Source organism: Runella sp. CRIBMP, assembly GCF_009905605.1.
Lineage (GTDB): Bacteria > Bacteroidota > Bacteroidia > Cytophagales > Spirosomataceae > Runella.
This window is the reverse complement of sequence record NZ_JAAAKZ010000001.1, coordinates 922740-1153425: the sequence shown is the minus strand read 5'-3', so window position 1 is coordinate 1153425 and position 230686 is coordinate 922740. Positions and strand designations below refer to the sequence as shown.

Here is a 230686-nt window from a genome sequence, read left to right as displayed (position 1 = left end):
ACTGCGACAGGTTATAGCTCGTAACGTTCTCAAACTCGTGAGTAGCTCTACCCGCAGGGGCACCATCGCCAATTTCAGGGTTTCCAAAAGTTACGTTGTTACGGTTGGTGATGTCAGCTCCTACATTGGTTGTAAATTTAAAATTTTTCAGGAAAGACAACTCCGCATACGCCCGGCCACCCAGTACATTGCGACGGAAGTAGTTTTGGTTTAGCAACGTTTCAGAAATAGAGTGACGACCACCGTATTGCGGACGGTTTGGAAGGCCCAATGCGCTCAGGTTACCGTAATCCCATCTTCTGTTGCCATTTTCAAGGGTTAAGAAAGACGAAGGATTTGCGGGGTCAAAAGCGTAAATAGGATAAATAGGGGCCATTCCTCTTGAGAAAAAGAAAGGGTTTACAAACGACGTGTTGCCGTCGGCATCCGCCAAGTTAGACTTGGTGATGGTAGCAGCAAGGTTAGCACCTGTTTTAAACCAAGGCTTCATTTGGTTATTAACGCTCAAACGCGCCGTATAACGCTCATAATCAGAACGAATCAAAAACCCTTTATCGCTCAAATACGACAAAGAAAGGAAGTAGTCTGAAGTAGTACCCGAACCCGAGAAATTAAGGCTTATTTCATCCCGATTTCCTTGGCGCATCAATGGTTTTTCCCAGTTCAAATCATCGGCGCTGTAAATCATCGACGCACTTGGGTTCAGTTTTCCGTCTGTACCTACCAATTGCGCAAACGGTACATTATAAACATTGTACCCAACAACCGCCCCCAAGCCAGAGGAAGCATTGGCACTCGCTGTAGCCATCGGAATAGGGTTGGTAGCCCGATAAGCAAAATTGTTACGGTTTGCTTCCCACATCAAAGGATAGTAATCAGCTGGCCCAACGCGGTCATATTCTGGCAATGCTCTCGTGCTAAAGCCTTTGGTGTATTTTACATTGATGGTATTCTGACCTTTCTGACCTTTTTTGGTTGTAATCATCACCACCCCGTTGGCAGCCCGTGCTCCATAGAGTGCCGTAGAGGCTGCATCTTTGAGTATAGTTATGGTTTCGATATCGTCCGTGCTAATGTTGGCAATGTCGGCACTGTAAGGAATACCGTCTACTACGTAAAGAGGAGAATTTGAAGAAGAAATAGAGCCAAAACCCCGGATACGAATATCAGGTGCCGCGCCGGGCTGACCGCTGCCTGCCGTAGCCTGTACCCCAGCCGAAGAACCCGCTAGGGCTTGTCCCACGTTGGTGATGGGCCGAGGCCCTAATTTTTCGGCATCAATTTTAGCAGCCGAACCCGTAAAAGACGTCTTTTTGGCGGTACCAAACGTGGTCACAACCACCTCTTCGAGGTTTGATGCATCAGGAAGCAACTTTACATTGAGTGTAGTTTGGTTACCGACGATGATCTCCTGTCCGGTAAACCCAACATAACTGAACAACAAACGTGCGTTGGCAGGAACATTGATTTTAAAGTTCCCTTCGGCATCGGTGTTTGTACCGCGAGTGGTGCCTTTGATAATAATGTTTACACCCGGCAGAGCGGAACCATCATCGGCAACTACTTTTCCTGTGATTGATTTTTCTTGGGCAATTACATAAGTGCCCGCTATCCCCCCCCAAAGGAGGAGAAAGAGCAGTAAAGCTTTTCTCATTGTGATTTAGTTAGGTGATAAAGTGATGTTGAATTGGAGTTTCTGGTGTGAAAAACCACGCAATTTTAACTAATAAATTCCAATTGCAGGTACTTTTGTTTACTTTTTTGCCTTTTTAGGGTTCCTAACAAAGTTATGAGTGATTAGTAGTTTAGATAAATGAAAATAAAAATATCTAACATTTATATTTTCCCATAACTATTTCATTCTAAGCTAGATATCTTTGAAGGGAGATTTCTCAGAATGATAAATTAAAAGCCCCATCCCTATCCTTCCATTGCCAACAACGCCAGCCAAGCATCTTTTACTTTACCTTCTACAAGCATTTTTTTAGCTAACTGGATAAAGTCTTCCTCCCAATTTTCATTTTTAAAACGCTCTATTTCCTCAACCTCTGGTAATTTTTCAATATTCCCCAAACGCCCCAGTTCATTTCCTGTAAACAATGGATTCGTTTTTATAAAGTCTGGAATTGAATCAACCCCAATGCCTCTTTGGGTACTGGGTTTCGGAATTTCAAACAGGGCATCACCCGAAGCACGTGCGTACCAATCGCCGCCCATGCGGGCTACCCAGTCGGTTTTTCTTTGGTCAATACGACCGTTTTCGTCGAGAATATCTTCCGAAAAATGCGCTAAAATCACTTCGCAAATAATCAGGTTGGCGGCACCACCTTCTTCCCCCAGCGAAATAATCTGCTTGACTTTACACTCAAAAACGGCTTTCGACTCCCCCACCCGAGGTGGTTTTACCAGTTGGGATGGAACTTCTGTAAAACCCGCTTTCACAAACTCGTTGGTGCCTTTCGGATATTCACAACTCGCCAGCGACATCTGCTCAACCATGGTATAATCTACCATGTTAATCACCACTTCGTCCACTTCTTGTACGTTTTCGAGAGTATGTTTATTGGTGGCATCGCGAACACGGCGATTGGGCGAAAAAATAAGCGTAGGGGGCTTAGTGCCGAATAAATTGAAAAAACTAAAGGGACTTAAATTAACGTTTCCGTCTTTATCGACCGTACTGGCAAAAGCAATCGGGCGCGGTGCCACTGCGCCTTGCAAATAATGGTGAATAACGGGAACGGAGACATCTTTCGGATTGATGGTAAGCATGGTGATGAAGGTTATTTTGCTGGCAAGATAGTTGTTTTTACTTCTCCAAACCCTACCCTAATTTCACCTTTTTGTGCAAAACCTCGAATGATAATCGTGTCGAAATCTTCTACAAACTTACGTACCAAACCATTGGGAAGCCTAATCGGATTTTTTCCTCCCCACGTCAATTCCAACAACGACCCGAAGCTGTCGGGTTCTTTACCCGAAATCGTGCCCGAAGCAAGCATATCTCCCACGTTGAGGTTACAGCCATTAATGGTATGATGCGCAATCTGCTGCGCTACGGTCCAGTACATATTTTTGAAATTGGAGCGGCAAAGCAAAAACTCGGCTTGCCCTTTATCCTCTGCTGGTTGAATGTAGACCTCCAGTGTTACATCAAAATTTTGGAGATGTTGTCCTTTTAAATACGGCAAAACAGCAGGAATTTGCGCAGGTGTAGGCACCCGAAAAGGAGCTAGAGCTTCCATCGTAACGACCCAAGGGGAAACCGAAGAAAAAAAGTTTTTTGCCAAAAACGGCCCCAGTGGCACATACTCCCATTTCTGAATATCTCGCGCCGACCAGTCGTTGAATAACAAAAAGCCAAAAACGTGTTCTTCTGCTTCATCGACCGAAATACAGTCACCGATTTCATTACCCGTGCCAATGATGGCAGCCATTTCCAATTCAATATCAAGGCGTTTGGTGGGGCCAAAAATCGGCGGTTGCGTCTCGTCGGGACATGTTTGGCCTTTGGGTCGATGAAAATCAGTACCTGACACAAAAATAGAAGACGCCCGACCGTGGTACGCCACTGGCAAATGTTTCCAATTGGGCAATAACGCATTTTGGGGGTCGCGAAACATGGCCCCGACGTTGAAGGCATGTTGCTCACTCGAATAGAAATCAGTGTAATCACCCACTTTGACGGGCATGTGCAACACCGCGTCTTTTTGGGGAACCAAAAAATCGGAGGCAAAACCTTTGAAAGGGCTACATGGGTCTTCAAAAATTTGCTGTAACACCTGCCTCACTCCCACCCGAACGGCTTTGCCTGCCGCCATAAAGTCGTTGAGAAACTCTTTTTGAAAGACGTTTTTATCAAACTCAACGCCGCCAAAAGCGCCTAAATCGGCCAGTTTGGTCATGTCAATAATCCAAGAGCCAAGCGCCACCCCGACTCTTTTGGGTGTTTTGGGCGTTGAGAAAATACCGAAAGGCAAATTATGAATCGAAAAATCGGAAGCCCCCCAGCCTCCCGAAGGGGGAGTAAGCCAAATCGTGTTATTATTCATTTACAATATATTTTTTGATGTGAACTCCCCTTTGGGGTTAGGGGCTTAACCAACTCTGGTAATACTTTCCATCGTCAATTTTGAGGGCTTCTTCGGTCACCATCAACGGCCTGAAGGTATCAATCATGACGGCGAGCTCGATGGTTTCTTTTTTGCCAATGCTCCGCTCGTACGCACCCGGCGCGGGGCCGTGCGGAATACCGCCCGGATGGAGTGTGATGTGCCCCTGCTCAATGTTGTTTCGACTCATAAAATCACCATCTACATAGTAAATCACTTCATCGGAGTCGATATTCGAGTGATTGTAGGGCGCGGGAATCGCCTTGGGATGATAGTCGTACAAGCGCGGACAAAACGAACACACTACAAACGCGCTCGTCTCAAAGGTCTGGTGTACAGGCGGCGGTTGATGAATACGCCCCGTAATAGGCTCAAAATTATGAATCGAAAAGCCGTAGGGAAAATTGTACCCGTCCCACCCGACCACGTCAAACGGGTGCGTAGGATAAAGCATTTCGTAAATTTTGCCTTGTTTTTTGATTTTCATCACAAAATCTCCCGCTTCATCGTGGGTTTCGAGTTCTTCGGGAAGTTTGTAATCACGCTCACAATAGGGCGAATGTTCGAGCAATTGTCCAAACCAATTTCGGTACCGCTTGGGCGTATAAATCGGATGAAACGACTCAGTAATCAGTAACCGATTATCTTCAGAATCAAACTCGATTTGATAAATAATACCCCTTGGAATGACCAGATAATCACCGTATTCAAACGGAATATTTCCGAGTTGGGTGCGCAGTTTTCCTGAACCACGGTGGATAAACAACAACTCGTCGGCGTCGGCATTTTTGTAAAAATACGAGGTCAATGATTGGCGAGGTGCCGCCAGACTAATATGGACATCACTGTTAACCAACAGTCGAGTTCTGCTTTCTAAAAAATCCCCTTTCGGCGGTACGTCAAAGCCTTTCAGCAGCCGCGCTTTTATTCCCTTTTCGACGGCGATTTTAGGCGAAACATCCGTTTCTGACAAAATCTCTTTAACCATCGTAGGCCGATGCACATGATACATCAACGACGCCATGCCGTCGAAGCCGACCGTGCCAAACAGTTGTTCGTAGTATAGTCCTCCGTCAGGCTTCTCAAATTGAATGTGCCGTTTGGAAGGAATTTTGCCGAGTTTATGATAAATAGGCATAATCTTTCTTAATAAGATACAATAAAGTATGCGCTAAATTACAAAATAAAAATGCTAAGGCAATAATTGCCTTAGCAAATAAATACAAATCATAATATCTGGCCAATTACGAATACACATTTCTTTAGAGCACAACCATGAAGACTGAAGACTTTATTTACAATTTTCATGGTTACGTATCATTATTTATTCCAAGATACTCGCAAAATCTTAGCACTACTATAAAGGCCGCTCATTTTAAATTGAGTATAACCATCAAACAAATGTTTTTATAATCTAACGCCATATCTTAGAATCCAATAAAGCACTCCAAAACCCATGCAACAACGAATTTATGCAAATGCCGCATTTGGCTATTCGCTCTGCCTCATTGCGCTTTTCTCCCTCACCCTCCAAGCCCAAACCCTCCGCCCACCAGCCTACCCACTCATAACCCACGACCCTTATTTCAGCATTTGGTCGGAGGGCGACCACCTGACGGATGTAGCTACTACCCACTGGACTAGCAAGCCGCAATCCATGGAAGGGATTGTGCGCGTAGATGGCAAAGCCTATCAATTTATGGGTGCAACGCCCATCCAATATAAATCCGTTTTATCCACGGGAGCCGATGCCAACGTTTCGGTCAAATATACCTTTGAGAAGCCCAGCGAAAGCTGGAAAGAAAGCAATTTTGACGATGCTAAATGGCAAACGGGGCGGCTTCCGTTTGGTTCACACACCGACCGCAGCCACCTGTCTTGGACAAAAGGCGGAGTTTGGATTCGGCGCAGTTTTGATTGGGACGGCCAAACCGACCCAAGCGCCCTTCGACTTATGCTGGCTTACAATGACGAAGTGGAAGTGTTTCTCAACGGGATTCCCCTCTTTGAACACCACAGCGTAGCCGAAGATTATCGTCCGTACACTATTCCCGCCAAAGCACTGCAAACATTAAAAAAAGGCCAAAACCTGTTGACGATTTATGCACTGCACACCAGCGGAAATGCCTTTATTGACGCGGGCCTTGCCCAAGAAATTAAAGCCGAGCCGCTTCCATTGGCCGAGCAAACCAAGGCCGAACTTACCGCCACCAAAACAACGTATAGTTTCAGGGCGGGAGGAATAAATCTGACGGTCAGTTTTTTGTCTCCTCTTTTATTAAACGACCTTGAAGTAACCGCGCGGCCCGTCAGCTACATCACTTATTCGGTGCAATCCAACGACGCCAAACCCCACGATGTACAATTATTTACGGGAATAGCAGGCACCGTTGCCACCAACTTACCCAATCAAGAAGTAGTAACAAACAACGGTAAAGCAACCAACCTAAACTGGCTGTCTATCGGCACCAAAGAGCAACCGTTGCTCAAGAAAAAAGGCGATGATGTACGCATTGATTGGGGCTATGCCTACTTAGCGGTTCCTCAAAACCCCCAAACCCAACTCGCAAGCGGTGCATTTAGGATGTTGAAAGAAAACTTTGTTAGTAATCAAACCTCATCGACGGCGGTTGCTGCGGGTACGGCCGCCGACATGGCCGTAAGTGCAGTTGTTAACGTTGGAAAAGTAGAAAACACGCTTAAAACAAGTCATTTGCTCGTGGCATACGATGACGTATACTCGGTTCAGTATTTTGGCACAAACTTGCGCCCGTGGTGGAATAGAACGGGTAAAGTGACCATCGAACAACTCTTGACACTGGCCGAAAAAGAGTACCCCGCTATTCAACTAAAATGTGCAGCATTCGATAAAACCATTGAAAACGACGCCTTCAAAGTGGGCGGCAAACAATACGCTGAACTCTGCAACCTAGCCTATCGGCAAGCTATTGCTGCCCACAAAATAGTGGCCAAACCCAACGGTGAGCTGTTGTTTTTCTCAAAAGAAAACTTCTCCAACGGCTCCATCGGCACCGTAGATGTAACGTACCCTTCGGCTCCGTTGTTTTTGGCGTACAATATCGAGTTGATGAAAGGAATGCTGCGGCCTATCTTTGATTACAGCGAAAGCGGCCAATGGACCAAACCCTTCCCTGCGCATGATGTAGGAACCTATCCACTAGCCAACGGACAAACTTACCCCGAAGACATGCCCGTGGAAGAAGGTGGCAATATGCTCCTACTCACGGCCGCCGTCGCCGCCGCTGAAGGGAACGCAGATTTTGCCAAACAACACTGGAAAACGCTCTCTACTTGGGTGGAATTTCTAGAAAGGGATGGGTTCGACCCCGCCAATCAGCTTTGTACCGACGATTTTGCGGGACATTTGGCCCGTAATGCCAACCTTTCCATCAAAGCTATTTTGGGGATTGCCGCTTACGGACAGCTTGCTCATAAAATCGGAGACGCGGCTACTGGCAAGAAATACCTCGACTTGGCCCTCAGCCTAGCCACCCGTTGGCAAACAATGGCCGATGTGGGCGACCACTACGCCCTGACGTTCGACAAGGGCAATACATGGTCACAGAAGTACAATTTGGTTTGGGACAAGCTGTTGAAATTTAACGTTTTCCCCCCTTCGGTGGCGGAGAAGGAAATCAAATATTACCTCAAAATACAGCAACCCTACGGCCTACCGCTCGACAGTCGCAAGACCTATACCAAATCCGACTGGATTTTGTGGACGGCCGTACTGGCGCAATCGCCCGCTGATTTTCAATCCCTGATGCAGCCGGTTTGGAAATTTGCCAACGAGACCCAACCTCGCACACCCCTTACCGATTGGCACGAAACCCCCAACGCCAAGCGTGTAGGTTTTACCGCCCGCTCGGTCGTGGGAGGGTATTATATGAAAGTGTTAGAGGAAAAACTGGCGAAAAAGCAGAAGAAGTAAATGCTACAACCCTTGGGCTGTGTAGTTGCATAGCCCAAGGGACAGATGCAAAGATATAGGCTCAAAATTCAATAAAACACTTTTCCCTAAATTCTTGCTAAAATTTTAAATGATCTTCCTTCCATTTTACTTTACCAAAATATTTGCTGGTATCTAATCCGACCGGTTTAGGTTGCGCTTTTTTGAGTTTTTTCTCAATTTCAGCGGGAGGAGTATTTTTGGTGATTGTAGTCATGATTTTAATATGATTTAATGCATTTAGAAAAAACGACGGTACTTTTCAGGAGTAATATCTTCCCCGTCTCGTATCATAAGAACACTATTCCATGTCCCAATACCAAATCGATTAGCGTCAAAGTCAATATATTTTTCCTGAACAGTTTTACCCGCTAATTGCTTTGTAATGTACATCCTTGATTTGGTTGTAGCAGGGCTTCTGTAAAATTTACCCCGCACAATTACAGTGTTTTCATCAAACCCTACAGGCCTTTTTTTTGTCAAAAATTTACCTGTTAAAGTTACAAATTCGTATTCCCACCAATCACGAGTTATCAACGTAAATTTACGTTCCTCATCCTGTAATTCAAAATCCAATAACCACTCAAAGTGACCTATACTTCTTCTTATCATTAAGCTGTCAACCTGAAAATCCTTCCAACTGTAGGTAGAAGTATGATGGCCATCTTCATAAAAAAAGAGCATTTTCTCAGAATCATTTGGTTTCTCTCCAACTGGGTAATCATTTATAAAAATTACTTTTCTGCAATCATTTGTAACAATTCCTTCTTTACTATAGAAACCACTGTCTGGAATTGAATAAATAGGCTTTATAGAACCATTAGTAAACATTTCCCATTTTAATTTCTTTCTGATACTCTTATTCATTTTCAAAACACATCCATTGTATTTACTTACAAAGAAGCTATTAAGCCTTGGCTCATCAAATGAACTGCAAAGAAATACAAGAATGATTATTGCAACTTTATTCATAATCAAAATTCCTTAGGATGTAATAATTTATCAATTTTACAATTAATGAACAAATCTGTTTACTAACCTCTTTCTTTTTCTACAGTTTTAAACAAAAAAGTGGTCAGCAAAACTTGCGGACCACTAGAAACAATTAAACCCACTAAAAAAATATCCTACGTTTAGGCATTTACTGGAACGGGCACCGTCTTATTTCTTATCGTGTTTTCAAACTGATTTAACTCCTCCTTCATCTCTTCCAGATAACGTTCAGCTTCGTTTTTGAGTGAGGGAAGGAGTTCTTTGTAATAAGCAACACCTTGCAAAAGATTGTTTTGAAATAGTTGCAGATAGCGTACCTTCTTGGTGGTTAGATTGTCCGCACTTTTCTTCAACTCATCGTCAAAGTATTTTACGTACATTCTTAATTCATTCACAAACAGGTTGGAACGCTTCACGGAGTTGAGCAAGTTCAGGCGCCCATAAATGTGGTCAACCATCTGCTGCAACGTAAAAACCCCCGAGAAATACGCCAAATTAGGCCCCGGACAAATCGTCACGGCGTTGAGGTTGTGCGCTGGTTTGAGCCCTTCACTCAACAACGCCGACGCGCCCAGCCCTTCGCAAAGGCAATCCTTTTCCGTTACTTCCGCCAACTGCGCTTCGTAAACTTCCGGCGAAAGATTTTGTTCTTTCAACTGATTGATTTTCAGATGTTGGTATTGGCGCGAAGCCGCACAAATCGGAATTTCGGTAAACTCGGTATTGGCCACCAAAAACTTTTTATAGCAAGGACTTCCCGGACGGTTCTTCGCAATCCGTGCCGCCAACTGATGCTGAGCGGTACTTTTCCGAAAGTTATTGAACGGAATCCCTAGCGGCGAGGCATGGCTCAAATAATAATCATCAGGCTTAGCGGTAGCCAGTGCCTGGAGCGTATTTTCGTCGACACTCGTGGCTTCGGGCACCAACAAAAAGGGACTACCCCAACCCGTGGCATCGGCCTGATAATAGTCGAGCAAAAAGGCATTTTCGTGGGCCGTGCCAATGCCTCCCTGCACCGTGACACGTAGCACAGGTTGGGTTTCAAACGTAGGTACGCCTTTGGTCGTCAAGGCTTGGTTGCACATCGTCCACAGCTCTGCGGCCAATGCTTCTCGATTGGCTTTAAATTCCTCCATGATTGGCCCCAACAATAAGCCATCGGTCGCAAACGCGTGTCCGCCGCAGTTCAATCCCGATTCAATTCTGAATTCTGACACCCACAAACCCTTTTTAGCCAATATTTTTCCTTGGGTCAGAGCCGAGCGGTAATCGCTTACTTTCAATACAATCTTCTTTTTTAGGTAGCCTTTTTCATCGGGGAAAAAGTCACTGAAAGTATCAATATATGCGTACAAACGCGGGTTGTATCCAGCCGAAAAAACCACTGAAGATTCCAAATCACTTTGGGCGAATCCCCTTAAACTGGAAAGGGCGTCCGAAAACTCCTTGGGCAACATTTCTCCGTCTTTGGTGTAATTATTTCTGTCTACCTTCGCCATGATGTTGACATCAATCGCCCCCGGTTTGATTTCTCCCCGCAATTTTTCCTGCAACTGTGCTTTGGCCTCACCTTCCTCCAACGACATCATGTTTTGATAAAGCGCCTTGACCGACGAATCGTCGGGGAGGAGTTCGAAGTATTTTACAATTTCGGTACCCATCACAAACGGCAGATTTCGGAGCTTTTCTACCTGTTGCGTCACAATCCGATTGACAAGATTGAGATATGACTGAATTCGTTTGGCGCGCCAATCCTCCACCTGCTCAGTGATCGGAACAAAAGTCTCATTTACCCACGGGCTGTACAACTCGCGGAGGCGTTCCATCAGTTCGTCTTCAATGATAGAAATAACTGACGAAATCCCAAACCTCGCCACTTTAATGGGCGATTCCATCGTAAATCCCAGCCCCATGACGGGAATATGAAATGTATGTTGTGTTGACATGTGGAAAACAGTGTTTTAATAAATGATTCGACGAAGGGATATAAACTCATTCCCAACCTTTCAAAAATCGACATTTCTCTGCATGAAAATGATGATATAAATCAGTACTCACTTGCGTTATTCAAGCAAATGCTTCACTTTAACTTCATTTTTTTGAATTATTTGGCTGATAATTGAGTTTACACTTCTGCCAACAGTCGATAGACTACGCACATTACTTATCAAAACAAAACCCTCAAAAATCAAATGAAAAAAGTTGTTGTACTTCTTTTTGTCCTATTTTCAGTAGGCGCATCGGCCCAGGGAATCAAGACACCCGCTCCCAGTCCAACCCAAACCCTCAAGCAGGACTTTGCGCTTTCTTCCATCGAAATCACTTATTCTCGCCCCGCCGCAAAGGGCCGCAAAATTTTTGGTGATTTGGTGCCTTTTGGTAAAATCTGGAGAACAGGTGCCAACGCCGCCACCAAAGTGACCTTCGGAGAAGACGTAAAAGTGGGTGGAGTGCCCGTAAAAGCAGGTTCGTACGCTATCTATTCTGTACCGACTGCCAACGAATGGGAAATTATCATTAACAAAGGTGCCAACAACAGTGGTTTAACGGGCTATAAAACTGAAGATGATGTAGCTCGCTTTAAAGTAGAGTCGATGCAATTGCCGATGATGATTGAGAATTTTACCATCATTTTGGGTAACCTCACCGCCTCTTCGGCCGACATTCAAATCCTGTGGGAAAATACCGCCGTACAGATACCAGTAGTGGCTGATATTGACGCTAAAATCATGGCACAAATCAACACCGCCATGACCGTAGATAGCCGCCCGTATTTCCAAGCCGCCAGCTATTATTTTGACAACGGCAAAGACATCAACAAAGCGCTGGAATGGGCCAACAAAGCCGTTGAAGCACAACCTACGGCGTATTGGGTAATGCACCTGAAAGCCAAAGTACAGGCTAAAGCGGGCGACAAAGCAGGCGCAAAAGCCACCGCCATGAAGTCGATGGAAATGGCTAAACAAGCCAAAAACGACGATTACGTGGTTCTTAACCAAAAGCTGATTGCGGGGTTATAATTTAAAATTCGTCAATGAATATAGAAAAGCCCTTCCCAATAATTGGGAAGGGCTTTTCTATATTCCTCTATGGGCTACCCTTTTTTATATTTTGTAAGAGCCATGGCGGCAAAGTCCGCGATGATTAAATAACCAAAACCTTCAAGGCTTCGCCAGTAAAAACTCCTTCACCAATTCCAATTGGTCGGTACTGAGAAAATCAGCGCCTGCTTCACGGAGTTTTTTCCAAACGACCGGGTCTTCGGGGCAAGCCCAGAGGCGGAGTTTTTTGCCTTCGGCGTGTACTTTTTTTACCAATTGACTCAATTTTTGAAACTGCTCTTCGGGCATTTCACCCTTGCCACGCCACGAAAGATGGTTTGCGTAATTATCACTCACCACGGGCATTAATTGAGCACTCAGTTTCTTACCCAAATCAGCAGGTCGCCCATCCAAAGACGCCAATCGTTCTTTTGATTTTTTCAACGTTTCAATCGGGCGGTTACCCGAAATAAACAACGTTACAGCTCCCGCTTTAGAGCTGTTGCCTTTATAAGAAGTAAAAATAGAACGATAGTTTTGGAGCAATTTGTCTAAGGCTTTATAGGTACTTTCGGCCTCGGTTTTGAAGTCAATCATGAGATACACGGGGCCTTTATAGCCCGCATAAACTTGATTTCCGTTTTGGGCAATGCGCTCAGCCAATGGCTTCAAATATAAGTTTTCCAAGGTATGCGCAGGATTGTTGAAGGTCGGGCGCTCGTGCGCCACAAACAGCGTGTCGTTGATTAAATAGACGTCGGCTTCTACACTCGTAAATCCTTGGTCTAGCGCATCCCACAACGGCCGCGATTGCTCGTAATCGTTGTGCGCGTGGGCGTTAGGAAGCGGCACTACGCCGAGTTTTATGGGCGGGGTTTGGAGCTTTGCAATGGGCTGAATCCAAGCCGTTTCTACGTCTCCCGCGCTAAATGGATTGTATTTTGGTTTATTGGAAATAATTTTGGCCCGCACCATCAAATCATCTTCGGCCAAGGTATAGCTCGCTTCACTTGCTTTGATTTCTTTAAAAATTTCCGTCTTTTCTTTGCCCTTCTTCAACCCAATCCATTGAATGGTATAATTGACACTAGGCTCCGCTTTAATCTTAAAAGAAATACTGGACGGTGTTTGAACAAGTTTCTCTAATTCTACGCCCGACGTGGCATAAAACCGCCCTGCTTCCAGCGACTCAATCAGGGAACGCGGCGACAAATCGGCGGCATTGACCATGACCCAACCACGGCCAGTGTTGCTATATTCTAAGCCAAAAAACTGATAGTTGTGGCTGTCGTCGGTGGCCAAACCGTACATAAGCGGGCGTCCCTGCTGCACAAAATGCACGTTGATTTTATCCCACATCACCTCGGTGCCATCTCGCTTGTCGTCACCGTAATTATTGACCATCGGGTGGCCATTAAAAACTTCAAAGAAACGCTCGTACCGTAGTTGCATCAGGTCCTGCGCGGTGATAGCATAGTAAAAATTGGGATGATTGATGTGCGGAAACATGGGCTGTCCCGTTTGGCGGCGCTGCGCTACCACCAAGTCAATATTGTTTTGCATCACCTCGGCTACGCTGTTGCCTCGCTGTGGACGAATGAGGTTTTGCACGTTGGTCATGTTGATGTGAATCGGCTTGCTGTCGTAGCTTGTTGAAACCTCTTCGCTTTTGATAATGAGAAACTTACCTGGGTCATTAAAATAACTGCGGTATTCCTGCAAGTTTTTCAGGCGTACTTTCAGTGAATCGTTAGGCCCTTTTTTGTACGTGACCCAATCAGGTCCAAACGTACGTAAGTAACGCTCAAATGTACGCCGACGCTCGGGCACACGCGGAACATTGACCCATTTTTCTCCTTCCTGAAACGTATTATGGTCTGATAACCCGACAAAATTATAACCGTTGGCTTTATACCAATCCATAATCATTTCGGGATAATCATCGCCGTCACTCCAGAGCGAATGCGTGTGCAGATTGCCTTTGTACCAGTTTTGGGCATAAGCCGGGGGAAGTGAAAGAAGCAGTAAAAAAAAGGAAAATAATCTCATGTTGGGTGAGCGATTTGAGTTCAGTAGGATAAGGCATCCACCGTGAATTTCTAATACTACCTTCTCTCCCACCGAAGAGACTATCTTATCGTCCTGAATTTATGCCACAACCGAAAATACTGGTATTGCGTCAATTGGCTGCATCTGAACCACCCTAACGGGCGCGGGTCTGATGGACAAAACTGGAACTTTAGACTGGTTTATAATTTGTTCTGTATAAGGACTCTCAAAAAAACTTCCGCTTGTTTCACTCTCATCAGCCGTTATTATAATCAAGTCGACGTCTAGCTGACGGGATTTGAATAAGACAAGTTCGGCACCTTCTTCAGTATCTGCCAACTCAATACTAGCCCAAATTCGGTCGTACTTCAGTTGAATTTCCAAATTGGAGAGCATCTCAGTAAGAGCGTCAGAAAGCTGCGGTGTCTCTTCATTATATAGACCTAAAACTGTCAGCTCAGCCTTATTATGCCTAATCATTTCCTTGGCTAAATCATACTTTTCTAGCGCCGTAGCCACTGGCCGAACAGGAAATAAAATCTTTTTGAATGCCGTCCATGCTCGATGATTCGGAACGGTAAGTACTGGACAAGACGCTGTTTTGACAACATCATAAGCCACTGAGCCGACAAAATGCGACACAAACCCTGATGTTACCTGTGTACCCATTACAATCAAATCACTTTCTTGTTCAAGCGCCGCCTCAACGACGGCCGTCGACAGGTCATTGGCGATACGACATTCAACCATGTAAGCAGTCTGGCCATCAATCACTTCGTTAGCTAACTTTTGTAACCTTTTAAGCTCAGCGGCTTTGATAGACTCCTTGGAGAAATCAATTATTAACCCGTTTTCGGAAATAGAAATGCATTGATATTGCTCCACAACATACAACAAATGAAGGGAGGCTTGGTGCTGACGGCTCATTTCTAATGCCAAGGCAAGCGCACTGCGGGAGGTTTCACTATAATCTACGGGTACGGTTATTTTCTTAATTAGGATACTTTCCATGATTAATATGTTTAAGGTGGTCAGGTTTGAACTTTGGCGTCTTTTGGTCAACTTTTTAGATTGTGTCTTCCAAAATGACACAACAAAGTTATAACCCCAACCTTAATAAGGGCTTAATGCAGGATTAGAAGTACATAAGAAAAGCGCTAAAAGTAGCCCAATTTGTAAGCTGCTATAAACAAAGAAGGTTAAGCAAAGCAATGATTTGTGGATCATTTGTTTTGCTTAACCAAAATTAAGAACCTTTTAGGAATCAAGGCATTTTTTCGAGGGTTGTCACTTGGGTGGAGGTATCAGCCTTGACTTCCTCTTTATCTTTCTTACGGAAATACCTTCTAAGCAGGATATTATGTTGCAACGCCTCCATATTTTCGTCCAATTTGGCCGAACTGCTTTCCAGATTTTTTAGCGTATTTCTTACGTTATTGGCCGTTTTGGGGTCGTGCAAAAGTACTCCCAAAGTACTGGTTTTGTCATTGGCAATTTTATGGGTTGTCTGCTGCAAATCGGTCACCAAACTCTTGGCTGAAGTGGAGGTTTCCTTCAAGTTTCGCGAGGTTTCTCCCAACGTACTGACCGTTTGTTTCAAATCGCCGTACATCTGTTTGTCGGTCAACAAGTCATTGACGAAGTTACCCTGCGTGTTCAAGTTTTTGGAAAACTGCGCCAACGACACCGTCGTGGCCTTGGCGTTGAGCGTGGCGGCTTCCAATCCCGTGAGGGTTGAATTTAATTTTTGGTATAAATCATCTTTGGTCAACAACTTCCCTACCGTACCTTCTCCACCTTTGATGCCACGAACCAATTCTTTGAAATCAGCCGTAATGGCGAGTAAATTTTTGTTATTCTCCTGCAATGTTTTCAGCATATCCTGTTGAGAATCCTCTTTTAGAACCCTAAACTGATACCCGTCTTCCACGATTTCGGCTTCTGGCGAACCGCCCGAAATCACAATAATGGTGTTGCCAATCAAACCGTCGGTACTGACTTTCACGTTGGCGTCTTTTTTGATAAATTTTTGGGAAGATTCTTCGATACCAAAGGTTACTTTTACTTTAGAGTTTTCGACAAAAGCAACGTGCTTTACGGTGCCGACCTTAACACCCGAAAACCACACATTACTGCCTTTGGTAAGGCCATTTACGTCGTCCAAGATGGCAAACCCGTCGATTTTACTCACAAAGGTTTTGCGCAAAGTGCCCACCATAAGAATCCCCGCGACCAGAATCATAATCCCAAGTACCACAAAAATGCCCACTTTTACTTTATAGCTTTCCGACCTTGACGTTGATTTCATATTAATTCTGAAGTTTTGGTTCGATAAAATTGTAATCATAAAAACTACGAATGCGGGGATCTGGGTTGCCGAAAACTTCCTCAAACGTGCCTTGATACGCAAACTTGCCATCAAACAAAATCGCCACCCGGTCACCCGTTTCTTTGGCGCAGGTTAAATCGTGCGTGATGATGATGGAACTAGTACGGTATTTTTCCTTTACCTGATTCATTAAATCATTGATTTCTTGGCACGTAATGGGGTCGAGGCCCGCGGTTGGCTCATCGTACAGCATTATCTTCGGGTTCATGATGAGGGTACGGGCTATTCCAATCCGTTTGCGCTGCCCACCCGAAAGTTGCGACGGCATTTGGTCCAACGTTTTTTTCAGCCCTACGGCTTCGATGACCTCATCAACGGCTTTGTCTATTTCTTTGCGGGTCATGTTTTTTAGATTTCTGACCAGTGGAAACTCCAAGTTTTCCCGCACGGTCATACTGTCGTACAACGCACTGCTCTGAAACGAAAAACCGATCTTTAACCGCAACTCATTCAGTTCTTTAGCCGTCAAATCAGGAACCGATTGCCCAAATACTTTTACTTCTCCACGGTCGGGAGTTAGTAACCCCGCAATGATTTTAATCAACACCGACTTTCCCGTTCCTGACCGTCCCAATACCACTACATTTTCATTTTCATGCACATCCAGATCTACCCCCGACAATACGTGCAGACTCCCGAACGATTTATATAAATTTTTTATTTCAATCGTTTTCTCCATGATTGCGTGCGAATTTAGCGAAACCAATTAGCTACTTGAACAATAAATAATTCTTCAATAAAAATCAGGAACATGGATAAGACCACCGATGAATTGGCGGCTTGTCCTACCCCTTGGGTACCGTTTGTAGCGTTGAAACCTTTGTAGCAACCAATCATGCCGATGGTAAACCCAAAAGAGGTAGCTTTAACCACCGCCGTAATTATATCCAAGAAAACGATACTGTCGAATCCATGCTCCAGAAAGGCCAGTACGTTGGTTTCTTCGTTGACCGTCACGTTAAGAAAAGCACCCGCCAACGCCACCAATGCGCAGTAAAAAGATAAAATGGGAATAGTAATGGTGGCTGCTGCCACGCGCGTAACCACCAAAAAACGAATCGGATTGACCGCTGACACTTCCATGGCGTCTATTTGCTCGGTCACTTTCATCGAACCCAGCTCCGCACCAATGCCCGATCCTATTTTTCCCGAGCAAATCAGCGACGTAACCAGCGGTGCCAACGCCCGCACGATGGCAATCGTCACCAACGACGGCAACCATGAGGTAGCGCCAAATTCCATCAGCGAAGGGCGCGATTGTTTGGTAAAAACGTATCCCGTAACGAATCCCGTCAACGAAATCAACGGCAGAGATTTGAGACCGATAGAATAACATTGCCGAACAAATTCGGTAAACTCAAAGCCCCCAGAAAATGCCTCTCTAAAAACCAACTTTACAAACTCGAAGGCGTCATAAAAACCCATTAACCAATCATCAACTTTTTCGGAGAAGACATGTTTCGCAGATTCGCTGTTCATCATTATTAAGTGCGCACGCACTGGTTAATCGTTGTCGCAGTTGGAGCTGTACGAGCCCTCCCGTTAATCATTTTTTTTCAATCCATTGGCATTCAGGCAATCCACCAAAAATTACCCTTTTGGCCAAAACCACTTAAACGGGGACGAAAGACGTACAAGTATATGTATGGCAAATTATCAAAAAAAGTATTCCACAGTAAATTGTAGAAAAAAATTCCCATAAGCCTTATACATGGCAAAAAAAAGAGTCTATTACCCCAAAATGAGCAACAAGAACGCAAAAATCAATCTTGTAAGCACTCATTTGGGGAAACCATTGCAAGTATTCTTCTCAAAAATTGAGGTTCATTTTTACATAAGGAATGTTTCCTTTGAAGAATGTATCGCCTTCTTGTTTCATACCGAAACGCTCATAAAATGGCTTAGCGTCGAGCCGAGCATCGCACCAAATTCGCGTCGCCTGAAGTTCGATGGCGCGTTCAAATACAATTTCGAGAAGGGCGCTTCCCAGCCCTTGGCGCTGGAAATCAGGGTGAGTGGCAAATTTTCGGAAGCGGGCAACGCGGTGGTCATCCACAAAAAGAGAAATCACCGATACAGGCTGATGATCGACAAAATAGCCAAAATGAAGCCCTTTTTCATCTTCAGGTACTTTGACAAAATCAAGGGGTTGGTCCGGCCACAAAACTTGGTGGCGGAGGGGATACGTATCAGCAGCGGTAATGGAGCGAATCATTGTTAATGTACGATTCTATCTAGCCGTCCCGCCCGTATTACTGTTTAAAACCGTAATACGGGCGGATAGAGGGGATAAAATGCCTTAATTGGGCGTACTAAAAATACCCAGCGGGTCGCATTTTTTGGCGAGGAGTTCTTTCATAAAATCATAATCCAGCAGCTCAATATCCAATACTCGGGTCTTGTGTAAGTTGTCCCAAGAAGCGTCATAATTGCCTTTATGAAATTCCAACACCGACTTTTTGAGGTAAGCGGTAGCAAAGGTGGTATCCAGACGAATGGCTCGATTAAGTATTTGTTCGGCCTCCATCAATTCCCATTTATCACTGCTTTCTTTAAAATGTATCAAATCGACGGTAGCCAAATCAACAAGCAACCCTACGTTGGTTGAGTCAAGGTCAACGCCTTTGCGGAGCATACGCTCGGCGTCGGTGATATGGCCCTGTTGAAAACACACCACGCCCAAGCCCCAATAAGTGTCGGCATTTTGTGGATTGAGCAAATAGGCGAGATTAAAACGATAACAAGCCGTATCGAGGTCGCCTTCATCCAAATATTCCCAACCACGCGCCGAAAAAAACTCACTGGCTTCCTTGCGTGTAGGAAAGTTTTGGTCACAATCGTTCAGAAAATTAATTTCAAATTCAATTTGCTCGCCACTTTTGGCCACTTCGCCAAACAGGGGTAATAGGTGAAGATTTTTCACCACTGTAGCCTCGGAAGCGGCCCCGGTTGCTTTGTTACTGGTATCAGCCGGGCGGCTGCTCGTAACAAACTGCATTGTTTGTGCCTTAGTTTCCAGCACAATTAACAATCCGAGTACCAAATAACTGAATGCCTGTATTTTTTTCATCGCTACCAACTCATCAGAACGTCTTACTAAAACGATGCTTTCAAAGGGTTATTATGACAAATTTACTTTTTTCGTCTCTTAAAAGAATTTTTCGCTGATGTGGATGCCCTCTTTTGCGGGTTCGCATTTTTAGGTTTCGAATTTACAACTTTTTTATTTTTCTTTTCATGAAATGCCCCCTTAAAAGTTGGGTCATCTTTGCGTCGCTGCTCATCCAACTCTCGCAACAGGGCCTGTTGCTCTTCGAAAGGCGTTTCTGGCACTTCCAACGCTTCAGGCAAAGGCTGGCGGGGGATGGTCATTCGAATGATTTTTTCAATTTTAGCAATGTGATAATCATCCGCAATGGTCACAAATGTAATGGCATTCCCTTCCTGATTGGCCCGACCCGTACGCCCAATGCGGTGTACATAATCTTCGTAAATCAAGGGTACATCAAAGTTTACCACGTGACTCACCTGCGTAACATCAATGCCCCGGGCGGCCACATCGGTGGCAATCAAAATCCGAACTTTCCCTTCTTTAAAAGCCTCCATCGCGTTGATTCGCGTGTTTTGGCCTTTGTTGGCGTGAATGACCCGTACTTCATCTTCGGTCACCACCTTTCGTTTTAAAAATTTATAAATGTTCTCGGCATTTTCGCGAGAGCGAACAAAAACCATACCGCGTTCAAAAACTGTGGTATCCTGTACCAACAATTCGAGCAGGTTAATTTTTGTTCTAAAATTGGGAACTTCATAAATGATTTGGTCAACGCGTGCGGCAGTAGTGGCCTGCGGCGTCACTTCCACGCGAATAGGGCCTTCCAAAAAGTTTTCTGAAAGTCGTTCTACTTTTTCAGGAAACGTTGCTGAAAACAGCAAATTTTGACGTTTTCGGGGAATTACTTCCAAAATTCGGTTGATTTGAGGCATGAAGCCCATGTCCATCATCTTGTCGGCTTCGTCCATCACAAGCGTGGTCAACTGCTTCACCACAATCTCGCCGCGCAGGTACAAATCCAAGAAACGCCCCGGCGTTGCCACCACAATATCCACACCTTTTTGCAGAGCCTCAATTTGGGTTTTTGGGCCCAAGCCGCCATAAATGGCGACGTGCCGCAAGTCGGTATATTTTGCCAATTCGCCCAGAGCAGCCCCTATCTGCATCACCAATTCACGCGTTGGTGCCAGAATCAGCGCCCGGGGGTGCATCCCCTGCGCGTACTTGATGCGCATCAATAGCGGCAATACATACGCGGCGGTCTTTCCCGTTCCGGTCTGTGCAATTCCAAGCACATCGTGGCCCTCCAAAACGAGCGGAATGGCCTGTTCCTGAATGGGCGACGGCACCTCATACCCCGCATCGGCAATGGCATTGAGCAGTTGGCGATTGAGGTTAAAATCTTCAAAATTCATCTGAATTCAATAAATCAATGGTTGATTGCGAAGCCCACGCCAAGGGCGGTTTTTGCTTCGCTACTTACGCAAAGTACATCAATTGTACGTAAAGCCCAAGTCTAAGGGTAGCAAATTATCCCGCCGGAAGGTTCATTAAGGCGGGGATTTTCATGAGTTAGTCGGCAAATAGTCTATTTTTGCAGGCTGACAAATTACCAAAAAATGAAAAAACTGTTACTTTTTATACTTCTCCCATTATTCGTTCATTCACAGGGAGTTATCAACAGAAAGTTAAGAAAAGCCCTTAATCAACTTGATTCCAATCAAATCAAAGCCCATGTAGCGTATTTGGCCGATGATAAATTAAAAGGGCGTATGCCAGGGCAAGAAGGCTACCAACTGGCGGTGGATTATGTAATCAACCAATTCAAAACCATCAGTCTACAGCCCGCAGGAGAAGATAATGGATATACCCAAAAAGTGATTTTGCGGAAGTCCATACTACAAAAGGAAGGTTTAGCATTGCGTATGAACCTGAAAACTGGGGAGACAAAAACCTTAGATTACGGCACTGAATTTTTAATTTTTCCGCATCCAGAAAAAACTTCGGTCGAGATTTCAGCCCCGATGGTGTTTGTCGGTGCGGGGTTTGATAGACCCGAAATGGGTTTTAAGGACTATGAAAACATTGACGTAAAAGGCAAGGTAGTTGTAGTCATGAAAAAAGTACCGGATAGCCTCGCCGCCAATGTAAAGCTACACCTCAACTACGCCGCCACCACCCAAGAATATGCGATAAAAAACGGAGCAATCGGCATTCTGACTTGCAACTACGCCACAAGCGCGGTACAATTCAAAGCCCAAGGCAGCACCCTGACTTCTGCTGGGCAAACTGCCTCTATGGATGAGCAAGGAAAAGTGGTCGGTTCTATTTCGCACCGTGGATTGCCATTGCAAATTGCGGGAGCCATTTCGGTAAAAATGTTGAGTGACTTATTAAAAGCCGAAGGGTTAGATTTTGAAAAAATCGGACAACGGATGGAACGCGGCGAAAACGTGAGCACGCCTCTTATCTCCACCCTTCAGTCAAGCTATACCACTCAACACCAAGACTTCACCAGCTACAATATCATTGGAAAGATAGAAGGCAGCGACGCCGAACTTAAGAATGAATACGTGGTTCACACCGCCCATTTAGACCACCTTGGCATCGGAAAAGCGGTCAACGGGGATTCCATTTATAACGGTGCACACGACAACGCCTCGGGAGTGGCGTGTAGTCTGGAAATGGCCCGGATATACGCCAATTTAAAGGAAAAGCCTAAGCGGTCGGTGCTTTTTGTGATTGTCACGGCCGAAGAAATGGGGCTGCTCGGCTCGGCCTATTTTGCCGCCCATCCCACGGTACCCAAGGGGACGATGGTCGCGAATGTAAATACCGATATGCCCACCATCATTGCCCCGTTGGAATCCATTTCGGCCTTAGGTGCGGAGCACAGCAGTTTATCGACGGTGGTGGCTCAGGCTGCAAAAGCCCTCAAATTAGGCGTTGAGCCCGATTTAGAGCCCAAAGAGGGGCGTTTTGTACGCAGTGACCAATACAGTTTCGTACGGGCGGGGATTCCAGCGTTGCACGTCAAATACGGTAGCAAAACTTCATTGCCAAACTTTAATTTGCTAGAATCGGTCAAAAAATGGCGTGAAGCCACTTATCATAAAACCGCCGATAACTTCAACGGTGGTACGTTTTACTGGTCGGCAGGCCGCAAATACGCCCAACTTAATTTTTTGATTGGGTATCTGATTGCCCAAAATCCCGCGCGCCCTGCTTGGAAAAAGGGGGACTTTTTTGAGGTGAAGTAGGGATATGTTTTTGTTCGTTAAAATGACGACTTTTACGGTTTAGGTTGTCATCAATATTTTAAAAATGGGGTGCAAATTTCAGATAAAAACTGCGTAGATTTGACATAAATTAACGCATAAAAATATCTTACAGGCATTCACAGGAGTTCTTGAAAATGGTCAAATCACATGGTAAGACCCCAATCATAAGTACCCTTTTTACCTTTATAAATCTTTAAAATTTCAATTTTTACCATACCGTGTATACGTATTTATAACGTCTTGTATAAACGACGGGCGAGGCAGTCGGCCGAAGGCTGACGTTTATGTCTTGTTAGGCAATGTTATTTTGTTAACTCTATTTGATAAAGTAGTTCTTCTATAACTTTGGGATGTTCGCTTAACTGTTCGTCACTTAAATTATCTTCCTCTTCATTTAGTTTGAAGTCTATTGTGTCAGTTATAGAGCTACTTATATTCAATATATGAGCCTTGTCCTTATCTAGGTAATATTCTAAAAGTTCCAAAATAGCGGTCACTGAATTAAGAGCATAGCTTCCGTCCCAATCACCAAAGTCATCTGTGTCAGGAGTGACGGACTCTAGTTCTTCTTTCAAGTCAATCACTTCATCTTCATCAGTTTCTAAAGTCAATTTATTCTTTTCACAGAAATTGATTGCCCGTAAAAGCTTATCTGGCTCACCCCATTCATTATTTTTGGAAAAGTCTACATAATCTGGCAACAACCGATTACAAATATTCAAAGCAAATTCAATATCCCTTAGGAATGATTGTTTTTCTATCTGCTTCTTTAATAGAGTATTAAGTTCTTTGCTTTTCATTCTTTTAATGTTGACTAACTAATCGCTAAATCTAACATTCTCTACTTCTACGCCAATTCCTTCAACACCTTCACAAACGTATCCAATTCCTCGGTAGTGGTGAACACGTGCGGGGTCACGCGTACGCCGTGGACGTTGGCGTAGTCAATGGCAACGGTCCAAATTTTGTATTTTTCCATGAGTGTTTTGGCGAGGTCGGCGGGTTTGAGCTTGGTTACTCCCACGTTGGCAATCGCTCCGTGGCGTTTGGGGTCGGCGGGGGTATTGACCACAATTCCCGGATGGTTTCTCACCTGCGAGGTCCAATAACTTTGCAGATAGCGAAGGCGCGCTTCTTTGCGTTGAATACCGATTTTTTGATGGAATTTGATAGCATCCGCCAACGCTAAATCAGTATGAACAGGGTGTGTACCTGTGTGATTAAGTTTACGAATATCATCATCCGCATAGCCTGTTTCACCAATCAGGGGCCAAATCTGCTTTATTTTATCTTTTTTGACGTACAATAAGCCCGCGCCCAAAGGACACCCCAGCCACTTGTGCAGACTGCTGCCGTAATAATCGCAGTGCAGGTCGGGAATCTTAAAATCAAAATGACCTACGGCGTGGGCACCGTCCACCATTACCTCAACGCCTTTGGCGTGGGCCATGTCGGCGATTTTTTGCACTGGTAAAATCTGTCCCGTAATATTGATGATGTGACACACCATCAACAGGCGAGTTTTGGACGTAATGGCCTGCGCGTATAGTTCCACAATCTCTTCATCCGATTTGGGGTGATTGGGCACCGAAATGATTTTATTGACAATGCCATAGCGACGCACCTGTTGTTTGAACATATCCAACATAGCGCCGTAATCTTGCATCGCCATCACGACTTCATCGCCCGCTTTCCAGTCGATTCCCGAAATAATGGTATCCAATGACTCAGTGGTATTTCGGGTGATAATCACTTCTTCGTGCGACGCTCCGACCAATTCGGCCAATTGTTTGCGCACCGCCAATTTATCATCGAATTGCCGCGTCCGCATGTAATAGGACGAAATGGGATTAATTTCTCGGATGTGGTGAATGTACGATTCCAAAACCTCGTTGGAGGCCAATACATAATAACCATTTTCGAGATGAATAAAATCTTTCGTAACCGTAAAACCTTTCCGTAATTCCCCCCAAAAAGCTTCATTTTGAGCCACTTGCTCAGGTGTTTGGGAAGCAATAGTAGGCAACAGCGCATCAATGGTGATGGAAGGCAAGGCCGCCAGCCCAGTCAGCGATTGAAGAAATTGTCGTTTGTTAAGAAGCATGAGGAAGCAGAGATTCGTTGATGAAAGAGTCAATGGTAAAAATAGAAAAATAAGACGAAAATACACCAATCACGCCCCAAACCGACCCTAAGAAAAAACGGGCGACATTCACGGGTAAATTACCCATGCCTGTCGCCCAGTGATGTGGAGTGTTAGTCCGTGTTTGTTTACTTAGGCATTACTACTGTATCAATCACGTGAATCACGCCGTTGCTGCCTTTCAAATCAGTGGCCGTTACGGTGGCTTTACCGCCTTTTTCGTCGGTCAAAATCACTTTTCCACCCACAATCGAAGCAGTCAATTTACCGCCTGCTACGGTTGTCAATACGACTTTTCCCATACCTTCTTTGATAGCCGCCATTACTTTGGTAGCATCAAGATTTCCAGCTACTACGTGGTAGGTAAGAATTCCCGCCAAAGTTGCTTTGTTTTCAGGCTTAAGCAGGGTTTCTACCGTTCCAGCAGGCAACTTAGCAAATGCCGCATTGGTTGGTGCAAATACGGTAAAAGGCCCCGCTCCCTTCAATGTAGCTACCAAATCAGCAGCTTTTACGGCGGCTACCAGCGTGGTATGGTCAGCTGAGCCAATGGCAATGTCAACGATGTCTTTTTTGTTCTGCGCCATAGCACTTACGGCAATCAGACTTAATGCAAAAGCGAAAATGGTGTTTTTAACTGATTTCATTGTTGGTTTTTAGTTTTGTCAATAGTATAAAATGATACTACGACCTATGAACAGGTTGTTCGCACAATTGTTTTGTTAAATTTTCCTCTGTAATACCAACCAACGATTATCCCGAAAATACCTCTGTGGGAGAGAATCGGTCTTTATGTTTCTCTATACACATAATGACTTAAGTCATTTTCTAGCATTAGCACAAAAACTATCTTTATAAAATGCTACTTTTGCACCGTGAAAATGCTTATTTCAAGATTTTTGTTAATTATCTACCTCTTTTCAGCAACGGAATTCAGTCAGTTGTTGAAGCTGCCGGTACTTGTGATGCATTTTCAAGAACATCAACAAAAGAACCCCTCTATCTCTTTCGCTCAATTTCTGCACCATCACTACGCCGTTAATCATAAAGATGATGGAGACTCCAACAGAGACCGTCAGTTACCCTTCCAATCACACGATAACTGTAGTTCGTTTCAAGTTCCTTTTTACCTGTTTCTGACTTTTACGCCTTTATCACCAAGCATTACGATTATTGAAGAAGAAAACCCTTCTTATTACACCTCTGCACACATTTTGGCGGCCCACCTTTCTACTATTTGGCAGCCACCTCGATTCATTTAATGAAACATTTTTGAGATGTATGTCTCCTTATTTATCCTTTATCAAGTGCGATGAGGGTGTTCTGTTGTTTCCTTAAATTCTATTTTCATGTTAAATTCAATCATTGAGTTTTCCGTCAGGAATAAACTCATCATTGGGCTATTTGTCCTAGCCCTCCTCGGCTACGGTACTTACGAAGTTACCAAACTCCCCATTGACGCCGTTCCCGACATTACCAACAATCAGGTTCAGGTCATCACCATTGCACCGTCTTTTGGGGCTACCGACATCGAACGCCTCGTTACATTTCCCATTGAACAAGCCAACAGCAACATTTCGGGAATGCAGGAAATCCGTAGTTTTTCCCGATTTGGATTGTCGCTTGTTACCATCGTGTTTGACGATGCAACTGATATTTACTGGGCACGCCAACAAGTAGCCGAGCGTTTGCAAAAAGTACAATCCGTTATTCCTCAAGGGGTTGGTGTCCCTGAGTTAGGCCCCGTTACGACGGGTTTGGGCGAAATTTATCAATACGTGGTGCGTCCAAAAGATGGCTACGAAGGCAAATACAACGAAACCGACCTGCGCACCATTCAGGATTGGATTGTGCGTCGGCAATTGTTGGGCGTAAAGGGCGTGGCCGAAGTCAGCAGTTTTGGAGGAAAACTCAAACAGTATTCCATCGAAGTGGACCCTGCCAAATTGCAGGCCAACAACATCACCATCAACGACGTTTTCAAAGCCCTCGAAAACAACAACCAAAACACGGGCGGCTCCTACATCGAAAAAGCCTCCACCGTTTTGTACATCCGTAGCGAAGGCTTGGTGGGTGGCATGGACGACATCAAAAACATTTCCATCAAAAGCCTCAGCGGGGGAACGCCCCTGTTCATCGGCGACGTGGCCGACGTAAAAATCGGCTTTGCCACTCGTTTCGGCGCCATGACCTACAACGACCAAGGCGAAGTGGCGGGTGCGGTGGTGATGATGCTGAAAGGCGCCAACAGCAGCGAAGTGATTAAAGTAGTAAAAGAGCGCATTGCCCAAATTCAGAAAACCCTGCCCGAAGGCGTGGTCATTGAACCGTTTTTGGACAGAACAAAAATGGTGAACAACGCCATCGGCACCGTAGAGAAAAACCTCTTGGAAGGGGCGTTGATTGTGATTTTTGTGTTGGTGCTGTTTTTGGGAAATTTCCGAGCGGGACTTTTGGTGGCATCAGTGATTCCGTTGGCGATGTTGTTTGCCATTATTATGATGAATTTATTCGGTGTCAGCGGCAATTTGATGAGCTTGGGGGCGCTGGATTTTGGGTTGATTGTGGATGGGGCCGTAATTATTGTCGAGGCCGTTATGCACCAACTGTCTCACAATAAGAAATTTAGCGGCGTTGCGCAACTCAGTCAGCCGCAGATGGATGTCGAGGTAAATCAATCGGCAAGCAAGATGATGAACAGCGCCGTGTTTGGTCAAATCATCATTTTGGTGGTGTATCTGCCCATTTTTACCCTACAAGGCATTGAAGGAAAAATGTTTAAACCCATGGCCCAAACGGTAGCGTTTGCGTTGTTGGGGGCGTTTATCCTGTCGCTGACCTACATTCCGATGATGAGTTCGGTGTTTTTGAGTAAGAAAATCAAACACGACCTTAACTTCTCGGACCGACTCATGGCCAAGGTGGAAGATGCGTATCAAAACGCGCTCAACAAAGTCGTAGATTTTCCCAGAACGGTCTTAATCGCTACCATTTCTCTTTTTGTTTTTGCACTTTTTGTGTTTTCAACTTTAGGCGGTGAGTTCATTCCTGCCTTGGAAGAAGGCGATTTTGCAGTGGACACGCGGGTATTGACGGGAAGTAACTTAACGACTACCATTGCCAATACCCAAAAAGCGGCTCATATTCTCAAAAGCCGTTTTCCCGAAGTGGAAAAAGTGGTGACAAAAATAGGCAGCGGCGAAGTTCCGACCGACCCCATGCCCATGGAAGCCAGCGATATGATGGTGATTTTGAAGGACAAAAGCGAATGGACTTCGGCGAAAACCTTTAACGAATTGGCCGAAAAAATGGGAACAGCCTTGTCCGAAATCCCTGGCGTGACGGCAGGCTTTCAGTACCCTGTTCAGATGCGTTTCAATGAGTTGATGACGGGGGCGCGGCAAGATGTGGTTTGTAAGATTTTTGGGGAAGATTTAGATACCTTGGCGGCTTATGCTCATCAATTGGGCGGCCTCATCAACACCGTGGAAGGGGCAAAAAACCTGTATGTAGAGGCAGTATCGGGAATGCCTCAAATCATTATTCAGTACAACCGAAATGCCATTGCTCAATACAATCTCAACATCGCCGACATCAATCGGGTGATCAATACGGCTTTTGCGGGGCAAAGCAGCGGAATGGTTTTTGAAGGTGAAAAACGCTTTGATTTGGTCGTACGCCTCGGCGGTGAGCAGAAAAAGGACGTGACCGCCGTTCAGAACCTGCTGATTCCTACGCCACAAGGCACGCAAATTCCGCTGTATCAATTGGCCGACGTTCAAATCAAAGAAGGCCCTAATCAAATCCAGCGCGAAGATGCCAAACGCCGAATTGTGGTGGGTTTCAACGTTCGTGGCCGCGACGTGCAAACCATCGTCACCGAACTTCAAGCCAAAGTTGAGAAGCAAATTCGCTTTCCTGCGGGCTATTACGTCACCTACGGCGGGGCATTTGAAAACCTCAATGCGGCCAAAGAACGCCTAATCATTGCCGTGCCTGTGTCGTTGATTCTGATATTTTTACTGCTCTTTTTTGCCTTCAATTCGGTCAAACAGGGTTTGCTGATTTACTCGGCTATTCCGCTGTCGGCCATTGGCGGTATTTTGTTTTTGGCGATGCGCGGAATGCCGTTCAGCATCAGTGCAGGAGTAGGTTTCATTGCATTGTTTGGCGTAGCGGTGCTGAACGGCATTGTACTGATTGCAGAGTTTAATCGTCTCAAAGCAAGCGGATTAAATGACACAAAAAACATTGTCCTTAACGGCACCAAAGTACGCCTTCGGCCCGTTTTGATGACGGCTTTTGTGGCTTCTTTGGGCTTTTTACCCATGGCCCTCAGCAACGGTGCAGGGGCCGAAGTGCAGCGCCCCTTGGCCACGGTCGTGATTGGCGGTCTTTTGATTGCTACGTTTCTGACGCTGTTTGTGCTGCCCGTTTTGTACATGGTTTTTGAAAAAGTGGGTATTAAACCTATCAAAAATACCGCCGCAGTTATCCTTTTATTTTTAGGTTTTTGGGGAAACAACGTCCAAGCTCAAATGCCCATCACCTTGCAGGCGGCCATTGATACAGCCCTGAAAAACAACCTGTTGGTGAAAAATGAAAAACTGATTTCGACTTACCAACAAGAGTTGATAAAAACGGCCAAGAATCTGCCACAAGCCACTGCCACTGCCGAAATTGGTCAAATCAACAGCGCGTATGTGGATTCAAAAATCGGCATCGGACAGGCGTTCAGTTTTCCGAAAGTTTATGCTACCCAAAAAAATCTGTTGAACGAAGAATGGAAACGAGGCCTTTTGGCGGTCAACGTACGGGAAGTTTTATTGAAAAAACAGGTGACGCAGGTTTTTTACGGCTTGTTGTACTTGCAACAAAAGCGACAATTACTGCAATTTGCCGACACACTTTACACCGATTTTTTCAAAAGGGCCGACTTGCGTTTGTCGAAAGGCGAAAGCAACGTGTTAGAAAAAGCCACCGCCGAAACCCAGTTGGGACAAATTACGACACAACTCAATCAGCTTTTGCAGGATATTGACATGATGCAATTGCAGTTTCAGTTGTTGCTCAATACGTCCACCACTTTTAGCCCTTCTGCCAACAACTTTAAACTCGTAAGAACATCCGCTGAGTTGTCGTTAAACGAGCACCCGTTCATGCAATTGCTAAAACAACAGCAAGCCATTGCGGCGGCCGCTGTTGAGGTCGAAAAAGCACGATTGCTTCCCAATCTTTCGGTGATGTACAACAACGGCAGCATCCGTGGCGTGGGGGCCGACAATAAAACCTATTCGGGCCTTCACCGATTTCAGTCGGTGCAGCTAGGGGTTGGGATTCCTATTTTTACGGCGGCACAAAAAGCCCAAATCAACAGCGCCAAAGTACTTCAACTCGTGGCCGAAAGCAATTATTCGGTGGAGTTGCAATCGCTGGACACAGAGTACAAAACGGCTCAAAATCAGTACGATAAATTCGCGCAAACGGTGGCTTATTTTGAAACTACGGCCCTGGCCAATGCCCGTTTGATTACGACCACGGCCAACCAACAGTTGTTTGCGGGAAACATCAATTACCTCGAATGGGTGCAATTGGTAAACCAAGCCACCACCGTCCGAAACGAATACGTAGAAGCCGTTCGGAACCTGAATGAGGCCGTTATCCAACTCAATTATTTCAACAACAAATAGACAATCACCATGAAAAATACACTCATATTCATCATAATTCTTGGCTTATTAACTGCCTGCGGCAGCAAAACTACCGAAGAACAAACGACGGCGACGCCAACCAACGAAAACACCATCAAACTCACCGAAATTCAAATCAAAAACGCGGGAATTGTAACGGGCAGTTTAGAGCAAAAGCAAATCTCGTCGGTGCTAAAAGTCAACGGAAAGATTGAAGTGCCGCCGCAAAACGTGGTTTCTATCAGCGTACCGATGGGCGGTTATTTGAAAAATACGGATTTGTTGGTGGGGATGAATGTACGCAAAGGACAGCTTTTGGCCGTGATGGAAGACCAACAATACATCCAATTGCAGCAGGATTATTTGACAGCCAAATCCAGAATCAATTTCTTAGAAAACGAATATCTGCGCCAAAAAGACCTCAACCTGAGCAAAGCCAGCAGCGATAAGGTCTATCAGCAATCGGAAGCCGAATTCAGAGGACAGCGGGTATTGTTGAGTGCGTTGGCCGAAAAATTGAAATTGGCGGGTATTAACCCCGAAAAGTTGAGCGAAAACAGCATTTCTCGCACCGTCACTATCTATTCGCCCATCAGCGGCTATGTGTCCAAAATCAACAGCAACATCGGTAAGTACGTATCGCCAACCGAAGTCATGTTTGAACTCATCAATCCGACCGATATTCACCTGGCGTTGAAAGTGTTTGAGAAAGACGTAGATAAGCTCTTCATCGGACAAAAAATCATGACGTTTACCAACAACCGCCCCGACAAAAAGTATGTTTCGGAAGTAATTATGATTGGCAAAGACCTCACCGCCGACCGTGCGAGCGAAGTGCAGTGTCATTTCAAAAACTACGACAAAGCCCTCATTCCAGGCACGTACATGAACGCCGAAGTGGAAGTCAAAAACAACAGCGCCTACGTACTGCCCGAAGACGCCATTATACGCTACGAAGGCAAGCATTATGCTTTTCTCAAGAAAGCCGCCAATGAATTTGAAATGAAAGAAGTGCAAATTGGCAACACCGAAAATGGCTTTACGGAACTGATTAACCCTGACAAAGCTACCCAAAACTATGTGGTAAAAGGGGCGTATGCGTTGTTGATGAGCCTTAAAAATAAATCTGAAGAGTAGTTAAATCCAACTTACTGTCCGTTGGATTTTGCACCGATTTGTGCAAAGTCCAACTATATTTTATGGGACACCCCACCCTTTTGAGCCTTTTATCATCTTGTGTGAGATAGGCGGATTGAGAACAATATTCATTCTTAAATACCGACTCCTATGGTAAAAATAAGACTCTCCGAATAGATGATATGTTCATTTGATTTATCACTAAACCTTATAATATTTTGCCGGAAAGTCAGCTCATACAAGCCTGTTTGCGAGGAGAATCATTTGCTTATGAACGCCTCTATCAACAGTATGCCCCCAAGATGATGGTGGTATGCAAACGGTATGTGAGTGATTATGAAGATGCCAAAGACCTTCTGCAAGAGGGATTTATGAAAGTTTTTCAGGAATTGCACCGCTTCCGCAATGAGGGTTCGTTTGAAGGTTGGATACGACGCATTATGGTCAATGTTTCACTTGAACACTATAAAAAAAATGTCAAGCTAGGTCATCAATTGGATGACATTTCCCTGTTGAACGACCATTCCCAACCCATTGCCGACGAAGATATTGAAAGCCAGCTTTCAGCCGACGAATTATTACTTTTGGTACAAAGCTTGCCCCCATCCTATCGGATGGTGTTCAATTTATACGTTTTTGAGGGATTTAAACACCAGGAAATCGCTAAGCAATTGGGCATTGGCGAAGGCACCTCTAAATCAAACTTGCAAGATGCCCGCCGACTGCTACAGAGGAAGATTTTGATGATCAACAGAGAAGCTAAAACCCGTTCGATATGAGCGAGCAAGAACCACACAAACTAGACGAAACCTTTCGTTCGATGATTGAACGGATGTCGTTCGAGCCACCCGCTGCCAATCTGGATACCATGCGGGCCAATGTGCTCCAAATGCAGTTGGGCCGACTCCAAACAGAAAATGGCTGGCTTAAAGCCGCCTTGGGCATAGTCATGCTACTGTTGGGCAGTACGGGCTATGTATTGCTAAAAGGAAACGCCCCGGTACGGCAGGAGTCGGTAGTTCAGCAGACCCTAAAAGTCAAACAAACTGACACCGTTTATATTACCCGAACGGAGCGGGTTTATATTCGGGTGCCCATTCCTGAATCCATCGACGACGGCCCTGATTTAGCTCAAAATAATTACGAAGAACCTGATAATCAATCTAACGCCAATAAAAATTCTGAAACCCTACCGAATGAAGAAACTACTACTTTAGATCCTAAAATCGGAATCCATAAAAATAGGCCATTCGATTCAAAAAAAATTGTTGAAAATAATGGAGCTGACAACCGTAAACGTAGCATTTTCAATAACAAACCCCTCACCCAAAATCTAAATCGCCGAAAACAGGCTGGCAAAATTGAATCTTACGGCCAAAATTTAACAGACAACAAAGCGCTAATCGGGGATAGCATACTTTCCGCAGACGGCTTAACAAATACCACCGAGGAGTTGAACGAAGGAAAACCCGACTTACTTAATCTTGATTTTTTAGAGGCGTTGAATTATTCAAATGTACCGCATCTGAGCATTCCTAAAATTCACTATACGCTAAAAAACAAATCAACGGCAAAGTCTAAAAAACCTCGCCAACCGTTTAGCGAGCGGCTTTCGTTATCGGCCTATTATGCCCCAGAGCTCAATAAACTTAATTTAAGAAGAGACAATATTGATGCTTTTGAGTTTGGTCACGAAAGTATTACAAGCACCCAAGTGGCTGGTATACGTGTTGGTATTATGATATCTGACAACCTAAGCCTTTTAACGGGCCTGGAACACCAAACCATACGCTTTGAACATTCAGGACTGAGTAAAGAAACCTTGATTGCCCAGGATATAAACGGTCAGCCCACATTTTTCAAAAAAACGGTCTTTGGCATTGCCCAAATCCCTGGAGATTTCTACACTTCCAACCCAGCGGTAGGCAGTAGCGTAGTGCTTGAAAGTGACGAAGATAATTTTATGCAATTTTTACGCATTCCGTTGGCATTCAGATATGACTTTTACCGTCAGAAGCTGCACTGGTTTGAGCAAAGAAACACCAATTTAAAACTCTACACCCTTGTTGGTGGTTATTGGGCCACCCCCACAAAACAGCAAATGAAAGTAGAAATTTATGAACCAGACGGCCACGATTTTTATACAACACTTACCCATTTCCAAAATACAAGTGCACATTTTGGATTGAATGTTGGGTTAGGAGCAGAAATACGTTATGGTCAACATTGGAGTGTATTTGGAGAACCCTACTATCAGACTAGTATTCAAAGTATGGTTCACAATTTGCCTCTCCGGACGTTTGTAGGCGGATTTGGATGCCGTTTCGGGCTAAAATATCAATTAAAAAAATAAGAAACTCCCCTCTTTAAAAGTGCCGAACAACGATGTTCGGCACTTTTTTTTGTGGGGCACCCCACCTTTTCTTCAAAATTACCCTCTTACTGACGAAAACATGCAATCCCACGTAACCAGAATTTTAAAATGATTGACCAAGAAAAAATCAACCGCCATGCATTTTTGAAGAATTTAAGATTAAAAGGGGCCGCTCTTGTAGCGGTCTATTGTGCTGGAAATAGCCTCACAAGTTGCCAAAATGATTCAGCCGTAACTCCCTTAGGGGCCGATATTATACTTGACCTAACCGACAGCAAATACTCCGCCCTCAAAACCAATAATGGTTATGTGGTCCTTTCCGCCCAAAATGTAGTGGTAGCTCGTACAGGTACCAACACTTACGTAGCCGTAACGCTCATCTGTAGCCACGAACAAAAACGCGAAATCACCTATAGGTCAGGGGAGTTTTATTGCACTGCTCACGGAGCCCGTTTCGACAACGCAGGAAAAGGACTAAACACTGAAGGTAAAAAGGGGCTGACAGTTTATACCACCTCACTCAATGGCACCACACTTACGGTAAAAGCCGCTTAACTATCATGCAGGCATTCAGTCTGACACTTCTTTAACGCCTTAAAATGAAAAAATACTCACTTCTTCTACTGATCAGCTTCATTGCGATTGTTGCACGCGCCCAAGACGATTTGTTGGACGAACTCAATAAAATTCAAAAGCCGGTTGCAAACTATGCCTCGGCTACGTTCAAGTCAAGCCGTATCGTATCGGGGCATTCAATCGAAACCATCGCGGCTAAGCACCTTGATTTCAGAATCTCACACCGATTCGGTGCATTGAATTCGGGGTATCAAGAGTTGTTTGGTCTGGATCAATCTCAAATTCGGTTAGGATTTGAATTTGGCCTTACTGACCGCCTTACTGTTGGCGTAGGACGCAACAGTTACCAAAAAACCTATGATTATTATGCCAAGTACAAACTGTTGCGGCAATCCTCAGGAGCCAAAGTAATGCCCGTCACCGTGGCATTGTTGGCGGCGGCCTACACCAATACGATGCCCTCTCAGCCCAATGCCCGTTTCTTTAACAATTTAGAACGCCAAACTTATTGTGGGCAGTTGTTGATTGCCCGAAAATTTGGGGAGCGGGTTTCGCTACAGCTTTCTCCTTCAATACTGCACCGCAACAAAGTAGAAACCGAAAACGACGCCAATACTCTGTATAGCTTGGGCATGGGCGGCCGCTTCAAATTGACGCGCCGTACGTCGTTCAACGTAGAATATTACTACACTCCTACCTCCGTAGGTGAAATCTCCCTACGTGACCCACAGTTTAAAAATGCCCTTTCCATCGGCTTCGACATCGAAACGGGCGGCCACGTATTCCAACTTCATTTCACAAACTCCAAGGGAATGACCGAAAAATACCTCATCGGCCAAACTGAAGGAATGTGGCAAAACGGTGATATCTTCTACGGGTTCAATGTCTCCAGGGTCTTCAGTTTTGATAAAAGCGCCAAGAAAACACACAAATAATCTTACTCCAAAAATCCAACAATCATGAAAACAAGGCTTGTTATTCCATTGATTATCATACACTTTATGGCTTTTCAGGCAAAATCTCAGTTGTTTATGGCGCAGGGGGGCGAAACGAGTTTTTTCTCCGAAACCCCTTTAGAAAACATCTCTGCTGTCAATAAACAAGTGGCGGCAATTATCAACACTTCGACGTCAGAAGTGGCCGTGAGAATTCAGAATATAGCGTTTCGCTTTCCCAATAAGCTCATGGAAGAACACTTCAATGAAAATTACATGGAATCTGAAAAATATCCCAATTCGACGTTTAAAGGAAAGATTCAAGAAGTGATTGATTTCAAAAAAGAAGGGGTATATAATGTATCTGCCAAGGGTATTTTAGAGATTCATGGGGTAAAACAAGAACGAGTCATTAAGGGGAAATTAACGGTTGGAAAAGAGCAATTAACCTTTGTCGGTAACTTCGACGTAAAACTGGCTGACCATAAAATAGAAATTCCGACGTTGGTGATGGCCAAAATCGCCGAGTCGCTGACCGTCAAAAACTATTTTGTCTTTACCCAAAAAAAATAAGGCCATGAAACTACTTAAATTTCTCCTCTTTATTGGCATTATCGGGGTGCTTGTTTCCTGCCTTTACGAAAAACCCACCCCTGAAACCACTTCAACCACTACACCCGACCCGACCAATCCCTCAAATGGCACAAATACTGCTACGGGTATCACCCTGACCTGCACGATTGTGCCAAACACAACGGCAAGTGACCAAGTATGTTTTAATACCCAAATCCTTCCGCTGATTGTGAGCAATTGCGCCACAAGCGGCTGCCATGATGCCAAAAGTAGGGAAGACGGGTATGAATTAACGAGCTATAAAACCATCACTAGCAAAGGCATCAATATCAGTAAGCCCCTCAGCAGCAAGCTATACCAAGTAATGATTGATACAGGAAAAGACCGAATGCCCCCTTCTGCGCCTCTCTCCAAAGCCCAAACCGACTTATTTCTTAAATGGATTCAACAAGGCGCGAAGGAAACAATCTGCAATGTAAGCGTGGATACTGCCAATGTAAGCTTCTCAAAATCAGTGAAGCCCCTGTTGGACACCTATTGTGTGGGTTGCCACAAAACAGGTTCTTCATCGGGAAGTGTACTATTAGACAGTTATACAGGGGTAAAAATTTACGTTGACAACCAACGACTTTTTGGCACAATGAGCTCGCAACAAGGCTACTCACCCATGCCCCCGACTGGAAAATTGACGGATTGCCAGTTGTTGGTGATTCAAAAATGGATTTTGCAGGGGGCGAAGAATGATTAAGTCCTAAATTGCCTGTGCGCTTGTGATGCTTTAGAATAAAGCATAATGAAACGCGGATGATACAAATGCCAAATCCCGATTTGCATTGGGACGGAAATACGGATTTTGGTCGAGGTCATACAAAACGCGGTCAGTCACGAATACATTTTTGCAGGCGTGCATTTGATTCCATTCATTGAGCATCGATGGCACATCCGAATGCCGCCCCAAGTTGTTCGTAGCCTTCCGTAGGGAGGCTGCGAATGTCAAATAAAGAGAGTATTTGTAATACGGTAAATACCAAGTTTTACAAATATTTGATAATTAGCAAATTAACTCAAAAATCAATCCCCGGCATCTCATTTGCAGGTCGGTGTATTTTTATCCTTACCGATACCCCTTCGAGTAAGCCGTCCTATTGGTTGAGTTTAAACCACCTAATACGCCTTCTCTGAAAGTTTCTACAATTAACCTGGGTTCCCAAGGTGCGTTTGTGGCGTCTTCCAGCCACAAGGTTTGAATCGTTTTGTGTTCTTGCCACAACCCAGTTTTGGGGTTTTGATAGGGTAAGGTTGTTGTAATCACCAATCTGTTTTCTTGCCATTTTGCCGTTGAAACGGAAGGTTTCCGGCTACGCCCTGTGTTGATGGAGTTTTGAGTGGAAGTGCCATTGAGGGCATAGCGATAGTTGACCATTGGTTGAAGTTCGCGGGCATTGAAGACAACTCTTTCGATGTCCAAATAATCGGAACGCTGCCAAATGGATATTTTCTCACCCCAACCACTTCCCAAAGCTGCTACTTTGGGCTTGTCTGAACGATTGATAACCGAAACGGTCTGTAATTCGGCAGTGGACCAACTACCCGAAAAATCAGGATTGGGCAACGCCACCGAACGACCTCCAAGCATAGACCTATCGGTTCGTGTATAGGTAGATATCAGTTTTCCGGAACCCACAGGCGGCGGCAGGTATGGGTCAGCCGCATTGGCTTGGGCCGACACTCGTGGAAATTGCACTAACGAAAGCTCGTATTCTTTGACAAGCGAATCCATGATACCAATCACCCACGGATAATGGTCTTTGACATCTATTTCTTCTTGTGGGTCCACCCGCAGGTCAAACAATCGGACAAGGTTATCTGGCTCAGCATCGGGCAATTCAGTTTTGAAATTGTACCATAATTTCCAATCCTGCCATTTGACGGCCATTACGCCGCCGTTGCGGTTCATAAAAATAGCACTTTCTCGGTTGGAGTGATTTTGCTTGCCTTCCAAAAAAGGGAGTAGGTTTATACCGTCAATTTTGCGGTCATTGGGGGCATAAGGAACACCCGCTGCTACCGCTATAGTGGTGAATAAATCCACTTCGTGAACCACTTCATTGGAAACTTGTCCGTCTTTGATATGCCCCTGCCAACGAATCACACAAGGGGTTCGTACACCGCCTTCCATGGCAGAATTGTAATAACCCCGCCAAGGTCCCGACGAACCTCGCCACGGTCGTCGTAGCTCGGCACCGTTGTCCGAACACCATATTACGATGGTATTTTTATCAATGCCCAGTTTTTCTAATTCCTTTAAAATCAATCCTACGTTATAATCTACATCGGCCATGGCATCGCCCATATCGCCTGCGCCCGTTGTACCTACCTTATCGGGGTGAGGTAGGGCTGGAAAATGAAGTTGGGTCATGGGGTAATACAAAAAGAAAGGCTTCTTTTTGTCGGCATTTTTTCTGATAAAATTCACGCTTTTTTCGGCAGCCTCACGGTCAATGGTACGCCTTGCAGCTACATCAAAAGGCTTGACTTGTTTGGAGGTTTGTCCTGCTATCCCTTCCCACACATACGGAATCTCTTGATCTTTTGGAAAACCTTTCATGGCTGTAAATTGCGATAAATGGCTCGTGCCTGGAATGCCATACCATTCGTCAAAGCCTTGATGTGTTGGCTCTCGTTTACCTAACCAATCGTCGCCACCAATGTCCCATTTGCCAAAAAGTGCCGTGGCATAACCTGCCGTTTTGAGTTGTTCGGCCATCGTGTTTTCCCACAGTGTAGTACCTGTATAATAGTCGTCACCCGCACGGGCAGCGTATCTACCCGTCATGAGTGCAATGCGTGACGGCGTGCAAGAATACTCTACATTGAAATTGGTCAGTCTGATTCCTTCCTTTCCAATTTTGTCAATATTAGGTGTGGGGACGCCCCGAACTCCACCATAAGCATTTACTTCGCCAACGCCTATATTGTCGGGAAATATCAATATGACATTAGGCCTGTTTTGGGAATAAGCTGAATGCAAAGTTTTGATTAGAAGGAGGCTAATCAGTAAGCATTTTGCATAATTATTGTTCATATTAAATGTTATGTTGGGGAAAAGTGATTATTTCAACTGTAAAGTTACCCCGAAAGATTTGAAAGTTTACATCCGCCCATTTTACATTGATTCAGTAGGGAATGAGGTAACAATAAAGTACTTTTCTTTGGGGAATATCAAAGAATGAGAATTTCTCGATTTCGTAAAATGGAAACTCGGATTGATTAATCTTTCCGTTGGTTTGCGTTTGCAATACAAACCACCGGAAAGTGCGTTTGTAACGCATTTATAGGTGTCCCTTCCGCATTTCTTTCACGGCATAGTCAGCCGCCCGAGCGGTCAGGGCCATGTAGGTCAGGGATGGATTTTGGGTCGAAGTCGAGGTCATACAACCGCCGTCGGTCACGAATACATTTTTGCAGGCATGCATCTGATTCCATTTATTGAGCATTGAGGTTTTGGGGTCTTTGCCCATCCGGATACCGCCCATTTCATGGTTTTCGTTGCCGGGTACGCGCTTGGTATCCACCGTTTTGATGTTGGTATAACCCGCCTTGGTGAACATTTCGGTAAATTGCTCGTAAAAATCCTTCACCATTTTCATGTCGTTGTCATCAAAATCGACCGACATACGCAACTGCGGAATCCCCCAATCGTCTTTCAGATTCGGGTCAAGGCGTACATGATTGCTTTCTTTAGTCAACACCTCCCCCATCATATTGGCTCCAATGCTCCAACCTTCTTCGGAAGGTCTGGAGAGTTGGTCTTTGAGTTCCTCCCCAAACAGCCCATCGGTCGGAACACCCATTTTTGATGAGCTCATCGAAGCGGCATACCCCCGCAAAAAGTCCGTTTCTTGTTTATAGACATTCCTAAAACGCGGCACATAAGCACCGTTGGGTCGCTTGCCTTCGGTGGTGGTATCGTGAAAACCGTCGTATTCAGCCGAAACGCGTCCACGGTAGTTATGGAACCCGATGTATTTTCCCAACACGCCACTGTCGTTGCCAAAACCATTAGGAAAGCGACTCGAGGTTGAATTAAGTAAAATCAAATTGGAGTTCAGCGCCGAGGCATTCAGAAAGATGATTTTGGCGTAGTATTCGGTCATCTCCTTCGTGTTGGCATCTATCACACGTACTCCCGTTGCCCGTTGTTTTTGTTCATCATAAATGATTGAATGCACCACCGAATGCGTTTTCAGGGTCATTTTACCCGTCCGCTCCGCCCACGGCAACGTAGAGGCATTGGTGCTAAAATACCCACCGTACGGGCAACCGCGCTCACAAAGCACTCTGTGTTGGCACTTAGCTCGGCCTTGTTGGTAGTGAATAGGCTTGGGGTCGGTGAGATTGGCCGTACGGCCGATGATGATATGACGGTCGGTATAGTTTTTGGCTACCTGCTGACTGAAGTGTTTTTCAACGCAACTCATTTCGTGCGGCGTCAAAAACTCTCCGTCGGGTAGGTTAGGCAACCCGTCTTTGTTGCCCGAAATACCCGCGAATTTCTCAACGTAGCTGTACCAAGGTGCAATGTCAGCGTAACGAATGGGCCAATCCACCGCAAAACCGTCACGTGCGGGGCCTTCAAAATCAAAATCCGACCAGCGCTGTGTTTGCCGCGCCCACAAAAGCGAGCGCCCTCCCACTTGGTAGCCGCGCATCCACGAAAAAGGTTTTTCCTGCACAAACGGATGCTCGAAATCTTTCACCACAAAGTGCAGCGTTGGCTCTTTGAAAATATAGTGCCCACTCGAAGCAGGGCTTTTTTGTTTTAACTCCAACGGGACCTCCCCTAAATGCGGAAATTCCCACGGGTTTTTCATCGCCGTTGGATAATCCGTAATGTGCTTTACATCACGGCCACGCTCCAACACCAGCGTGCGCAAGCCTCTTCCAGTCAGCTCTTTAGCGGCCCAGCCACCGCTGATACCCGTGCCAATGACGATGGCGTCAAAGCGATTCGTCGCACCAGTACGTTCTTTGATGGAATCTATGTTAAAGTAACTCATGTGGATTCATAACACCTCGGCGGTGGACCTCCGAAGGTAAAGTTAAGTGGGTTAGGTTCTACACTATAAAAAAGTCGGGTCTATTTTGACTTACTGTCTATTGAACAAAAATAACGGTCTTTTTGCTTTCCTTTTAAAAATTCTTAGAAAGAACCCCCACCCCTGAGGCCTCCTTCACTTTCATCCTGTTTTTCTAACCAACAATATCCTCAAAAACATCCATTCATCAAGCCCCTTTTCCGTTGGTTATAATCCCCTTGGCAAGTTTCAGCAGCACCCCTACATTTGACCCATCAAAACAGCCAAGAATAACCAACAAAGCATTAAAATACTGAAATAGCCATGGAAACAAACAGATTATATCGCATTGCCAATCAATCAGTTATCGGGGGAGTTGCCGCTGGGATGGCGCATCATTTCGGGATAGACCGCGCACTGGTACGCATCCTGTTTGTGCTGGCGTTCTTCTTTACTGCAGGCTTTCCCACTGTCATGATTTATATCATTTTGTGGGCAGTACTGCCAACCGCCATTAAAGAATCAACGGATACGAGCGTGATTCGTATCTAGGGGTTGTAGTGAAACAGTGTTTGCAAATGAATGCCGACTTTGGAGAGGGTCGGCATTTTTTTTGTGCCAAGGGATGCTCACATCCCGAGCCAAAAGCGGGTTTGAGAACCCGCCCCACTACTGTTTCTCCTGTTCAATCAATGTCTGCACCCAACGAAAGCCCACAAAGGCCGCCAGCATACATCCAATAATAACGCCCCAAAGAGCATAATAGCCATAAGTGGCGGCAATTTGCCCACCCAACACTGGGGCCGCAACCTGCGCAATGGCGTAGCACATGGAATATAGTGCCGAATATTGTCCCCGATTTTGGGGCGTAGAGCGCTCCATCGTGAAGGAGTTCATAAACGGCATGGCCAACATTTCGCTGAGGGTAATGGTAATTACGGCAAGGGGCAAAATCCACACAAAACCCTGAAAAATGATGAAGAGTAAATAGCTGAGTCCGCAAAAAAGCACCCCCCAACTGATAAAGGTAAGTTTAGGACGTAACGGCTCAATGTAGTAAATCAAAATCATTTCAAACGCTGCCACCAACAGTCCGTTTGAGCCGAGCAGTAAACCAATGTAAAATTCGTTGACGTGGAGTTCTGTTTTCCAAAATACGGGTACAATGCTAAAAAACTGCATAAACCCGATGGCAAACAAAATCGTAAACACCACAAATCGCATATAAATACCATCCCGAAAAGCAGATTGTGCTGGCACGACAACCGCATCTTTGTCGTATTCTGCACCGTGGGTTTTGTCCCGATTTTTGACCAATACGGCTAGTACCACCGCCGCCGAAATATTGGTAATACCATCGGCAATGAATAAATATTTGTAGCCAATCGTTGCAAAAAAACCACCCAACGCGGGCCCGATGGCCCAACCGATATTGATGGCCAAACGGTTGATAGCATACGCCCTCGTACGATTTTCGGGGGTGCTGTAAAACGCAATAGAAGTAGAATTTGCGGGCCTAAAAGCTTCACCCACCAGGCTCAAACAAAACGTAGAAATACATAAAGTGGGCAACGTACGCATTTGCATCAGCACAAAAAACATCAAGCCACCCAATGCCAAACTTGCCATTTGGACGTAGTAATGCCCTACTTTATCGGTCAGTTTACCGCCAAAATACGTCCCCAATATCCCACCAGCACCCGCACAACTCACTACCAAACCAGCATTGGGCAAACTGAAATGGAGTGCCTGCGTCAAGTACACGCTCATAAAGGGAATCACCATCGTACCCGAACGATTGATGAACATCACAAAGGCCAGAAGCCAGATTTCGCGGGAGATGCCGCCGTACGCATTTCGATAAAGAGTGGCTGTTTTCTGTAACATAATGCGGCAAAGTTAACAGTCAGCCCGTTTAAAACCGACCGACCGTTAAAAATCTGTTGCTGCTGCCCTGTTTGGTGTTATCACCAAACCGTAAAAATGCAAAGTCGATTAGCGAAGGGATGTTGGTGAAAAAACACCAACATCGGCATGAAAAAGCACTTTAGTTTAGATTACGTCCAACTTTTTTCTTTTTCACCGTAAATACCTATTTTGGCAGTGTCATTAAACAAAATCCATGCGTTATGAAAACGGCTCTATTTCTTTCTCTGATTCTCCTTTTGTCCTGTAAAGTTATTGCACAAGTAACCCTCTCTCCTAACGCAGCAAACAAAGTAGATGTATCGGGGGCCATTCGTTCTTCCACTTTGTCAGGCTCCAATCAACGTCCTGTAGTTGCTACACCCGACGGGGTACTTATCCCCCTTTCTCCTGACTCAGTTTCTTATCTCAGCATTCCCCCCTCTGCTTTTCGCCCCTCTTCGAGCAGCGTGTTTTACAGCATAGGCAATTTCAACAGTGTTTATTTAGGCTCAGGGGCAAATGCTGACCTGTCTGCTCCTGTCTATCTTCCGCACCGAGCAAGAATCAAAGAAATCAAAGCCTGCTATTATGATAATAATGCTGATAATAATTTAAATATGATATTGTGGCAATACAATCCGCAGACACTCACAGGCAATGGATATTATTCTCTCACTACTTCGGGTCAATCTGGCACCGTAAGATGTGGTACTTTTAACAATTTCAATCCTGTGGAGAAACCCTACCATACGATTGACAACAAAAACTCATACTATGCCTTGGAAGTGAGAGCAGCACCGCTTACTTGGACAGGCATCGACATGGGTATTATCAGCGTTCACATTACGTATTTTCCTTACTGATTAATTTTCTGTAATTGTCCGACAGTTCAAAACCGTCCGACAATTACAGCGCTCAGTCTACAATGAAACGCCTCGTTTCCAAGGGATAAAATCATCTTGGGCCAAGCGTTGGGCGTGGGTAAGTTTGCCGCTGGCTACTTGGATAATTTCTTCCAACAACGCATCGGCATTCTGGGCAATGGTTTGTTCTCCCGTCACCACGGGTCCGCAGTCAAAATCAATCACATCTGACATCTTTTGGGCCAAAGTAGAGTTGGTAGCTACTTTCATGACGGGACAAATCGGGTTGCCCGTCGGCGTTCCCAAACCAGTTGTAAACAGAATCACCGTTGCGCCGGCGGCTGTTTTGCCCGTGGTAGCTTCAACGTCATTGCCAGGCGTGCAAACGAGTTGGAGGCCTTTTTCGGAAGATATTTCAGTATAATTGGTTACGTCCTGAATGGGAGCTGAGCCGCCTTTTTTGGCCGCACCCGCTGATTTGATGGCGTCGGTGATGAGTCCGTCTTTGATATTGCCCGGCGAAGGATTGAACGCAAAAGCCGACCCGACCGCATCGGCCTTACCCGAATAATCGCGCATGAGCCGCTCAAACTTGGCCGCTTTTTCTTCTGTAACACAACGGTTTAACAATTCTTGCTCTACGCCATGCAGTTCAGGAAATTCAGCTAGTAAGGTTTTTCCTCCAAGGGTTACCAAGATATCCGACACCTGCCCTAAAACGGGATTGGCCGATATTCCTGAAAAGCCATCCGAGCCCCCGCATTTTAAGCCCACGACCAGCTCGGTAATGGGCACGTCTTCGCGCTCGTGTTTGTCAGCTTTTATCAAGCCCAAAAACGTCTGCTTGATGGCCATCGACATCATTTGCGCTTCCGTACCCTGCTGTTGTTCAAAAATGTACAACGGTTTATCAAAATGAGGGCTGCGCTTATGAATTTCGTCCATCAGAATCTTCTCTTCAGAGTTTTGACAACCCAAACTCAACACCGTAATTCCAGCCACGTTGGGGTGCACCGCATACGATGCAAACAACGAGCACAGTGTATGCGCATCCTGCCGCGTACCGCCACAGCCACCTTCGTGCGTGAGAAATTTGATGCCATCGACGTTTTTGAAAGGTCTTTTTGTCATGCCGGAGGCATCTGTACTTGGAGCAGCAACGCTAACAAAAGGTTCTATTTTCTTGATGACATCCATTTGCCCGTTTTGGTACAAGTGCAAAAACTCCCGTACTTGGTCGCGGTACAGGTCGGGTTGAGCATAGCCCAGTTCACGCTCAAAAGCATCTTTCAGGGTCAATACATTTCGGTTTTCGCAAAATACCAGCGGTATTACCAACCAATAATTATACGTCCCCACCTTACCATCCGAGCGACGGTAGCCTTTAAACGTTCTGCCTACCCACTTGCTTACGTCAGGCGGCGTCCAGCTGTAGGGTTGGCGCTTGGCGGTGCTGTAAGGCTCGGAATCATGCTTTAAATTATAAGTAGTAACTGGCTCACCGCGCTTGATGGGTTGCGAAGCACGACCCACCAACACACCATACATCATGACGGCATCGCCGATGGCTAGGTCTTGGGTAACAAATTTATGTTTTGCGTAAACGGTATACGGCAATACGTAGCTTTCTCCCTCAAAATCAACCACTTCCCCCGCAGATAAATCGCGCAGGGCTACAATAACGTTATCATTTGAATTTACTTTTAAGACTTTATGTAACATATCAATTAAGTTATGGGAAAAAGCGATAAATCTCTTTTCGGGGCAAAATTCGGGCAAATACGAGTACATCGCCTTCTAAATAAAGGCCAATGCGGTATTCTCCTATCCTGATTCTGTAGGCATTTTTATAACCCGAAAGTTTTTTGAGATTGGGGATATTTTGAAGTGTTTTGGCTTCTCTGACTGACAATACCACGTCTTGAAGCAATAACCTTAGGGCTTCAGGCAACTTTTTGGCATCTCTCAAATAGGCATTCTCATAGTCGTATTTCATACTGTTATTTCTGAAAAAGCCATTTTTCAAAGTCTTCTTTCTCTTTCTCAGTAGCTCGCCCCTCTTTCTTTCCCTCCTCCATTGCCAAATACAGGGCAGTATCCTCTTGTTCTTCCGTAAGCTCGCGTTGCTTTATTTCAATATCCAATGCTTTAAGTACACTCATCAAAGCCTTCTTTTGTTTTGGAGTTACCTGTATGTCCAGCATAAGGCGTTGTTTTCGGAGAGTTGCTGTTGCAGCCATTGCCTTTTGTTTTTTTGGTAAATTTAGAGAGATTATGATTTCTATCAAAAGCGATTCAGCGTTTTGTGTTTACTTTTGCGCTACCAATCTTGATTAAGATTCCCATAATCTCAAATCCAATCAACCACAATAATGGAATACCGTATCGAAAAAGACACCATGGGCAAAGTAGAAGTGCCAGCCCATGTGTATTGGGGCGCACAGACCCAGCGCTCTATCATGAATTTCCCGATTGCGCAAGATATTAACAAAATGCCCAAAGAAATCATTCGGGCATTTGCCTATCTCAAAAAAGCCGCCGCCATCACCAACTTTGAAGCAGGCATTCTTCCCGAAGACAAGAAAAACTTGATTGCCCAAGTATGCGACGAAATTTTGGATGGCAAACTCAACGACCAATTCCCGTTGGTGGTGTGGCAAACTGGCTCCGGAACCCAGTCAAACATGAACTGTAATGAGGTGATTGCCTACCGTGCGCACGTCATCAATGGCGGGTCATTGTTGGATGAAAAGAAATATTTGAATCCCAACGACGACGTCAACAAATCGCAATCTTCGAATGATACCTTCCCGACGGCGATGCACATTGCGGCCTATCAGATTCTGACTGAGGTAACCATTCCCGGCATCGAAAAACTCCGTGATACACTCCAAGCCAAATCGGAAGCCTTCAAAGACGTGGTAAAAATCGGTCGCACCCACTTTATGGATGCTACGCCGCTGACACTCGGTCAGGAATTTTCGGGCTATGTTTCACAATTGAATCACGGACTTCGCGCCATTAAAAACACCTTGGCGCACCTTTCAGAATTGGCACTGGGCGGTACGGCCGTAGGTACAGGAATCAACACGCCAAAAGGCTATTCGGAAAATGTAGCAGCGCACATTGCTACGTTGACGGGCTTACCTTTTATCACGGCTGAAAATAAATTTGAAGCACTCGCCGCCCACGATGCCATCGTTGAAGCCCACGGTGCGCTCAAAACAGTGGCCGTAAGTTTGATGAAAATTGCCAACGACATCCGGATGTTGTCGTCAGGCCCGCGCGCGGGTATCGGTGAAATTCACATTCCCGACAACGAACCAGGCAGCTCTATCATGCCGGGCAAAGTAAACCCCACACAGTGCGAAGCCATGACGATGGTGGCCTGTCAGGTCATGGGTAATGACGTTGCCATCAACATTGGCGGCTCCAACGGTCATTTTGAATTGAATGTATTTAAGCCAGTAATGATTTATAACTTCCTGCACTCGGCACGTTTGATTGGTGATGTATGCGTGGCGTTCAACGACCATTGTGCGGTAGGTATTGAGCCATTGACCGAAAATATCCGTAAGCACGTCAACAATTCACTGATGTTGGTAACGGCGCTCAACCCCAAAATCGGGTATTACAACGCCGCCGCCATTGCCCAAGACGCGCACAAGCGCGGTATTACGCTCAAACAGGCTTCCCTCGAATTTGAACTCAAAGGCTTAGATTTCACGCACATGACCGAAGAGCAATTCGACGCGTGGGTACGCCCCGAAGATATGGTGGGAGGTTTGAAGTAAATGCTTATTTAGAACCGAAAACCGTTAAATGTAAAATTTTAAATGTAGAAAGTTGGTTCTTCTTCCCAAGGAAGTCGGCTGCGTTGGTAGCCGACTTTTTTTGTTTTAGCAGTCGCTCGGCTCTGACGGTTTTAAATGACACGCCGCCTGCCGCGCAACCTTTTCATTATTTTTTTGGTGGGGATGATGGCCCATCTGAACTTTCTTGAATATCGACGGTTGGTAGGGTATTTGCGGTTGGGCGTGAGGTTGTTGAAAACAAGTGCCACCGCCAGAAGTATAAACACTCCTGAAGCAACGGGCGTTAGCACAAACCAATAACCAAGGTCCTTTATTTTTTCAGAACCAATGACGGCTATCAACGCCGTAGCACCACCCGGCGGATGTAGCGTCTTGGTGATTTGCATACTGATAATGGACAACCCTACCGCCAATGGGGCCGTGAGCCAGATAATATTAGGGAAAAGTTGGTAAATGGTCACACCCAGCAGCGCAGAAATGAGATGTCCACCCACGAGATTACGGGGTTGGGCCAACGGACTTTGGATGGCACCGAAAATGAGTACAGCAGACGCTCCAAACGAGCCAATCAAGAACAAATTGTCAGTTTCGGAAAGGGCGCTTTGTAGAAAGGCAATCAATCCTACCCCCAAAAAAGCACCTACAAATGACCAAAAATTCTCTACCGAATCAACGAGCGTTTCTTTATAAACGATGTACTTAGCTATCCTGTAGCCTCTTCTAATTTTTGACTTTACCATTTTTGGAATACAGCTTCTCGCGCCTTTCGGTGTGTGGAAAACGTCAGATACGCAATTTGTACTACAAATATCCAAAAGTTATACCGTATTTTCAGCGTTTTTTGATAGGAAAGATACGTAAAGACAAAGGAGGCTTTTCTCCGCATACAGGCCGTCGTCCCGCTCCAAGTGGTAAACCTACCGCCTCAGGGTTATAGAACCGCACTTGAGTTTTTCTTTTTAGAAAGTAGGTACGCAAAAAAATAGCTTTGTGAACACCTTACGAGTTTTTTAGTACTACTGCTATGAACGTCTTCGGAAACCTCGCACTTCTTTTAGCCTTTATTGGCTATTTTAGCCTTGCATCTATGGCTGGCAAACCCACCCCAGGCGGGGACTACGGCGTAGGACACGCGTTTGCCTTGCTATTTGCGTACGCTGCCGTGGCCGTGGGCATCAGCATCGCCACCGCCATTGTCTTATGGAAAGGGGGCTTTGATTGGGTAACCGAAAAAACCACTTTACGCAACACATTCGTGATTTCGGGGTTAATTGCGCTGTTGATTTTCAGCTTTTTTGCCGCAATGATTAACGGCGGCGGCGCACCTTGGGTCATGCGGATTTTGGGAAAATATACCATTGTTTGGGCCTTGCCGCCGTTGTTGTTGGCAGGTTTTATATTAGTCAATACTTCACTCCAAACCCTCGTACCCGCTGTGATTTGGCAATGGGCACTGAAAGGCGTCGTGCTGATAAGCGCGGTAAGTTGCGTTTTGATGTTGGGCGAATGGCTCGTCAATATCCCGATTGCAGCAGCACAACATGCCGAAATGAGAGACGCAGAAGACGCGCACCGTCAACAAGAATTTTTGGACCAAATTGAAAAGAATAACCCCAAGACTGAGATGGTCTTGATTCTGGTTTTTACCACTAAGTACCATGACAAAGCCGTGCGGGAGGCCGCCCTTGCCAAAATAAAATCAAACCCTGAATGGCAGCAATATCTCGTTAGTCGTTTGGAAACACCGTGGGCAGGTGAGGTTTTTCCTTTTTTGGCCGACAATGACGTTGAAGACCGACGGCTTTTTGCCGAGCCTATCAAGGCAGGTATTTTGAAGATGGCCGAAAAATTTAAGGACTCTATGGAGCGCACCCACACTTTCTATGACGGTCAGTTTTATTCCGAAACGCAAGCCATCCTGCAAACCATCGCCAAATTTCAAGACTTAGGCGTTGACTACGCACCTGCCGTACGAAAATTACGGAAGGCGCTGGATACCCCGCTGAAAAGCTACCAGCAAGCGGCCAATTTAAGATGTATTCCCGTACTAGACAGCTGGTTAAAAAAATATGAAAAAGAGAAATAGCTCTGCTATCCCAGACACCGAGCGCTTTGCGGATAGAGGCGTTGCTTTGGAAGATCTCGCCACTCACTTTGTAGTCCATTGCCCCAAATGTCAGGGGAAAGCACAAATCAACCCCACCAAAGAGCCAGCTTCAAAAGCAGACTTTCGACTCATTTGCCCTGATTGTTTCCACGTTGAGAGCCCAGGCCATTGGTATGGGGCCGCAACAGCACACGTTTCGGTCAAATGCCGGGAATGTTACCAACCACTAAGCCGATCGGCTCCTTGGAATGGGATTTGGAAAAAACTCGCCATGCACTGTACGCACTGCGGCGACAACTGCGAGTACGAAGCAAGTATCTCATACGGGTATTTTCACGAAAGCCGTATGACCGACCCAATCTTCGGCCTGCCGTTGTGGTTACAAAAAGACTTTCGCGGTGAGTTGCTTTGGGCCTACAATTACGACCACCTAGAAATGCTCCGGGAATACATTACCGCAAAACTGCGCGAACGGGGTATTGACCCACGAAACACCATTCGTAAAAACAGCTCGATGGTCAGCCGGTTGCCGATGTTTATCAAAAAAGCATCCCTTCGGGAGGAGCTTTTGAAATTGATTGCGACAATGAAATGAACTTTCTGCCAGTGATACCTTCTCTATTTCTTTACGCCAAAATAAGAAAAATACAGACCTTTCGTTGGTTCGGAATAACTCACTGACAACACTTTGGAAGTAACTTCTTTGTCTTTTTTATCGTCATACCAGCGGTCGTCCTGATAGCTGCCTATTTTGGTTTGGCCGTAGTATAGCTCAAATCCTTTTGTGATGGTTTGGGCGGTAACCCCTTCCAGTTTTTGGGTTGATTTCTGAGGAATGTAGTTGGTCCTCAACAAGTTGAATGTGCCGTCACTTTTTTTGGTTATTTGTAGACTGGGCAGCTGATTGTCGTCCGTAATAGCAATGCAGAGCGGGTCCAAAAAAGCATTGGTACGGTACATGCCTTCCAGTACGTTGGGGTCTTGGCTGATTTCGTCTTTGTTACAGCTCCAAAAGATACAGAGAGAAAACAAAAAAATGGAGAGCTTTTTCATAGCAACAGTTGGATGATGGTTTTGTACAAAGACGCTCACTCATTCTCAATGGTTGGAATGAAAAGCCAACTTCTCAACACTCCTACATACCAAGAGCGCCCAAGGAATCAATCCCCAGACGCTCTTGGTATATATACTTGATTTACAAACTATACGTCGCAGATAAGGACGCATTTTTTGAGGGATTCCAACATCCCCGCTTTGTCTTTGGCTTTAGGCACAAATTCTTGTCCGATGTAGCCCTTATAGCCCGTGGCAACGATGGCTTTCACGATGGCTGGGTAATAAATTTCTTGGGTTTCATCAATCTCATTACGCCCCGGATGTCCTCCCGTATGGTAGTGGCTGATGTATTTTCCATAACGCTGGATATTGCGAATATGGTCACCGCTCATGCTTTGCATGTGGTAAATATCGTACAGCATTTTAAATTTTTCAGAACCAACCATTTCACAAAGTACAGCTCCCCACTCAATATTATCGCATTGATAATCAGGGTGACTGGCGCGTGAGCTCAGCAATTCCATCGTGAGCGTTACGCCGTATTTTTCGGCCAATGGTATCAATCTCTTCACGCCTTTTTGGCAATTGAGCAGCCCCTGATAATCGCCTAAACCGTTGCGATTGCCCGAAAAACAAATGACGTTGGTCACACCCGCCGCTTGTGCTTGCGGAAGCAACTCTTCGTAACATTTATAGATGGCATCATGGTTTTTGGGATTGTTTAGGAAGCTCGTGAGTCCTGTTTTTTCAGGCCAAGGATCGGCCCAGCCCATGGCGGAAGTGAGTCCGTATTTTTTCATTATTTCCCATTCCTTCGGGCCTGTGAGCTCTATTGACTCAATGCCCATGTCTTTGGAGGCTTGGCAAAGCTCCTCAAACGGAATAGAGGCATAGCACCAACGGCTGACGGAATGTTTGATATTACCTTTCAGTTTAAGCGGTTCGGCGGCCATGGCTTCATTCGTTAAAGCGGTAGATAAGGTTGCCGCCGACGCACCAAGCGTTTTGATGGCATCGCGGCGGGAGAGGTTTGATTTCATTAGAGATATTATTTTTCTGTCTTAACAAAGACACAACTTACCTATTTATAATGATTTTTGAAATTGTTCTTTCAATCCCAAAATAAGGAGGTTCTAAATAAAGACAGCCACCTATGTGAATAGATGGCTGTCTTTTTATTCAAATTATGGATTAACTCTCCCGCCCCACCAAAAATTCCGCAAATTCAATCAATGGTTTTTTACGGTCTACTGGCAGCGGTAGGGTTTCCAACGCCTCAAATCCCTTGGCGAAATACGCATCGGCCATCGTTTGGGCGAGCACATCAAGGCCGAGTCGGGTATAAATTTCCGTCACAGCAGCTACTTTTTCCGACGTGTCGTAGGTCCCTTGTTCAAGGCTCAGCCAGTAGTTCAAATCGTCTTTGGTTTTTCCTTCGGCTAGTAGCAGCGCTTCGATGAGCATGAAGGTTTTTTTATTGGCAATGATATCGCCGCCCACCTGTTTGCCAAACTTTTCGGGGTCGCCGTAAACGTCTAATAAGTCATCTTTGAGTTGAAAACCTAGCCCCATATTGACGCCCGCGTCGTAGAGCAATTGGGTGGTAACTTCGTCAGCCCCCGCAATCATCCCTCCCAATTCCATTGCAAAACCCAACAGAACCGAGGTTTTGAGGCGAATCATGCCGATGTACTCTTCCTGCGACACGTCGGTACGGGTTTCAAAATTCATGTCTAGTTGTTGGCCTTCACACACTTCGGCGGCGGTGCGATTGAAGCGACGGATGACGCGCGGCAACTGCGCAGGTGCCACATCCAACAGCAATTCATAGGCATTGACCAGCATCACATCTCCCGACAAAATAGCGGTGTTGGCGTTCCATTTTTCATGCACCGTAGGCTTGCCGCGCCGCAGCGGTGCACAGTCCATGATGTCGTCGTGCATGAGCGTAAAATTGTGAAAAACTTCAACGGCAATCGCAGGTTTGAGGGCTTTTTGCCAATCATCAATAAAAAGATTGGCCGACAAAACCGTCAGTAAAGGCCGTAAACGCTTGCCTCCCAACGACATAATATAACGAATGGGCTCGTACAATTCGGCGGGCTCCTCGCCGTAAGTAGTATGTTGAATTTGTTTTGAAATTGCTTCCAGATAGGGTTGAAAAGTCATCAGAATTTCGGGTTGTCTGTTGTCGGTCTTTTGTTGTTGGTTATTATACGTTGATTAATAGAACTTTGCAAATAACGGGCAACAAATAATGATTAATTTTAATGGGTTTCGAGCCAAAAATAATGGAACTTATGGGTATAAACGGTCAGCCGGCGAAAAAGTTTTGAGTATCTTGCGCGAAAAGCCCGACTCAACCCATGCTCCTTATCATTTAAACCTTTATACAACTTCATCTTCCCACTACCCACAATCCTTAACATCATGTTGCGCACTTTACACGCTTACTTTTTCACTTTCTGCGGTTGTTTTTTGCTGATTAGTTGTGCTTCTTCACAACCCAAAACAGCCGCACCAACGCTTCAATCCACCAACAAATGGCGTGATTTAGTGGCTAATTCGCCAGTTTTTCGCCAAAGTCATGCAGGTTTTGCACTTTATGACCTTGAAAAACAAGAAACGGTAGGCGAATATCAATCTGACCGTTATTTTGTCCCCGCTTCCAATACAAAATTGTTTACGTTGTACGCAGGGCTGTGCCTTTTGGGCGACTCTATCCCCGCCCTACGGTACACCACCACGGGCGATTCTCTGATTTTTTGGGGCACGGGCGACCCCAACTTACTTCATCCAGACATGCCATCAAGCGGGGTTTTTGACGCATTAAAAAATTGGCGCGGACACCTACTTTATTACCCTCACAGCTACATCGGTAAGCGGCTCGGGCCGGGCTGGTCATGGGGTGATTACGCCGATTCTTATCAGGCCGAACTCTCTGCACTTCCACTATATGGCAACGTGGTGCGTTTTTCCAACAGCAACGTCAGTCCACGGATTTTTAAAGATAGCCTGCGCACGGCGGGCTGGTCAGATGAGTTTAAACTGTCGCGCGATGAGTTCAACAACTCATTTTTTTCTACGGGCTGGCCCACTAAATCATTTACAGAAGATGTACCTTACCGAACTTCGCCAGGATTGAACGCTCGGTTATTGGCCGATACCCTAAAGAGAGAAGTGAGATTAATTCATAAGCTACGGCCCGGTGTTTCGTATCGCACGTTGAAAGGATTACCGATTGATACCCTCTACCGCCGCATGATGCACGTCAGCGACAATATGTTTGCCGAACAGGTGATGTTGATGTGCGCTTCGCATCTTGACACCAATAACCTCGGCTTTGAAAGCAAACAAAGCATTGACTACGTCAAAAAACAACTACTGATGGATTTGCCCGACGAACCCATTTGGGAAGATGGCTCGGGATTGTCGCGTTATAATTTATTTACACCCCGTTCGATTATCAAATTATTACAAAAAATCTATGACAAAGTACCTGACCAACAGCGTCTCTTTGGGATGATGGCCGTAGGTGGGAAAGCGGGCACCATCAAAAACCAATACAAATCGAAAGAGCCGTTTGTTTTTGCCAAAACAGGTTCTTTATCAAATGTGTACTGCCTGAGTGGTTATTTAAAAACCAAAAAAGGTAAGACATTGCTATTCAGTATGATGAACAATAATTATATCGTTAAAACCGCCGAAATTCGTCGGGAAGTAGAGCGTATTTTAACAGAGATACACGAGAAATATTGAGTAAAACAAATAATCATGCAAAGGCGCGGAAACACAGAGGCTTCGCTAGAAAAATCATCCATAGAATCAGATACGACAATGACGACAATAGAACAAATAAAACAATACAACGCAGGCCGCAATGCGCTGCTATTGGCGCACAAATACGAGCGCATGACGGGAGATTTATATCGTTTTTTTCGGGCCACAGGCCATTTGTTTTATAATGATTTTGCGCAGCACTTTTCGACCATCGATACCTCGCGGGTATGGGGGTGCGGTGATTTACATTTGCAGAATTTTGGCACCTACAAAGCCGAAAATAGGCTGGTGTATTTTGATTTGAACGATTTTGATGAAGCCATGCAAGTACCCGCCACCTGGGAGTTGAGCCGGATGCTGGTGAGTATTCACTTGGCCGCCGAAGAGCTGGACTTGGAAGAAGCCGAATGTAACCTGCTAGTCAAGGCGTTTTTAAACAGTTATACCCAAACACTTTTGAGTGGAAAACCCATTGACATTGAGCGTCGTACGGCCACGGGAATGTTGCAGGCATTCATGGAAAAACTGGAAAAACGCCGAAGAAAAGACCTGATTAAAGAGCGCACCGTAAAAGTCGACGGTGAACGAAAGCTGAACGTTGACCACGAAAAAGTGGTGGGTATTTTGCCTGAGCAAAAAGCGATGGTAGAGCAAATGGTAATGGAATGGCAACAACAACACCCCAATCCGTTCTTTAAACGCATCTGTGACGTGGGTATTCGGATCACGGGCACGGCGAGTTTGGGGCTAGAGCGCTACGTTTTGTTGGTAGAAAGTCCCAACGAAAAGTTGTATCTGCTCGACCTCAAAGAAGCACGACATTCTATTTTAAGTTCACATATTCAGTTGCCACAACCCCTTTGGGAAACAGAAGCCCAACGTATTGCAGAAATCCAAAAGCGCGTAAACAATGTACTTCCTACCCTGCTCAACCCCATTGCAAACGGCACTAAATCGTACATTCTGAAAGAATTACAACCCGAACAGGATAAATTTGACTTTGAATATTGGGACGGAGAAATGGAGAGTCTGGAAAACTTGATTCGGACCATGGCCATGCTGACCGCCTCTGGACACCTGCGCAGTGCAGGGCGGCAGGGGTCGTCTATTGCCGATGAACTCATTGCTTTTTCGCAGGAGACCCAGTGGCAGCAGGATTTAATTTTTTATTGTAAAGCCTACCCCACCAAAGTACATCAGGATTATTTTGATTTTTGTGAAGCCTACGAGGAAGGTTTTTTTGAGGAATAACCCGGCAAGCAGGACATAACAAAAACCTCATGCCTTTCGTTGGATGATAGCAAGCATACAATTCCTTCTTGAAAAAAAATATTTTCGATTAAATTTGTTTTACTGCAAACTCAAGCCATTACTGCCAAAACCCACAAAGGCATTCAGCTAAAGTTTAAGGAAGTTTTTGTCGAAACGAATCGTTTTCCCGTATATACTGCTAAATGGAAAAGTGATGCTTTTAAAATGACACATCATTATTTTGAAGATTTTATACGCCGCTAACCGCCCGCTCCATGACTTTTTACCGAGTATTATTTCTATTACTATTGGGCACTTCTGCGTTTGCGGGAGGGATTCGGGGCGTTGTTACAACCACAAAAGGCGAGCCGCTCGCCTATGCCGCCATTGCCGTAAAGGGCACAAATTTGGGAACAATGGCCAATGCCGAAGGACGTTATGAGTTGACATTACAACCCGGACGGTATGAAATTATATTTCAGTATTTGGGGTATAAAACCATTCTCAAAGTCGTTGAAATAACGGCGGATTTTCAAACCCTTGATGCTACTCTCGAAGAACAGGCCCTCAACATCAACGAAGTAAGAATTGGCTCCAAAAGCGAAGACCCTGCCTACACCATCATGCGGAGGGCCATTGCAAAATCACGTTTTCATGCCTTGCAGGTGGCTTCTTACAGTGCCCGCGCTTACATCAAAACGACGGGAGTAGCCACCCAAATTCCTTTTTTTGCCGAAAAAGCACTCAAAAAAGAAGGCATCGAAGAAGGGCGCCCCATCTTGAACGAAAGTGTGAATGAAATTACTTTTCGGCAACCAAACAATTACCAACAACGCATTATATCTACCCGTAATAGCCTGGACAACAGCGCACCTAGCCCCAATGCCTTTGTGTTGGCTAGTTTCTATGACCCTACCGTTGGCGATGCCGTGTCGCCGCTGTCGCCCAAGGCGTTTGGGTATTATAAATTTGAATACGAGGGTTCGTTTCGCGAAGGAGATTTGGAAGTAAACCGCATCAAAGTCATTCCGCGCTCCTACGGCGAAGGGGTTTTTAAAGGTAAGATTTACATCATTGAAAATACGTGGGCCATTCACAGTCTCGACCTCCAAACCACGGTTCAGAGCCTCGACGTAGACGTCAAGCAGGTCTTTAATCCCGTGCAGCAAGTGTGGATGCCCACCAACTTGCAGTTTCGGTTTGGCGGCTCTATGATGGGTTTTTCGGGTGAATTCAAGTACATTATTTCGATGACCTACAAAAACCTCATCGTCAACCCCGCCTTTAAGGAGTCAGTGACGGTATTGGACGAAAAATTTGAGAAACCCACCAACGACCTGACTAAAAAAGACCTGCGCACCAAGAAACTCAACGAGTTGGCCAAACAGCAAAAAGAAGTTTCGACCCAACAGATGCGCAAAATCATGAAGGAATACGAAAAACAAGAACGACAAGAGCGTAAACAACAAAAGGAAGACCTCAACGTAGTTCGGAATGATTCCATCATCATTGATTCGATGGCCAACAAACGCAGCGATAGTTTTTGGAATGAGATTCGCACGATTCCGCTCACCGAAATCGAAACAAAAAGCTACAAACATTCTGACAGTCTGCGGATTGTAAAACAAATCGAATTCAAATCCGACAGCACCAAGGCCAAGAGAGATTCTTCCAAAGTAGACTTTATCAGCATTCTGACGGGGCGCTCGTTTCGGCTTTCTAAGAAATGGGTGCTAGACTATGAAGGGCCTTTCCAACCCCAAAATGCCACCTACAATACCGTCGATGGCTACGTGCTGGAAAGCAGTTTTAATTTCAAACGACAATTCCACCGCGACAATACCTATTACATCAAACCACTCGTGCGCTATGCCTTCGGCCGACAGGCCGTTTCGGGAATCATGACCACGGGTTGGGCAGGACGCCGGCGCGGTATTTCATTGACGGGTGGGCGGTACGTGTCACAATTCAACGCCGACAATCCCATCAGTGCCAACGTCAACACGACTTCTACGTTGTGGTTCGAGAATAATTTTATGAAAATTTACGAAAAGGATTTCGGGAAATTATCTTTCAACTACGCCCGCTTGGCCGATGTTTTCAGCATCAAAGGGAATCTTGAATACGGTCGCCGCTACGAGCTAACCAACCTCGAAAACGCCCGCCCGTGGATTCGATGGAATCAATTTGCTTTTTCGCCCAATGCTCCTTTTAATCAAGAATACAGCAACAGATTTGCCGCCAAAGAATTGAATTACCGCTTCGAAACCCACGAAGCCCTCACTTTTGACCTTTCAATTACGTGGCGACCGGGCCAGCAATACCGCCTTTACAACGGCCGTAAACGTTATCTAAACAACAAAAACCCGTCGGTCATTTTGAAATACTCAAAAGGAATTCCAAACATTGCCAACAGCGTAGTAGATTATGATTTGGTAGAGCTGAGTCTAAAGCAGGATGTGCAGACGGGCGTGCGGAGCGAGCTGCATTATATTTTTTCGGCGGGCACTTTTCTCAACAATCGTAGCGTGTATTTTATGGATTATAAGCACTTTATGGGCAATCAGGCATTCGTGCAATACGGCGATGCTTTTGCGCAGTTCCGTGCCTTGAATTATTATCGATACAGCACTTCCGAACGTTTTCTGGAAGCCCACGTCATCAACGAGTCGCGTCGCCTTTTGCTGACCCGCATTCCTTTTGTGCGCTTGGCAGGTTTGAAAGAAAACCTCATGGTGCATTACCTGCTTACGCCTACCCTCCCCCACTACACCGAGCTCGGCTACGGGCTGGATGGTTTGATTCCAGGTTTTCCGTTTTTCAGGGTAGAAGCCGTGGCCGTATTTCAGGATTTCAAATACCAACGTACTGTTTTTCGCATAGGGACGACGTTGAAATTTGGGCGGCAGTAAGCACGCGCCTCCCAGTTTGAGATGCTTACCGCATCACAAATTTGATGCCGTTGTTGGTGTTATCACCAACAACCATATAACAAAAGTTACAACAGAAGGCTATTCACGTCTAAGCAATAGATCCCAATAGCTTCTTCTCATGAACCCTCACTATATTCAGTTTTTCACCGCCACCATCTTATGGTGGAAGAAACTCCTGCAACCTGATAAGTACAAACAAATCATCGTCGACAGTATGCGTTTTTTAGTGAATGACAAACGAGTGAAAATTTACGGATTTGTCATTATGCCCAATCACATTCACCTTGTTTGGCGAATTCAGGACAATCACCTTTTAGAAGATGTTCAGCGAGATTTTCTGAAATACACAGCTCAACAAATCAAATTTGATTTACAGGCACACCATCCTCAGGTTTTAGCTACATTTGAAGTAAATCTAAAGACAGAAAATATCAATTTTGGGAACGCAATCCATTGAGTATTGATTTGTTTGACCGAAAAACCGTGGAGCAAAAGTTGGTATACATACACAACAATCCGTTACAGGAAAAATGGAACTTAGCCGTACATCCGAGCGATTATCAGTATTCTTCATTTCGATTTTATGAAACCCAAGAGGATGATTTTGGCTTTTTGACGCATTATAGGGAAGATTAATAAGGAGCTTTGCGCCAAGGCGGGGTTGTTGGTGATAACACCAACAACGGCTTTATAACCACGTTGAAATTTGGGCGACAGTAAGGGGTAGTACAGTATTATAAAATATTTGTCGCACTCGTTAAAAATGGCACACTGATGATGCGGATCCTGAATCCCAACATTCATCCAGACGGGAATGCTGATTTTCGCTGATTGAGCCGTTTCATTATTTTTGCTAAATTTTTAATACTCAGATTTTATTAAAATGACTAAAGCAGAACAAAAGGTATTGGATGATATTGAAAAATACGGGTATCATATTATCAATGTTGCTAATACTGGAGATGAAAAGGACATTGAATTTTCGTATTCAATAGGACTTTTTACGACTTTTCATAAGCCTGAAGTTTTAGTTTTGGGTTTATCCATAGATATAAGAAATATCCTAATTGAAAATGTAGCTTATGCTTATGAGCAGGGAACAGAATTTCGAATAGGTGAGTTTAGTGGAGAAATAATCAATAATTATAACTGCTTAATTATTGATGTTGAAAAACATTTGTACAAAGAATATGTAGGTTGGGCAATGTGGTATAACCACTACAAAGACTTTCCCATCATTCAAATTATCTACCCTCTTAAAAGCGGTCTTTTTCCATGGCAATCGGAGTTTCCCGAAGAATTGAAGTATCCAATTCTGAATATCAACTATGCCAATGGCTGCAATGATTGGGCCTAGCACCGCCTTGTCATTTAAGCCGTTGTTGGTGTTATCACCAACAACCTACTTTCTGCTCACTATCGCAGCAAAATATACTATTTAAATGCAAGTGCATTAGCAGTATCTGTATCATCGTTAATCCATTAGCTACTTAAATAAGTTGTTGGTGATAACACCAACAACGGCATCTAAACCTATCGCATATTGATTTTCAATAGGTAAAGCAATTAAATCTCCTTCTTTTGTTTTTTTTACTCTTGCCATAGTCTATATTAGTTAAAATAAGTTGTTGGTGATAACACCAACAACGGCATCAAGAGATGCTTACCGCATCACAAATTTAGGATTGATTATCTCCATTACTTTCTCCGTAGCACCCGCATTTTTCTGCACGTATTCGCGGCAAATATTAGCTTTTTGTTTCCTTAACTCCTCATTTTCATACACTTCTGTGAATACCTTGGTAAACTCATCGGCATTAGCCACGGTCTGCGCGCCGCCAAGTTGGAGTAAGTCCAGGGCTTCCTGAAATTTTTGGTAATACGGCTGTCCGAAGAAGATCGGCATGCCAAACACCGCCGGCTCCATCGTATTGTGCAATCCATCGCGGTAGCCCCCACCTACAAATACAAAATCAGCGTAGCGGTAAATAGACGAAAGCATACCCACTGTGTCGAGAAAAAGAAGCGAAGAAGAACCTTGTGAGAAATTTCCGTTCTCCGTTCTCCGTTTTTCCGTTTGCCCTCCTTCATTTTCACTCTTTCCCAACAACTGACTGTAAATAAGCGATTTGGCTGTCACTTTCTCTTGCCAACTTTTAATCTGTTCGGGGTTGATTTCGTGCGGGGCTACAATTACTTTCAGAGGTTGATTAAAGTTATTCAGGAATGAAAAAATCACTTCCAGATCATCGGGCCACGCGGAGCCGACAATAAGCAGCGGCGTGTTGCCTTTGAATTGTTCAATCAGCGAAAAAGTTTTGGCCTGTTTAGATATTTGTACTACTCGGTCCAAACGCGTATCTCCTGCAAGCGTAACCTGCTCATAATCAATTGACTTAAGCAAACGCTCAGACTCCTGATTTTGAACTAAAATATGGTCTAAACAAAAAAGTACGTTTCGGTAAAAACCGCCGTAGGCTTTAAAAAACAATTGATTGGGTCGAAAAATGGCCGAAAACAAGATGGCTGGAATGCTACGCTTTTTGAGTGCTGAAAGATAATTCGGCCAAAATTCGTACTTGATAAAAAGCGCCATATCGGGCTGAACTACGTCCAAAAAACGAGACACATTGGCGGGAGTATCGGCGGGCAAGTAGCAAACAATGTCTGCTTGGTCGTAGGCTTTTTTGTTTTCATAGCCCGACGGCGAAAAAAATGTCAGGACGATTTTGGCGGTGGGATATTGCTTCCGACACGCCTCAATCACGGGCCGCCCCTGTTCAAATTCGCCCAAAGAAGCCGCATGAAACCAAATGGTAGATTGGTGATTGGTGACGGTCCGTTCTCCGTTCTCCATTCCCCGTTCTCCTTCCTCCGATTTCCTACTTCTGACTTCTGACTTCTGAACTCCATTTTCCGTTCTCCGTCCTCTGTTCCCCGTTTTCCGACCTCCTACCTCCGACTTCTGACCTCCAATTAACGCCCACGTCTGTTCCTGCCCTTTGACCCACAGGCGGGTTTTGGTGTGAAAAAGGGCGACTAATTTGGCAATGCCCTGCGCAAGATAAATTCCAAGGGTATAGATGAAAGCGAACAATTTTTGGATGAGTTACGTTATTTCCGTAAAAATAATCACTCAATCACTAATTTGCTCATAAATAAATGAATTGGCATCCACTCAATGACAGTGCCCAGTTGGAGGAAATCAAAAAAGAATCCCACCGTTATCCCGTTTTGATTTTGAAACACAGCACCCGCTGTTCTATCAGTTCCGCGACCCTCGGGCGGTTGGAGCGCAGTTGGAAAAACGAGGAAGTAGGCGATTTAAAACCTTATTTTTTGGATTTGATTGCGTATCGCCCTATTTCAAATCAAATAGCCCAAGAATTTGAGGTAGAGCATGAATCGCCGCAGGCGCTCATCATCCGCAACGGTGAAAGTGTCTATGACGCCTCCCATTTTGACATATCTTTTGACGACCTCAAAGCGCAAGTAGCGGCTTTGGTCTAAGCCGTCCGCTTAATTATACAGAAAACCAAAGAAAATGACGGAGCGCCACGGAAAAAGCTGAAATACTTCAACGTGGCGTCCTTTTTTATCTCTAAGACCCTCTGTGTCAATGATTTACAAATCACTGCTCTATAGCGGCAAAATAGTCTTTGATCTTTTGGGCCTTGTCTTTGCCCACAAACTGCGCAATTCTATCAACGTCTGCCTCGCGAATGGCCTTTACACCCCGAAATTCTTTGAGCAAATTAGCGGCTGTTTTCTTCCCGATTCCTTCGATATTTTCCAGCTCACTCACAAACGCATTGCGACTGCGCTTATCGCGGTGGTACGTGATGGCAAAACGGTGCGCTTCATCGCGAATTTGTTGAATAAGGCGCAATGACTCTGATTTTTTGTCGATGTACAAAGGGAGCGTATCTTCTGGAAAATAGATTTCTTCCAACCGTTTGGCAATGCCCACAATGGGGATTTTGCCGTAAAGTTTCAACGCCTTGAGCGCATCGCAAGCCGCGCTGAGTTGGCCTTTTCCACCATCCACTACAATCAAATCGGGAAGTTCGGCCTGTTCTTCGAGCAGGCGTGTGTAGCGGCGCGTCACTACCTCGTGCATACTCGCAAAGTCGTTGGGTCCAATCACCGTTTTAATGCTAAAATGTCGATAATCTTTCTTCGACGGCCGTCCTTCCTTAAAACAAACCATCGCCGCTACGGGATTGGTACCCTGAATATTGGAGTTGTCAAAACACTCAATATGACGCGGTAGGCTTTTGAGTTGAAGGTCGGCTTTGAGCTTAATCAGCACCCGGTCGCGGCGGTTGGTGGTGGCGCTCGATTCAATCATCTGCCGCTCCGCTTTTTCTTTTCGGAAAAAGTGCACGTTTTTGAGCGCCATGTCTAGCAAACTACGCTTATCACCAATCTTCGGAATCGTGATTTCGGCTTTAAAATCTGTGGTAATGTCAATATTAGAAATGATTTCTTTGGCGTCGCTTTCGTACGTGGTACGCATTTCAAACAGCACCAACGCCAGAATTTCATCGTCGGGCTCGTCGAGTTTTTTCTTCACTTCGAGCGTTTGGGCCGCCATGATATACCCATTCACGATTTTGAGGTAATTTACGTATGCTGCATCTTCATCAGACGCAATCGCTACCACATCCACGTTACCGATTTTAGGATTGATAACCGTTGATTTGGACTGGAAACTTTGCAGCGTTTCTAGCTTCATTTTCCATTCATGGGCTTTTTCAAACTCCATTTTCTCGGCCGCCGCAATCATATTTTCCTTAAAATAGTTTTGCGGAATGCTCAGTTGTCCCTTCAAAATCTGGTGGATTGAGGCCACTTCGCGGTCATAATCTTCCAACGACTGTCGGCCTTCACACGGCCCTTTACAGCGTTTAAGGTGGTATTCCATGCACACTTTAAACTTACCCGCTTCGATATTTTCGGGGGTCAGATTAAGGTTGCAGGTACGGAGCGTATACAGCTCCCGAAACATATCGAGCAGGTTGTACATGGAGCGCGCATTGGCAAACGGCCCATAAAACGTCCCCGTTTTTTTATCAAGCCGTCGCGAAGTCTCCACCCGTGGAAACGGCTCATTAAACACCTTGATAAAAGGGTACGTTTTATCGTCGCGGAGCAAGATATTGAAGCGCGGCTGATAACGCTTGATGAGTTGGTTTTCGAGCAAAAGCGCGTCAAACTCTGTATGTACAATGGTGTATTCAATGCGCCGAATCTGGCTCACCAAGCGTCTTGTTTTGCGGTCGGGATGGTTTTTAACAAAATAACTACTGACGCGGTTTTTGAGATTTTTGGCTTTCCCAACGTAAATAATTTCCCCTTCTTCACTAAAATAGCGGTACACGCCCGGCTCAGTCGGGATTTTAGCTAACTCTGCTTTGGCTTCAAAAACGGACATATTGGCTCAGTTTTTACTAACGACAAAGTTCGCCAAAGTTTGGGGAAAGAAAAATTGGGGAAGACACTTATGCGTTTACATCTACGTGTCTAATCAAAGGGAGTGACTACATTCAATCCCATCCTTCCGATTTTCCAACAACGTTAAATAATTCACGATTCGCAAATTGCGAATTCTTGCCCCTCTTTTTACTTTTATCACTTACTTTGCGTCTTCATTCATTGCTAATTTCAATAATCAGTTTTCAAAACACAACAGCCAATCAAAATCTAGTATTATGAAAAAGTCTCTCATCGTTTTTCACTTCTTACTTTTTTCTTTCGGTGCAATTGCCCAAAACCAAGATTATCAGAACGTTGTTAGCGTTCAATCGGGCGTAAGCCTCTTTTCTCCCTTCCGAGGCACCATCACCGGCTCACAAGAATCGTCGGATACAACGGTTTCTTTTTCGTCAGGAAACGCCAGCAATTTCCCGCAAATAAACATTGCTTATGACCGTGGTATCAGCAAATGGTTTTCGATTGGCGGTGCTGTTAGTTACAATAAAGGCTCAATGGACTTAAAAAATGTCGTGTATGACAAAACCGAAAACCTCGGCGATGTCAAACTCAACGTATCACGTATTACGATTGGGGCCCGTGCGTTGTTTCACTACGGCAACGCCAACCGCGTAGATATGTATTCGGGCGTTCGGTTAGGCGTCGGTATTTGGGGCGTAAACGCCAGTTCAAGTGCCGTCGACGGTAAACTTGACGAGGTTTTCAACGAAGCGGGCGGCAGCGGCATCTGGCGTACCGTACTCGGCAACAAACTTAGAGGTGGATTTGTAATGCCTCAGGTACAAGTAATTCTGTTTGGACTGCGCGGCTACATTACCGAAAGCATCGGCCTAAACGGCGAACTCGCGGTAGGCAGTCCTTATTTTGCCTCGATTGGCATCAATTACCGCTTCTAATTAAAGTATTCTTGCGTCAGACGGTTTAGAATTGTCTGACGCAAGAATTTCACTGAGTTGTTTTTTTACGCCAAGCGGTTGATAAATTTACAACGCCTCCTTATTCTAATGAGAAACGAATAGGTAAAAAGTATCCAACGCGCATGTTTTTTCCACTTTGACGACCCGGTTTCCATTTCGGAAACTCATTAACAACTCTTAATGCTTCTTCATCACATCCGTATCCAAGACCGCGTGTGATTTCTACATTGGTGATATGACCATCTGCCTCTACAATAAATTTCAGATGAACCACGCCCTTAATTTTGGCTTCACGCGCCGCTGCAGGATATTTTAAATGATACTTTATAAACCTGTTTAAAGAATCTTGACCGCCCATAAACTCCGGTGGTTCTTCCACAAGTATAAAAACCATTCCTTTTTCGGTTTGCTGCGCCAGTCCCGCCAAAGGTAAGAACAAGAGCATTAATAGGTACCATTTTTGATGTTGCATTGAAGAGGGAAATAATATTAATTATTGTAGCTAAACTAAAGCGTTATTCTAACTAATGGTCGGACTGTTTACAACCAGAAGGCCATTACCTGTTACTCCAGCGCAAATACAATCGGCATCGTAAATTTTACCCGTACGGCCCGCCCCGACTGCTTACCCGGTTTCCATTTAGGCATCAATTTCATGACGCGGATGGCTTCTTCGTCGCACCCAAAACCAATGCCTCGAATCACGTTGATGTTAGACAACGAGCCGTCTGGCTCTACCGTAAACGTCAGGTACACCCGCCCTTGGATATTACTTCGTTGCGCAGGACTCGGATAATGCAGATTTTTCATTAAAAATGTCCGTAAGCCTTCGTTACCACCTGCGAATTGCGGGTCAATTTCTACTTTTTCAAATATTTCGGGCGCTTTGGCTTCTACCTCAGCAGGTTTTGTAGCTTCAGGCGCGGGGGTATCTTCGGGCGGTGCTATGATGGCTACCTCATCGCCCCCCGTACCTTCAATGGTTTCTTGCCCTGGGTTGGCATTCTCCAATTCTTCCGGGGCGGGTGGCGGATCTTCATGGGGCGGGTTCTCGATCACTTCTGGCACCAAATACCGCACTGTCGTTTGCTTGGGTACCTCTTTAGGTTTTTCCAATTCAGGCAACGGCTTTTCTTCTTTCGGAACAGCGTTTATTTTTATCAATTCCACAGGAGTTGTCGAATATCCAATTTCATCAGGGGCCAGACTTCCGTAGAGTATTGGCCCAATAAACAGCAACAAAAATAGACCAATGCCCAGCAAAACGGCATTTCGAAGCACTTCGGGATAAGATTTTCGGAGGTCATACGCGCCGTAAGCACGGTGACGGTTCATAAAAACAATGTCGTCCAAAGTCATAGCTTCGCTACTCTCAGCCAAAGCTGGGAAGGGGTGGTTGTAATTACTCATGGCTATTTTTTAGTTTAGAATTAGTGCTTTTTTAGTTCTACAGAAAATGGATCTTTATTATTTTCTCCGCTCATAATCATCTGATTTTTAGAAACTTTAATTTCAACCAAAAGGGTTTGAGAAAGTTTATTCTGGGCAAAAACAGCCTTCAATAAGTGGGTATTACGGTTGTAGCTATACGCAGCTACTTTACGGTTTTTATGGGTCCCGTATTCCAATACAATCACATTGCCTTTGTCAAAATAGACTTTACTCAACCCAGAAGCCAAATTAGCTGAGCGGGATAGTGCAGGCCAACTATTAATCACTTTGTAACTTCCATCCAACTCATCGTTTTCAGTTTTATCAACTGAAAAAACCAACCATAAAGGCAACAAAATAGCCGAAAACAACCCCAGCCTCAGCGCATTATTGATTCTAGGCTCATTACGGGTTGAACGAAAAAAGAAAGCAATCACTTCACGCAAATGCAATGACAACAGGTATAAAACCCCCAACGTAAGAATAATGGACTGGAGCAACGCTCCCGCATTGAGATGATAGAAAACATTGATAAACAGAATATTCATCAGAACTGGCAACAAGATAAATACGCCCAAAAGCCGGGTTTTGGGAAAGAGCAACAACATTGCCCCGCCCAACTGAGCAAATGCCACCAGCAAGCCAAATGGATAAGAATAACCAAAATAAGCCCAAGTTAGCCACTCCCCCGACAATTCATTGAAGGGCTGGGAGAGCATCGAAAGCGGTACTTGAAACTGCAATTTAAATATCTTCTTCCAACCAAAAAGAGCAATTCCAAACGCCAACGCATAACACATGACCGTCAAAACTACCGAAAAAATGGCGCTATCATCTCTCTTTTTGAGATGCCAATAAAAGGAATAAATCAGTGCTGCCACTACCGAAACTCCCGCCCCTAAAAACACCAGCGGCGGGCTTATCCACGCAGGACGATAATCTCGGCCTACTTGTAAAACCAAGGCACTTATAGTAAATCCGGCGACTAGGCAGGTAATAACCTTCCGCGCCAATGAATCAGCATTCATAGCTTAAAAGTTGAGATAAAAAGGGTTAGAAATGGAAGCTGATGTTACAAACCATACAATCCAATAGAAAAACACCTCGTAGGTGGAGCAAGCGGGATATTGTAAAAGTTTTATGGCTGTTAAAAGGCAATAGCTAAGCCAGAAAAGCCAAAATGGCTTTTTGAATCAGCGAAAAAAGGCTGTTTTATCCTAAAATTTTTCGGAGAGGAGCGCAATCACGCTGGCACCGCATACCGATGGGGGGCTTTTCTAAAAAACCACGTCCCCAATGAATACGCCACCCCGCATACGCCCAGCATCCACATTATTCCGGCAGTGGAAAGAAAACTCCACGACCCCTGCGCCATGCCCGACAGAAATGCCATCAGCATCATAAACAGCCCGACGCCCAATATCAGCGCACTGCGCAGGGCAAACGGATAAGATTGACGGAGGTCATAGGCCCCGTAGGCTTTGTTACGAAACTCAAAAATGATATCGTCCAACGACGCATTTTCGAGTTGTTCGTCGGTCATGGCCACTTCGTGTTGGTACGTTTCGCGTAGATATTTAACCGCTTTTGTATTGGCTTCCTGGGTGATTTTTTCCAGTGCTAAATCAAAGTTATACCCTTTCCAGAGGTATTCCTCGGCTTCGCAGGCTAAATGATCAAGCAATTCAGTAATCAGGGCGTCGTTGGTACTGTTGCCGAGAAGGTGGTTGTGCAACCTGCTTAATTGTTCGGGAGTTAGCTTTTTCATCTCAAAAAGTCATTGGGTATTAGTCACTGATAATCATCCAATTCATTAGGTATGAACAACAAATTGAATAAAAAAATTGATTATTTCTTAACCTATTGACAGTCCTTGTTGGGGTTGAAGCAAAATTTGCATCGCTTCCACAAAACGCTCAAATTCAGAGACTTTTTGGATGGCAGTTGCGCTCCCGCTTGGTGTGAGGGTGTAGTACTTGCGCAACCGCCCATCTACTTCCTCTGATTCGGTTAGCAAAAAACCTTCCTGCTCCAATTTGTGTAATACCGGATACAACGCTCCGAAGGTCAGAGTGATTTCGCCGTTGGTTCGCTCCTTTACTGACTGGGTAATTTCGTAGCCGTACATACGTCCCTGCTCGGCCAACAATTTTAACACAATTGTCTTGAGAGTTCCCCGTAAAAATTCGTTACTTGTTGCTTCCATAAGATTTAAAGAGTGATTTATGAGAACAAATATATATAAGTTTTTTATATATTAAAATTCTACACTGATTTTTTTCAAATTTAATTTAAAACCTAACGAAAACTGCATCATTTTGATTTCATCCCACGTTATTATGATATAGGAGGGGAAAACTTTAACGGTCGTTTTCTCTTTTCTGAAGCACGAAAACAAGAAACCGTAATAAATATGAAAAACATACTGCTGTACACAACAGCCGTCTCATTGGTGGTTCTGATTCAATCCTGCAACTCAAACCCCGACCCCACCGAGCTAAATTCACTCACCTTGACGTTTGACCATCGCGTTGGGGATAAGACACTTACGTTAGGAACTGGCACGTATCAAAATACGTTGGGAGAAGACTTTTCGGTGACAACGTTCAATTATTTTATCAGCAATATTTCGCTCAAAAACGCCGACGGCTCCACTTTTGTTTATCCGCAGGATTCGAGTTATTTTCTGGTAAGAGAAACATTTCCGGCGTCCAAAAAAATTACGTTGAAACGTATCCCCGCTGGTGATTATACCGCCATTACGTTCACGATTGGCGTGGACAGCCTCCGAAACACGATGGACCTCAGCCGCCGAAAAGGCGTACTGGACCCAGGCGATGCTTCACACGAGGGAGATGGCATGTATTGGTCATGGAATTCGGGCTATATTTTCTTAAAAATAGAAGGCAACTCCTCTAAAATCACCCCAGACCCCGCCGGCAATCAGAAGTTTAGGTACCATATAGGTGGGTATGGAGGCTACAACGCCAAAACGTTCAACAACCTCCGAATCGTGACTTTGCCGCTCGGAAACATTCCCGCCAAAGTTGGCCCCAACCAACAGGCCGTTGTCAATATCACTACGGACGTATCGAAATTGTTTGACGGAGCGCAGAAAATCAGTTTGGCTACGACCCCTACGGTTATGTTTTCGGACTATTCTACCACCGTTGCCAACAATTACGCTGCTATGTTTCGAGTTTCGGCCGTCAAAGAATAAAGGAAGTTATTCATGAAAAAAAAATTCATCATCGGGTTGTCGTTGGGTCTTTGGGGATGGGCTGCGTGTAATCGTACCAACGAACCTCCCACCCCAACCAACCCCGACCCCTCCACGGATAAAATTGAGATTCCTCAGCCGAGTTATTTTCCCAACAAAGTGTACGATTTATCCTCCAATCCTGTAACATACGCTGGGTTTCAACTGGGAAAATCATTGTTCTACGACGGTATTTTATCGCGCAATGGCACCATTGCCTGCGGCACCTGCCACCAACAAGCGGCCGCTTTTACCCACCACGGGCACGACCTCAGCCACGGCATTGACGACCGAATCGGGGCTCGCAATGCCCCTGCCATTCAGAATTTAGCTTGGACCAAAGCGTTTTTTGGGGACGGCGGCGTGCCACATTTGGATTTATTTCCAATCGCGCCCATCGAAAATCCCGTTGAAATGGACGAGAAATTACCTAACGTTCTGCGAAAACTGCGCGAAAGCAAAAACCCCAATTATCCCGGACTTTTCAAAAAAGCCTTTGGTAGCCCCGACATTACCACCGAACGATTTAGCAAAGCCCTCTCGCAGTTTATGTTGCTTATGGTTTCCAATAACTCCCGCTACGACATCTACTTACGAGGCGCCACCAACGCACTTACAGCCACTGAGAAAGAGGGACTTACGATTTTCAAACAGAAATGCAGCAGCTGTCATACAGGAGAACTATTTACGGATCAAAGTTACCGCAACAACGGGTTGAGCACCGACCGAAACCTCGATCAAGGGCGTTTTAATATTACCCAAAATCCCGAAGACCGTTACAAGTTCAAAGTTCCTAGCCTGCGGAATATAGGCTACACAGCTCCTTACATGCACGATGGCCGATTTACGTCACTGGAGCAGGTGTTGGATCATTATTCAAAAAATATAAAACAAACACCCAACCTTGATGGTTTACTTCAACAGGATGGAAAACTGGGCATAGCACTTACGGAAGAAGAGAAGCAAAAAGTCATTGCCTTTCTGAAAACACTATCCGACGAACAGTTTGTTCAGGATACTCGTTTTTCAGACCCCGGCTTTGGACATTCTTTCTAATTCCCAACTTATTAAGCGCTTCAATTGTTCATTTATTCCCCAAAAACAGTTTTTTTTGCGTTCTATTTTTTGAATTAAACAGTTAGTAAAAATGTATTCTACGTCTGCTTTTGCCAACATGATACGAAAGTCTTACGCCAAATCGGAGGGTGATTCTCCGCTGTTTTGCTGGGACATTGTTCAGCTGTACCGGGCAACGTCAACCAATACCCAACACGATGTTTCTACGTTGAAAACCCTCATGGCAACGCAGCAATGGTCATTGGACCTCAATTTTGATGAGTTGTTGAAAAATGAATATACAATTGTTGTCACCGATACGCGTCAAACCATCCAATGGGTAAGCTCATCGTTTCAGCAAATGACTGGGTATACCAAGCACGAGGCCATTGGGCAAAAACCGAGTTTTTTGCAGGGTGCAAATACCAACCCACAGCAACTTGCGTTTTTAAGAGAACAACTCACGGCTGGTAACAAAACCCAGACCGAAGTGGTGAACTACCGTAAAAACGGTGAGGAATACTTGTGTTGGATTGAGGCCTGGCCAGTCATGAATCGCAAAGGCGAATTAGTCAATTATTTGGCTATCGAAAAAGAAGTAAAACAAGTTGGATAATCTTTCAACGCAGCCCCTTCATTCTTGTCCCCGCTGTCATCGGTCGTTTGCATGTACGCCCTCATCGGCGTCGGGTTGCGTGTGTTTTCAGTTTAAGATTCCCCCTCAGGTGGCCGAATTTATTAAAGCGAATTTCGACAGTTGTCTGTGTCCAGCGTGCCTTTCGGAATTGATTGAGGCGTCAATTCCTAATTAAACCATTTCGTGGAAGAATTGTCCCATTAGCAGCTTTCTGGAAAGCAAAAATAACGTATCTTCGACCGGTAAAATAGCCCTGCATCTGAATGAAGACCTTCAACACTTACTACGCCCCATTATTGACTGCCATCACAACGGCGTTATGGGTAGGCTCCTGCCAAACCAAAGAGACCGATGTGCTTGAAGAAGGTTCCTTTAAACTCATTCAGACGCAGATTTTCGATAAATCTTGCGCCACGTCAGGCTGCCACGCTTCGGAGCAAGACGCCTCCTTCCGTCAACACGGACTAGTGTTGACCGCCGATGTTTCTTATACTAATTTGATTAATAAATTTGCCAAAAACACCGCTGCCAACGCCGATTCTATGCGTTTGGTGATGCCCGGCAACGTATCTAAGAGCTTTCTTTACACCAAAATCAATTGCAGCGCTGCATCGCTTTTGGCAGGAAAACAGTATGGAAACCCCATGCCGCTGGGAGCCAACGGGCTTTCGGTGGGCGAAATAGAATTTATCCGTAAATGGATTGAGTCAGGAGCGGAGCGTTCGGGTGGATCAGTCGACGCCTCGTTGATTACCAATTCGGTGCCGCTGTGCGGCTCTGGCTTCGGAAGTACATTTACGGCCCTCGCTCCGCCCAAGCCAAGCGAAGGCCTACAACTGCATTTGGAGCCATTTGAGGTGGCCAATACCTACGAGCGTGAGATTTTTGTGCGTAAGCCCGTCGGCAATTCGTCTGAGCTATACATCAATCGGGTTCAAACACGCATGAGACCTGGCAGCCATCATTTCATTTTATATAATTTCAAAAACCTCGCCAATTTACCCACTGAGGGGCAAGTTCGTGACCTTCGCAATTCCGATGGGACCAACAATCTGCTTACTTTTTTGAGTATGCAAAATCACGTTTTCTGGGCAGGTACGCAAACACAAGAGCACGATTATCAATTTCCCGAGGGCGTAGCGCTCCGTATTCCTGCCAATTATTCGTTTGACTTTAACTCTCATTACGTCAATAAAACCGCGGGAAAAATCCCCGGTGAAGTCTACGTAAATCTCTACAAACTAGAGAAGGAGAAAGTGAAAATTGTGGCCAATTCGCTCAATTTAGCCCACGAAAGCTTTAGCCTACCCGCAGGACAGCGCACGGTAGTAGCCAAAACGTTTACCTTTTCAAAACCTACCAAAGTGCTGATGTTGACTTCTCATACGCACAAATTGGGTGAAAAATATGTCATTAAAATTGTGGGTGGTCCCCGCAATGGGGAGATTGTCTACGAAAGTACCGACTGGGAACACCCCCTTATCAAAACGTTTGTGCAACCCCTCGAATTTAACAAAGGCGAGGGCCTGATGTCGGAAGTGACCTTCAATAACACTACCACCAAAACCGTCAAATTCGGTCTTACCAGCGAAGACGAAATGGACATTATTTTCGGATATTATTACGAACAGTAAATGGCCAAATCGGGATTTTACTTCTATCGAAATAGTACGCCTCTGTGGTGTTGTCTGCTGCATTAAGTTTCGACAAGGAAAGCCAACAAATATTTTTGCGCGTCTTGCTGGGGAGGTTTGTGTTTAAACGCTCTTTTTAGTTATTAAACAAAATCCTTACCAGCATACACCATGATCAATCGTCGTACTTTCATTCAAAATACTGCTGCGGGGGCAGCGGTCACCTTATTTTCTCCCTACGGAATCGCCGCGCCACGCGCCACCAAGTACCGTACGGCACTCATCGGTACGGGTTGGTGGGGTATGAATATTCTACGGGCCGCCATAGCCGCAAGGCAATCGAAAGTAGTAGCGATGTGCGACGTCGACCAAAACCAAATCGGCAAGGCGGCGGCGGAAGTAGAAAAACTAAACGGTGATAAACCCAAACAATACCGCGATTTTCGGGAACTACTAGCGACCGAAAAACCCGAAATCGTGATTGTAGCTACCCCCGACCACTGGCATCCACTGATTTGCATCGCGGCGGTGCAAGCGGGCGCACACGTGTACGTCGAAAAACCCATCAGTCACACCATCAACGAAGGGAAAGCCATGGTAGCTGCGGCCCGCAAAACTGGCAAAGTGGTACAAGTAGGAACTCACCGTCGCGTATCTGCGCACAACATCTCGGGTCGGGATTTTATCCGTTCGGGCAAAGCGGGCAAAATCGGAATGGTGCGCACGTTTGTACACTATGGCGGCGGCCCTGGTCAAGTAACCCCCGATAGCGAAACCCCTCAAGGAATGGATTGGGATATGTGGTGCGGCCCCGCTCCGCTCCGCCCTTTTAATACCAAAATTCACCCGCGCGGTTTTCGTCAATACCTCGACTACGCCAACGGGACGTTGGGAGATTGGGGCATTCACTGGCTCGACCAATTGTTATGGATAATGGAAGAAAAATATCCGCGTAAAGTATTCTCTGCAGGTGGACGCGCCATCAAAACCGACAATACCGACGCGCCCGACCATCAAGTGGCCGTGTATGAATTTGAAAACTTCACCGCAACTTGGGAGCACCGCCAATTTGCGGGAAATAACGCCGAAAAAACGCACCCACAACAGGCCGTAGGTTGCTATTTCTACGGAACAGAAGGTACTTTTCACATGGGTTGGCTTGATGGTTGGACATTTTACCCAACCGACTCCAAAAAACCCGTTATCCACGAAGACGCCAAACTGGACCTGCCCGACCAGCAAAACATTGCTAACCTATGGGCTGATTTTCTGGACTCCATTGAGAAAAAAAGAACTCCCGTTTGTGACATCGAAATCGGCCATCGCTCCAGCAACATGGCACTGCTTGGTATGCTCTCCATGAAGGCAGGACGAAGCATAGAATGGGACGGAGAAAAGGGAATCATCAAAAACGACCCCGAAGCCAACAAACTTCTGGAAAGAGCGTATCGGAAGGGTTGGGAATACCCGAAAGTATAGCTGTTTTGAACCTAAAAACTGAGAAGTGAGCAATGTAAAACCGCAAAAGCATGAAAGCTGCTTTTGCGGTTTTACTTTTGAAGAAAGTATCCTAATAAACTTTACAATTACTGATGAAAAAAATCCTTTTCTTCTTTCTATTCTATGCTTTTGCGCAAGCCCAAACCTTCAAAAACCCGCTGCTCCCCGCGGGAGCTGACCCGTGGTCGATTTACAAAGACGGCTTTTATTTTTACATGCATACTACCGGTAAAGATTTGACCATCTGGAAAACCAAAGATTTGTCGCAACTCGCCACGGCTCAAAAAACGATTATCTGGACTCCGCCCGCCACGGGCCCTTATTCAAAGGAAATCTGGGCACCCGAACTGCATTTCTTACAAAATAAATGGTACATCTATTTTGCCGCCGACGACGGTCGCAACCGCAATCATCGTCTGTACGTATTAGAAAACTCCTCTCCCGACCCCACCCAAGGCACTTGGATGATGAAAGGACAACTCAAAACACCCCAAGACAAATGGGCCATTGATGGTTCGGTCTTTGAGCACAATGGCCAAATGTATCTTACATGGTCGGGCTGGGAGGGCGACGAGAATGGTCGCCAAGATATCTATCTGTGCAAAATGAGCAATCCGTGGACCTGTGTCGGCAAGCGTATCCGTATCGCCGACCCACAGTTTGAATGGGAACACCACGGCCTGCTAACCCGCCCGGGGCCTGACGATAAGCCCATTGTATTGGTCAATGAAGGTCCCCAGTTTCTGAAAAGCCCTAACGGCAGAATCAACATCATCTTTTCGGCAAGTGGCTGCTGGACAGACTATTACGCTTTGGGTATGATTCACGCTGCTCCCACTTCCGATTTAATAAATCCTGCGTCTTGGAAAAAGCATCCGACGCCCGTATTTTGGGCAAACAATGTATCAGGAACTCATGCCGCTGGGCATAATAGCTTTTTCAAATCGCCCGATGGAAGCCAAAATTGGATTCTTTACCACGCCAATTCGGAACCAGGCCAAGGCTGCGGCAAACAAAGAGCGCCGCGTATGCAGCCCTTTACCTTCACTGCCGACGGTGTACCCGTTTTTGGAACTCCGCTGTCGCCTGGAATAGAAATGTCGATTCCAAGAGTGAATTGATCTAAAACAAAATAGGGGGTGAGTAAAGCAAGCCTTAGCCACCCCTATTTACGTCCCCCTACTTCACCACCGGCGGCGTATAAAACTTCCAGTTTGACTTATAGTCTCGGCTTAGTTTCTTATTAGTCATCACGGCCCTAACCATGTCTACGGGCAGGGAGTTTTGTTGCATCACGGCGTCGTGAAACTCCTTGTAGGTCATTTTTTTGGTATCGACCAATTCCTTCTTCAACGCATAAAACTGAAACGCGCCCGTCATGTAGGCCAGTTGATACAACGGCTCATAGCCGCCCACAAACGACCGACGCACTTCCCCTTCGGCATTGGCGCGCTCATGGCCTACGCGGTCCACGAGGAAGTCAATACACTGCTGCGGTGTCCATTTACCGAGGTGGTAGTTGAGCGAGAAAATAATCCGGGCGCAGCGGTGCATCCGCCAAAACAACATCCCGACGCGGTCTTCGGGCGACTGAGGAAAGTTCATATCCCACAAAATCATCTCCCAATACAACGCCCAGCCTTCGGTCCAGAACGGCGTGCGAAAACGACGATAGGTTTTGTAGCGGTTGTTCATAAAACCCTGTAAATGATGCCCCGCAATAAGCTCGTGGTGAACCGTGGCCCGCGAAAAATGCGGGTTGTTGCCGCGCATGCTCATCAGCTTGTCTTCGTGCGACATGGCCGCCGTGGGATATGAAATCAGAATTGTTTCTCCGCCCAAAAAGAACGGGCTAAACTTCTGACGCTCGGCCGACATCATCGCCATGCGCCAGGTTTCTTCGGCAATGGGCGGAACGGTAATCAAATCTTTTTGTTTCAAAAATGACACCGATTCGTTGTAAAGCCGCAGAATCATTTCGGGCTGCTTGCCCACCGGCACCATGGAATTTTTGACTTTTTCCTGCGCTTTTTTCCAATCATCGCCAAAGCCCATCTCACGGGAGGCTTTCAGTAATTCACGGTCGCACCACGCAAATTCTTTGTTGGCAATATCGATGAGTTCTTCGGGCGTATAGGAAATAAACTCAAATTCTAACTGACGAATGAGCTCATCGCGCCCTACCGCTACCCCATTGATACCGCTACCGTCGTCTTTGAAAGGAGTGCCCGACTTGGCTTTTTTTGCAAATAGATTAGCATACGACGTCAACAGCGTATCCACTTTTTTGTACGGCTCAGGCATCCACCACGTAAAGTTGGGGTCGTAGGCGTTGTAAAACTCAAAGACACTTTTCAGGGCGGATTTCAGTCCCGTAGCGGTGCCAGCGGCCCGCTCGGCCAACACTGGGTCGATTTTGTCCATTTTCGCCACGGCTTTACGCGCTTCAGCTATTTCCAGACCAAGGGCATTAAACTCGGTAGCCATCTGCTCACCGTTGACGGCCGCACCGCGTCGGCGTGATTTCTCCAACGCATAAATCTTCTCCGCAAACGGGAACCAAGGCTGAATCTGCCCCACTTCGACCGCTTCTTTACCCAATTCTCGAATATCAACCTGTAAATTTCGTTGAAACAATACATAATCCACTTGGCTATCAACGGGTAATTTGTCAAAGTCCATTTTTTGGAGCTGTCCCAGATAATCATTGGTCAGTTTTTCTAGTCGCTGACGGCGTTCGGGGGAGTTTTCGACCACGTAAAACCGCGTCAGACTGCCCCGATCGGCGGCATAATTGGTCATCAAATGGTGGACTTCGCTCGTTTGTTTATACAACGAATTGGTGGGGGAAGGTTGGGCATACACCGCAGTCAAACCTGAAAAGGTCAGTACTGCACTCACCAAATAGTGTTTGGGGAATAGCATGAAATCAAAAGGGTTAGTTTGGAAATGAAAGGGTTTATGCGCGGCAACTCTGATGGTTTTTATCATTAACAACGCACGTTAACAAAAGTAATCAAATTGTAACAAATGCCTTACAGCATCGTAGTCAGAGTTTTCTCTTCATCTTCATCCCACCACAAAGTTGGGGTACCTTCAGGTGAAGGCCGTTTGTTTTATTCCCGAGTCAGAAAACTTATGGTTTATTCTCCCCGTATATAACAAAACCCAGACAATCTTATCTTTTATAAAAAAATGAAAATATCCAAAAGCGGTAAAATACCTCATTTGAACTCATTTATCGTACGGTATACAACTATCCGAACATTAAACTAATTTTGTCGTTATTAAATTAATATTATCCTTCAAAGACAATCAGAACTATATCGAAGTAGCCATTGAACTGAAATTCCAAAAATGAGACTGAATTATATATTAAAAAAAACGGCATTTTTCATCGTTATACTGCTTATCTCTGCATTAAACAGTACTGCACAAGTTCAATCTGGCTTTGTAGATGAATCGTTTAGGGGGATTTGGCTACCAAATGAAGGAGTCAATGGAATTAGTGCTTCCATAGTCGGAGTCACCTTTGACACTAACGGACGAACTTTCGCGTGGACCAAAGACGGACGGGTATTTGTATTACCATATGTATTGCCCAACACAAATAAAGATAATTATTCATGGTCGCTGATGCTCGATATTCGAGGTGATGTCAAAGGTAATTTTGACGGAGGAATGCTGGGTTTTGTGTTAGACCCTGATTTTTTTACCAATGGCTTTTTTTATGTGTATTATTCAAGTCACATTGTAGGGGGCAGCAGCGAAGATGCCGCCATTGGGAGGGTCAAACGCTTCAAAGCCAACAACCCAAATCACCCAACCCTTTTGCCAACGACCGATTATGGTAGTTCGTTAAATAAAATCCTCATCGGCGAAAGCAACTCCACGGGCATACCCATTACAAAGCTATCGCACATGGGGGGTACGTTGGTGTTTGGAACCGACAATTCGCTCATCGTTTCGACGGGCGACGGCGCTTATTACTCCAACGATGATAATGGTTCACACCCCGAAACCGCCTATCAGGAATGTCTGAACACAGGCGTAATGACCAATGCCGAAAACATCGGAGCGAATCGCTCTCAACTCCTTAGCTCTCATTGCGGTAAGCTCCTACGTATCGACCCCAATACGGGAGACGGCCTACCCTCCAATCCGTACTATAACGCCGCCAGCCCACGCACCGCCCAGTCCAGAGTTTGGGCGAGCGGATTTCGAAACCCTTTCCGAATCATGCACATTCCCCTCACCGGAAATCACACCGACGACCCTGGAGATTTTTTGGTGGGTGATGTGGGGCAAGGTGATAAAGAAGAATATAATATGGTGGTAGAAGGCGGGCAAAACTTTGGTTGGCCACGTATTGAAGGAATGAATAAAACCCATAACCGCCCCTCCGCTTACTGGCCAGCCAATCCTATCAAACCCATTATAGACTACCGTACCACTCCTGAAAATACGCCAGGTCGCGCTATCAAAAATGACACTATATTTAACATCGGCAGTGCACAGGTACCTGGCATCAACCCCATGCAGGGCAACTCAGCCGTAGCTGGTGTGTATTATAATAAAGATACCTATCCTCCAGCGTACAAAAACACTTATTTTGTGGGTGATGCCAGCGGTATCATCTATAACGTAAAACTGGATGCGAACTACAATGTCCAATACGTCAATCGTTTCAATTATAACATTAGTGGAGGTATGGTATCTATGGCCATTCACCCCATAGAAGGCACCATTTACTACGTTTCTTATGGGGGTCAGCAAATTCGTCGAATGCGCTATTCCCCCAACAATCAACCACCCATTGCCAAAATTAAAGCTGATACCACGGCGGGCAGCAGCCCTTTCATCACGGCTTTCTCGGCGCTAGACTCCTACGACCCCGACAACCAAACGATTACTTATCAGTGGAATTTTGGCGATGGTAGCCCCGTAGAAACCACCCTTGCCCCTCACCACGTTTTTACGAATGCGGGGCAAACATCTTACAAAGTAAAACTCACCGTGACCGACCCTAACGGCGAAAAAGGCTACGATTCTCTCTATGTAAGCCTCAACAACACCCCTCCCGTTATCGATAGCAGCAGTATTCACGCGCTGAATTCTATTGCGGCCAATGCCGCATACCCTATCACCCTCAGCGCCTTTGCCTCCGACGACCACACCGACAGCGCCCAACTTACGTACGTCTGGAAAATCATGCTCGCTCACAATGACCACGAGCACCTTTACACAACCTACACCAACAACAACCAAAACATCTCTCTCCCTTCTTTGGAGTGCGAAAAGGGAGTGGCCACGTACTGGATTCGGATTTATCTCATCGTCACCGACCAGCAGGGGTTATCAACAACTTATACCAAAGACATTAACCTCAATTGTGTGGGTTTACAACAATCCATTACCTTCCCCGCTATCCCCGACAAACTAACGACGGCTTCGGCGTTTGCCCTAAATGCTACCGCAAGTTCTACGTTGCCTGTTTCCTACTACTTGGTTTCGGGCCCCGCAACCATAGGCGGCTCAACCGTCACTTTAACGGGAAAACCCGGACAAGTAACAATTCGGGCTGCTCAACACGGAAGCACTCTCACTAACTATAATCAAGCCCCGATTGTGGAGCGGACTTTCAACGTCACGCGGCCCATTATTCAACAAACGGTTACGCTGGATTCTGTCCCGCCCAAGCTAATCACCTCACCTGCTTTTACGCTCAATGCCACTGCTTCTTCGGGGTTTGCCATCAAGTATTTTGTGGTAAGCGGGCCCGCCACCCTTTCCAATGGAAACCTCATCACGCTTACTGGGCAAGAAGGCACAGTAAGGGTGCGAGCCGTTCAGGCGGGGACTTATACCACCAACGGCGCGTTTGCCGAGCGTGAGTTTACCGTCACGGATCCTTGCCCACCCGCCCGCACGTTGACCCAAATCCTAATAAGCGGAGCGCCCCTAACGATTCAAGCAGGACAAACCATCCAAGCCGCCAACCTCATTCAAAGCGGAGCGAATGTTGTTTATCAGGCAGGGGCAGCCATTGAACTAAACCCAGGGTTTCAGGCCGAAGCTGGTAGCGTATTTAAAGCTCAAATTCAGGGATGCAATTAAGAGAATGGGAAGAGCTTTGAGCAAAACTTTATAGGCTAAAAAAAACAAAGTGCCTTAAACGGGCACTTTGCTGAATAAAAACCATTATTTTTAAAACTATCATTACTTACTTCAAGTATCTAAAATCCTCATCTCCTTTCAATTGCACCAACACTTCGTACATGAGGTTAATGACATTCTGCACGTCCTCTTTATGAACCGTTTCAACGGTAGTGTGCATGTATTTGAGCGGAAGTGAAATTAAAGCCGAAGCCACCCCTTCCGTTGCGTACGCAAAAGCATCGGTATCTGTTCCAGTAGAACGGCTGACGGCTTGGCGCTGAAACGGAATCTTTTTCTCTTCAGCTACTTGAATCAGCATATCCAATACGTTGTTTTGCACCGCTGGACCGTAGCACAACACTGGGCCGCTTCCGCATTTCAAATCCCCTTGCTCTTTTTTCTTATACATCGGCGATTGGGTATCGTGCGTTACGTCAGTACAAATGGCCAAGTCAGGTTTCAGACGACGCACAATCATCTCCGCGCCGCGCAGGCCAATTTCTTCCTGTACCGAGTTGACAATGTAAAGCGTAAAAGGCAGATTGATGGCGTTTTCGTCCAACAAGCGAGCCACTTCCGCAATCATAAATCCACCAATGCGGTTGTCCAACGCCCGTCCTACAAAATAGCGGTTGTTCAATTCAAACAGACCATCCGAGAAAGTAGCCACCGTTCCGACATGAATCCCCATGTCAAGCACTTCCTGCTTCGTAGTTGCGCCTACGTCAATCGTCAGGTCAGCCACTTTAGGAGCGGTATCTTTGGCGAGTTCGCGCACGTGGATGGCCGGCCAGCCAAAAACGCCTTTGACAACACCTTTTTTGGTGTGTAAATTAACCCGCATGGAAGGCGCAATGACGGCATCAGAGCCCCCGTTACGGATTACATAAATATAGCCGTCGTCGGAGATATAATTGACAAACCACGAAATCTCGTCGGAGTGGGCTTCAATCACGACCTTATAGGGTTTCCCTTCATTGATGACACCCACGGCGGTTCCGTAGGTATCCACAAAATAATCATCAATGTAGGGTTTTAAATAATCCAACCAAATTTGCTGTCCCGACGATTCAAAACCAGTGGGTGAAGCATTGTTGAGGTAGGTATACAAAAATTCGGTGCTTTTTTCGTTCATTTTTACTTTCGTTTATAAATCCGCACGCCCTTTGGCGAACCATCATTTACTTGGGCTATCAGTTGATAATGTTGTTTTACAAAATTAGCAATCGGCGGGAAATACTCATGTTGGTGCTCGGTTTTTCCTTCCGTATTTATCAAACTCCCGTTCAAATCCATAAAAATGACGGGTTGATTTTGTTTCATATCCGCCAAAAAGTCTTTCACCCGCGTGTCATGAAGGGCGCTGGGCCAATAAATTCCGATGGTATACGGCGAACGGTAGCCCATCGGTAATCCAGTGTAAATGTAAAACCGATCTGCATAACCCCAAATAACCAAATGGTCAGTAGGCTGGGTATTTGCTTTAATAATTTTCACCACCTGTTGGTCAATCTCATCATACCTAAGCCGTTCCAAGGGTTGGCGTTTGGTAAGGTTAAAAATCCCCTGTCCTATGGCACTTACCAATATAATTCCATATACCCAATTTTTCAGCGAGCTCCATTGACTTGCTGAAGGACGGCTCAAAAGTACCCCGATGAGAAAGGTAAGCGGCATCGGCAGAAAGAGCGTGTAGTGCGTGTACGGATTTCCAGATTGTAAGATGGCGTAAAAAGTGACGAACAAAAAAGTGGCCGCAAACAACAACAGGCGGTTGGAACGGTCTAGAATCACTTTTTTCGCGGTGCCGAGAAAACCGACAAGCACCGCCAAACACCACCCGCCAAACACAAAACGAATGGCATAACTTTGCCACATCAAACTCCCAGCCCGCCAAGGGCTAAAGCGTTTCCATACTGGCAGTTTAGAAAATTCGTCCGAATAACCATAATAAAAATAATACCAAAAGTAGTTGTTCCAGAACGCATCTAGCTCTCCGCGCAGGGCAAAATAAACGTTGATGACTACCGTGGGCATAAACCCTCCTACTACCAGCCAACCCAGGCTTTTCCAAGCTTTTTTGATGATAAGTTCGTAGGCAAGAAAAGCGGCAATCACCAAGCCCATTGGCACATTTTGAAACTTAGCGTAGACCAGCAAGCCCAATCCAATTCCCAAACCCAGCCAAAACATAAACGAAAGTTGACGATTGACCGTGGGTAGATCTCGCCGATGAAACGCATATACGTACGCACTGATGCCCGCTGTAAGCATCAATACACTGACGGCTTCTGAGTTATAGGCAAGATGGTCGTGGTAGGCGGTGGTTCCCAGCCAAGTCAGCAACGGCAATATCACCGTCAACGCTTGTAAAGCTGATAGAGAAAGCCGACGAAGTGTTTGATATAAAATAACGAGAGTAAACAACCAACAAATAATCCCGACTCCTTCGGCCACGGGGTAAGTGGCGTCAAACCCAAGCGCATTGGCTATGAGCAACGGCACAACCGTGAGGGGGCGACCGTCGGTGTAATTGAGCCAAGTCCAAATCGGGTCCGAGGATTTATCAATCGAAATAACCCCCGCCAACCACGTACTTGTATCAATATTAGGCTCTCGAGGAGTCATGTTGCTCCATCTAAGCAGAAACACCCCCACCATCAGCCCTACTAAAAGCCAATTAATTGTTTTAATTTTATGCATTTATCTTACTCCTTTACCTGACCGGCAGGCTTCATTACTGTAAAAAGGGAGCTCCCGAACGATGCCCGGGGCAAAACCGCCTCTTCCAGCTTGACAAGCCAATAAAGGGGAATATTAATAAAAAAAGGAGGTACTGCCACATCAGAAGCTTGTTTTGACAAATCTATCCATCCCCGACGCAACTGAAAACGTTGCCACGCCCGAACCGCCATAATCAGGGGGGAAAGGAAAAAACTCCAGTAAGTCCAATAAGAAATAGATAAGCCTGCCCTATCTACCAATCTTTCCAAATCCTCTTTGATAAAACGTTTTTGGCCGCCTACCACAATATCATGTATTCCCGAAAAAGCCTCGTGGGAATTATTGTTTGTAATAAAAATCCCCCCCGGTTTAAGTTTAGTACGAATACCCATTACGATTTCCTGAATTACGGCATCGCTGAAATAGGTAAAAACATCGTTGCAGATGATAACATCAAATTGCTTCCCAGGCTTGTAGTCCGCAATTTTTGTGAGGTCATGATGGGTCACTGCCAAACCTCTCATTTGCGAAAAAGCAACGCCATCTTCCGAAAAATCAAACCCTTCAATAGTAGAAAACCCCTGCTCAAGCAAGTGCATCAGCATTCCTCCAGTGCCACAGCCAGCATCAAGAATTGAAATATCAGGGCGGTTTGGGAAATGCTTTTTAATACTCATTGTTACCTTATGGTGCAAAACTCGGTACCACCACAAATGGCGTTCCGCATCATACATCCGTTTATATTCGTCGTATTTACCTATCATGGGTTCAAAAAAATATCACTAGTTCGGAAAATATGTTTTTGGCATTTACTATTTATAAACGCTTTTCTCGATATACTGCGGCAGCCCGCTTTGAGCCATGTAAATCCGGCCAATGTATTCTCCCACCACCCCCAAAGCCGTCAAAATCATTCCGCTAAAAAAAATCAGTAAAATAAGGGCAGAATTAAGGATAAAAAACTGCGCATGAAACGCATAAAGTATTACATCAACCAACGCCGAAACAAATGACAATCCCATAAACAATAAACCCGCCGCCGTGAGCAGCCGCAGGGGTTTGAGGGAATAACCAAACAAAATTGTCAGAAACAAAGACGTCAGTTTTCGTAGTGTATAGCCCGACTGCCCATCTTCGCGTTTGTTATGAGATACCTGCACCCGCCCCACGTTGCGCGTTACGCGGAAAATCAATCCGTCGATATAAGGATAAGGCCCTTTGTACTTGATGATTTCTTGCACGACTGGCTTCGAGATAAGTTTGAAGCTCGACAAATACAGGTCCTTGGGTTTTTCCAAAAGCCAAGTAGTAAGGCGATTGACGAGCATACTGCCAAAATTTCGAAACAATGAATGTTGTTTTTGACCATAAAACGAAAAAACAACATCATATTGATGGTCTTGGGCAGTGGTCATTAACTTCAGAATTTCGGAAGGAGGATTCTGAAAATCATCGTCAATCATCACACAGTAATCTCCCGAAGCATGGTTTAGCCCACACATAACCGCATTAAACTCCCCAAAGTTTCGACGAAGCGAGATGAACTTAACTTGCTCAAAACGGCGCGCCAACTCTGCACAGACCTTTTCGGAGTCGTCGCGGCTACAATCGTTGACCAAAATAATTTCAAGGGTATTTTTGTCCAACGTTTCCAGTACATGTTCAACAAGCCTGCCGATGGTCCGGGCACTATTATATACCGGAATAATAACCGACAGTAGCATGAGATTGAAGAACGGATTGATTGATGGTTTGAACAATATACGCGGCCTCTTCGTTGGTCAGCGCAGGATGAAGCGGCAGACTCACCACTTCATTGTGAATTTGCTCCGTAATGGGCAAACTTAAGTGATTATATTCAGCGTAAGCTCTTTGTTTATGAGGTGGAACGGGATAATGAACCGTGGCCTGAATGCCATTGTCCATTAAATAGTCGATAAATTCTTCTCTTTTAGGATGTCTCACCACAAAAAGGTGCCAAGCGTCTTCGTACAGCGTTTTCGCGTTTGGCAGTATTAAATCAGGATTTTTGATTTCAGCCAGAAAATAACGGGCCAATTCTCGGCGGCGTATGTTTTCGGCATCCAAATGCCCCAACTTTACGTTCAAAATCGCCGCCTGCAATTCATCCAATCGACTATTGGTGCCCACGTGGTCGTTGTAATACTTGACGGTAGAGCCATAGTTGCGCAGGCTTGATATTTTGCGCGCCAATTCAGCATTATTTGTAGTCACAGCGCCAGCGTCTCCCAAAGCGCCCAAATTTTTGGTTGGGTAAAAGCTAAAAGCAGCAGCATCCGACAAATTTCCCGCTTTCAGTCCTGCGTAAGTCGCTCCATGGGCTTGGGCGGCATCTTCAATAATTTTCAAATCATAGGTTTGAGCAAGCTCCCAAATGGGCTTCATCGTGCAGCATTTTCCGTACAGATGCACGGCCAAAATAGCCTTGGTTTTCGGGGTAATTTTTCGCTCAATTTTTTTGGGGTCAATATTAAACGTTTTTGGGTCAGGCTCTACCCAGACGGGTTTTAGCCCCAAACTCGTTACCGAAAGTATCGACGCAATGTAGGTATTGGCTGGCACAATCACCTCACTTCCCTCGGGAAAATCGAAGGCTTTAAATATCAATTCCAACGCATTGAGGCCATTAGCAACCCCAATACAATGCGAAACACCACAATAAGCAGCCCAATTTTGTTCAAAAGAAGCGACCTCTCTACCCAACACATACCATCCCGACTCCGCCACTCTTTGCATAGCTTCGGCAATTTCAGCCTGATACGGCCGATTGATTTGCTTTAGGTCTAGGTGAGGTATCATGGTTTTTGGTATACGTAGTCTTCTTTATCGTAGTATTCGTTTGACAACACCAGTAAAATAGCATCCGATGAAAACTCGTCCATGATGTGCCAATCTCCAGGCTGAATGATCAAACACTGGGCGGGTTGATTTAAATAAAAAGTCTGCTCACCATCTTTCGAAGTAACAATGATTCGGCAACTTCCAGCTACTGGAATAAGGGCGTTCCATGTTTTTTTATGTCCGTGTTTGGCCCTTTGCTCCTCTGGAGGAACTCCGTAGATATAAAAGGCTCTTTTAATGTCACCAGGAAGAATTTTCTCAAATACAGTAAGCTTTCCGTTGGGGTCACCAAAGGTACTTAATTCAATCAGTTGGGGCATATAGGGTAAGATAACGCTGTTAGAAACGCGATAAATTAAAATTTCCCTTAAAGAAAAGAAAAAAAAACAAGTTTTTCTGCCTGTTTTCAGCGGTTTTAAAGAAAATAAAATTTAGCGGCTGAGCCGCAAAGAAAAATTAATCAAAATTTAATACGTAAAATTAAGTAATTGTACAAATCTAATTTTATATCACAACAACAAAAAGAGACATCAAAAACCCACAAAAACATTCCTATAAATTGAAATCTTTACAACAAAAAACCCCGCCAAAGACGGGGTTTTTTAGTGCTATGTATTCCAAAAATCAGATTTTCACGCCTTTAACGGTCTTGATAATGCGAGCCGCTACTTTATAAGGATCGGCAGCCGAGTTGGGACGACGATCTTCCAAATATCCCTTCCAGCCTCTTTTTACCGCTACAATTGGGATACGAATAGATGCTCCACGATCAGATACACCGTAAGAGAATTGGTCAATTGATTGTGTTTCGTGCTTACCAGTTAAACGTAGGTGGTTATCCGCACCATACACTGCGATGTGCTCAGCTACTACTGGCGCAAACGCTTGACAAATTTTATCGAAAGTTTCTTTATTACCTGCAGTTCTCAAAATAGTGTTTGAGAAGTTGGCGTGCATACCCGAACCGTTCCAGTCGGTAGCACCGAGCGGCTTACAGTGCCAGTTGATACCTACGCCGTATTTTTCACCCATACGCTCCAACAAATAACGCGCTACCCAGATTTGGTCACCTGCTTCCTGGGCACCTTTAGCGAAAATTTGGAACTCCCACTGTCCTGTTGCTACCTCGGCATTGATACCTTCCACGTTCAAACCCGCCTGAAGACAATACTCAAGATGCTCTTCGATGATGTCACGTCCAAAGGCGTTTTGAGCACCTACTGAGCAATAGTATGGACCTTGTGGAGCAGGGTAACCGTTGGCAGGGAAGCCCAGGGGTTTATTAGTTTCGAGATTCCATAAGAAATACTCTTGCTCAAATCCAAACCAAAAATCATTGTCACCATCTTCGATAGTAGCTCGGCCATTAGACTCATGTGGAGTACCATCGGAGTTTAGCACTTCGCACATCACCAAATAAGCAGGCGTACCTAATTTTGAACGCTCTGGATCGGGGCAGATAAAAACGGGCTTCAATAAACAATCAGACGAACCGCCTGGTGCTTGCTCTGTTGAAGAACCATCAAACGACCACATATCGCAATCTTCCAATTTACCTGAGAAATCGTTCTCAATTTTGGTTTTACTACGCAAACTTTGGGTGGGCTTGTAGCCGTCCAACCAGATGTACTCTAATTTAGCCTTTGCCATTGACATGTATGATTTTAGGTGGTTGAATAATTCACTTGGTGTTGTTGTACTTTTTACGGATTCAAAATTAATGCGTTTTTATTAAATCACCAAATAAAATTTTATATTTTTTAACATTAACCATTTTTTATGGAAGAAAAAGGGTGTAAATTATACTAACAAGGTAAATATTTGTACAAAAACAAGATAGAGCCAATTTTGCCAACTTTTGCAACAAAGATGTAAAATATGGAGAAAGTAAGATTAAAAACAATACTCAGAAAAGAATATTTATAGAGAATTGGCAAAAGTTTGAAGAAGCAAAAATCCACTAAAATTGGGCTAAAATAGGATTTATCCCTCTTTTAAACTGTTTTTTTTTCTCTTACGAATCCTAAAAACAACCTATTTTTAGATTAATAGCACTTTTATTCTGGCGTTTGGTATCACGTGGGTCAATCATGAAGTTTATTGTGATTTTGTGCAGTATTCAAGGCTTCTCAATTTTGAAAAACGCAGCGTGGACCAAAGAAAAACCCCGTATTTCTGAGGTAAGAAATACGGGGCTAAGTAGTCAGATAACTACCAATTATTTGTTATTTATCTTTACGTTCAATCTCACGTAGGTTTTCCATTTTCTTGTTACGCAAAAAACCGTTGATGTCTTCCAAGTGTTCTTTGACGCGCTTGTTTCCAAACTCAAACACCTTCTCCGCCAGCCCATCCAAAAAATCACGATCGTGCGAAATCAGAATGATAGTTCCCTCAAAAGCTTTGAGAGCATCCTTCAGAATATCTTTTGTTTTGAGGTCGAGGTGGTTAGTAGGCTCATCAAGAATCAAAAGGTTGACGGGTTCGAGCAGGAGTTTAATCATGGCCAAGCGAGTGCGCTCTCCACCCGAAAGCACATTCACTTTCTTATTAATACTCTCGCCGCTAAACATAAACGCCCCCAAAAGGTCTTTGATTTTGGTACGAATATCACCTACGGCAATGTTATCAATCGTCTGAAACACGGTCAAATCTCCGTCCAACAAAGCGGCTTGATTCTGCGCAAAATAACCAATCATGGAATTGTGTCCGAGTTTCATTTCACCTTCGTACTCTATCTCGCCCATGATGGCCTTCACGAGCGTAGATTTTCCTTCGCCGTTTTTGCCCACAAACGCCACTTTTTGTCCGCGCTCAATGGTCATGCTTGCGTCTTTAAACACCAAGTGGTCGCCGTAGCTTTTGCTCAATTGCTCCACAATGACTGGATAATTGCCTGAACGTGGCGCAGGCGGAAATTTCAGGTTGAGCGCCGAGGTATCCACTTCATCCACTTCTACTATATCCAGTTTCTCCAGCATTTTCACCCGCGACTGCACCTGCAGGGTTTTTGAATACGTTCCTTTGAAACGTTCAATGAACTCGGTCGTCTCGGCGATCATTTTCTGCTGATCGTTAAACTGCTTTTGCTGTTGTTCGTGACGCTCTTTGCGGAGTTGCAGGTACTGCGAATAGTTTACCTTATAATCATAGATGCGCCCCATCGTGATTTCAATGGTGCGGTTGGTGATATTATCGACAAAGGCCCGGTCGTGCGAGATGACGATGACAGCCTTGGCGGTATTAACCAAAAACTCCTCCAGCCACTGAATCGACTCAATGTCAAGGTGGTTGGTAGGCTCATCCAACAAAATCAAATCGGGCGTCTGCAACAGAATCTTGGCCAACTCAATCCGCATCCGCCAGCCACCGCTGAATTCCCCTGTCTTACGGTCAAAATCCGAGCGCAGGAAGCCGAGCCCCAAAAGCGTTTTTTCAATCTCTGCGTCATAATTAACTTCCTCCGTCGAGTAATACTTCTCGCTTAACTCCGATACCCGCTCGATGATGGCCATATACGCATCCGATTCGTAGTCGGTACGCGTTTCCAGCTGATGATTGAGCTCATCTAATTCCGTTTTCATCCCCAACACTTCGGCAAACGCCTTGGCGGTTTCTTCAAAAACCGTGGAATCATCCTGCGTCAGCAAATGCTGTGGCAAGTAGGCAATCACGGCATCGTTGGGCGCCGAAATCTTACCGCGCGTGGGCTTGTCGGCACCTGCGATGATTTTGAGCAGGGTTGACTTGCCTGCACCATTTTTGCCCATGAGGGCGATTCTGTCTTTTTCGTTGATGTTGAAGGTCACATCGCTAAACAAAGCCCGTCCGCCGAACTCCACTGTTACGTTATCTACTGAAATCATTCCTTATCATTATAATAAGGCACAAAGATAAGGGGATTGGGTGGAAAGTTTGAGCATTATGCTACTCTTGAGACTGTTTTGTTCTTAGCATCTTTGGTGAAAATCAAAGCTTGACGTCGATTACGAGGCCCAAAAGAAACGTGTACCCAAGAATCAAATTCTTGAATAAGTTGGTCATAAGGAAGCGTAGAGGTACGAATTAAGTCAAAAAGCTCCTGCACAGTAAGACCTTCAATTGTAAAGTCCGCAGCCTCTCCTTTCATGTGCTGACTGCTTGAAGAACCCCCAACCAACGAATTGACTGTTGGATTCCGGAATCCAGAAGACACATTGATGGGCTTACCAACCATGATGCGAAGCGGTTCTAAAATGTTCTCGCAAAGACGCGTAAGATTGGTGATTTGCCGGGTATTAGGGGTATTATCAATGCCCATACGGATCGCCGTTTGGCTAACGGTCATTTCTTTGAGGGTGAAATGAGGAGTAAGGTTCATGGGGAATGGTTTTTAATTTGTTTAAAAAGCTGGCTTGAAATATTCTGAAAGTAGGTACTCAATTTCATCAAAGCGTTTCTTCTTCGACTTTTTCAAGCTGGGGCTGACTTCAATAACCATTACCTTTTTTACACTTTCAACATTGGAGGCATTCCTTATTTCAGCATTTAAGTAATCGCTTAATACTGTATTAAAACCATTAATATCGCTCGCGGTAAAATTAGCAGTACACTGGCAAGCAGTCTTTGTAGGGTATAACCTAACAGTTTTACAACTGCTCAGTAAAAGTAGGCTTATGATAAAGCTCAGGGTCAAAGTCTTCATAGTAGTATTTGATAGGTTCTGCAAAAATTAATTGTTGCTCGAAGATTCATTTCCCAAACCAAATAGATTTCTAAAAATTTTGATATCTAATTTGGCTCCAAAAGCCCAATTGGTGCGCCAAGCAGTATTTTTTATTACATTAAATTCTGCTTCTGTAATGTTCGTACTTTGAAACGTAAATTGGTCTTTCTCAAATACATTCACTTTGCCATAATGACGACCTAAAAATATAGCCCCTCCCCTCGCAAACTCCCAATTTAGGCCAAAGAATAAATTATCGAAAGCTTTTTGATTTAGACTAACCCCAATAGTTGGATAAATACGCTCGTAAATTTTGTGGTCGTCTAAAAAATTACGCCCGGACAGTTTATAGGTAGGTATATCACGACCCAGTAGTTTTTGGACGATAATAACAGGTGAAACATAAAAACTGGCCATAAGCGATACTACGCCTCTGTTACTGCCATCTGTTTGTTTAACTATCTTCTGACCCACATTGGCAGGCGTGGGGTCATCAACCAGCTCAAAAGTAGGATTAACTAAATTGGTATTTAAAAGCCCAACATCAAATGAACCATGAAATACTTTCGACATTTTAATTGTGTATGTACCCAAAACTTGCTTATTTATATTATCATCTGGCTGCATTTTACTTTTGATGATGTCAAATGTTATATTGGTAGTAGATGTACTGAGCAATACCTCTGCATGATGCCATTGCTGTTTTTCTGGTTGCTTATTTTCGATTCCACCTTCTGCTTTTGGGTTTAACCCTGCTACAAGGTCAGCATTATTGAATACGATAGTAGCGTCAAATTCTCCCGAAGTTTGATTTACCGCATAAGTTTTCTCTAACTCTTCACTTGGTTTTTTCAAGAAAAACAAATGAACTACATATTGCAAGTTTGAAATACCTTGCGGTATGGTACTGAAAATATTATTACCGAATTGGTCGAAGAAAATATGAACATATTTCTTGCCTCGATACTTTGTAGCACTACTGCCATAGACTTGTAATCCAAATTCAGTTGGAACAATTTTTGGGAAAGTTCGAGCTAAAACCACACTTAGCGGAGGCGTTGAGCTGTTATTTGTAGTTCCCTGATTGCCATTGGTGGCATTAACAGGAGTTCCAGACGTAGGTGGCGTAGATCTAGATACAAAACTAAACTGAGCAACTAAAACATTTTCGTCCTGTTTATCAAAAATCTGAATGGGCTTGTCAATTTCAAATTGTGAGCTGATTTCTGTAAAATGATCTATTCCTGATGCAGTAAACGTTCCCATTTGCTTTTCTTTATGCTTAATAACATACTCTGCTGTACCAGAAGCAGCGATAAAAATTTTTTCCGGATTTAACTCAACTGAAAATTTTTTATCTTGTTCGTCTTTCTTGAACTCCAATGCCTCTGAGGCAGTTAAGCCAAGTTTAACCTTAAAGTCTTGACAGTGTGCGATTGTGCTTGCCAGAAGAGTGATAATGTAGATTAATTTTTTCATTGTTTGTAAAGATTATGTTTTAACGAATTCTTTTGATGAGGGGAGTCATTTGGGCAAAATCTATAATTTTGGCGATTGGGATAATTAAGGTTAGCATATCGCTTGCGTCTCCTTTAAAACCTCCTACAACAATCCCAATCAAATTTAAACTACTGTCAAAAACGGGTGAGCCAGAGTCTCCTTTTTCAGTTTTTAATTCAGCAACGATAAGGTTATTCAAAAATACATTAGCAATATCTGTACTGATAAGGCCTGAAAAACCGATAATTTGCCCCTGTGTTTCGTGTGAAATTCTTCCAAACTTATTAATTGGGAAGTTTTTAAAATTACTTGAATTGATAATTTTAATGCCTACTGGCACTCCGTTTTCGGGTATTGAGTTTTCGATTTTAATTGGGTCATCAATTCGAGCGATAGCTACATCTATTCCGTTAAAAATAGCTTTTTCTAAATACGCATCTATTTGAATTTCATCATCAAAAAGTACTATATCGGGTTGTGCTTGTTGGTTTTTATGCTTAAAAAAAGATATCCGATTTTGATTTAAAAAATCTTGCGCCATTACGTGCATATTTGAACAGGCATATAAATCTCCAACACTATTTTCAAAAAACAGACCTATTGTGCCGCGATTAGGTTTTAGTCTTAATGAAAAAACACCTTCTCCAGGCTGTATGCCACTTAACAAATTTAATTTCCCAGTTTCAATTATATCCGTTGGAATTTTTTTAAACTCATGTCCAAGTTTTATTACAAAATGTGTCGGTATGACTTCATCTACCTTTAAATCGTCCTCTTTTTGTTTCTTTTCTACATAAAAAACAATGGAATAATATCTTAAATCCTTTCCTTTGCGTTTTTTGTTCCCAAGATGCACTCCGATACAATTTGGAAATTGTTTTAACCAAATAGGTGCTTGGGTATTGACATAGTCACTCAGCGCCGTTAATTTTTTGCTTGTCGAATAAATTATCTTTTTCATGATGTTGTCTATTGGGCCTAAGTTTAGTTGTTATCTCCTCCTATCGTCTTCACCTTTAGCGCACTCCTGATATTCATCACCTTCTGGAGCATATCAAACCAAAATGGTGCACCTGCGCTTACGGCTCCAATACTGATGATGAGTCCTGCCAATTTTTTTAGCCAATATGAGCATTCTTTACCCTTCGGTGTCTGTTCCATTTCCCAACCCAAGGGTAGGCTTGTGCCTTGGGCAAGTTGCGTACGAATGTGCATAGTGAGCGAGTCCAATTGCTGCTTAGCACGAATGATTTGGAATGAATCCCCCTTGGATAGTTGTTTTTTGAGGGAGTCAAGTACAAGTGAATTGCTGGAAGTTTGCTGAATAATAGCATCAGCCGCCTTCACATAAGCCGCGCGAGCTTCGGGGTTTTGCCACAGATACTGAGAAATTTTCAGCGTATCTACGTTGAGTATGGCGCAGAAAACTATTGCTGAAAAAAAAGTCCATAACTGCACCCTGCGCTTGTACCAGTCGGAGGTACGTTCCATAGATTCATCAAACCACTGGTCAATGGCTTTTTGGAAGGCAGCCATACGGTCGGCGGTTTCTTTAGTGTTGCGCTTTACCTCACTGATAAGGGTTTGTAGTTGCTCTTTGAGGTCACTTTGAGGGAGTTTATTGATCGCATCTTCTATTTCTTCAAATGTGCCATCGACGTTAATAGGAGTGCCTTGTACTACATTTTTTAGAATATTGAGCAGTGTCTCCCTGAAAGTACGGTTAGATATATAAGTTGGTTTGTCTTGGCGTGTAAAAAGACCATAATTGGTATCACGCTCTAAACTTTTAACCAATGGGTGATTGAAAAACGCATCTCCAAGCGATTTACCATCATTCGTTGACAACATCTTGACAATTCCTTTGCGAAGTTGTGCAGCGCGTACGTGAAGTGTGGCATCTATCCACTCATTGATAACTGTACAGGCCAAGCCTAGTACCAAATAGATAACAATAAGTCCGATGAGTACATCGAGTGAGGCGAGAATATTCATAAGAAGTTGAGGATTTAGTAGTAAAATATAAGATAAAACCTCGGTATCCTGAAATGCAATTTTTATAACGGTCACAGGTTTTATCCCCCCACAAATTTCTAAACACATTCTCTCGTATCCTATGGGGAATTTTCCCTATTTGATACCGTATTTTTCCCGTAGAAAAAGCCATAGTTAACCCTTTACTTTGTGATATTGAAATACAAAGCAATCCAAATAGTATGCGACTCTTTCTTGTTCTAATAATATGCTTTTTTGTAAGCTTTTGGTCACACTGCCAAAAAAATATATATGCTAACACAGTAGATAAAATAGATTTAATTCCATCTCCTACCAAGAAATTTGTATTAAGCCGAAACTACCCCAAAGGCATAATAATGGGAGAAAAATTTGATTGGGATATAGAAAAAGGGGAGTTCGTCCAAAAACCGAACAATGGTATATTAGGAAAAGCATTAGCCGAGAAAGTTTTGAAATCTTTTTTGACCAACGAAAACATCAAAAATGAATTTCGATTTGGAGAAGAGTCTGATCCTTTGTGGTTTCATGCCCCTGCAATGGCATTAGATCCACAAAATGGTAGGGAGTTTATACACGGGTTGACAAGAGAGCGTAGTTCGGAAAAAAAGGAATTGCACCCAAATCAAAAGTATAAGGTACAAAACTGGGCAATTGGTTTTTATAACAGCAGGGGAGGGTATGAAATTGGTCGCGTATGGAAAAATCAGAATGTTCCTCTCAATAATGCAAATTTCCCGCCCAATACAGTTTCGGTTAAATTATTGTTTACAAACGTAACAACTTCGGCTGTTCCTTATTTGAAAAACGCCCCTAGGTGGGATGCGCATATTCATAAAAGCGTGAATAAGTACAATGAAAGAAAAAAAAATAGTTTGAGGCTGATACAAGTCGATTTAGCATTAAAGTACGATGCCAAACATTGGCTGTTCAGTACCTTTGTTTATCATGATTCTATTGATGCCCAAAATCCTTGGCATAGACTGATTTGCGCAGGAGTGGCCACGAATGCAGGTTTCAATTGGATTAATCCAGATTATACAACACTGTTCAAAAAAGAGTTCAATGACGGTAAAGGTATGCATTTGGGAAGTGGAGGACAATTGAATGGTCCCGTGGACAATCCCTGCTCTTCCTGTATCGGATGTCATAGCAAAGCGGGCTATCCAAATGACAAAGGCAATTTGGATTATTCATTGCAATTAGAATACGGGATGGAAGCGTTCAAAGACAGTAAAGTCAAAAAAGAAAAAATTCCTAAATGTGAACACTCCTTTGCTTACAATAACACAGAAACTTGGACTATCTGGACGCTCATTGCTCTCAGCAGTTGTTTCTCGTGTATACTCGTCGGCCTTAAAATCCATCGAAAATAGATATACAAACCCTTTAAATTTTTAAACTATGACAACTTACATCTCCATTACCAAACAGATAGCTAAAAAGTATCGTCGAAACTATCGAAAAGCCACTGAAAATACCATCGGAAATAAATTTGGTCAAAAAGTAAAAGACCATCACAGCACAAAAAAATCAAGAGGCAATAAATCTTTCCGTACTTTTTCAATGTCTTTTAACCCCGCACTCGCTGATGTACATGGGCAAGCAGGATTAGCTATGATTATCACCGATTTGGCTATCAGCCCATTACCTCCCTTTACGGGCAATCGTAATCGCTATCGAATCATGCCCGGTCTCAAAGACGATGGCTCACGGGTAGATATTTTGGCGCTTTCTTGGTTTAAAGGTAGCTTTGACGACGATGATGATGAGTATTACGAAATCAGCCCAAATGCCAATGTGCAGTACGATGCAATATTGACAAGTGCAGAAGCCTGGGATGATGGAAGTGACCCAAATGGATACTCTTGGCACTGCGACCCTCATTGTCCTTAAAATACAACTTTTATCATGTGGCAAAATGTCGTTTCAGCTCTTCTTTATGTGTGCGTAATAGTGGGATTGATTTGTTATAAGCAAATGAAGCCCCACTATTTGCGTGTTTTTGTGGTTTGGTTTTTGCTATGGGCATTGGCCGATATAAGCCTCTATCTTTTTTATAATTTTTTTCCCAACGGCCGTTTGGTGCGAGGGCTGTATTGCATTTTAGACCCGTTTCATTTTTTGGTGTATGGGTATGCATTCATATTATCACATCAATCATCAAAAGTAACTAAACGCATCATTTGGAGTGTTTTTGGGGTACTTGTCTTGTTTTCTTTGTATCAAATTGTATTTCATATCGACGACCGCAGTGCCGCCACCAATACATTCTTGCTCAAAAGTTCTTTGATTCTGGTGCTTGTATTGTATTACTTTTGGCAACTTATTTCACTCAATAAAATACTGATATTGACCGAAACGCCCCTGTTTTGGATAGCCACGGCTTCGTTGTTTTATTTTGCAGGCAACATCATTGCCACAGGGCTGTTTCATCAACTATTGCAAAATAATAAGCAATGGGCGAGCACTTTGTACAAACTCAATTATCTCTTAGAGATAGTTGTATATTTATTTTCTATCTTGGCCTTTGTTTTAGCGTCCAAAAAGAAACAATAAGTATATGACAGACATGGGTTTGTTGGCAGTAGTAGCCACTTTTACATTTTTACTTCTGGCTACTTTTATCATATTCTTTTTCATTCTTTTCCAACGCCGCCAGCTCCAAAACCGCCAAGAAAAAGCCGCTCTCCACGCTCAATACCAACAAGAAATCCTTCAATCTCAACTCGAAATCCAGAATCAGACCTTACAGCACATCAGCGGGGAGCTGCATGACAACATCGGGCAGTTGCTCTCGGTGGCGCGGCTGCAACTGAATATGCTGGAAGACGAAGAAACTGCTACTCCCACGCAAATCCGCGAAGTTAACGACGTCATCGACAAAACCATCCACGAACTACGGGCCCTGAGCAAGAGTTTGGATGGCGATTTTGTCAAAGATTTCGGGCTGATGGAGAGCCTTTCGCATGAGTTGCAACGTATACGCGCTACGAGTAAGTATCAAACTGAGATTATTACGGAAGGAGAACCGTATCGGTTGGAAGGACAAAAGGAAATTGTGCTGTTTCGCGTGGTGCAGGAAATTCTCAACAATACCCTCAAACACGCTGCCGCCAAAAACATCAATGTAACGCTTCATTATGAACCGACTCAGTTTACCCTTACCGTACAGGATGATGGCAAAGGCTTTGATATTGGAAAAGTAATGGGCCGAGAAATGACCGAATCGGGAGCGGGCCTGCGCAATATCAAACGCCGCACCGAACTCATCGGTGGCAACTGTCATCTGGAATCCACCCTGGGCATAGGCACTAAAATACGGCTTCAATTGCCCGTTGTTTCCTAAAAACCGTAAAAAAAACCTTCACAAACGGGAATTCTCCCCTTTCGCTCCCCATTCCATCCTTTTACTTTCGTACTATTCCGATCGTATCGGTCGTTTTATTGGTCATAATGTATCCAAAAAACAGCAGTGAGCATGGCAGAAGGGACAGAGTTGAAACAAACTGAAAAATTAATGGAGTATCAACATGAAGTGCTTGAGTCACAGATTGAAGTACAAAAACAGGCATTTGAACGCATCGAAACCGAATTGTACGACAACGTAGGCCAAATGCTATCCGTCGCCAAGATTTATTTATGTACGCTTGAAGAAAGTGCATTGAACGACGAGCAACAGAATTATGTCAAACAAATCAATGATATTGTGGGCAAAACAATTCTTGATTTACGCACGCTGATTCGAAATCTGGACGCATATCTTTCCACTAATTTCGATTTAAGCAGTAGTTTGTCTACCGAAATTCTGCGTATTCAGAAAATAACCCGCGTCAACATTGAATTACAGATTTTGGGCAATCGGTATTCGTTAGGCTATGAAAAAGAAATTGTGCTGTTCAGAATTGTGCAGGAATTAATCAACAAACTGTGGAGTGCGGGCAATGTTTCAAACATTAAAGTGATTCTGAATTATACACCTACGTTGTTCAGTATTTCAATTCAGTTTCAGGGAAAAAACGTCAAAATAGAGGCAGGTAATCTCCACCGACGTACCGAATTGATGGGCGGAAAGTATGTATTCACAAACAAAAAACCGAAGGAAATACGCATTGAGCTACCCGTTAGAAATTAACTCATTTTACAAAAAAGCTAAGTTTGTATAGACCACCAGTGCACCCACAAATTCAAGCGCTTTTCTTTTTATTTATCTAAATCCTTGATACATTTAGGCAAACTGCGCAAACTTTATTTTTACTGATTATACCCACTCTCCTCCCCCATGAAAACCTCTATCGCTATTGTTGATGACCACGAATTAATGGCCAAAGCCCTGTCAGGATTGGTTCAAAAATACGAAGAATACGAAGTCATTTACGAAGTCGGCAATGGCAAAGAATTGATTAAGTACATCCAACTCAATATGGTGCCCAGCATAGTGCTTCTCGACATCAGTATGCCCGAAATGAATGGGTACGAAACGGCGTTGTGGCTCAAAAACAATTATCCCAAAATAAGAATTTTGGCCCTTTCAATGAATGATAAGGAAGAAGCCATCGTCGAGATGCTCCGCAACGGCGCACACGGCTACTTACCCAAAGGCTGTAAGCCGTATGAACTCAAAATGGCTTTGGATTCACTGGTGGCAAAAGGCTATTATTATTCCGAATTTGTGACAGGAAAACTCGTCAAAAGCCTCAACCCTGACACTATTTTGAATCCTGTCGAGGCCCTGAACCTCAACGACCGCGAAACCGAGTTCATTAAGTTGGCTTGCAGCGACCTCACCTACGTCGAAATCGCCGACAAAATGTGCGTCAGTCCACGTACCGTCGATGGCTATCGCGAGTCGGTGTTTCAGAAAATGAACGTCAAAAGTCGGGTGGGAATGGTGATTGAAGCTATTCGTCTTAAAATCGTAGAATTATAAACCTAACTCATTAACAATTAACACATTTCTACAACAAAATCAGGCGCAATAGTTATAAATTAAACGCTACAAATACGATTACATATCATATGTAGCCAAAAGCCTGCTACCTTTGCGGCATGAATTACCTTTCAGCAGAAAATATTTCCAAGTCTTTTGGCGACAAGTGGTTGTTTAAAGACTTGACCATCGGCCTCAGTCGCGGCGACAAAATGGCCCTCATCGGCGCCAACGGAACGGGCAAAACGACATTAATGACCATCTTGGCGGGCGTTACGCCCCTTGACCAAGGCAACGTTAGCGTTCGCAAGGACATTCGCGTGGGCTATCTCGAACAAGCACCTGATTTTGACGGACAACTTCCCGTTTTGGAAGTTTTGTTTTCGGGCAATAATCCCGTGGCAAAAGCCGTCAAAGAATACGAAGAAGCACTTTTATCGGGAGATGATAAACGATTTGCGACCGCCATTGAAAACGTGGACTCGCTGCAAGCTTGGGATTTTGAAGCCCGCGTTAAAGAAATTTTGGGAAAACTCGGCATTCCCGACGTTACGGTCAAAATAGGAACTATGTCGGGTGGACAACGTAAACGCGTTGCCCTGGCCAAAGTACTTATTGAAAGCCCCGATTTATTGATTCTTGATGAACCTACCAACCACCTAGACTTGAGCATGGTGGAATGGCTCGAAAATTACCTCAATACCCAAAATACCACGCTCCTGCTCGTGACCCACGACCGGTATTTTCTAGATACCGTATGTAACGTGATTGTGGAGTTGGACAACGGCACGCTGTTTACCTACAAAGGAAATTACGCCTATTTTCTGGAAAAGAAAGCCGAGCGCGAAGCCATAGAAGCCTCCGAAGTAGATAAAGCGCGCAACCTATACCGCAAAGAACTCGACTGGATACGCAGGCAGCCCAAAGCACGCGGCACCAAAGCTAAATACCGCGTCGATGCCTTTGAAGACACCAAAGACAAAGCCAGTCAACGCAAGTTTGACAATCAAATAGAACTCAACGTAAAGTCGGCGCGACTGGGTAGCAAAATTGTTGAACTGCACAGCGTAGGCAAACATTTTGGCGGCAAAACCGTCGTTGACAATTTCTTATACACCTTCAAAAAAGGCGATAGAATTGGGATTGTCGGCAAAAACGGAGCGGGGAAATCTACATTGCTCAACATGATTACGGGCGAGCTACGCCCCGACAACGGACAAGTGGTACGTGGTGATACGGTTCAGTTTGGTTATTATAAACAAACCGACCTTGAGTACAAACCCGGTCAGCGGGTGGTAGACTGGGTAAAAGATGTGGCTGAGGTCATTCGACTCGGCACGGGCCAGACCGTAACGGCTTCGCAATACCTAAATGCCTTTTTGTTTCCACCGCATAAGCAGGGTACACTCATCGAAAAACTCAGCGGGGGCGAAAAACGACGCCTTCAACTGCTCCGTATTTTGATGGCCGAGCCCAACTTCTTGATTCTGGATGAGCCGACCAACGACCTTGACATCACGACCCTCAACATACTGGAGGAGTTTTTGATGAACTTCCCGGGTTGTTTGATTATCGTTTCCCACGACCGGTATTTCTTAGACCGCCTCGTCGACCACTTGTTTGTGTTTGAAGAAAGCGGCGGCATCCGCGATTTTCCAGGAAACTATACCGATTACCGCAACTTCCTTTCTGACAACAACGACCTAAAATCCGATACCAAAACACAACCTGCAGTCGCACCCGTCAAGGCCGACACGCCTCCAACGACACCAAAGCGTAAACTAAGTTACAAAGAACAAAAGGAACTGGAAGGGCTAGATGCTGAAATGGCCGCTTTGGAGAAACAAAAAGAAACTTTTATTGAGAAACTAAACGGTGGCAGTGGCTCGCACGAAGACCTCATTCAGTGGGCGCATGAAATTGAAAATATCACTGCCCAAATCGAAGAAAAAGAAATGCGCTGGCTGGAGTTGAGCGAACTAGCCTGAGTACCCCCTCTGCGGCACTATTTTCAGAAAGATAATAAACAAAGCAAGACTTATTCGGTTGGTTATTTCACCGTGAGCCAGAAGTTGTGTAATTTTGAGCATGGATTCAATTACTGACTTTTTCCAATATCTCGTTAATTCTGAAGAAATTATCCGTACTGGTGGATTGGTGCTAATAACGCTTATCATTTTTGCCGAAAACGGTCTATTCTTTGCGTTTTTTTTACCGGGCGACTACCTCGTGTTTTTGGCAGGGGTTTTCTGCGCGTTGAAAATTCTGGATGTCCCTATTTTTCTACTTTTGGGATGTCTTTTTGGAGCTGCTATTATAGGCTCACTAACGGGGTATCTCACGGGTCGTTTTTTTGGCGACAGGATTCAGAATCGGCCCGATTCTATTTTTTTTAAGAAAAAGCACATCGAAACCACCCGCATTTATTTTGCAAAATACGGCAGTAGGACGCTCGTAATCAGTCGTTTTTTGCCCGTAGTACGCACTTTTGCCCCTATTTTGGCAGGGTTGGTCAAAATGAAATGGCCTGGGTTTATGCTCTATAATGTGTTAGGGGCGGGATTATGGATTTTTGGATTGACGGGCGGTGGGTATTATTTTGGCGAAAAATTTCCCTGGATTATTGATTATGTTCATTATATTATCTTTTTCTTTTTGGGAATTACTACGTTCACTGTGGTGAGGGGGTATTTTAGCGCAAAAAAAGACATAAGCAGCGAGGGATAAAATGTAGTCTAAAAGGGATAAACCGCCGTAGTACAGTTAACTTAACAAATTATGTTTTTATTCCAGATAGGTTTTTTAAACATCGAATGGGTAGACGTATTGGACATTCTACTCGTGGCGTTTTTGCTGTATCAAATCTACTACTTAGTACGGGGAAGTCTGGCGAGCCGCGTATTTTTGGGCTATTTACTGATTTATCTTTTCTATTTGGTCGTACGGGCCGTTGGCCTTGAGCTTTTGACCAAAATTCTGGAATATTTCATGGGCGTGGGCGCCGTGGCGTTGATTGTGATTTTCCAACAGGAAATTCGGCGCTTTCTGTTGTTTATCGGAAAATCGACCGCTTTTGCCAACAACCGACTTCTGGGTCGTTTTTTGCGCCACCCTACTTCAACCGACAAAATCAACGAAATCAAACCCATCATTGAAGCCGTTCGGGCCATGGCCTCCGAATTTACGGGTGGGCTATTGATTATCAAGAAAAACGACGAGCTCGACAAATATCTCCAAACCGGCGAGGAAGTCGACAGCGTACTTTCCAAGCGCCTTTTTCTTTCATTGTTTAACCAATACAGCCCCATGAACGATGGCGGCGTGATTGTGGCCGACGGGCGCATCAAAGCCGCACGCTGTATTTTACCCGTTTCCGACAGCGACGATTTCGGCAATTTAGGCTTTCGTCACCGGGCGGCGTTGGGTATGAGTGAAGTAACGGATGCCGCCGTCATTGTGGTCTCCGAAGAAACAGGCCGTATTTCGCTCGCCATTGAAGGAAATCTATTGAGCAATATTCCCGCTTCTGAAGTCGAAGAACGTCTCCGAAAATACCTGTTTGAGCAAAGCAGTAAAAAATAATTATTAATTCTTCATTTGTTCGGTCTTTGCTGAGTTGCCGTAGTAAGGATACGTTTCAAAAGGTTGCATTCCCGCCGTGCGAGGGTCGGCGGTCTCTTTTCGCCATTGGTTCAATTTCATTGCCAAACTCTTTTTAATGGACTGGTAGTTAGCGTTTTTGGCCAAATTATTCACTTGTTCAGGGTCTTTCTTTAAATCATACAGCTCCTCTGCTGGACGCTTGGCAAAACACAATCGGTAATGATAGGCATACTTGGCCGAATCTTGTAAGATAACATCCTTGGTAGGCCCAGGATCAACGTCTCCGTAAGCCCCTACGGCAAAATAAGGCTGCGGGTCGCCGGCAGGCCATTGCTCTGGCGCAAGGTTTTGAACGTATAAATAATCACGGTTACGAATGGCGCGGATAGGATAACTTCGGTCGCCCTTACGCACATTAGCGTGTCGTTCGCGTTCTAGAAAAACTTCATTGCGATGATTTTGAGTTTCGTTTCGTAGCAAAGGCCACAGGCTTTTACCCGACATTTCTTTGGGAATTGACAAACGGGCAGCCTCCAAAAAGGTAGGCGCAAAATCGACAAAACTTACGAAACTATTGGTAGCATGAGCTGGGATTTTGCCTTTCCAATAAACCACCAATGGTAAGTTCGTTCCTGCATCGTACACATTCGCTTTGGCACGCGGAAAAGGCATTCCGTTGTCGGAGGTAACAACTATGAGGGTATTTTCCAGTTCGCCGATTTCTTCCAGTTTTTTGAGCAATAGCCCCACTTCCCGGTCAAAACGCTGTACCTCATAATAATAATCTAACACATCGTCGCGGATTTCGGGCGTATCGGGCCAGTAAGCAGGCACGCGCACATCGGCCGGGTTCATTCCCGAGGCTTTTCCCGTTCCTGTCTCATACACCCGATGCGGGTCTTGGCTGCCAAACCAATAACAAAAAGGGCTGTTGGTGGGTCGTTTTTCCAAGAATTCATCAAAGTTTTTGTAGCTTTTACCCGCAGGGTTTTGTTCATAACCACCGACTTTAAAATCGCCCGGCCCCCATCCTTTGCGCTCCAATCCCACATGGTAACCATTTTGGGCCAATATTGATGCATAATTGGGCAACTTGGTTTGCAGCGTACTCCAAAGGTTTCCGCTTTCTTCGTTTTGGTGCGGATAACGCCCCGTCAGAATCGTTGCCCGGGAGGGGGTACAGGACGGGGAGCCACAAAAAGCATTGGTAAAAACTACACCCTCGCGGGCCAAACGGTCAAAATTGGGCGTTTTTACGACTTTATCCCCGTAAATACCCGCGTGCTTACCCCAGTCGTCGGCAATGCAAAAGAGGATATTGGGCTTTTTTTGCGCCAACAGAGGCTGCATAAACAAGCATAATACACCCGCAAACTTTATAAATTTCATAATGAAGAGATGTGAAGTGTGGTACCGACAAAGTGTCAATAATTCCCCTTATAAATATGGTCGCTACGCTTCTGCTTAATTGGTTTGAGCGGAATTTGCAAACCGTTGGTACTCTCCAACCAGCCCCAAACTTGGTCGCGCAGGTCTTTCGCAATCGACTGGTGTTGTGGACTTCTGATGAGGTTATTGATTTCCTCGGGGTCGGTTTGGAGGTCGTAAAGTTCGTTGGCATCCCACACACCGTGGTTGAAAATGTATTTGTAACGGTCGGTTCGTACCGCAAACATCGTGGGTGTTTGAGGATAATCATATTCCCAATAGTACTCATAAAATGCCCGGTCTTTCCACTCCGCTTTTTGTCCTTTTAGCAACGGCAAAAAAGATTTCCCCTGCATTTGAGCAGGCGTAGCCAAGCCCGCATAGGCCAAAATCGTGGGTGCAATGTCGATGTTCTGAATCACATTGGTGAGCTTGGTTTTGGGTTTTATTACCGACGGGCAACTCACCAACATCGGCACCCGCATGGATTCTTCGTAAGCGTGGCGTTTGTCAATCAGACCGCGTTCACCAAAACTAAACCCGTTGTCGCCCATATAAATCACCAAAGTATTTTCGGCCAATCCATTATCTTCCAAGTATTTCATCACCCGACCCACGCTTTCATCGACTCCGAGTAGGGTTTCGCAATACTGACGATAAAAATCATTGAAACTGATGGTTCCATGGTAAAGATAATCCACTCCGTGCCAGCTATATCGTTGATTTTTGACCCAATTGGGCATATCTTTCATATTGCTTTTGACCTCACCCGTTTCGGGGTCTTTTGCATTTTTTCCCCAAATTTTACTGGTATCGCTTTTGGTCAGGTACATTGAGACAGGGTACTGGATCGGCATGTCTTTGTACTTGCCCGCGTGGCGTTTGGCGGGTTGAAAATCGGCGTGAACGGCCTTGTGCGAGAGGTACAAAAAGAACGGTTTGTTTTTGTCCTGCTTACCCATCCACTCAATAGCGTAATCGGTCAGCAAATCTGTCGTGTAGCCATCTTTGTGGCTTACCTGTTTGCCGTTGATATTGAATGTGGGGTTGTAATACTGTCCTTGTCCTTTAAAACTCAACCAATAATCAAAGCCCAGTTGCGGGGCGTCGTCGGCGTTACCCATGTGCCATTTGCCCAAGAAAGCCGTTTTGTAGCCCGCCTTTTGTAAATACATCGGAAAAAATTTAGTATTGGGCGGCAAGGGCGCAAAGTTGTCAACCACCTGATGCGTGTGCGCATATTGGCCCGAAAGAATACTTGCCCGGCTCGGTGAACAAAGGGCTGTACTCACAAAGGCGTTTTGTACGTGCGCCCCATTGGCAGCCATTTTATCCAGGTTAGGGGTCTGTAAACCCGAGAACTTTTCCATAAAACCCATGGCATCGTAGCGGTGGTCGTCAGCCAAAATGAAGATGACATTTTTGGGAGAAGCAGCAAGGCTTTTTGTGTTTTTAGACGGATTAAATCCCGTCAAAGCAAAGATACCAGCCGTAGCCGCGAGACCAAAGAGAAAGGCTTTTTTGAACATAATGTTTGAACATGCTATAAGTAAGGTGAATAAATCTCTTGATAATAAGCGTAACAGAATACGCTTTTACTTAATTAATTCAGGTAGATGCACGCGGCTACTTTTGCCAGTTCACCGCGCCTGCTTTTTGAATGTGCCGTCTCAACTTTTTTTCTAGTGCGTCATAAATCGGCTTGTTGGCTTTTCTAACATCCGTTGTTTCGAGGGAATCTTTCGACATATCGAAAAGCTGAAACGGCTCAAACGGTGTGTTTTGCAAGATTTTCCAGTTTCCCTCTCGCAAAGCGTAATACTCTTGTCCGCCATACGCACCTCCTTCTCGCCGTACCCAGAAAGTGGGCCTATCCGAGCTTGTTTTGGGCTCTCCTTTCAGCACGGACAAAAAAGACTTCCCGTCTACGACGGGTGGGATTTTCGCCCCCGCAGCTTCACAAAAAGTGGGGAGTAAATCCATGGTAAGCGCCCGAAAATCCGTTTTCGTGTTGGCGTTGATTTTATTCTTCCAAACGGCGATGGTCGGCACCCGGATTCCTCCTTCGTACATTGTCTGTTTGCCTCCTTTCCAGATACCGTTATCGGCTTCGTCCGACAGCAGGCCACCGTTATCGCTGCTGAAAACAATGAGTGTATTTTCGGCCTGCCCATTTTGGCGCAGTACATCCATTACCTTGCCGATACTTTCATCCAAATGCTCAATTAGGGCCGTGAGTTTGGCCCGTTTTTCGGAAAGATTAGGATTCCGTTTTTTTACTTTGTCCACCCATTCTTGGGGCGGTTGTACAGGAAAATGAGGGGCGTTGTACGCCAGATATAAAAAGAAAGGTTTCGGATTTTTCTTTTGGGTATTCAGGTAATCAATGGCCCATTGGGTAAATAAATCGGTGGCGTGGCCTGGTGGGTCAATAACCTGCTTGTTGAGCCGCATCCAGTTTTTTCCTTCGCGCAGGTGCGTGTAATAATCATCCATCATGTCTTCCAAAAACCCGTGAAAATGCGTAAACCCCCGTTGGTTGGGGTGATTTTCGGGCTCCAGTCCCAAATGCCATTTCCCGACCATCGCGGTCTGATAGCCAGCCGTTTTCAATACCTGAGGGAGTGTGAGGGCTTTGGGAGAAAAGTACCCCCAGCTATTTTCAACATTGCCCCGAATCACGCCAGGCACACCCACCAAATCGGGATAACGGCCCGTCATCAGGGCGGCCCGGGTAGGTGAACACACGGTTGAATTGGCGTAAAAATTCGTAAACCTCATCCCCTGTTTGGCAAGGTTATCCAGATGGGGTGTTTGGCAATATTTTGAACCGTATACCCCTACTTCGCCCCATCCCATATCATCCACCAAAATCATAACGATGTTGGGTTTTTGTTGGGCAAAAGCCAAAGAGGAGAAAAATAAAAGAAAACAGAGACAACGAACGCAAGAAGGCAAAAGGCTCATATCATTTTTATGATTTACTATTGCTATAAATCATAAAAGCCGCTATTCTAACCTTCTATTCACCGCTTTTTAACAGATACTTTCTGCGCACATCATTGATTAAAAACTTTTTTTGGGCGGTGAAGCTCTCGGGATGTACTTGTGCATATAGCGTTTCCCATTCTTGAAAACGCTCCGCTTCGTGTTGGCGAAATGCCTTTATGTCAATTTTTTTGGTGATAAGGTATTGTTCAAAGGTCATTATCTGTCAAAATGTCTTTTTTTATGCCATGGAACGGGGATTGAAGCACTGGGTTTTTCTCATTCTCAAACACCATGATCACTTTCACCAACTCAAGTACTGACGTCGCCGAGGGCGGAAGTTCAGTCTTTCAAGATGATGCACCTTTACTCGATGCTTACTCCCAAACGGTGGTAAATGTAGCTAAAAAAGTCAGCAACTCGGTCGTTCAAATCAAAGTGAGCGGCAAAAAAGAACCCCGCAGCCGCAACCCCAACGAAGGTCAAGGAACCGGCTCAGGGTTTGTGATTTCATCCGATGGGTTTGTCATCACCAACAACCACGTCGTGGCGGGTGCCACCAAAATTTCGGCACTACTACAAGACGGGCGTGAGTTTGAAGCCCAAATTATTGGGCGTGACCCCGCCACCGACATTGCCGTGTTGAAAATCTACGGAGATGCCTTAAAGGCCGTTGCATTTGGCAACTCCAAAACCCTTCAGGTAGGCCAAATCGCCATTGCCATCGGCAACCCCTACGGATTTCAATACACCGTCACGGCGGGGGTCATCAGCGCCTTGGGCCGCACATTACGCTCAGAGTCTGGGCGTTTGATTGACGATGTCATTCAGACCGATGCTTCACTTAATCCCGGCAATTCTGGCGGACCGTTGGTCAACTCACAGGGGGAGGTCATCGGAGTCAATACCGCCGTCATTCTACCCGCGCAGGGGCTGTGTTTTGCGGTATCTTCCAACATAACGGCGCAAGTAGCTGGTCAGCTTATCATGCAGGGGCGCGTACGCAGGGGGTATTTGGGGATTGCTGGTCAACTCATCAACCTCACCGACCGCATCATGCAGTACAATCAATTACAGACTAAAACGGGAATCTACATCGTGAGTGTAGAGGCCGACGGTGTGTCGTACAACTCGGAATTCAGGGCGGGCGATATTATTGTGGGCTTTGAAGGAAACCCCGTTGGCTCGGTAGATGATTTACACAAATTGCTCACCGAAACCACCATCGGAAAACGCATTGAAGTAACGATTTTAAGGAATAATTTGGCAAAGAAGATAAGCGTTATTCCAGGCGAATTGAAATAATTTTGTGCACGCAAATACGCTAAGGAGCAGAGAAAAATGAAAAACTTTGCTCCTTCCTTAGCTTAACGGTCCGCCGTGCGGTGATTTACTCATTCCGTTCTATTGCTTCCTGAAAATCGGTGTGCATTTGATTGAAACGCTCAAAAATTGTTTTTAGGAAGGCTTCGTCAGAAAACAGCTTACGAATATCGGCTTCGTCACCAAAAAAATCCATTTCACTAACTTTGTACGTTTGCTCATACAAACCTGCTTCCACCTTGACAATGTACTTACCGTTCCATGTATAAAGAGCGATTTTGTAATGATCGGTGCTTGATATATCTCCTACGTAACGCATGATAGTAAGTGAAAGCGGTTACTCATAACCGCGTTTTTTTGAAGGGGAGGTTGCTTACAACCGACCTTGTTTTTCTTAGTATTGCTCGGGTATTCTATCGGGCAGAGGCCGCTACGGCCCTGCCCCTACCTTATTCACAACCCTCTTTGCGGCGGGTATCGATGATGCTCAGGATTTTCCAACCGGCGGCGGTTTTGACCAACTGAAACGCATTGACCCCGCAATGGCTGAAATTGCCTTTGAAATAGAATTTATAGGGCGTCCAAGCCGTGGCCATTTCACCGTCGATGCGAATGTCGACCGCGCTCAGGCGTTCGTCCAAATCGCCAGGGGTGGCTTTGCCAATACTTTTCAAAAATCCTTCGAAAGAATCAGATCGTACCGTGACTTCACCAGATTTGTTTTTGGCGATCGACTCAAGGCGCGCGCCTGGCATCAACGATTGGCGTACCAAGGTAGAATCGCTCTTTTTCATTCCGTCAAACAGCTGCTGAATAGGCACTTTGACCGCCATTTCTTCGGCCGATTGAGCAAAAACGCCAACGCTGCAAAAGAGCGAAATACTCAAAATTTGGAATAACTTTTTCATAAGAAAATGAGTTTTAGGAAACAAAAGAAGCGACGCTTATTCAAACGTCGCTTCGTATTTATATCAAATGCTAAAAATCTAGTTGGCCGCAGTAGCTGCTGAATCAGCCGCTGCTAGTGCCGCCGCAGGAGCCGTTGTTTCAGCCGTAGCTGCACCAAACATTTTTTCACGAATACTGTTGGTACGTAGTTCGAGTTCGGGCTTAGCCGTATATTTAATCTTGGTCTGACGAGCCGCCGAATCAGGATGCACACCGTAAACGTATTCATCGCCGGCGCGTACATCTGTTTGATCAATCTTATTGTTCTTTTGATACTTACAAGAGGCCAAAGAAACAACCAACAACAAAGCACTTATTTTCAAAAAGTTACGTTTCATCTTCAAGATTCGTTTATCAAATTTGTACAAAAATAGAGCTCAAATTTGAAATTGCCAACGTTTCTACATTTGTTTTGCAAAATTTTAATCGCATTTATGTCCTTACACTTAGACAAATTGACACCGCGCGAAATAGTCGCCGAGCTTGATAAATACATCATCGGACAACACGATGCCAAGCGCAACGTGGCCATTGCCCTCCGAAACCGTTGGCGACGCATGAACAGCACGCCCGAAATGCAAAAAGAAATCATTCCCAACAACATCCTCATGATTGGGGCCACGGGGGTCGGGAAGACCGAAATTGCCCGCCGATTGGCCAAAATCGCCAATGCACCTTTCGTAAAAGTGGAAGCTTCGAAGTTTACCGAAGTGGGTTACGTGGGTCGCGATGTAGAAAGTATGGTGCGGGATTTGGTAGAACAGGCCGTCAATCTGGTCAAAACCGAAAAGAAAGAAGCCGTCAAACAAAGAGCGCAGGAAATCGTCGAAGATATTATTCTGGACGTGTTGATCCCTCCGATGTATCCCAACAATACCAACCAAGGTCAGCACCGCCCCAGCGTTGGATTTGCCATTACGGATGATGCTGACATGGTGCAAACACCGCCACCGATTTCTTCCATGCCCGACCATGAGCTCAACGAACGGACACGCGGGCGTTTTCGGGAAAAGCTGCGCGCGGGCGAGCTCGAAGACCGCAAAATCGAAATCGACATGCAGGCATCGGCTGCACCCAACATCGGCGTCATGGGCGGTCCCATTGATGATATGTCGATGATGAATATCCAAGAAATGCTCGGCAATATGATGCCCAAGCGCAACAAAAAGCGCAAGGTGACCATCGCCGACGCCCGTAAGATTTTGCTCGAAGAAGAAGCCGCCAAGCTCATCGACATGGACGAGGTCAAAGAAGAAGCCATCTCCAAAGCCGAAGATTTAGGCATTATTTTTATTGATGAAATTGACAAAATCGCCAATTCAAACGGTAAAGGTGGCGGTCCCGATGTGAGCCGCGAAGGCGTGCAGCGCGATTTATTACCGATTGTGGAAGGCTCCACGGTCAACACCAAATACGGCCCCATCAAAACCGACCACATCCTGTTTGTGGCAGCGGGGGCATTTCACGTTTCAAAGCCATCTGATTTGATTCCCGAATTGCAGGGACGTTTCCCGATTCGGGTAGAATTGCAAAGCCTGACGGAAGATGATTTCTACCGGATTTTGAAAGAGCCTCGCAACTCTCTGACTCGCCAATACCACGCGCTGATGGAGTCCGAAGGGGTTGAATTGACATTTAACGACGACGCCCTGCGCGAACTCGCCAAACTGGCGTTTACCATCAACTCCGACGTCGAAAACATCGGTGCGCGTCGTTTGCAAACGGTCATGAGTACCTTACTCAATGATTTTATGTACGACATTCCCGACGTCATCGGGGCCAATTCGCATGTGTTGGTCACCAAAGAATTGGTGCAACAACGTCTGTCGAGCTTAGTCAAAAACCGTGATTTGAGTCAGTATATTTTGTAGTGAATTAACGTCGGCGATGGCTGGGTCGCGGCGGCGTAACGTGCCCCCGTTCAAACCTCGCCGACGTTTTTGTTTATTACCGCACTACAATCTGATGCCCCAAACGTTCTAAAAGCGACTCCCGGTACTGCATCCCAATCGGAATCTGTACATTGGACAGTAGCCCCAACATATTCCCGCTGATGCCTTTGATATTGGTTAGGTTGGCAATGTAGGATTTATGAACCCTGGCAAATGTTGCCGAGGGCAGACTTTCTTCCATTTTTTTCATGGTCAGGTACGTGACAATAAAGCGGTTGTCGACGTAAATCTTTACGTAGTCCTTCATCGCCTCCACGTATTGAATATCCGCAAATTGAATTTTGACTAGATTCCCGTCTTCTTTTACAAAAATATGTCCTTCAGCGTTTGAGCGCGGTGTACCCGTTTCCTCACCGGGAGGTTTGGGAAGGGCGATTTCTGGATTTTCATTCCGCCTTTGGCCTAAGATTTCTTTAGCCTCAAATCGCTCCTTTACTTTCTGTACCGCCCGCAGAAACCGTTCAAACGCAATGGGTTTCAGCAGATAATCCGTTACATCCAACTCAAAACCTTCGTGGGCGTATTGATGAAAAGCGGTGGTCATTACTACCTGCGGGCGTTGCGGCAATGATTTTAGAAATTCGAGCCCGGAGATTTGAGGCATCTCAATGTCACAAAAAATCAAGTCAATGGCATTTCGGGAAAGTTCGTCGTAGGCTTCAAAGACGTTATTGGTTTTGGCGACCAATTCCAAAAAAGGAAGACGTCCGATAAACGTCTCAATAATCTCCTGCGCAATGGGCTCGTCTTCAACGATTAAACAGCGTATTTTTTTCATAAATTATTCCAATGGAGAAATATAGTCGGATTTTAATTCATTGATTTCTTTTCAGTCATTGCCTTTTCCAATTCCAATCTCAACTCTATTTTATAGACATATTCGTTCTCGATCAGCTGTAAACGGTGTTTGTTTGGGTACAGATAGGCCAACCGTTTTTGGGTATTTTCGATAGCGTCATTTTGACATGAATTGATTTTGTCGGCTTCGACTCTAAGCGTCAGTACTGATTTTTCGACCAATAAATCAATATCACATTCTGATTTTAAGCATTTAAAAGCATTGTTTATCAGGGGAAAAAGAAGCATCGGAGCAATCTGTAAATACTCGCTCTGCTCCGTTTTGAGCCTGAAATTAACATTGACTTGGTTCGGCAAACGGCTTTCTTCCAGATCAATGCAATTGATAATAAAGTCTAATTCTTTCGGTAAAGGTACGGCGTCCACGTCGGTTTCGTAAAGGGTATAACGAGTCGTGTTTGACAGTTTCAGGACCATTTGGGCCGCCTGCTCCGGAGAAGTGGCCGTCAGATTTTTGATATTTTCCAACGCCCCATTGATAAACTGAGGATTGATCTGCGACTTCAACAGCTTGATTTCCAAGTCCATTTTGTTTTTTTTAAGCGCATTGTTTTTTCGTTGGTCCATGACCAGATCTATCATTAATTTCAACGAAATAGGAAACCACCGGCTGGGCTGCGACAGAAAAAAATCAGTATTGAAAAGCAAAAGTTGCAGCCTGCTCAGCATCCCGCCGCCATCTATGTTAATCATGTGATTATAATCCTTGGTGAAGGTTCCAAAATTAAAGTAACGAAGTGCGATTTGCCAGGAGAATTCACCTATTAACGTTCTGAACACATAACCCGCAAAAAACAAAACGATCAGGTAGAGAACGTACTTTGCCTCGGTAAACATCCGGTGCACGCAAACCAACGCCAACCAGTAGATGCTGTACGAGGCAAGCGTGTTCCCCAGGGCCCAAACCATCGCCCCTGAAGTAAACATATTTGCCGATGCGCCTACATAAAAACACGCATAGAAGTACCAAAACAGCCAAAATAGCCATTCGCCGAGCAATGCGCTTTTATTATAAATATAGCTTGAGATTGACTTCATACTCATGGGTGTTCTCTTGAATCGTCAGCAGATGGTTGGGGTACAGCAATGAGAGCCTGCGCCTAATGTTAACGAGACCAATACCGCCCACGTTGGTTTTGGTAATTTTTAAGACAGGTTTTGTATTTTTTACCCTAAAATCCAACTGCCTGTCTTTCAGGATTAAACAGATCGAGATGTGTGCATGGTCGAGGTTGTTGAGCAGGCTGTGTTTAAAAGCATTTTCGACAAACGGCAGCAGCACACGCGGTGCAATTGCTCTATTTTGCAATGCGGCCTCATCGGTGTCAAACTCAATGGTTACGTTTTTGTCGTGCCTTATTTTCTCCAGATTAACGTAGTTTTTCAGGTAATCAACTTCCGATTGTAAAGGAACTTTGCTGCCCAACGAATCATCAAAAGATTGTTTAAGCAGGCTCTGCAGCTGGCTGATAGCGGTTTGGGTTTCGGGCTTTTGACTGAGGATCAACCCATAAATATTATTGAGCGAATTGAACAGAAAATGCGGATTGAGCTGACTTTGCAAAAACTTCGATTCAAGGTCATGATTAAGGTCGTTGAGCTGTTTTTGTTTGATGGTATTCTCCATAAAATACTTCATCGTTTTGGCTAAAACAATAAGTCCGAATTGGTTTCTGAATTCATAAAATACCGTGAATGCAAAGGGCAGACTTGTGAAATGTCCCCATAGACCGTACACGTTGAACGTATCTACAAAAGCCAACAGGGGATTGTCTTCGCGGGAAGTGGAATAGGCGTTGACCTTATTAAGCCCGTATATTTCCTGAACGAATAAAAAAGTACAGTACGTAAAGACGGTAAAATACCAAAAGGCCACCGCCGAGAAGAAGGCAAGGTATTTTTCGCGGGCAAAGTACTTGGGAAACAAATAGTAGAAAATAAAGTACCCGGCCAAAATATTACTCCCTAAATAGAGATAAAAAGAGGTCGAATAGCGAAGGTTGTCGACGTAAAATTCGGCCAGTAAGTTTTTATAACAGAAATAAAGGTAGCCCAAGTGAACCAAAACCCGCAGCCAAAGCCGCTCGTTGTAGAAATGCAGTACTTTCTCAATAACCTCAAATGCCCTGGAATTACGTTGGTCGAGCCGATTCATGCGTTTGTCTAAAAGTTTGGGCAAATTTCGGGAGAATTGGGTAGTATCTCTTGCGAAATCTCCTCGTTTGTCTAATTCAATTTGCCAATCCGGCCATTGTTTCGAGTTTTACATTGGATAAACCAACACCGTCAACACCATGAGAAAAACCGCGGCTGCTTTTATGTTCATTTTTCAGTGTCTATTCGGCAAGGCCCAAACCTGCGACTGTCCAACGATGTTAACGGCCGTTATTCAAAAAACAGAGGACAATTATGCGGGTTATTTTGATAAAGTGAACGCTAAAACCCAACCTCGTTATCATCAATTGACCGACAGCCTGCGCACAGCCTCGAAAGACATAACTAGTCAGAAAGACTGCTATCAATTACTGAGAATCTACAAGCGATTTTTTCGCGACGGGCATTTTCAACTTTCCTACAATGCCCCTGAGGCAGTAGTTCCTATCCGGACCATTGACACCGACGAGGTCAAGGCCAAAGCCTATTTTGACGCCCATTTGGGCAAACTGCACCCGCTCGAAGGCATTTGGGAAGCCTTGGACGGCAGTTATCGCGTTGCGCTCATGCGCGACCCGATCCAAACAGAAAAAATGGCGGCCGTGGTTTTGGCAGCTCAAAACACAAAATGGCAACCGGACATGGTCAAATTTGAAGCCGATGCCAAGGGCGCAAGCCCTTATAAAGGCATTTATTGGGCGGGCGATCTGTCGTCGTCGGAGCGGACGTTTCCGTTGGTAGAAAACATGATGAATATCCCGAACTCAGGCTATTGGGCCCGGGAGTACCCACAAAAAGCGACCCCCGAAGAGCTTGCCAAAGCCCGACAAAGCGACGATGAATTTCAGGTGAAAGCCATTGATCCGCAAACGTTTTATATAAAAATACCCTCCTTTGGCATCTCATTTGAAATGGTCGACAGCGTTTTGAAAGCCCACGATGCCGTGATTCGTAATTCCCCTCATTTGATTGTGGATATCCGAGACAATGGCGGCGGCATGAACAGTTCGTTTCCCGCCCTTTTGAAATACCTCAATACCAACAGTTTCAAAGATATTTATTCACATTTCCGGAGCACCGCCGATAACCTACAAGCCGAGCAGGAAATCATAGACCGAGCCTTATCCGAGTACTGGATTTCGGCCAAAGAAGCCAAACACTGGCAGGAGAGCTTAGCTAAGAACCGGAAACAAATCGGCAAAATGGTAAAATACCCTGCTGAAAGTATGAAGTACAAAGAAGTGATGGTAAACCCAAAAAAAGTGTCGGTGCTCATGAACGAGCATTGTTACAGCAGCGCCGAGTATTTTGTGTTTTATGCCAAACAAAGCAAAAAAGTAACGCTTTTCGGCAATCATACGGGCGGTATGATGGACTACGGCAACGTGCGCGAGCACAAACTCCCCTGCCCGACCTTTGAGTTGCGCCTGCCTACCACGCGCACGGGTTGGGTGGACTATGCCCCGATTGACAATGTAGGCTTCCAACCCGACGTAAAGATCCCGGATACAGAAAAAGATTGGGTGAAATTTGTGATCAACTATCGACAAAATCACTGAACGAACGTTGGTCGAGCCACGTCATCGTTCATCTAAAAAAATTGTCGGCGGGGTAGCAAGGGTTCAATTTTGTGTCCATAACCAAACAACACAAACCTGTTAACAGCTATGAACCGTTTTTCTGCCGCTGCCTTCTTATTGTTTGTACTTTCTGTTTTTCAGGCCCTTGGCCAGGTCAAAGGCACCATCAAAGGCCGCGCCTTAGACGGCCACACTCGCCGACCCGTCGAGTTTGCGAGTGTGGCTTTACTTTCTGCCGCCGACTCCTCCATGGTCAAAGGAGCCCTGACCGATACCTCCGGCGTTTTTGTGATTTCCAATCTTACCGAAGGAAACTACCTCCTTATCCTTTCGAGCATTGAGTACCAAAAGATATGTAAAGGGCCATTGCTGATAAACAGCTCTCAGCAGGAAGTGGATTTGGGAGACTTAGCGATGGTTACCGACCAAAAACTGCTGGAAGAAGTAATTGTAAAAGGCAACAAGCCCGTTTTTGAACAAAAATTGGGGACGATCATCGTCAACGTAGACAGTAAGATGTTTAAAACCTCGGCCAATGCCCTCGAAATCCTGCGCCGTTCGCCGGGACTATTGGTAGACATGAGTGGAAATGTCACGTTCAGAGGCACCTCGCCCAAGATACTGATCGACGGAAAGGACCTGCGGATGACCGGTGAGCAGGAGAAAAACTACCTGCGCTCCCTAGCCCCCGAGCAGATCGAAAGCATCGAACTTATGCCCAACCCTCCGGCCAAATACGAGGCCTCGTACCAAACCGTGATCAACGTTAAACTGAAACGGGACCAAAATTTGGGCCTCAAAGGCAGTGTCTACGGTTCGTATCGCCAACACCGTTTCAGCGACAGCGGAGCGGGTGGGAATATCACCTTCAAAGCCCCTAAAATGGCCTATTTGCTCAATTTGGGAGTAAGCAATTCCAATTGGTTTCAAAATTTGACCGACCGCCGCATGATGGGAAGCAGCGCCCAAAAGGATATCGTTGAGTCATTTGCGTTCATCCGAAACCCCACCAAAAGCCTCAATTTTTTCGCCGGAGCCGAATACACCCTCAACGCCAAAAACAGCATTGATTTCAAACTGACCGGTGATTTTTCCACCTCGCCCAATGTTACCTACGCCGAAAACAAATCCACGATTCAGGGCGTAGAGCAGCCTTTTTTAGTGAGCAATAACCAAATGAGCGAACGAACTAAAACACTGACGGGGTTGCTGGGGTATCGCTATCAAACAAACAACGGCCGCGAGTTTATTGCGGAAGTGGCCATGGCCGACAACCGAAAACCCGGCTCGCAAGATCTGATCTCGGAATATTATCGAAACGATCAACCGGTGCGCGGCATCTCACGCCAACGCAATGAGCAGCAGGCTAATTCAAACTTCAAAACGCTGAATGTGAACTATGCCGACTTGATATTTAAGCAATGGAAGCTGGAAACGGGTTTTAAAATCAATTACGTACAAAACGCCGCCAAAATAGCTTTTGACACGCTCACCCGTGCCGATGCCACCAAAAACACGCCGCTGACCGACGCCGATTTCAGAAAAGATGCGGGTCGAAGCAATGAGTTTAGGTTTGACGAAAACATTACTATGTTTTTCCTCCAGATGAGTCGGCAGTTCAAAAAACTGGGTTTTACCGCCGGGATTCGGGCCGAAAATACCGTGACCCAAGGCGAATCCGTAACCCTGAAATCATTGGTCGATCGTAATTATTGGAATATTTTACCGAGCCTGACGCTCCAATACAAAATCAATGACAACAGTAACTTGGTGTGGGCATCGTCTCGTAAGCTGTCGCGCCCTACGGTGTGGCAGTTAAATCCCTTCCCGTTTTTTATAGACCCGCTCACGGTGGCAATGGGCAATCCGTTTCTCTTTCCGCGCATTCGGAACGTGTCCGAACTCACCTATACTTACAAAAACCTGATGCTGATTACGGGTTATAATCTGAATCAAAACACGGTGTCGCAGTTGCCTCTTTACAACGCCGCTACGCGCCTCACTACCTGGCAACAGGTGAATACCCAAACCCAACGGGTGTTTTTTGACGTGAGCCATTCGGCCCCGATTTTGCCGAAATGGAACTATCAAATGTACCTGAGCGCGGCATACGGCAGTGAAAAAGTACGCATAAACGCCCGAGACAATCAAATTAGCGGCCTGTCGGCTTCGCTGTGGGTTTCCAACCTGTTTACGTTGCCAAAAGGCTACAATTTGGAGGTGTCAGGCTGGTACAATGTGCCCAATCCATCGGGTTTTTACAAATCAAAAGGCATGGGCGCCGTCAATATGGGGTTGCAAAAAAGCTTTAAAAACAATTGCTGGAATGCCCAACTGAACATCAATGATATTTTCCTGACAAGCATTTTCAGGGCGCATATTCAGGTGGACAACAGCGACATGACCTTCATCAACCGGCAGGCAAACCGCAATGCTTTGCTGCGAATTACCCACAATTTCGGGAAGTCAAAATACCAGACCAAAGGCCGCAAATCGGGTGTTAGCGAAGATGCTGAGCGGTTGCGGTGATATAGGCAATGAGTGAATGAGTAAATTAGTGAATAAGAGGTTGATGTTTTCAACTTAAAAAGTCACGCCGTTTATTTTAGGGGGCTTATTCCTGAAAATAAAAAGCGTGACTTTTTGAAAACACCCGTTTAGCAGAATGCCCTTTTTTTAGGACAACAAACTCCGCTCAATGCCCATCTCCAAGCCGCGCAACTCCGCCAAGCCGCGCAAACGACCGATGGCCGTGTAGCCAGGATTGGTCCTTTTACCCGCGTTGAGGTCGTCGAGCATTTTGTGGCCGTGGTCAGGTCGGAACGGCATCCGCAGGTCGGTGCGGCCTTCCTGTTTTCTTCGTCTTTGTTCCAACACCAACGCTTTCATAACGCCGTACATGTCTACATTTCCTTCCAAGTGATTGGCCTCGTGGAAGTTCCCTTCTTCGTCGCGCTGCGTAGCCCGTAGGTGAATGAAGTGAATGCGGTCGCCGAGGCGCTCAACCATGCCCACCAAGTCATTGTCGCCGCGCACACCGTAGCTTCCCGTGCAGAAACACAGGCCGTTGGCCGATAAATCGGCAGCAGCTAACAATTGTTTGGCATCAGCTTCGGTACTTACCACGCGCGGCAGGCCCAAAATCGGATACGGTGGATCATCGGGGTGAATCGACAATCGAATGCCTGCATCTTGTGCCACGGGCACGATTTCGCGCAAAAATGCGTACAGATTTTCGCGTAATTCTTTGTCACCTACATATTTATACGTATCCAATACGTCCCGAAACTGCTCAACGGTGTAGCTTTCTTCCGAACCCGGCAAACCCGCGATGATGTTACGCACCAATCGTGTAACATCCGCCTCGTCGGCTTTATCAATCCACGCTTTGGCTTTTTTCTGTTGCGTTTCGGTATAGTGCGCTTCTGCCCCTACCCGTTTTAAAATATACAGTTCAAAAGCGGCAAATTCATTAAAATCAAACCGCAATCCCGTAGAACCGTCGGGCATGGGCGCGTTCAAATCCGTCCTTGTCCAGTCCAAAATGGGCATAAAATTATAGCAAACGGTATCAATGCCGCAGGCCGCCAAATTGGTGAGCGATTCTTTGTAGTTTTCGATGTATTGCTTAAAATTTCCCGATGCTTTCTTTATGTCTTCATGAACGGGCACACTCTCTACCACCGACCAGCTCAAACCCGCCTCTTCGATGATAGCTTTGCGTTGCTGAATATCTTGTACCGTCCAAACCTGACCGTTCGGAATTTGGTGCAGGGCGTTTACGATGCCCGTTGCGCCGGCTTGTCTTACGTCCGACAGACTTACGGGGTCGTTGGGGCCAAACCACCGCCATGTTTGTTCTAATGCCATATTTTGATGTGCAAAAGCACTGTTAATTGTTATCTGTTAATCGTTATTTATTAATTCTTTACCCTGAATAAGTTGGCAAGCAGAAAATAAAGTCAGCAAACGAAAAAAATTACTTCACAAATTTGCTAAAAACAGCCTTCTGCTATTGTTTATGCAAATTTTGTCCTATATTTTGGCGTTTAATTCCTAAAATCTTCTTGACCTTGAAAATTGCGATTTTAAAAGAAACGAAAGCCTTTGAAAGGCGCGTTGCTATCACACCTGATATTGTTAAATCTCTTCTGAAAGCAGGTTTTACGTGCACCATTCAATCGGGCGCGGGCGAAAACTCCTCCCTTCTGAACGCAGACTACGAAAAAGCGGGCGCTACTGTCGCCGCCGACACTCAAACCCTTCTGGCCGATGCCGACGTGGTGCTGAAAGTCAACGCCCCCACGCTCGACGAAGTAGCTCAAATGCGCGAAGGTGCCGTTTCGATTTCGTTTTTGTACGCCTACACCCAACCCGAGTTGGTCAAGGCCCTCAATGCGAAAAAGATTTCGGCTTTCAGCATGGATGCCGTACCCCGCACCACCAAAGCCCAAAGCATGGATGCGCTCAGCTCGCAGGCCAACCTCGCTGGCTACAAAGCCGTGCTGCTCGGCGCAAACGCCCTCGGCAAGATTTTTCCACTCATGATGACCGCCGCTGGTACCATCAAACCTTCCAAGGTACTTATTTTTGGCGCGGGCGTGGCGGGCTTGCAGGCCATTGCCACTGCCAAACGCCTCGGAGCCGTCGTGGAAGTGTCGGATGTTCGGCCTGAGACCAAAGAACAAGTGGAATCGCTGGGGGGCAAATTCTTGAGCGTTGAAGGCATGGAGGCCAACAAGTCGGAAGGCGGCTACGCCAAAGAAGTATCGGCGGAGTTTTTACAGAAACAACAGGACCTCATTAAACAACGCATCAAAGACGCCGACATCGTTATCACAACTGCACTTGTGATGGGCAAAAAAGCCCCGATTCTGGTCACGGAAGAGATGGTAAAATCCATGAAGACGGGTAGCGTGATTGTGGACATGGCCGTAGAATCGGGTGGAAACTGCGCCCTGAGCGAAGCCAACAAAACTGTGGTCAAAAACGGCGTCACCATCATCGGAGAGTCTAACCTCCCCGCCTTGCTATCGACCAACGCCAGTGATTTATACGCCAAAAACATCAGCACACTTCTATTGCATTTGGCCAACAAAGACGGTTTTAAGTGGGAATTGGAAGAGGAAATCACCAAAGGCAGCCTCATCACCCACCAAGGTACGTTGGTACATGCGTTTACAAAAGGGATTCTGGAGAAGTAGTGAGAAGCTAGAAATGAGGAGTTTTTGACTTCAATCCTCATCATCATTTACTAATCACCGTCTACCAAACACTAACCACAAATCACTAATTAAATGGATTCAATCATCACGTTTATTGGAGAAAATATCCAGCTTATTTATATCCTCATACTCTCCATTTTTGTAGGGATTGAGGTCATTTCCAAAGTGCCATCGGCGCTGCATACGCCGCTGATGTCGGGTGCCAATGCCATCCACGGGGTGGTGATTATCGGGGCCATCATCGTCATGGGGCACGCCGAAGCTGGCAACTGGCCCGCCTTGATTTTGGGCTTTTTGGCGGTGATTCTTGGCACGCTCAACGTCGTCGGCGGTTTCGTAGTCACGGACCGAATGTTGGAAATGTTTAAAAAGAAGAAATAAAATTTAGTTCGCAGCTAGCAGCCCACGGTAACAAGGGAAAGCGGCTGCCAACTGTTTACTGTAAACTGCAAACTCACAATGCTTCAACAATACTGGTTATACCTCATTTACCTTTTAGGTTCCGTGTTTTTTATTGTAGGCTTGAAAATGCTCTCTGGCCCCAAAACCGCCCGTAACGGCAATTTTTTGGCAGCGGCAGGCATGACACTCGCCATTTTGGGCACTATCTTCATGCACAAAAATGAAGAGGGTGAGTCTATCGGCAACTATGGCTGGATTTTCGGCGGTATCGCTATCGGTACCGTGTTGGGCTGGATTTCGGCCAAGAAAGTTAAAATGACGGCCATGCCTCAAATGGTGAGCCTTTTCAACGGCATGGGCGGTGCCTGCGCAGCCCTAATTTCACTGGTAGAATTTGGACACCTGCACGGCGATACCCCACCCGTAACCATTCTGACCATCGTGGCTGGCCTCGTCATCGGGAGCGTTTCGTTTTCGGGCAGTATCATTGCCTACGCCAAGTTGCAGGAAATTCTGAAAAAGACTTTCAAACTTCCCGCCCAAAATATCCTGACCATCATTCTCATGGCAGGCATCGTCGGACTGAGTATTTATCTGGCCTTCGGACACGCTTCTACTGCGTTGCTGTACGTTATTTTTGCCCTGTCACTGGCTTATGGTATCCTGTTTGTATTGCCCATCGGTGGGGCAGATATGCCCGTGGTCATTTCGCTATTGAACTCCTTCACGGGTGTTGCGGCGGCTTTTGGCGGTTTTCTGTACGACAATCAGGTCATGCTTACGGGCGGAATTCTGGTGGGTTCGGCGGGTACGCTACTCACGATTTTGATGTGTAACGCCATGAACCGTTCTCTTACCAATGTTATCTTCGGGTCGTTTGGCGGTGGCGGTGCTACGGCGAGCGAAGCCAGCACCTTTGCGGGCGGCTCAGTAAAAAGCAGTACACCTTCCGACATTGCCATCTTGATGAATTATGCCCAGAAAGTAATCGTTGTACCAGGCTACGGATTGGCCGTGGCGCAGGCGCAGCACGTTATCCACGAACTGGAAGCGATTCTCGAAAAACGTGGCGTGGAAGTCAAATACGCCATTCACCCCGTAGCAGGACGGATGCCCGGCCACATGAACGTGCTCCTGGCGGAATCCAACGTAGCTTATGATAAGCTCGTGGAAATGGAAGAAATCAACGACCAGTTTGCCACCACCGACGTGGTGTTTGTGGTAGGAGCCAACGACGTAGTCAACCCTGCCGCGCGTAGCAACCCCGCCAGCCCCATCTACGGAATGCCCATTTTGAACGCCGACAAAGCCCGCACGGTGATTGTAAGCAAGCGCTCCATGGCGGCCGGCTACGCGGGCATTGACAACGAACTCTTCTACTACCCCAACTGCCTCATGCTCTTCGGCGACGCCAAAGATTCGATTACGAAAGTTGTGGCAGAATTGAAGGGAATGGATTAGTGGCTACCATCTAATGATTATTGGGCAGTACCAGTATCAGAAATTAGTGAGACATATTTTGGATTTTCACACAACAGGCAGCTCATTTGGGCTGCCTGTTGTGTGAAAATAAATTGTTTATTTCTTAAATTCCTAATGCCCCAATTTTAACGAAACTTGGAGCACTCACTTCCCCGCCAAATGCTGATTCCGGTACTCAATGGGCGTGCAGCCTTTGATTTGTCGGAATTGACGTGCAATGTTTTTGCTGTCAGCTAGACCCATGTCCAGTGCGATTTCAAAAACCGTCATGTCGGTTTCGATGAGTTTTTGGGTAAACTTTTCGATACGCAGATTAAAAATGTATTTGTAGATGGGATAGCCTGTAATGTCCTGAAAACGCTGTTCCAAGGCTCTTCTCGACAGCGGCACCTGCTTGACAATGTCCTCCACCTGTAGGTTTTTATCAATATTTTGGTGAATAAACTTCAACGAAGAAGCAATGTAGCGGTCGTTGGTGGCGTAAATATCGGTCGACTGCCGCGTGATGATTTGCGTAGGTTTAACGATGATGTCGTAATAGTCGGCCGTGCCGTGCTCAATCATGTGGTGTAGTAGCTTGGCCGCGTCGTAGCCGCCTTTTTCGGTATCTTGGCCGATGCTCGACAGCGGTGGGTCCGAAAATTCACAAATCATTTCGTCGTTGTCGACGCCTAGCACTGCCACGTGTTCGGGAATACGAATATTGGACTGACGACAGGCTTCGGTGATGTGTTGACCCTGATTATCGTCGCAAGTCATAAGCGCGATGGGCTTGGGAAGCGATTTGAGCCACTGACTTAGCGGACTGGGTTTGTAGTACCACAACTCACTCGACCGCGCCATAATGTGTTCAAAATAATGCACTTGATGCCCCGCTTTTTTGACCCGATCTTCAAAGCCATCTGCGCGCTCACGCGACCAAACGATGTCTTTGAAACCATAAAAAGCGAAGTTCTTGAATCCTTTTCGGAGAAAATACTCGGCCCCCATTTTACCCGCTTCGTAGTGGTCGCCAGTGATGTTGGGAATCTCTTTGAAGCGCTCTTTAAAATCTTGGGCAATGACGGGGATGCCTGCTTCCACGATTTTACTGATTTTGGGGTCGTTGTACAACTGCCCGATGATACCGTCGGCTTCCCATTCGAGCGCCCACTCCAAAATCCCGTCAATACCAATTGTTTCACGCTGAAACAATGGCATCCGACAGAAAATCCAGGGGCCGTTCTCTTTGGAATATTTAGAAATTCCTTTCAACAGTCCCTTGCTGTATTCTTCGGCAAAGTCGATGAGAAGAATTATTTTGTACATGTGTGACGGAGCAGGGTTAATTTTAGGTACACACCCATTTCTGGAAGGAGCATTTTATCATTTGTTAATCTTCGGTTTTGAGAAACCTCGTACACAAACGCCCATAGCCTTACGAAAAAAGCTCTTTCCAACTTTTGACGGTAGCATTGGTCACGAGGGGTTTGGCCCAGAGACCGATGCTCAAAATGTACCCTAAAGTAATCATCAAAAACAACATTGCCAAGCGTAAACCGACCAATTCGGCCAATCCGCCGATAATGAGCGGCACCACCGCGCCCCCCGCAATGCCTGAGCAAAGAATTCCTGAAAATGTACCATGGTGATACGGCACCGAGTTGAGCGCCAACGACACAATGATGGACCACATGACCGATGCACAGAATCCGCTTAGCGGAAACCCATACAGCGCCGCTTCAACAGGACCAAACAGACCCACCAACACCGAAACAATAGCACCCACCGTGAATAAAATCAATACCCGACGGCTATCGAAGATTTTGAGTAATACCAATCCTAAGATACAGCCAATGGTGAGTAATCCCCAAAAATAAGAAATGACCGACGCGCCTTCGGTGGCGGGATCGATGTTGTGGTAGGTTTGGAGAAACTTAGAAGTCCAGTTGGCAATGCCCTGCTCGGTACCTACATAGCAGAAAATACCGATAAAAAACAGGAATACATAGCGGTTTTTGAGCAGGTCTTTGAAGGCATTTTCGGTATCAATTTTTTCATCTTCCTTAAGTTCCACTTCGGGAAACTTAACAAATCGAACCACGACCACCATCAGAAAAGCCACCACTGCAAACACCCAGTACAACGACACCCATTTCAGGTCGGCGGGCACAATTTGGTTGAGCGTGTTGATGACAGCATTGGATGCCGTGCCAGCGTGTACATTTAAGACCAAATAACTGTACAACATCGGGCTCAGAAACGAAGCTCCCCCGAAAAAAAGCTGCGCCATCACCGAATTAAAGGCAAAATTGGCCTCGCCACCCGCCACCCGCAGCAACGGATTAATCACCACTTGCAACATAGCCATGCCAATACCTATGATGAATAACGAAACCAACGCCACCGTAAATGTAGGCACTAAGGCAAACAATAATGCCCCTCCAAAAGCCATCATAAAAGCCCACAAGAGCACTTTTTTCTCCCGGTATTTTTCTACCAAAATCCCCGAAGGAATGGAGGCTACCCCGTACGCCACAAAAAAAGCAAATGGTAAAAAACCCGCAAGTCCAATACTCAGATCAAAACCAGAAACGATGTCGGGGATGATGGGCCCTAGAATGTTGCTAAGAAAGGAAATAACGAAGAATATCAGAAAAATCAGAATAACAATAAAGGTGTTGCTTTTCATGGAATGGGGTTTACAGGAATAGGGAAAGACAAAGTTAATTCTTAATACGAATGGCGCAAACGATGCAATTGGAGCCGCAAAACTGAAAAATGTAAAATGGCAAACCGACCGACTCGGTCCCGTGCAAAGTTGAAATCTATTTTTTCACAAAACCACCCTCGCGGTTTTACATTTTCCAGTTCTATTGCTCCTAAACTTTCACCTTCAAGTCTTGCGAAACCAGCGCGGCGGCTCCCAACATTGAAATATCATCATCTTGAGATTGAAGCAGTTTGAGGCGTTTGAGCGACTGCGGATAGGCAAAATCGTTGAGCGTTTCCAACATTCCCGCCTTAAATAAAGGATAGGCTTTGGAAATCGACCCGCCCAATACAATGGCTTCTGGATCAAATACGTACATGGCGGCCTTGATGGCACACCCGATATGTACCCCAAATTCAGACCACATATTGATGGCCTTTTTGTTACCATTAAGTGCCGCTTGGCTTGCTTCTAGGGCGGTGGTGCCGTGGATAGAATCGAAAAAATTGCTGCAAGCGTAGTATTCAAGGTTATGGTCGCGATAAGGAAGCAGGCCTATTTCTCCCGCCCCGCAATTGTGTCCTGTATATAACTGATTATCAATGATTAATCCCGAACCAAGGCCTGTGCCGATGGTCATCCCAACAACCGAGCTGTAATTTTTGGCCACTCCGAAACGGTGCTCTCCGAGGGTAAAACAATTGACGTCGTTGTTGACAAATACTGGCAGGTTGAATTCTTCTTCTAAAATATCACGCAAGGCCACTTTTTCCCATGAGGGAATATTCGCAACGTTATACACGATGCCGCGTTCAACATCCACCACCGACGGCACACCGATACCAATGCTGGTGGCGGGGTAGTCGGTCAGGGGTTTAATAAGATTGATTAATTGGGTTAAAGTAGCCGATAACGAGTCCTTTTGTTGAAGGAATATGGTGTTCTGCCGAATAATCGAACCGTTTGTTTCGACACCCGCCTTTATTTTTGTTCCTCCTAAATCTACACCTATTTTCATGTTCACTCTTTTTTAATCGTTTTCTTTTTTTCATTCTTGCGACAGGGTATATCCTGCCGCTAGTTACCTATTTATTTACCGTAAAGTTGTGGACTGTTGAAGCAATACCGACCCTAGGAATTTTGGACAGTAAATTCCGTTTACTGATGATTCTTTTGTGTTTTTTAGTTTAATCAATTCACAATCACGGTTCGGCTTCCCTTGCCAGACGCATCAAAACTTTTCAGTTTAACGGTACCGCTTACTTTTACTGGACTTTTGTATTCTGTTGATTTTTGGGTGGGCTCGCTGCCGTCAGTAGTGTACCGAATTGTTAATCCTGGAAAGGCTACGTTAGCGTTCAAGGTGCCGCTTTCAATGAGGGCTCCTGGTAACGGTACGCGGTAATTGTACCCGCCGTTGAGATGGCTTAACCGTGGTAACTCTTTCTGGGCCAACGTATTTACAAATACATTCCAGCCCGTTTGAATGGCTTTTTCTCGCGTGGTTTTATCGGCGATATTCTCCCACGGGCGCTCGGCACTCCAGGCACTTTCGGCAAATCCCATCAGCTTGGGTAGAGTATAATATTCCATCATGTCGCGGCCTTTGACGGTTTCGCTCCAGAGCTGACATTCTACGCCAATGATATTTTTGCGGGCTTCGGGTTTGAGGCGTTCCACTTTATCAAACACCATGGGTTTGCCCATGGCGGTGGTGTAGGTGGTTTTGAACATATCGTAGGGCGCAAAGGTGTAATTGTCGCGCGTGTCTACAAATCCCGCCCAATAGAGACCGGGCTCTTTGGGGTCGTTGTTGTAGGCCAAATCAAAATAGAAATTGGTGACGTTGCAGAGCACCACAGGGTAGCCAGCATTGGCGATTCTATACCCCATGTCGGGGTCATACACATTGTTCCAAACGTAAGGAATGACGTTCTTGCCTGCAAATTCAGGGTTGACTTTCAACGTACCTTCTTTGTCTTTAATCATCGAAACTTCTTCCCACCCGTGTACCTGAAGGTTGCGTTTTTGGAGTCTTGGCAACAATCGACGAATAAAATATGGATGTAGGTTGTATTCATTGCCAATAGTTGGGTCTTTTTTGAGAAGCTCCTGTGCCAAAGGGGACTTCGTCCAAGCGCCTGCGGCAACTTCATCACCACCGATGTGGAAAAGGTCGAGCGTTAGCCCTGCTTCCTTGTACATTTTGATGATTTCGTCAGTGACTTTTTCGTAAAAATGATACGTAGACTCCCGCGTTACGTCCACTACGTTGTCTTTATAGCCCTGCGCCGATAGGTACACCGATTTGTCATCAGGGTCAATGAGACGGTATTCGTTGGCTTCTTTTTCTTTGCCTTCCTTCATCAACCGCTCGTAGCGCGCCTCCATGGCTTTGATGGCGGCGTGGGCGTGTCCGGGCAGATTTACTTCAGGAATGATTTTGATGTGCCGTGCAGCGGCGTATTTTAGGATTTCAATAAAATCTGCTTTGGTATAAAAACCGCTACCGTGCTTGCCTTTTTCGTATGCAACTGGTCCAGAACCGTAGCCCGGGTGCAGCGCGGCATTTTTGTACGAGGAAATGTGTTGACGTTGTGCACCTACCTGCGTCAGCTCGGGCAAACCTTCAATCTCCAATCGCCAGCCTTCATCTTCGGTAGTGTACAATAAAAAGTGGTTGAGTTTATAAAACGCCAGCACATCCAGCAGCCGTAAGAGGGTTTCTTTGGTCTGAAAATTTCGGCTCACGTCGAGCTGCATACTACGAAAGTGAAAACGTGGAGCATCTTCGATTTGAACGTAATCCAAACCAACCGAAGCCGCTTTTTGAACAAACGATTGGGTCGGAATCAGCGCTACCAAACTTTGAGTGCCATAAAAAACCCCCGCTGCGTCGCTGCCGACGATAGAAACCCCTTTGGCGTTGATGTTCAGTTGGTAGGCTTCTTTCCTGATGCCGTTAACGGCGATTTTGCCTGTTTGCAATGAAATCGTGTTGGCAGCAGGGGCAGCATTTTTTACCGTGATATCGCCGCCGGTCAACTCCCTGAGACGTTGAGCGAGCAATTTGGCTTCGCTCTCCAGTCCGTTTTGGTAATGAATGGGCATGGAGGCCGTCAAGGTAAAGGTTCCTTTGCTGGGCGTTACTTTCACGGGCGTCGGAATCACCTTCAACAATTGGTCGGCGCTGACTGGACTGACGCCCAAATTTTCTTTGTATTGCTGCTCATGGGTCAAAATCGGGTCTTCGTCGTTGATTCCGCGCAGCAATTGCTCTTTTTTAGTGAAGGGAACCACAATACAGGGGTCAAGCTGTACGATTTGTGTCTCTTTTCCTGTTTTATCATAAAAAACAAAATACAAGCCCAAAGGCGCGTCGGTTTCTTTTATGATGCCTTCCGTTCCCCGATAACTCACCGTCAGCGAGTCGCCAGGGGCTAGACGAAAGCCCTTATTGGGTGTCATTTTGTACCAATCGCCGTTGATGTGTTCGAGGGTAGCGGGTTGGGGAGTCGGATGCCCAGTGAGCGGGCGCGGAGCCATGTTGAAAAATAATGCCCAATCACGGTCATTTAACGTGAGCGTTCCGTTGTTTTTTAGGTAAAATTTGGCTTCAAACGTATCTTTTGGCCCCACAAAATTACTGACCAATTCCCACGAAATAGCCACCTTGCCAGCTTGGTCAAACTCACCGCTTTGGGTTGATTTACAGCTGATAATCGCAAGAATTGTTGTAAAGAGGAACGCACTATGTAAAATATTACGCATAATTTGCGGGGTTAAATAGCCCTAATAATACTGTGGCACGTATTAAAAATACCATTCAGGTTTGAAGTAATTTTTAACATTGACTTAATCCCTTCCTTTTGATGCTACCCCAAACCAACCGACTCATTTCGCTAGACGCGCTGAGAGGGTTTACCATTGCGGCCATGCTCATGGTCAATTTTCCAGGCAGCGATGAGCATGTCTTTTTTACCCTACGTCATACCAAGTGGAACGGCCTTTCTTTTACTGATTTGGTAGCGCCTTTTTTTCTGTTCGTGGTGGGAGTTTCGATTGTTTTTGCGTATTCCAAACGCAAGCAGGACGGCAGTCCGAAAGGAGAACTTTACAAGAAAATCGTCATTCGCTCACTGAAGATATTTGCGGTGGGAATGTTTTTGAACCTGATGCCCAACTTTGATTTCAGCGACATTCGTTGGACGGGTACACTGCACCGCATTGCATTTGTATTTTTGGGGTGTGCTATTTTGTTTTTGAATACAAATTGGAAACAACAGGCCTGGATTGGGGGCCTCATACTGGTCGTTTATTGGCTGGCGTTGACGCTGATTCCTACGCCCGGCGTGGGGAAAGTGATGCTAGAACCGGGCGTAAATCTGGTGGCGTGGTTTGATAGTAAATTTCTGCCGGGCAAAATGTGGCAGGGCACATGGGACCCCGAAAGTATCCTGAGTACGTTTCCGTCCATCGTGTCGGGCATAACTGGAATGCTGGCGGGGCGGTTGTTGCAAAGTACCTTTACCCCCAACGAAAAGGTTAATTACCTCATGACGTCGGGTGTGTTTTCGGCGGCATTGGGGTATTTTTGGGGCTTGGGTTTTCCAGTCAATGAAAACCTTTGGACGAGTTCGTTTGTCCTCGTGACGTCGGGTTTTGCGGCCTTGCTTCTGGGGGCTTTATATTTTATGGTCGATGTTTTGGGCAAAACCAAGGGTACCCAACCCGGAATTATCTTTGGCGCAAACGCCATTGCGGTGTATGTATTGGGAGACGTGTTAGCACTCTTTTTTTACGGGGCAAAATTCGGCGACTATTCGCTCAATCAGCACGTTGTCAATGGTTTAATTAACGCAGGCGTTGCGCCCAATTTGGCCAGTTTGTTGTACGCACTGTTTTTTGTTTCGGTCAATTTTGTCCCCGCTTATTTTCTTTTTCAAAAAAAGATATTTATCAAATTGTAACAACATCTGATTGTCAAGCATTGATTTACTCGAATAATTTGTTGATGTATGAAAAACCATTTTTACACCGCGCGGGCAAACCCATTTTCGGTTTGTTATTTTACTGTTTTACTGTTTTTCGGTTTTCTCCTTTCCACCACCTCCTTTGCTCAAAAGGCACAAAAGGTAAAGTTTGGTCTCTTTACGGATGTGCATGTGCCCACCATGCACGACGCCAAAGAGCGCCTCACGGCTTTTATGGACAGCATGAAGACCGCCAAGCCCGATTTTATCATCGAACTCGGTGATTTTGGTACGCCCGCGCCCAAGTATGCCTACGGATTTGATATTTGGAAGTCGTATGCTGGCCCAAAATATCAGGTCATTGGCAACCATGAAATGGACGGAGGATTTTCTCTACCGCAGGCATTGGCTTACCGTGGTATGTCCTCTTCGTATTATTCATTCCAACAAAATGGTTTTTATTTTATCGTACTGGACGGAAACGACAAAAAAACACCCGACGTAAAAGGCTATCAGCAATACATCGGAGAGAAGCAATTGGCGTGGCTGAAAGATGAATTAGCGAAAGCCAAAACACCCATCGTTATTTTCTCACATCAAGGATTGGGGAAAGACGGTGTTGACAATTCGGCCGATATTCGGGCCATGCTAGAAGCGCACAATGCGAAGGCCAAAAAGAATAAAATTATTGTCAATTTCTACGGACACATTCACTACGACCGCGCCGACAATATCAATGGCATCTGGTACGTGTGTATCAATTCGATGTCGTACAAATGGCTGGGAGAAGAATATGGCCACGTGCGGTACAGCGAACAAATTGATAAAGATTTTAAATGGATAAAATACACCGCTCCTTACAAAGACCCACTTTATACCGTGATTGAAATCTCTACAAAAGGAACGATTTCTATTGCTGAAAAAAAATCGGAATGGGTGGGCCCCGCTCCCGAAAAAGTGGGTTTCCCCGTGCAAAATAGCGAATATGAAGTACCCGAAATCAGGGCCCGAATGCTGAAATTTAAACCGTAGGGGCAGGCCCGCAACGGCGTATGACGCCCAAATATATTTTGGTATATGAACCGAAAAACCTAAAATAATAAATGTAAAATGTAACGTAGGGGCAGGCCTTGCGTCTGCCCAGTAACCGCGAAAGATTTCTAACCGCATCGAAAAAGGGCGGACGCAAACAGGGGCGGACGCAAGGCCCGCCCCTACGTGTTTTGACTATTTGTTTTAATATCTATCTGATTATGAATAAAATACTATTTGTTTTTTTGTTGTTGTTCTGTCTTTCGGGTTTTGCCCAAACCATTGATATTTCTGAGGCACGAATCTATACTTCAATTTCTGATAAGCAGGTGTTGCGGCGAAGTGTTGAGATATTACAACAGGAAGTAAAAAAACGCAGCCGCTTGGATTGGCCCCTTTTTAATAAACTCCCGTCGGATGGGAAGCCCTACGTGGGTATTGCGTTGGAAAGTGATTTGTCAGCGTTGCCGACCAAAGTACGTGACGAGATTCGCAAACTGCCCGCCATCGCCGCCGAAGGGTTTAAGTTGTTGGTAATGCCCGACACCAAAGCGGTTTTTATTGTGGGCAAAGACGCCCGCGGAATTTTGTACGGCGTAGGCCGGCTCTTGCGGAAAATGGAAATGAGCCATACATTAGTTACCGTTCCGACTACGCTGGTGTTGGCTACGAGTCCTAAGTACCCCGTTCGCGGGCATCAGTTGGGCTACCGCCCCAAAACCAACGCCTACGACGCCTTTACGGTGGAGCAGTTTGACCAATATATTCGAGAATTAGCACTTTTTGGGGCCAACAGTATCGAAATCCTGCCTCCCCGCACCGACGACGACGCCACGAGTCGGCATATGAAGCTGCCTGCCATCAAGATGATTGCGGAGCAAGCCCGTATTTGTAAAGAATACGGCTTGGACGTGTGGATGTGGTACCCCAACATGGGCTCCAACTACACGCATCCTGATTCTATTCAAAAAGAATTGAAAGAGCGGCACGAGATTTTTTCTACGGTTTCTCAACTCGACAACGTGTTTGTACCCGGCGGTGACCCAGGCGACTTAGAGCCCGACGTAATGTTTGCGTGGCTCGGAAAAATGGCCGTTGTGTTAAAAAAATACCATCCCAAGGCCAAAATATGGGTGTCGCCACAGGTATTTCGACCCACCAAAAAATGGTTTGATGCGTTTTATTCGCACATCAATCGTAACTATCCGTGGTTTGGGGGCGTGGTGTTTGGCCCGTGGGTTAAAATGCCCGTTGCGGAAATTCGTAAAGTGATAAATCCTGCGATTCCCATTCGCCATTATCCCGATATTACCCACAATTACAGTGCACAATACCCCGTGCCGCACTGGGATTTGGCCTACGCCATGACGCTCGGGCGGGAGAGCATCAATCCGCGTCCGCACGATGAAAAAATGATTCATAATGCCTTGGATGAATACGGCGTGGGGAGCATCAGCTACTCGGAAGGCACCAACGACGACGTCAACAAATTTGTGTGGAGCGATCAGGACTGGAATCCAGATATGCCCGTCATTGAAACACTGCGTGACTACGCCCGCCTGTTTTTTGGGCCTGAATATCAAGAACCCGTTGCGCAGGGATTGGTGGCGTTGGAAAACAATTTAAAAGGACCGCTGATGACCAACGAGTCGGTGTCTCGAACGCTGATGCAATGGCAAACGATGGAAAACAATGCGTCGCCCGAACTGTTGCAAAATCCGCGCTTCCAGATGGGGCTGATTCGGGTGTATTACGATGCCTACACGCGCCGCCGCCTGATGTACGAGACCGAAGTGGAGCAGGAAGCCAAAGATATTCTGGAAAGGGTACGGTCTGGCAGTTCACTGGCCACGATTCAGCGGGCCAAAACGGCGTTGGAAAAAGCCTGGAAGTGGCCTATCCTGCCCGATTACCGCCGCAAGTGCTTTGCATTGGCAGATTCATTGTATAGAAGTATCGGGGCACAGTTGACGATTTCTAAACACGGTGCAATGTCGGGACGCGGCAATTTTGTGGATAATATCGACATTCCGCTCAATGATGCGCCCTACCTTTTAGACCAATTATCAAAAATTGAAAAATTGGGCAATGAGACCGAACGATTGCAGAAAATTGACCAGTTGCTTCGCCGTACCGACCCTGGGCTTGGTGGCTTTTACGATCATTTTGGTTCTCCCGAAAGCTGGCACCGAGTGGTGTCGGAGGTGTCTTGGGAAAAAGACCCCGGCAGTTTGCAATCTCCCCGCATTGGATTTGGGGTAGGTTTGGTGGGTGAAGAATGGGTCGACGAAATCAAAGCCACGGGCTTTAAAGGGCAGGTTACGCCGCGTGTGTGGATGAAGCAAGCCAAAACGCTTTATGACCAACCGCTGAAAATCGCCTACAATGAATTAGAACCGCAGTCGTCGTACCGAATGAAAATTTCGTACACGGGGCGTTTTCGGTCACGCATGAAACTCACCACCGACGACGGCTCCGTTATCCACGATTTTCTTCAAACGGGCGAGCAGCCTATTTTCGAATTTGACGTTCCCCAAAAAGCCACCGCCGACGGAAAAGTGACGTTTATTTGGAATTGTGGCGAAGGAGAACGCGGCTCACAAGTGACGGAGATTTGGTTGATGAAGAAATAAATCTTTCGATTTGTCATCCGTGCACATCGCCACGAAAGGGCCTATGGTGCGCAGAGAATAGGTTGTTGTTAGGTAGCGTTCAGTTTGTTTTTATACAGGAATAATTAAGAACCACTAAAAGCATAAAGTTAGATTTTTACAAGATGACAAATATGCTCTTAAACCCATTTTAAATTAGTATGAAGCAGGTAGTGTGCAGCATTTTTCTACTAATAGGTTGGCACTCGTTCGCCCAAACCACCGCTACTGGCACGGTCTACCACGACCTTAACAAAAACAGTCGAAAAGATAGGGGCGAGCTGGGCATTGCCAACGTATGCGTTTCCAACGGCAAGGAAGTGGTAAAGACTGATAAAAATGGTAAATGGACGCTACCCGCGGGCGATGATACGGGCTTTTTTGTGATTAAACCTGCCGAGTATGCCGTTCCGCTGACGAGCGATAACCTGCCGAAACATTATTATTTGCATAAACCCAACGGCTCGCCCTCTACCAAGTCGGAGGGAGTAGCGCCTACGGGTGCGCTGCCCAGTTCCATTGATTTTCCGTTGTGGAAGCAGAAGTCAGAAACGCAATTTTCGGTGCTGTTGTTCAGCGACACGCAAACACGGGGGCTGACGGAGGTCAATTACGTAACGCACGACGTGGTCGAAGAATGCATCGGAACCAAGGCGCGTTTTGGTATTTCATTGGGCGATATTGTGGCCGATGACCCTAACCTTTTTGCGGAAATCAATGGCAGCATCGGGCAAATCGGCGTGCCTTGGTACAACATTTTTGGTAACCATGATTTTAACCGTGGAGCATCCGATGACCAGTTCAGTGATGAAACCTTTGAGCGTTTTTACGGCCCCAGTACCTACGCTTTTGAAGAAGGCCAAGTGGCGTTTGTCGGTCTCAAAAACGTGTATTTCGGGCCCGACGGAAAATACAAAGGCCATTTTACGGAAGCACAGATTGCGTTTGTTAAAAATTACCTTGCCCACGTTCCCGACGACAAATTGGTCGTTTTGCTGATGCACATTCCGATTGTGATTTGTGATAACCGCAAGGAAATCTTTCAGCTCATCGAAAAGCGCCCGCACACGTTTTCGACGTCGGGACATACACACACCATGATTAATTTTTGGGTGGATGAAAAATACGGTTGGACCAACGCGGCTCCGCATCATCATTTTGTCAATGCCACGATTTCGGGAAGTTGGTGGTGCGGCCTGAAAGATGAAATGGGTATTCCGCACGCAACGATGAACGACGGGACACCCAACGGCTATTCTATTTTGACGTTTGACGGCAACAAATATGCCATTCGCTTCAAAGCGGCTCGTCGGCCAGACGACTATCAAATGAATATTTATTGGCCCGATGAGCTGTCCAAGGCAGAACTAGATACCACGCAGTTGCGGGTCAATGTTTTTGCTGGCTCGGCTCGCTCCAAGGTAGAGTTTCAATTGGCGGCTCAAACGAATTGGACGCCTTTGATGCTCACTCCTCAGAGCGACCCCGGAAATATGCTTATGTTTCAACAAAGTGCCTATTTGGAAGCAACCGTCAACGACACCAAACTGGATAAAATCTTTGGCTGGAGCATGGATAAGCCCAGTGTGTCAACGCACATTTGGCAAGGAAAATTACCGACAGATTTACCACCCGGTACGCACCGACTGACTGTTCGAACGACTGACGCCTTCGGCAAAACCTACACTTCGCATCGGATTTTTAGAGTAAGATAAAAAATAGAAAAAGGGGGGATTCCGTGGAATCCCCCCTTTTTCTATGAACCATCGCTAGCGACTTGGGCTATCATTAGGTCGTTTTTGCTCTTGCTCCTCGCGAAGCTCGCGGTCTGCATCACTTTCACCGCTGCGCTGTTGGCGCTGTTGGCTTTGGTCGCCCTGCTGCGTCTGGCCACCTTGTTGTCTTTGTTCCTGCTGTTTAGTGCCGGAATCCTGACGTTGGGTTTGACCTTGTCCTTGTTGCGACTTGTCACCTTGTTGTTGAGGGTTGTTGCGTTGCTCAGAATCTCGGTTCTGATTTCCGCTTTTTTGGTTGTTTTCCATTTTAACGAAAAGATGGTTTGTTAAAAAAATGGTTTTTGATTTTAACAAAGAGAAAGATTCTTTTCCATGTGTAAGACATTCCGCTCTTCCATTTCTCCTCTCTTTCTCTATGCTCATTTTCAGAGATTATCTCTCTGGCTCTATTTACCAAAATAACCATACCATCCCCTTTTGGAGGGTTTTAGGCTTCTTTTCGAGGTGAAAGTTTCACAGTGTGGGGCTATTATTGGCCAACAATGGGGCAATAATTGTGTTAAAGAAATTATTTATTATATTTTTTTAATAATACAACGTAATGTTCAGGTTATCTGGGAAGCGGGTATTTTAAAAGCATCGTTAGTAGCTTTCGGCGCATTCCCCGTATAACAAAGAGGCAGATTGTTTTTTGTTTGGGGTGGTTTTCGGAAAACGTTGAACCAAGGAAAATTCAAAAAGCTGTAAAACTATTCTAGCAATGCAGAGATTTAATTATTTTGTTCCCTTCTTTTGATCTCTTTATCCAAGTTTTGGATACTGATGAATAAAGGCAATAATGTTCCAATCACCCCAAGGGTACCCAGTTGTCCCCAATTTTTAGTTGTGATGGCTACATACACAATAAAGATGATAGCTACGGTCATAAGACCTGCTACTGCCGCGGCTATTTTTTGGTATTTCGCTTTGGTCGCTTTGAGTTCTTCGAGACTCTTGTCTTCGAATAAGTTGTTCTTTTTCATTTGATTGAGGTTATTGATGATAAGGGTTTAACGTGTTTTTAATTTTCAAAAGGCAAAACAGGCATTCAAATCAGGTATTTTTTCTAAATAACGAAAGGATTGTTTTAGCAGCAGCCACTAAAGCCAAAGCCAATAATCCGCCTATCACACCAAAAGTAAATTCTTTTAAAAGGGTTGGCCACTCGGGTAAAATGTGGTGTAAATAGTCGATGTTGTGCGCAAATATACCCCCCGATACAAGTAGTAACGCTATGGTTCCTACCACCGAAAATATTTTGATAACAACGGGTAACGTTCTTACCAATAACAGACCGAGGGTGTTTAAAAAGCCTTTTTTCTTCGATTTTTCAATCAGCTTAAATCCAAAATCATCCATGCGAACCACCAGCGCTACAATGCCATAAACACCCACAGTAGCTATTATGGAAACAACCGATATGGTTAAAATTTGCATAATTAAGCTATTGTTTAAAACGGTACTTAAGGCAATTATAACGATTTCAACAGATAGGATAAAGTCGGTGGTGACGGCTGATTTTATTTTTGTTTTTTCTAAAGCAGCATCCTCTTTTATTTCTCCAACGGCTGCTTTCTGTGCAGGTTGTTTTTTATGAAAGAAGTATTCCACTATTTTTTCAACCCCTTCAAAGGCGAGGTAAAAACCACCCAGTATAAGTATGACGATAATGGCAGTCGGTAAAAAAATATTCAGCAATAAAGCTATTGGGATGATAATTAGCTTGTTAATAAAGGACCCTTTTGTAATTGCCCATAAAACAGGGATTTCTCTGGATGACACAAAGCCCGTTGATTTTTCGGCATTCACGGCCAAGTCATCACCAAGTATCCCGGCTGTTTTTTTTGTAGCGAGCTTGGCCGCAACAGCCACGTCGTCCATCAAAGCAGCTATGTCGTCTAAAATTGCAAAAAAGCCTGATGCCATATCTTTGATTAAATGTGTTTGGATGCCAAAGTAAATCTTTTTTGTTAACTACCGGGGCATGATGACGCAAAAAAAAGACCTGCTTCTGGGGCAAAGTCTATAGGTTTTAATAGATCAGGAGTAAGTTTCTCTAAAATTTGAGGTATGTGTCCTTCCCAACAATAGCCCTTCTTTGATAAGGGTTTTTAATGGGATTTAAGGTTGTAACTTGCTGAATAACAGGATTATTTTTAGTTCTGATAATTATTTGGCGTTTGCAATCTCCCTTGGCTTGAGGTGAAGAAATCAGTATTTTGGAAGAATAATTAGCCGCTTCTGGCGGACTCACCGTGTTACGAACACTCTGAGTATTTTTGGTACGCACTCTCCCTTTGGAAGACTACGCACAACTTGGGGGCAAATGCTCTCTATCAGTAATTTTACGAAAGTAAGAAACGAAAAAGGCAAAAGCAATCGGTCGACTGATTGCTTTTGCCTTCAATAAAAAAGCCTTACTTTACTTCTTACCTTCTTTCCGCGCTTTGTATTCCTTGAATCTGTTTTCGTATTCCTTGATTTGCTCGGGCGTGAATCGGTTGAGGTAGGTTTCGGGCAGGGCCAAGCGCTCGGGAGCCAATGTAGGCGCTTTGTCGATGAGCGTATTACGGCCGTTGGCATTTTTGGTCAGGTCAAAGACATCGTACAATTCACCCGTCACGGTGTAGGATTTGTACGAAAGTTTGTTGCCGTCTACCATAATGATCTGATACAACTGCGTGTTGGAACCCGCCCGGTCCATCCAGTCTTGCAAGCCGATGGTGTACATTTTGGGCCCGCTGACCGACACCACATAAATAGGCCCATCGGGGAATTTGCGTGTTTTGCCAAGGGGCATATTGAGGCCGCGTCCGTAGGTGTGGTCATGCCCCTGTAAGACTAAGTCGACGTTGTATTTTTTATAGATGGGCTCCATTTTCACACGCCATTCGTCGTTATTACGTCCGTTGGCGGTCGAATAAATGGGGTGGTGATGCACCGCCACGGTCCATTTGTTGGGGTTGTTGCTCAACACGCCCACGAGCCATTCGGCCTGCGCATCCATCACGGTTGAGTCCAACAATGCGCCTTGCGAGTCCAAAGAAATAAAACGAACACCTTGGTAATCAATATAATATGCGGTTTCCTTGAGTTTGTCGGGGCCATTTTCGGGCAGCACAAACGACGGACGCCAGTGCATTGATACGCGACGGGCGCCAGCATCATCTTTAAAATACTCGTGGTTGCCAGGCGAAGCCAGCGTAGGCACCATGCCCGTAATCCAGCCGCCCGCTTCAAACCACTCGCCCCACTGCCAATCGGCGTTGGAGTTATTGATCAGATCTCCCGCGTGAAGCATGAACTGCACCGAGGGGAAGGCCGAATACGCCCCGCGAATGGCCCGTGACCACAGCGAACGAAGGTCGTTTTGGGCATCGCCAAAGTAGAGGAACGAAAACGGGGCGGGTTGATCTTTGGCAGTTTTGAAATGAAACCATTCGCTCCATTCTTCTCCTGCACCTACGCGATAGCTGTATTTGGTGTCGGGTTTGAGGTCTTTGAAGTGGACCGAATGGTATAAAATCTGCTTTCCTTCAATGAGTACTTTTTCGGTAACTGCAGGAACGATGGTAGCTTTTTTGACAAAATCAGGGCTCGCATCGGCTTCATGAATGGCTCCAACGGCTCCCACCACCGATGAGTCGGTGCGCCAATTGACGGATTGAGAAGTGGCGGGGTTGCCTTGCCAACCCAAAATAAGGCGGTCGGGAAAACGCGTAGGCGTGTAAGGCTTGTGGGTTTGGGCCTTGCCAACAAAAGCAATCAGTCCGCAGGCAAGCAAGAAACTAAGAGAAAGACTTTTCATAGGGGTTGGTTATTAGAAACGTGAGAGGCCGAAATTGCATGGATTTAAAAACCAAACTTACTTCATAAGCCACTGATTTTATAATTTCGTTTATTATCAAATGCTTAATTTAGAAATGGGGTGCTTTTGGACGAAAAAATGTGCAGTAAGTCCCCAGCTTGGAGTGGCCCCAATTCCCTTGTAATGAATGGTAGGTTAGTGGTGCGTAATTTGGTCCATGATGGTATTGGCACGAGCGCCCGTTTCGCCCGTGCTTGGGCATTGGCCTTCACCGCGCAATTGCTGCACAATGGTCTCAATCAAAGGTTGTTGGACGTGTTCAGGATAAGGAATCAAGTACTCGTCGGTGCTATCGGCGGTTTCTACTTTGATGGTAAACCGTTCGAAAAAAGAAAACGTAATTTTCCCTTTAGAACCGATGAGTTGAGATTCGTCGAGGCGTTGCTCTGGGTTGAGCGTGTAGCACCAGCTTCCTGTGCCCAGCACCCCCGATTCAAACTCAAAATTGGCAACAGTGATGTCGTCAGCTTCGTACAATCCTGCCTGATTTCGAGAAATGCCCTGCGCCAATTTAATGGGGCCGAGCACGTATTCCAGAAAATCAAACTGGTGAGACGCTAAGTCATGAAAGTGACCACCGCCCGAAATAGCGGGGTCTACGCGCCAGCGCGGACGCGCGTCGTCGCCAATTTCTTCGGCGTAGGGATTATAATGGATTTGCACCTTTACCAACCGAATATCACCGACAACTTTTTGGTCGATAAGTTCTTTGAGTTTTACAAAATAAGGCAACGTACGACGATAATATGCCACAAAAAGCGGTACGCCAGTTTCGCGACTAACCTGGTTCATGGCCTCACATTCGGCGGCGTTGCGCGCCATGGGTTTTTCCACGTACACGGTTTTGCCTGCTTTCATGGCTCGGGTGGCGTAGTCAAGGTGTACGTCGGGCGGCGTGGCGATGTAGATGGCGTTGACCTCGGGGTCGTTGATTAGCTCATCAACATTGGTATACCATTTAGGTACGCCGTGGCGTTGGGCGTAGTCGGCGGCTTTTTCGGCGCTACGGCCCATGACGGCCACCAACGATGAGTTCGGTATTTTGCTAAACGCTGGGCCACTCTTCTTTTCAGTTACGTTTCCGCAGCCGATCATCCCCCATTTGATTTGTTCCATGTTTGTCTAATGCTCAATTTGTAGAAACTACTTATTTTTAATTACTTACCTATAAAGGCCAAAAAAAGGGAAGATTACCAGTTCGGACAGTTGTTTTTATGCATTTGCAAATTCCTAGACCGTCAGGGAGGTGGTAGTATCAGCGTTTGGGCTATCTCCTGCGGCTTGTTTGATGATACTCAAATCATGTTGTAAGCGTTGACTAAAAAGCGCCACGTCAAAGCTGTGTACCACCATGTTGGCTCCTTCTTTCATCCACTTGATTTGGCGCTCGGGCTCCAGCGAAAAGTGAATACCAATCGAAAGCCCTTTGGCGCGGGTTTGGTGAATAATACTCCGGACGGCCGCTTCAAAGTCGGGGTGGTCGTACTGCTCAGGCAGGCCCAGACTCACCGATAAGTCGTGCGGACCAATAAACACCGCATCCAATCCAGGCACCGACAAAAGGTCGTCGAGTCGTTCCACCGCGGGTACACTTTCGATGTTGGCAATGCAAAGATTGGCGGCGTTGTGGTTGGAGATATATTGTTTTAATTCAGGTGTCATTTCTTCGGCACCCGTCAGGTAATTCTTTAATTTTTCTCCCTTAAGTGGTCGAAATTTAACGGCCCCTACCAACTCCTGAATTTGGGTCCTTGATTCTAAATAAGGCGCTACCACGCCCAATGCGCCCCCGTCAATCACCTGACAAGCCAAAAAAGGATTAGGCTCAGGAATACGCACGATGGGCGTAATGCCCAATGCCCTGAAAATTTGACACATTTTGGCCAATTCGGCGCGGTCGAGCGGGATGTGCTCGGTGTCAATAAACACAAAATCAACGCCAGTGCGCTTGATGGCGGCGGGCCACATGGGTGCGGTAGACGTAATGCACGTTCCGTACACATTTTGACCGTTTTTTAATTTTTGGAGTAGCGTGGGAGTAATTGAAGTGCTCATGAGTCTTCCTAAATTGGATAGAAACAATACTTGCCTTTGGGCGAATGAGGCTATTTCTTGTGTGCAGTATTTTAAGTTATAAATAGTCTTAAACGAATAAAAAAAGGTATTAAGGATTGCGTGACTGAAAAACGGATTTTCGGCACACAACTAACTGGATATACAATTAACGAATAACAAATAATCGTGCTTTAGCACCCAGACCCAAATCATGAAGAACCTTCCCCTTATTGATGTTGCCATCATTTTAATGTATTTAGCCGGAATGGTGGGCGTTGGTGTGTATTTTTCCCGTAAAAACAGCCGGGAAAGCAGCAACAACGCCGAGCAGTTTACTACCGCCTCGGGGCAGATTCCGGGCTGGGCCATCGGCATGTCGATTTACGCGACTTTTCTTAGCAGTAATACCTTTTTGGGCGTGCCCGGCAAGGCTTTCGGGAGCAACTGGAACTCCTTTGTGTTTAGCCTTTCTATGCCTTTGGCCGCGTGGGTAGCCACTAAATTTTTCATTCCTTTTTACCGAAATACGGGTGAAGTATCGGCCTACACCAACCTCGAAAACCGTTTTGGACCTTGGGCGCGGTCGTACGCGGTAGTGTGTTTTTTGTTGACTCAGCTCGCCCGTATGGGGTCCATTTTCTTCGGAATTGCCCTTAGTTTACAGGCCCTGACGGGCTACCCGATGGCCACGATTATGGTGGTGGTGGGGATTTGTATCATTCTCTATACCGTCATGGGAGGCATGGAAGCCGTGATTTGGACCGAGGTGGTGCAGGGTGTCATCAAAACGGCGGGGGCGGTTATTATTTTGTGGTTGGTGGTCGATGGCATGTCGGGAGGGGTTGGTAAAATCATCGACATCGGGCAGGCCGACAATAAATTTAGTCTCGGCAGTTACGCACCAGATTTTTCCCAACCTACTTTTTGGGTGGTATTGCTTTACGGGTTCTTTATGAACCTCAATAACTTCGGGATGGACCAAAACTACGTGCAGCGCTACCACACCACCACGTCCATCAAAGAAGCGGCCAAGTCGGTGTGGCTATGTGTGTACTTGTACGTACCTATTTCGTTGATATTCTTTGTATTAGGCACGTGTCTGTACGCTTATTACCAATCCAATCCTGAGTTGTTGGAGGCGGTTAAAATGCAAGCGGCGACCGATAAGTTGCCGGGTGGAACGCAAGAGGCCATCAAACAATTGGCCGCTACGCTGAAGCCAAGCGACTTTGGCGACAAAGTGATGCCGCACTTTATGGTCACCAAAGTTCCAGCAGGTTTGTTGGGGCTGATTGTAGCCGCGATTTTGTCGGCGGCCATGAGCACCATCAGTTCCGGCATGAACGCTTCGGCCACGGTGTTTTCGGTCGACATTTACCAGCGCTACATTAAGTCAAATCTGACCGATAAGCAGTCACTGAGATTACTATACGTTGCCACCACGGTGTTTGGACTCATGGGCATGGTTACGGGCATTGCCATGATTGGCGTCAAGAGTATTTTAGATGTATGGTGGGTGCTTTCGGGGATTTTTGCGGGCGGTATGTTGGGGCTGTTTTTGTTGGGAATCATCTCGCGTCAGACGCGCAACGTGGAAGCCCTTACGGCAACCATGATTGGTTTGCTCGTCATTCTCTGGATGACCTTTTCGGCCCAAATTCCTGATTCTTTAGCGTATTTACGGAGTGCATTTCATCCCAATATGATTATCGTTGTGGGCACGCTCACCATCTTTTTGGTAGGTATTCTTTTGACAAAAATTCGGGGTAAAGTGCCCGAAAAAGCCGAAGAACAGACCGTTACTGGGGCATAATTGCAATTTTGAAGGGCTTTGGCACGTTTGTTGATTTTGGGTTTTATGCAACACCCTAATCCTCAAAATCCAATGGAAGCACCAAAAGAATTTGTAGCTTTGCTGCGCGATACGCAATTGATTTTGGATACTATGCCCGGCGAAGCCCTTGATATATCAGTCGTTATTCCGCTCTTCAACGAGGAGGAATCGTTACCCGAATTGACCGCTTGGATTGGGCGGGTCATGGAGGCGCATCAGTTTAGTTATGAGGTACTGCTGGTCGATGACGGCAGTACCGACGATTCGTGGAAAGTGATTCAGAAACTGGCCGTCAGCGACCCGCACATCAAAGGAGTTCGTTTCAACCGAAATTATGGCAAAACGCCCGCCCTGCAAACGGGTTTTCAGCTCGTGCGCGGCAGCGTGGTCATCACGATGGATGCCGACTTGCAGGACAGTCCTGACGAAATCCCCGAGTTGTATCGTATGATTACGGAAGATGGTTTTGACTTGGTGTCGGGCTGGAAACAAAAACGCTACGACCCACTTTCTAAAACCCTACCCACCAAGCTCTTTAATGCCGTAACTCGCAGTATATCAGGGGTTCATCTTCATGATTTCAACTGCGGCCTGAAAGCCTACAAGCAGCGGGTGGTCAAAAACATTACGCTCTACGGCGAAATGCACCGCTATATTCCAGTGGTGGCTAAGTGGAACGGTTTCCGTAAGATTGGAGAAAAAGTAGTGCAGCATCAGGCCCGCAAATACGGCAGCACCAAATTTGGTCTGGAGCGTTTTGTGAATGGTTTTCTGGATTTGCTTTCGATTACGTTTGTACATCGTTTTAGTAAAGCGCCCATGCACTTTTTTGGGCTGTGGGGTACGCTCTCGTTTTTGCTGGGTTTTGTCATTACCTGTGGTTTAATTATTAAAAAGATATACCTCATTTTTGCCCACGAGCCTTTTCGCAATGTGACCGAAAATCCACTGTTTTACATGGCCTTGGTCGCCATAGTCATCGGATTTCAGCTATTTTTAGCGGGATTTTTGGGAGAAATGATGGTCAAACAACATACGGTCAAACAGGCTGATTATTTGGTTGTGGAGAAGATAGGGGTTTAATTCTCAGAATTATATTTATAGAAAAGCGTCCAATAGGTCTTTGCGCCGATTGGACGCTTTTTTATTCGTTAATCTTTCCTCGTAAAAAAATAATACCGCTCGAATCCCCCTAATTTTAAAGAATATCCAGTACGTCATAAAGAATCTTGTTTTGCTTTTTGATACCAGTCCTTTTTTTAACAAATTGCCATAGCATCAGTCATGAAATGAGCATCATTCATTGATGGATGGCCGCTCCAATTTGAATCTTCACTACTACTTACAAACCCTAACAATATACTTGTATGCGCACCTCCTTTCTTCTCCTGTTTATTGTCTTGCTTTTGGCTTTCTGCACCACAATCATGGCGCAAGAACTCGTCAACAATAGTGAGCGCGAAATCGTCTTCAAATCCGTTAACGTCATCCCAATGGACAAGGAGCAAGTCATTGAAAATCAAACGGTTATTATCAAAAACGGTCGAATAACGGCATTGGGCGACGCGGCAAAGGTCAAAGCCAGTAAAGGCGCTTTGGTCATTGATGCAAAAGGGAAATACCTAACCCCTGGCTGGGCTGAAATCCACGCACACGTTCCCCAAACGGACGATTTTGAACCCATGAAAGAGGTGCTGATGCTTTATCTGGCCAACGGTATCACCACCATTCGAGGCATGCTCGGCCACCAAAAACACCTTGAATTACGGAGTAAAATCAACGACGGAACGATTCTTGGGCCTCATTTTTACACAACGGGTCCCTCATTCAACGGACAGACCGTAAAAACTGCCGAACGAGGAGCAGAAATGGTACGCGAGCAAAAAGCTGCGGGTTACGATTTTCTAAAGTTACACCCAGGGCTCACAAGAGAAACTTTTCCCGCTATTGCCAAAACAGCCAAGGAAGTTGGTATTCCCTTTGTGGGACACGTTTCATTTAATGTAGGCGTTTGGCGAGCTATTGATGCAAAGTATTCGACTATTGATCATTTGGATGGTTTTATTGAAGCCCTCACCCCTGGAATTGATACGCTGGTCGAACAAGAAGCGGGTTTGTTTGGAGCTTGGATTGCAGATCGAGCAGACGCTTCTCTCATTCCAAAACTAATAGAGGGCCTACGCAACAACCACATACGGGTTGTACCTACACAGGCGTTGGCGGAGCGGTGGCAGTCTCCGCTTTCGGCAGAGGCGTTTACCAACGCCCCAGAAATGAAGTACATGAAGCCCGAACAGGTGAAGGGTTGGGCAAATACGAAAAACACCTATAACAGCAACCCTAATTTCTCAAAAGAGCGAGCCGAAAAACTGATACAAATTCGCCGAAAGCTGCTATACGAATGTCAGAAAAATGGGGTAGAGATTTTGTTAGGCTCCGATGCTCCCCAAATATTCAATGTACCAGGTTTTTCTATTCACCACGAAATGAAATACCTCGTAGATGCGGGACTGACGCCGTATGAAACTTTGCGTACTGGAACTGTCAACGTAGCTTCTTATTTGAACAAACCAGATTCGGGCATTATCAAGACTGGAAATGTATCAGATTTGGTCTTGCTAAGTGGCAATCCCCTGCAAGACATCAATCAGACCAGGCAGATTGAAGGGGTGATGATTGGTACCAACTGGCTTTCAAAAGCCTACATTGAAAAGGAGTTGAAAAAATTAGAGAAAAAGTAAACTAATGAATTGGAGTGGGGACAAAAGTCTGTTCAGCTCGCATAGACTAGGTCAGACGGTAGTCAGACCCAGTCTTAAAATACGAAGCACTTACCCCAAAAAATTACTTATATAAATTTTGCCTTTCGATTACTGGGAAATGCCAGAAGTGGAAGTAATAACAATCCCGGCGAAGTTCTATTTGATATTTTAAATTCACTAAAAGACTAATTCTCTCTGATGCAAAAATCCCCACCTTGGCAAGCCATAAGTGGGGATTTTTATGCGGATTATACTCAAGTGATTTTCTCAAAAATCTCCCACCTGTCCGTACATATTCTTCAATTGGGGGTCACGCTCGGCGTTGCGGATGTCTTTACGCATGGCTTTTACGCCTTCGATGTCGGTCAATAATCCCAACACCTGATAGGCCCCAAACCGCACAAAATAGGCGGGGTGATTGCGGGCCGTGGTTTCGAGCATAGGTAAGGCTTTGCGCTGCACATCGGCGTTGGAGCGGATGAGGTATTTACCGAAAACCTGCAAGAAATTATAGATTTCGGCCGATTTTAGCTTGCTCATTTTCTGCATGAACCACTCGTACTGATCGGGTTTGGCCAAGCCAGCGTAGTAATTGGCCACGGCGGTCACAATTTCGCTGTTAGGGGCGTTTTCAAACCGAAGCGCCACATCGGCGGCGTCATCAGGTTTGCCAATCAGGTACGCATCCAAGGCAGCCGAAACCACTTGGTACGAACTGTCGTTAAGCGCTTCGCGGAAGAGCGGGTCGTTGGAGTTATCGCCAAACGAGCCCAGCGTAATCACAGCTTCCATGCGCACGCGCGGGTGGGCATCCACGCGTGCTTTACTTTGAATAATGCGTTCTACTTCGTTGAATTGTAGCCCGTCGTATTCGGAGAAATTAGAGATGGCCAATTGACGAATCTTCCAGAACTTATCGTTCATGGCGCTCATCATCACGTGGCGCACGGTTGAGTCAATCATCTGCCCTTCCAATCGCGTGATGGCTTCGTAGCGTGCCAGATATTTGTCGCAATGACCATACTGAAAAATCAATTCAGGCTTCGTTTTTTCGTAGTCTACTTCACCCAACAATTGCTTTTCGACGTCAAAATCCACCAAATCGGGACGTTGCGCGGCGGGAAACTCAAAGGTTTGACGCGCCCGGCTGACCACAATGTCGTGGGTATTTTTCTGGCCGTTAACCCACACATCTACTTTGAGTGGCAGGCGATAAATGGGCGTATAGGTCGAATCCTGCAATTGACTTACTTTCAGCGTTACTTTTCCATCGTTCCAGGTTTTTTCCACCTTGAGGTTGGCGTGGCCCGGCGATAAAAACCATTGGTTAAAAAACCAGTTTAAGTCCTCCCCTGTCACTTCTTCAAAGGCTTCACGCAGGTCGTTGATTTCGGCGGTTCCGTATCCGTGGCGGATGAGGTAGTTGCGAGAAGCCGTAAAAAAGGCCTCATCGCCCACGTATTTCCGAAGCATGTGCAGCACCCGCCCGCCTTTGGCGTAGGAGTGATTGTCAAACATGTCTTCCATGTCGGTGTAGTTGTACCGAATCAGCGGCTCCTGCTTTTGTTCCGACTCACCGAGGTATTGTTGCAACTCGCCATGTCCCCACAAATCGGCTTCTTCCGTGCCTTTTTTGTATTCATTCCAGAGGTATTCCGAATAGTTGGCGTAGGCTTCATTGAGTGGCAAATGCACCCACGATTCGCAGGTAACGAGATTGCCAAACCAATGGTGCATGAGTTCGTGCGCAATCACATCGTCGGAGTTGCCATCGAGCAAGGCACGGGAATCATTCTGTACATTTTCGGCATGAACGGTCATGGAGGTATTTTCCATGGCACCCGCTACAAAATCACGGACGGCGATTTGGGCGTACTTTTCCCACTGAAATTCTACCCCGAATTTTTCCTCAAAAAATTGAATCATTTCGCGCGTTCGGCCAAAAATCGCTTTGGCATAAGGAGCGTATTGAGGCTCTACATAATAACTCAGTTCTAACCCTGGGCGGACGGTATCGCGTGCTACCGCAAAATCTCCCACCACAAACGCCGCCAGATAAGGTGCGTGTGGGAGGCGCTGCACCCAGCGGTCGGTGCGGGTACTGTCGGAATTGATGCGAGATTCGACCAGTCTGCCATTGGAAAGGGTCTTAAAACGGTTTTCGACGGTCAATCGAAAATCTTGGGTCATTTTTTCGTTGGGGCTGTCGACCGTGGGCATCCAGCAGGAGTTATATTCTGTTTCGCCCTGCGTCCAGATTTGCTGCGGTTTGCCTTCGTCCATGCCGTCGGCATTGATAAAATAAAGCCCTTTATCCCCTTTTGGCCCTGCCACCCCGACGGGTAGTTCGTTGGGTTTGGCCACATAGTCAATCAATACGTGCAGCGTATCAAAGCGGCTATAGGTGCGCCGAAGTTTGATGGTAAGCAGACGTTTGTCGTAGGTATATTCGAGGGGGTCATTGATGTATTCTGTAACTACTTGTTTGGTCGTTGAATCTATCCTCGTGAGGGTATCAAGCTGAAATACCCCTTTAATATCGAAGCCCTTCGCATCTAATTCCAGCGTTTTTTGGGGATAAAAATAAGGCTTGAATGTAATAGTGGCCGAGCCGAGTGCGTGCTGACGGAGCCAGTCAAAGCGCATATCCAACTGGGTGTGTAGAATATCATTTTTAAGCCCACGAGTAGGTCGGTACGGCCCTTTTTTGGCCGCCCAGAGGGGCGCTTTACGAAGGGTGTCGGTGGGAGTATAACCTTTGGCAAACGAGTGATGAGTGACAAAAAGGAAAATGAAAAGTATAGAAATATTTTTTACCATTAGCTTCAACCTTTGTGCTTATAATCTTGATAATCAAAACGGAATACCTGCAAAATCGTTTGCTGGTTGCAATGAAAATAACGCAAAGTTCGGAAACCTATTGGGAAGCACGAAATAAAATTAATAAAAAAGGCGTCCGACGGTTATAAACCGTCAGACGCCTCTACCTAAAATTCGTTATTTTTATACCAATTCGGCCTCTTCTACCAAATTGTGTTTTACCAAATATTCGGCAATCTGTACGGCGTTGGTGGCGGCTCCTTTGCGGAGGTTATCCGCCACAATCCACAAATTGAGCGTTTTGGGTTGCGATTCGTCGCGACGGATACGACCGACAAACGTCTCATCTTTTCCGTGCGCCGTGAGCGGCATGGGATAGATTTTATTTTTTGGATCATCCTGAATTACCACGCCTTCGGCCTGACCCAAAATTTCATAAATCTCGCTCAGTTCAAATTCATTTTCAAATTCGATATTGACCGCTTCTGAGTGACCACCGATGGTAGGGATGCGCACCGTCGTAGCTGTAACGGCGATGTTGTCGTCCATCATAATTTTTTTGGTCTCATTGGTCATTTTCATTTCCTCTTTGGTGTAGCCGTTATCCAAAAATACGTCGATGTGCGGCAGTACGTTGAGGTCGATAGGATGCGGGTACACTTTCGCCACGCTAGTATCGCCCGTACGCTCGGCAAACAGCTGATCTACAGCGGCTTTGCCCGTTCCAGTCACTGACTGATACGTCGAAACCACCACGCGCTTGATGCCATAACGCTTGTGCAATGGGTTCAACACAACCACCATTTGAATGGTCGAACAGTTGGGGTTGGCAATGATTTTATCTTCTTTGGTCAGCGTGTACGCGTTGATTTCGGGAACAACCAATTTTTTGGTTGGATCCATGCGCCATGCCGAAGAGTTATCGACCACCGTAATGCCCGCTTCCGCAAATTTAGGAGCCAATTCCAAAGAAGTGCCGCCGCCTGCCGAGAAGATAGCAATCGCAGGTTTTGCAGCAATGGCATCTTCAAAGCTTACGATGATGTATTGTTTACCCTTGAATGTCACCTGTTTACCTACCGACCTTTCGGATGCGACGGGAATCAATTCTGTGACGGGGAAGTTGCGCTCTTCGAGTACTTTGAGGATTTCGCTGCCTACCAAACCGGTAGCGCCTACTACTGCGATTTTCATTGGTTTGCTTTTGTTTGAGTTAAATTAAAGTTGACAATGGTACATAAAAAAAACGTCACCGTGAAGGTTAAGAATCAGGACAAACACGCTGGCATGACGGGGTCAATATCCCATCAGGCTCCGCGTGTCTATTTAGATTTCTTTGTGTTCACAGTGACGATAAAAATGTGGGTGCAAAATAAAGGTAAACTTTAAAACTTACCAAGAAAAAAATGTCTTTTTTGCAAAAAAGGGCTTTGTTAGTTGTCAAAATGGTAAAAAGTAGGGCGAGATTTTAAAAAATCATTTCTCCCATAAATCACACAAAGCCGCAGATAGGCAAAGCTGCAGGTTACCACTGCCAAATTTGCGTAGGGGTAATGCAATAATCCATCTGGACATCAAAGGAATCAATGTCGTCGATTTTGAGGATAGGGTCAAACAGCGAAAGGCCCACTTTGATAACATTGGGGCGGCATTGGACCAAAAAACGATCATAAAAACCACGGCCGTAGCCTACGCGGTAGCCGTTGCGGTCAAAAGCCATCAGTGGTAGAATGACCAAGTCAATGCCCGTAACGGCATACTGCAAATTGCAGGTAGGGTCGGGTTCCAGAATGCCCCATTTGTTGAGTTGGAGCTTCATGTCGGGGAGCCATTGATAATGCTCCATTTCGCTCGTTTCGGGCAGTGCCCGGGGAACAACCACCTGATTATGAAGGTATTTTTCCTGAATGGTATAAATAATGGGAAACGTATCTACCTCATTTTGACGGCGGATGGGGAGATAAACATGAATGGCCTTGAGGTTTTCAATGGCAAAAAAAGAAAAAAAGAGCCGCGCAATGGCCTGACTTCCCTCGGCCACCTCTGCGGTTGTCAATGTTTGACGGCGCTCTCCGAAGAGTTTGCGCAGCTCCTTTTTTTTCATCTTTTTATTTGATTCCGCCCATCCAATCTTTGAGCGGGCGTTGAAGAATAAGCGTTACACTGCCCACGGCCAAACAGAACCATACAATGCTCATAAACATTTCGGGCATTTGCTGTACGTTTTCTTCGTCAAAGCCGCCCGCAAATAAGCCCGCAAACAAATTGCCCAAAGCCGCTGCCACAAACCAGATGCCCATGAGTTGACTCAGGTATTTTTTAGGGGCTAATTTGGTGTACGCACTCAAGCCTACGGGACTCAAACACAACTCACCCAAGGTATGAAACAAATAGGTTGAAATAAGCACAAGGGCCGAGGCTTTTACGCCAGTGAGGGCAATTTTAGCACCCCAAACCATGATGTAGTACCCTAAACCCAGTAAAAATAAGCCAATCGCAAACTTCACTAATAACGGAGGATTCAGCTTTTTCTTTTCTAAAAACACCCATAATCCGCCCAAAACGGGGGCAAAAACCAAAATATAGAAAGGATTAAAATTTTGGAACCAACTGGAAGGCATCCCAAAGGGAAGGTCTGAATAGCGGTCAGCAAAAATTTGGAGCGACGAACCCTGTTGTTCAAATCCCGCCCAAAATAACACCGCTCCCCAAAACAAAATAAACAGAATCACGATGCGCTTCATTTCGATTTTGGAAAGGTCGGATGCAAATAGCAGGTTGGCAAAATAAATAATCACAATAGCCACCGCAATGATGCCCATAGACGTAGCCACGCCCGATTTACTGCTCCAAGAAAACGTACCGTTGAATTGCAAAATGAGCACAAAAGCCACCAAAAGTGCCGCCAACACCCAAGAAAGCGGGTTGATTTTTTCGTCACCCTTTTTCACTTCAGAGACTTTAGGATGCATTCCTTTATCTTGGAGGTAGGGTTCGGCAAAAATACGGTACACTACCAAGCCCAAAAACATCGCTACGGCAGCGGCACCAAAGCCGTAATGCCAGCCTATTTTCTGGCCTAAATAGCCCACAATGGTGATGCCCAAAAAAGAGCCTAAATTGATACCCATATAAAAAATGGAAAAAGCGGCATCTCTGATGGCGCCGCCCCCTGGGTAAAGCTCACTCACAATCGAGCTGATGTTTGGTTTCAATAAACCCGTTCCGATGGCTACCAATCCCAAACCCGTAAAAAATACCGCTTCGGAAGAAGGAAACGCCAGCACAATGTGGCCGAGCATGATGGCGATACCACCGTACCAAATGGCTTTACGCTGTCCTAAAATATTGTCGGCCAACCAACCGCCTGGCAGCGACAGGAGATAAACTGAAAATGTGTATAATCCATAAATGGCCCCGCCTTCTCCTTCATTGAGCCCCATTCCTCCGCTGGTTTTATCCAGTAAAAAAAGCAGGAGGATGGCCCGCATTCCGTAGTAGGAAAAACGTTCCCACATTTCGGTAAAGAATAATACAAATAAGCCTTTCGGGTGTCCAAATACTGTTTTTTCAGTCATAAAACGGTTGGTTTAGCTTGTTGAAATGAATAGGTTATAAACGTCAATAAATGATTTGTGGTAACCGGACAAAGTACATTTGAAATGTTTAACTCTGTCGGTTACCACAAAAATATAAAAAAAGCCCTATTTGTTGAATTTTGGCCGATAAGTTGCTTATTTCCAGCCTCCCCCTAAGGACCGATATAGGTGAATGAGGGAGTAATATTGCCGCTTGCGAACGTCAATCAGCTCTATTCTGGATTGTAGCGCATTTTTACGGTTCAAAATAACTTCCAAATACGTAGCGCGACCCGTTGAAAATAATTCGGAAGCCGTCTGGATGGATTTTGTCAACACATCGGCTTCCGAGGTTTTAAGGGCGTGCAGTTTCTCCAAATTATTGATGAGTACCAGCTGGTTATACACTTCAAAATAGCCGTTCAACATACTCCGCTGGTAATTGTAGAGGGCTTCCACCTGCGCCGCGCGTGCGGTTTTGAGTTCGGCTTTCAGCGCACTTTTATTGAACAACGGGGCCGTCAGACCGCCAATGATGTTGTACGCAATAGATTGCGGTGTGATTAAAAACTCAGGACGAAACGACTGCAAGCCCAACACCCCAGTCACATTTAGCGACGGATAAAAGGCGGCTTTGGCAATGAATACGTTGGCTTTAGTGGCCGTTAATTCGTATTCTGCCTGCTTCACATCGGGCCGATTTTTGAGCAATTCTGCTGGTACGCCCGCCCTGACCAGCCCTGGCAAAGGAGTCGTAAACCGCGATTTGTTTCGGCGTATGGGCTGCGGATAGCGCCCTAGCAGGAAGTTGATTCGGTTTTCAATTTCTACAATGCGTTGGGATACTTCCACTTCAATACTTTTAGAATTAAGCACTTGCGCTTCAAACTGCTTTACGGCTAATTCGTTGGCGCGTCCCGCATCTTTCTGAATTTGGATGATACTCAACTCATTGTTTTGCAAGGTGATGGTTTCTCGAATGAGGTCTAATTCATTCTCAAACGCCAGCAGCTCATAATACAACAGCGCAATGTCGGCCACAAGGTTGGTAAGCACAAAATTACGGCCTTCGACCGTCGATAAATAGCGCGCCAAGGCTGCTTCCTTCCGCGTGCGCAATTTCCCCCAAATGTCAATCTCCCAAGAACTTTGCAAACCAACGGTAAAATCGGGTAGGTGTTCGGGAATTCTCTGGTTCTCGGAAATATTATCGGAGAAATTGGTGTCGTAATTTCCAATTCCATCCATGGTGTATTTCCCAAACCGCCGTTGTCCCGTCGAACCGCCCCCCGATACAAAAGGGAGCGTCAATCCTTTGGCTTGCTCTACCTGCGCCCGGCCCATTTCGATGCGCTGGAATGCGATGCGCACGTCAATGTTGTTTTGCAAGGCAGTATCAATCAGCGCCGTGAGCGTCGTGTCTGAGAAATAATTTCTCCAATGAATATCGGCCGAATTCCCCTCTTTTTGCGCAACTGGATATGCTTCAGGCATAGGTTTGAGCGTGGGCAGTTGTTCGGGTGTTTTTAATAATTTACAGCCTGTAAGTAATACAAACAGGGCTGAAACAACAACGATGGTTTTATATTTATAGGGTAGGTTACGCATCAATTTCCTGATTTAAGTAGATCTCTTTCTTTTTCTTGGGGGTGGAAAAACGCTCGGAAAGGGTTGCAAAAATGACGTACAACCCTGGGATGATGATTACCCCGAAGATGGTTCCGAAAAGCATCCCTCCTGCGGCGGCGGTTCCGATGGTACGGTTACCAATTGCACCCGCACCTGAGGCCATCATGAGCGGGATTAATCCTGCAATAAAAGCAAAGGACGTCATCAAAATAGGCCGCAAACGAGACGCCGCCCCTTCGATGGCCGCCTGTAAGGGCTTCATGCCTTCGTCGCGTTTGAGAATGGCAAATTCTACAATCAGAATGGCGTTTTTTCCCAGCAATCCAATCAGCATTACCAGCGCTACCTGCGCGTAAATGTTGTTTTGTAACCCTAAAATGGCCAAGAAGAAAAACGCTCCAAATATCCCCGTAGGCAGCGACAAAAGCACTGGCAGCGGCAACAAAAAGCTTTCGTATTGGGCCGCAAGTAGCAGATACACAAACACTAAACAGATGATGAAAATATAAATGGCTTGGTCGCCCGACAGGATTTCGTCGCGCGTCATACCCGACCACTCGTACGTGTAGCCCTTGGGTAGCTTTTGAGCCGCCACCTCTTGAATGGCTTTGATGGCATCGCCGCTACTGAAGCCAGGAGCGGCATCTCCGTTGATCATGGCCGCCGTAAACATATTATAGCGCGTAAGCTGTTCGGGGCCATATACTCGCTCCATTCTGACAAAAGCCGAGTAAGGCACCATTTCTCCTTCGGTATTTTTGACGTACAATTTGAGCAGGTCGTCGGGCTGCATACGGTACTCGGGCGATGCCTGAACCATGACCTTGTACATTTGCCCAAAACGAATGAAATTGGTAGCGTAAAAACTACCGATAAGCGATTGCAGGTTGTTCATGGCGTTGTCCACTGAAACACCTTTTTGGGCGGCTTTTTCGTTGTCAACGTGAATCAAATACTGCGGAAAGCTCGCATCATAACTTGTAAAGGCATTGACCACTTCGGGGCGTTTGTTGAGTTCTTCAATAAACGACTTTGTGACTTTTTCCATCGCCTGCAAGTTACCACTTCCCGTACGGTCTTGAAGACGAAACTCAAACCCACTGGCGTTTCCGTAACCGGGTACGGCAGGAGGAGGAAAAAACTGAATGTCAGCGTCTTTGATGTGTTTGGTTTTTTCGGATAACAACGCAATGACATCGTCTACCGATTCTTTACGGTTTTCCCAAGATTTAAGGTTCATCATCCCCATCCCAAACGATGCCCCCGCTCCGTCGGTCATCAAACTAAAGCCCGATAAAGTCGAAATAGACTCAACGGCGTCGAGTTTTAGGCTCACTTTTTCAATTTCGTCCACTACGGCTTCGGTCCGTTCGAGGGTAGCCCCCGAAGGAGTCGTGATATTGGCATATATCGTTCCTTGGTCTTCCGTTGGGATAAAGCCCGAAGGCAAAAACAGGTTAGTACCCCACGTAGCCGCAATAAAGAAAACGAGCATCGCGAATGTTACCACGCGGCGATTGGCAATGGCATTGATAAGCGATTTATAACGGTCTGACACGCCGTTGTACCAATTATTGAAGCCATCAAAGAAACGAGTGAGCAGCGTAGCTTTTTGGCCGTGGTGGCTTTTGAGCATGATGGCACAAAGCGCAGGCGTGAGCGTAAGGGCATTGACCCCCGAAATCACAATCGAAATGGCCATCGTAATCGAAAACTGGCGATAGAAAACTCCCGACGGGCCGTCCATGAAAGCTACGGGCACAAATACAGCGGTCATAACGAACGTAATGGCCACAATGGCCCCGCTGATTTCATTCATTGCTTCGATGGTGGCTTCTTTGGCGTTGAGGCCTTTTTCCTCCATTTTGGCGTGAACTGCTTCAACAACGACAATGGCGTTGTCGACCACAATCCCGATGGCCAATACCAAGGCAAACAGCGTAAGGAGATTGATTGAAAACCCGAACATCTGCATAAAGAAAAACGTACCAATGAGCGAGACGGGCACCGCCAAGGCGGGAATCAACGTAGAACGGAAGTCTTGAAGAAAGATAAACACCACCAACGCCACCAAAATAAAGGCTTCAATCAAGGTTTTGATTACTTCGTGTATAGAAGCATCCAAAAAGCGCGATACGTCGTAGCTGATGGTATATTTCATGCCTGGAGGAAATGACTTCTGCAATTCGGTCATTTTGGCTTTCACGTTGGCAATCACTTGACTCGCGTTGGAGCCGGGGCGTTGTTTAAGCAAAATCGCCGCCGAAGGACGGCCATTTTCTTTGGATAACACGTTATAGTTTAACGAACCAAATTCAATATCGGCAATGTCTTTGAGGCGTAAAATATCGCCGCTGGGATTGGCCTTAATGATGATATTCTCGTATTGTGTTTGGTCAGTAAATTTTCCCGTATAGCGAAGTACGTACTGCAACGACTGCGACTTTCGCCCCGAGCTTTCCCCGATTTTTCCGGGGGCCGCTTCTACGTTTTGGTTACGGAGCGCCGTGATGACATCGTCGGCAGAAACGTTGTAGACGGTCATGCGGTCGGGTTTGAGCCATACGCGCATGGAGTACTCCCGTTGCCCCATGATGTTGGCAAAACCCACCCCGTCGACGCGCTTTAACTCAGCTACGACGTTGATGTCGGCAAAGTTGTACAAAAACTCTTCGTTGGCGGTGGTATCTTCGCTCAAGAGGTTAATGTACATCAACATACTGTTGACCTCTTTTTCGGTCGAAACCCCCGCTTTGATTACCTCCTCGGGCAATTCGTCGAGCACCGTCGCCACCCGCGTTTGAACGTTTACGGAGGCCAAATCAGGGTCGGTGCCAACTTTAAAATAGACCTGAATGATACTGGTACCGTCGTTGCCAGATACCGAGGTCATATAGGTCATACCTGGCACTCCATTGATGGCCCGTTCGAGCGGTGTTACCACGGCCTTAGAGCAGGCTTCAGCGTTTGCTCCCGTGTATTTGGTAGTTACCGTCACGGCCGGAGGGGCAATGTCGGGGTACTGGGTCACGGGCAATTGGGTCATGGCCAAAAGCCCCAGCAACGTAATAATCAAAGAAATAACGATAGACAGGACAGGCCTGTGAATGAATGTGTTAAACATGCTAAAATTCCTTTAGGGTGAGACAACATTGAATAAACAGACCACTTATTGCTGCTCCAATTGCGCGATAATCTGCCTTAAAGGAACCATTTGGGGCTCAACCTGCATCCCTACTTTCATATCCTGAATGCCTTCATAAATGATTTTATCATTCTTGCTCAAGCCCGATTCGAGGATGTATAAGTGCGGAATACGCAACTTCGGAACAAAACTGCGCATCTGCACTTTGTTCTGACTGTCAAGCACATAGACGTATATCTTATCCTGAATTTCAAACGTAGATTTTTGGGGAATCACCAAGGCCTGATTGACCTTTTTTAGGATGCGGACTTTGCCGCTGGAGCCGTGCTTGAGGATACGCTCTGGATTGGCAAAACGCGCCCGGAAAGCAATGCTACCCGTGGCGTTGTCAAATTCCCCTTCAATGGTTTCGACGTAGCCTTTGTGCAAATGCTCTTCGTTGTTGGCCAAAATGAGCGAGACTTCATTGCGGTTGGTTTCCTCTTTGTTGCCAGAGGCAAATTCTAGGTATTCTTTTTCCGACACGTTGAAGTAAGCATAAACTTCGTTGTTGTCGGAGATGGTGGTCAACAGCGTGCCTTCGTCAATCAAACTACCTATTTTATTGGGGATACGGTCAATGATACCGTCAAAAGGGGCTTTTATTTCAGAGTACGATAGCTTAAGTCGAGCGCTTTGTTCTTCTGATTCGGCTTCCTCCACGCGGGCCAGTAGCGCGTCCAACTTGGCTTTGGCCATGTCTAGTTCGGTTTTGGAAACTACATTTTTATCGACCAACTTTTTGACGTTTTGCAGGTCTAGTTCGGCCGTTTTTGCCTCGGCAATGGCGCTTTTTAAGCCCGCCGTTGCGTGCAAGAGCGCGCCTTTATATTCTTGGTTGCTGATACGAAAGAGCACTTGCCCCTTTCTGACACTTTTACCTTCGTCGACGTGGATACTTTCGATGTATCCTTTGACCCGGGCGCGGATTTCAACGTTTTTTATAGAGTGGATATCAGATACATAGTCCTGATTATACACCGTATCAATCGCCACGGGTTGAGTAACTTGAAATTTTTCGCGGGTGGTTTGGGTTCCTTGGTCGGGCGTGGAACATGCCATCATAGACATACCCACAATCGTTAAACATACGAATGGTTTCCTCATTATAATAATGGTTATTAAACAGAAATGGATAATATAAAAGAACGTACTGAACACCCATAACGGCAGATGTTCGGCATTTAACGGAAAAGAAGCACTTTGAACTAAAGTGTAAAATTAAACCTGATTCGGTGGGGGTGAATTAGGCTCACTGTAATGCGGTACGAAGTTGTCTAAATAATGACCAAAATTGCGTGAAAGCCCCTCAGGGTTTCCGCGTTGGATAAATTCCAAATCAAGCGGTGGCCAAATAAGACAAATACTGAATTCTTCTAAAAAGCTGCTTTCCTCATTTTTATCATTGACAGGAACGTCCTGATGGAAAATCGAAGGATTGAATATATTGCCAGCGAGCCATTCAAATAGGCTGTTGGCTTGGTGAGAAGTAGAACTTGCCTGGTAGAAAAAACCTCTCTCAGAAAAACCCGTCGGACTGACAGTATCCATAGATACGTGAATCATTTGCAAAAGTAATACCCAGCAAATGAACCTTCTGATGATATGTCTGCCTTCCGATGGTTTCATATTTGTAAGACAAATATATAGATAAAAGGTTTGTTATCACGCACATTATGTTAAAAAAATCCAAAAACACTACGTTATAAAGTCTGATGATTAAGAGTATTAGCCCAAAATTGGGTTTTATATCCCCGAAAATTTATAAAGTCTGATTCAAATCATTCCTACCCCTAGATTAAAGTGGTAGGTTGTTGGAGCAATACCAAATTAGCAAAATAAATTATAAAAATCACCGATGAATATTTTTGTAATTTTGGTTCGTTGCTAACTTTGTGAAGTCGCAAAATGACGTACACTTCCTCAAACAATAATGCTCATGAATGCTTTAATGGACAATGCTGAAGTCAAAAAAGACATGGTACAAAACCTGTTAGGCCTGGGACAGGTTAAAAAATTCAATTTTAATTTACCCCCTGCGGCGTTGGTTGAACACGCCATTCTCAACGGCGAAGGCGTGTTGGCCGATACGGGCGCGTTGATGGTTGATACCGGAAAATTTACGGGGCGTTCACCAAACGACCGCTACATTGTGAGCGATGATAAGACCCTTCAGGCCGTTTGGTGGAGTGACATAAACATTCCTTTTGATGCCCAAAAATTTGACGCACTCCACCGCAAAATGTTGGATTATTTGGAAGATAAAACCGTTTATGTACGTCAGGCCCATGCTTGTGCCCATGACAACTACCGCCTCGGTATCACGGTAGTAAATACGTGGGCTTGGCATAACCTGTTTTGCTACAACCTGTTTATGCGCCCCGAAGAGCATTTCCTGCTAAGCCCCAACACTGATTTTACAATTATCAATATTCCCGAATTTCAGGCCGACCCGCTCACTGATGGCACCCGCAGCGAAAATTTTGCCATTCTAAATCTCAGCAAAAACATCATTCTGATTGGCGGAACGGGCTACGCGGGCGAAATGAAAAAAGGGATTTTTTCGGTGCTCAACTTCAAACTACCCCACGAAAGGGGAGTGCTTTCCATGCACTGCTCAGCCAACGTGGGCAAGAAAGGTGACACGGCGATTTTCTTCGGGCTGTCGGGAACAGGAAAAACGACCCTTTCGGCCGACCCGAATCGGTCCCTCATTGGTGACGATGAGCACGGTTGGGCCGACGAAACTGTGTTTAATTTTGAAGGAGGGTGCTACGCAAAAGTGGTTGACTTGACCCGCGAAAAAGAACCCGAGATTTACGACGCCATTCGCTTCGGAACGATTGTTGAAAACACCCGTTTTGTGGAAGGTCAGCGTACCATCAACTATGCCGACCGATCGGTGACGCAAAATACCCGGACGGCGTATCCCATCCATTATATTCCCAACATCATGCGTCCTTCGCGCGGTGATGCTCCCCAAAATATTTTCTTCTTGGCGGCGGATGCCTTTGGCGTTTTACCTCCGATTTCCAGATTGACCGCTGGACAGGCCATGTACCATTTTATTTCGGGCTACACGGCCAAAGTAGCAGGCACCGAAATGGGCGTAAAAGAGCCACAGGCTACGTTTTCGGCCTGCTTTGGAGCCGCATTTTTACCGTTGCATCCTACGCGCTACGCAGATTTGTTGGGCAAAAAAATCAAACAACACCAAGTGAATGTATGGTTGATTAACACTGGCTGGTCGGGAGGAGGATACGGCGTGGGCAGTCGGATGAAACTGTCTTACACCCGGGCCATGATTACGGCGGCCCTCAACGGTGATTTAGACCACGTAAGTTATACAAAACATCCGATTTTCGGCATCGAAATGCCTGATTCATGCCCGAACGTGCCAAGTGAGTTGTTGCATCCCCGCAATACGTGGGAAGACCCCGAAGCTTACGACCACATGGCATTGCATTTGGCGGGTCTGTTCAGGGATAATTTCAGTAAATACGAAGATTTTGCCAGTCCGCAGATTTTAGCTGGCGGCCCGATTGGGTAATAGGTAATGATTGTCTGGTATACAGCCCACGGAGTAATCTATGGGCTTTTTTTTGTATAAAAACCCTGAAATTAAGCACTTTAATGGCGGCTGACCGACTTTCAATTTCTACCTCTTTTTTTCTGGTACAAGAATTGCTATTAATCTTCCCAAAAGTTGCGGAACTTTCGCAAAAATCTAACCAACCCTTCAAGAATGTTTGTCGAAGCCATTGAGCGCGTCAGCGAGTTTACCCGACCTATTCACATCATTACCCGTTTGTATCACCAATCCGATATTTTGCCCGGGGCGGCAACGATGTTTTTTGTCAACGAAAACGGCTATGCCGTTACGTGTCGGCACGTGGCCGAGATTATTGTCAACGCAGCGGCGATTCAGCAAAACTATACTCATTTTGCGGCCGAATTGCGCAAGTATCAGCGCGACCCTCAGCTACGCCTGCACCAAAAACGACTCGAACAAAAACACGGCATGGCTTTGGGTACAATCATTACCCAAAAACTGGACTTCATCAATTGCTTTGACAGTCTGACCCATATCGACGTAACCTATCACCAAAAATACGACTTGGCCCTGCTACGTTTTCGCACCAACGGCAAATCGTACTACGGTCGCCCTGCTGAATTTCTGTCGGATGCCCAGGCCGTAAAACCCGGCAAAACACTGTGTCGTTTAGGGTATCCTTTTTCAGAATTTAACAATTTTCGGTACAACGCCGACCTGGATGATATTGAGTGGACGGGTGCGGCACCACACGTGACGCCCGCCTTTCCTATCGACGGCATAGTGACGCGCTTCATCGGCGACGAGACGGGTCAAGCCTACGCCATTGAAATGAGTACACCCGGGCTGGTAGGTCAAAGTGGCGGGCCCATGTTTGATTCTGACGGAATAGTGTACGGAATGCAGCAATCAACGCGGCATCTTCATTTGGGTTTTGACATGGTCAACCGCGACGTATGGATTGGTACGCAACGCGCCAAAGTGTCTAATCACCCTTTTCTGCACGTGGGGGTATGCATCAGCGGAACAATCATTAAGGATTTTTTGCGTCAGCACGGAGTGAAGTTTTACCAGAAAAAATAAGGTGTTTTATTTTAAACCATAATTTCCTCGGAGCAGGTATTCAAAGAATCGGCTCGGCAAAAAACGTTTGAGCCAGAGTGAAAACCGCTGCAAAAATGGCCCTGCGATGTAGTGGATTTTTGGCGAAGAACTATTGATGGCCTGCTCAATGATTTTGGCGATGTAAAGCGGGTCTTCGGCCTTGCTCACTTCGTCGTTGACAATATTATTCATGGTTTCGACGAAGGAACGATAAGGTGACGCGAGCGAGGGCATGGCCACCAAGCGAGCGGCGTTGATGTTGGTACGGACGTCGCCTGGTAAGATACTACACGCCCGGATACCAAAGGGTTTCAATTCGATATTCAGTGTTTCGGTCAGGATTTCGACGGCGGCTTTGCTGGCGCTATAAATACCCCGAAAGGGTAAGCCCATTCGCCCCGCAATAGATGCCACGTTGATAATCAGCCCATTGCCTTGAAGCCTCATGACCGGAAGCGCCGCACGGCACATCCGGAGTAGTCCATAAACATTGGTATTAAACACCTGTTCAATGAGCGCATCTGGGGTTTCTTCCAGCGCCCCGATGATTCCTAACCCTGCGTTGTTGATGAGCACGTCAAGGCGCTGTTCACGTTGGAGCAGTTGCGCGATGGCCGCCTGAATGGAAGTCTCATCATTCACATCCAGCAGGAGGGTTTGAAATGGAACGATTTCGGTAAAAGGTTTTCGGCTGGTGCCGTACACGCGATGCCCCAATTGTGTTAGATATTCGGCCGTAGCACGGCCAATTCCGGTAGAAGCACCCGTAATTAAAATAACTTTGGACATTTTTTGGGTATATCGTTAACCGTTAATTAGTTAAAGGATTTAATGCGTCTTTTATGACGTTCAATCTTTAACGGATACCAGTTAACTGCCTTACTTTTTAATTTGATTTAACTCTTCCTGCATTTGATTGACCAGATGCCTAAGGTGGTCCAAAGATACGGTAGGCTCGGGCAAAACCGTACTAAAAAACGCTTTAATTTCCCACACTTCCAATACATCTTTCAGTGGAACTTCGAAGGTTGGAATGGTATTTTTGTCGGAACTGAGCAAGAGTGTCCCCTTGATTTTGACCTGATTATAGACCCTACGACACACTACGCCCAAATTTCGGGCTACCAATAAATAAGTTTTACCGTCGGCAATGTCGTACCAGTTTCCGATAAATTGCCCAATCAAAAAAGCATTGGGATAGGTAAAATCATCCCCAGCTTCAAACGCTCGGTATGCGCCCTTTGGCAGGAGCGGCCACTGAAAAACGGGCAAACGTTTGATAAAATCGCTGTTGTTGTGCTTCTCAATGTACTCCTTCCACTGGCTTTGGCGCACGTAAGGAATCAGCTGAGGCGACGTTTTTTCGTACTCGGCGGTTGGCATTTGTACCATCGTAGCTCCGTTGCTGTTGTCGTATTGGTTATTAAAAGCAGGCGGCTGATACGCCGGAGACGGTAGCTGAACTGGAGCAACGGGTTTGGGCGGCTCAATCACCGAAGCTACTGGCACAGAGGGTGGTGCAGGAATGGATTGCGGACGAGGAACGGCGGCAGGAGGTGTATAATATTGTTCAAAAATGCTGGATAAAGTCTGTGGTTCTACCCCTACTTTAGGCTCCGACACAAGTGGGGTAACGGCGGGCTTGTCTATCGGGAGTAAATTGGGGGTTTCACGGATTTTGCGCAGGTCTTTTTTTAGCAAATCGTCCACCGATACATTGAAGAGTTTTGACATCAACTTCAACACATCAATGTTGGGATTGGCGCGCTGCTCCTCATACGCCCCTACCGAAGCCCGCTTAATGCCCAACCGACGGGCAAACTGATCCTGCGTCATTCCGTGTAGTTTGCGCAGGTATTTCATATTATCACTGACAATACTCATGGCAATTTTGATAAAAATTTTAGTAAAAGTAGGGAATTTTCAGTTTTACTAAAAATACATCTATAATCTCCTTGAAAATTGTATTTTTGAGGAGAAATAATAAAATAAAAGTTAGACACAGGTTAAAAGTGTCAGGGTGGAAATTTGGGCAGAACGAACAACTTTATTTTTTATAACTCATTAATAATTAACGTATTCCAACATGATAACCGCTGAATCAACCTTAACCCGTGACCTACAACGCGTTTTTGACGCTCAACGTAAAAATGCCGTCAACGTGGCATTAACAAACGCAGATGAGCGGGCCGAAAAACTAAAGGTACTGTTGGATTACCTCATGGCCCACCTGCCCGACGTAGAGAAAGCAATGTATGACGATTTTCGCAAACCTGCCGTAGAAGTGCTATTAGGAGAGGTCTATACGATTACGTCAGAGATAAAATTTGCCCGCAAAAACCTAAAAAACTGGATGAAACCCCAACGCGTTCCTACGCCGTTGGGCATGATAGGTACTTCCAATTACATCAAACACGAGCCCAAAGGCAATGTGTTGATTATTTCTCCCTGGAATTATCCGTTGGCATTGGCCATCAAACCCCTCATTTCGGCCATTGCGGCGGGCAACGTAGCCATGCTGAAGCCTTCCGAGCTTACGCCCCATACTTCGCGTTTTCTCAAAAAAATGATTAACGATTTGTTTGCCGAAGAAGAAGTTGCCGTTTTTGAGGGAGATGTCGAGGTAGCCACCGAGCTACTGAAATTGCCTTTCAATCATATTTTCTTTACGGGCGCGCCAACCATTGGCAAAATAGTCATGCGAGCCGCCGCCGACCATCTAGCCTCCGTGACGCTGGAGTTGGGAGGAAAATCCCCCAATATCATTGACGAGACCGCCGACATCAAAAAAGCCGCCGAAATGACGGCTTGGAGCAAAGGCCTGAACAACGGTCAAACCTGCATCGCGGTAGATTATGTGATGATTCATGCTTCAAAAATAGACGAGTTCATCACTTCGTATCGGGCTGCTCTCCAAAAAATGTACAGTGAAGGCGCCGAAAAATCAGACAGTTACGCGCGTATTGTCAACAATCGGCACTTCAACCGCCTGAAAGGCTATCTGGACGATGCCATCGATAAAGGAGCCTCGGTGGTGGTGGGCGGAAAAACACTGTCTGAGCAAAACTACGTGGAGCCTACTTTGCTAACCAACGTCAGCGACGAGATGAAAATCATGCAAGACGAAATTTTTGGCCCGCTGTTGCCCGTGTTGACTTATCAAAACAAAGAAGAGGTAATTGCGTACGTGAATGGCAAAGAAAAACCGCTTGCGCTCTACATTCACAGTACGGATTCAAAAAACATTGATTATTTCCTGAACAACACCACGGCGGGCGACACGGTCATCAACGACGTGATGATTCAGTTCGGCAACGCAGAGTTGCCCTTCGGCGGGGTCAACAACAGTGGCATTGGGAAGTCAAACGGGTATTTTGGTTTTCAGGAATTCAGCAACCTGCGGGGCGTGTCTAAACGCCAATTTGGCACCATGAAATTTCTGTATCCACCTTACACGGCCAATGTCAGAAAAATCATTGATTTATTTGTGAAGTATTTTTAGATTTACCATGCCGACGCCATTAATAGAGCGTCCTAAGTTTAAGGATTTACCAACTTTTACAAAAGTTGAAGTTACCGACAGTCAAGTGGGTTTTTGGTTAAATGATGGCCGTGAAGTTTGGATACCTTTGGAATGGTCGGATTTACTGAAAAATGCTTCCCCCATTGAAAGACAAAATTTCAAAGTGAGTGGTTATAATTTGTTTTGGGAAACTATTGATGAAATCATTGGAATAGAAAATGTCCTTTATGGTAAAAAACTTTGGCTTTATCTACATTATATTGCTGCAAAGCTTTTGTTTTTTGCCTAATCACTGATCAGTTTCCCCTACATCTTCGGGCAGCTTGTCTTGCCTCTGCTCCTGCGCGAAGCGGGCCGGAAGCGAATTTGGTTTTTAGTGACTAAATACCCTCCTTTTCCTTTTTTAAAGACATCCCCGCCGCCGTCCATTGGGATAAAATCCATGGAGGGCAAAAACGCAAAATCATCAAGGGGCTGCGCCTGTACGTCAAAAAGCGGGTCGCCGGGAAAGTGGTAAGTTTCAAAATCGTAATCAAACAAAAAAATCGTCACAAATCCGTCTGGACTGTATTTGAGGCTGATGTCGTTGGTGGGCATGAGTTTAAAGGCCTGCTTCAAATCAGCGCGACGCACAAACACATCCTTAAAGTGGTCGTGGTACAGTTTGGCGCGGTTATAGAGATAAATGACGTTGGAGGTATCGTAACTGATGGCAATGTCGAGGTAATGCCCCGAAAAATCCCGCCGGGCTTCTTTCGCAAACAGCACGCCCATGTTACTGATGGCGTTGGGGCTCAGGTAGCGTTGATAATTCTCAATGGCGGGGGTTTCTTCATTCCGATTTTTGTACACATTGCCGATATTGACATAGTACGGTCTTTTGGTGGAATCGACTTCCAACGCTTTATCAAAGTCCTGCATCGACAGCGTTGAAAATTTGGCCTCATCTTTGTGGTTGCGCTCATGGCGCTCCCGTAGCGACATATACGACTGAACAATGCCTCGATTGTTGTAGAGCATGGCGAGTTTTCGTTGCCGTAGTAGGCTGTCGTACAATACTTTTGCGCGGTCGATTTCATCTTTGTTTAGGAGCGAAATCGCCAAGCCATTGCTAGCATTTACATTGCTTGGATCCATGCGGTGCGCCTGCGAAAAGTCATCCATCGCATCGTCGTATTCACGACATTTGAGGTAAATATTCCCCCGATTTACGAGCATTCTTACACTTACTTCATCGTTGGCTCGAATAGCTCTTTCGAGCCATTTTAGTGAGGAGAGAAAATATCCCTCAATGCGTAAATATTCGCTCATGGCCAAACATGGAAGCAACCCATTGCCAGCTAGCCGAACGGCGGTTTGCACATCGTCTTTGGCGAGTTTTGATTGTTCGGTATACAAACGGCAAAAAGCGCGGGCCGCAAAAAAATCAGCGTGGTTGCGGTTTTTTACATTCAGAATCTCGCCTGCTTGCTCAAAACAGCAGACCGCTTCCCCAAAATTTCGTAGGCGATAATTGACCATTCCTAGTCCCAGCCAAGCACTTTTTTGGGTTGAGTCCAAGTCGAGGGCGCGTTCAAAAGCCTTTTGTGCTTGTCGTTGGCCGTTGGTGCCCACATAAGCATTGCCGAGGCTCAACCACGCTTCGGCCGATGATTCATTGTGGCGGCAAGCCGCATCGTATTCCAACACGGCAAGCTGGTATTTCCGTTGTCGGTACAGCGCGTGGCCGAGCCCCAAATGGGCCGCAAAACGATAATATGGGTCTTTTAATTCTAAATATTCACGGTACAACACCTCTGCCTGCTCATATTCTTGTTGGGCAAGGTGGGTGTTCCCGCGCTGAACCAGCAGCCTTAGCCCCCTCGCATTTCGGCCTGTTTTGAGGGTAAATTTCTCGGCTTTTTGGTAGAGTTTTTCGGCATTTTTGTAATCCCCCAACCGAAAAAAAATGTTGGCGTACAGTTCATGAAATTCGGCGGCTTTGGCAAATCCAATTCGTTTGATGTGCTCCTGCGCTCCCGATAGATTGTTGAGGCGGTACTCGGCCAAGGCCATATTGAACAATAGCGTATCGGTCGGTTGGGCCAACGCCCAAGTAGCCAAGCTTTTATTGATTTCTCCTTTTTGCGCTTCCCAAACGCCTTTATTGTGCAAATACCTAAGCCCTAAGCCCGTTTGTGTCATTATTTCTAAGGCATCATTATAGTTTTTGAGCAAACCCGTTATGAGTGAGAGATTGTACAATAAGGTATCGTTGGCGGAGGAATGTTCCTGCGCTTGCAAGAAGAGTGATTGGGAAGTCTGAAGTTTAAATTGATAAGCCTGTTGAATACCCGCGTTATTGAGCTGTCGGAAGCGTTTATCGGTCATTTTCGGTGCTTTGGCGGGGAGGGGTGCGGGGCTACGTCGAGGGACAATTGCGACCCCAGCGGTGGGCTTTAAAGGTGTAGAAAAACTCGTATCAATCGAATCAACTTCCATTGCCAATGCAGGCAATACCGAAGTCAATACCAACAGGAACAAGACCAAAAAAAGCCTTTTTAGAGTCATAACGAACCAATATTTTGGGTAGCTATCAATAAAATCTTTCACACGAACCGTGCCATTTAGGCTACTTTTCTTAAAACAAAATATTGGGTTTGGAAGGAAGAAACTACATACCAATAAGAACAATGGTACAGACTAGTGGTAAAAATACCTGTTAAGGCTTACAAAACAAACATCCGTACTGGATAATATGCCAGCTTTTATTATTTGGCAAGCGTCTTTTATAGATTTATTACGTGAAAAAATCCACAAATGGTGCTTATAGAGGTAGTTAAAAATTGTTCGCTATGAAATTAAGTTCTTTGTCTAAAATCACGATTGCCAGCGCGACCCTTATCGTTTCGGCGTGGTATTCTGGCGCTGATGATAAAAACCGATATACGGGTTGGAGTGAATTTTTGGGTGGACCAGAACGTACGCATTATTCGAGCCTCACCCAAATTACGACCGAAAACGTCAAAAATTTACAGGTCGCATGGGAGTATCACTCAGGCGATACCACGGGGCAAATTCAGTGCAATCCCATCATGGTCGACGGAGTCCTGTACGGCACTACGGCTTCGGTGCAGGTATTTGCGCTGGATGCCGCCACAGGAAAAGAACTTTGGAAATACAAAGACTCCAAAGACCCGCAATGGTTTAATACCAATCGGGGCGTGACCTACTGGGAAGACGGCAACGACAAACGTATCTTTTTCAGCGCGGGGCAGTGGCTCTACGCACTAGAAGCAAAAACGGGAAAACCAATTGAATCTTTCGGTGAAAACGGTCGGATGGACTTACACAATGGGTTGCCTGCCTCAGCCAAGGATAAATTTATCTGCTCTAACACCCCCGGCACTATTTTTAAAGATTTGATTATCATGCCCGTACGCCTGTCAGAAGGCCCAGATGCGGCTCCGGGCCATATTCGGGCTTTTAACGTTCGCACTGGCAAACTGGCTTGGACCTTCCGGACCATTCCACATCCCGGCGAAGTGGGCTACGAAACTTGGGGAAAAAATAACTACAAAAATGAAGATGTGGGCGCAGCCAACAACTGGGCTGGCATGGCCGTAGACCGCGACCGGGGCATTCTTTTTGTGCCTACTGGCTCGGCAGGGTATGACTTCTACGGCGGCAATCGGCCTGGACAAAACCTGTTTGCCAATTGTTTATTGGCACTCGATGCCGCTACTGGCAAGCGACTGTGGCATTTTCAATTTGTGCACCACGACGTATGGGACCGCGATTTACCTTCGGCTCCCACGCTCGTGACGGTCAATCGAGACGGAAAAAAAATTGATGCCGTAGCGCAGATTACCAAGTCAGGTTTTGTGTTTGTCTTTGACCGAGTGACGGGAAAATCGCTGTTTCCCATCAAAGAAATTCCCGTACCCACCAATGGAGTGCCTGGCGAAAAACCTTGGCCTACCCAGCCCGTACCGCTCAAACCCGCACCTTTTTCACGGCAAACACTGACCATGGACGAAATTAATCCTTTCGCCGCCAATCGGGATGAATTGGCCGCTACGCTTCGCAGTATTCGTCACCGCCATCAGTTTGAGCAACCAAGCAAAGAAGGAACGTTGATTTTTCCTGGCTACGACGGCGGCGGGGAATGGGGCGGAGCAGGCTACGACCCCGAAACGGGCATATTGTACGTAAATTCGAATGAAATGCCTTGGATTATGACGATTGTGGACAAGCCCAAAATGGATAAGTTGGCGATGCTTCCCACGGGCGAACGCGCCTACGTGCAGTACTGTACTGCCTGCCACGGTGCCGACCGCAAGGGGAATCCAAAGAGTGGGTATCCGTCGTTGGTAGGCATTAATACCCGTCGCGACCGGGCCTACATTCACACGCTGGTCAGCAATGGAAAAGGAATGATGCCAGGGTTTTCGTACCTGAAACCCGCCGAAAAAGACGCGCTAATTGCCTTTTTGTTTGGAGAAGAGAAAAAAGAAGCGGGCAGTGCAGCGGTGGAAGACAAGTTTTCGAGCGTGCCTTACAAAACCACTGGTTACAATAAATTTTTGGATAAAGACGGCTACCCGGGCATCAATCCGCCGTGGGGGCAGTTGAGCGCCATCAATCTCAACACGGGTGAATACGCCTGGAAAATCACATTAGGAGAGTTTAAAGAACTAACGGCCAAAGGCATCGCCCCGACGGGTTGCGAAAATTACGGCGGCCCAGTCATTACAGCGGGCGGTGTGTTGTTTATTGCAGCCACCAAAGACGGGATGTTTCGGGCATTCAACAAAAAAACGGGTCAGCTGTTGTTTGAAACTAAACTCCCAGCGGCGGGTTTTGCCACGCCAAGCACCTATCAGGCCAACGGAAAACAGTACGTGGTCATTGCCTGCGGTGGTACCAAGCTAGGCACGCCCAAAGGCGACAGTTACGTAGCGTTTGCTTTGCCGTAGATTATACATTTTTTTGTCAAGAAAATTAATACAAAACGGGTGGTTTTGCAGCTAACGCTTGCAAAACCACCCGTTTTTCGTTCCTCCGTTTTCCGTGTTCCTCCCAATGGGTCTTAAATCTGCGAATAGGCCGTAGGTTCCAGAAAGATACGCGCAATTCTAGAAACTGTATTAGCGTATTCGGGCGCTTGCGAAAGCTGCTTCCAGTCAGGGTCAGCGCTAAACTGTGCCCAGTTGGCGTTGCGCTCTTCCATGTTTTTGAAGGTCAGCATATAGGTCAGACACGGCATACGCGGCCCTATAAGGACTTCGCCAAAGAAGACAATGTTGAGTTTGACTTTGTTAAAAACCGCAATTTCTCCTTCGTTAAACATCTTAATCTTACGACGGGCGGCGTCTTCGTTGTAGCTTTCGTAGGTTCTGAGTTCCATGATTCGCGGCTCTTTGACAGGCGTAGCCAACTTGGGCATCCCGTCAAAGGCAACCATCAATGAACTGCCCATCCGGTCAAAAGTAGCTTTATCGACGGGGGTTTTTAGGTAGGTATCGGCGGCGCTGAGGTAGTCGGCATCGGTTTTCAGTTGACCGTGGATTTGGAAATATTGCTCCTGCGTAGCGTAAGCAATCAGCACGTGCAATTTGGCGGGGTCGTCCTTGCTCATTTCCTTAAACACCCCTACTTTACTCGCTCCCATTCGGTTGAGGGCGGGCATCAAGACGGTTTGTATGTAGGCTTCCAAACGGCCCATGCCGCCCATTTTGGTCTCGTACGACCGCAATTCGTAGACTTCTTTATCGTTTTTTTTAACTGATTGTGCAGCTAATTTTGGCGAAACGGCCCCGAGCCCAAGCAGGGAGGAGGCCGCCATAAACTTTCTTCTTTTCATTTGTATGTCTATGTAAGTTATTGTTAGGAAAAGCAGCCCTAGGCGATTCCTTACCCGAACAAAAGGAGCGTTGAGGGTTACAAAGGCAATCGAATTATAAACGTCGTCCCTTCGCTCTCCTTCGTCTCCACCTCAATCGTCCCGCTGTGTCCTTTGGTCACAATGTCGTAACTAAGCGAAAGTCCCAAACCCGTTCCTTCGCCGGTAGGTTTGGTGGTGAAAAAGGGCTGAAAGATCTTGTCTTTGATGGCGGCAGGAATGCCGTTTCCGTTGTCTTGGACGGAAGCCCCCCAATCCCCAAAGGGGGAGTAATATGTTCTAACGGTTACTTTGGGGTGATAATCGGGTTCTTTCAGTTTGCTGCGTTCATTGACGGCATAGAAAGCATTGTTAATCAAATTGAGCAATACCCTGCCGATCTCCTGCGGCACGACATTGATAAAGGGCAGATTGTTATCGACAATCAGTTCATAGTCCGAATGAAAGTTACTGTCTTTAGCGCGCAGCCCATGATAACTCAGCCGCAGGTATTCATCAGCGAGTTGGTTGAGATCAGTCGGTTGGCGCTCACCAGTGGTGGCCCGGGAGTGTTCGAGCATACCATTGACAATGGAAGAGGCGCGCCCGCCGTGGTAAGTGATTTTTTCCTGGTTTTGAATCAGGTCGTCCAGTAACTCATTTTCTAACTCTTCATCCCGTTTGGCCTTTAGCCTTTCTTCTTTTAACTCTTTGGCTAATTCCACGCTGAGTTCCGAGAAGTTATTGACGAAGTTTAAGGGGTTTTGAATCTCGTGGGCGATGCCTGCGGTAAGCTCGCCGAGACTGGCCAGTTTTTCTTTTTGGATGAGTTGGGCTTGGGTGGCTTTCAGGGTTTCCAGTGATTGTTGAAGTTGAGTACGCTGTTGATGAATTTCGTCACGTTGGTGTTGGAGCAGGACGTTGGCTTTTTGGGTTTTACGCTGGTTTCGGTAGAAAAACAGGACAAATGCCAGTAAAACCACCATCGTACCGAGTGAAACGTAAATTTTAGTGCGGTTTTCTAATTTGACTTTTTCCTCTTCCAACTTCTGCACTCTTTGCTGTTCTTCAATTACGGTTATCTGAATTTGATTGATTTTGTCCTGATTGAACAGGGAGTCACGAGCGCCGAGCATTAGGTTTTGGTATTTATAGGCGCTGTCAATGTTGCGCTGTCTTTTATAGGCTTCTGAAAGCACCCGACTGTTTACATACATGCCGCGAACATAGTTCATGGTTTGGGCGGCTTGTAATCCTGCTTTAGCTACACTGATCGCTGAATCGAGCAGGTTGGTGTGATTTAAGTGAAATTCACTGAATCGGCGGGCGGTTAGGCTTATTGACCATAAGTTTCCGGATTGTTGAGCAAGGCGAAAATTCTTTTGGAATAATCGTGAAGCCAACTTCGGGTTACGGTCTATTTCTAAGCCCGCACTATAGTTTGATTCACTAATTGCCGAGTCAATTTTTATGGCTTGTGTCAGATAGTAACGAGCTGAGTCAAGCTGATTGTTATAGAGAAATGCGCCACTGAGTTCCCAGAGGCAGAGATAAGTGGGTGTTGTACCTGTTCGTACCAATGCTATTTTTTTTTGGCTTTTCTCCAGCAGGGGAAGTGCTGATCTAAAATGATGAATAGCCGGTCGATAGTTTTCTAAAACCATATATAATTGTCCTATCCGATAATTAGAAACCCCTACACGATAGGCGTTCATTAATCCCGGCCCTTGACTTTCCTTGATTACCCGTAGGTACAAAGCCATACTTTTTGGAATATCACTCTCAAAAAGGGAGGTGGCTAAAAGATATAACCCCCAAAGTTCGCTTTCCTGATCTTTAATTTGTCGGGCCAGGGAAACAAATTTTTGGGCGTACCAAGAGGAAGAATCAGTATTGAATTGTGTATAATTACCGCTTAGACTTCGATATAAGGAGAGCCTTGTCGTATCGTGTGTGGCTTTGGCTAACTCGCGTTTGAGGCTGTCGATTCTGAATTGAACTTGTTGGGCCGATCCAAAGAAAGAAAGTAAGATAAGTAGGAGTAAAATGAGCGTTTTTTTCATTGGAATCAGATTAAAAGTAAATTGGTACTGTCACAATAAACGTCGTCCCTTCGCCCTCTATCGTCTCCACTTCGAGTGTTCCACCGTGGACTTTGGTGATGATGTCATAACTGAGCGAAAGTCCCAAACCCGTTCCTTCTCCCGTGGGCATTGCTTTTACGAACCCTGGCAGTATCCTTTCAGCGTAGTGTCGTCTAAGGCAGTGGGAATCAAAACCTATTTTGTTTTATGCCCTCCTGCATGTTGAACGAATTTGTTCAGCACGGTAGAGTCATAGCCGCTTCCTAAGATTATCAGGGAGCCGTTTGAAGGACCAACAGTAGTAGGGCTTTGGGCAAAAACCTGAGCGACTAAAAGTAGAGCCGCAATAAATGATAATTTTCTCATCATTTATTTTTTTAAAGGATTACTTATTTATTACCAAATCTTTGTCCGGTTCTCGCGGTAAAGTTTATCTCCTTGCTTCACATCAAACGCCTGATAGAAAGGCTCGAAGTTGGAAAGGGGACCGTTAGCCCTGAACTCGGCGGGCGAGTGAGGATTTGTATTGATGCTTAGCTGTAAGGTTTCATCTCGTACTTTTTCTCGAAATACCTGAGCATAAGCCATGAAGAAGCGTTGATTGGGGGTGAAACCTTCCAGCTTCTTTTGCTGCTTAGCCTGCGAAGTTAGCTGAAAGGCTTCATAGGCAATAGATAAACCACCCAAATCGGCGATATTTTCGCCCAGAGTCAATTCCCCTTTGACCGACAGCCCCTCCAGCACTCGGAACCCGTTGTGATTGATCAACTACCTGCTGAGACCGCTGTTTAAAGGCTTCATTGTCTTCTTTCTTCCACCAGTTTTTCAGCATACCCATGTAGTTGAAGAGCCGTCCCTGATCGTCGAAGCCGTGTGTCATTTCATGACCAATCACTGCTCCGATGGCCCCGTAGTTAACGGCATCGTCGGACATGATATCGAAGCAAGGCCATTGTAGAATACCCGCTGGAAACACAATCTCGTTTTGCAACGGATTGTAATACGCGTTGATGGTCTGGGGCGTCATTCGCCATTCGGTTTTATCGATGGGTTTATTCAGCCGGGCAATGGTTTCTTTTTCATGCCATAGCTGTAGCGCCTTTACGTTCTCATAAAAGGTTGTTCGGTTGATGACTACGCCCTCGTAGGTTTTCCATTTATCAGGATAGCCGATTTTTGGGGTAAAAGACTCCAGTTTTTTGAGGGCCTCTGCTTTAGTTTCGGCCGTCATCCAGTCAAGTGACTCCAGGCGGGTTCTGAATACTTTTTTCAGATTGCCCACCAACTCCATCATGCGCTGTTTGGCCTCTGGTTTGAAATACCGTTTTACATATAGCTGCCCCAGTAAATCACCCATCGCACCATCGGTTTGGTCCAATATCCGTTTCCAACGATTCTGCTGCTTTTGCCTGCCAGTCAGTACTTTGTTATAGTCGAAATTGGCCCTTACAAATGGCGCACTCAGCAGCGAAGCCGCTGACGCAATAACCGAAAAGCGTAGCTTGGCTTTCAGAATCTGAATGTCATAGGTTGTTAATAGTTCATTAAGTGCCCTGTAATAGTTAGGATGGGCTATGATGATGGTATCCTGAACCGCTCCCCTAGTAGTCAGGAATTGGGGTAAGGCCAGATTCGGCACCTGCTCACTGAATTCTTTTAAAGTAACCTTATTGTATTGTCTCAGGAGGTCACGCAGCTCAATGCTGCTGAGGTGCGAGGCGGCCAGTTGGGTTTCTAACGCTAAAATCTCGTCAGCCTGTTTTTGGGCGATGGCTTCTGAGGTGCCAGTCAGTACAAACAGTTGGCTGATATATGCTTTGTAAGCATTTCTTATTTTAACCGTAGTCTCCTCGGTTTTGGTATAGTAGTCTTTATCGGGCAAACCAATACCCGCCTGAGCCATATAAAGTACGTTTTTGGTTGGGTTACGGGCATCCTGAAAGATAGAATACGTTATAAAGGTGTTACCCCCGTCCAAGGGGTGCGACGCGCAAAAAGCAAGCAGGGCTTTATAATCATTAATGGCTTCTATCTCGGCCAGAACCGGCTTAATCGGCGCATACCCGCGTTTCTCAATCGTCAATGAGTCCATGCCAGCGGCATAAAAATCGCCCACGCGTTGTTCCACACTGCCTATAGCAAAGCGGCCTTGGGCAGTGTTTTCCAGAATAGACTTTAATCGGTTTTGCGTTTCGTTTTGGAGTATACTAAAAGTTCCCCATCCGGTTTCTGAGGCCGGAATAGCTGTGGTTTTAAGCCAGGTACCGTTTACGTACCGAAAGAAATCATCCTGTGGCCGAACCGATTTATCCATCGCTGACAGATCAAGACCTGCCTTTTTAGGTTCATCTTTTTTAGGATCGCCAACGAAGGCAACGGTTAGTAAGGCGGCTGTTATGAGGAAAAGGAGGGTAAATGATTTCATGATTTTTAGATTGAAAGGTTATTGTGGCATCTTATTTGTCTTTTGCAGGTATAGCTGCCATAGCACGTAATCCTTTTACAAAGCTTTAGGGCTGACATTTACAACTTTGTAATGACCAAGTCCTACGATTACTGAATTGGGTGAAGGAATTAACATCGTAACCTGACCTCTTTCTTTGTCCATACACTAAGCTCCTTATGGCATAATTTCTCCATAAGGCTTCATAGCGAGTTTTGGGGCGCTTCTGTATGAAAGCGTAATCGTAGTGAGGTTATGGCTTTATAATCAGCTGGTTGTATTTTTTAAGGATTGTACGTATACTTTCATGCGGTAGGGCGGGAATGAAGTTTCCATTGATACCATCCATTGATTTCGCGGCAACCAGAGCGTTCAGAATGGCTTCTTCTGTGGCCTGAACGGTTGCTGTAAACAATGGATCCATGGCATCGTTGGACAGCATCTGAACGGCCCGGGTCGCTGTTCGGTCAAACGAAGCCGAATTTGCCGTGGAAAACGCCAGAAAAATGTCCCCTGAGCTATTGCCACCTACGCCTCCTGTTTTGCCGATTCCCAAAGGAACTCGCTGGGCGATACGTTTAAGCTGATGGGGAAGCAAGGGGGCATCGGTAGCGACAATCACGATGATGGAACCTTGTTCAGAGGACTGTTTAGCGGTTGGTTTGCCGTAAATCTGCTCCCCGTTAAGCCGCCAGGAGAGCGTGTCCAGCAACGCCCTTCCCACAGGTATACCGGCAATGGTCAGTTGCCCGCGGCTACCAAAATTGGCCTGTACGAGCACCCCCACTGTATGTCCGTTAACGACGCGTGAAGCAGTGCCGGTTCCTCCTTTAAAACCCAGACAAACCATACCCGTACCTCCCCCAACGGCCCCTTCTGCAACGGGCCCGTTCTTAGCCCCATCCAGCGCCTGCATTACATGCTCGCGGGTCACATGAAAGCCGTTGACATCATTCAGCAGTCCATCATAGGTCTCAGCCACGAGCGGGTAAGAAAACCAAAAACCACCGCCTTGTGTATTGTAAAATTTCTTTTGAGCCTGCCAAGCTACGGTTGCATCCCGGACAACGCCTACACTATGTGTGTTGGTTATAAGAATCGGAGTTTCAAGAAATCCTGATTCGGTTACCCAAGTGGTTCCGGTCATTTCGCCGTTTCCGTTCAGGCTGTACCAGTTAGCAAAAACAGGATCGAAGGTTTTACCACGGGGCAGGATAGCCGTTACCCCTGTTCGGACAGGGCCTTTCCCCACCACTAACGGGCCGCTTCCTTCAATGATCGTCGTCATACCTACTTCTACCCCTTTTACATCAGTAATTGCATTGTAAAGCCCAGGTTTGCCGTCAAGGGGAATGCCCAGGTCTCGGGCACGGGTAGGATTTGGCTGGGCTGGTGCTGCGGCTGAGAAGCCAATGAATAGCCAGAAAATGATAAATTTGGTTTTCATAAGAAGTAAGGTTTGTTTAAAAAAAATTGTTTTCGGAATCACGCCCTTACGGAAGGTCACGAACGTGGTATCGGTTTGAAATTGTCTGATAGAAAGTACAAAATAAAACCCCGCTTTAGGGTATCAACCCCGCTCGGCGTAGCATCGCCTGCGGCTTGGGATCACGGCCGCGAAACTGACGATAAAGCTCCATCGGCGGTACGCTTCCACCCTTTTGCAATAGGGTTTTGAACTTGCGGGCTGCTTCCGGATTGAAAATGCCTTTTTCTTTGAAGTAGTCATAGGCATCGGCATCCAATACCTCCGACCATTTGTAGCTGTAATAGCCGGAGGCGTATCCCCCGCCAATATGACTGAAGGTGGGGGTTCTCTTACTTTCGGAAAAATAGGGATAGCGCCCGATTTTCAGGTAAATGGGCTCCTCGAGCTCTGTAACGGTCTTTTCATGTCCTTTCGGATCGGCATGCCACGCCATATCAATAAGGTTACTGATGATATGGTTGATGTTTTCATGGCCGGCAAAAAACGTTTTTGATTGGCTGATCTTTTCAATGACCGAGTCCGGCAGCGACTCATCGGTTTGGTAGTGTTTGGCAAAGGTTTTTAAAACCGAAGGCTCGTAGCAAAAATTCTCCATGAATTTACTCGGCAATTCCACAAAGTCAGTAAATACCTCATGGTTGTAGCGGGTTTTGACGTTAAAAAAATGAAGTGCGTGACCGAATTCGTGAAAGAGCAGCTCCACATCGCGAAAGCCCAACAAAGCGGGTTGCGTTTCGGTAGGCTTGGGGGCATTACAGACAATCATAATTTGAGGCACCCGCCACTGACCCTCCGATGAGTACCGCCCGCTTCGCACGAAGTCCATCCATGCACCGGGTTGTTTGGAGGGGCGGGCAAACATATCCACGTAAAAATACCCCAGCAGTTGGCCGTCGGCTTCCAGTGCTCGGTATACAGTGACATCGGGATGGTATACTGGGATGGTTTTGTCTTCCACAAACCGAATACCGTAGAGCTGATTAGCTACGCCAAACATTCCTTCCAGTACATTTTGAAGTTTAAAAAAAGGCTTGATGGATTGATCGTTAAAAGATAACCGTTCCTGTTTGAGCTTTTCGCGGTAGAACAAAACATCATACGATTGCAGTTGCTCCTCGGTAAACCCCCTAAGACGCGCATAGGCCGTCAGTTCGTCAAACTCCCGCCGATACGCCGGTTGGGTGTAGGCCGTTAGGGTATCCAGAAATGCGTACACGGTTTCGGGATTTTGCGCCATACGCTCCTGCAATCGGTAGTGGCTGAAGGTGGGAAATCCCAGCAATTGGGCCATCTCCTGCCGTAAAGCCACTATTTCCCTAAACACCGGACGGTTGTCATGGGCATTGTCATGCGCTGCCCGGCTGCCATTGGCCAGCCACAGTTCTTTTCGGAGGGCGCGGTTTTCGGCCATTTGCATAACGGCCGCATAGCTCGGAGCCTGTAACGTAAACAGCCAGCCTTCCTGCTTTACCAATTTTGCTGCTTCTTTGGCGGCCTGAAGGGCCGTTTCCGATAGTCCCGCTACTTCTTCGGGCTTAGTGATAAGTTTGGAAAAGGCGGCTGTTTCGGCCAGTATATTATCGGCAAAGGTCGTTTCGAGCTTTGCCAGAGCAAGGTTGATGGCTTTCAACCGTTCCTGCTTATCCTTGGGGAGTTTCAGGCCGGCCCGAAGTAATTTTCGGTAGGTATCTTCGATGGCTTTTCGTTCTTCGGGGTCGGTGTATCGTTGACGTTGACGGTAAAGCTCTTCTATTTTTTGGAAGTACGTGGCACTGTACGTAAATTCATTTTGAACTTCCGTATACTTGACGTAGTATTCCTGCATCAGCTTTTGGGTTTCCGGGGTGGCGTCTGTACTGTTGAGTATATAGTGAACCGTGACTGCATTGTTAAGCAAATCAAAGCCTTTGTCAAAAGTGGCGGCCCAAAGGGTATTTTGGGGAGTGGGGTTTGCCCTATTGGCAATGATCTTTGCGTAGGTGTTTTTCATGAGCACCAGCCCGCTGTCAAGGGCGGGCCGCAGGTGGCTGACCTTGATTTTATCGAAGGGAAACAGCGCATCGGGACCCTGCCATGGTTGGAAAAAGGGATTATCGTTGACTGGGGCAGAAGCGGTTTGTTGAGTAAACGATGTCAAAACCGAAAAGAGAAGACAGGGCAAAATCAGGAGTTTCATAATGTAAAGCAGTAGGTTAGGAATGTATGTGTTTAAAAGTAGCCTATTTGGCATACACCGACTAAAATCGAGCGTTACAAAAACGTTACAATTGATTTCGGGCTTGTTTTGGGCAAAATACGGAGGGACGAAAGCGGCTAAATAGTGCTCGCCAACTCGCTGATATCCAAATCTTCTGGTGCTTCCAGCTTGCGCCTGATGCGGAGGCGGTATTGGCGCACGGCCCCCACCCCTACGCCGAGCATGGCGGCCATTTCGCGGTTGGAGTACGAAAGCCGGGCGAGGGCCATGAAGCGAGTTTCAGCGGGTGTCAGGTCGGCAAACTTGGTTTTGAGACGCACAAAAAAGCCGGGATGCGCTTTTTCAAACAGCTCGGCAAAGGAGTTCCAGTCGTCGTCGGTCAAGATGACTGATTTTCTAAGTTCATGGAGCAGTTGATACTCCGCCGAATCGCGGGACGGCGTGCTATTGGCGGAATTCCAGTTTTGGGTAAAGCGCGCAATCATGTCATTTTTTTGCTGAATTCCCTGCCGTATTTGGTCCAGTTGGGCTTGGGAGTGGTGGAGTTCCGTTTCGGCCAATTGCTTTTGAGCGATCAATTTTTGCTGTTTGAGGTGTTGCTGTTTGTAGAGCAGATACGCCACCAATACAAAAACGACCAGTAACAGCAGCAGCCCGTTTCGAATCAGTAATTGCCGTTCCCGGTCTTTTTGCAGAAGCAATTCCCGTGCGTTGAATTTTTCGTGGTCAACGGCAATTTCGGCTTTGTGCTTATGAGTTACGTCCATTTGCTGTTTCACAATAAGTTCTTGTGCTGCCGATGAGTCAGCATATAGCATGGCCTGCCGGCAGTTCCCGCTCGCTTTTTTTACATTTGACATGACGAAGTAAGGCTCGGCTAAAAATTTAGCGTTGGGCAAAGCTCTGTCTTGGTCGCGGTATTTTTTGGCATGATTCAGCGTCGTAACGGCCCATTGCTGCGCCCTTTTAATGTCACCTTTTTCCAAGGCTATCAGCGCCAGCTTAGCCCCGAACGAAGCTGAATTATTCCACATTTGGGTTTGCTCACTGAGTTCAAAGCCTTTTTGAAGATAAGGCAGGGCTTTGCTGTATTTTTTTTCTCCAAAGTAAGTTAAGCCAATATTACCATTGATGATTCCTGTCCATTTTTCGAGCTTTTGCAGTTTCGACTTACTAAACAGCGAAGCAAGATAAGGAACGCCCCACTCAAAATACCGCCGGGCGGCGGCGTAGTTTCGAAGCCTCAGATAGGCCATTCCCACCATATTGGCATTAAAAAGATGGGTTTGCGTGATCGGTTTCTGAATATTATTCATCAGAACTTCACCGTACCGGATCGCATTTTCGTAGTCAGTAAAATCATAATGAGCCAACGCAATGATGTACATCGTGTATTGGTAATCAGGATATTCAGTCTCGTTGAGGTCTTTGATAAGGTCAAAAAGTTTCAGGTAGTATTGAAAGGCGAGGCCGTATTCCTTCTGAACATTATAATGGTACATCCCTAGTGCCTGGTGCATTTTGGCAAAAAGAAAATGGTTGCCTGATTCCTCCGCTTTTTGCAAGGCAGCCAGCGCCCGGGGGAGGTATTTTGTTTTAAAATTAGGGTTGGCATGTTCATATTGCATGATCGTAACCTCCAGCGTGAGCAAGTCCAACGCGGTCCCTTCGGAAGTAAAGAATGTTTTCAATTCATCTACAAACGGTCTCAAAAGAGAAGTGTCTTTTTGGCGCAGCGTATGATATGTATTGAAAATGGCGCTGTACTGCCGTTGCGGGGTCAGATACAACAATGAATCAGGATTAGCAGCCTTTGCTTCTGGCAGGGTAAGAAGGCAATATATAATCCCAGCAAAGCAGATTGAGTTGTAAATCTTAATAGACCAAGTTATCAAAAATGTTGAATTCCGAATTGCTGAAGTCATTTACACTAAATCTTTGGTAATTATGAAGTACTTCGCACAGCTGACAAGGTTTTATTTTGCCACAAATTACAGCCACTAAACCATACCTTATTGATTTTTTAATGACTTTTATGTTTGACCAAAAGAGAGAACTTTTGATTTCGAGAAGATAAAAATAGACCTGAAAAGTCCGAATAGTTGGAAGAGTTTATCATTTTTTTGAGGTTTTAGGAAACAAAGCAATATGATTATTTATGGCTTATATTCCAAAGAATATACCTAAAAGTTATCTGATATGTTTTCGGCTTTTTGTATTGAATCACATTTTCACCGCAACACAATGTCTGCATTGTGCGTAACGTATCATAATAAATCAAGTTAGATTTAACAAATACTACCGACACCCAAGAATGAAAAGGATGAAGAAGAGAAACCTGCTTTTATGGATGATGTTGACCATAATTGCATCAATGTTGATTGCCTGTAAAGATGGCTCGGACGTATTATTGCCTTCCGAAGACGAAGACAGTATCGAATTGCATGAAGCAGATAGCGATTACATATGGAACAACGCCGATGTGATTCCTATTGTACTGAACGGAACTTCAATTACGGCCAATAATGCGGGTGTTAGCGTAGCGGGGGCGGTTGCTACCATCAAAGCGGCGGGAACTTACAGCATCAGCGGCACCTTGACCAACGGCCAAATTGTGGTGAACAATGAAGACAAGGGTGTAGTAAGGATTATCCTTAACGGTGTGGATATTACGAGTTCAAACAGCGCCCCGATTTATATAAAAAAAGCGGGAAAAGCACTTGTTGTTCTGGCCGACAACACCCAAAATAAACTCACCGACGGGGCCACTTACGTTTATGACATACCCGCCGACGAAGAGCCAAACGCGGCCTTGTTCAGCAAGGCAGATTTGACCATTTTTGGTAATGGCTCGCTGACGGTAACTGGCAAATTCAACGACGGCATTGCGAGCAAAGACGGTCTTATCATCAAAAGTGGCACCCTTAACGTAACGGCCGCTGATGACGGTATCCGAGGAAAAGATTATCTCATCATCAAAGACGGGGCAATCAACGTGACGGCAAAAACCGATGGGCTCAAATCCAACAATGACGAAAATACAGCATTGGGCTATATTATTATTGAGAAGGGAGCCATGACAATCTTAGCGGGCGACGACGGGATTCATGCCGAAAGCAAGTTGACAATCAACGGAGGAAACATCAACATCACCAAGTCTTACGAAGGAATCGAAAGTAAAATCATCACCGTCAACGACGGCACTATTCACATCGTATCCAGCGACGACGGCCTCAATGCAGCGGGTGGAAGCAGTGAATCAGCCACAGCCTCGGGTAGTTATTATTTTTACATGAATGGTGGCTACATCTGGATGGATGCCAACGGCGACGGCGTAGATGTAAACGGCACAGCCGAAATGACGGGAGGCGTTATAATCGTCAACGGAACCACGGCCAACAACAATGCTGCCGTAGACTATGATCGCTCTTTCAAGATTACTGGAGGGTATCTGTTGGCCGTGGGCAGTTCTGGAATGGCGCAAATTCCAGGTACAAGCTCGACGCAAAATTCAGTATTGATTACCCTTTCTGCGGCGCAGCAGGCGGGCTCTTTAGTCCATATTCAGGACAGTGCAGGCAAAGATATTCTAACCTTCAAATCCACCAAAAAATACCAATCTGTGGCGTTTTCCTCCCCAGAACTCAAAAAAGACACCTCCTACGACGTCTTTTTTGGAGGAAGCTCAACGGGTACAGTCACCGACGGCCTGTATAAAGATGGTATCTATACCTCGGGTACGAAAGCGGGTACTGTAAGCATTACGAGTGTGGCAACTAAGGTAAAATTGTAGCTTATTCTGGGCAAAAACACTCATAATGAAAGAAATTCCTATTAATAGCCCAAAAACGAAGGCGGATGTTTAAATCCGCCTTCATCAATAAATATCTATCGGGCAATCAACCCGCCGTCGAGCACCAACTCGGCACCCGTCATAAAAGAAGACTCGTCGGAAGCAATGAACAATGCACCGTAGGCGAGTTCTTTAGGGTCGGCGAGGCGTCCCTGTGGCGAGGTGTTTTTGATGAGTTCTTCGGCGCCGGGCACGTGCGTAAAGAAATCGGTCATGGGGGTCAGTACACCGCCAGGGTGCAGGGAATTAACGCGAATGTTGTCTTTCGCATATTCAATGGCCATATCTTTGGTCAACAGCCGAAGCCCGCCTTTGGATGCCGTATAGGCTGGCCCGTTACCGCCCACGTTGCCCGCAATGGATGCTACGTTGATAATACTTCCACCGCCATTTTGTTTCATGGCTGGCACCACCGCTTTCACGCCCAGAAAAGGCCCTGTTAGATTGATAGCAATGATTTTGTCCCAGTTGGCTTTATCGGTATTGTCGGTCGTAGCCCCAGCGGGGTAGACCCCCGCGTTGTTGACCAAAATATCAATTTTGCCGTATAGTTCCACGGCTTTGTCGGCCACTTTTTTCCAATCCGTTTCCGATGTTACATCGTGGGCAATGCATTCAATGGCTAACCCTGCCTTTTGGGCTTCGGTGACCCATTTTTGCATTTTTTCAAACTGAACATCGGTGGCTAGTACTTTGGCACCTTCTTCGGCAAACAGCTTGGCTTCGGATTCTCCCATACCTCCTGCTGCTCCCGTAATGATGGCAACTTTGTTTTGTAAACGGCTCATATTTTTTTGGTTAAAATGGTGCATTAAAGTGTTTTTTCGGCGATAACAATGTTTTCAATTCCTTTCAGTAGCGCATCGGGCGTGAACGAAATACTGTCGATTCCTTCTTTTACCAGAAATTGGGCGAAAGCTGGATAGTCGCTTGGGGCTTGTCCGCAGAGGCCAATTTTAGTGCCTGATTGTTTGGCCGACTGAATCACCATCGCCAACATTTCTTTCACGGCGGCGTTGTTTTCATCAAACAACCCGCTGATGATGGACGAGTCGCGGTCGATGCCAAGGGTAAGTTGGGTAAGGTCGTTGGAGCCGATGGAAAATCCGTCAAAAATCTCGGCAAACTGTTTCGCCAAAATCACATTGCTCGGAATTTCGGCCATGACGTAGACTTCCAAACCGTTTTTGGTTCGTTCCAGCCCAAAGTTTTTCATCACCTCCAAGACTTTGCGACCTTCGTCTACGGTACGACAAAAGGGTATCATCACCTTCACGTTTGTGAGGCCCATTTCATCCCTCACGATGCGAATGGCCTCGCATTCCATGCCAAATCCTTCGCGGTAACGTTCGTGATAATACCTCGATGCACCCCGAAAACCCAGCATTGGATTTTCTTCTTTGGGCTCGTATAGCGCCCCGCCAATCAGTTGACTATATTCGTTGGTCTTGAAATCACTCATCCGGATGATGACATCCTTTGGATAAAAGGCCGCCGCCACCGTAGCCACGGCTTCGGAGAGTTTTTCAATAAAGTATTTCTTTTTGTCGTGATAATGCCGCGTGATGGCTTCAATTGCCTTTTTGTCGTTGCTGTCGGGCAGGGTATCGTATAGCACGAGCGCCATCGGGTGAATCCGAATGGCGTTGGCAATGATAAACTCCATGCGCAACAAACCCACGCCCTCATTGGGATAAAACGAGAGTCGGAAGGCGTTGTCGGGGTCGGCCAAAATAAACATCGGCTTGGTGCGAGTGCGGGTATTGTTGCCAAAATTAATTTCGTGCTCTTCCCATTCCAATTTGCCGTCATACACCCGTCCTTCGTCGCCCTCAATGCAAGAAACGGTGATGATTTGGCCATCTTTGAGTTTTTGGGTCGCATCCATCGTACCCACTACCGCATGGATGCCCAATTCGCGCGCCACAATCGACGCGTGACTGGTGCGCCCGCCTTTGTTTGTCACAATACTGACCGCTTTTTTGAGAAGTGCGTTCCAGTCGGGATTGGTAATATCAGCCACAATAATGTCACCTTGTTGGACTTTTCCAGCATCTGCCAGCGACTCCACAATGCTCACCCGACCGCTTACAATGGAGCGCCCCACGGCCTTGCCTTTACAGATGGGCAACGCGCTCGAATGAATTTTATATTCTTTGATATTAATGCCTTTGGCCTGTTTTTGGGTTTGTACGGTCTCAGGGCGAGCCTGCACAATAAACAGCTCTCCCGTCAGCCCGTCTTTGGCCCATTCGATGTCCATGGGCATTCCGTAGTGTTGTTCGATTTGAGAACACCAACGCCCAAGCTGCTCGACATCCATGTCCGAAAGGCAGTATACATCTCGCTTTTCGCGGGGTGTGGCAACGTTAATAATTGGCCGCTCGGTGCCTGTCGAATACACCATCATATTTTCTTTGGCTCCCATGCGGTGCTGGATAATGCTCCGTTGCCCCGCTTGAATGGCGGGTTTGAACAGGTAAAATTCGTCGGGATTCACGGCCCCTTGCACAACGTTTTCGCCCAACCCCCAAGCACCCGTAAGGTAAATTACGTTGGTAAAACCCGTCTCGGGGTCCAGCGTAAATGCCACGCCCGCCGAGCTTTTATCCGACCGAATCATCTGCTGTACCCCCACCGAAAGCGCCACTTTCAAGTGTTCAAACCCATTGTCTATACGGTATTTGATGGCGCGGTTGTTGAACAGCGAAACATAACATTTTATCACTGCATTCAACAGGTTTTCTTCGCCTTCGACGTTCAAAAAAGAATCGTGCTGCCCCGCGAAACTAGCCGTTGGCAAATCTTCGGCGGTGGCACTGCTCCTTACGGCTACCGAAATAGGCGCATTGTTCGCCAAAAGGCGATAGGCAAGCAACGTTTCCTGCTTTACGGCTTCTGGAAGCACCCCACTACCAATCAGCTTACGGCATTTTTGGCCAATTTCGGGGAGGTTGGAAAGGGTATTAACATCCAGTTCAGCAAGCCATTTGGTAAGTGGCTCCACAAAACTATTTTCATGCAGAAACAACCGAAAAGCATCGGCGGTCAGCGCAAATCCATCGGGGATTTGGATGCCGAGCGGCGAAAGGGTGCTGAGCATTTCGCCCAACGAAGCATTTTTGCCACCCACAGACGGCAGGTCAGTGAGCTTTATATCCTTGAAATTGACGGAGTAAGTCATAACACTTTGATTGCATTACATTCGGTCAGCTAAAAAGCGATTAAACTCCGCTTTTAGATCGGCATAGATTTCTTTGAAGGTGGTGATTTTAGCATGGGTGGCTTGGTGGTCGCCAAAAAGGTGGCGGTCTATCGCCACGGGATTTTCTTTGGCATAATTGGCCAGCCATTGCTCATGAATAACCACTTCGTGATTGAGCGTGTCCAATTGCTCTTGTTGAATAATGAATTGATTTTGGAAATGTTCAACCTGTATTTTCACCTCTTGGGCGGTGTTTTCAGCGGCGATTTCCTCCAATCTTTTGTTGAAAATACTCAATTCATCTGCGTAAAATTTCGCTTCTGCCAACCATGTTTGATGTTCCGCGTGCAATTCGTCGATGTGTTTTCTCTGTGCTTCCATGTTCTATCAAAGGAGTTAAATTCCTTGGAGTAAGGTCAGGAATTCAGAAGTAACAAGGAATGATAATTGTCATATTTTAAGCTGATATTTCAGAGAAAAATTCATGTTTTTATATTGATAAACAGATGGTTATATATTTTCATATTGCAGCGCAGTGTGAGCTAACATTCCCTCTAACGTCTTGAGAGAAGCTCCTCTATGACACAAAAAAATGGCGGTGAAAAACACCGCCAATGGTACAAACCCAAAAAATGGCTTCTTGCTCCTAAATCAATATTGATGAAACGCATCGGAGACAAACGACAGCACCGTGGGCAAGGCTTTGCGCCAATACGTCCAAGTATGGCCGCCATCGTGAATGCGAAATTCGTGCGGAATTTCTTTCTTCCGCATCGCAATGTGTACCAGAGAGTTGCCCTCAAAAAGAAAATCATCGTCGCCGCAATCAATGTACCAACGGACCGCCTTTTTTTGGTCGTCGGGTACGTTTTTGATTAACTCCAACACGCTCTGACGCTTATAATACGCTTCCATTTCGGCATCGGTGTAAGTTACATCGGGCTTTGTTCGTTTTAGTTGGGCTTTTACATCCTCCAAAGTAAGCGGCCCCGTAGCTGCGCTGAGCGGGCAGGCCGACGAGAACAACTCTGGATGATGCAACGCATAGGTAAACGAGCCCCCACCGCCCATAGATAAGCCCGCCACGGCTCTAAACCGTTTTTCTGTTTTAATACGGTAGGTTTTTTCCACGTAAGGCATCAATTCCTGAAAGAAAAAATCTTCGTAACGCCATTCATTTTTGGGGTCGTTGGCATAGCCACGGGTGCCCGTGTTGGCATCGGGCATAACGATTATCATGGGCGTAGCGGTGCCATCACTGAATGCTTTTTCGGCAATATGCTGTACCTCACCAAATTGTACCCAGCCCGTTTGGTCGTCGCCGGCGCCATGAAGTAAGTACAACACGGGATATGTGCGCTGCGAAGTCTCATAATTTGGTGGCAGATAGATGGCAAATTTTCGATCGCTTTTTAGGATTTTACTCGGCACACTCAGATTATCAAATACTTTACCCGATTGGGCCATCAGCAGTTGAGTGGCCAACAAAAATACCCCAACGGTAATTGATATACTTTTTTTCATTTTCAGGAAGATTTAAAAATATGCTTATGTATGTTATAATTCAGTTTTGCATGATATAAACAGGTACATATTTTATGTTTTTTACATTTTAAGTTATTTTTGAGACATGCGAAAACCGTTGAAAAACAACGGCAGATTGGGGCGGGAGAATACGCAGTTACATTTCAATAAAAGAATCCTAAACCACTTATTTAACCTACAAATGAAAAGTTTACTTTTAGTTGTATCATTTTTCGCCATTTGCAGTTGTTTACAAGCCCAAACTCTCCTGAAAGATATCAAAACCGACAACGGTTCGTCGCACCCCCGGCAAGTGATTGACATCAACGGAACCATCTTTTTTCTTACCAAAACCAACGCTAGCGAAATCGTAGAACTCTGGAAATCAGACGGCACCAACGCAGGAACATCGCTCGTCAAGAGCCCCTATTCTGGCGCATCTGGGCCCTTTTTTCCAAATACCAGCACTCCTGTATTCTTTAAATTCAATGATAAACTGATTTTTACCGCTACCGATACTCAGTCCAATCAGACGTTTGAGTTATGGATTACCGACGGTACGGCGGCGGGCACCAAAATGCTCAAAGACATCAACCCAGGGAGTTCGGGATCTAACCCCAATACCTTTGTACAACTCGGGGGAAAGTTCCTGTTTAAAGCATTTTCTCCCACCAGTGGGGAAGAACTTTGGGTGAGTGATGGCACCACCGACGGCACGCAACTCTGCAAAGATATTTCCAGCGGAACGAACTACTCCTTCATCCGAGGATTTACCGTTTTTAATGAAAAAGCCTTCTTTTATGCCTCCGAGCCCACCACTGGCACCGAACTATGGATGACCGACGGCACCACTGCTGGGACTGTTGTGGTGACGGATGCCCAACTCAATCCGGGCGGTGGGCTAAGCACGATTGACGCGACGATTCAACTCCCCGTCGCTACTTCCACCCACCTGTATTTTCCAGTAGCTAACAGTGTTTATGGCAAAGCCCTGTTTGGTTATTCCACCACGGGCTTACTTGGATTAGCCTTCTGGAACCCCTACTTTGGCCAGAATGCCATTCCCAGAGAGCTGACGCTGTTTAATGACCGGGTATATTTTACCGCCAACTATGACAATATTACGACACATCGTACCCTTTTCAAAACCGACCCGAACGACTACGCACAGTATGCTTTGGGCGCCTACGGCAATGACCCCAAAGACTTGACGGTTGCCAACGGGAAATTGTTTTTTACGGCCGATGATTTCAACTTACGACGTGAGTTATTCAAAACGGACGGTGTCACCGATATTACCGCCCCTACCCCCATCAAAGACATCAACCCCGCCACTACCACTGGTGACGTAACCTTCCCGACCGAGGCCGCCAAACGAATCTTTATCGGAACCCCTAACCGACTTTATTTTTTTGCCAATAATGGCACAACAGGATTTGAACTTTGGAGCTCAGACGGCACCTCTGCTGGTACCAACTTGGTCAAGGACTTTATGACGGGCGCTGGTACGGCCAACTATTCTTATTTGCAGGCATTTGAGAGTGAATTGTTTTTTATTGCCAACGAAACAACCTTGGGGTACAAAGCTTGGAAAACCAACGGCACATTGGCGGGTACGCAGACCGTTGAATCCATCACCCCCGCCCTCAATATCACCAACGTGTACCCACTCCAAAAATCGGGCAGTACGTTTTTTCTCAGTGCATTTTCGGCCACTACGGGCTATGAATTGTATAAACTGAGCGGTGGCCTGATATCGTTGGTCAAAGACATTAAAACGGGCGGCACGCAAAACAACAGCCAAAATCTCTTCAGGATAACCGAGAGCACAGCAGGTATATTTTTTACTTACGACAACGGCAAAGACGGGCTAGAATTATGGAAAACTGACGGTACCCAAAGCGGCACGCAGTTATTTTATGACTTTTACTCTTATCCACTGAGTACCCAAAATCCGTACCGCTCGTTTTCTTCATTCGATTTCTACAGCAATTCCAGTATCTTCAACTCGGAGTTTGTTTGGTACAACAACAAAATGTATTTCTTTGTTAATCAACAACTTTGGGTGACCGACGGCACCAACCCTCCCACTCTTTTCAAGAATACCCAAGGCAACGGCGCGGCCAATGCGTATTCCCTCGCGGTCTATCAGGGGGCATTGTACTTCAACATCGACAACAACCTTTGGAAAACGGACGGGACCGAAGCAGGAACTGTGCTCGTCAAAAGCCTGGACAACAGCCAAGGCCCACCGCTTAGCAATTTTGCAGTGGCCAATAATCTGCTCTTCTTTTCGGGATACACCTCCACTCACGGCGAAGAAATCTGGCGGTCAGACGGTACCACTGCGGGTACATTTATGACCAAAGAACTCATCCCAGGCATTAACTACCCCAATCTTCCTAGTTCATATCAGGTTAAACCTGTGGGCAATACGTTATTTTTTTCCTTCTACGATTCCGTCATAGGAGACGAACTTTGGAAGTCTGACGGTACCGAAGCGGGAACCGTTTTGGTCAAAGACATCGCCCCGGGAGTGGGTGTGGGTGCTTCGCTTTCGTACATGACCAACTACAACAATCAGTATCTGATGTTTTCGGCCAATGACAATGTGAACGGGGGTGAACTCTGGAAATCAGATGGCACTGCGGCGGGCACCCAAATGATCAAAGACTTAAATCCTGGGGGGCAAGGGGCCGACCCCCTCAATCTCTACCAAAAGGGTTTTGCCATTTTTAACAATAAAGTCTATTTTTCAAGCACCGCTCCCGACGGACAGCGCCGACTGACGGTATCGGATTTAACACCCGAGGGTACGTATCATCTCCAGATGCTGGCTGGGGTTGAAGTACGGGCCACCAATTATGGCTTAGCATTTGTGGGCTACGACACTATCTCAATTAATAATGAGCCCTATTTTTCAGACGGCGTCACCAAAGTACTGCTGAAAAATATTGCTACCGCGACGAACGCCAGTTCCTCTCCCAACAGTTTCTACCATTCGTCGTTACGAAAAATCATTCTTTTTCTGGCAAACGACGGCACTACGGGAACCGAAATCCACGTCTTGAAAGATTGCCCCGTTCAGTCAACCGTGAACGGCACACTTTCGGGTACCAATCAAATTACGGCCCATCAATTCATTACGTCAACGGCCAAGCTCTCGACCAACAGTATTACCACTTTCACGGCGGGCAACGCAATTTTGCTCACGCCCGGTTTTGAAACCACCGCCGTTAAATCCTTTTTGACCCAACTCAGTGGCTGTATCTACAGCACCACTGGCAGCGCGCCTGTTCCCAGCAACTAGCCTATTTGGGCATCGGGGTAGAGTGCATTTGAGTCAGCCACCAGCGGCGGTTTTTCTTGACCAAAATGGCACTTTCTAGCCATTTGACGGTTCTTTTTTCGTTGGTCTCGGCATGGGTTAGCGAGGCGGTATTGTAATACCCCACCCACGCAATGTCTTTTTTGACGTTGATCCGAATGAAGTTAAAGGCATTGGTTCTTACCCAAACCCGCTTCTGCGCCTGCCGTTTGGCCACGAAATTACGCAAGGTATCAGTTGTCCAGAGATACCCCACTTCGTACAGTTCAAACTCGGGCGTACAGTTGCGCTCCATGTATTTGAGGTCATTTTGGGAGAACAGCTCAAAAAAATCGGCAATGACGTTTTTAATGGCCACGGTGTCTTTAGCCAACTCCTGAGAGAAGCCACTCAAAGACGCATATCCTAAAAGGCAAACAAGGAAAATTTTTTTCATGGGTTTGTCGAAGTAAGCAGGCAATTAACCGATTTTGCCGCGTTTGGGCAAGGAAAATTAGCAAAACGGCTTAATAAGCTTCTTGCTAATACAAACAGAGGCTGCTCCGCATTGCAGAACAGCCTCTGTTTGTATTAAGGATAAACTTTACTGAGGCATGTACACTTTGATGACGCCATCGTTTTCGCTGCTGACCACAAACAAACTCTTTTTAACGGGGCTGTTTTGGGCGGGAATAAACAGAACGCCTTCTGGAGCATCGCCGCTTTTGAGTATTTGTAAAAATACCGGTAACGTGGGGTTAGTTACGTCGTAGATTGCCACCGCATCTGCTCTTTCCATACCTACAAAAGCAATCTTACGACCGCCCACCGTACCAACCGCGATACCTTCGGGTTCAACGCCTTTATCGTCGCTTCGACCGTCATCGTATACACCCGCAGTTACGGCGCGTTTTTCGAGGTCGTTTTTACTGTCGAATACCAAGCTACCATTGGCTCCGTTCCAAACACTAAACGAACGGGCACCTAAAGAATAAAGTGCTTCGAGTTCGCCATCCCCGTCGGTGTTTCCGAGCGTTGTGGTGATGTTTAGGCGGCCCAATTGCGTTGCCTGTTTCAGCGTGGCAGCCGTGGGGAACACGGCAGGGTCAAGCGTAACAGCATTAGCGCTTATCCTGCGTATCTCCGAGAATCCGCTGTATTCGCGGGCATCTCCTTCATTGGCGGTGAATAAATAGGGAGTTCCGCCAGTTTCTACTACGGCAATGGCGTCAGGTTGGTACATGCCAAATACGGGCCATTTCTTAAACGCCACGGCATTGTCCTGATCACTTACGTCGATGGCGTTTTCGTCCAAATTGTAGTTTTTGAAGCCTAACGGAAAAATGTCAGTGATGGTTTTTGACGCGAGGTTAATTTTGGCAATGGCATTGTTTTCCTGCAAGGTCACCCACGCCGTTTTTGAATCTTCTGACACCGTAATATATTCAGGCTCAATATCTTTGACGATATCAGCACCAGGGCCGAATAACCGAAAACCCTTAGCCATCAAGGAGGCAAGTTGGGGGGCAAAAGCCGCAAAATCAAGCGTAACGACCGAATAGTTGTTATCTACTGAAATGATAGAAACCGTACCCGCGGGGTCGACTGTATAGGCGTCGTTTGGCTCACCTTCATTGGCGGTAAGAATAAAACGCCCGTCGGGTGAGTAAGTAATCATATCGGGCAATGCTCCCACGGGAATCACTTTTACTTCTTTGTAATCTATGGTATTGAAGATGACCACTTTCCCGTTCTCTTGCTTATTTAGGGATTCAATGGCAGCCGCCAATTGACCTTTGTATACACTTACGCTGTTGACCGCTCCGCCGTAAGGGGCCATACTGATACTCCCGATTACTTTCATCGCCGACGGGTTGCTAAAATCAATGACGTCGATTCTGTTGATGGGGTTATTCCCCGCTACGTTATTGTTGACCACAAAGAGCCGCCCCGTAACGGGGTCGTAGGCGCTGATTTCAGCCGCGCCAATATCGCCAATGTCGATACTGCCGATTTCGGCAAAAGTAGAGGGGTTTTCGTTGGCGGGGTCAAGGCGGTGATCATCGCAACTGATGATGACGAATAACAGCGAGAGAGAAAGTAGTATTTTTTGCATCGTGTTTTATTTGCAAAAGTACCCTCCCTGTATTACGCGGATATGAATAAACCATTAAGTGATGATTAAATGTAAGAAGGACTTCCTGAGCCATTTTTTTGACCGAATTCAGACCCTTAGCGAGCCACGAAACCCTCGGGCAGCGTAGTAAGATTCGGCGCCGTTGTGATACAAAAAGACGGTGTCGTAGCGACGGTCGCAAAAAAGGGCACCACCACGCTTTCTAATTTCGGCGGGTGTTTGTACCCAACTTGAAGTTTTCAGATCAAAATTCCCCAATTGCTGCAACTGTCGGTATTGTTCTTCCGTTAAAAGCGCAATGCCCATATCGGCCGCCATCTCAACGGCGCTGTTTTCAGGTTTATGTTCTTTACGAGACTCTAGTGCTTCATGGTCATAACATACACTTCTACGGCCTTTAGGACTTTCTGCGGCGCAATCATAAAAAATGTATTCGTCGGTCTTGGGATCATAGCCCACCACATCGGGCTCACCGCCGCTAATTTCCATTTCATCAAGCGACCACAGTTTTTCGGGGTTTGCTTCCAGCTTTGCCAGTACGTTAGTCCATTCCAACCCTTGATGTCGGTTTTTGTTTTTCTCAAAGCGCGCCTTCAATACGCTGAGCAGTTCTTCCCGTTGTTCCGACGACAATTCCTTTTTAATGTTATTCATGGTTTTGTAAGTGTATTGACTGTTTATTGAGCAAAAAAACTGATTTTTCTATCGGCAGGCCTGAAATACCACGATACCGCCGTCAGGATTAATAACAGTAACGGTCCGAACAGTTCTTTTGGGGAATCACCCAACACGATATGTGAAAATACCGCTCCCGACATGGCAAAGAAAAAGCCTGCATACGCCCATTCTTTCACTAACGGAAATTTAGGAACAAGCACAGCCACCACTCCCAATAGTTTCCAAATACCCAAAAGGGTTAGGAAATAGATAGGATAGCCCAAATGAGCAAACATATCCACTTCTTCTTTCATTTTTATTAACTGTACAATTCCGGTGGATAGCATTCCCAAGGCCAACCAGACAGTAGCTATCCAGTAGATGATTTTACTCCGTTTTGTCATAATGGATTATTTTAATGAGTTTAGGATGTCCTGTATTCGATTGTGAGCCATATTGATACCTTGCGCAAAGGGTAACTTGAGCATTTGGTCTCGGTCGGCCACGGAACGATAGACGATATGCATGGTGAGTTTGCTGGTGGCTTCGGTGAGTTTTTCAAATTCTAAGAACTCCAGCTGAATGGGAAATCGTGTATTTTCCATTTCAAACGTCCGGGTGATTTTCTGGGTTGGCACAAACTCATGAATTACGCCGTTGAAACCGTGTTTATTTCCCTTCGGGTCAGTGGTTTCAAATTGATAACTGCCGTGCTTTCTGTTCTCCAATTTCAGCACCTTCGTTCCCATCCACTGCTCCACAATGTTGGGCTCTTCGTAAGCCTTGAACAGTAATTCTAGAGGCAAATCAAATTCTCTCGTAATCGTCAAGTCCTGTTTGCCGTCTTCGGCGTGGATTTTTGTTTTTTGTTCCATGCTGTTTTATTTTTCTGTTTTGTAATTTTTCATGATAGCTTCCAATTTATTAAATCGGTCGTCCCACATTTGGCGGAACGGCTCAATAAAATCATCTACTTCTTTCATTTTCAGTACATTGAGGTGGTAGTAGATTTCTCTGCCGTTTTGTTGTTGTTGCAGCAATTCACACTCGGTGAGTATTTGTAAGTGTTTAGAAACCGTCGGACGGGCGGTGTCAAAGTTGGCCGCAATGGCCCCCGCCGTCATAGCTTGCGAAGCCAGCAGCAGCAGTATCGCCCTCCGTGTGGGGTCGGCGATGGCTTGGAAGACGTCTCGTCGTAAATTCATTGTGTAGTCATTTGGCTACAAATATATACGTAGCTATTTGACTACACAAATTTTTTCTGCGATTTTTTTAGGGGGAGGAGAAATCTCAGGGCTTGTCTCCCCGATAGTCTGCAGAGAAAAAGGCCAAGTAGTAGGTTATTTTTTGGAGTTTGGTGGGTGGGGGGCTGTTTTATAAAGTCTATTAAAGAATGTAAATAACTTAGTATCCAACGGCAAAACCTCACAAAAAAAGCGCTGGTACTCCAACGCTTTTTTTATTTTTTAAGGCCATGAATTACTTTGCTTCCTCCACTGGCGGCGGTACGCCAAAGCGCTTTTGGGCATTTTTCAGCTCGTCATGGGAGTTGATGAGGATGAGCGTCAGGAGCGCAAAAACGACCAGTAAAATACCAAAATTGATTCCCCATTTCTTGGGCGCAAGCGGTTTGGCGCTAAACTCGGGCTGGGCTTTACCAATCAACAGGGCTACGATGACCCAATTGACGATATAGAGGTACTGCTCAATGCGGTAACCACTCATAAAAGCGCCCGTCACCAATAGGCTGAACATCACATATAGCCCCCAATGACCGAGGAAAAGGGTATAAATTTCGTTGGCGCTGTAAGCAAGCGGATTAGGTTTATTTTGATAAAAACGCCCCCACCAAAACGCCGTAAACGCCACCACCAAACCAATCGAAGTCCACTGTACCCCCACCAAAACGGGGCTGTCTTCGGCCAAAGCCAACTTACTAAAAATCCCCTGAAGGCGGTCTAAGTCAAAGGATTGGTCCCAGACAATAAACGGAATCACCAACACTACCATCAGCAACGGAAACCAAACCTTGGATTTGGGTTGGGCATCGTCGGTCTTTTCCCAATGAGAGGTCAGCGTGCCGTAAGTCATGCCGAGTCCGCCGAAAAAGCCTAACGAATATTCCATCACGTTCCAGAAATTGAACTTGATGCCTGATATATGCCCAAGTACTTGCAGAAAATTCCCGAAACCAAAGCCAAAGCCCCCGCCCAATCCCGTAAACACCGCCACGCGCAGGGCTGGATAATGCTTATTTCGGACCAGATACCACGTCAGGGCCACGGCCGACCCAAAGCAGGCCGCCCACATTTCGGAGCGCGGCGGGGTCATGAGCCATTCAAATTCTTCAATCATAAAGAAGTAAAAAACAATCGCCCCCACGACCATTTCAATGATTACTTCGTGCCATTTGACGGGTTTGGCAACTGAATTTTCCAACGCTAATCCAAACAAACCCCCTCCTACAAAACCGTACAATCCGCCAATCACAAACAGCATCAGCAAGCCGTAATAGACGTTTACAAACTCAATTCCGCGCCCGTAGCCCACTACAATTCCATAACTTGCCAAGCCGCCCAAGCCCCAGCCAATGGCCCCCGCAAGGGTAGCAGCAAAGGCTTTGGCGTACCAATCGGCACGTTTGGCCACGAGCAAAACGCTCAGCGAACCAATGGCCCCCGCCCAAGCAGCGCCGTGTTCGTGACCGAATTGTCCGCGAATGGCCCAGGCCGTCCCGAGCGCCATTCCTACCATGAGCATCGCAAAATAGAGTTGTTTGTTTTTCATCTTGAAAGAAGGTATTTTAAGGGTTTAGTGTCGTTTTTTGATATACAGTTTTATCGAGAAAAAGGGCTACTTTAGGTTGTTTTTTGGATCACAGAGTGGCACAAAGTTTTTCTCTGTGTAGCTCTATTTCTCTGCGGCAGGCACTCCTGCGATTAATAAAAAGGCGCTGAGTAAAAGAATAGCCTAAAACACTCCCAAAACAGTATTATAGCTTATACTAAGAAACCCATTATAATAAAGTGGAAATAGCCGAAAAAACCGTCAAGAAGACCTTTTCTTGGCCCATATTTGATGAAACCGAAGTAGAAGCCGTGGCCCAAGTGGTACGGAGTGGCAAATGGGGGAATCCCGATTGCGGCGATTTGGTCGAGGCTTTTGAGAAAGAATTTGCCGCGTATTGCGGCAGTAAGTACGCCGTTAGCTGCGTCAACGGCTCGGTGTCCTTGCGGTTGGCGCTGATTGCCTGCGGCGTGAAGCCTGGCGATGAGGTCATCGTACCGCCTTATACGTTCATTGCCACGGCCTCCACGGTCATTGAGGCCAACTGCGTGCCCGTCTTTGTGGATTTGGACCCCGATACCTACAACATTTCTCCCCAAGCCATTGAGGCCGCCATTACACCGCGCACCAAAGTTATCATCCCTGTACATTTTGGTGGGCAGTCTTGCGACATGGAGGCCATCATGGACATTGCCAAACGCCACAATCTGCGCGTCATTGAAGATGCCGCCCACGCCCACGGAGCCGAATACAAAGGTAAAAAACTAGGCTCCATCGGCGATGTGGGCAGTTTTAGTTTTCAATCTTCCAAAAACCTCACGGCAGGCGAAGGCGGAATCGTGGTAACCGACGATGATGAACTCTACGCCATGATGAACTCCCTCCGCAATGTGGGTCGCATTGAAGGCGGGCAATGGTACGATCACTATAACCCGGGCTGCAATTACCGCATTACGCAAATGCAGGCAGTATTGCTCTCCGCTCAACTCAAGCGCCTAGAAGCACAAACCCTCACGCGGAACGAAAATGGGCTGTATTTAAATCAATTGTTGGAACAAATCGACGGCATTACGCCTTTAAAACGCGACGCCGACATCACCCTGCACTGCTACCATATTTACATTTTCAAATACGACAAAACGTACTTTGGCGGACTAAGCAAAACCGAATTTGTGGAGCGTTTGGCGGCAGAAGGTGTGCCATGTTTTCGGGGCTATCCTCATCCGTTGTACAAACAGCCGTTGTTTCAAAACAAGAATTTTATGTGCTACGCCATTCCTGACGATGTAGACTACACGCAGGTAGAGTGTCCCGTTGCGGAGCGCGCGTGCAGCGACGAAGCCGTTTGGATTTTGCAACATGCGATGTTGGGAACCAAAGAAGACATGGAGTCGTTTGCGGAGGCCATAAAGAAAATACAAAGTGAAGTTTAATTATTCTTAACCGCACGGCGGACCGTAGCAATAGACGCAATAGAATTTTGCAATGGACGCAAGTTTTTCTCTTTGCACCTATCGCGGATAACCATTGCGGTTAAGGCAATATTACCAACTATTATGAATAAAAATTGTAAAGTTCTTCTTGCCTGTTTAGCCACCCTACTATTACTCGCAAGCTGCGGGTCAAAAATAAAAATTGAAGACCGCGCCCTGCGCGACGGTTGGATGATTGCATCCTCAAAAGAAGTAAGTGGCGATGCCAAAACCCTCTCAGAGAAAATCAATGCTTCCGAAAAATGGTACAAAGCCACCTTGCCCACCACTGTCTTAGGGGCATTGGTGGACGCGGGCGAGTACAAGGATGTATTTGTAGGCAAGAATTTGGAAAAAGTGCCGCGTGCGCGTTTTGAAAACAATTGGTGGTTCAGAAATACCTTTACCGTTGAAGACTTTGACGCCCAAAAAGAACAATTACGATTGTTGGTAGAAGGTATCAACTACCGCGCTAATTTTTGGGTAAACGGTAAGCAAATCGCCACGCAGGACACCTTATTCGGCGCGTTTCGGCAGTTTGATTTAGACATTACGCAAGCGGCCCAAAAGGGAGAAAACACGCTTTTGGTGGAGATTTTTCCGCCCAAAGTTCGTGATTTTTACATGGGTTACGTCGATTGGGCCCCCACGCCTCCCGATCATTTTATGGGTATTTACCGTGACATTCGCCTCAAACGTTCGGGAAAAGTGTCGCTCAACGCACCGTTTGTAGCTCCTGATGTAGACACCAAAGACCTAACAAAAGCGAGCGTGACCGTCAGTACCGAAGTACAGAACCACGGCGGCGAAGCCAAAACGGTGGAGATTTCGGGAAAAATAGAAGACATTACGTTTAAGAAAACCGTCCAATTAGCTCCCAATGAGCGGCAGGAAGTAAAATTTACGCCGCAGGAATTTGCGCAATTGAACCTTAAAAACCCACGCCTTTGGTGGCCGAATGGCTTGGGAGAGCCCGCAATGTATAAACTCGAATTGGAGGTCAATGAGCAAGGAGTCGTACAGGATGCACAATCCACGAAATTTGGCGTACGAAAAATTGAAACCGCGCTCAACGACAAAGGCGTACGCGGCTACAAGGTCAACGGCCGCGACGTTCTCATCAAAAGCGGCGGTTGGGTAGACGATTTGTTTTTGCGATTCATGCCCGAAAAAGACGCAGCGCAATTGCGTTACGTCAAAGAAATGAACCTCAACTCGCTGCGGTTTGAAGGAATTTGGGGCAACAACCACCATCTCTATGACCTCTGCGACGAAAACGGAATTCTGCTTATGGTCGGTTGGAGCTGTCAGTGGGAATGGCCTGATTATCTGGGCATGGAACTGAAAATAAAGCCCGGCGACGAAAACCTGCCCATCAACGAAGGGGTAGACTTATATGCCGTAAAACTCACACCGCAGGAAGAGACGCTGCTTTCCAACTACTTCCGCGACCAAGTCAAATGGCTGCGCAATCACCCGAGCATCTTCACCTGGGCGGGCGGCAGCGATGCCATGCCGAAGCCGTCATTGGAAAAAATGTACCAAGAGACCCTGAAAAAATACGACCCAACGCGGGAGTTTTTGGTATCGTCGGGGGCGTTTGTGAGCGCAATTTCGGGCTCGTCGGGTATGAAAATGAACGGGCCGTACGAATACGTGCCGCCGGTGTATTGGTACGAAGACAAAAAACTGGGCGGTGCTTATGGCTTCAATTCCGAGGTAGGCCCTGGCCCGCAGATTCCCCCCGTAGAAAGCATCAAAAAGATGATTCCCGAAGCTGATTTGTGGCCTGCCGACAACAAAATGTGGAATTATCACTCGGGACGTAAAGATTTCAATACGATGGGTGTATACCTCAAAGCCCTCAACAACAAATACGGCACGCCAGCCAATTTGGACGATTTGGCTATGAAAGCGCAGTTGATGAACTACGAAGCCATTCGCCCGATGTTTGAGGCGCACGTCATCAATCGTCCCACGGCTACGGGCGTAGTGCAATGGATGCTCAATTCGCCTTGGCCAGAGTTTTACTGGCAGTTGTACGATTATTACCTGATGCCGACGGGCGCATATTACGGCACAAAAAAAGCCGCTCAACCGCTCAACATGGTGTATGATTATTTCAATCGTACCCTCCACGTAAGTAACGACACCCGCGCCGCCATAAAAGGATATCAGGCGGAAGTGAAGTTGCTGGATCAAAATTCAAAGGTGATTTTTGAGCAAAAACAAACGTTTGATGTAGCAGAAAATACCGTTCAGAAATGGCTGCAACTCCCTGCGTTAAAGGGTAAAAATCAAGTCTATTTTTTATCACTAAAACTTAAAAATACCGCTGGTGAAATCGTGGCTGATAATTTTTATTGGCTTCCAACCAAAACCGATGAGCTGGACTGGAAACAATATTTCTGGTTTTATACGCCCCAAAAACAATACGCGGATTTCACGGCGTTGAATACGTTGCCCAAAGTAAAACTCCAAACCGAAAAGACAATCAAAGAGCAGGGCGATGAATACGAAGTGGCCGTAAAACTGACCAACTCTTCGGACAAAGTGGCGTTTTTCATTGAACTAGAATTGGCCAAAGACGCCAAAGGCGCCGCGATTTTGCCTGTTTTTTGGACGGATAATTACGTGTCATTGTTGCCAGGTGAAACCAAAACCATCAGCGTGAAATGCTACAAAAAAGACGCAGATAACAAAGCCCCGGCGGTGCGGGTGAAAGGGTATAATTTGGAAAGTGCCTTCGTCATGCCGTAGGCATCTGTTTCTTTCTGTCATACATCGCCTAAGACTTGGAAAGTTTTTGAAACTTTCCAAGTCTGCTACAACAACATTCATTTGATTCACAAACCCATGTTTTCTAAAAATACTTTTTATCTCTTTGGCCTCCTTCTTTGCAGCGTACTGACGCTGAACGCTCAGCCCATCAACTTTAAAAATGCGACGGTTATCGTTGCACCTTCGGTGCCTTCCCCCATACGAGAAACTGCCGCACGAATGTTGACGGAAGAAATTGCCAAGCGCACCAATATAACACTTAAAACAGCAACTGCTTGGCCTAAAACAAATGCAGTAACGGTGGCGCTTGTTCTTGCCAGTGACCGTGAATTGTTAGAAAAAAAGATTCCTACCCGACCCGATAAAAGCAACGCAGAATACCAAACCGAAGGTTTTCGAGTGCTAAGTGAAACCAATGAAAAAGGTGGTATTTTATGGGTCATCGGAGCCGATGCGCGCGGGGTTTTGTTTGGTACGGGTTGGTTATTGCGAAAACTTCAGTTAGCAAACGGTGTGGCGCAGTTGGATACTAAAGTGGATTTTGCTTCCTCGCCAGCATACCCCATTCGGGGGCATCAATTGGGGTATCGGCATACGGCCAACTCGTACGATGCGTGGAGTGTGGCGCAGTACGAGCAGTATTTCAGGGAGTTAGCGATTTTTGGCACCAATGCCGTAGAAGGAATTCCGTTTCACGAAGATGAAAAACCTAATCCGCATTTTAAGATTCCCGCGTCCCAAATGCGCATTAAAATGGGTGAATTATGCCAACTGTACGACATGGATTATTGGGTTTGGACACCTGTGACGTTTGAGTTGACCGACAAAGAAAAACGCACCGCCGAACTCAAATTGCACGAAGAATTTTATAAGAACTGTCCGCGCCTTGACCATATTTTTGTACCTGGCGGCGACCCTGGCGACAATCACCCAAGCGAGGTAATGCCGTTTTTGAAAGACTTACACCAAATTCTCACCAAATACCATCCCAAAGCTAAGATTTGGATTTCATTGCAGGGCTTTAGTGTGGAACAGGTAGATTATTTTTATCGTTATCTGGCCGAAAATAATCCCGATTGGCTACAAGGCGTAGTCTCCGGACCAAGCAGCCCGCCGATGGCAGAGACGCGTTATCGTTTACCTAAAAAATACCAACACCGCGAGTATCCGGATATTACACACAACGTCCGGTGCGAGTTTCCAGTGCGCGGTTGGGACCAAGCTTACGCCCTCACCTTGGGGCGCGAAGCGTCCAATCCGCGTCCGTACGCCTTTGCCGAAATCCACCAAACCTACGCGCCGTTTACGGATGGGTTTGTCTCGTATTCCGACGGTTGCCACGATGATGTCAACAAGGTAATCTGGAGTATGCGCGGTTGGGACCCACAGATGGATGTCCGCGAAATTTTGACCGATTATACGAATTTCTTTTTTGGGAAAAACGTCACAGAATCCGCTGCCGACGGGATTGCAGCGCTGGAAAATAACTGGAAAGGGCCGCTCTCTCAAAACGGAGGCGTAGAGGCAACGTTTGCATTTTGGAAAAATCTCGAAACCACGAATCCAACCTTAAAAGGCAACTGGCGTTGGCAAATGCTGTTGCTGCGGGCTTATTATGACACCTACATCAAACGCAGATTAACCTACGAGCAATCGCTTGAAAGACAGGCGAATGCACTACTTTCAGAAGCCCAGAAAACAGGCACAGAAAAGGCCATGGACGCGGCGTTGGAAACGGTGAACCAAGCCGATAAAGTAAACATCGCTCCCGAACTGCGTCAGAAAATCGAGCAATTGTGTGCCGATTTATACCTTTCCATCGGTCTGCAAACGAGCGTACCGAAGCACAAGGCCAAAGGCTACGAGCGCGGGGCGGTGCTGGATTTGGTGGACTATCCACTCAATAACCGTTGGTGGTTGGCCGATGAATTTAAGAAAATCAGCGCGTTGCCTTCCAACGAAGCCAAATTGCAGCGACTCAAAACCATCAGTACGTGGGAAAACCCCGGGCCGGGAAGTTTTTACGACGATGTATCCAGCGTGGCCAAAGGCCCGCGCGTCAAGACGGTCTCCGAAGATGCGACCGACGTGGCGTGGTGGCAGGACGGTTTCAGTCGGGCGCGGCTTTCATCGCAGTTGTTTCAGAAATGTCCGGAATTGGTCTATGATAATCTGCAACCGGGCGCGCGCTATATTATTCGGGTAGTAGGCGAAGGCGAAGCTTTGTTACGGGTAGATAACCATCGTTTACAGCCGACCGTTTATAACCGCGAAACCGAAAGTGTGAAAGAATGGATTGTGCCGCTTTCGCTCACGCAGGATGGTAAATTGCACGTCACGTTTGATGAGCCGGAAGAGTCGCATCTAAACTGGCGCAAGCAGTCTAAGATTTCGGATGTTTGGTTGTTGAAACAGTAAGATATGAAAGAACTGCTGCCTGTTTCGGGCATTATTACCGTTTTGAATACACCTTTTGATGGGCAGAATCGTATTGATGAAGCTTCGCTGAGAAGAAATGTACAATATGCTTTGGCGACGGGCGTAGCGGGATTTTTGGTGCCGGCGATGGCGTCGGAGGTGTATTCGTTGACAATAGCGGAGCGGCTGCGCATGGTGGGAATCGTGACGGAGGATGTGGCGGGACGCGTTCCTGTTTTTGCAGGCGCGGGAGAAAGGGACGCCGCTCGCCAATGCGAAATGGTGCGACATTACGTGCAAATGGGTTGCCGACACGTGTTGTTTCAAATTCCGTTTGAGAACGAAACCCAATTCAAAAAGCAGTTTTACGACTTAGCTGCCCTCGGTCCCGAAATCATCATGTTGCAGGATTGGGATGCCAACGGTGTGGGTCTTTCGGATACGCTTATTTTGGAACTTTTCAATGAAGTAGACGCCTTTCGCAGTCTGAAAATAGAAACCGTTCCTGCGGGTGTGAAATACAGCCGAATTTTGGCATTGACCGACGGAAAACTTCATTTGAGCGGCGGCTGGGCCGTTACGCAGATGATAGAGGGCCTGAAACGAGGCGTTCACGCGTTTATGCCCACGGGCATGCACTTGATTTACACGACCATTTTCAAGTACTTCACAACGGGAGAAATCGAAAAAGCAGAAGCCTTGTTTTATCGGTTGCTCCCCGTGTTGAGTTTCTCCAACCAACACCTCGATATTTCGATTCATTTCTTCAAACGCCTTCTGCACCGCCAGGGGATTTACAGCACGCCCAATTCGCGGGCGGCGCTTTTACCGTTTGATGCCGTTCATGAGCAAATCGCAGAGGCGCTGATTGAGCGAGTGATGGCGATGGAAGCGGAGTTGAGAGAAGGATAAGTAGCATTTGAAAAGAACTTTTCTGTTATCTTTGATAAAGAATAAAACAGTAAAAGTATGTCAACTTTAGAATTGAAAGCGGAGATTCATAAGAAAATAGATGCCTTGGACAATGTTTCCGAACTGATTGACCTCAATCTGTCTTTAGATTGGTTTATGCAGCAAAAGTTGACAGATGAGGAAAAAACAGTCTTGGAAAGATTAAATCAGGCCAAAAAAAGTGCAGATGGAGGGACAGGTATTTTGCACGCTGACGTAATGAAAGAAGCAAAGCAATGGCTAAAAAGGTAATTTATGCCCTTTGTGGGGTCTTTTCAACTAACTGTGTCAAATTTCCGTAACTGTTTGATTGTCAATAGTGGAGTTTTCAAAAAGCACAGTTGAGTGAAAATATCCCCTTTGTGGTGTGTGCACCGCCAAGTTTCTTTTGTGAAAAAATCAGAAATAAAAATAAACACCTGTTCCTCTAATAAGTGCTTTCTCAAACAATGTTCTTATTTTAGCTACTAATGGTAACAAATCTTTATCAAGCGTAGCCTCTTTAAGGCGTAGAGCCTTGATAACTTTTTTAATAGCCTCCTCTTCAGAAACAAAATCATCTTCATAATCATCAATATTGGAACTTCCCTCTTCATTAATTAGCTGAAATATTCCAAGCGACTCCAATAAAACAAATTCGTCAGGAGTTAAACTTGATTCAATTAATTGTTCTTCTGTAGCTTTATTATAGTCCAATGCCTGTTCTGCATTTTTATCTATGGGCACTATAATCCATCTTTGCTTCATTTTCAATCAATGTTATTTTGCGCCTTTGGGTGTCTTCACCGCCAAGCCCTTCCTATGAAACAAGTTGAGGGTGAAAAACACCCTCAACGGCACTAACGGCACTAAACGGCGCCGAGAACGTTTCTCCCTACAATTTTACACTTACGCTTTTACCCGCATAGACTCCCTGCGGCAAGTCTACCACCAATAAAGTAGTATTTTGCTTGCTGTCTGGTACGGAAAAATAGCCTTCTCCTTTAGCGGTGTACATGCCCGGCACGGTGACGGTCATACGGCTCAATTTCCGCGAAGGGTCGGCGAGAGTTAATTCTTTCAGTCGATTGCCGTTTAGTTTGAGCATTGCCATGCCTTGGCTGTCCATTCTCAGTTTTGAGCCTTTGGTAATTTCCACTTCGCCGTTCTTATAAAAAGCCAATTGAATGATGCCTAAGTTAGTGTGTTTTACGGCCTGTAAATCAGGCGTGTTGGAAAGGATTTCGATAGAACGATTCGCGCTGCCGGCCAATTGTTGCTCCGATACATTGGGCACGACAATGTATTGGTAAGACGCGCCGTTGGGTTTGTTTCCGTGATTGAACCACAGTTTAAACACGTCCTCTTTGACCTCCTCTTTGCTGATGTTTTTCTGGTCCGTAATGTCCGACCAACGCCCCGTTTCTGGCTGATTAGACAGGTTGATGGTGGTGGGCTCGGGGAAAATGTACCCTACTTTGTCGTGGTAAACCCATTTCACCTTTTCGGCCACTCGGTTGCCTTGGGGGAGGGTCTTTTTGGTGCCGTCCTGCATGACGGTTACGTCGCTTCGCATCAATACCTGATTGATGGTGGTGGCAACGGGCAAATCGGGCTTTGATTTGATGTCGGTGCCGAGACACACGTATTCTTCGTCAAAAAAGAACCACGATTTTTTGGCTTCGGTCATATCGTGCGGACTTTTAAAATCAAAGGCTACGGCTCCATACAACCCATCGGTCACGGCGCCCACAAAGTTCGTCAACCCTTCTTTCTGAATGTCTTCCGGACCGTACAATTTGGCCTTTTGCATGATGGTAGTGCCCGATATTTTTTGCCAGTCGTACACGGCCCAAATGTTGTGGTATTCGTCGCCTTTGAGCATCAGGTAGTTGGTGCCGTCGGCGCGGTGGTGGGTGGTTTTGCCTGGGCCATTGTAGGGCTCTTCCATGTTGCGGTTGCGGGTAGAAAACATCCGGACGGTGGTGTAAAACCCGGGCCGCTGAAACACAAAATGCTCGGTTTGCCAGAAGAATTTGGCGAACGATTGAGAAGGTTTGGCTTCTCCTTTTCGGAGCCGAATGATTTCTTCTAACTCTTTTTTACGGTAATCGGTACTGACCAAAACCCGTTCGATTTCGAGGGTGCTTTGCGGCTGAAAAGAAGCTACTTTCTGGGAAATACTGCGGTTTTTTACGCTGATGTCTTCGTAGACACCGTACACCATTTGTTTATAAATCCCGTCCAAATAATAGTCCACGAGTTGATTTATTTTCTCTTTGGAAAACTGATACTTGGTGCCAGCCACATAAAACGACCACTCGCCGTACGCGTTAGCGTATTTTCCGTAGCCGTAGGAGGAGGTATTATTGACGCGGTCGACGCGGTGGTGAAAACTATAATCGTGCTGAATGCCGCGCTCGCCCGTCGCAAATTTCATTTCGCCTTCAATGATTTTGATGATGTTGTCAAACTCCTTCGCATCTCCCCTGAAGAGCAAATTTTTAGCCAGAATCCCTGCAATCACGATTCGGTCGCCGCTTTGACGGGCACCCGACGCGCTCATGTTGGCCCGACCAATCATGGGTTGGGCTTTTTCTACCAAGTCTTTGGGCAGTTCATCGCCTATGACCAACATCAGATTCCCCAAGTTGGTGGGAGTAGTAATTTGATTGTCGTGCCAGTTGTCGCCCACAAAATCATGTTTGACCCAATACTCCAACCCTTTCGTTACCAAGTCTTTGACTTTTTTGTTCTGATAAAATGCCGAGGTTTTAGTTTTATACGCCTTGGCCAAATACACCAGATCTCGGGTGTGGCCTCCGTGCGGAAAGCTCGCGGTTCGGCTGAGGTCGGCGTAGTTGATTCCCTGAAAACTGCCGTCTTCGTTCATCTTGGCGATGATGGCTTCTATGGCCTTATCGCTGACGTTGCTGCTCATCAATTCGGTGACAATTCGCCCTTTGATGGTTTCTAAATCTTTATTTTGGGCGTGGCAAAAAGTAGCAAACACGCTACCAAACAGGACCATCAATAATGCCTTGATACTTTGTTTCATGGTGGATAAACTGGAGGATTAGGGTTTCATTGGCCATGGGAGAACGGCCCTTCAGATAGAAAAGAAGGCTTGATAACGAACTTACTTGACCAGCTTCTAAACCGCAGCCCGAGTTCTCCGAAAAAGTGTCTATAATCCAATGTCGAGCATCTGCCACCGCCAAGAGATAATCTGTCACTTTTTCTTGACTATAGCATAAATACCCTTATCGCCGTACTTGATGGCCTCTTTTAGCTTGATTTCCAAGTCCTTGATTTTGGCGGGGTCGTTTTTCTGAACATACACATTGAGCATGGCATGATAAACGTAGGCACTGTTGGGAAATCGTTTGAGCAGCGAAGTATAAACTTCGATGGCTTTATCCCATTTTTGCGCTTTTTCATGCGCTTTTGCCAAGTTCATTGCTACAGGTCGGGCGTACAAAGGCGGTTCTCCATAACCCAATTCTAATTCGTTTTTGTGGGCTTTTTCGAGCAATTTTATCGCTTGCTCATAATTGCCTTGTTCACTTTTTATGTAGCCTTGTAACTCTAAACTTGCGGTGTTTAAGGTGTTTTGATACCCCCAAGAAAACCGACCGAAGTTTTGGTCTAAGGTGCTGTCTTTTCCTGATTGCTTTTCATTGCGCCACAAGATGGCATCCAAATTATTAGAATATTGAATGGCATCGCCCACATTGTTTTTATCAAGGGCTTCTATTCCTTTTGCAAATAATGTCAGGCAATTTTTAAATTCCATACTGGCAAAGCTATAAGCGGAGTCAGTATTCATCACTTTTTCAAGCTGAGTTATAGCTTTATTCCAGTTACCAAAAGCTATTTCCATTTTGGCGGGTGCCAATGTGCCTTGGTTAAAAAAAGTACCATCATAAATTTCCTTTCTGGCTCTATCTACCTTCATGTTTTTCAACTTTTCGGCATAATACAACGCTTCATTGTGTCTGCCATCGTGGACGCAGTTGTTAATTAAGTAATTGATATTGTGGATATAATTCCAGTTGTCCACTTCCTGAATGCCCTCGTTTTTCATGTAAGCCGAATCCACTTTTACCGCCGCCACAAACGAATCGTAGGCTTTTTTGTAATCTCCCACTCGGTTGTAAATATGCCCTGGCATGTGGACAATGTGGCCTGATGTGGGGGCAAGTGATGCCAAAATATCGGCACTTGCTAAGGCACGTTCAGGGCAGCAATGTTCCATGAGGTGAATCCAATAGTGATGAAAAGCATGGTTGTTGGGTTCAAGGCGTTGTACATCTTTGAGCAAAAACTCGCTGTATAGTTGTCCCTCGTTTGGGTTCATGTTCGTATCAAAACCACTCATTTTGCCTAAGGCCAAAAACAACTTAGCATCAATATCATCGGGAAATTTATGGACAATCATCTCGTACTTTTTGAGCATTTCTGGATAGGCTTTTTCTTTGAGCGAATCGTCCAAAAGTGCCAGTTCGGCATACAGCTTTTCGTGTTCGTTGGCGGTTTTGAGTAGCTTTTTCAATTGTTTTACAGCATTTTTTTTCTGACCTGTCAGTACGCTGTCTTCCTCAGGGCCAGGGGTTTGGAGTAGTCCCCAATACGGCATCACGGCGGTAGAATCCTGCCGAATGGCTTCTTTGAAGGCGCGGTAGGCCTCAAAATCCCAAAAATCGTGCAATAGGTTAAGTCCTTGGTTGAAGTACTGTTGGGCTTTTTCGGATTTGGTCTCAATCTTCATTTTTGAGCCCCCGATTCCTGTCATCAATTTGGGGCTTGGGAGGGTGTGGATATAAAAATTTTGTTTTCGTGATGCCTGCATGTGGGCGAGGTGATTATGGCTGTTTTTGGTATCGTCCACGTGGTGGTCGTGTTGAGTGTAGGCATTTGTGTGGGCGGTGAAGACAAAGCCAACGGCAAAGCAAAAAAGGAGCAGGGTAGAGTTTCTCATATTGGATTTATTTTAAGACAAATACTAATATATTCGTTATCAATGGGTTTGAGTAGATAGCACTACCGTCAACATCGTCTCTGATAGTTCTCAATAGAACCCAAATAGTCTTTTAATTTTTTAAATCCGAAACTGCCTTTTAAGCCATATTCTAATGCTATTGCTATGGTAATTTCGTATTTTAAGCTATCAATTAATTTTCTGTTTTGGCTAAAACCAAAACTACTTATAAGGGCGAGAAAGAAGGCTAGGGTTTTCATCATCCGTTGGTTTTAAGAGATAATTTAATAGTAAATTCCGAACCCTCATTAAACGGCATGAAACCACTCACAGAACGATTGCCAAAAAGGGTATTTGTAAAAGTTGAGTACCGAAAAATGGTAGAGTAGTAAAATGACTAAGGCAACTGGAAAAATATTCCACCGCTTATTTGAGCGAATATCCCAAATACTCAACCCCACCAAAATAAGGTCGGCCATCAGAAAACCTATGACTGGAATCACCGGCGTGGTGTCAATTGTGGGTACATAGGCAATCAACGACCGGAAATGATGGACAATGATGCGGTCGGTGATGGGCGTAAACATTGGAAACACCGTACAGATCATGTAACGAGCGTGGATGTTGGCTTTGCGTTTGTGATAAATGGCCAATCCATAAAAAATCAAAAAAGCGATCAACGCATTGAGGACCAACGCCACGAAAGAATTGTCAACGTTTCCCAGCCGGTCCGTTTTTGATAAACTGTATTTGAACAGGTCCAGCGTGGTGAATACCAAGATAGGAACGAGGAGGTACGAGAATTTCCCGAGCGTTTTGTGAAGCTTTATTTTTTTGGTCCGAATCAAATAAGGCTGAATAATGAGCAAAGCCAACCACAAAATCAGGGCAATGCCGTGGGCGTGCATTCGGTAGCTTTCCTGGGCAAAAATTTTAGTGAAGTAAGAGTTCCAGAAGCCAACTACTGCCAACAAAAAGAAGACAATAAAGGCAATGGTGATGTAGCGGTAATTGATGGATTGAGTAGGTTTCATTGAGGTTGTGTAAAGGTTAAACAAATTATCGTCTTTCTACCGTATAAAACCCCATCGGTGCCGTGCGCGGCATAGTTTCTGTTTTGCCTGATTTTGAGGCCGCTGAGATGTAATATTCGATGGTTTTTTGGGGGGTATTAATCGGAATGGTAGCCGCAAAATGCGTGTCAATGTCGGTGGGTTTGAGGGCTTCTTCTTTCCAATTTTGCTCTCCTTTGATGCGCCAATACAATTTTTGGGCTTTCGCCTCCAACCCTTTTTTGCTGTAATCTATAATGGTTGCATATACAGTCAAGGGCTCTTTGGAGACTACTTTCGCGGGCAACCTCTTGACAGTGATGTAAAGCATCTGACTGTCCCACACCGCACGGGTGCGGCAATGCAGCGCATCGCCAAAGTTCCAGCCGTAGCCTGATTTGTAGTGTTCTCGCATGGCCTTCGAGACGATGGGCTCGTCTTTCAATGCAAAAGTAAATCCTTTGACGGTGTAGCCTGGCATGGCTTTTTGCCACGTTTGGAGAGCTGCGTTATCTTCTTTGATTTGAAACAGCGGCACGTAAATGGTTTTGTTGACAATAATCGAATTGGTGTAAGCCGCCAACTGTTCTTTGGCGTATCGGCCCGTTTTTATTCTGATGATTTGGTAAGGGCGGCCATAGACGGATTTCAATTTTTTCAATTCATTCTCAACGATGTTTTCATAAACGGCGTACAGCTCATGGTCGGTGGGTGGCTCGGCTACCAGTATGCGCTCTTCGTCGAGGAGTTTCATCAAGCAGTCAAGGTGTTGGATGCCCCGTTTCTCAAAATTGGGAAGAATATGATACGTTCCAAACCCTGCCAATTCTTTATTGAGGCGAAAGAAATTGTCTTTAGAAACCCCGTAAAACTTGTTCTCATTCAGCAAGATACATGAGGAAAACGCCGTGCCGAGTCCATCGGTCAGGACGTTGCCACCCGTGGTGATAAAGGGTAAGTCCAACACCCCGATATTCAAGCCTTTGGCCAGCGGTAGGGTGGCGTTGTCGTCGGTTTCGGTCTTGACAATTCTGTTTTCTTGGTCTTTGTAGATAAATTCTAAAGAATCATTACAACCTATTTTGGTGTTGGGGGTAGCAAAAATGTACTTGCCGTCGCCGAGCTTCATGGTGCCATCGGGTGTAAAAATGGCGCTTGGCCCCCAGTCTCTCGTCCACCAAGCGTCTATGCCTTGCGGAGCTTGTACAAATGTATTGTTGGCAGCCGCAATGCCCCATTTGTCGTACCATTTTTGGGCTTCGATTTTGGAAGAATCGTTGGCGACCAACGTGTAAAGGTGATTGTCTTTGGCTAATTCTACCACCAATTTGTACGGCACACCCAAAGGCCACACTACCATTGTGCCTTTGGCAGGTTCCCATTCGGCGGCGGTTCGGTTGGTGTTGGCTTGGGTGTAGTAATTATCAACAAGGCTCGACGGGTGATTGCTTTGCTGACTTGTACAGGCTGACCAAAGACATAAAAACAGTAATAGGATAGATTGAGATTTCATCATCCTGCTTTTGTAAATAAGTGTAGAAAAAGTTTAGGAAAGCCGATTGCAAATCCAGATGAGTAAAGGCCGCCTCAAAACTCAATGTTTGGATGTTTTATAGTGTTGGCGCAAAATATCTGCGCCAAAATCGTTGCCTTTTTCCCGAAGAATGGCATGAATATGATTACCGTCGTTTTGAAAGCCCACGTTGTCGTATTCAATCAAAAAATCAGGTCCGTGGATGATGTAGTAGTGGGGCTTGTTGTTGTCGAGGCTTCCTATCCAAGCAAAATACACCTTTTCGATACCCGATTTCATGATTTTCTCCATCAACTGATGGGCTTTCTCATGTTCAAAATTATGGGTATATTCTTGAATCAATAGTTTGAAAATCGTCATTTGCGTTTCGTTCAACTCTTTGGCCGCAATGCCGTAGTACCCCTCAATACGCTGCTTGGCCTGCGGTGAAGTGATGATGTCTTTAGGAACGTCTTGTTTCAAAATAGCAACCGCTTTTTGGGCATCCGTAAGTGAGTTTATGAACATAAATCCGTAGTCTTCTTCTTTGCTCAACACCCGCAGGCCTGAATATTTTCCAAACTTAACTTCGGAAGGGTCGGTACCAATGAAATAGGGCGACATGGTGATGTTCTTGCCGTCAGAAGTGAGGCTCAATGCCATGTGGTGTCCCCCAAAATTGAGTCCCCAAGGTGCTTTAGTGTCGGGTTTGCCCCAGATGGAAACAAAATAATTTCCGTAAGCCCACTTAAAATCCTGCATCCGTTTCAGGAGCTTTTGGTCAATTTTGCCTTCATCAAAAGACTGTTGATAAAGTGAATTTAAGATATCATCCAAGGCCATAATACTGGTGGTTTTCAAATATCCCTGCGAGCTGAGCATGGCCGAAAGCACCCGATGAAAAGCCAATCTACTTTTGTCGGAAAGCGAGCCGTAGGCAATACCTGGCCGAGGCATCAGGCCCACGGGCAGGTTGGTCCATTTGTAGCGCAAGCTATCGTTGAAATCATATACCGTCTTTTTCATCTCATCCGCACTGAGCGTATTGAGAAAAGAATTTACGGTTTGTACAAGGGGTTGATTGGCTTGACAAAAGCCTTTCAATGTCACAATAAGACTCAAAATGAGGACTTTAAAAAGTATTTTCATTAGGAAAGAGGTTTAGGAGTAATTGGCTTACTTGGCATACCAAGGTAATGAAAGAATTAATAGAAAATTATTCAAGATAATGAAGGAATTAATGTTTTCAAACCTTCACCACCTCTACTCGGGCTTCTTGGAGGGCGGCGCTTCCGCCCATATCGGTCAGTAGGTCGTGCGTGAGGGCGTTGGCCGATGAGCCGCCTTTCATCAACGACGACCAAAAACCTTGGGGCATACAAACTACGCCTTTTATCACTTTGTTTTTGATGCGGGCGGTCAGGTACACTTCGCCTCTTTGGTTGAAAACTTTGAGTTCGTCGCCATCCGCGATGTTGCGCAGTTTGGCATCAGCTTCGTGGATGTCCAAATAGGGCCTCCCCTCCTTTTTAGTGTGTTTTTCGTGGTTAGCACGGGTGCTGTTCAAGAAATTTTTGGTGGATTTGACGGTCAATAAATGCAACGGGTATTGTGCCAAATCTTCTGCCGAATACGCAAAAGGAACATAGTCGGCAATGGGTGGATTTTGGCCAGCATCGTACAGCTTGCATTTGCCGCCTGGTTTGCCAAAATTACCTTCGGTGTGGGGCATCCATTTTTCGGGTATATTCAATTTGGCCCATCCTGTTTTTCGGAGCGATTCAAACGTGATTCCTTTCAAGTAGGGCTTGTCGCTGTCCAAAAGGCTTTTCACGATGTCCAAATCTGTATGATACAGGTACTTTTCCGTGAAACCCATTGCTTTGGAGAGCAGTCTAAAAAACTCGGTGTTGGGTTTTGATTGTCCCAAAGGTTCGATGGCGGGTTCGTTGAAAGTCAGGTAAGGCGTTCCGTAGGAGGTCAATAGATCCCAATTTTCGAGGGCTGTGGTGGCTGGAAATACGTAGTCGGCATAGCGAGCCGTGTCGGTCAAAAAGTGTTCCAAGACGATCGTCAATAAATCTTCTCTTTCTAAACCCTTTACCACCAAGTTTTGATTAGGCATGGTGACGGCGGGATTTGAGTTAAACACAAAAAAGGCATGAATGGCGGGGTTTAAGTCTTTACTAGTTAGGGCTTTACCCAGCTGCACCATGTTTATTTTTCTGTTTTTTTTGTTTTTCAGTTCTTCGGGTGTATCAAGAAGTTGGTAGTTGAGGGCATCGCCAAAAAGTTCATAAGTCATGTTCATCAGCCCACCGCCCAACTGTTTCCAAGCTCCCGTGAGGGCGGGCAGCATGGCAATGGCCCGGGCGGCACTGGCCCCGTTGGCTTGGTGCTCAAGGCCAATCAAGACCCTGATGAGCGCTGGACTTCCTTTGGCGTATTCGCGGGCTAATTGGGTGATGTCTGCTTCGTTGAGACCCGTTATTTGAGCCACGGCTTGGGGTGAATACTGTTCTACGTGCTTGGTCAATTCAGCAATTCCTGTGGTGTACTTATCAATATATTCTTGGTCTTGCAGTTTTTCGTTTAAAATAACGTAAATCAGCCCCAACGCCAATGCGGTATCGGTGCCTGGCAGCGGTTGAATGTGCCAATCGGCCTGCATGGCAGTTTGCGATTGAAACGGGTCAATGACCACCAACTTTGCACCTTTTGCGCGGGCTTTTTCAATAATCGTCCATAAATGTTGATTGGAATGAACGGGGTTTGTGCCCCACAAAACAAGGTATCGGCCATGAATGATGTCTTCGGGTAATACGCCCGTGGTTTGGCCGTTGGTCGCCATGATGCCTGCTTCCACGGCTCCACCGCAGATGCTTCGTTCCAATTGAGTAGCCCCGATATAGGAAAAGAAATTATCCCCCGCGCCGATTTGTACTTTGCCTTCGTTGCCTCCGTAACTAAACGGCAGAATTGCCTCTCCGCCCTTTTCTTTGATGATTATTTGCAGTTGGGCGTTGATTTCCGCAATCGCTTTTTCCCACGTTATTTCCTCAAACTTTCCTTCACCTTTTTTACCAATTCTTTTCAAAGGATGAAGCAATCGGTTGGGAGAGTAGGTGACGTCGGTGGGATAATTGGCCATTTTGTCGCAGAGTTTTCCCGCCGTAAAAGGATGCTCGGCAGGAGCTTTAAAATCGGTGATTTGGTTGTTGGCAACGGTCACCTGCCAACTGCACGAGTCGGGGCAGTCTAAACAACAAGCTCCATGGACCGTTTTGGCAGCGTTGGCATCCGAACAAGAAGAAGCAATGAGGGGCATCAAACTAAGGCCAACGGCTCCTTGTGTACTGATTCCAATGAAGTTACGGCGGGTTATTTCTTTGGAGATAGTCATATTTGTAGGGGTTTAGCAAGGTACGATGACGAATGCAAAATATTCATAAAATACTGTCGGGCGGAAAAGCAGGGGCGCCCAGTTCCGACAGCACTCTATTTTTAGGGCTTTTGGATATTTCCATCCAACAACATCACCGTGTGCAGTATTACATTGGCTCCTTTTGCCATTTCGGAGGGAGAGGAATACTCTATGGGATTGTGGCTGATGCCGTCTTTGCTGGGAATAAAAAGGAGACCGACGGGCCCTAATTTTCCCATTTCCTGCGTGTCATGGCCTGCTCCGCTTTGCATTTTGATGTAGGAAAGCCCCAAGGATTTTGCCGTCGCCATCATCTTCTCCTGAATTTCCTGGCTGGCTATGGTTGACATTGAACTTCTGAGGTGCTCAAATACGATTTCGGTACGGGTTTCTTTGGCAATTTGACTGGCACATTTTTCAATGTCGGCAAACATTTTCATGACTTTCTCTTGGGATAAATCCCGCATTTGCAGGCTCATGGTGACTTTCCCGGGGATGACATTAGGCGCCCCCGGCAGCACAGACATTTTTCCCACACTGCCTACTTGCGCACCTTCATAGCTATTGACCACTTCGTTGACGGCCAGAACCAACTTGGAAGCCGCAATGAGAGCATCTTGTCGGTCGTTCATAGGCGTACTTCCAGCATGGTTGGCCATTCCTGTAACGGTAATGTCCCAATCACTAATGCCGACTATCCCTTCTACGATCGCCACATCAATCTTACGGGTTTCTAAAACTTTGCTCTGCTCAATGTGGATTTCAAGAAAAGCGGCCAGATCCCCTTTTTTTCGAATGGCTTCACTCAATTTATCGGGATTCCCTCCCAGCGCTTTGATACCTTCTCCGAAGGTTAAGCCACTGGTACTCTTTTGGGACAAAATCTCTTTGGGTAGATTTCCAGTCATGGCCCTGCTTCCAACCAAGCCTCCTTCTTCATTCTGAAAAATCAGCACTTCGAGGGGGTGGTCGGTGGTGATTTTGTTTTCGTTCAGAACTTCAATGACTTCGAGGGCGGTTATTGAGCCCAACGTTCCGTCGTAATTGCCCCCGTCGGGCACCATGTCAATGTGCGAACCAAAAGCAATGGGTTTGAGTGATGGATTTTTTCCTTTGCGTTTGCCAATGATGTTTCCTCCTGCGTCAATGCTTACTTCAAGGCCAGCTTTTTTCATTAAGCCGATAAACCAAGCCCGCCCTTCTACATCACCTTGGCTATAGGCCACTCGGTAGCCACGGCCTTTTTCGTCTCGACCAATCTTTGCCAATTCATTAATGCGACTTAAAATTCGCTGTTCGTTTACCTTCAAATTGGTTAAGCGGCCATCATGTTTGGGCGTGGTCTGACCCATTGTCGAATAAGACAAACTACTGATAATTAATAAAATAAGGGGTGAAAGGCTGAGTAATATTTGTTTCATTTTTTGGTAAATGTATGTTTGAGAAAAATGTGACAAAGACTTTGGACGTCAAGACCCAAAAGCACTACCATTTGTTTACTCACTTTTTACCACGCTATCGTAGTAACTTCGCAATGAATTTAACTTCGTATAACCCCCAAGCAATACTTTTTGGGCAGATGTTTCAACGTCTGTCCAAGGCAATGTCGTTTCGGGTTTGACTCCAAAAACAGTTTGGTAAATGTAATTCACCTGAATGGGTAAAATACGATTGGGCAAGCTACTGCCAAACTCGCCAATGTAGCCAATGGGCGAAGCAAGCAAAACCCTCCAATTGATATTTTTAGCCGTTAGTTTTTCAAATTGGTCCGTCTGGTTAATCAAAAGCGGTGGAACGAGTTCTGCCGAGTGGCTCAACATTCGCATCAGGCCGCCCAACATCAAGACTACTTTAGCGAGCAAAACGGCGTTGGCAATGCCCAGAAATTGAATGACATACATTGCACTTCCATAGGTCGCAACCCCCATTAGTAGGAAGAAAAGTCCAAATCTTTTGTCGCCAATCAATACCGACTGAATCAGAATTAAGAATAAGGCAATAAAAGGAATACTCCAATGCCAGCTTTCAAAAACGACGAACCATAAAACTGCCTCAACAATGATGGTGGAATGGGTAATTTTGGTGGCCCAAGTGGTGTGCAGCAGGGCGTAACCGATGGATTGATAGTCTAAATCTACGTTGGTTTGGGGCTTAAAAACATTGTGCAGCGGCAAAAATTGACCGACAATGCGGTCGGGCAATACATTACATAAAACATACAGCACAACCGTGGCAATAAGGGTAAAAACCCAAATTTGGTTGATAATTGTTGAGTAGTTGGCAAGCCATTTAATTAATTCCATCGCGATAAAAAATAATTTACAATCGTTTGATTTACAATAATCTATTGTTGAATTGTATTCGAATTAACGTCGGCGAGCAATTCAATTGCGGGTTTAAAACCTAGCTGACGTTTGCTCTCTGTTTTTCAATGCTGTATTCTTGGAATCAGGCAATTTTTTATGGGCTTCCATTCCTCCTTTTTCAAAGAATTTGACAATACTTTCAAACTGATGCGTGAGGTAATTTGGCATAATGAGATTCATCATAAATGCGGGAAAACGCCCTCCTTGATTTTCTCGGTCAATGAGTACCAGTTGGCTGGTGCCATCTGCATTGGCTTCAAACAAATGCCCGCCCCACCAATCAATTCTTTCAAAACCATCTGGCACAGGAAAATCATCCAACACGATTGACCGAAAACTGGTCTGAATCGTTTTATCATCTATTTTTCTTGACCATTGAATATACAACAGGTCTCGTTTTGAAATAAACGGAACGTTGGGGTTGAATTGTTGATAGATAATTTGGGTGTTTTCATCTATCTCTTTTACCACATAACCGCCTGTGTATTCGGCGGTCCAATAGTGGTGATAATCAATCATTTTATTGGTAAACACATCAAATACTTCGTCGTGTGGGGCTGCTACACAAGGCAACCGCCACCTGAACAGGTCGTTTTTATCATCTACAAAAGGTCGTTGCCAAATGCTGATGCCTTTCTTGTGGCTTCTTTCTTTCCAGCCTTCGTTAGAAGTCATCAAGGCCAGGTCGGTATCCAACCATTTTCCCTTATTCAATTGCCAATCTTTTAGGTTTATCATAATCTATCTTTATTTTTTGCTCAATTCCGCATAATCAAACACCAAATTGCAGAAGGTAATCACGCCTAATTTAAAGGCAGTATCATCAACCATAAATTCAGGTGTATGATGTGGTCCTGCGGTTTTTGGGTTTTTACCTTTGGACATGCCCCCTAAACGAAAAAATAAGCCCGGCACTTTTTGGGCATAAAATGAAAAATCTTCTGAGCCCGTAACGGCTGGAATGAGGAGGACGTTTTCTACACCTGCCGATTTTTGCAAGGAAGGCAACATCGCTTTGGTAAGTACTGGATTGTTAAAAGTAACGGGATAACGAATCGTATAGGGAACCTCAACGACGGCCGTTGCCCCGGCTGCTTCGGCTGTTTTTTCGGCAATTTGCTTAATACGGCTATAAATCAAACTTTCATCTTCATTGCTTAAAGTCCTCACCGTACCCATCATCTCTACTTGGTTGGGAATAATGTTAGAACGATTTCCTCCATTTATGGACCCGATCGTTACGACTGCGGCATTTTCTGTCAGATTTACATTTCGGCTCACTATTTGTTGAAGGCTGGTAATGATTTGGGCAGAAACAAGAATCGGATCGACCGATAGCCAGGGATAAGCCCCATGACTGGGTTTGCCTTTTACCGTAATTTTAAAATCAGAAGCTCCCGCCATAAATCCAGCAGGACGATAGGAAAGGCTTCCAACTTCCAATTGGGAGTTGATATGCAACCCAAAAATTGCCTCCACTTTTGGATTTTCCAGTACGCCTTCTTTTACCATCAAATCAGCCCCACCTTCTTCACCTTTTGGTGCGCCTTCTTCGGCGGGTTGAAAGATGAATTTGATTGTGCCTTTCAACTCTTTTTTCATGCTTGCCAATACTTCGGCAACGCCCATCAATATCGCCACGTGGGCATCGTGCCCGCAGGCGTGCATTACGCTGGTTTCTTTGCCGTTGTACATGGTTTTTACTTTGGAAGCAAAGGGCAAATCGTTTGTTTCTTCTACGGGCAACGCATCCATGTCCGCTCTCAATGCAATCACAGGGCCTGGTTTATCGCCTTTTAAAATACCTACTACACCAGTAACACCCACTTTTGTTTTTAAGTCAATACCCAACGATTGTAAATGTTTGGCTATGAGTTCGGCCGTACGAAACTCTCGGTTTCCCAATTCGGGATTTTGATGAATGTCGTGCCGCCAAGCAATTACTTTTAGTTCTATTTTAGCAGCATTATTAGCAATGAGTTCGCTGTAATTGCTCTTTTGGGCCAAAAGCTGAAAAGAAAATAGATTGAGTAATGCGATAAATATGAGGGTAGTTTGTCTGGTTTTCATTTTTAAAATTGATTTATTGATTGAAAAAATTGAGAAAATAGGGAGGGAATATCTAATCAGTAAAACGTATCCACCCATAATCGCCCAAAGGTTTGCCATACATCTGTATTGCGAGCATGATACACAGACACAAAGGAAAAAAGTACCCCAGCAACAATCGCATTAGGTTTCCAATCCAATTTTTTCCTGATGTCAACGACCAATAAATTAGATGCAATAAGTAAAGTCAAATACATTTCGTACATGATTTCGGCGGCAAAGTATCCATAAAATATCCTGCCCAAAGTGGGTGTAATCATCAGCAGTGCCGTTCCAATCATAAAACGGACATGATAAAAAGTATGTTTCCTGTAAATAATGGCAAGAGCATATAAAACGAGGAAGCTCAATAATTGCATGATGGTAGAAGCTTGACCTGCTATTTCTTTTTCAATTGAGCTGTTTGGCAAGTTCTTGTGGTAAGAAAGTTTTAGTATCAAAAACATCGAAACAACCATTAATGGAGCAGTGATGTATGATAATTTCCCCAAAAACCGATGTGCAGCAAATCGCTTTTTATGAATCAAAATAGGTTGAACTACCAATAGAATAATCCAAGAAGCCATCAAAGCCCCGTGGATGTGATGCAGCCAAGTGAATTTTTCAAACTTTGGAAAATACTTAATATAGAATGGATGAAAACCTATTTGTAGGGTAATAAACAGCAATACCATGCAAACAATGATAGCTTTGGTATTGATGGACTGAATTGTTTTGGGTTGTTGCATTGCTTTGTTGGAAATGCAGTCAGTTGTTTCCACCTGACAATTACTTCTTGCTAAACTCCATTCTTTTATACTCCGAAGCATCGGGTGAACCTGCGGTAACTTGCAAAAAAGGTGTACCTGTCAAAGTCATAATCACCGAACCGAACGTAAAGCCGCCTCGGCCCAATGAGAGTGAAACACAAACAGGGTTTTTCGCATCGTCTTTTGACCGCAGGGTTTCTTTGATGAGACTGTCTTCAATGTTTGTGGCTTCGCCAATCCTTTTTTGAACAGCCGCCAAACGAATGTAACTGTTTGATTGAATGGGTTTTACATCTGCTTTGGGATTGAATTTTTCAAACCAAGGTTTTACGTCGTCATTCACAATGGGGTGGTTGGTATGATAGACTGTTCCGTTGGTGTTTTTTGGGTCAAACCTAACGACTTTATTGGCAGAGGCCTCAAAATCAAATACTTCGCCTTTGATACCAATAATGTAATTTTGCCCCGATGCGTGCGGAACCGTTTGAATGAAATTTAGTATGTCTTTTTTATCAGTTGAGTTAAGAATATGCCGCACGATAAAAGCTACTGGCAATCCTTTGTTGGAGGCTTTGAGTTCCATAAGCGTATTCATGCAAGCCCCAATGCCCATTTCGTTCATACCATTGAGGGCAATGGCTCCTGGATGCGTCAGAATAAACTGTTCGGGGCGATCGGGCGTTCTTTCCAACCGCATCACCATTTGATATCCTTCTGTATAGCTCTCAATGTCCATATTTTGGGCAATGTAGCTCGTGCTTCCTTTGATGGATGGTATGCCCATGCCGCTGCAATGGTGTTTTGAGATATCGTTAAGATAGACCCAAAATTCGTCTAACAGATTGAAAACCATGATGTCGTTAAAAGATTGGCCTGAGCCATCGGCAATGCCTCGGACTTCTTCGTACAATTCGGGCGTGTATTTTTTGATGTCGTCGGTAAATTGAGCGTAGGCTGTAAACTCTTTGATGACCTGGTCAGCATCTTTTTTCAGGTTATGAGCAGTTTTCTTTTTCATTTTCACCAAGAGCTCACCGATTTCTTTTTTCAGAAGTTTGCCATGTTGCAAGCCCAACTCGTAGCCACTACCCGAAAGCTTGACTTCCCTGATTTCTCTTGTTGAGGATGGAGTTTGACCCAATACCCCCATAGAGTACGCGACAAGGAGTAAAATAATTAGGTTGGTTTTCATTTTGATTAGTTTTTGGGTAGTCATTTTATTTGAAATTTTCCGTTTTTATCTACATACTGCCAAGTATCGCTCTTCCAAACGCTGTATTCGCCTTCTTTGACGGTTTGGCACTTGGTACTGACTTTGGCTTTGCCGTTTTCGAAAGGGTAGGCACAATCGAACTGTGGCTCTATGACGATTTCGTACGTTTTGGCATCGGCATAGCCGATCTTGCCATTTTTTACCACTCTTATTAGTCCATCGGCAGCATAATCGGGGCCGTTGTCATAAACAAAGACTGCGTAGAGTGCCATTTTTTTGCTGTTCATGATGACCCATTTGCCATCGCTGACTTGCTCCATCACCAATGAATCGGTGACGGTCTGCTTTTCTTCCTTGTCGGTGGTTGAAGTACAAGCGGCACCTGTGAGTAATACCCCAACAAGTAGCGATAATAGGATGTGATGAAGTGTTGTTTTCATAAATTGATTTATTATTTTGAAAAGGAAAATGATTACTTCAAAGCATCCCATTCTTCTTTGGTAGCCTTAGATTTTTGGTATTCCATCAAACATACCCACTTGCCATCTCGCTTTACCAGCAATGCTTCTAAATGTGTATAACTCTCGGCAATGAGCTTGCCCGTGCTATCGTGGGAGGTGAAATAGAAAATGCCTGTTTCGTGTGCCGTAGTTTCACCACCTATTCTTTGTGAAAAACGAAACTGAACGTTATCCATCTGCTTCCCGTTTTTGGTATCAAGAAAACCCTGTTTCCACCCAGCCAATGCAGCCGTCATAGGTACTGAATACTTATTTTTTCCTGAGGTAGTCACCAAGACGGCATTCTCGTGGCAAGTAGCTTTGTAGCCCTCAAAATCACCTTCTTTTACCGTTCGGGATATTTCCTTCCAATAGCTCTTGTCTATTTCGGCTATTCGCAGAGCGTCTGTATTAGTTTGGCCTATCACTTTTGTGGTTGCTATACAGGCAAGAAAAATAACGGTTGGAAAGAAGGCCTTGCTTTTCATAAATATTTGATTTTATTGGTTTAAAAAATGAAGTGCTATCAATTAGTACCCCGACTTGTACCAGCCCAAATGTCAATTTTAACGGTATCAGATAAGACAATGCTTTTTTCACCCAAACCAAAGTCCAAGCGATTCAGCGAAAATGTTCCCTTGAATTCTGCTTTGCGGTTGGTTTGTTTGAACATAAATGGTATCACAATTTCTTTCATTTGTCCTTTGAGTGTAATGGCGCAATAGGCATCAAAACCGTTTTTTGATTGTATTATTTTTTTGCTTTCGATTTTGATGGTTGGGTATTTCTCAATGTCAAAATAATCCGCTTTTTTCAAATGTTTGTCCCGCAGTTTGATGCCAGTGTGTAGGGTTTCGGGCTTGGCTTCAGCCACAAAAAAACTTCTGTCTAATTTGTTTTTTGAGAATTTGATTTGGGCAGTTATTCCTGTCATGCTACCCTCTACGTCAAGACCTGCGTTTGAAATGTAAAAGACAAGGCGGGTGGAATCAATTTTCCAAGAATCTTGACCAAAAACCCAGTTTGATGCGAGGGTAAAAAGCGCTATGTAGCCGATTATTAATTTAAATTTCATCTTTTAAAGCGTTTTAAGAAATGCTATCAATGCTGTTTTTTCCTCTTTTGTGATATCCATTCCAAATTCATGTCCTTTTATTGCCATTGTTTTGGCGAAGGCGGGTTTAAATCCAGTAGGAACATAATCATCGTCAAGTCTTCGTTTGTCGAGCCAATCTTCCAAAGTCGCTACATTGCCACTATGCCCAAATGGACTGCGATACCAAACGCCTAATAGTGAAGGAACTTTGTAATATCCTGTACCACGCCTTGTATATAAGGCTAATTCAGGATTGGTTTCGACTGAAACATCAAAAATGTCGTATGATTTATAATGACTTGCAGGGGGGGTAAAACCATCAACGGGTGTTAATTTATTGTTTGTATAGAGTGGTGGTGTGTGGCAGGTAACACATCCTTCCCGTTTAAAAACCAATTCACCTTTTTTAACCAAATCTGGCGGAAATGAATTTGGGTTTTTAGGTGCTTTTAATGAATACAAATATTTCCCCAAAGCATATAATTGCATTTCAGAATAGCGGTCAGAGCATCCTAAAAACGGTGCCTTGCCAACTTCGGGTAAGGTCTTGAAATCAGTAGCGGCGGGTATATAACCATTATAACTATTGAGCATATCCAATAATTGGTTAAATGCTGCATACCGCATTATATCGCCAATATTGCGGTGCATCATCAATCCCGTATAATCAAGATATTTCCTGTCTTTGATGCCGATTAAGTCAGGAATATTTGTTGGCTGATTATAATTTGAACCATGCCTTATCATTACACCCGATGGGATTGCTTTTAAGTAAGCGATAATTCTGGCTGCACTAATGGTATCAAGTTCAGTTTGAGAAGAATGACTAACCCAAGGTGCTTTTTGCAACATATTCCTGCCAGCTCTCATTCCTTCATCAAATTCTTTCAACTTTTCCTTAGGCAATGATTTTAATGCGTTTTCAGCACCAAATCCATCTATTTTATCCAACGGAAAATTTCCTTGTGCCCCCTTTATAGTTGTACCATCTGGCATTACCCGAGTGTGGCACATGGCACATGAAAAAACGCCAACCTTAATTTTTGATTTTTCATCAACCACGTAGGAATAATACGGAAATGTTTTTTTAGAAATAGGAATTTCGGCATTTTGGATAGATGCTTTAAGCTCCGCAAGAAAATTATCTGAATAGTCAAACGTGGCTAATGGTGCACTAAACACTTCTTCACCTAATCGAATTAGGTCTTGTTCCGTTTTGGGTTCGTTTTGAAATATATCAACAGGGTCAAGCGATTTTAGCGAATCTATATATTTTCGATTTGCCTCCGTATCATCTGTTAAAAGTATGGGGTAGCTTTTAAAAATTTTTCTCTCGGGAAGTTTGTAATAATACTCCTCTGAAATGGGTGTAACTGATACCGCCGCATCCGTTGGGGGAAGCATAAACTTGGTAATTTCAGCTATATCCCAAGTTTTCGGAATGTCAAAAGAGGCTGATTTCAGTTGAAATCCAATGCTAAAAGTAGTACTTATAGCAATAACTGATAGGGCCGTACTTCTTAAAAGTGTTCTTCTTTTCATTGTAGAAGGGGTTTATTCTTAAAAATTGAGAAATCACTTCGCTGAGGATTGTGCAATCGTTTTGGTGATTGTTAAAAAAGTAAGAAGTAGGGTTGTCAGAAAAAAGATATTTTTTTTCATTGTTGAAATTGGTTTTTTGATTGAAAAATAGCGAAAATGCTGAGGGGACGGTGGTTGCTTGGTCGTTGTGACAAAAACACCAAGTCCCCATTTCATTCAAGACTTGCGGAGACGGGTAGCCTTTTAATTATTGATGCTTGTCACAAGCCAGCTTTATTTGTAAGTTCCTTAAATCTTTCATCACTTCTGATACGTTGCCAACGAGGGTCATGGTTGAGCCAAAGCAACCAACCATGAATACCATCGCCATCTTCCACAACTCTGTTGAGCCACATAAACGTGTTGTCGAAATCACCAAGTGCTTCATAGACTCCAGCTATTTGATATTTCACCACATGTTCACCTCTTCCAAACCTGTCTAATAATTCTTGAAGTGCCTTTTTTCCATTTTCAATGTCACCGGCCTGAACATAGGCACGGGCAAGATGGCCTACACCACCCGCATCACCTTGTAGCGATGGTGTGGCAATTTTACTTTCTTCCAAAGCTTTGTCGAACTTTCCAAGCTCTGCCAATGCAAGCCCTTTATAAAAATGAAGAACTGCACCGCCAGGATTACGGGCAATAAGACTATCGCTATAATTAATAACCCAATCGTAATCATGTGCCATAAAACGCATACGTGTGGAGTTGTAAAGGATGCTTCGTCTTGTTACACTGTCGGCATCGGCAAGGGCTTTTTCTCTTACTTTATAAGCTTCGGTAAAATTGTTTTGCGCTGCCAATAAGATGGCATATTCAAATCTTATCCACGCATTTTTAGTGTCTACTTTTAAAATTCGCTCCAGAATTTCTCTTGCACAGGTATAGTCGTTCTGTAATGCTATTTTCCCCTCTGCTATTCCTCTGAGTCCCGTAACACTGTGAGGATTTAAAGAAAAGGCTTTAAAGAAATATTCCAACGATTTTTCACTTCCCATTTTCTTTTGCATACCTGCAAATCTCGGTGCTGAACCGTAAATGTCACTCAATGTATAGTAGGCCCTGTCATTGGTTGTATCTGCGGCTATGGCGCTTTCAAGTATTTCAATTATTTTCCCAACACTCTCTTTAGTAAGGGGTAAATATTTTTTCCTTGTTTCAATCAAAGAATCAGAACGCATTCGTTGTGGGGAGACATTCACCTCATTTGTCAACTTAGGTAGATTAGTAGGACATTCAGATGGGAATCCTTTTGGCAAGGGCTTTTGTTGTGCAAAAGTGTATAGGCTTGAACAGCCTATAAAAACAATTAGAGAAATGATTAATTTTTTCATTTTTAAAATTGATTTTTTGGTTGAAAAATAGTTATCACCTCTCAAACCCTACTTGACTCAACATCATCAAGTCGCGCCCCGTGGCAGCCTTGTCGTTTTTACAGAAAAAATAGACATCATACTTGCCCATTTGTGTCTTTATCGGGGTGGTGTATATGAGTGGCAACCCCATTGGTTTTGGTGCAATGGACAACGTACCAATCAACGTACCTTCATGAAGCGGTTTTCCTCGGGTGTATGTGGCTTTTTTTTCTTGGCATGAGGCAAAAAGAACAAGAAAGAATAAATCAATGAAATACAGCACCTTATATGGTATAAAGTAAGATTGTAGCTTTTGATTTTTGGAGGTAGTATCGGGCGTGGGCGACCCGATAGTTCTCTCCATCACTTCCCTTTTACCGATACGGTTGTCTCTTTTTCTCCTTTCTCATTTGTAAAATTTTCCATCATTTTTACTTCACCAGAGGGCATAACTTCAAAAACAAAAGATAATTGATACTTGGGTGGCACCCCCGATATTGTGAAAGTGTTGTTAGTGATGTATTCTAAATTCATCCCGAAAGGCATACCATTTGCTTTATCGCCTTTTATCCATAATTGTTTGTCTTTTTTGATAAGTTCGGTTTTTTTATTCGCATCTTTTTCATTCACATAAATGCCAATCAAACGGTCAAGTGCAGCAGGTTCTGCGGCGAGTTTTTTAGCCATACTGATGTCAAAAGATACTTTTTTGCTTCCGTCTTTCAGATTTTGGACTTCCAGAATCCTTCTTTTGGCGGTTGGAGAAGCCGAACCACTATCCTTTTCAAGCCAAGGGTCGCCCGTGAAATAAAGTTGAGTCACTAATGGCTGATAACCTTCGGCAGAAATCATCAGGTGAAAATGCGCTGGTCGGTAGTTGTCGCCCTCACCGTAAGGAACTGGCAAAATGGTTTTGAAAGAGTAATTACCTTCATTATCAGAATAGAGCGTGCCTCGATATTTAAAATCAGCCGATTCGTTGTCATATACACCGTTGCCGTCGCAATGCCAAAGTTCTATTTTGGCGTTTTTGTAAGGTGTTATGCAATCGTCGTGTTTGATTTTGCCGAATAATTCAATCGGGGCGCCTTTTTCGCCTTTAATGACGAGGCTGCTCCGAACTGGGCTGTCGGGGCGGTAAAATGGGCCTAAAACATCGGAGGTTGTTTCGCAGTCGCCCACGTAGCGGTCGCCTTCTAAACGTACAAAGCCAGTAGCCGATACCGCAATGGCTGATAAAGCCGAGGTTTTCAAAAATATCCTTCTTTTCATTGTTGTCAATTGTTTTATCGTTAAAAAATGGAGAAAGTTTTGAGAGATTTTTTACCTTTTAAACGGCTGCATTTGCCAATACGTCAAACTTCGCCATAGCCATTCTAGTGGGCCGAAACGGAAGTACTTTAACCATATCGGGCTAACAATCAATTGAAAAACCCAAATACTGATAACGATATAATACAACTCATAGCGCTGCAATTTGCCGTACATCGAAAAGCCATAACCCAAGAATATGAAATTGCAAATAATAGAATGGGTGATGTAATTGGTAAAGGCCATTTGCCCCACTGCCGCCAACGATTTTTGTAGAAAAGGCAGAAAACCTGATTTGACAAATAGCATGATGAGGGCAATATGCCCGCAGGTGGTGGGGATTCTGCCCAGATTATAAGTCATAAAGGTTTTGTAGATAGACAGAATAGAAAAATTTGAGGATACGATGTGCGACCCTTCAAAATAATTAATAGTAATACCGATACCATAGCCCATCAATGCCATAAGCCAATAAAACCGATTCGATTTGGCAGCTTTCAGAATTCCCATTTTGAAAAATGCCATGCCCCACAGCATCATAGCCAGCGTATCCCAAAAATTGAGAAAGTATAGAAACGTCGTCTCCATGTATTGATTCACAGGCAATTTGTGCATCACAATACTCCAATACCCTTTACTTCGAGCAGTCATTTCTTCCTTTACTTGTGTGGGAGTCGCTTTTTCTTCTTTTAGGATTGCATTCCACTTTTCAATAGCAGTAGAATCTTCTTTGACGAGATTTCTCCCAGTTGTTTTCTTCGTTTGGGCTATTGTAACCTTTCCAAAAGCATCTTTAATTTTGAAATAATCCTTTACATTAAAAGCAGCCGCAACGATTAAGATAATAGCCGATGCCATGATGAGATGTTTGGGTGCAAGATGTCTAAAACTAAACGCAAACATGCCCACAATGCCATAAGTATAGAGTATATCTCCATCCCACAACAGCAAATAGCAATGGATAACCCCAAAAAGCACCATCCACATCAATCGGCGGAAAAAGAGATCGGTTACGACTGTGCCTGACGTGTTTTCAACTGAACGGCCAGTAAATAATAGAATGCCTGCCCCAAATAACATGGAAAACATCCCTCGCATGGTACCTTCAAAAAACAGCGTATTCATCCACCAAACCGTAAGGTTCCAGCCCGTGGCACCACCGTTGTTGGTTGGGTCAAAATAGGCTTTGTAGAGCCCAAAAACGATAATGTTCATTAATAAAATACCGAAGAGAGAAATACCCCTGATGGTGTCCATTGCTAAAATCCGTTCGGATTTGGTAGTAGGTTGTAGGGTTTCTTGAGTTTGCATAAGCACTAAGGTTTTTGGTATAAGTTATTGGTACTTACTGTTTCAAGTTTTATTTTTTGAAAGGCTG

General features: G+C 45.5%; 193 protein-coding genes (2 of these 193 only partly in view). 68 read left to right on the top strand and 125 right to left on the bottom strand.

The window, feature by feature from the left end; translation table 11 throughout:
- The 4 genes from GVN20_RS04675 to GVN20_RS04660 all read right to left on the bottom strand — a co-directional run.
- On the bottom strand, positions 1-1654 hold the 5' portion of the coding sequence (locus GVN20_RS04675; protein WP_166557193.1) for a TonB-dependent receptor. The gene continues 1496 nt to the left of window position 1, outside the view; 1654 of the gene's 3150 nt are visible here — the first part of the coding sequence; the start codon lies at positions 1652-1654; its stop codon lies off the left edge, out of view.
- Positions 1655-1920: 266 nt separating this feature from the next.
- Positions 1921-2772, bottom strand: a complete 852-nt coding sequence (locus GVN20_RS04670) for a flavin reductase family protein (RefSeq protein WP_166557192.1) — start codon at positions 2770-2772, stop codon at positions 1921-1923.
- Positions 2773-2783: 11 nt separating this feature from the next.
- A complete protein-coding gene (gene fahA, locus GVN20_RS04665) occupies positions 2784-4052 on the bottom strand; it encodes a fumarylacetoacetase (protein ID WP_166557191.1) in 1269 nt (422 codons plus the stop codon).
- Positions 4053-4089: 37 nt separating this feature from the next.
- On the bottom strand, positions 4090-5250 hold the full coding sequence (locus GVN20_RS04660; protein ID WP_166557190.1) for a homogentisate 1,2-dioxygenase: 1161 nt from the start codon (positions 5248-5250) through the stop codon (positions 4090-4092).
- A 318-nt stretch (positions 5251-5568) separates the two neighbouring features.
- Between GVN20_RS04660 and GVN20_RS04655 the strand changes: the two genes are divergently transcribed.
- Positions 5569-8064, top strand: a complete 2496-nt coding sequence (locus GVN20_RS04655) for a glutaminase family protein (protein WP_166557189.1) — start codon at positions 5569-5571, stop codon at positions 8062-8064.
- Positions 8065-8161: 97 nt separating this feature from the next.
- Here GVN20_RS04655 and GVN20_RS04650 read toward each other — a convergent pair whose 3' ends face one another.
- From GVN20_RS04650 to GVN20_RS04640, 3 genes are all read right to left on the bottom strand, one after another.
- Positions 8162-8299 (bottom strand): hypothetical protein, encoded by a 138-nt coding sequence (locus tag GVN20_RS04650; protein ID WP_166557188.1) that lies wholly within the window; start codon positions 8297-8299, stop codon positions 8162-8164.
- A gap of 23 nt (positions 8300-8322) precedes the next feature.
- Entirely contained in the window at positions 8323-9054 is a 732-nt protein-coding gene (locus tag GVN20_RS04645) for a hypothetical protein (RefSeq protein ID WP_166557187.1), read from the bottom strand.
- Between the two features lie 161 nt (positions 9055-9215).
- Positions 9216-11024 carry a hypothetical protein gene (locus tag GVN20_RS04640; RefSeq protein WP_166557186.1) on the bottom strand — a complete coding sequence of 603 codons (1809 nt, stop codon included), beginning with the start codon at positions 11022-11024 and terminating at the stop codon, positions 9216-9218.
- A gap of 246 nt (positions 11025-11270) precedes the next feature.
- On the opposite strand from GVN20_RS04640, the gene GVN20_RS04635 reads away from it, so the two are divergent.
- Positions 11271-12098, top strand: coding sequence for a DUF2911 domain-containing protein (locus tag GVN20_RS04635; RefSeq protein ID WP_166557185.1), 828 nt, complete (start codon positions 11271-11273; stop codon positions 12096-12098).
- Positions 12099-12239: 141 nt separating this feature from the next.
- Here GVN20_RS04635 and GVN20_RS04630 read toward each other — a convergent pair whose 3' ends face one another.
- From GVN20_RS04630 to GVN20_RS04595, 8 genes are all read right to left on the bottom strand, one after another.
- Positions 12240-14168: a histidinol-phosphatase gene (locus GVN20_RS04630; RefSeq protein ID WP_166557184.1), complete on the bottom strand. Its 1929-nt coding sequence runs from the start codon at positions 14166-14168 to the stop codon at positions 12240-12242.
- Positions 14169-14267: 99 nt separating this feature from the next.
- Positions 14268-15179 carry a universal stress protein gene (locus tag GVN20_RS04625; protein ID WP_166557183.1) on the bottom strand — a complete coding sequence of 304 codons (912 nt, stop codon included), beginning with the start codon at positions 15177-15179 and terminating at the stop codon, positions 14268-14270.
- A gap of 253 nt (positions 15180-15432) precedes the next feature.
- Entirely contained in the window at positions 15433-16476 is a 1044-nt protein-coding gene (locus tag GVN20_RS04620) for an MlaD family protein (protein WP_166557182.1), read from the bottom strand.
- Position 16477: 1 nt separating this feature from the next.
- The gene (locus GVN20_RS04615; RefSeq protein ID WP_206023193.1) at positions 16478-17236 is read right to left on the bottom strand and encodes an ABC transporter ATP-binding protein; all 759 of its coding nucleotides are present in this window, start codon (positions 17234-17236) and stop codon (positions 16478-16480) included.
- A 14-nt stretch (positions 17237-17250) separates the two neighbouring features.
- Positions 17251-18036 carry an ABC transporter permease gene (locus GVN20_RS04610; RefSeq protein WP_114067032.1) on the bottom strand — a complete coding sequence of 262 codons (786 nt, stop codon included), beginning with the start codon at positions 18034-18036 and terminating at the stop codon, positions 17251-17253.
- A gap of 331 nt (positions 18037-18367) precedes the next feature.
- On the bottom strand, positions 18368-18772 hold the full coding sequence (locus tag GVN20_RS04605; protein WP_166557181.1) for a GNAT family N-acetyltransferase: 405 nt from the start codon (positions 18770-18772) through the stop codon (positions 18368-18370).
- A gap of 84 nt (positions 18773-18856) precedes the next feature.
- Positions 18857-19627: a tetratricopeptide repeat protein gene (locus GVN20_RS04600; protein ID WP_166557180.1), complete on the bottom strand. Its 771-nt coding sequence runs from the start codon at positions 19625-19627 to the stop codon at positions 18857-18859.
- A 62-nt stretch (positions 19628-19689) separates the two neighbouring features.
- On the bottom strand, positions 19690-21024 hold the full coding sequence (locus tag GVN20_RS04595) for a DEAD/DEAH box helicase (protein WP_166557179.1): 1335 nt from the start codon (positions 21022-21024) through the stop codon (positions 19690-19692).
- Positions 21025-21228: 204 nt separating this feature from the next.
- Here GVN20_RS04595 and GVN20_RS04590 point away from each other — a divergent pair, with 204 nt between their 5' ends.
- Positions 21229-22869: a M20/M25/M40 family metallo-hydrolase gene (locus GVN20_RS04590; RefSeq protein ID WP_166557178.1), complete on the top strand. Its 1641-nt coding sequence runs from the start codon at positions 21229-21231 to the stop codon at positions 22867-22869.
- Between the two features lie 323 nt (positions 22870-23192).
- Here the strand turns inward: GVN20_RS04590 and GVN20_RS04585 are convergent, their stop codons facing one another.
- From GVN20_RS04585 to GVN20_RS04570, 4 genes are read right to left on the bottom strand one after another with little or no spacing between them, the layout of a single operon-like run.
- Positions 23193-23690 carry a DUF416 family protein gene (locus tag GVN20_RS04585; RefSeq protein WP_166557177.1) on the bottom strand — a complete coding sequence of 166 codons (498 nt, stop codon included), beginning with the start codon at positions 23688-23690 and terminating at the stop codon, positions 23193-23195.
- 47 nt (positions 23691-23737) lie between these two features.
- A complete protein-coding gene (locus GVN20_RS04580; protein ID WP_166557176.1) occupies positions 23738-24994 on the bottom strand; it encodes an aminotransferase class V-fold PLP-dependent enzyme in 1257 nt (418 codons plus the stop codon).
- Positions 24984-25121, bottom strand: a complete 138-nt coding sequence (locus GVN20_RS04575) for a hypothetical protein (RefSeq protein WP_166557175.1) — start codon at positions 25119-25121, stop codon at positions 24984-24986. Before GVN20_RS04575 ends, GVN20_RS04580 begins: the two co-directional genes overlap by 11 nt.
- A 40-nt stretch (positions 25122-25161) precedes the next feature.
- On the bottom strand, positions 25162-25680 hold the full coding sequence (locus GVN20_RS04570; RefSeq protein ID WP_166557174.1) for a fasciclin domain-containing protein: 519 nt from the start codon (positions 25678-25680) through the stop codon (positions 25162-25164).
- A gap of 318 nt (positions 25681-25998) precedes the next feature.
- Between GVN20_RS04570 and GVN20_RS04565 the strand changes: the two genes are divergently transcribed.
- From GVN20_RS04565 to GVN20_RS04525, 9 genes are all read left to right on the top strand, one after another.
- Positions 25999-26295, top strand: coding sequence for a hypothetical protein (locus GVN20_RS04565; RefSeq protein ID WP_206023192.1), 297 nt, complete (start codon positions 25999-26001; stop codon positions 26293-26295).
- A gap of 87 nt (positions 26296-26382) precedes the next feature.
- On the top strand, positions 26383-30723 hold the full coding sequence (locus tag GVN20_RS04560) for a CusA/CzcA family heavy metal efflux RND transporter (protein WP_166557172.1): 4341 nt from the start codon (positions 26383-26385) through the stop codon (positions 30721-30723).
- Between the two features lie 9 nt (positions 30724-30732).
- Complete coding sequence (locus tag GVN20_RS04555; protein ID WP_166557171.1) at positions 30733-31860, top strand: efflux RND transporter periplasmic adaptor subunit; 1128 nt, start codon at positions 30733-30735, stop codon at positions 31858-31860.
- Positions 31861-32078: 218 nt separating this feature from the next.
- Positions 32079-32639, top strand: coding sequence for an RNA polymerase sigma factor (locus tag GVN20_RS04550; protein ID WP_206023191.1), 561 nt, complete (start codon positions 32079-32081; stop codon positions 32637-32639).
- A complete protein-coding gene (locus GVN20_RS04545) occupies positions 32636-34213 on the top strand; it encodes a porin family protein (RefSeq protein ID WP_166557170.1) in 1578 nt (525 codons plus the stop codon). The genes GVN20_RS04550 and GVN20_RS04545 overlap by 4 nt, the downstream gene beginning before the upstream one ends.
- Before the next feature lie 129 nt (positions 34214-34342).
- Positions 34343-34789 (top strand): ubiquinol-cytochrome c reductase iron-sulfur subunit, encoded by a 447-nt coding sequence (locus GVN20_RS04540; protein ID WP_166557169.1) that lies wholly within the window; start codon positions 34343-34345, stop codon positions 34787-34789.
- 44 nt (positions 34790-34833) lie between these two features.
- Positions 34834-35745, top strand: coding sequence for a DUF5777 family beta-barrel protein (locus tag GVN20_RS04535; protein ID WP_166557168.1), 912 nt, complete (start codon positions 34834-34836; stop codon positions 35743-35745).
- 24 nt (positions 35746-35769) lie between these two features.
- Complete coding sequence (locus GVN20_RS04530) at positions 35770-36318, top strand: YceI family protein (RefSeq protein ID WP_166557167.1); 549 nt, start codon at positions 35770-35772, stop codon at positions 36316-36318.
- A 4-nt stretch (positions 36319-36322) separates the two neighbouring features.
- Entirely contained in the window at positions 36323-37066 is a 744-nt protein-coding gene (locus GVN20_RS04525) for a hypothetical protein (RefSeq protein ID WP_166557166.1), read from the top strand.
- Positions 37067-37096: 30 nt separating this feature from the next.
- Here GVN20_RS04525 and GVN20_RS04520 read toward each other — a convergent pair whose 3' ends face one another.
- The 3 genes from GVN20_RS04520 to GVN20_RS04510 form a co-directional block, all read right to left on the bottom strand.
- Positions 37097-37315: a hypothetical protein gene (locus GVN20_RS04520; RefSeq protein ID WP_166557165.1), complete on the bottom strand. Its 219-nt coding sequence runs from the start codon at positions 37313-37315 to the stop codon at positions 37097-37099.
- 117 nt (positions 37316-37432) lie between these two features.
- Complete coding sequence (locus tag GVN20_RS04515; protein WP_166557164.1) at positions 37433-39349, bottom strand: sulfatase-like hydrolase/transferase; 1917 nt, start codon at positions 39347-39349, stop codon at positions 37433-37435.
- Positions 39350-39650: 301 nt separating this feature from the next.
- Positions 39651-41378, bottom strand: coding sequence for a GMC oxidoreductase (locus tag GVN20_RS04510; RefSeq protein WP_166557163.1), 1728 nt, complete (start codon positions 41376-41378; stop codon positions 39651-39653).
- Between the two features lie 342 nt (positions 41379-41720).
- Between GVN20_RS04510 and GVN20_RS04505 the strand changes: the two genes are divergently transcribed.
- Complete coding sequence (locus tag GVN20_RS04505) at positions 41721-41948, top strand: PspC domain-containing protein (protein WP_166557162.1); 228 nt, start codon at positions 41721-41723, stop codon at positions 41946-41948.
- A gap of 117 nt (positions 41949-42065) precedes the next feature.
- Here the strand turns inward: GVN20_RS04505 and GVN20_RS04500 are convergent, their stop codons facing one another.
- Positions 42066-43283 (bottom strand): MFS transporter, encoded by a 1218-nt coding sequence (locus GVN20_RS04500; RefSeq protein WP_166557161.1) that lies wholly within the window; start codon positions 43281-43283, stop codon positions 42066-42068.
- A 242-nt stretch (positions 43284-43525) separates the two neighbouring features.
- Here GVN20_RS04500 and GVN20_RS04495 point away from each other — a divergent pair, with 242 nt between their 5' ends.
- Positions 43526-44167, top strand: coding sequence for a hypothetical protein (locus GVN20_RS04495; RefSeq protein WP_166557160.1), 642 nt, complete (start codon positions 43526-43528; stop codon positions 44165-44167).
- Between the two features lie 57 nt (positions 44168-44224).
- Here the strand turns inward: GVN20_RS04495 and GVN20_RS04490 are convergent, their stop codons facing one another.
- Genes GVN20_RS04490 through GVN20_RS04480 form a run of 3 tightly spaced genes read right to left on the bottom strand, consistent with a single transcriptional unit; the run spans position 44225 to position 46455 of the window.
- Positions 44225-45889 (bottom strand): UxaA family hydrolase, encoded by a 1665-nt coding sequence (locus GVN20_RS04490; RefSeq protein ID WP_166557159.1) that lies wholly within the window; start codon positions 45887-45889, stop codon positions 44225-44227.
- Between the two features lie 10 nt (positions 45890-45899).
- Positions 45900-46163, bottom strand: a complete 264-nt coding sequence (locus GVN20_RS04485; RefSeq protein ID WP_166557158.1) for a type II toxin-antitoxin system RelE/ParE family toxin — start codon at positions 46161-46163, stop codon at positions 45900-45902.
- A gap of 4 nt (positions 46164-46167) precedes the next feature.
- Complete coding sequence (locus GVN20_RS04480) at positions 46168-46455, bottom strand: hypothetical protein (RefSeq protein WP_166557157.1); 288 nt, start codon at positions 46453-46455, stop codon at positions 46168-46170.
- A gap of 84 nt (positions 46456-46539) precedes the next feature.
- Between GVN20_RS04480 and fumC the strand changes: the two genes are divergently transcribed.
- Entirely contained in the window at positions 46540-47961 is a 1422-nt protein-coding gene (gene fumC, locus GVN20_RS04475) for a class II fumarate hydratase (RefSeq protein WP_166557156.1), read from the top strand.
- A 131-nt stretch (positions 47962-48092) separates the two neighbouring features.
- Here the strand turns inward: fumC and GVN20_RS04470 are convergent, their stop codons facing one another.
- Positions 48093-48722, bottom strand: a complete 630-nt coding sequence (locus GVN20_RS04470; RefSeq protein WP_166557155.1) for an HPP family protein — start codon at positions 48720-48722, stop codon at positions 48093-48095.
- A gap of 284 nt (positions 48723-49006) precedes the next feature.
- Between GVN20_RS04470 and GVN20_RS04465 the strand changes: the two genes are divergently transcribed.
- Entirely contained in the window at positions 49007-50068 is a 1062-nt protein-coding gene (locus tag GVN20_RS04465) for a hypothetical protein (protein WP_166557154.1), read from the top strand.
- A complete protein-coding gene (locus GVN20_RS04460; protein ID WP_166557153.1) occupies positions 50052-50684 on the top strand; it encodes a hypothetical protein in 633 nt (210 codons plus the stop codon). The genes GVN20_RS04465 and GVN20_RS04460 overlap by 17 nt, the downstream gene beginning before the upstream one ends.
- A gap of 23 nt (positions 50685-50707) precedes the next feature.
- Here GVN20_RS04460 and GVN20_RS04455 read toward each other — a convergent pair whose 3' ends face one another.
- The 3 genes from GVN20_RS04455 to GVN20_RS04445 all read right to left on the bottom strand — a co-directional run bounded on the left by GVN20_RS04455 (position 50708) and on the right by GVN20_RS04445 (position 53314).
- The gene (locus GVN20_RS04455; protein ID WP_166557152.1) at positions 50708-51142 is read right to left on the bottom strand and encodes a hypothetical protein; all 435 of its coding nucleotides are present in this window, start codon (positions 51140-51142) and stop codon (positions 50708-50710) included.
- Between the two features lie 149 nt (positions 51143-51291).
- A complete protein-coding gene (locus GVN20_RS04450) occupies positions 51292-52185 on the bottom strand; it encodes a hydroxypyruvate isomerase family protein (protein ID WP_166557151.1) in 894 nt (297 codons plus the stop codon).
- Positions 52186-52336: 151 nt separating this feature from the next.
- Complete coding sequence (locus GVN20_RS04445) at positions 52337-53314, bottom strand: polyprenyl synthetase family protein (protein WP_166557150.1); 978 nt, start codon at positions 53312-53314, stop codon at positions 52337-52339.
- Positions 53315-53575: 261 nt separating this feature from the next.
- On the opposite strand from GVN20_RS04445, the gene GVN20_RS04440 reads away from it, so the two are divergent.
- From GVN20_RS04440 to GVN20_RS04420, 6 genes are all read left to right on the top strand, one after another.
- Entirely contained in the window at positions 53576-54904 is a 1329-nt protein-coding gene (locus GVN20_RS04440) for a D-alanyl-D-alanine carboxypeptidase/D-alanyl-D-alanine-endopeptidase (protein ID WP_166557149.1), read from the top strand.
- A gap of 78 nt (positions 54905-54982) precedes the next feature.
- A complete protein-coding gene (locus GVN20_RS04435; RefSeq protein WP_166557148.1) occupies positions 54983-56176 on the top strand; it encodes a DUF2252 domain-containing protein in 1194 nt (397 codons plus the stop codon).
- Positions 56177-56451: 275 nt separating this feature from the next.
- Positions 56452-59088 carry a DUF5686 and carboxypeptidase regulatory-like domain-containing protein gene (locus tag GVN20_RS04430; RefSeq protein ID WP_166557147.1) on the top strand — a complete coding sequence of 879 codons (2637 nt, stop codon included), beginning with the start codon at positions 56452-56454 and terminating at the stop codon, positions 59086-59088.
- A gap of 139 nt (positions 59089-59227) precedes the next feature.
- Complete coding sequence (locus tag GVN20_RS04425; RefSeq protein ID WP_229598962.1) at positions 59228-59566, top strand: transposase; 339 nt, start codon at positions 59228-59230, stop codon at positions 59564-59566.
- Positions 59567-59592: 26 nt separating this feature from the next.
- A complete protein-coding gene (locus tag GVN20_RS29655; RefSeq protein WP_229598961.1) occupies positions 59593-59745 on the top strand; it encodes a hypothetical protein in 153 nt (50 codons plus the stop codon).
- Between the two features lie 247 nt (positions 59746-59992).
- A complete protein-coding gene (locus tag GVN20_RS04420) occupies positions 59993-60466 on the top strand; it encodes a DUF4262 domain-containing protein (RefSeq protein ID WP_114067074.1) in 474 nt (157 codons plus the stop codon).
- Between the two features lie 306 nt (positions 60467-60772).
- On the opposite strand, the gene GVN20_RS04415 is transcribed toward GVN20_RS04420, so the two are convergent.
- On the bottom strand, positions 60773-62206 hold the full coding sequence (locus GVN20_RS04415; protein WP_166557146.1) for a 3-deoxy-D-manno-octulosonic acid transferase: 1434 nt from the start codon (positions 62204-62206) through the stop codon (positions 60773-60775).
- Between the two features lie 65 nt (positions 62207-62271).
- On the opposite strand from GVN20_RS04415, the gene ytxJ reads away from it, so the two are divergent.
- The gene (gene ytxJ, locus GVN20_RS04410; protein WP_166557145.1) at positions 62272-62619 is read left to right on the top strand and encodes a bacillithiol system redox-active protein YtxJ; all 348 of its coding nucleotides are present in this window, start codon (positions 62272-62274) and stop codon (positions 62617-62619) included.
- A gap of 121 nt (positions 62620-62740) precedes the next feature.
- Here ytxJ and uvrC read toward each other — a convergent pair whose 3' ends face one another.
- Complete coding sequence (gene uvrC / locus GVN20_RS04405) at positions 62741-64546, bottom strand: excinuclease ABC subunit UvrC (RefSeq protein WP_166557144.1); 1806 nt, start codon at positions 64544-64546, stop codon at positions 62741-62743.
- Between the two features lie 277 nt (positions 64547-64823).
- Here uvrC and GVN20_RS04400 point away from each other — a divergent pair, with 277 nt between their 5' ends.
- A complete protein-coding gene (locus GVN20_RS04400; RefSeq protein WP_166557143.1) occupies positions 64824-65501 on the top strand; it encodes a hypothetical protein in 678 nt (225 codons plus the stop codon).
- A 100-nt stretch (positions 65502-65601) separates the two neighbouring features.
- Here the strand turns inward: GVN20_RS04400 and GVN20_RS04395 are convergent, their stop codons facing one another.
- The 5 genes from GVN20_RS04395 to GVN20_RS04375 all read right to left on the bottom strand — a co-directional run bounded on the left by GVN20_RS04395 (position 65602) and on the right by GVN20_RS04375 (position 69159).
- The gene (locus GVN20_RS04395) at positions 65602-65994 is read right to left on the bottom strand and encodes an energy transducer TonB (protein WP_166557142.1); all 393 of its coding nucleotides are present in this window, start codon (positions 65992-65994) and stop codon (positions 65602-65604) included.
- A 92-nt stretch (positions 65995-66086) separates the two neighbouring features.
- Positions 66087-66932 carry an energy transducer TonB gene (locus tag GVN20_RS04390; RefSeq protein WP_229598960.1) on the bottom strand — a complete coding sequence of 282 codons (846 nt, stop codon included), beginning with the start codon at positions 66930-66932 and terminating at the stop codon, positions 66087-66089.
- 20 nt (positions 66933-66952) lie between these two features.
- Positions 66953-67981 carry a hypothetical protein gene (locus GVN20_RS04385; protein WP_166557141.1) on the bottom strand — a complete coding sequence of 343 codons (1029 nt, stop codon included), beginning with the start codon at positions 67979-67981 and terminating at the stop codon, positions 66953-66955.
- A 215-nt stretch (positions 67982-68196) separates the two neighbouring features.
- On the bottom strand, positions 68197-68721 hold the full coding sequence (locus tag GVN20_RS04380) for a hypothetical protein (RefSeq protein WP_166557140.1): 525 nt from the start codon (positions 68719-68721) through the stop codon (positions 68197-68199).
- 87 nt (positions 68722-68808) lie between these two features.
- On the bottom strand, positions 68809-69159 hold the full coding sequence (locus GVN20_RS04375; protein ID WP_114067082.1) for a PadR family transcriptional regulator: 351 nt from the start codon (positions 69157-69159) through the stop codon (positions 68809-68811).
- Positions 69160-69366: 207 nt separating this feature from the next.
- Here GVN20_RS04375 and GVN20_RS04370 point away from each other — a divergent pair, with 207 nt between their 5' ends.
- From GVN20_RS04370 to GVN20_RS04340, 7 genes are all read left to right on the top strand, one after another.
- Positions 69367-70173: an MbnP family protein gene (locus GVN20_RS04370; RefSeq protein ID WP_166557139.1), complete on the top strand. Its 807-nt coding sequence runs from the start codon at positions 69367-69369 to the stop codon at positions 70171-70173.
- Between the two features lie 12 nt (positions 70174-70185).
- Positions 70186-71268 carry a cytochrome-c peroxidase gene (locus tag GVN20_RS04365; protein ID WP_166557138.1) on the top strand — a complete coding sequence of 361 codons (1083 nt, stop codon included), beginning with the start codon at positions 70186-70188 and terminating at the stop codon, positions 71266-71268.
- 91 nt (positions 71269-71359) lie between these two features.
- Complete coding sequence (locus GVN20_RS04360; protein ID WP_166557137.1) at positions 71360-71884, top strand: PAS domain-containing protein; 525 nt, start codon at positions 71360-71362, stop codon at positions 71882-71884.
- Complete coding sequence (locus tag GVN20_RS30090; protein ID WP_166557136.1) at positions 71877-72080, top strand: cysteine-rich CWC family protein; 204 nt, start codon at positions 71877-71879, stop codon at positions 72078-72080. The genes GVN20_RS04360 and GVN20_RS30090 overlap by 8 nt, the downstream gene beginning before the upstream one ends.
- 88 nt (positions 72081-72168) lie before the next feature.
- The gene (locus tag GVN20_RS04350; RefSeq protein ID WP_166557135.1) at positions 72169-73539 is read left to right on the top strand and encodes a hypothetical protein; all 1371 of its coding nucleotides are present in this window, start codon (positions 72169-72171) and stop codon (positions 73537-73539) included.
- Between the two features lie 174 nt (positions 73540-73713).
- Positions 73714-75018 (top strand): Gfo/Idh/MocA family protein, encoded by a 1305-nt coding sequence (locus GVN20_RS04345; protein WP_166557289.1) that lies wholly within the window; start codon positions 73714-73716, stop codon positions 75016-75018.
- A gap of 113 nt (positions 75019-75131) precedes the next feature.
- Positions 75132-76160: a family 43 glycosylhydrolase gene (locus tag GVN20_RS04340; RefSeq protein WP_166557134.1), complete on the top strand. Its 1029-nt coding sequence runs from the start codon at positions 75132-75134 to the stop codon at positions 76158-76160.
- 58 nt (positions 76161-76218) lie between these two features.
- Here the strand turns inward: GVN20_RS04340 and GVN20_RS04335 are convergent, their stop codons facing one another.
- Positions 76219-77964 carry a DUF885 family protein gene (locus GVN20_RS04335; RefSeq protein WP_166557133.1) on the bottom strand — a complete coding sequence of 582 codons (1746 nt, stop codon included), beginning with the start codon at positions 77962-77964 and terminating at the stop codon, positions 76219-76221.
- 432 nt (positions 77965-78396) lie between these two features.
- Here GVN20_RS04335 and GVN20_RS04330 point away from each other — a divergent pair, with 432 nt between their 5' ends.
- Entirely contained in the window at positions 78397-81156 is a 2760-nt protein-coding gene (locus tag GVN20_RS04330) for a PQQ-dependent sugar dehydrogenase (protein ID WP_166557132.1), read from the top strand.
- A 106-nt stretch (positions 81157-81262) separates the two neighbouring features.
- Here GVN20_RS04330 and GVN20_RS04325 read toward each other — a convergent pair whose 3' ends face one another.
- The 13 genes from GVN20_RS04325 to GVN20_RS04265 form a co-directional block, all read right to left on the bottom strand.
- On the bottom strand, positions 81263-82333 hold the full coding sequence (locus tag GVN20_RS04325; protein WP_114067103.1) for a M42 family metallopeptidase: 1071 nt from the start codon (positions 82331-82333) through the stop codon (positions 81263-81265).
- Between the two features lie 2 nt (positions 82334-82335).
- The gene (locus tag GVN20_RS04320) at positions 82336-83901 is read right to left on the bottom strand and encodes a hypothetical protein (RefSeq protein WP_166557131.1); all 1566 of its coding nucleotides are present in this window, start codon (positions 83899-83901) and stop codon (positions 82336-82338) included.
- Between the two features lie 5 nt (positions 83902-83906).
- Positions 83907-84686 (bottom strand): class I SAM-dependent methyltransferase, encoded by a 780-nt coding sequence (locus tag GVN20_RS04315; RefSeq protein WP_166557130.1) that lies wholly within the window; start codon positions 84684-84686, stop codon positions 83907-83909.
- Positions 84687-84734: 48 nt separating this feature from the next.
- Positions 84735-85646, bottom strand: a complete 912-nt coding sequence (locus GVN20_RS04310) for a glycosyltransferase family 2 protein (protein ID WP_166557129.1) — start codon at positions 85644-85646, stop codon at positions 84735-84737.
- The gene (locus GVN20_RS04305) at positions 85615-86742 is read right to left on the bottom strand and encodes a DegT/DnrJ/EryC1/StrS aminotransferase family protein (RefSeq protein WP_166557128.1); all 1128 of its coding nucleotides are present in this window, start codon (positions 86740-86742) and stop codon (positions 85615-85617) included. The genes GVN20_RS04310 and GVN20_RS04305 overlap by 32 nt, the downstream gene beginning before the upstream one ends.
- A complete protein-coding gene (locus GVN20_RS04300; protein WP_166557127.1) occupies positions 86739-87104 on the bottom strand; it encodes an FdtA/QdtA family cupin domain-containing protein in 366 nt (121 codons plus the stop codon). Before GVN20_RS04300 ends, GVN20_RS04305 begins: the two co-directional genes overlap by 4 nt.
- A gap of 304 nt (positions 87105-87408) precedes the next feature.
- On the bottom strand, positions 87409-88434 hold the full coding sequence (locus tag GVN20_RS04295) for a glutamine synthetase beta-grasp domain-containing protein (protein ID WP_166557126.1): 1026 nt from the start codon (positions 88432-88434) through the stop codon (positions 87409-87411).
- Positions 88435-89009: 575 nt separating this feature from the next.
- Positions 89010-90650 (bottom strand): ABC-F family ATP-binding cassette domain-containing protein, encoded by a 1641-nt coding sequence (locus GVN20_RS04290; protein ID WP_166557125.1) that lies wholly within the window; start codon positions 90648-90650, stop codon positions 89010-89012.
- A 56-nt stretch (positions 90651-90706) separates the two neighbouring features.
- Complete coding sequence (locus tag GVN20_RS04285; RefSeq protein ID WP_166557124.1) at positions 90707-91144, bottom strand: D-Ala-D-Ala carboxypeptidase family metallohydrolase; 438 nt, start codon at positions 91142-91144, stop codon at positions 90707-90709.
- Positions 91145-91165: 21 nt separating this feature from the next.
- A complete protein-coding gene (locus tag GVN20_RS04280; RefSeq protein WP_166557123.1) occupies positions 91166-91468 on the bottom strand; it encodes a hypothetical protein in 303 nt (100 codons plus the stop codon).
- A 27-nt stretch (positions 91469-91495) separates the two neighbouring features.
- On the bottom strand, positions 91496-92968 hold the full coding sequence (locus GVN20_RS04275) for a hypothetical protein (protein WP_166557122.1): 1473 nt from the start codon (positions 92966-92968) through the stop codon (positions 91496-91498).
- A gap of 19 nt (positions 92969-92987) precedes the next feature.
- Complete coding sequence (locus tag GVN20_RS04270; RefSeq protein WP_166557121.1) at positions 92988-93950, bottom strand: trypsin-like serine protease; 963 nt, start codon at positions 93948-93950, stop codon at positions 92988-92990.
- Positions 93951-93973: 23 nt separating this feature from the next.
- Complete coding sequence (locus GVN20_RS04265) at positions 93974-94984, bottom strand: hypothetical protein (RefSeq protein ID WP_166557120.1); 1011 nt, start codon at positions 94982-94984, stop codon at positions 93974-93976.
- Between the two features lie 221 nt (positions 94985-95205).
- Between GVN20_RS04265 and GVN20_RS04260 the strand changes: the two genes are divergently transcribed.
- The 9 genes from GVN20_RS04260 (at position 95206) to cdaA (ending at position 103514) form a co-directional block, all read left to right on the top strand.
- A complete protein-coding gene (locus tag GVN20_RS04260; RefSeq protein WP_166557119.1) occupies positions 95206-96378 on the top strand; it encodes a hypothetical protein in 1173 nt (390 codons plus the stop codon).
- A gap of 28 nt (positions 96379-96406) precedes the next feature.
- Positions 96407-96898, top strand: coding sequence for a hypothetical protein (locus GVN20_RS04255; RefSeq protein WP_166557118.1), 492 nt, complete (start codon positions 96407-96409; stop codon positions 96896-96898).
- A gap of 84 nt (positions 96899-96982) precedes the next feature.
- Entirely contained in the window at positions 96983-97561 is a 579-nt protein-coding gene (locus tag GVN20_RS04250) for a hypothetical protein (protein ID WP_166557117.1), read from the top strand.
- 4 nt (positions 97562-97565) lie between these two features.
- Entirely contained in the window at positions 97566-98351 is a 786-nt protein-coding gene (locus tag GVN20_RS04245; RefSeq protein WP_166557116.1) for a sensor histidine kinase, read from the top strand.
- Between the two features lie 132 nt (positions 98352-98483).
- Positions 98484-99137, top strand: a complete 654-nt coding sequence (locus tag GVN20_RS04240; RefSeq protein ID WP_166557115.1) for a sensor histidine kinase — start codon at positions 98484-98486, stop codon at positions 99135-99137.
- A 147-nt stretch (positions 99138-99284) separates the two neighbouring features.
- Positions 99285-99932 carry a response regulator transcription factor gene (locus GVN20_RS04235; RefSeq protein ID WP_166557114.1) on the top strand — a complete coding sequence of 216 codons (648 nt, stop codon included), beginning with the start codon at positions 99285-99287 and terminating at the stop codon, positions 99930-99932.
- 119 nt (positions 99933-100051) lie between these two features.
- Entirely contained in the window at positions 100052-101920 is a 1869-nt protein-coding gene (locus tag GVN20_RS04230) for an ABC-F family ATP-binding cassette domain-containing protein (RefSeq protein ID WP_166557113.1), read from the top strand.
- Positions 101921-102020: 100 nt separating this feature from the next.
- The gene (locus GVN20_RS04225) at positions 102021-102659 is read left to right on the top strand and encodes a DedA family protein (protein WP_166557112.1); all 639 of its coding nucleotides are present in this window, start codon (positions 102021-102023) and stop codon (positions 102657-102659) included.
- Between the two features lie 51 nt (positions 102660-102710).
- The gene (gene cdaA, locus GVN20_RS04220; RefSeq protein ID WP_166557111.1) at positions 102711-103514 is read left to right on the top strand and encodes a diadenylate cyclase CdaA; all 804 of its coding nucleotides are present in this window, start codon (positions 102711-102713) and stop codon (positions 103512-103514) included.
- A gap of 3 nt (positions 103515-103517) precedes the next feature.
- On the opposite strand, the gene GVN20_RS04215 is transcribed toward cdaA, so the two are convergent.
- The 4 genes from GVN20_RS04215 to GVN20_RS04200 form a co-directional block, all read right to left on the bottom strand.
- A complete protein-coding gene (locus tag GVN20_RS04215; RefSeq protein WP_166557110.1) occupies positions 103518-104924 on the bottom strand; it encodes a sulfatase in 1407 nt (468 codons plus the stop codon).
- Positions 104925-104959: 35 nt separating this feature from the next.
- A complete protein-coding gene (locus GVN20_RS04210) occupies positions 104960-106492 on the bottom strand; it encodes a sulfatase (protein ID WP_166557109.1) in 1533 nt (510 codons plus the stop codon).
- A 97-nt stretch (positions 106493-106589) separates the two neighbouring features.
- Positions 106590-107873: a sulfatase gene (locus GVN20_RS04205; protein ID WP_229598959.1), complete on the bottom strand. Its 1284-nt coding sequence runs from the start codon at positions 107871-107873 to the stop codon at positions 106590-106592.
- A gap of 112 nt (positions 107874-107985) precedes the next feature.
- Entirely contained in the window at positions 107986-108171 is a 186-nt protein-coding gene (locus tag GVN20_RS04200) for a hypothetical protein (protein ID WP_114067122.1), read from the bottom strand.
- Positions 108172-108245: 74 nt separating this feature from the next.
- On the opposite strand from GVN20_RS04200, the gene GVN20_RS04195 reads away from it, so the two are divergent.
- A complete protein-coding gene (locus GVN20_RS04195; RefSeq protein WP_166557107.1) occupies positions 108246-109256 on the top strand; it encodes a S1C family serine protease in 1011 nt (336 codons plus the stop codon).
- 85 nt (positions 109257-109341) lie between these two features.
- Here GVN20_RS04195 and GVN20_RS04190 read toward each other — a convergent pair whose 3' ends face one another.
- The 3 genes from GVN20_RS04190 to GVN20_RS04180 form a co-directional block, all read right to left on the bottom strand.
- Positions 109342-109593 carry a hypothetical protein gene (locus GVN20_RS04190; RefSeq protein WP_166557106.1) on the bottom strand — a complete coding sequence of 84 codons (252 nt, stop codon included), beginning with the start codon at positions 109591-109593 and terminating at the stop codon, positions 109342-109344.
- A gap of 130 nt (positions 109594-109723) precedes the next feature.
- A complete protein-coding gene (locus tag GVN20_RS04185) occupies positions 109724-110182 on the bottom strand; it encodes a nuclear transport factor 2 family protein (RefSeq protein ID WP_166557105.1) in 459 nt (152 codons plus the stop codon).
- 78 nt (positions 110183-110260) lie between these two features.
- On the bottom strand, positions 110261-110560 hold the full coding sequence (locus GVN20_RS04180) for a hypothetical protein (RefSeq protein WP_166557104.1): 300 nt from the start codon (positions 110558-110560) through the stop codon (positions 110261-110263).
- Positions 110561-110656: 96 nt separating this feature from the next.
- On the opposite strand from GVN20_RS04180, the gene hslU reads away from it, so the two are divergent.
- A complete protein-coding gene (hslU, locus tag GVN20_RS04175) occupies positions 110657-112093 on the top strand; it encodes an ATP-dependent protease ATPase subunit HslU (RefSeq protein WP_166557103.1) in 1437 nt (478 codons plus the stop codon).
- Positions 112094-112169: 76 nt separating this feature from the next.
- Here the strand turns inward: hslU and GVN20_RS04170 are convergent, their stop codons facing one another.
- Genes GVN20_RS04170 through GVN20_RS04160 form a run of 3 tightly spaced genes read right to left on the bottom strand, consistent with a single transcriptional unit; the run spans position 112170 to position 115211 of the window.
- Positions 112170-112952, bottom strand: coding sequence for a LytTR family DNA-binding domain-containing protein (locus GVN20_RS04170; protein WP_166557102.1), 783 nt, complete (start codon positions 112950-112952; stop codon positions 112170-112172).
- A gap of 32 nt (positions 112953-112984) precedes the next feature.
- The gene (locus tag GVN20_RS04165; RefSeq protein WP_166557101.1) at positions 112985-114070 is read right to left on the bottom strand and encodes a sensor histidine kinase; all 1086 of its coding nucleotides are present in this window, start codon (positions 114068-114070) and stop codon (positions 112985-112987) included.
- Positions 114042-115211: a sensor histidine kinase gene (locus GVN20_RS04160; RefSeq protein ID WP_166557100.1), complete on the bottom strand. Its 1170-nt coding sequence runs from the start codon at positions 115209-115211 to the stop codon at positions 114042-114044. Before GVN20_RS04160 ends, GVN20_RS04165 begins: the two co-directional genes overlap by 29 nt.
- A 115-nt stretch (positions 115212-115326) precedes the next feature.
- On the opposite strand from GVN20_RS04160, the gene GVN20_RS04155 reads away from it, so the two are divergent.
- Positions 115327-116745: a S41 family peptidase gene (locus tag GVN20_RS04155; protein WP_166557099.1), complete on the top strand. Its 1419-nt coding sequence runs from the start codon at positions 115327-115329 to the stop codon at positions 116743-116745.
- 108 nt (positions 116746-116853) lie between these two features.
- Positions 116854-119295, top strand: a complete 2442-nt coding sequence (locus GVN20_RS04150) for an outer membrane beta-barrel protein (RefSeq protein WP_166557098.1) — start codon at positions 116854-116856, stop codon at positions 119293-119295.
- A 147-nt stretch (positions 119296-119442) separates the two neighbouring features.
- Here the strand turns inward: GVN20_RS04150 and uxuA are convergent, their stop codons facing one another.
- The gene (gene uxuA, locus GVN20_RS04145) at positions 119443-120636 is read right to left on the bottom strand and encodes a mannonate dehydratase (RefSeq protein WP_166557097.1); all 1194 of its coding nucleotides are present in this window, start codon (positions 120634-120636) and stop codon (positions 119443-119445) included.
- A gap of 203 nt (positions 120637-120839) precedes the next feature.
- Between uxuA and GVN20_RS04140 the strand changes: the two genes are divergently transcribed.
- The 3 genes from GVN20_RS04140 (at position 120840) to GVN20_RS04130 (ending at position 123854) form a co-directional block, all read left to right on the top strand.
- Positions 120840-121970, top strand: coding sequence for a Re/Si-specific NAD(P)(+) transhydrogenase subunit alpha (locus GVN20_RS04140; protein ID WP_166557096.1), 1131 nt, complete (start codon positions 120840-120842; stop codon positions 121968-121970).
- A 93-nt stretch (positions 121971-122063) separates the two neighbouring features.
- Positions 122064-122372 (top strand): NAD(P) transhydrogenase subunit alpha, encoded by a 309-nt coding sequence (locus tag GVN20_RS04135; protein ID WP_013928540.1) that lies wholly within the window; start codon positions 122064-122066, stop codon positions 122370-122372.
- Between the two features lie 78 nt (positions 122373-122450).
- Positions 122451-123854: an NAD(P)(+) transhydrogenase (Re/Si-specific) subunit beta gene (locus GVN20_RS04130; protein ID WP_166557095.1), complete on the top strand. Its 1404-nt coding sequence runs from the start codon at positions 122451-122453 to the stop codon at positions 123852-123854.
- A gap of 165 nt (positions 123855-124019) precedes the next feature.
- On the opposite strand, the gene GVN20_RS04125 is transcribed toward GVN20_RS04130, so the two are convergent.
- The 4 genes from GVN20_RS04125 to GVN20_RS04110 all read right to left on the bottom strand — a co-directional run bounded on the left by GVN20_RS04125 (position 124020) and on the right by GVN20_RS04110 (position 130338).
- A complete protein-coding gene (locus tag GVN20_RS04125) occupies positions 124020-125183 on the bottom strand; it encodes a DNA-binding transcriptional regulator (protein ID WP_166557094.1) in 1164 nt (387 codons plus the stop codon).
- Between the two features lie 109 nt (positions 125184-125292).
- A complete protein-coding gene (locus tag GVN20_RS04120) occupies positions 125293-126546 on the bottom strand; it encodes a sugar MFS transporter (RefSeq protein WP_166557093.1) in 1254 nt (417 codons plus the stop codon).
- Between the two features lie 190 nt (positions 126547-126736).
- Positions 126737-127585 (bottom strand): ROK family protein, encoded by an 849-nt coding sequence (locus tag GVN20_RS04115; RefSeq protein WP_166557092.1) that lies wholly within the window; start codon positions 127583-127585, stop codon positions 126737-126739.
- Between the two features lie 173 nt (positions 127586-127758).
- Positions 127759-130338 carry a family 20 glycosylhydrolase gene (locus GVN20_RS04110; protein ID WP_166557091.1) on the bottom strand — a complete coding sequence of 860 codons (2580 nt, stop codon included), beginning with the start codon at positions 130336-130338 and terminating at the stop codon, positions 127759-127761.
- Positions 130339-130439: 101 nt separating this feature from the next.
- Between GVN20_RS04110 and GVN20_RS04105 the strand changes: the two genes are divergently transcribed.
- From GVN20_RS04105 to GVN20_RS04090, 4 genes are all read left to right on the top strand, one after another.
- On the top strand, positions 130440-131537 hold the full coding sequence (locus tag GVN20_RS04105; RefSeq protein WP_166557090.1) for an acyltransferase family protein: 1098 nt from the start codon (positions 130440-130442) through the stop codon (positions 131535-131537).
- Between the two features lie 48 nt (positions 131538-131585).
- Complete coding sequence (locus GVN20_RS04100) at positions 131586-132572, top strand: metallophosphoesterase (protein WP_166557089.1); 987 nt, start codon at positions 131586-131588, stop codon at positions 132570-132572.
- Between the two features lie 221 nt (positions 132573-132793).
- Positions 132794-135205, top strand: coding sequence for a hypothetical protein (locus GVN20_RS04095; protein WP_166557088.1), 2412 nt, complete (start codon positions 132794-132796; stop codon positions 135203-135205).
- A 179-nt stretch (positions 135206-135384) separates the two neighbouring features.
- Complete coding sequence (locus tag GVN20_RS04090) at positions 135385-136938, top strand: calcineurin-like phosphoesterase C-terminal domain-containing protein (protein WP_166557087.1); 1554 nt, start codon at positions 135385-135387, stop codon at positions 136936-136938.
- A 54-nt stretch (positions 136939-136992) separates the two neighbouring features.
- On the opposite strand, the gene GVN20_RS04085 is transcribed toward GVN20_RS04090, so the two are convergent.
- The 6 genes from GVN20_RS04085 to GVN20_RS04060 form a co-directional block, all read right to left on the bottom strand.
- A complete protein-coding gene (locus tag GVN20_RS04085; RefSeq protein ID WP_166557086.1) occupies positions 136993-137382 on the bottom strand; it encodes a hypothetical protein in 390 nt (129 codons plus the stop codon).
- Between the two features lie 347 nt (positions 137383-137729).
- Positions 137730-137981 (bottom strand): hypothetical protein, encoded by a 252-nt coding sequence (locus tag GVN20_RS04080; RefSeq protein ID WP_166557085.1) that lies wholly within the window; start codon positions 137979-137981, stop codon positions 137730-137732.
- Between the two features lie 70 nt (positions 137982-138051).
- On the bottom strand, positions 138052-138924 hold the full coding sequence (locus GVN20_RS04075) for a DUF808 family protein (protein ID WP_166557084.1): 873 nt from the start codon (positions 138922-138924) through the stop codon (positions 138052-138054).
- Between the two features lie 496 nt (positions 138925-139420).
- Positions 139421-140806: a metallophosphoesterase family protein gene (locus GVN20_RS04070; RefSeq protein WP_166557083.1), complete on the bottom strand. Its 1386-nt coding sequence runs from the start codon at positions 140804-140806 to the stop codon at positions 139421-139423.
- A 195-nt stretch (positions 140807-141001) separates the two neighbouring features.
- Positions 141002-141982 carry a Gfo/Idh/MocA family protein gene (locus GVN20_RS04065; RefSeq protein ID WP_166557082.1) on the bottom strand — a complete coding sequence of 327 codons (981 nt, stop codon included), beginning with the start codon at positions 141980-141982 and terminating at the stop codon, positions 141002-141004.
- A gap of 114 nt (positions 141983-142096) precedes the next feature.
- Entirely contained in the window at positions 142097-142921 is an 825-nt protein-coding gene (locus GVN20_RS04060; RefSeq protein ID WP_166557081.1) for an HpcH/HpaI aldolase/citrate lyase family protein, read from the bottom strand.
- Positions 142922-143132: 211 nt separating this feature from the next.
- Here GVN20_RS04060 and GVN20_RS04055 point away from each other — a divergent pair, with 211 nt between their 5' ends.
- From GVN20_RS04055 to GVN20_RS04045, 3 genes are all read left to right on the top strand, one after another.
- Positions 143133-144734 carry a sodium:solute symporter gene (locus tag GVN20_RS04055; protein WP_166557080.1) on the top strand — a complete coding sequence of 534 codons (1602 nt, stop codon included), beginning with the start codon at positions 143133-143135 and terminating at the stop codon, positions 144732-144734.
- Positions 144735-144866: 132 nt separating this feature from the next.
- Complete coding sequence (locus GVN20_RS04050; RefSeq protein WP_166557288.1) at positions 144867-145838, top strand: glycosyltransferase family 2 protein; 972 nt, start codon at positions 144867-144869, stop codon at positions 145836-145838.
- A 284-nt stretch (positions 145839-146122) separates the two neighbouring features.
- Positions 146123-147496, top strand: coding sequence for an amidohydrolase family protein (locus tag GVN20_RS04045; protein ID WP_166557079.1), 1374 nt, complete (start codon positions 146123-146125; stop codon positions 147494-147496).
- Positions 147497-147784: 288 nt separating this feature from the next.
- Here the strand turns inward: GVN20_RS04045 and GVN20_RS04040 are convergent, their stop codons facing one another.
- The 8 genes from GVN20_RS04040 to GVN20_RS04005 all read right to left on the bottom strand — a co-directional run bounded on the left by GVN20_RS04040 (position 147785) and on the right by GVN20_RS04005 (position 160294).
- Positions 147785-150337 carry a M1 family metallopeptidase gene (locus GVN20_RS04040; RefSeq protein ID WP_166557078.1) on the bottom strand — a complete coding sequence of 851 codons (2553 nt, stop codon included), beginning with the start codon at positions 150335-150337 and terminating at the stop codon, positions 147785-147787.
- Between the two features lie 183 nt (positions 150338-150520).
- Positions 150521-151531, bottom strand: coding sequence for an aspartate-semialdehyde dehydrogenase (locus GVN20_RS04035; RefSeq protein ID WP_166557077.1), 1011 nt, complete (start codon positions 151529-151531; stop codon positions 150521-150523).
- Between the two features lie 331 nt (positions 151532-151862).
- Complete coding sequence (locus tag GVN20_RS04030) at positions 151863-152441, bottom strand: 5-formyltetrahydrofolate cyclo-ligase (RefSeq protein ID WP_166557076.1); 579 nt, start codon at positions 152439-152441, stop codon at positions 151863-151865.
- A gap of 4 nt (positions 152442-152445) precedes the next feature.
- Positions 152446-153915 (bottom strand): peptide MFS transporter, encoded by a 1470-nt coding sequence (locus GVN20_RS04025; protein WP_166557075.1) that lies wholly within the window; start codon positions 153913-153915, stop codon positions 152446-152448.
- Positions 153916-154071: 156 nt separating this feature from the next.
- A complete protein-coding gene (locus GVN20_RS04020; RefSeq protein ID WP_166557074.1) occupies positions 154072-155523 on the bottom strand; it encodes a TolC family protein in 1452 nt (483 codons plus the stop codon).
- A complete protein-coding gene (locus GVN20_RS04015; protein ID WP_166557073.1) occupies positions 155516-158668 on the bottom strand; it encodes an efflux RND transporter permease subunit in 3153 nt (1050 codons plus the stop codon). The genes GVN20_RS04020 and GVN20_RS04015 overlap by 8 nt, the downstream gene beginning before the upstream one ends.
- Positions 158669-158713: 45 nt before the next feature.
- The gene (locus GVN20_RS04010) at positions 158714-159835 is read right to left on the bottom strand and encodes an efflux RND transporter periplasmic adaptor subunit (protein ID WP_166557072.1); all 1122 of its coding nucleotides are present in this window, start codon (positions 159833-159835) and stop codon (positions 158714-158716) included.
- Positions 159836-159949: 114 nt separating this feature from the next.
- Positions 159950-160294 carry a hypothetical protein gene (locus GVN20_RS04005; protein ID WP_166557071.1) on the bottom strand — a complete coding sequence of 115 codons (345 nt, stop codon included), beginning with the start codon at positions 160292-160294 and terminating at the stop codon, positions 159950-159952.
- A 412-nt stretch (positions 160295-160706) separates the two neighbouring features.
- Between GVN20_RS04005 and pckA the strand changes: the two genes are divergently transcribed.
- Together pckA and GVN20_RS03995 are read left to right on the top strand one after the other, a co-directional pair.
- Positions 160707-162278 carry a phosphoenolpyruvate carboxykinase (ATP) gene (gene pckA / locus GVN20_RS04000; RefSeq protein WP_229598979.1) on the top strand — a complete coding sequence of 524 codons (1572 nt, stop codon included), beginning with the start codon at positions 160707-160709 and terminating at the stop codon, positions 162276-162278.
- A 195-nt stretch (positions 162279-162473) separates the two neighbouring features.
- Complete coding sequence (locus GVN20_RS03995; RefSeq protein ID WP_166557069.1) at positions 162474-163364, top strand: serine protease; 891 nt, start codon at positions 162474-162476, stop codon at positions 163362-163364.
- A 6-nt stretch (positions 163365-163370) separates the two neighbouring features.
- Here GVN20_RS03995 and GVN20_RS03990 read toward each other — a convergent pair whose 3' ends face one another.
- Positions 163371-164174, bottom strand: coding sequence for an SDR family oxidoreductase (locus tag GVN20_RS03990; protein ID WP_166557068.1), 804 nt, complete (start codon positions 164172-164174; stop codon positions 163371-163373).
- 90 nt (positions 164175-164264) lie between these two features.
- On the bottom strand, positions 164265-165269 hold the full coding sequence (locus GVN20_RS03985; RefSeq protein ID WP_166557067.1) for a helix-turn-helix transcriptional regulator: 1005 nt from the start codon (positions 165267-165269) through the stop codon (positions 164265-164267).
- 202 nt (positions 165270-165471) lie between these two features.
- Here GVN20_RS03985 and GVN20_RS03980 point away from each other — a divergent pair, with 202 nt between their 5' ends.
- Positions 165472-166887 (top strand): aldehyde dehydrogenase family protein, encoded by a 1416-nt coding sequence (locus tag GVN20_RS03980; RefSeq protein ID WP_166557066.1) that lies wholly within the window; start codon positions 165472-165474, stop codon positions 166885-166887.
- Positions 166888-166894: 7 nt separating this feature from the next.
- Entirely contained in the window at positions 166895-167197 is a 303-nt protein-coding gene (locus GVN20_RS03975) for a DUF2442 domain-containing protein (protein WP_166557065.1), read from the top strand.
- A gap of 17 nt (positions 167198-167214) precedes the next feature.
- On the opposite strand, the gene GVN20_RS03970 is transcribed toward GVN20_RS03975, so the two are convergent.
- Positions 167215-169458, bottom strand: a complete 2244-nt coding sequence (locus tag GVN20_RS03970) for a tetratricopeptide repeat protein (protein WP_166557064.1) — start codon at positions 169456-169458, stop codon at positions 167215-167217.
- A gap of 284 nt (positions 169459-169742) precedes the next feature.
- On the opposite strand from GVN20_RS03970, the gene GVN20_RS03965 reads away from it, so the two are divergent.
- Positions 169743-171866, top strand: coding sequence for a PQQ-binding-like beta-propeller repeat protein (locus GVN20_RS03965; RefSeq protein ID WP_166557063.1), 2124 nt, complete (start codon positions 169743-169745; stop codon positions 171864-171866).
- Positions 171867-171979: 113 nt separating this feature from the next.
- On the opposite strand, the gene GVN20_RS03960 is transcribed toward GVN20_RS03965, so the two are convergent.
- The 8 genes from GVN20_RS03960 to GVN20_RS03930 all read right to left on the bottom strand — a co-directional run bounded on the left by GVN20_RS03960 (position 171980) and on the right by GVN20_RS03930 (position 182909).
- Positions 171980-172753: an NIPSNAP family protein gene (locus GVN20_RS03960; RefSeq protein WP_166557062.1), complete on the bottom strand. Its 774-nt coding sequence runs from the start codon at positions 172751-172753 to the stop codon at positions 171980-171982.
- 77 nt (positions 172754-172830) lie between these two features.
- Positions 172831-174834 carry a sensor histidine kinase gene (locus tag GVN20_RS29650; protein ID WP_229598958.1) on the bottom strand — a complete coding sequence of 668 codons (2004 nt, stop codon included), beginning with the start codon at positions 174832-174834 and terminating at the stop codon, positions 172831-172833.
- A gap of 10 nt (positions 174835-174844) precedes the next feature.
- The gene (locus tag GVN20_RS03950) at positions 174845-175006 is read right to left on the bottom strand and encodes an ATP-binding protein (RefSeq protein ID WP_409033834.1); all 162 of its coding nucleotides are present in this window, start codon (positions 175004-175006) and stop codon (positions 174845-174847) included.
- Between the two features lie 245 nt (positions 175007-175251).
- Positions 175252-175599 carry a M13-type metalloendopeptidase gene (locus tag GVN20_RS29910; RefSeq protein WP_206023189.1) on the bottom strand — a complete coding sequence of 116 codons (348 nt, stop codon included), beginning with the start codon at positions 175597-175599 and terminating at the stop codon, positions 175252-175254.
- Entirely contained in the window at positions 175517-177280 is a 1764-nt protein-coding gene (locus tag GVN20_RS03945; protein ID WP_206023188.1) for a M13 family metallopeptidase, read from the bottom strand. Before GVN20_RS03945 ends, GVN20_RS29910 begins: the two co-directional genes overlap by 83 nt.
- 271 nt (positions 177281-177551) lie before the next feature.
- The gene (locus GVN20_RS03940) at positions 177552-178745 is read right to left on the bottom strand and encodes a P1 family peptidase (protein ID WP_166557060.1); all 1194 of its coding nucleotides are present in this window, start codon (positions 178743-178745) and stop codon (positions 177552-177554) included.
- A gap of 115 nt (positions 178746-178860) precedes the next feature.
- Entirely contained in the window at positions 178861-180963 is a 2103-nt protein-coding gene (locus GVN20_RS03935) for a M3 family metallopeptidase (RefSeq protein WP_166557059.1), read from the bottom strand.
- Between the two features lie 137 nt (positions 180964-181100).
- Positions 181101-182909 carry a hypothetical protein gene (locus tag GVN20_RS03930; RefSeq protein ID WP_166557058.1) on the bottom strand — a complete coding sequence of 603 codons (1809 nt, stop codon included), beginning with the start codon at positions 182907-182909 and terminating at the stop codon, positions 181101-181103.
- A 398-nt stretch (positions 182910-183307) separates the two neighbouring features.
- Between GVN20_RS03930 and GVN20_RS03925 the strand changes: the two genes are divergently transcribed.
- Positions 183308-184777 (top strand): carbohydrate-binding domain-containing protein, encoded by a 1470-nt coding sequence (locus GVN20_RS03925; RefSeq protein ID WP_166557057.1) that lies wholly within the window; start codon positions 183308-183310, stop codon positions 184775-184777.
- Positions 184778-184872: 95 nt separating this feature from the next.
- On the opposite strand, the gene GVN20_RS03920 is transcribed toward GVN20_RS03925, so the two are convergent.
- The 4 genes from GVN20_RS03920 to GVN20_RS03905 form a co-directional block, all read right to left on the bottom strand.
- Positions 184873-185625: an SDR family NAD(P)-dependent oxidoreductase gene (locus tag GVN20_RS03920; protein ID WP_166557056.1), complete on the bottom strand. Its 753-nt coding sequence runs from the start codon at positions 185623-185625 to the stop codon at positions 184873-184875.
- 23 nt (positions 185626-185648) lie between these two features.
- Complete coding sequence (gene ppsA, locus GVN20_RS03915; RefSeq protein ID WP_166557055.1) at positions 185649-188021, bottom strand: phosphoenolpyruvate synthase; 2373 nt, start codon at positions 188019-188021, stop codon at positions 185649-185651.
- 15 nt (positions 188022-188036) lie between these two features.
- Positions 188037-188423 carry a hypothetical protein gene (locus GVN20_RS03910; RefSeq protein WP_166557054.1) on the bottom strand — a complete coding sequence of 129 codons (387 nt, stop codon included), beginning with the start codon at positions 188421-188423 and terminating at the stop codon, positions 188037-188039.
- A gap of 270 nt (positions 188424-188693) precedes the next feature.
- Positions 188694-189566 carry an esterase family protein gene (locus GVN20_RS03905; RefSeq protein ID WP_166557053.1) on the bottom strand — a complete coding sequence of 291 codons (873 nt, stop codon included), beginning with the start codon at positions 189564-189566 and terminating at the stop codon, positions 188694-188696.
- A 202-nt stretch (positions 189567-189768) separates the two neighbouring features.
- Here GVN20_RS03905 and GVN20_RS03900 point away from each other — a divergent pair, with 202 nt between their 5' ends.
- Positions 189769-192876, top strand: coding sequence for an ELWxxDGT repeat protein (locus GVN20_RS03900; protein WP_166557052.1), 3108 nt, complete (start codon positions 189769-189771; stop codon positions 192874-192876).
- Between the two features lies 1 nt (position 192877).
- On the opposite strand, the gene GVN20_RS03895 is transcribed toward GVN20_RS03900, so the two are convergent.
- The 7 genes from GVN20_RS03895 to GVN20_RS03865 all read right to left on the bottom strand — a co-directional run bounded on the left by GVN20_RS03895 (position 192878) and on the right by GVN20_RS03865 (position 198454).
- Entirely contained in the window at positions 192878-193330 is a 453-nt protein-coding gene (locus GVN20_RS03895) for a DUF4440 domain-containing protein (RefSeq protein ID WP_166557051.1), read from the bottom strand.
- Between the two features lie 147 nt (positions 193331-193477).
- Entirely contained in the window at positions 193478-194989 is a 1512-nt protein-coding gene (locus GVN20_RS03890) for a choice-of-anchor I family protein (RefSeq protein ID WP_166557050.1), read from the bottom strand.
- A 108-nt stretch (positions 194990-195097) separates the two neighbouring features.
- Positions 195098-195664, bottom strand: coding sequence for a DUF4256 domain-containing protein (locus GVN20_RS03885; protein WP_166557049.1), 567 nt, complete (start codon positions 195662-195664; stop codon positions 195098-195100).
- 23 nt (positions 195665-195687) lie between these two features.
- The gene (locus tag GVN20_RS03880; protein ID WP_166557048.1) at positions 195688-196071 is read right to left on the bottom strand and encodes a DoxX family protein; all 384 of its coding nucleotides are present in this window, start codon (positions 196069-196071) and stop codon (positions 195688-195690) included.
- Between the two features lie 6 nt (positions 196072-196077).
- Positions 196078-196542: an SRPBCC domain-containing protein gene (locus tag GVN20_RS03875; protein WP_166557047.1), complete on the bottom strand. Its 465-nt coding sequence runs from the start codon at positions 196540-196542 to the stop codon at positions 196078-196080.
- A gap of 6 nt (positions 196543-196548) precedes the next feature.
- Positions 196549-196872 carry a metalloregulator ArsR/SmtB family transcription factor gene (locus tag GVN20_RS03870; protein ID WP_166557046.1) on the bottom strand — a complete coding sequence of 108 codons (324 nt, stop codon included), beginning with the start codon at positions 196870-196872 and terminating at the stop codon, positions 196549-196551.
- A gap of 274 nt (positions 196873-197146) precedes the next feature.
- Positions 197147-198454, bottom strand: a complete 1308-nt coding sequence (locus GVN20_RS03865; protein ID WP_166557045.1) for a hypothetical protein — start codon at positions 198452-198454, stop codon at positions 197147-197149.
- A 239-nt stretch (positions 198455-198693) separates the two neighbouring features.
- On the opposite strand from GVN20_RS03865, the gene GVN20_RS03860 reads away from it, so the two are divergent.
- From GVN20_RS03860 to GVN20_RS03840, 5 genes are all read left to right on the top strand, one after another.
- The gene (locus GVN20_RS03860; protein WP_166557044.1) at positions 198694-199887 is read left to right on the top strand and encodes a DegT/DnrJ/EryC1/StrS aminotransferase family protein; all 1194 of its coding nucleotides are present in this window, start codon (positions 198694-198696) and stop codon (positions 199885-199887) included.
- Positions 199888-200010: 123 nt separating this feature from the next.
- The gene (locus tag GVN20_RS03855) at positions 200011-202686 is read left to right on the top strand and encodes a glycosyl hydrolase 2 galactose-binding domain-containing protein (RefSeq protein ID WP_166557043.1); all 2676 of its coding nucleotides are present in this window, start codon (positions 200011-200013) and stop codon (positions 202684-202686) included.
- Positions 202687-202782: 96 nt separating this feature from the next.
- A complete protein-coding gene (locus GVN20_RS03850; RefSeq protein WP_166557042.1) occupies positions 202783-205125 on the top strand; it encodes a hypothetical protein in 2343 nt (780 codons plus the stop codon).
- A gap of 3 nt (positions 205126-205128) precedes the next feature.
- Positions 205129-206037, top strand: coding sequence for a dihydrodipicolinate synthase family protein (locus GVN20_RS03845; protein ID WP_166557041.1), 909 nt, complete (start codon positions 205129-205131; stop codon positions 206035-206037).
- Positions 206038-206094: 57 nt separating this feature from the next.
- The gene (locus tag GVN20_RS03840) at positions 206095-206328 is read left to right on the top strand and encodes a hypothetical protein (RefSeq protein ID WP_166557040.1); all 234 of its coding nucleotides are present in this window, start codon (positions 206095-206097) and stop codon (positions 206326-206328) included.
- 147 nt (positions 206329-206475) lie between these two features.
- Here the strand turns inward: GVN20_RS03840 and GVN20_RS03835 are convergent, their stop codons facing one another.
- The 23 genes from GVN20_RS03835 to GVN20_RS03730 all read right to left on the bottom strand — a co-directional run.
- A complete protein-coding gene (locus GVN20_RS03835) occupies positions 206476-206823 on the bottom strand; it encodes a hypothetical protein (RefSeq protein WP_166557039.1) in 348 nt (115 codons plus the stop codon).
- A gap of 127 nt (positions 206824-206950) precedes the next feature.
- Positions 206951-209113, bottom strand: a complete 2163-nt coding sequence (locus GVN20_RS03830) for a polysaccharide lyase family 8 super-sandwich domain-containing protein (RefSeq protein ID WP_166557038.1) — start codon at positions 209111-209113, stop codon at positions 206951-206953.
- 174 nt (positions 209114-209287) lie between these two features.
- Positions 209288-211036 carry a lipopolysaccharide assembly protein LapB gene (locus tag GVN20_RS03825; RefSeq protein WP_166557037.1) on the bottom strand — a complete coding sequence of 583 codons (1749 nt, stop codon included), beginning with the start codon at positions 211034-211036 and terminating at the stop codon, positions 209288-209290.
- Between the two features lie 68 nt (positions 211037-211104).
- Positions 211105-211296 (bottom strand): hypothetical protein, encoded by a 192-nt coding sequence (locus GVN20_RS29530; protein ID WP_206023187.1) that lies wholly within the window; start codon positions 211294-211296, stop codon positions 211105-211107.
- A 48-nt stretch (positions 211297-211344) separates the two neighbouring features.
- A complete protein-coding gene (locus tag GVN20_RS03820) occupies positions 211345-212070 on the bottom strand; it encodes a hypothetical protein (RefSeq protein WP_166557036.1) in 726 nt (241 codons plus the stop codon).
- Positions 212071-212095: 25 nt separating this feature from the next.
- Positions 212096-213604, bottom strand: coding sequence for an agmatine deiminase family protein (locus tag GVN20_RS03815; RefSeq protein ID WP_166557035.1), 1509 nt, complete (start codon positions 213602-213604; stop codon positions 212096-212098).
- 78 nt (positions 213605-213682) lie between these two features.
- Entirely contained in the window at positions 213683-214750 is a 1068-nt protein-coding gene (locus GVN20_RS03810) for a DUF3500 domain-containing protein (protein WP_166557034.1), read from the bottom strand.
- A 97-nt stretch (positions 214751-214847) separates the two neighbouring features.
- The gene (locus tag GVN20_RS03805; RefSeq protein ID WP_166557033.1) at positions 214848-217004 is read right to left on the bottom strand and encodes a molybdopterin-dependent oxidoreductase; all 2157 of its coding nucleotides are present in this window, start codon (positions 217002-217004) and stop codon (positions 214848-214850) included.
- 101 nt (positions 217005-217105) lie between these two features.
- The gene (locus tag GVN20_RS03800) at positions 217106-218446 is read right to left on the bottom strand and encodes a Zn-dependent hydrolase (protein ID WP_166557032.1); all 1341 of its coding nucleotides are present in this window, start codon (positions 218444-218446) and stop codon (positions 217106-217108) included.
- A gap of 75 nt (positions 218447-218521) precedes the next feature.
- A complete protein-coding gene (locus GVN20_RS03795) occupies positions 218522-219328 on the bottom strand; it encodes a hypothetical protein (protein WP_166557031.1) in 807 nt (268 codons plus the stop codon).
- A gap of 93 nt (positions 219329-219421) precedes the next feature.
- On the bottom strand, positions 219422-220129 hold the full coding sequence (locus GVN20_RS03790; protein ID WP_166557030.1) for an START domain-containing protein: 708 nt from the start codon (positions 220127-220129) through the stop codon (positions 219422-219424).
- A 9-nt stretch (positions 220130-220138) separates the two neighbouring features.
- The gene (locus GVN20_RS03785) at positions 220139-221461 is read right to left on the bottom strand and encodes an amidohydrolase (RefSeq protein ID WP_166557029.1); all 1323 of its coding nucleotides are present in this window, start codon (positions 221459-221461) and stop codon (positions 220139-220141) included.
- A 56-nt stretch (positions 221462-221517) separates the two neighbouring features.
- Complete coding sequence (locus tag GVN20_RS03780) at positions 221518-222228, bottom strand: hypothetical protein (protein ID WP_166557028.1); 711 nt, start codon at positions 222226-222228, stop codon at positions 221518-221520.
- Between the two features lie 40 nt (positions 222229-222268).
- Positions 222269-223441, bottom strand: coding sequence for a C45 family peptidase (locus tag GVN20_RS03775; RefSeq protein WP_166557027.1), 1173 nt, complete (start codon positions 223439-223441; stop codon positions 222269-222271).
- A gap of 20 nt (positions 223442-223461) precedes the next feature.
- Complete coding sequence (locus tag GVN20_RS03770; RefSeq protein WP_206023186.1) at positions 223462-223902, bottom strand: WG repeat-containing protein; 441 nt, start codon at positions 223900-223902, stop codon at positions 223462-223464.
- 32 nt (positions 223903-223934) lie between these two features.
- Complete coding sequence (locus GVN20_RS03765) at positions 223935-224450, bottom strand: nuclear transport factor 2 family protein (protein ID WP_166557025.1); 516 nt, start codon at positions 224448-224450, stop codon at positions 223935-223937.
- 38 nt (positions 224451-224488) lie between these two features.
- The gene (locus tag GVN20_RS03760) at positions 224489-225037 is read right to left on the bottom strand and encodes a YceI family protein (RefSeq protein ID WP_166557024.1); all 549 of its coding nucleotides are present in this window, start codon (positions 225035-225037) and stop codon (positions 224489-224491) included.
- 3 nt (positions 225038-225040) lie between these two features.
- On the bottom strand, positions 225041-226600 hold the full coding sequence (locus tag GVN20_RS03755) for a hypothetical protein (protein ID WP_166557023.1): 1560 nt from the start codon (positions 226598-226600) through the stop codon (positions 225041-225043).
- Positions 226601-226860: 260 nt separating this feature from the next.
- The gene (locus GVN20_RS03750) at positions 226861-227976 is read right to left on the bottom strand and encodes a lipopolysaccharide assembly protein LapB (protein WP_166557022.1); all 1116 of its coding nucleotides are present in this window, start codon (positions 227974-227976) and stop codon (positions 226861-226863) included.
- A 34-nt stretch (positions 227977-228010) separates the two neighbouring features.
- A complete protein-coding gene (locus GVN20_RS03745; RefSeq protein WP_166557021.1) occupies positions 228011-228361 on the bottom strand; it encodes a hypothetical protein in 351 nt (116 codons plus the stop codon).
- Positions 228361-229269, bottom strand: coding sequence for a catechol 1,2-dioxygenase (locus tag GVN20_RS03740; RefSeq protein ID WP_166557020.1), 909 nt, complete (start codon positions 229267-229269; stop codon positions 228361-228363). Before GVN20_RS03740 ends, GVN20_RS03745 begins: the two co-directional genes overlap by 1 nt.
- A gap of 51 nt (positions 229270-229320) precedes the next feature.
- On the bottom strand, positions 229321-230619 hold the full coding sequence (locus tag GVN20_RS03735) for a DUF418 domain-containing protein (protein ID WP_166557019.1): 1299 nt from the start codon (positions 230617-230619) through the stop codon (positions 229321-229323).
- A 49-nt stretch (positions 230620-230668) separates the two neighbouring features.
- Positions 230669-230686: the final stretch of a DUF418 domain-containing protein gene (locus GVN20_RS03730; RefSeq protein WP_166557018.1), read on the bottom strand. It continues 1311 nt past the right edge of the window; only the last 18 of its 1329 coding nucleotides appear in the window; the start codon falls outside the window, past its right edge; its stop codon occupies positions 230669-230671.

What these genes read in the sequence shown, in the direction of transcription:
- GVN20_RS04390 (WP_229598960.1), bottom strand. Translation starts at nt 66,932, where the DNA reads ATGAGTAATTACAACCACCCCTTCCCAGCTTTGGCTGAGAGTAGCGAA.
- GVN20_RS04370 (WP_166557139.1), top strand. Translation starts at nt 69,367, where the DNA reads ATGAAAAACATACTGCTGTACACAACAGCCGTCTCATTGGTGGTTCTG.
- GVN20_RS04565 (WP_206023192.1), top strand. Translation starts at nt 25,999, where the DNA reads ATGCATTTTCAAGAACATCAACAAAAGAACCCCTCTATCTCTTTCGCT.
- ytxJ (WP_166557145.1), top strand. Translation starts at nt 62,272, where the DNA reads ATGAATTGGCATCCACTCAATGACAGTGCCCAGTTGGAGGAAATCAAA.
- GVN20_RS03985 (WP_166557067.1), bottom strand. Translation starts at nt 165,269, where the DNA reads ATGAGTATTGTCAGTGATAATATGAAATACCTGCGCAAACTACACGGA.
- GVN20_RS03935 (WP_166557059.1), bottom strand. Translation starts at nt 180,963, where the DNA reads ATGAAACTCCTGATTTTGCCCTGTCTTCTCTTTTCGGTTTTGACATCG.
- GVN20_RS04085 (WP_166557086.1), bottom strand. Translation starts at nt 137,382, where the DNA reads ATGAGCATAGAGAAAGAGAGGAGAAATGGAAGAGCGGAATGTCTTACA.
- GVN20_RS04450 (WP_166557151.1), bottom strand. Translation starts at nt 52,185, where the DNA reads ATGAAATCAAACCTCTCCCGCCGCGATGCCATCAAAACGCTTGGTGCG.
- GVN20_RS04470 (WP_166557155.1), bottom strand. Translation starts at nt 48,722, where the DNA reads ATGGTAAAGTCAAAAATTAGAAGAGGCTACAGGATAGCTAAGTACATC.
- GVN20_RS04215 (WP_166557110.1), bottom strand. Translation starts at nt 104,924, where the DNA reads ATGAAATTTATAAAGTTTGCGGGTGTATTATGCTTGTTTATGCAGCCT.
- GVN20_RS04300 (WP_166557127.1), bottom strand. Translation starts at nt 87,104, where the DNA reads ATGCCCCAACTGATTGAATTAAGTACCTTTGGTGACCCCAACGGAAAG.
- GVN20_RS04535 (WP_166557168.1), top strand. Translation starts at nt 34,834, where the DNA reads ATGAAAAAATACTCACTTCTTCTACTGATCAGCTTCATTGCGATTGTT.
- GVN20_RS04050 (WP_166557288.1), top strand. Translation starts at nt 144,867, where the DNA reads ATGCCCGGCGAAGCCCTTGATATATCAGTCGTTATTCCGCTCTTCAAC.
- GVN20_RS03805 (WP_166557033.1), bottom strand. Translation starts at nt 217,004, where the DNA reads ATGACTATCTCCAAAGAAATAACCCGCCGTAACTTCATTGGAATCAGT.
- GVN20_RS04365 (WP_166557138.1), top strand. Translation starts at nt 70,186, where the DNA reads ATGAAAAAAAAATTCATCATCGGGTTGTCGTTGGGTCTTTGGGGATGG.
- GVN20_RS04065 (WP_166557082.1), bottom strand. Translation starts at nt 141,982, where the DNA reads ATGGAACAAATCAAATGGGGGATGATCGGCTGCGGAAACGTAACTGAA.
- GVN20_RS04435 (WP_166557148.1), top strand. Translation starts at nt 54,983, where the DNA reads ATGACGACAATAGAACAAATAAAACAATACAACGCAGGCCGCAATGCG.
- GVN20_RS04360 (WP_166557137.1), top strand. Translation starts at nt 71,360, where the DNA reads ATGTATTCTACGTCTGCTTTTGCCAACATGATACGAAAGTCTTACGCC.
- GVN20_RS04275 (WP_166557122.1), bottom strand. Translation starts at nt 92,968, where the DNA reads ATGAAAAAATTAATCTACATTATCACTCTTCTGGCAAGCACAATCGCA.
- GVN20_RS03830 (WP_166557038.1), bottom strand. Translation starts at nt 209,113, where the DNA reads ATGAAACAAAGTATCAAGGCATTATTGATGGTCCTGTTTGGTAGCGTG.
- GVN20_RS03905 (WP_166557053.1), bottom strand. Translation starts at nt 189,566, where the DNA reads ATGAAAAAAAGTATATCAATTACCGTTGGGGTATTTTTGTTGGCCACT.
- GVN20_RS04640 (WP_166557186.1), bottom strand. Translation starts at nt 11,024, where the DNA reads ATGTCAACACAACATACATTTCATATTCCCGTCATGGGGCTGGGATTT.
- GVN20_RS03925 (WP_166557057.1), top strand. Translation starts at nt 183,308, where the DNA reads ATGAAGAAGAGAAACCTGCTTTTATGGATGATGTTGACCATAATTGCA.
- GVN20_RS03975 (WP_166557065.1), top strand. Translation starts at nt 166,895, where the DNA reads ATGCCGACGCCATTAATAGAGCGTCCTAAGTTTAAGGATTTACCAACT.
- GVN20_RS04545 (WP_166557170.1), top strand. Translation starts at nt 32,636, where the DNA reads ATGAGCGAGCAAGAACCACACAAACTAGACGAAACCTTTCGTTCGATG.
- GVN20_RS04615 (WP_206023193.1), bottom strand. Translation starts at nt 17,236, where the DNA reads ATGGAGAAAACGATTGAAATAAAAAATTTATATAAATCGTTCGGGAGT.
- fumC (WP_166557156.1), top strand. Translation starts at nt 46,540, where the DNA reads ATGGAATACCGTATCGAAAAAGACACCATGGGCAAAGTAGAAGTGCCA.
- GVN20_RS03885 (WP_166557049.1), bottom strand. Translation starts at nt 195,664, where the DNA reads ATGAATAACATTAAAAAGGAATTGTCGTCGGAACAACGGGAAGAACTG.
- GVN20_RS03980 (WP_166557066.1), top strand. Translation starts at nt 165,472, where the DNA reads ATGATAACCGCTGAATCAACCTTAACCCGTGACCTACAACGCGTTTTT.
- GVN20_RS04490 (WP_166557159.1), bottom strand. Translation starts at nt 45,889, where the DNA reads ATGTTACATAAAGTCTTAAAAGTAAATTCAAATGATAACGTTATTGTA.
- GVN20_RS03770 (WP_206023186.1), bottom strand. Translation starts at nt 223,902, where the DNA reads ATGAAAACAACACTTCATCACATCCTATTATCGCTACTTGTTGGGGTA.
- GVN20_RS04170 (WP_166557102.1), bottom strand. Translation starts at nt 112,952, where the DNA reads ATGAAAAAAATACGCTGTTTAATCGTTGAAGACGAGCCCATTGCGCAG.
- GVN20_RS04655 (WP_166557189.1), top strand. Translation starts at nt 5,569, where the DNA reads ATGCAACAACGAATTTATGCAAATGCCGCATTTGGCTATTCGCTCTGC.
- GVN20_RS04605 (WP_166557181.1), bottom strand. Translation starts at nt 18,772, where the DNA reads ATGATTCGCTCCATTACCGCTGCTGATACGTATCCCCTCCGCCACCAA.
- GVN20_RS03735 (WP_166557019.1), bottom strand. Translation starts at nt 230,619, where the DNA reads ATGCAAACTCAAGAAACCCTACAACCTACTACCAAATCCGAACGGATT.
- GVN20_RS03995 (WP_166557069.1), top strand. Translation starts at nt 162,474, where the DNA reads ATGTTTGTCGAAGCCATTGAGCGCGTCAGCGAGTTTACCCGACCTATT.
- GVN20_RS04625 (WP_166557183.1), bottom strand. Translation starts at nt 15,179, where the DNA reads ATGGAAAGTATCCTAATTAAGAAAATAACCGTACCCGTAGATTATAGT.
- GVN20_RS04290 (WP_166557125.1), bottom strand. Translation starts at nt 90,650, where the DNA reads ATGATTTCAGTAGATAACGTAACAGTGGAGTTCGGCGGACGGGCTTTG.
- GVN20_RS04540 (WP_166557169.1), top strand. Translation starts at nt 34,343, where the DNA reads ATGATTGACCAAGAAAAAATCAACCGCCATGCATTTTTGAAGAATTTA.
- GVN20_RS04225 (WP_166557112.1), top strand. Translation starts at nt 102,021, where the DNA reads ATGGATTCAATTACTGACTTTTTCCAATATCTCGTTAATTCTGAAGAA.
- GVN20_RS04135 (WP_013928540.1), top strand. Translation starts at nt 122,064, where the DNA reads ATGGATTCAATCATCACGTTTATTGGAGAAAATATCCAGCTTATTTAT.
- GVN20_RS03760 (WP_166557024.1), bottom strand. Translation starts at nt 225,037, where the DNA reads ATGAAATTTAAATTAATAATCGGCTACATAGCGCTTTTTACCCTCGCA.
- GVN20_RS03910 (WP_166557054.1), bottom strand. Translation starts at nt 188,423, where the DNA reads ATGGAAGCACAGAGAAAACACATCGACGAATTGCACGCGGAACATCAA.
- uvrC (WP_166557144.1), bottom strand. Translation starts at nt 64,546, where the DNA reads ATGTCCGTTTTTGAAGCCAAAGCAGAGTTAGCTAAAATCCCGACTGAG.
- GVN20_RS04080 (WP_166557085.1), bottom strand. Translation starts at nt 137,981, where the DNA reads ATGAAAAAGAACAACTTATTCGAAGACAAGAGTCTCGAAGAACTCAAA.
- GVN20_RS04040 (WP_166557078.1), bottom strand. Translation starts at nt 150,337, where the DNA reads ATGGTAAAAAATATTTCTATACTTTTCATTTTCCTTTTTGTCACTCAT.
- GVN20_RS04430 (WP_166557147.1), top strand. Translation starts at nt 56,452, where the DNA reads ATGACTTTTTACCGAGTATTATTTCTATTACTATTGGGCACTTCTGCG.
- uxuA (WP_166557097.1), bottom strand. Translation starts at nt 120,636, where the DNA reads ATGGCATTAGAACAAACATGGCGGTGGTTTGGCCCCAACGACCCCGTA.
- GVN20_RS04585 (WP_166557177.1), bottom strand. Translation starts at nt 23,690, where the DNA reads ATGAAAAGCAAAGAACTTAATACTCTATTAAAGAAGCAGATAGAAAAA.
- GVN20_RS04055 (WP_166557080.1), top strand. Translation starts at nt 143,133, where the DNA reads ATGAAGAACCTTCCCCTTATTGATGTTGCCATCATTTTAATGTATTTA.
- cdaA (WP_166557111.1), top strand. Translation starts at nt 102,711, where the DNA reads ATGTTTTTATTCCAGATAGGTTTTTTAAACATCGAATGGGTAGACGTA.
- GVN20_RS04130 (WP_166557095.1), top strand. Translation starts at nt 122,451, where the DNA reads ATGCTTCAACAATACTGGTTATACCTCATTTACCTTTTAGGTTCCGTG.
- GVN20_RS04200 (WP_114067122.1), bottom strand. Translation starts at nt 108,171, where the DNA reads ATGACCTTTGAACAATACCTTATCACCAAAAAAATTGACATAAAGGCA.
- GVN20_RS29650 (WP_229598958.1), bottom strand. Translation starts at nt 174,834, where the DNA reads ATGAAAAAAACGCTCATTTTACTCCTACTTATCTTACTTTCTTTCTTT.
- GVN20_RS03900 (WP_166557052.1), top strand. Translation starts at nt 189,769, where the DNA reads ATGAAAAGTTTACTTTTAGTTGTATCATTTTTCGCCATTTGCAGTTGT.
- GVN20_RS04280 (WP_166557123.1), bottom strand. Translation starts at nt 91,468, where the DNA reads ATGAAGACTTTGACCCTGAGCTTTATCATAAGCCTACTTTTACTGAGC.
- GVN20_RS04350 (WP_166557135.1), top strand. Translation starts at nt 72,169, where the DNA reads ATGAAGACCTTCAACACTTACTACGCCCCATTATTGACTGCCATCACA.
- GVN20_RS04420 (WP_114067074.1), top strand. Translation starts at nt 59,993, where the DNA reads ATGACTAAAGCAGAACAAAAGGTATTGGATGATATTGAAAAATACGGG.
- GVN20_RS04125 (WP_166557094.1), bottom strand. Translation starts at nt 125,183, where the DNA reads ATGTACAAAATAATTCTTCTCATCGACTTTGCCGAAGAATACAGCAAG.
- GVN20_RS04270 (WP_166557121.1), bottom strand. Translation starts at nt 93,950, where the DNA reads ATGAAAAAGATAATTTATTCGACAAGCAAAAAATTAACGGCGCTGAGT.
- GVN20_RS03960 (WP_166557062.1), bottom strand. Translation starts at nt 172,753, where the DNA reads ATGAAAAGAAGAAAGTTTATGGCGGCCTCCTCCCTGCTTGGGCTCGGG.
- GVN20_RS04495 (WP_166557160.1), top strand. Translation starts at nt 43,526, where the DNA reads ATGAAAACGGCTCTATTTCTTTCTCTGATTCTCCTTTTGTCCTGTAAA.
- GVN20_RS04460 (WP_166557153.1), top strand. Translation starts at nt 50,052, where the DNA reads ATGAAAAAGAGAAATAGCTCTGCTATCCCAGACACCGAGCGCTTTGCG.
- GVN20_RS03880 (WP_166557048.1), bottom strand. Translation starts at nt 196,071, where the DNA reads ATGACAAAACGGAGTAAAATCATCTACTGGATAGCTACTGTCTGGTTG.
- GVN20_RS04295 (WP_166557126.1), bottom strand. Translation starts at nt 88,434, where the DNA reads ATGGCAAAGGCTAAATTAGAGTACATCTGGTTGGACGGCTACAAGCCC.
- GVN20_RS03750 (WP_166557022.1), bottom strand. Translation starts at nt 227,976, where the DNA reads ATGAAAAAATTAATCATTTCTCTAATTGTTTTTATAGGCTGTTCAAGC.
- GVN20_RS04555 (WP_166557171.1), top strand. Translation starts at nt 30,733, where the DNA reads ATGAAAAATACACTCATATTCATCATAATTCTTGGCTTATTAACTGCC.
- GVN20_RS03895 (WP_166557051.1), bottom strand. Translation starts at nt 193,330, where the DNA reads ATGAAAAAAATTTTCCTTGTTTGCCTTTTAGGATATGCGTCTTTGAGT.
- GVN20_RS04510 (WP_166557163.1), bottom strand. Translation starts at nt 41,378, where the DNA reads ATGAGTTACTTTAACATAGATTCCATCAAAGAACGTACTGGTGCGACG.
- GVN20_RS04400 (WP_166557143.1), top strand. Translation starts at nt 64,824, where the DNA reads ATGAAAAAGTCTCTCATCGTTTTTCACTTCTTACTTTTTTCTTTCGGT.
- GVN20_RS03825 (WP_166557037.1), bottom strand. Translation starts at nt 211,036, where the DNA reads ATGAGAAACTCTACCCTGCTCCTTTTTTGCTTTGCCGTTGGCTTTGTC.
- GVN20_RS04500 (WP_166557161.1), bottom strand. Translation starts at nt 43,283, where the DNA reads ATGTTACAGAAAACAGCCACTCTTTATCGAAATGCGTACGGCGGCATC.
- GVN20_RS03810 (WP_166557034.1), bottom strand. Translation starts at nt 214,750, where the DNA reads ATGAAAATACTTTTTAAAGTCCTCATTTTGAGTCTTATTGTGACATTG.
- GVN20_RS04245 (WP_166557116.1), top strand. Translation starts at nt 97,566, where the DNA reads ATGACAGACATGGGTTTGTTGGCAGTAGTAGCCACTTTTACATTTTTA.
- GVN20_RS03765 (WP_166557025.1), bottom strand. Translation starts at nt 224,450, where the DNA reads ATGAAAAGCAAGGCCTTCTTTCCAACCGTTATTTTTCTTGCCTGTATA.
- GVN20_RS04560 (WP_166557172.1), top strand. Translation starts at nt 26,383, where the DNA reads ATGTTAAATTCAATCATTGAGTTTTCCGTCAGGAATAAACTCATCATT.
- GVN20_RS04010 (WP_166557072.1), bottom strand. Translation starts at nt 159,835, where the DNA reads ATGAGGAAACCATTCGTATGTTTAACGATTGTGGGTATGTCTATGATG.
- GVN20_RS03890 (WP_166557050.1), bottom strand. Translation starts at nt 194,989, where the DNA reads ATGCAAAAAATACTACTTTCTCTCTCGCTGTTATTCGTCATCATCAGT.
- GVN20_RS04485 (WP_166557158.1), bottom strand. Translation starts at nt 46,163, where the DNA reads ATGAAATACGACTATGAGAATGCCTATTTGAGAGATGCCAAAAAGTTG.
- GVN20_RS04030 (WP_166557076.1), bottom strand. Translation starts at nt 152,441, where the DNA reads ATGAAAAAAAAGGAGCTGCGCAAACTCTTCGGAGAGCGCCGTCAAACA.
- GVN20_RS04185 (WP_166557105.1), bottom strand. Translation starts at nt 110,182, where the DNA reads ATGAAAAAGTTATTCCAAATTTTGAGTATTTCGCTCTTTTGCAGCGTT.
- GVN20_RS04525 (WP_166557166.1), top strand. Translation starts at nt 36,323, where the DNA reads ATGAAACTACTTAAATTTCTCCTCTTTATTGGCATTATCGGGGTGCTT.
- GVN20_RS04110 (WP_166557091.1), bottom strand. Translation starts at nt 130,338, where the DNA reads ATGCGTAATATTTTACATAGTGCGTTCCTCTTTACAACAATTCTTGCG.
- GVN20_RS04575 (WP_166557175.1), bottom strand. Translation starts at nt 25,121, where the DNA reads ATGGGTAATTTACCCGTGAATGTCGCCCGTTTTTTCTTAGGGTCGGTT.
- GVN20_RS03815 (WP_166557035.1), bottom strand. Translation starts at nt 213,604, where the DNA reads ATGATGAAATCTCAATCTATCCTATTACTGTTTTTATGTCTTTGGTCA.
- GVN20_RS04235 (WP_166557114.1), top strand. Translation starts at nt 99,285, where the DNA reads ATGAAAACCTCTATCGCTATTGTTGATGACCACGAATTAATGGCCAAA.
- GVN20_RS04105 (WP_166557090.1), top strand. Translation starts at nt 130,440, where the DNA reads ATGCTACCCCAAACCAACCGACTCATTTCGCTAGACGCGCTGAGAGGG.
- GVN20_RS29530 (WP_206023187.1), bottom strand. Translation starts at nt 211,296, where the DNA reads ATGAAAACCCTAGCCTTCTTTCTCGCCCTTATAAGTAGTTTTGGTTTT.
- GVN20_RS04660 (WP_166557190.1), bottom strand. Translation starts at nt 5,250, where the DNA reads ATGCCTATTTATCATAAACTCGGCAAAATTCCTTCCAAACGGCACATT.
- GVN20_RS04645 (WP_166557187.1), bottom strand. Translation starts at nt 9,054, where the DNA reads ATGAATAAAGTTGCAATAATCATTCTTGTATTTCTTTGCAGTTCATTT.
- GVN20_RS04075 (WP_166557084.1), bottom strand. Translation starts at nt 138,924, where the DNA reads ATGGCATCAGGCTTTTTTGCAATTTTAGACGACATAGCTGCTTTGATG.
- GVN20_RS04335 (WP_166557133.1), bottom strand. Translation starts at nt 77,964, where the DNA reads ATGCTATTCCCCAAACACTATTTGGTGAGTGCAGTACTGACCTTTTCA.
- GVN20_RS04325 (WP_114067103.1), bottom strand. Translation starts at nt 82,333, where the DNA reads ATGAACGAAAAAAGCACCGAATTTTTGTATACCTACCTCAACAATGCT.
- GVN20_RS04285 (WP_166557124.1), bottom strand. Translation starts at nt 91,144, where the DNA reads ATGAACCTTACTCCTCATTTCACCCTCAAAGAAATGACCGTTAGCCAA.
- hslU (WP_166557103.1), top strand. Translation starts at nt 110,657, where the DNA reads ATGTCCTTACACTTAGACAAATTGACACCGCGCGAAATAGTCGCCGAG.
- GVN20_RS04505 (WP_166557162.1), top strand. Translation starts at nt 41,721, where the DNA reads ATGGAAACAAACAGATTATATCGCATTGCCAATCAATCAGTTATCGGG.
- GVN20_RS04120 (WP_166557093.1), bottom strand. Translation starts at nt 126,546, where the DNA reads ATGAAAAGCAACACCTTTATTGTTATTCTGATTTTTCTGATATTCTTC.
- GVN20_RS04070 (WP_166557083.1), bottom strand. Translation starts at nt 140,806, where the DNA reads ATGAAAAGTCTTTCTCTTAGTTTCTTGCTTGCCTGCGGACTGATTGCT.
- GVN20_RS04375 (WP_114067082.1), bottom strand. Translation starts at nt 69,159, where the DNA reads ATGGAAGCAACAAGTAACGAATTTTTACGGGGAACTCTCAAGACAATT.
- GVN20_RS04465 (WP_166557154.1), top strand. Translation starts at nt 49,007, where the DNA reads ATGAACGTCTTCGGAAACCTCGCACTTCTTTTAGCCTTTATTGGCTAT.
- GVN20_RS03835 (WP_166557039.1), bottom strand. Translation starts at nt 206,823, where the DNA reads ATGAAGCAAAGATGGATTATAGTGCCCATAGATAAAAATGCAGAACAG.
- GVN20_RS04230 (WP_166557113.1), top strand. Translation starts at nt 100,052, where the DNA reads ATGAATTACCTTTCAGCAGAAAATATTTCCAAGTCTTTTGGCGACAAG.
- GVN20_RS04395 (WP_166557142.1), bottom strand. Translation starts at nt 65,994, where the DNA reads ATGCAACATCAAAAATGGTACCTATTAATGCTCTTGTTCTTACCTTTG.
- GVN20_RS04020 (WP_166557074.1), bottom strand. Translation starts at nt 155,523, where the DNA reads ATGCGTAACCTACCCTATAAATATAAAACCATCGTTGTTGTTTCAGCC.
- GVN20_RS04045 (WP_166557079.1), top strand. Translation starts at nt 146,123, where the DNA reads ATGCGCACCTCCTTTCTTCTCCTGTTTATTGTCTTGCTTTTGGCTTTC.
- GVN20_RS03740 (WP_166557020.1), bottom strand. Translation starts at nt 229,269, where the DNA reads ATGAAAAGAAGGATATTTTTGAAAACCTCGGCTTTATCAGCCATTGCG.
- GVN20_RS03790 (WP_166557030.1), bottom strand. Translation starts at nt 220,129, where the DNA reads ATGATAAACCTAAAAGATTGGCAATTGAATAAGGGAAAATGGTTGGAT.
- GVN20_RS03755 (WP_166557023.1), bottom strand. Translation starts at nt 226,600, where the DNA reads ATGAAAAGAAGAACACTTTTAAGAAGTACGGCCCTATCAGTTATTGCT.
- GVN20_RS04265 (WP_166557120.1), bottom strand. Translation starts at nt 94,984, where the DNA reads ATGAATATTCTCGCCTCACTCGATGTACTCATCGGACTTATTGTTATC.
- GVN20_RS04305 (WP_166557128.1), bottom strand. Translation starts at nt 86,742, where the DNA reads ATGATACCTCACCTAGACCTAAAGCAAATCAATCGGCCGTATCAGGCT.
- GVN20_RS03990 (WP_166557068.1), bottom strand. Translation starts at nt 164,174, where the DNA reads ATGTCCAAAGTTATTTTAATTACGGGTGCTTCTACCGGAATTGGCCGT.
- GVN20_RS04340 (WP_166557134.1), top strand. Translation starts at nt 75,132, where the DNA reads ATGAAAAAAATCCTTTTCTTCTTTCTATTCTATGCTTTTGCGCAAGCC.
- GVN20_RS03795 (WP_166557031.1), bottom strand. Translation starts at nt 219,328, where the DNA reads ATGGAATTAATTAAATGGCTTGCCAACTACTCAACAATTATCAACCAA.
- GVN20_RS03840 (WP_166557040.1), top strand. Translation starts at nt 206,095, where the DNA reads ATGTCAACTTTAGAATTGAAAGCGGAGATTCATAAGAAAATAGATGCC.
- GVN20_RS04385 (WP_166557141.1), bottom strand. Translation starts at nt 67,981, where the DNA reads ATGAATGCTGATTCATTGGCGCGGAAGGTTATTACCTGCCTAGTCGCC.
- GVN20_RS04635 (WP_166557185.1), top strand. Translation starts at nt 11,271, where the DNA reads ATGAAAAAAGTTGTTGTACTTCTTTTTGTCCTATTTTCAGTAGGCGCA.
- GVN20_RS04320 (WP_166557131.1), bottom strand. Translation starts at nt 83,901, where the DNA reads ATGCATAAAATTAAAACAATTAATTGGCTTTTAGTAGGGCTGATGGTG.
- GVN20_RS04005 (WP_166557071.1), bottom strand. Translation starts at nt 160,294, where the DNA reads ATGATTCACGTATCTATGGATACTGTCAGTCCGACGGGTTTTTCTGAG.
- GVN20_RS03800 (WP_166557032.1), bottom strand. Translation starts at nt 218,446, where the DNA reads ATGAAACAAATATTACTCAGCCTTTCACCCCTTATTTTATTAATTATC.
- GVN20_RS04630 (WP_166557184.1), bottom strand. Translation starts at nt 14,168, where the DNA reads ATGAGATTATTTTCCTTTTTTTTACTGCTTCTTTCACTTCCCCCGGCT.
- GVN20_RS04650 (WP_166557188.1), bottom strand. Translation starts at nt 8,299, where the DNA reads ATGACTACAATCACCAAAAATACTCCTCCCGCTGAAATTGAGAAAAAA.
- GVN20_RS04330 (WP_166557132.1), top strand. Translation starts at nt 78,397, where the DNA reads ATGAGACTGAATTATATATTAAAAAAAACGGCATTTTTCATCGTTATA.
- GVN20_RS04015 (WP_166557073.1), bottom strand. Translation starts at nt 158,668, where the DNA reads ATGTTTAACACATTCATTCACAGGCCTGTCCTGTCTATCGTTATTTCT.
- GVN20_RS04455 (WP_166557152.1), bottom strand. Translation starts at nt 51,142, where the DNA reads ATGAAAAAGCTCTCCATTTTTTTGTTTTCTCTCTGTATCTTTTGGAGC.
- GVN20_RS04095 (WP_166557088.1), top strand. Translation starts at nt 132,794, where the DNA reads ATGAATAAAATACTATTTGTTTTTTTGTTGTTGTTCTGTCTTTCGGGT.
- GVN20_RS03850 (WP_166557042.1), top strand. Translation starts at nt 202,783, where the DNA reads ATGTTTTCTAAAAATACTTTTTATCTCTTTGGCCTCCTTCTTTGCAGC.
- GVN20_RS04425 (WP_229598962.1), top strand. Translation starts at nt 59,228, where the DNA reads ATGAACCCTCACTATATTCAGTTTTTCACCGCCACCATCTTATGGTGG.
- GVN20_RS03965 (WP_166557063.1), top strand. Translation starts at nt 169,743, where the DNA reads ATGAAATTAAGTTCTTTGTCTAAAATCACGATTGCCAGCGCGACCCTT.
- GVN20_RS03865 (WP_166557045.1), bottom strand. Translation starts at nt 198,454, where the DNA reads ATGAAAAACAAACAACTCTATTTTGCGATGCTCATGGTAGGAATGGCG.
- fahA (WP_166557191.1), bottom strand. Translation starts at nt 4,052, where the DNA reads ATGAATAATAACACGATTTGGCTTACTCCCCCTTCGGGAGGCTGGGGG.
- GVN20_RS04195 (WP_166557107.1), top strand. Translation starts at nt 108,246, where the DNA reads ATGATCACTTTCACCAACTCAAGTACTGACGTCGCCGAGGGCGGAAGT.
- GVN20_RS04190 (WP_166557106.1), bottom strand. Translation starts at nt 109,593, where the DNA reads ATGCGTTACGTAGGAGATATATCAAGCACCGATCATTACAAAATCGCT.
- GVN20_RS04025 (WP_166557075.1), bottom strand. Translation starts at nt 153,915, where the DNA reads ATGACTGAAAAAACAGTATTTGGACACCCGAAAGGCTTATTTGTATTA.
- GVN20_RS04580 (WP_166557176.1), bottom strand. Translation starts at nt 24,994, where the DNA reads ATGCTTCTTAACAAACGACAATTTCTTCAATCGCTGACTGGGCTGGCG.
- GVN20_RS04315 (WP_166557130.1), bottom strand. Translation starts at nt 84,686, where the DNA reads ATGATAGGTAAATACGACGAATATAAACGGATGTATGATGCGGAACGC.
- GVN20_RS04100 (WP_166557089.1), top strand. Translation starts at nt 131,586, where the DNA reads ATGAAAAACCATTTTTACACCGCGCGGGCAAACCCATTTTCGGTTTGT.
- GVN20_RS04620 (WP_166557182.1), bottom strand. Translation starts at nt 16,476, where the DNA reads ATGAAATCAACGTCAAGGTCGGAAAGCTATAAAGTAAAAGTGGGCATT.
- GVN20_RS04445 (WP_166557150.1), bottom strand. Translation starts at nt 53,314, where the DNA reads ATGACTTTTCAACCCTATCTGGAAGCAATTTCAAAACAAATTCAACAT.
- GVN20_RS03945 (WP_206023188.1), bottom strand. Translation starts at nt 177,280, where the DNA reads ATGAAATCATTTACCCTCCTTTTCCTCATAACAGCCGCCTTACTAACC.
- GVN20_RS04590 (WP_166557178.1), top strand. Translation starts at nt 21,229, where the DNA reads ATGAAAAAACTGTTACTTTTTATACTTCTCCCATTATTCGTTCATTCA.
- GVN20_RS04250 (WP_166557117.1), top strand. Translation starts at nt 96,983, where the DNA reads ATGAAGCCCCACTATTTGCGTGTTTTTGTGGTTTGGTTTTTGCTATGG.
- GVN20_RS03845 (WP_166557041.1), top strand. Translation starts at nt 205,129, where the DNA reads ATGAAAGAACTGCTGCCTGTTTCGGGCATTATTACCGTTTTGAATACA.
- GVN20_RS04595 (WP_166557179.1), bottom strand. Translation starts at nt 21,024, where the DNA reads ATGAATTTTGAAGATTTTAACCTCAATCGCCAACTGCTCAATGCCATT.
- GVN20_RS04035 (WP_166557077.1), bottom strand. Translation starts at nt 151,531, where the DNA reads ATGAAAATCGCAGTAGTAGGCGCTACCGGTTTGGTAGGCAGCGAAATC.
- GVN20_RS03930 (WP_166557058.1), bottom strand. Translation starts at nt 182,909, where the DNA reads ATGACTTCAGCAATTCGGAATTCAACATTTTTGATAACTTGGTCTATT.
- GVN20_RS03775 (WP_166557027.1), bottom strand. Translation starts at nt 223,441, where the DNA reads ATGAAAACCAACCTAATTATTTTACTCCTTGTCGCGTACTCTATGGGG.
- GVN20_RS04670 (WP_166557192.1), bottom strand. Translation starts at nt 2,772, where the DNA reads ATGCTTACCATCAATCCGAAAGATGTCTCCGTTCCCGTTATTCACCAT.
- GVN20_RS04440 (WP_166557149.1), top strand. Translation starts at nt 53,576, where the DNA reads ATGTTGCGCACTTTACACGCTTACTTTTTCACTTTCTGCGGTTGTTTT.
- GVN20_RS03920 (WP_166557056.1), bottom strand. Translation starts at nt 185,625, where the DNA reads ATGAGCCGTTTACAAAACAAAGTTGCCATCATTACGGGAGCAGCAGGA.
- GVN20_RS04530 (WP_166557167.1), top strand. Translation starts at nt 35,770, where the DNA reads ATGAAAACAAGGCTTGTTATTCCATTGATTATCATACACTTTATGGCT.
- pckA (WP_229598979.1), top strand. Translation starts at nt 160,707, where the DNA reads ATGGTACAAAACCTGTTAGGCCTGGGACAGGTTAAAAAATTCAATTTT.
- GVN20_RS03820 (WP_166557036.1), bottom strand. Translation starts at nt 212,070, where the DNA reads ATGAAACCTACTCAATCCATCAATTACCGCTACATCACCATTGCCTTT.
- GVN20_RS04060 (WP_166557081.1), bottom strand. Translation starts at nt 142,921, where the DNA reads ATGAGCACTTCAATTACTCCCACGCTACTCCAAAAATTAAAAAACGGT.
- GVN20_RS04150 (WP_166557098.1), top strand. Translation starts at nt 116,854, where the DNA reads ATGAACCGTTTTTCTGCCGCTGCCTTCTTATTGTTTGTACTTTCTGTT.
- GVN20_RS04310 (WP_166557129.1), bottom strand. Translation starts at nt 85,646, where the DNA reads ATGCTACTGTCGGTTATTATTCCGGTATATAATAGTGCCCGGACCATC.
- GVN20_RS04115 (WP_166557092.1), bottom strand. Translation starts at nt 127,585, where the DNA reads ATGAAAATAGGTGTAGATTTAGGAGGAACAAAAATAAAGGCGGGTGTC.
- GVN20_RS03785 (WP_166557029.1), bottom strand. Translation starts at nt 221,461, where the DNA reads ATGAAAACCAGACAAACTACCCTCATATTTATCGCATTACTCAATCTA.
- GVN20_RS03875 (WP_166557047.1), bottom strand. Translation starts at nt 196,542, where the DNA reads ATGGAACAAAAAACAAAAATCCACGCCGAAGACGGCAAACAGGACTTG.
- GVN20_RS04600 (WP_166557180.1), bottom strand. Translation starts at nt 19,627, where the DNA reads ATGAAAAAAATACAGGCATTCAGTTATTTGGTACTCGGATTGTTAATT.
- ppsA (WP_166557055.1), bottom strand. Translation starts at nt 188,021, where the DNA reads ATGACTTACTCCGTCAATTTCAAGGATATAAAGCTCACTGACCTGCCG.
- GVN20_RS03855 (WP_166557043.1), top strand. Translation starts at nt 200,011, where the DNA reads ATGAATAAAAATTGTAAAGTTCTTCTTGCCTGTTTAGCCACCCTACTA.
- GVN20_RS04610 (WP_114067032.1), bottom strand. Translation starts at nt 18,036, where the DNA reads ATGAACAGCGAATCTGCGAAACATGTCTTCTCCGAAAAAGTTGATGAT.
- GVN20_RS04380 (WP_166557140.1), bottom strand. Translation starts at nt 68,721, where the DNA reads ATGAAAAAGCTAACTCCCGAACAATTAAGCAGGTTGCACAACCACCTT.
- GVN20_RS04570 (WP_166557174.1), bottom strand. Translation starts at nt 25,680, where the DNA reads ATGAAATCAGTTAAAAACACCATTTTCGCTTTTGCATTAAGTCTGATT.
- GVN20_RS04210 (WP_166557109.1), bottom strand. Translation starts at nt 106,492, where the DNA reads ATGTTCAAAAAAGCCTTTCTCTTTGGTCTCGCGGCTACGGCTGGTATC.
- GVN20_RS03940 (WP_166557060.1), bottom strand. Translation starts at nt 178,745, where the DNA reads ATGAAAACCAAATTTATCATTTTCTGGCTATTCATTGGCTTCTCAGCC.
- GVN20_RS03870 (WP_166557046.1), bottom strand. Translation starts at nt 196,872, where the DNA reads ATGAATTTACGACGAGACGTCTTCCAAGCCATCGCCGACCCCACACGG.
- GVN20_RS04180 (WP_166557104.1), bottom strand. Translation starts at nt 110,560, where the DNA reads ATGAAACGTAACTTTTTGAAAATAAGTGCTTTGTTGTTGGTTGTTTCT.
- GVN20_RS03780 (WP_166557028.1), bottom strand. Translation starts at nt 222,228, where the DNA reads ATGCAACAACCCAAAACAATTCAGTCCATCAATACCAAAGCTATCATT.
- GVN20_RS03745 (WP_166557021.1), bottom strand. Translation starts at nt 228,361, where the DNA reads ATGGAGAGAACTATCGGGTCGCCCACGCCCGATACTACCTCCAAAAAT.
- GVN20_RS04255 (WP_166557118.1), top strand. Translation starts at nt 96,407, where the DNA reads ATGACAACTTACATCTCCATTACCAAACAGATAGCTAAAAAGTATCGT.
- GVN20_RS04165 (WP_166557101.1), bottom strand. Translation starts at nt 114,070, where the DNA reads ATGAAGTCAATCTCAAGCTATATTTATAATAAAAGCGCATTGCTCGGC.
- GVN20_RS04240 (WP_166557115.1), top strand. Translation starts at nt 98,484, where the DNA reads ATGGCAGAAGGGACAGAGTTGAAACAAACTGAAAAATTAATGGAGTAT.
- GVN20_RS03970 (WP_166557064.1), bottom strand. Translation starts at nt 169,458, where the DNA reads ATGACTCTAAAAAGGCTTTTTTTGGTCTTGTTCCTGTTGGTATTGACT.
- GVN20_RS04090 (WP_166557087.1), top strand. Translation starts at nt 135,385, where the DNA reads ATGAAGCAGGTAGTGTGCAGCATTTTTCTACTAATAGGTTGGCACTCG.
- GVN20_RS04260 (WP_166557119.1), top strand. Translation starts at nt 95,206, where the DNA reads ATGCGACTCTTTCTTGTTCTAATAATATGCTTTTTTGTAAGCTTTTGG.
- GVN20_RS04155 (WP_166557099.1), top strand. Translation starts at nt 115,327, where the DNA reads ATGAGAAAAACCGCGGCTGCTTTTATGTTCATTTTTCAGTGTCTATTC.